The following is a 190,745-nucleotide window of genomic DNA, read 5'->3' on the forward strand; positions in this document are numbered from 1 at the left end:
GAAGGACAAAGTTTTGTCGGGGGGACCGTCCTCCTAACTTGTTTCTTACTCGGGGGGGACGGCGGGGGGGGGTGGGGTCCAACAGTCCTATACCCCCCCCCGCCCCTGACGCCTTCGGTCGTCCCTGACGCCTTCGGCGCCACTCGTCAGTGCGCGCCCAGGCCGCCGCTGCCGAAACCGCCGCTGCTCTTCCCGCTCCAGCGCGGCCGTTTCTTGTCCGCGCTCGGCCGGGTCCCCTGGTTGCCGTGCACCTCGTAGGGGGTCAGTCGACGGTCGCTCAGGGGGATCTCGTCCGGTTCGCGGTTCAACTGCTCCTCACGGACAGGGCCGCCCTCGGGAAGCCGGGGCTGCTCGTCGGGGCGCGGTCGGCGCGGCTCGCGAGCGCGTACGCGGGCGCCCAGCCACAGGGCACCGATGAGCATGGCGACCACCACGAGGCCTGCCACGAACGGGGCGACACCGGCCAGTACGCTTCGCTCTGCGGCTATATCAGTCCATTCCATGTTCATATGGGATGAATACCCCCAATATGTCGAGTGAACCGGCCCGCTTCGAACGGCTCGTGCCCGGGTGCCCGGTCCGGACGCCCGGAAACGGAACCCCTCGAACCGCGTCCCGGGCGGATCCCGGCGGGCCGTGTTTGGTGCGAGGGGCACCGGCTACCCGCCCGGGGTGACCACGACGACGACATCCCAGCAGGAACTCATCAAATTCCTGGAAGACCGCTTCGCCTGTGCGCAGGCGTGCACCGAGTGTGCGCGGGAGTGTGCCCTGCGAGCTAGCCTCGTCGACCCCGACGGGCCCGAGGCCGAGGAGAAGACGCGCCGCAAGGGCATCATGTGCGCGGAGGTGTGCGACGCCACGTGCAGGGCGCTCTCCGAGGAGGCCAACCTCGACGAGGCGGCCATCCGCCTCCAGGTGGAATGGTGCCGCACCGTCGCCCTGGAGTGCGCGCGCGCCTTCGACGAATCCCCCGGCGCCCAGGACGGTGCCAAGGCCTGCCGCGAGTGCGCCCAGGCCTGCACGGACTTCCTGGCCACCCTCCGCTGAGCCCCGGGCGCCGGAAAAGGCCCCCGCTCCCGCTGTTCCCAATTACTGGAACGCGTTCTAGCGTGTGCGCCGTCAGGTCCGCCCTGGGGAGCCTGGAGGCGCCGTGCACCTCGAATACACGCCCGAGCAGCAGCGGCTGCGCACCGAACTGCGCGCCTACTTCGCCGAGTTGGTGCCGGAGGGCGCCTACACCCGCCATGCCGACCCGGCCGCGCAGAAGCGCTTCTACCGCGCGACCATCCGCCGGCTCGGCGCCGACGCCTGGCTCGGCGTGGGCTGGCCGAAGGAGTACGGCGGACGCGGCCTGACAGCGATCGAACAGTTCATCTTCTTCGACGAGGCCGCCCAGGCGGGCGTCCCGCTTCCGCTGATGGCGCTCAACACGGTCGGCCCGACGATCATGCAGTTCGGCACCGAGGAGCAGAAGGCGTACTTCCTGCCGCGGATCCTGTCCGGCGAGCTGGACTTCGCCATCGGCTACAGCGAACCCGACGCCGGCACGGACCTGGCCTCGCTGAGGACCCGCGCGGTCCGCGACGGCGACCACTACGTCGTCAACGGGCAGAAGATCTGGACGACCAACGGCGACACGGCCGACTGGGTGTGGCTCGCGGTGCGCACCGACCCCGACGCCCCGCCCCACAAGGGCATCACGATGCTCCTCGTCCCGACCACGGAACCCGGCTACTCCTGCACCCTCATCAACACCCTCGCCTCGCACGACACCACCGCCAGCTACTACGAGAACATCCGAGTCCCCGTCTCCCGGCGCGTCGGCGAGGAGAACAAGGGCTGGCGGCTGATCACCAACCAGCTCAACCACGAGCGCGTCACCCTCGCCGCCCACGGCACCATGGCCATCCGCTCGCTGCACAACGTCCAGCGCTGGGCCATGGAGACCAAGCTCGCCGACGGCCGCCGCGTCATCGACCTGCCCTGGGTCCGCCGCCGCCTCGCCCAGACCCACACCCGGCTCGACGCCCTCAAACTCCTCAACTGGCGCATGGTCAGCGCCCTGCAGGAAGGCACCCTCACCCCGCAGGACGCCTCCGCCGTCAAGGTCTACGGCTCCGAGGCCCGCCGCGACGCCTACGCCTGGCTCATGGAGATCGTCGCCGCCGCCGGCGCCCTCAAGGAGGGTTCCGCGGGCACCGTCCTGCACGGCGAACTCGAACGCGGCTACCGCTCGGCCGTCATCTTCACCTTCGGCGGCGGCAACAACGAGATCCAGCGCGAGATCATCTCGTGGATCGGCCTCGGAATGCCCAGAGTGCGGCGCTAGCTGTACTTGGTCATGACGGCGTGGACTCCCTTCGCCCCCCTGCGGCCGACCCCGGCCTGTTCGGCCCCGCCTCCGTGACCTGGCAGGCCCACGGCGACCCCGTCATGTGGATCGCCGGGATCCGCGCGCTCTACCTCCAGGCACTGCACCCGCGCGCGATGCGCGGTGTCATGCAGAACTCCGACTTCCGCAGGGACGCCTGGGGCCGGCTGATACGTACGGCGAGCTTCGTCGGCACGGCGACGTACGGCACCACGGAGGCGGCCGAGCGGGCCGGCGCCCGCGTCCGGAAGATCCACCGCCTGCTCACGGCGACCGACCCGGACACGGGGGAGCGGTACGCCGTCGACGAACCCGGTCTGCTGCTGTGGGTGCACTGCGCCGAGATCGACTCCTACCTGCACATCCTGCGCCGCTCGGGCTACCCCCTCACCGAGGCGGCCGCCGACCGTTATGTCGGCGAACACCGGGTCAGCGCCCGCCTGGTGGGGCTCGACCCCGACGGCGTCCCCGGGAACCGGGCGGAGCTGGCGGTCTACTTCGAGAAGGTGCGCCCCGAACTGGCCGCCGGACCCGAGGCGCGGGACGTCGACGACTTCCTGCGCCGGCCGCCCACCCACCCGCTGCTCGTCCCGGCACGTGAGGCGCTGTGGCGGCGCGTGGCGGACCTCGCGTACGCCTCTCTGCCGCCGTACGCCCACGAGCTGTACGGCAGGGCGGCCCCCGCGCCGGCCGTGGTCACCCGCCGCCTGCGCCGCACGGGCACCCTGCTGCGCCGCGTCCCCGCCCGTCTGCGCTGGCAGCTCCCGCCCCAGCACGTCCTTCGCGCCATGGCACGGCTCGGCCCCGGCTCCCGCCCGGAACCGCACAAAGCCAGGAGGTAGGCCGTCGTACGGGACCCGGCCCGCCCGGCACGTCCCCCTGGCCGATCCCGATCATCGCGTGTTACCAAGAGCCATGGCTGCCACCCCCGCACACCCTGCGCACCCCGACCGCCCCGACGGACCCCGGCCGCACGACGCGTACGACGCGGTGATCGTCGGAGGCGGTCACAACGGACTGGTCGCCGCCGCCTACCTGGCCCGTGCCGGGCGTTCCGTGCTCGTGCTGGAACGGCTGGACCACACCGGCGGCGCCGCCGTGTCCACACGGCCCTTCGCGGGGGTGGACGCCCGGCTGTCGCGGTACTCCTACCTGGTCAGCCTGCTGCCCCGGAAGATCGTGCGGGACCTGGACCTCGACTTCCGCGTCCGTGGCCGCACGATCTCGTCGTACACCCCCGTCGAACGCGACGGTCACTCCACCGGCCTCCTGGTCGGCGGCGGAGAGCGCCGCACCCGCGAGGCGTTCGCGCGGCTGACCGGCTCGGGCCGCGAGTACGAGGCATGGCAGCGCTTCTACGCGATGACCGGCCACGTCGCCGAACGGGTGTTCCCGACGCTCACCGAGCCCCTGCCCACCCGCGACGACCTGCGCGGGCGTATCGACGACGAGGAGGCGTGGCGGGTCCTGTTCGAGGAGCCGATCGGCGTGGCCGTCGAAGCGCGGTTCGCCGACGACCTCGTGCGCGGTGTCGTCCTCACCGACGCGCTCATCGGTACGTTCGCGGACGCCCACGACTCCTCCCTCCGGCAGAACCGCTGTTTCCTCTACCACGTGATCGGCGGCGGTACGGGCGCCTGGGACGTGCCCGTCGGCGGCATGGGCGCGCTCACGGACGCGCTGGCGGCGGCCGCGCGCGCCGCGGGCGCCGTGATCGCCACCGGCCACGAGGCACGCCGCATCGCGACGGACGGACGGTCCGCCGAGATCACCTACCGGAGCGCCGACACGGAAGGCACCGTCGCCGCCCGGCACGTCCTGGTGAACGCCTCGCCCCAGGAACTGGCCGCGCTGACCGGCGACGAACCGCCCACGCCCGCCGAGGGCGCCCAGCTGAAGGTGAACATGCTGCTCAAGCGGCTGCCGAGGCTCCGGGACCGGTCCGTCGACCCGCGCGAGGCCTTCTCCGGCACCTTCCACATCGCCGAGGGATACGACCAACTGGCCGTCGCCCACGCCCAGGCCGCCTCCGGCACGCTCCCCGAGGCCCCGCCCTCCGAGATCTACTGCCACTCCCTCACCGACCCGACCATCCTCGGCCCGGACCTGGTCGAACAGGGCTACCAGACGCTCACCCTGTTCGGCCTGCACACACCCGCGCGGCTGTTCGAGGCCGACAACGACGCCGTCCGCGAGGACCTCCTCAAGGCCACGCTTGCCCAGCTGGACGCCCACCTCGCCGAACCCCTCGCCGACTGCCTGGCGACCGACGCCGACGGCCGCCCCTGCATCGAGGCCCGGACCCCTCTCGACCTCGAACGCGACCTCGGCCTCCCCGGCGGCAACATCTTCCACCGCGATCTCGCCTGGCCCCACACCCAGGAGGGCACCGGCCGTTGGGGCGTCGAGACCCGCCACGCCAACGTCCTGCTGTGCGGGGCGGGTGCCGTGCGGGGCGGCGGGGTGAGCGGGGTCCCCGGTCACAACGCGGCCATGGCGGTTCTGGAGGAGTCCGGGGCGGACGGCCCGCGCCGGCCGTAGGCGGACACGTCCGGGCATTGTCCGGTGGCCGCGACACCCCTGCCGAACAATGCGATCCGCGGTGGAATCGGTGGTGGGAGCGGCTCGGGGGACCGCCCACGGGGGAAGCGCCCTGCTGATTGCCCGCGATCAGCAGGGCCGCCGCCCGCCCGTCGCGCCAGGGCCCTAGCCGGCGGCAGCCGTCCAGCCCACCGCCGCGATCCGCTCCGCGTCCGCCGGCCGCGACTCGTCGAACAGGGCCCGGCCGCCCGCCGTGACCCGCAGCCCGTCGACGTACACCCCACGGCCGACGTACTGCCGGTCGGTCGTGTACCGCCAGCGCACGGTGAGCCCCTCGGCGTCCGGCAACCGCGCGGTGACCCGGTGCCAGGCCCGGCCCGACCACCCCGTCACCGAGCCGGATGGATGCTCCTCGGGGACGCCTTCGCCCCGTACGGTCGTGAAGGCCGCCGGCCGCCAGGTGCCGCCGCCGTCGGTGGAGGTCTCCAGGAAGAGGGCGTCGGCCTGCGGCTCGGTGTCCCACCACAGGGCGCAGCGCAGGCGGGGTCGCCCGGCGCCGGTTGCGGAGCCCGTGACGCCGGCTGCGGCGGTGTCGAGCGGCGGGAGCGCCAGCGTCGCCGTGGCGGCGGACGCCATCCCGGAGAACCAGGACGTGCGGCCCCGGGCGGGGCGTACGGGAACGGCCCGGGCGAGGTTGTTCGCCGCGGCGACCCGGGGTGCGGATCCGGACCGCCAGCCGCGCACCGGGTGGACGGAGTTGCCGAGCACCACGAGGAAGGAGTCGGTGCTCGGGTCCAGGACGAGGGAGGTGCCGGTGAAGCCGGTGTGTCCCGCCGTGCGCGGGGTGGCCATCGCACCCATGTACCAGTGCTGGTAGAGCTCGAAGCCCAGCCCGTGCTCGTCGCCGGGGAACGAGGTGTTGAAGTCGGTGAACATCAGCTCCACCGACGCGGGGGTCAGGATGCGGGTCGTGCCGTACACACCCCCGTTGAGCAGCGTGCGGCAGAGGACGGCCAGGTCCCAGGCGCACGAGAAGACGCCGGCGTGGCCCGCGACCCCGCCGAGGCCGAAGGCGTTCTCGTCGTGCACCTCTCCCCACACCAGCCCCCGGTCCAGGCCCGACCAGGGGAGACGGGCGTCCTCGGTCGCCGCGATGCGCGGCCTCCAGGAGGCCGGCGGATTGAAACGCGTACGGTCCATCCCGAGTGGAGCGGTGATCTCCTTCCGGAGCAGCCGATCCAGACCGTGACCGGTGATCTTCTCCAGGACGAGCTGCAGCGAGATCAGGTTCAGGTCCGAGTACAGATACGTCGAGCCGGGCGGGTTCAGCGGCGCCTCGTTCCACACGAGCCGGAGCTTTCCCTCGTACGTCGGCTCCTTGTAGAGGGGGAGCCAGGAGCGGAATCCGGAGGTGTGCGTGAGCAGTTGACGGAGGGTGATGTCCTGTTTGCCCGCGGCCCCGAACTCGGGCAGGTACGAGGAGACCTTCCCCTCCAGCGCCAGCGCGCCCCGCTCGATCTGCTGCACCGCGAGGATCGACGTGAACAGCTTCGAGACGGAGGCGAGGTCGAAGATGGTGTCCCGTGCCATCGGGATCCGCTGTTCCGCCGGGAACTCCACCCCCGTGTCGGTCTTCTCGTCGTACGCCGCGTACCGCACCGCCATCCCGATCGCCCGGTGCAGCGCGACGGTTCCGCCCCGTCCGGCGAGCAGAACGGCGCCCGCGTACCAGGGGTGCCGGGGCGAGGGCTCGAGGAACGACTCGGCATCGGTGACGAGCCGCTCCAGTGGCTCGGGCAGAAGCCCGGCCCGCGCGGGCGAACCGTGCCGCAGCGTCGGACGGCCGCCCCCGGAGGAGGGGGCGGCGACGGCCGGCCCGGCGGGAAAGGGCAGCGCGGCGAACCCCCCACCGACCGCCAGCACCCGGCGTCCGAGCTGCCGCCGGCTCCACCCGGACCCCGAGCCCCCCATGCCTTCACTCATGACACCCAGTCAAGCACTCGTCTTCCAGAGGCGCGAGACCCACAAAATCTGACGGTGCATCAGAAAACCTCTTCCCTCGTCCGGAGGACTACGGCATCCTGCGCACCATGCAGACGGAGCTGAGCAACACACTCGGAGTCCAGTACGCCGTCTTCGGCTTCACGCCGTTCCCCGCGGTCGCGGCGGCCATCAGCCGGGCAGGCGGCTTCGGGGTGCTGGGCGCGGTCCGCTACACGGCCCCCGACGAACTCAAGCGGGACCTCGACTGGATCGAGGCCCACGTCGACGGCATGCCGTACGGCCTGGACGTCGTCATGCCGGCCAAGAAGGTCGAGGGGGTGACGGAGGCCGAGGTCGAGGCCATGATCCCCGCATCGCACCGGCAGTTCGTCCAGGACACCCTCGCCAAGTACGGCGTGCCCGAGCTGGCCGAGGGCGAGGCGTCCGGCTGGCGCATCACCGGCTGGATGGAGCAGGTCGCCCGCAGCCAGCTCGACGTCGCCTTCGACTACCCGATCAAGCTGCTGGCCAACGCACTCGGCTCACCGCCCGCCGACGTCATCGACCGCGCCCACGAGCGGGACGTCCTCGTCGCCGCCCTCGCCGGCAGCGCCCGACACGCCCGCAAGCACGCCGAGGCGGGCATCGACATCGTCGTGGCGCAGGGCTACGAGGCCGGCGGCCACACCGGTGAGATCGGCTCCATGGTCCTCACCCCCGAAGTGGTCGACGCGGTGGCCCCGTTGCCCGTCCTCGCCGCCGGAGGCATCGGCAGCGGTCAGCAGGTGGCCGCCGCCCTCGCGCTCGGCGCCCAGGGCGTCTGGCTCGGCTCGCTGTGGCTGACCACCACCGAGGCCGAACTGCCCTCGCCCCGGCTGATCGAGAAGCTGCTCGCCGCCGGCTCCGGCGACACCGTCCGCTCCCGCGCCCTCACCGGCAAACCCGCGCGTCAGCTGCGCACCGAATGGACCGACGCCTGGGACGACCCCACCGGACCCGGCACCCTCCCCATGCCCCTCCAGGGGCTGCTCGTCGCAGAGGCGGTCTCCCGCATCCAGAAGTACGAGGTGGAGCCGCTGCTCGGCACGCCGGTCGGGCAGATCGTCGGCCGCATGAACAGCGAACGCAGCGTCCAGGCCGTCTTCGACGACCTCACCCGGGGTTTCGAGCGGGCCGTGGACCACATCAACCGGATCGCCGGAAGGAGCGGGGGACAGTGAGCCGAACCTCTCAGGACCGACCGTCCGAGGACCGACCGTCCGAGGACCGTGGGGCCCCGGACCGAGCCCCGCAAGCGGGGACCGCCCGGAACGGAGCCCCCCGGGCCCAGCCTCCCCAGGGCTTCTGGGCGCAGGCCGCCGCCGACCCCGACCGCGCGGTGCTCGTCGCGCCCGACGGGCAGGAGTGGACCGCCGGACGCCTGCACGCCGAGACCAACCGCCTCGTGCACGGGCTGCGGGCGGCCGGGCTGGAGCGCGGCGACGCCTTCGCGGTCGTCCTGCCCAACGGCGTCGAGTTCCTCACCGCCTACCTCGCCGCGACCCAGGCCGGCTTCTACCTGGTCCCCGTCAACCACCACCTGGTGGGTCCCGAGATCGCCTGGATCGTGTCCGACTCGGGCGCCAAGGTGCTCATCGCGCACGAACGCTTCGCCGAGGCCGCCCGCGACGCCGCCGACGAGGCGAAGCTCCCCGCGAGCCACCGGTACGCGGTCGGCCCGGCCGAGGGCTTCCGCCCGTACGCCGAACTCCTCGACGGCAGGCCCGAGTCGGTGCCCGGCGACCGTACCCTCGGCTGGGTCATGAACTACACCTCCGGCACCACCGGCCGCCCGCGCGGGATCCGCCGCCCGCTGCCCGGCAAGCTCCCCGAGGAGTCCTACCTCGGCGGCTTCCTCGGCATCTTCGGCATCAGGCCGTTCGACGACAACGTCCATCTGGTCTGCTCGCCCCTCTACCACACGGCCGTCCTGCAGTTCGCCGGCGCGTCCCTGCACATCGGGCACCGGCTGGTGCTGATGGACAGGTGGGCGCCCGAGGAGATGCTCCGCGTCATCGACGCCCACCGCTGCACGCACACCCACATGGTGCCCACCCAGTTCCACCGGCTCCTCGCCCTTCCCGAGGAGGTGCGCGCCCGCTACGACGTGTCGTCCATGCGGCACGCCATCCACGGGGCCGCGCCCTGCCCGGACCATGTGAAGAGGGCCATGATCGAGTGGTGGGGCGCCTGCGTGGAGGAGTACTACGCGGCCAGCGAGGGCGGTGGCGCCTTCGCCACCGCCGAGGACTGGCTGAAGAAGCCCGGCACGGTCGGCAAGGCCTGGCCCATCAGCGAACTCGCCGTCTTCGACGACGACGGCAACAGGCTGCCCCCGGGTGAGCTCGGCACCGTCTACATGAAGATGAGCACCGGCGGTTTCTCGTACCACAAGGACGAGGGCAAGACCCGCAAGAACCGCATCGGAGACTTCTTCACGGTGGGCGACCTCGGCCTCATCGACGAGGACGGCTATCTCTTCCTCCGCGACCGCAAGATCGACCTCATCATCTCCGGCGGCGTCAACATCTACCCCGCCGAGATCGAGGCCGCCCTGCTCACCCATCCCGCCGTCGCCGACGCCGCCGCCTTCGGCATTCCGCACGACGACTGGGGCGAGGAGGTCAAGGCCGTGGTCGAGCCCGCCCCCGGATTCACCCCGGGGCCGGCGCTCGCGGAGGAGATCCTCGCCCACTGCGCCCGTCGGCTCGCCGGGTACAAGCGCCCGAAGAGCGTCGACTTCACCGAGGCGATGCCTCGCGACCCCAACGGCAAGCTCTACAAACGGCGGCTGCGCGAGCCGTACTGGGAGGGGCGGCAGAAGGCCGTCTGAGGACCGGGGCCGCGCGCGGTACTCAGGGCTTGCGCGCGACCCCGCCCACCGCGATCACCTCGCCGGATCCGCGGGCCGCCGCGGGGTCCGGCCGCCAGTCGTTCAGCGGCACCACGCCCGGGGCGAGCAGTTCCAGACCGTCGAAGAAACCGGCGAGTTCGGCGGGGCTGCGCAGATGGTAGGGGGCCGCGCCGCTCTCGTTGTAGCGGCGGGTGGCCTCGGCGTTGGCCTCGTGGGTGTCCACGCTGTCGTTGAAGGCGAGGTGACTGCCCGGCGGGAGGGCGGCCATCAGGGCGCCGACGATGGAGCGTGCCTCGTCGTAGTCGACTATGTGCCCGCTGACCTGCATCATCGTCAGCCCGACCGGCTGGGAGAGATCCAGGGTCCTGGCCGCCTCTCGCAGCACGGTGTGCGGGTCGCGCAGATCGGAGTCGATGTAGTCGGTCACACCCTCCGGTGTGCTGGTGAGCAGCGCCCGCGCGTGGGTCAGCACCAGCGGGTCGTTGTCCACGTAGACGATCCGCGCGTCCGGCGCCACCCGCTGGGCGATCTCGTGCGTGTTGTCGGCGGTCGGCAGCCCGGTGCCGATGTCCAGGAACTGCCGGATGCCCGCCTCGGCGGCGAGATGGGTGACCGCGCGGCCGAGGAAGGCCCGGGAGTCGCGGGCCAGGTCGGTGATGCCGGGGAAGACCGCGCGGAAGGCGTCGCCCGCCGCGTGGTCGACGGGATAGTTGTCCTTGCCGCCCAGCCAGTAGTTCCAGATGCGGGCCGAGTGCGGCACCGTCGTGTCGATCATGGCGGTCGGATCCGTCTCGGGACGTAACGAGTCCTGCGGCACCGGGCGGCCTCCTCGGTGAGTGCGGTGATATGCCAAAGGCATGGTGCTGTCCCAGGAATGGTGCCGCCCCGACCGGGGGCGGCACCACATCCCGCGGCTCATTGGCTCACACGGACCACCTTCAGTTTCGGCGAGGACAGGATGTCCTTCTCGCAGAAGCGGGACGTCACCCACTTCTCCGCGGAGAACAGCCGCGTCTGGTCCAGGTGGTGGGGCGAATTCGGGTTGGAGGACTGCGAGTACGTCAGCAGCGTGCGGGCCACGGGGCAGCGGCCGCCGTCCCAGCCGACCGCCTGAATGTGGCTGGAACCCGACGAGACCTCCGAGTAGACGCCCTCGGCGGAGTCCCACGGCGACTCGATCTTGTTCCACACGCCCAGCGACTCCGTACCGCCCGACACCGGGATCCGCCGGCCGCCGCGTACGACGAACTGGTGGTCGCCGAGCTTCGCGGCCGGCGCCACGCCCGCCGCCCGCAGATCCCGCACCGTGTCGGCCAGGGCCGTGGCGAAGCCGGGCGCGTCCGTGTTGAGGGTGTTCGGGGTGCCGACCGGGTCGGCCGCCGAGAAGGGCACCTTCCAGAACTGCGCACGCGGCACCACCGAGTTCAGCCGCCGCCAGAACCGGTCGAAGAGCAGCGCACCGGCACTGTCGCTGTCCGCGGTCCGGTCCCAGGACCGGAACACACCGCACGCCTCGGACACGTCGACGACCGTGCCGTCACCGGCCGTCGCCGTGCCGCCCGGCAGCGCGGCACACGCCCGCGCCACGTCCTCGACCGCGAGGTCGGCGGCGGGCACCCGGTTCGCGAACTGCTGCCGCTGCAGGTCCCGTACGGTCAGACCGCCCTTGGCGGCCATCGCCGCCACGTCCTCGACCGCGCCGCGCGTCCGCATCGAGCGCTGCGTCCCGACGTTGCCGAAGACCCGCTCGTACCCGGTCAGCGGCCGGTCCGCGTTGGCCAGCCACGCGCTGTCGTTGGAGTTCTCCGCGTACGGCGCGTCCTTCAGCGTCGGCATCCTCGCGGGCCCGAAGATCCCCGGCTGCACGGCGTCGGCGTCGCTGCCGAGCGCGCAGTCGGCGCGGGAGCCGTCCAGGATCGCCACGCCCGCCGACGGATACGTGGCCCTGCCCAGGGGGGTCGAGCAGCGGGCCGCCAGCTCGTCGGTGATCCGGGGCAGCGTCTGCGACTGGGTGAACAGGGTGTGCCCGGCGGAGTCCGCGGCCACGGTGTTCACCCACGGCAGGCCCTGGTGCCGGGCGAGGGACGTGAGCACGTCCGCCGTGCCGTCCGCCCGGGCGAAGCCCAGTGAGGTGTCGGTGAAGCGGATGTTCGCCGTGTTGGGATCGTTCAGGGCGTACGCGGTGCCGGCCGTCCACGGCAGCGGGAGGTCGGCGCCGAGCGAGGTGACGACCGGACCGTACCGGGTCCACCACTGGGTGCGGGTGACGGGGGAGCCGTCCTTCACGCCGACAGTCACGGTCCGCCTCGTCATCCGCTCCGCGTCACCGTCGACGAGGTACGTGGTCGGGTCGGCCGGGTCCAGCGTCAGCTGATGGAGGTTCATGGGGACGCCGGTCGCCACGGTGTGACTCCAGGCGACCTTCGCGTTGAAGCCGATCTGGGTGATCGGCGAGCCGAGCAGCGACCCTCCCGAGACGTTCAGTTCCCCGGGGATCGTCTGCTGCGCCTGCCAGAAGCGGCGCCCGCCGGCCCAGGGATAGTGCGGGTTGCCCAGCAGCAGACCGCGGCCGTTCGCCGTGGTGTCACCGCCGAAGGCGACGGCGTTCGACCCCATGTCCGCGTTCGCGGCGCCGAACAGCTCGCGCGCGGCGCGGGCCGCGGCCTCGGCGTCCGGCGTGGCGCCCGTGCCCGCGGTGCCGGAGGCGGGCGGCTGCGCGGTGGTGATCGCATCCACCAGGCGCCCCTCGCCGCCGAGCACGGCGAGGGCGTACGCGCGGGAGAACACGTCGAGTGCGGAGACCGGCCGCACCCAGGCGGCGCCCCTGCAGGCGGGGTCGGTGATCCGGTTCTTCTTCAGCCACGCGTTGTAGCCGGCCGCCCAGCCCCGCATCAGGTCCTTGACCGCGCGGCTCGGGCCGAGCGGTTCGGGCCGGTCCAGCAGCCGCTGTACGGTTCCCGCGTCCCGGACGCCCTGGAAGTACAGGTCGCTGGTGAGGTTCCTGGTGGCGGAGGAGAGCGAGAAGTCGGGTGCCGCGTCGGGTCCGAAGTGGCGGGAGCGCTCCCCGCGCACGGTGACGAACCCGTCGGCGAGCACACACACCTGGTCGGCGGCCTGCGCCCAGCCGGTGCCGAAGCCGAGGTTCGCGTAGTCCTTCGCCACGATGTGCGGAACGCCGTACTCGGTGTAGCGGATCACGGCGGACAGGCCACCGTGGGACGTGCGGTGTCCATCGGCCCGGGCGTCGTCGGCGGCGGCCGACGGCAGGACGGCCGAGGCGGCGAACAGGGCGACGGCCGAGACCACCGACCGTCTGAGGCGGGTGCGCATGCGGGCTCCCAACGTCGTTGTGGAAAGAGATGGTTGAGCATGTCGACACGTGTCTGCGTAGTCCATACGGGTGAGGGATCTTCCCCCGAGGTGACTCGCCGCGCCCTGGCCGGAGTTGAGCGACTTCCCGCCATGTGCGCCGCGATCCGGTCGCGGCCGCGGGGCCCGGTCCCGGGGGTGGCGCGCTTGACCTCGCTCGTGGGACGGAACGAGGATCGGGCGTCGGAAACGTGGACGAAGGAGCGGGCAACATGACGGCAGGCCGCAGTGTGACGGTCGACGGGACCCTGCGGCGCAGTGCCCGGCGCATGCCCGCCCGCGTCGCCATCCACTACGGCGACCGGTCCTGGACCTACGCCGAACTGGACGACGCTGTCTCCCGCGCGGCCCGCGCCCTGCGCGACACCGGACTGCGGCCCGGCGACCGCGTCGCCGCCTACGGCCACAACTCCGACGCCTACCTCATCGCCTTCCTGGCCGCCGCCCGCGCCGGCCTGGTGCACGTCCCCGTCAACCAGCACCTCACCGGCGACGACCTCGCCTATCTCCTCGACCAGTCCGGCAGCACCCTCGTCCTCACCGACCCCGGCCTCGCCGGGAACCTCCCCGAGGGCACCCGCGCCCTGCCCCTGCGCGACGCGGACGACTCGCTCCTGGCCCGGCTCGCCCGCACCGAGCCGTACGACGGCGAGGAGCCCCGCGCCGAGGACCTCGTCCAGCTCCTCTACACCTCGGGCACCACCGCGCTCCCCAAGGGCGCGATGATGACGCACCGGGCGCTGGTGCACGAGTACCTCAGCGCGATCGCCGCCCTCGACCTCCAGGCGGGCGACCTGCCCGTGCACTCCCTGCCCCTGTACCACTCCGCGCAGATGCACGTCTTCCTGGTGCCGTACCTCGCGGTGGGCGCCACGAACACGATCCTCGACGCGCCCGACGGCGACCGCGTCCTCGACCTCGTGGAGCAGGGCCGCGCCGACAGCTTCTTCGCCCCGCCCACGGTGTGGATCGCCCTGGCGAACCGCCCCGACTTCGACACCCGTGACCTCAGCGGCCTGCGCAAGGCGTACTACGGGGCGTCGATCATGCCGGTGCCCGTCCTGGAACGGCTCAGGGAACGGCTGCCCGAGCTGGCCTTCCACAACTGCTTCGGGCAGAGCGAGATCGGTCCGCTGGCGATGGTCCTCGGGCCGCACGAGCACAAGGGGCGGATGGACTCCTGCGGACGTCCCGTCATGTTCGTCGAGGCGAAGGTCGTCGACGAGGACGGCGAGGAGGTGCCCGACGGAACTCCCGGCGAGATCGTCTACCAGTCGCAGCAACTCTGCGAGGGCTACTGGGAGAAGCCGCAGGAGACGGCCGAGGCGTTCCGTGACGGCTGGTTCCGCTCCGGGGACCTCGCCGTGCGCGACGCCCACGGCTACTTCACCGTCGTCGACCGGGTGAAGGACGTCATCAACTCCGGCGGCGTCCTCATCGCGTCCCGCCAGGTCGAGGATGCGCTCCACACCCACGACGCGGTCGCCGAGGTCGCGGTGATGGGCCTGCCCGACGACCACTGGATCGAGGCCGTCACGGCGGTCGTCGTACGCCGGGGAGAGGTCACGGCGGACGAACTCCTCGCCCACGCCCGTGCCAGGCTCCCCCACTTCAAGGCGCCCAAGACGGTCCACTTCGTGGACGAACTGCCGCGCAACGCGAGCGGGAAGATCCTCAAACGGGAACTGCGGGACCGCTTCACGCAAGGGTGAGCGCGGCCTCGCCGGTGAACCGCGTTGCGGCGTACGGGGGCCGCCACCGAAGATCGGTACCATGCCGACCTTCACCGCACCCGACGGAACCGAACTCGCCTGCCACGAGCGCGGCGAGGGCGAGCCGCTGATCGTCCTGCCCGGCGGGGCCATGCGCGCCTCCGCCTACCTGGGCGACCTGGGCGGCCTCACCGCCCACCGGCGCCTGGTCCTGCTCGACCTGCGGGGTACCGGCGATTCGGCCGCCCCCGCCGATCCGGCGACCTACCGCTGCGACCGTCAGGTGGACGACGTGGAGGCACTCCGCGTCCACCTGGGCCTGGACCGCGTGGACCTGCTCGCCCACTCGGCCGGCGGCAACCTGGCCATGCTCTACGCGGCCCGCCACCCCGAGCGGGTCTCCCGCCTGGCGCTGATCGCCGCCACTCCGTGGGCGGTGGGGCTGCCGGTGACCGTCGAGGACCGCCTCCGTGCCGCCCGCCTGCGCGCGGGCGAACCGTGGTTCGCCGAGGCGTACGCGGCCTTCGAGGCGGCCTGGACCGGCCGCGGCCCCTTCGACGACGCGATGATGCCGTTGTTCTACGGCCGCTGGGACGACACCGCCCGCGCCCACATGGCCGCCGAGGAGGAACAGACGAACGACGAGGCGTCCGCCGTCTACGGCTCGGCGGGCGCCTACGACCCGCCCGCCACCCGGGCCGCGCTCGCCGGACTGCGGGCGCCGGTCCTCGTCCTCGCGGGCGAGTTCGACACCGGCCCGACCCCGGAACTGGCCCGGCGCGCGGCCGGCCTCTTCCCGGACGCACGGTTCGCGGTGCAGCCCGGCGGCGGCCACTTCCCGTGGCTCGACGACCCGGAGTTCTTCGTCAGCCGCGTGACGGCGTTCCTCGACGGGCGGTGACCCCCGGCGCGCCGTCACGTCCGCTCCCGGACGGGAGTTGCCCCTCTTCTGCCGCCCGGCCTTCCCGTTCTTGCCGGCCGGGAACGTCTGCGCAGGTCGGAGGGCAGATGACGGGTACAGAACGGCTCCAGCGGCGGTGACCCGCGCGATTCCTGACGTGGGGAGCACGGCCGGCGCCCGCCGGCACCCACGACGGAGGAGACGACCATGGTCCTCAGGAACCGGATGGCACACGACTGCGTCCCGCACTCGCCCCCGTGACGCTCGCGATGCTGACCGCGTGCCTCATGGCACCCGCCTCACCGGCGAGCGCCGGCGAGGTGAACTTCAACCACGGCCGGCAGGTCGGACCGGCCACCGTCGTGAACGACGACGGCTCGAAGCGGCCGGTCGAGTTCGTCGTCGACAACGACGGCCACCTGTGGGAGTTCGAGCGGTCGGGCTCCTTCTGGACCAAGACGGACCGAGGCACCCCGGTCAAGGCGAACGGCGACCCCGTGGCCATCGTGGCGGGCGCCGGTGCGGTGGGCGTCGACCAGGGCGTACGCGCGTACATCGTCGGGGACGACGGCAATCTCTGGGAGTTCAAGCACGACGGCGGGAGCGGCGCATGGGCGAAGATCCCGCGTCCGCAGGAGTCCGGGAAGCTTCACGGAGCCCTCGGCGCCGACGTGAACGGCGACGGAGCGCGGTTCGTGGTGGCGAGGGACGAGCACGACCGGCTGTGGCAGTACACGTACGTCAAGCCGGCCGGCCGGGCGGACCTGACCCGTCAGAGGGGAGCCGCACGCGGTCAGTGGTCGGCCGCCGTGGCCACCGACCGTGCCCAGCGGTAGTCCGCCTTGCCGCTGGGGGAGCGCTGGATCGTTTCGGTGAGGACCAGTTGGCGGGGGATCTTGTAGCCGGCGAGGCGGGTGCGGCAGTGGGTCTGGATCTCCTCCAGGGACGGTCGGACCGCGCCCTCGCGCAGCTGCACCACGGCGGCGACATGGCTGCCCCAGCGTGCGTCCGGCACCCCGGCGACCAGCGCGTCGTACACGTCGGGGTGCGCCTTGAGGGCCTGCTCGACCTCCTCCGGGTACACCTTCTCGCCACCGGTGTTGATGCACTGCGAACCCCGGCCGAGGACCGTGACGACGCCCTCCTCGTCGACGGTCGCCATGTCGCCGAGGAGCACCCAGCGTTCGCCGTCCCGCTCGAAGAAGGTCTCGGCGGTCTTGCGCGGGTCGTTGTAGTAGCCGAGGGGCACATGCCCCCGCTGGGCGACCCGCCCCGGCACACCGACCGGCACGGGTTCGTACGTCGCTGGATCCACGACCCGGGTACGGGAGTGGACCCGGATACGGAATCCGTCGCCCGCGCCCGAGTCCTGGGTCGCCGTGCCGTTGAAGCCGGACTCCGAGGAACCGAAGTTGTTCAGCAGCATCGCGTTCGGCACCAGGGCCTGGAACTCCTGCCGGACCGTCTCCGACATGATGGCCCCGGACGACGACACGCTGAACAGGGACGAGCAGTCGGTGCCCTTCATCGGACCGTTCAGCGCGTCGATGAGTGGGCGCAGCATGGCGTCGCCGACCAGCGACACACTGGTGACCTTCTCCTTCTCGATCGTCCGCAGGGCCTCCTCGGGCACGAACTTGCGGTGGATCACGACCCGTTGGCCGAAGTTGAACCCGATGAACGCGGTGAGCGTGGAGGTGCCGTGCATCAGCGGGGCCGTGGGGAAGAAGGTGATCCCGTCGCCGCCGGCCGCGACCCGCTCGGCCAGCTCCTCGGGCGACTTCACCGGCTCCCCGGTGGGGGCCCCGCCGCCCAGCCCCGAGAAGAACAGGTCCTCCTGGCGCCACATCACGCCCTTGGGCATGCCCGTCGTGCCGCCGGTGTAGATGATGAACTGGTCGTCGCCCGAGCGGGCCGGGAAGCCTCGCCCGTCGGACGCGGCGGCCACCGCCTCGGCGAAGCCGGTCGCGTCGAGCGCGGGCGCGTCCGGCACGGGGGTCCCCACCCGCACCAGATGCCGCAGCTTCTCCGTCCGCGGCAGCGCGGCCGCCACCCGTCCCGTGAACTCCGCGTCGAAGACCAGTCCGGCCAGGTCCGCGTCCCGGTAGAGGTAGACCAACTCCTCTTCCACGTAACGGTAGTTGACATTCACCGGGACCATCCGGGCCTTCAGGCACCCGAGCGCCGTCTGCAGGTACTCGATGCCGTTGTACAGGTGCAGCCCCACGTGCTCGCCGGCCCGTATCCCGCTGTCCAGCAGATGGTGCCCGATCCGGTTGGCCGCCGCGTCCAGCTCGGCGTACGTGAGGCGGTGTTCCGCGCCCGTGCCGGGGATGTCGAGATACGCGAGCGCCGCCCGGTCGGGAACCACGTCGACCACCGACTCGAACAGGTCGGCAAGGTTGTACTCCACCGCGCTCCTCCTGACCTCGCTGCCCCTCGGTTGCCGGTCATCAGAGCAAAGGGCGGCACAACTGTGAAGAGTCCTCGCGCAGAAATCTGACTGTCTGTCAGAAAACCCTTGAAGTGCCGACCCGTCTACTGCAACCTGTTCTCGTTTCCTGTGGAGGGAGAACCCCGATGGGCGGCACCGAACACCTCACCGTGCGGCGCGAAGGCGGCACACTGGTGCTCACGCTCAACAGGCCCGAAGCCAAGAACGCGCTCTCGCTGCCGATGCTCGTCGGCCTCTACGACGGCTGGGTCAGGGCCGACGAGGACGAGGAGGTCCGCTCGATCGTCCTCACCGGAGCGGGCGGCGCCTTCTGCGCGGGCATGGACCTCAAGGCCCTCGCGGGCAAGGGGATGGAGGGGCAGCAGTACCGGGACCGGCTCAAGGCCGACCCCGACCTGCACTGGAAGGCCATGCTCCGCCACCACCGGCCGCGCAAGCCGGTGATCGCCGCCGTCGAGGGACACTGCGTCGCCGGCGGCACCGAGATCCTCCAGGGCACCGACATCCGGGTCGCGGGCGACTCGGCGACCTTCGGCCTCTTCGAGGTCCGGCGCGGACTCTTCCCGATCGGCGGCTCCACGGTCCGGCTCCAGCGGCAGATCCCGCGCACGCACGCACTGGAGATGCTGCTCACCGGGCGGCCCTACAGCGCGCGCGAGGCCGCCGCGATCGGGCTGATCGGACATGTCGTGCCCGAGGGCACGGCCCTGGCCAAGGCCCTGGAGATCGCCGAACGGATCAACGCGTGCGGGCCGCTGGCCGTCGAGGCCGTGAAGGCGTCCGTCTACGAGACGGCCGAGATGACCGAGGCGGAGGGGCTGGCGGCCGAGTTGAAGCGGGGCTGGCCGGTCTTCGACACGGCCGACGCGAAGGAAGGGGCGCGGGCCTTCGCCGAGAAGCGGCCCCCTGTCTACAGGCGGGAGTAGACGTCCGGCCGATGCCGCGGGCCGGCCGCCGGCCGGACGAGGCCGGTCGCGCCCCCGCGGCGGCGCCGCACATCGACACCGCCCCGCGCCCCTGAAGGGGCGCTCCTGTCGCCCCTCTTCCGAAGGAGGCAAGCCCCGATGGCCGCGATCCTCAAGGCCCCCCTCACCGTCGAGTTTCCCTTCACCCGCTCCGTCGGCCCCGTACAGAGCGCCTTTCTCACCGGACTCCGGGAGCGGGTCGTCCTCGGTGTGCGCACCGGCGACGGCCGGGTGCTGGTCCCGCCCGTCGAGTACGACCCCGTCACCGCCGAGGAGATCCGGGACCTGGTCGAGGTCGCGCCCACCGGCACCGTGACCACCTGGGCCTGGAACCACGAGCCACGCCGCGGCCAGCCGCTCGCCGCCCCCTTCGCCTGGGTGCTGGTCAGGCTCGACGGTGCCGACACGGCCCTGCTGCACGCCCTCGACGCACCCGGCCCCGACGCCGTACGCACCGGGATGCGGGTCCGCGTGCGCTGGGCCGAGGAGCGGTCCGGTGCCATCACGGACATCGCCTGCTTCGAGCCGTACGACGGGCAGGCGCAGGAACCGACGGGACACAGCGGCGAGTTCGACGACGCGGTCACCGGGATCGTCGCCCCCGCCCGCCTCGACTACACCTACTCGCCCGGCCGCGCCCAGACCGGCTACATCAACGCCCTCGGCGGCCGCCGCACGGTCGGCGAACGCTGCCCCTCCTGCTCGAAGGTGTACGTCCCCCCGAGGGGCGCCTGCCCGACCTGCGGGGTGGCCACGGCCGAGCAGGTGGAGGTCGGGCCGGCCGGGACCGTCACCACGTTCTGCATCGTCAACATCAAGGCGAAGAACCTGGACATCGAAGTCCCCTACGTCTACGCCCACATCGCCCTCGACGGCGCCGGGCTCGCCCTGCACGGCCGGATCGCGGGCATCCCCTACGACCAGGTGCGCATGGGGCTGCGCGTCGAGCCGGTGTGGACCGAGGGGGCCCGCTATCCCGACCACTACCGGCCCACCGGCGAACCCGACGCGGACTACGAGACGTACAGGGAGACGCTATGACCCGCGAGGCACGACCAGGCACGGGCGCACCGGACATCGCCGTCGTCGCCTTCGCCCAGACCGACCACCGGCGCACCAGCGACGACGTCTCCGAGGTGGAGATGCTCATGCCGGTGCTCCACGAGGTCATGCGGGCCACCGGGCTGAAGACCTCCGACATCGGCTTCACCTGCTCCGGCTCCAGCGACTACCTCGCGGGGCGCGCCTTCTCCTTCACCCTGGCCCTCGACGGCGTCGGCGCCTGGCCGCCGATCTCCGAGTCGCACGTCGAGATGGACGGGGCCTGGGCGCTGTACGAGGCGTGGGTCAAGCTGCGGACGGGGGACGCCGACACCGCGCTCGTCTACTCCTACGGAAAGTCCTCGCCCGGATCGGTGCGGGACGTCCTGACCCGGCAGCTGGACCCGTACTACGTGGCCCCGCTGTGGCCCGACTCCGTCGCCCTCGCCGCCCTCCAGGCCCGGGCGCTCATCGACGCGGGTACCACGGACGAGCCGGCGCTCGCGGCGGTCGGGGCCCGCAGCCGCGCGGACGCCGCCGCCAACTCCCACGCCCAGCTGCGGGGTCCGGTGCCGCAGGGGGACTATCTCGTACGGCCGCTGCGCACCGGGGACTGCCCGCCCATCGGCGACGGGGCCGCCGCCGTGGTCCTCGCCGCGGGGGAGCGGGCCCGACAACTGTGCGAGCGGCCCGCCTGGATCCGGGGCATCGACCACCGCATCGAGGTGCACGGCATCGGTGTACGCGATCTGACCGACTCACCCTCCACCCGGCTCGCCGCCGAACGGGCCGGCGCGTTCGAACGCCCCGTGGACACCGCCGAGTTGCACGCCCCGTTCAGTTCGCAGGAGGTGATCCTGCGCCAAGTCCTGGGGCTCGACGACGGGGTGCGCGTCAATCCGTCGGGCGGGGCCCTGGCCGCCAACCCGGTCATGGCCGCCGGGCTCATCAGGATCGGCGAGGCCGCCGCCCGCATCCACCGGGGCGAGTCCGACCGGGCGCTGGCCCACGCCACGTCCGGCCCCTGTCTGCAGCAGAACCTGGTCGCCGTACTCGAAGGGGATCCGCGATGAGCAAGGAGCCCGTGGCCGTCGTCGGTGTCGGCCAGACCAAGCACGTGGCGGCGCGCCGGGACGTGTCGATCGCCGGACTCGTCCGCGAGGCCGCCCGACGGGCTCTGGACGACGCCGAGCTGACATGGGCCGACGTCGAGGCCGTCGTCATCGGCAAGGCGCCCGACTTCTTCGAGGGCGTCATGATGCCCGAGCTGTATCTCGCGGACGCCCTCGGCGCCGTCGGCAAACCCATGATGCGGGTGCACACGGCGGGCTCGGTCGGCGGCTCGACCGCGCTGGTCGCCGCGAGCCTGGTCGCCGCCCGCGTCCACGGCACGGTGCTGACCCTCGCCTTCGAGAAGCAGTCCGAGTCCAACGCCATGTGGGGCCTGTCCCTGCCGATCCCGTTCCAGCAGCCGCTGCTGGCCGGCGCCGGAGGCTTCTTCGCCCCGCACGTGCGGGCGTACATGCGACGCAGCGGCGCCCCCGACACCGTCGGCTCCCTGGTCGCGTACAAGAACCGCCGCAACGCGCTGAAGAACCCCTACGCCCATCTCCACGAGCACGACATCACGCTGGAGAAGGTCCAGGCCTCGCCCATGCTGTGGGACCCGATCCGCTACTCCGAGACCTGCCCGTCCTCCGACGGGGCCGTCGCGATGGTCCTCACCGACCGCGCGGGGGCCGCCCGCGCGCCCCGGCCCGCCGCGTGGATGCACGGCGGCGCGATGCGCAGCGAGCCGACGCTGTTCGCGGGCAAGGACAGCGTGTCGCCGCGCGCGGGGCGGGACTGCGCGGCCGACGTGTACCGGCAGGCGGGCATCGCCGACCCCCGTCGGGAGATCGACGCGGTGGAGATGTATGTGCCGTTCTCCTGGTACGAGCCGATGTGGCTGGAGAACCTCGGCTTCGCCGCGGAGGGGGAGGGCTGGAAGCTCACCGAGTCCGGTGTCACCGAGCTGGACGGGGATCTTCCGGTCGACATGTCCGGCGGGGTCCTGTCGACCAATCCCATCGGCGCCTCCGGCATGATCCGTTTCGCGGAGGCCGCGCTCCAGGTGCGGGGCCTCGCGGGAGAACATCAGGTGGAGGGCGCCCGCCGGGTGCTCGGACACGCCTACGGCGGCGGATCGCAGTTCTTCTCGATGTGGCTGGTGGGCGCCGAGCCGCCCACGTCCTGAACCCGCCCCTCACGTGGCCTGTCGGCGGTGGGGGCCGGTCGCTAGTCTGGCGGGCGGACGACGAACCGGGAGGAGCACGGACGTGGCCGAGACCACCATGCAGCAGCGATCCCTCGACGGCTGGCACAAACCGGCGGAACTGGACCTGAGCAACGCGGACTGGCGGTCGAGCAGCCAGGGGCGGGGAGATGTCCAGATCGCCTTCGTCGAGGGCTTCATCGCCATGCGCAACAGCGGCAGCCCCGAGAGCCCCTCGCTGATCTTCACCCCCGCCGAATGGGGTGCCTTCGTGTCAGGGGCCCGGGAGGGCGAGTTCGACCTGACCTGAGCCACCACGGGCGTGGTGCCGGCGGGCGGCCGAAGCCCGGCGGCGCCCACCGGTGAGGAGGAGGTGGACCCGGCGCCCGAGCCCCGGAACAGGATGGGCCTGTACATTTGTTCGGTCAGGGGGCGCCGCAAGGGGGCCCGCAGTGGCTCCGCTCCCCAGGAGAAGCAGCCTCATGGACGACGCCGTGCGCCGACGCCGGCAGGCGTTGTTCCTCGTCTTCCTGCTCGCCGGCATCTCGATGTCGTCGTGGGTGACGCGCACGCCCGCGATCAGGGACCGGCTGGATGTCTCCACCGCGCAGATGGGTCTGGTCCTGTTCGGGCTGTCGCTCGGCTCCATGCTGGGGATCAGCTGTTCGGGGCGGCTGGTGTCCAGGTACGGCACACGCCCGGTGATCTCCTGGGGGACGTGGCTGCTGCTGGCCGGGATGGTCACGATCTGCTGGGGCGGCTTCGCCGCGTCGGTGCCCCTGGTGACCCTGGGCCTGTGCGCGTTCGGCGCCGGCATGGGCGTCGGGGACGTGGCGGTGAACGTCGACGGCGCCGACGTCGAGCGGATCAGCGGGCGGACCACGCTCCCCCCGCTGCACGGCTTCTTCAGCCTGGGCACGGTGTGCGGAGCCGCGGCGGGCATGGCGGCGACGGCGGCCGGGGTCCCCGTGCACCGGCATCTCGCGGCGGTCGTCGCGGTCTGCGTCGGCCTCCTGCTCCACGCGGTGCGATCCATCCCGGCGGGCACCGGCCGCACCGCCCCCGCGAAGACCCGGGACGGCGGCGGGGAACGGCACCCGGCGGTCTGGAAGGACGGCAGGCTCCTCCTCATCGGTGCGATCGTGCTGGCCATGGCGTTGGCCGAGGGCTCGGCCAACGACTGGCTGCCCCTGCTCATGGTCGACGGACACGGAATGGACCCCACCGCGGGCTCCCTCGTCTACGCCGGGTTCGCCGCCGCCATGACGGTGGGCCGCTTCACCGGCACGTACGTCCTCGACCGCTACGGCCGTATCACCGTGGTGCGCGCCAGTGCCGCCTCCGGCGCACTCGGCCTGCTCCTCGTCGTCGTCTCCGACAGCCCCGCGCTGGCCGGCGCCGCCGTGCTGTTCTGGGGCCTCGGCGCCTCGCTCGGCTTCCCGCTGGCGCTCTCCGCCGCCGGGGAGTCCGGCCCCGACGAGACGGCCCGCGTCAGCCTCGTCGCCGTCATCGGCTACGTAGCCTTCCTCGTCGGCCCGCCGGGGCTCGGCTTCCTGGGCGAACAGATCGGTCTGCGGCCCGCCATGCTCGTCGTCCTCGCCTGCGTCGTCTGCGCGGCCTTCCTGGCCCCCGCGGTCGACACCTCCCGCCGGAGCACTGTCGCGGGCGCGGCACCCCAGACCGACGACGAGCCCACCCGTTCCGGCACGCGGGCCCGCCCGCAGCCCTGACGGACGGCCCGGGACGCCGCCGAACGGGGGATTGCCCCCTCTTCCCGGTCCCGAACGGCGCCGGGCACGGCGGACCCGTCCGCCCCCCGGAACGCCCCCGCCCCAGCGGCTCCCTCGGCCCCACCGCCGCACTGCACGCCGTACCATTGCGGCATGTCCTTCCTCCGCCGCCGCAGCGCCACTCCCGCCGGTCCCGAATTCGACGTACTGGCCATGGACCCGGGCGACTGGCCGGGCAATCTCGGTGCCGGTCTGCTGCCCGCCCCCGACGGCAGTTGCCAGGGCGTCTTCCTGCGCTACGACCTCTACGGCGGCCGCGGCCCCGCGATGATCATCGGCAACCTCCCGGAGGGCTCCCCGGCGCGCGAGGTCTCCGACGGAGAGATCCCCTTCGAGGTGAGCCAGCTGCTGATCGCGCTGGAGAACGAGGAGGACATCACCGTCGTCGGTTCCGAGGACATCCCGGTGATGCAGGGCGACAACCTCCTGATCGTCCGCCGCCTCAAGCTCTCCGAGTCCCGGATCTCCTGCGTCCAGTTCGACCGCAGCGACAACGTCCTGGTGACCATCGCGGCCTGGGACCGCCCCATCACCGACGACCTGTACGCACTGCTCAAGCCGCTTCCGGCGGAGCTGTTCCAGCAGGGCTGAAGGCGGCAGAGGACGAAGACGAAGAAGGGCCGGGTGCACGCACCCGGCCCTTCTTCGCGCCCTCGGGCAGCCACGTCCTCACGCGGCGGGCAGCACCCGCACGTCCGCCGCCCGCACGAACGCCACCCGGTGGCCGAACTGGATCTCGTAGTACAGATCCTCGCCTACCACGACCCGATGCCCGCTCGTGTCGAAGGAGACGGCGTAGTAGTACTCGCCGGGCACCTTGTCACCGGCCACGTACCGCTGGCCCTTCAGAAGTTTGTACGGCAGCGGGGACACCGCCTGCACCGGTACGCCGGCCGGGTACGCCGCCGCCTCCGGGTAGGCCCGGCCGTACACCGGGATGTCCGCGAGACCGTCCCGGGGCGTCACCAGCAGGCCGGCCGCACCGACCGCCGTCGGCTCGTCCTCGGGGTTCTTGAACCATGCCTTCTGCCCCAGATACCAGATCGCCGTCCAGTCGCCCTGCCGCTCGGCCACGGCGTACTGCTGCCCGGTGGAGACCCGGGATCCGAGGTCGTTCACCCCGGTCGTCGAGGCGCTGCCGTCCGGCCGCAGTCCGATGTCCTTGATCAGGGGCGAGGTCGCGTCGGGCCGGCTGTACAGCCGCACCGCGCTGGATCCGTGCACCGCGCAGGGTGCGCCGCCGGACGCGCAGCCGGTGAACGCGGGCCGGTTGTCGGCGTAGTCCGGACGGATGGTGACCATGTCGCTGTCGCTGCCGGAGGTCGCGCCGAGCGGTGCGCCCAGCAGCTCGAAGTAGTGCCGCCAGTCCCAGTAGGGGCCGGGGTCGGTGTGCATCCCCGGGATCGTCGCCGTCGTCGGGCCGGGCACCGTGTCATGGCCGAGGATGTGCTGCCGGTCCAGCGGGATGCCGTGCTTGTCGGCGAGGTACCGCACCAGCCGCGCCGAGGCGCGGTACATCGCCTCCGTGTACCACGCGTCCGGCGACGCGAGGAACCCCTCGTGCTCCAGGCCGATCGACGCCGCGTTGACGTACCAGTTGCCGGCGTGCCAGCCCACGTCCTTGGCCTTGATGTGCTGCGCGATGTGCCCGTCCGTGGAGCGCAGCGAGTACTGCCACGACACGTACGTCGGGTCCTGGACCAGTTCGAGGGTGGTGTCCCAGTAGCCCTCGGTGTCATGGACGACGATGTACCGGACGGGCTGCGAGTTCGGCCGGTCGGCCAGGTCGTGGTTGCCGTAGTCGTCGTCGCCGAACTCCGCGTACGCCGCCGGGATCCACTCGCAGGACACCGTCGCCGGACACTCCGTGGCGCCCGCGGCCGACGCGCGCAGCCCCGCCCGGGACAGCTGACCGGCACGGGGTACGAGACCCGGCTCGGCCGGCAGCGCCACCCGCTGGCCGGCGTCCGTGACGCGCTCGGCGCCCTCGCGGATCACGGCGAACACCTCGTCCGCGTACGCCGCGGCCGTCGCCCGGTCGTCGGCGCCGGAGAAGCGGGCCACGGCGCCGTACCAGTCCGCCGGATCGGCACTCGGCCGCGCGCCCAGCTCCCGCTGCGCGGCGGCGAGCAGGGCCGCACCGCCCGCCACGTTCGCGGCGGGGTCCGTGCGCAGCGTCCGCTCGGGCAGGCCGGTCAGTGCGGCGGCCCGTGTCAACGTCCGCAGCCTGGAGGGGATTTCGGCCGGTGCGGGCCGGCCCGCCTCGGCGGCCAGGGGTGGCCGGGAGTCGTCGCCGCGCGGGTCCTCGTCGCCCTCGCTGTGGTGCGGGGCCTCGGCGAGGGCGGTACGGGCGTCGGTGAGGTGCATGGGGCCGTAACCGCCGGTGACACTCGGCGCTCCGCCGTGCGTGTCCCAGCGGGACTGCAGGAAGGAGACGCCGAGCAGCACGTCGCGTGGCACGCCGTACTCGGCGGCCGCGGTGCCGAACGCGCCCTGCAGACGGGCCGAGGCGGCGGACGGCTGGACGGTGGGCGGGGCCGCGCCCAGCAGGGGCAGCAGCAGGACGGCGGGGGCTGCGGCGAACGCTGTTCTGCGCGCACGTCCGGGGTGCGGGGTGGGCCTGCGATCGGTGGGGGTACCTCGCAAGGCGGCCTCCTCAAGCGGTGGGGCGTTGGCGGGGGCGTGCGGGACCGGACGGCACCAGTGCCGCCGGCCGGCCGACGATCCGTCAATCATGCCCGCAAGAAGCCTCTTCCGCTGTGATTGCCCACCCGCGACGACGCAGGCCGCGGTGCTCGACGGCCCGCGCCGCGAGGGGCGGGGCCGCCCGGCATGGCGAAGGTCCGCGGTGCGCCACCCCCTTGCACAGGGGCGCACCGCGGACCTTCGTTCCCTTCAGCGAGTGCCGACCGCCGCCCGGACGGCCTTGCGGGCCAACTGGCAGTCGTCGTGCAGTCGCCTGAGCAGCAACCGCTGTTCCTCGCCGGACGGCGCGGCAGCCGGGTGGGCCGGGCCCGGTGCCGTCGGGGTCGCGTCGTGCATCGAACGCTGCACGGCCGTCTCGTAGGTACGGATCTCCCGGGTCAGGACGAGCATCAGGTTCACCAGGAACGCGTCCCGCGAGGCCGGGCCCGCCGACTGCGCCAGCTGACTGATCTGCCGCCGCGCCACCGGCGCGTCCCCGAGCACCGCCCAGAGCGTGGCCAGGTCGTACCCCGGCAGGTACCACCCCGCGTGTTCCCAGTCCACCAGCACTGGACCGGCCGGTGAGAGCAGGACGTTCGACAGGAGGGCGTCGCCGTGACAGAACTGGCCCATGCCCTGACGGCCCGACGCGTGCGCGATGCCGTGCAGGAGCTTCTGCAGGTCTCCCATGTCCCGGTCGGTGAGCAGACCCAGCTCATGGAACCGGGAGATCCGCTCCGCGTAGTCCAGCGGGGCGTCGAACGTCCCCGTCGGCGGCCGCCACGCGTTCAGCCGGCAGATCGCGCCGAGCGCCGCCCGGATGTCGGCGCGCGGCGGCGCCTCCACCGGATGCCGCTGCAGGGCGGCCACCCGGCCCGGCATCCGCTCGATGACCAGGGTGCAGTTGTCCGGATCCGCCGCGATCAGCCTCGGCGCCCGCACCGGCGGGCGGTGCCGGACGAACGAGCGGTATGCGGCTATTTCGTGCCGGAGCCGCTCCTCCCAGATGGAGGAGTGATCCAGTAAACACTTGGCGACGGCCGTGCTGCGGCCTGTCGTACCGACGAGCAGCACCGAACGGCCGCTGCGGCGCAGCACCTGGACCGGAGTGAACTCGGGGCAGATGCGATGCACCGACGCGATCGCCGTGCGCAGCTGCGCGCCCTGAGGACCCGACAGGTCGAGTCTGCCGCTGAGCGGCTGGGTGCCGAGCCCCGGCACGCGCCGCGCCCGTCCGGCACCGAGCACCGGAGCCGCCGTACGCGTGGGGTCGAGGTAGGGGCCGCCGCCGCCCGGCTGACGGGGGTGCAGCGACCGGGGAGGAGCGGACACGGAGGACGATGCTGCGTACATGGGGGAGACAGATCCCTTCGTGTGCCGGCAATGTCACGCGCCGCCCGCCCCGGCCGTCCGGGGGCACCCTGGGGAGTGCCCGTCGGGGCGACCGGGTCGGGGTGGCGCTTTCCTACCTGACACCGGATGGGCCGTGGCACACCATGTAGCGCACCCTGGCGAAGCCTGGCGAATAGTCCCCGTGCAACTGACAGAGGGCTACATTCAACTCAGCCGAGAACCTGGGGGCTTGACGTGAGCGGACCATCCAACACTCGACTCGCAGACCTGTTCGGCCTGGCCGGCTGGTCGAAGGGAGAGCTCGCGAGGCTGGTCAACCGGCAGGCGGCGGCCATGGGCCACCCCCAGCTGGCGACCGACACCTCACGGGTGCGGCGGTGGATCGACATGGGAGAGATCCCGCGCGATCCCGTACCGCGGGTGCTGGCGGCCCTGTTCACCGAGCGTCTCGGCCGTGTCGTGACCATCGAGGACCTCGGTCTGGTCCGGCACGGGCGTACGGGGAAACGGCGGGGCGGCGGGAATGCGGAGCATCCCGACGGCGTGCCGTGGGCGCCCGAACGGACTGCCGCGGTCCTCACCGAATTCACGGGAATGGACCTCATGCTCAACCGACGCGGCTTGGTGGGCGCGGGTGTCGCGCTCACCGCGGGACCTGCTCTCAGCAGCGCCATGCACGACTGGCTGCACACCGATCCGGCCCTCGCGGCCGACGCTCCCGACCTCGACGATCCCCTGCACGCCGACCCCGCCGGGTACGACCGCTACGAGGCAGCCCCCATCGGGGTGCAGGAGATCGAGGAACTGGAGCGCTCGGTCGAGGTGTTCCGGGCCTGGGACGCGGCCCGGGGCGGCGGGCTGCAACGCAAGGCTGTCGTGGGACAGCTGAACGAGGTGGGAGGGATGCTCTCCTACCACCACCCCGAACGCATCCAGCGGCGCCTGTGGGGCGTCGCCGCCAACCTCGCCGTCCTCGCGGGCTGGATGTCGCACGACATCGGCCTCGAACCCACCGCCCAGAAGTACTTCATCATCGCCGCCCACGCCGCCCGGGAGGGCGGTGACCGGCCCCGGGCCGGCGAGGCCCTCTCCCGGGCGGCCCGGCAGCTGGTGCACCTCGGCAAGCCCGACGAGGCACTCGACCTCATGAAGCTCGCCCACTCCGGCTCCGGCGAGCAGGTGCTGCCACGCACCAGGGCCATGCTCCACACCGTCGAGGCATGGGCCCAGGCGTCGATGGGCAAGGGCCAGGCCATGCGCCGCACGCTCGGGCAGGCCGAGGACCTGTTCGTCTCCGACCGGTCGGACGTGCCGCCGCCCAGCTGGATGCAGATGTTCAAGGAGGAGGACCTCTACGGCATGCAGGCCCTGGCCTACCGCACCCTCGCGGAGCACGACCCGGCCGCGGCCAAGCAGGCCCAGCACTATGCGCAGAAGGCCCTGGAGCTGCGCGTCGACGGCCGGCAGCGGTCCAAGATCTTCGACTTCCTGTCCATGGCCTCGGCCTGCTTCATCGGCGACGACCCGGAACAGGCCGACCGGTACGCCCGCCTCGCTCTGATGTCGATGGGTTCCAACTCCTCCCACCGCACGTGGGACCGGCTGCGTGAGATGTACCGGCTCACCGGTCAGTACTCCAGCTATCCGAAGATCCAGGAGCTGCGGGAGGAGCTCAAACTCGCCCTGCCCAAGCCCCAGTCGAAGAACAAGGGCGACATCGCCCCGGCGTGAGCGCCGAGCACGGCCCCCGGACCGTCCGGAGCCGATGACGGTGTGTCCTCAGGAGCTGACCCTGGCGACGAGTACACAGGCGTCGTCCGCACGCTCGGCCTCGCCGAACTCCTCCACCACTGTCCGTACACATTCCTGGGCCGTACGCGCCCCGCCGAATCGCGGGGCCAGGTCCAGCAGCCGCTCGACGGCCGCCTCTCCGCCGCGCCGGGGCACCAGTCCATCGGTGTGCAGGAGCAGCAGGTCGCCCTGTTCGAGCGTCACTTCGGCCTGCCCGTAGACGGCACCGGAGGTCGCTCCGAGCAGGACGCCGTCCGGCGCCGTCAGCACGTGCCCCGTCCCGTCGCGGAACAGCAGCGGGGCGGGGTGCCCCGCCTGCGCCCATACGAGGGTGCGGGTCGCCGGCCGGTAGCGGCAGCAGACGGCGCTGCCGAGGGCCGGTTGCACGGTGGTGTCCAGTAACTGGTTGAGGCAGGCCATCAGCCGGCCCGGCTCGGTGCCCGCCATCGCCATGCCGCGCAGGGCACCGATCAGCATCGCCATGCCCGAGGTGACGGTGACGCCGTGTCCGGTGAGATCCCCGACGCTCAACAGGCTCTCGCCGCCCGGTAGTTCGAGGGCGTCGTACCAGTCGCCGCCGATGAGCGCGCTGGTCGAACAGGGCAGGTAGTGGGCGGCCAGGTCCAGCCTCTCGGGTCCTTGCCGGGGGAGCCGCAGGGAGGCGCGCCACGGCGGCAGCACGGCCTCCTGGAGTTCGACCGCGAGCCGGTGCTCCGTCTGCGCGATGTGCCGCTGCCGGTGCAGCGAGTCACGGGTCTCGCTCTCCGCCCGCTGGCTGCGCCGCAGTTCGCTGACGTCCCGCAGGACGGCCCACATCGACGCCGTGGCGCCGTCCTCGTCGAGGACGGGCTCGCCCATCATGTGCACGGTGCGCGCCCCGCCGTCGGGGAGCACGATCCGGAACTCCCCGTCGATGCGTCTGGCGTCGATCAGGCAGTCCGTGACCATCGCGGTCAGTGTGGGACGGTCCTCGTCGAGCACCAGCGACGGCAGTTCGTCGAGGGTGAGCGGCGGGGAGGCGGGGTCACGGCCGAGGATCTGGTACAGCTCCCCGGACCAGTCGGCCTCGTCCGTGAGCAGGTTCCACTCGGCGCTGCCGACCCGGCTGAGCAGGGAAGGGCGCGGGGGCGCCGGGGGTGGGGCGGCCGGGGGCGCGGGGGCCGGCGGCGGGGCGGGGCCGTCCCGCAGCTGGGCCAAGTGGTCGTCAAGATCGCTGAGTTGATGTAAGGCCAGGTCGTAGAGCGCGCGCTGCCAGCGGACCTCGGGGTCCGCCGTGTCGACGGGCGCGTCACGGCGGACGGCGTCCATGTCGCCCCGCAGCCGCCGCGTCTGCGAGATGAGGGCGTCGACCGTGCCGCGGTTGGGCGGCTGGGCGGCGGGACGATCCGCAGAGAGAGGGGACGGCATCACGTACTCCGATGGGGGACGGTACGACCAACGCTGACGTAAGGGCCGATTACGACTGTCGCACAGCCCGCGACGCGCTGTAAGGGATTTGGCAAGACACGATGCAATGGTGCTTCCGGCATATGTCACCGTCCTTGCAGTCGGGATCTTCCCCTGCGTGTCGGTACGTCTTCGCGGGCCCCAAGTCGTAGGAATGGTATGTGACTTGACGGTGTGTCGGCTCCCGTCACATGCCTTTCATTCCCGTGTTCGAAGGGCATATGTGCGACTACCCCGAAAGGGAATCGAGTGACATGGGTCACAGTGGCGAATCCATGGAGCCGCGGGTCACGAAAACCTTCCGCGAGGTCGAGAACGCACGTGGGCGCACGGGTCGGCCCGCGTCGCAGAAAGAGCTTCACCGAAACGGAGACCGTTCAATGACCGTCACGCTGGAACAGCCCGCCCGCGCTCTCCTCGTCACCGCCGAGGACCGGGAGGTGCCGGTGCCCGCGAGCCTGCGCTACTCCTCCGACGACCCGCTGGCCGTGCACCTCGACTTCCCGGCCGACATCTCGCTGAACGGCACCATGGTGACCTGGACCTTCGCCCGTGAACTGCTGGAGAAGGGGGTGAGGGCGCCCGCCGGCAGCGGCGACGTGCACATCTGGCCCTGCGGCCGCCTGCGCACGGTGGTGGAACTGCACTCCCCGTACGGCACCGCCCTCCTCCGGTTCGAGAAGGCGGGCCTCCAGCGCTTCCTGCTGAGCAGCTACGGCGTCGTCCCCGCCGGACGGGAGGAGCTGGGCCCGGCGCTCGACCGGGGGCTGACGTCGCTCCTCGGCGGCGTGTGACGGCGTGCGGCACGGGCCGGCCGCCACCGGGGCGCGCGGGCCGGGCCCGGCCCGCGCGGCTCAGTAGCGCAGGATCCCGGCGATGCCCCGGGCGTCGCCGAGCATGCCGTCGGGGACGAAGGAGATCTCGGCGCCGGTGTCCAGGCACCGCTCGACGATCTCGTCCACGATGTCCTCGCGGGAGTCGAGGTCCCCGCTCTCGGCCGGCACGAGATGGCCGCCCCCCGCCCCGCCGGGTCCGACGCCGCCTCCGTCGGAGCGGACGCTCGCGCGGTAGTTCTCCTCGACGGCCAGGAGCCGCAGGCGGCCCTGCTGGGCGTTCTGCCAGATCTCGTCGAGACCGGCCGCGAACTCCTTGCTGCCGCGAGCCGTCTCCAGCCGCCGGGCCACGAGGTCGGCGTTCCTGCGCTCCTCGGCGGCGACCAGGGGCCGGACCGCCTGCCACACGGTGTCCGGGGTGCCGTGCGCCAGACCGCCGTGCGGGATGTGGGTGGCGTCCCGGGTGACCGTGCCCATCTCGTCGAACAGGGCCAGCGCCGCCGGAGCCCCGGTGACGTACAGGGGCCGGTGCCGGGCGCGCATGACCCGCGCCAGCGCGGTGTCGGCGTCCCGCAGGAAGCGGCGGGTGTCCTCGTCGCGGAAGGCGGACGGCAGGTCGCCGGTCCGCTCCTGGCGCTCGGCGTCGAAGTTGTCGCGCTCCCGGGTCAGGGGGAACCCGCCGGTGTGCGCCTCGGTGACCCGGTCGCCGCCCCCGTTCCACAGCGTGACCCGGTCCGAGGAGACCGAGAGCACCCAGAAGGACCGCTCGGCGGCCCGCGCGGCCACCAGGTTCCGGGTGAGGAAGGTGTCCGAGAGCACCACACGTTCCGGCACGGGCCGGGCCAGGGACCAGACCTGGTGCTCACCGGGCGCCGCGAAGATCACCAGACCGTCCTCGGCGTGCGCGAGATCCACCTCGGCCAGTGCCTGGTCCAGCTGGCGGGCGACATCGGTGCGCCGCTCGCGCGTCACGGCGGGATCGCGCTCCAGCCGCTTCCTGGCCTCGGCGACCACATTGCGCAGCCGGACCGGGTCCTGGGCGTTCTCGGGTTCCCTGCGGTGGGTCGGTGTCAGCACCGAGACCGCGGGGTAGGGCCGCGGACGGCGCAGTTCGGTGAGGGTCGCGGGACTGAGGGCATGCTCCATGACTTCACGATAGGACCGATTCGCATGTGGGGCATTTGGGGTAATCCGGCCCTCGGTGCGGAAGGTTCCGACGGTCGGCGCAGGACAGCGGCGAGCCCGCCGGCACACACCCTCGCGGTGCGCGCCGACGGGCTCCTCGGTGCCGTGCGGCCGTCGCTGCGGTCAGCCGACTTCCTTCTTCAGCGCCTTGTCGGCGGCAGCCTTGGACGGCTTCCACCAGGTCGTCACCGGCTCCCAGACCTTGACCTTCTTGCTCGCGCCCAGCTGCTTCAGGGTGAACGTGCGGCCGTTGAGGTTGGGGTTGGCCGACGCCGTGATCGTGTCGACGCGACGGGCCTCCGGGTCCTTCAGGTCGGCGATGGTGCGGACGGCCGCGTAGACCGTCTTGCCCGCGCCGACCTTGTACGGGCCGCTCTCGCCGGACGGCACCGGCTCGGCCGCCCCGTCCAGGTCGCCGAAGGTGACGACGGGCAGACGGTCGATGGTGCAGGTGCGGGTGCCGGTGTTCTTCACGCTGATGTGCACGACGCGTGTGTCCTTCGCCTGCTTGGCCCCCAGCTTGAGGACCTTCGCCTTGCAGACCGGGGTCTTCGCGGCGGGCTGGGCGGCCAGCCCCTGCGGGGCGGCGGCGATGAGCAGCGCGGCGCCGGCGGTCGCCACGGTCGAGACGGTGAGGAAGGAACGGATGCGCATCGGTGGAATCCCCCAGTATTGGTCACGTACAGGTACGGCACGCACAATCGTGACGTCTGCCCAGTGTGACGTCCGGGTTGTGCGCGGGGTTGTACCGAACCTGTGCGTGTTACACGCCCGATGCTCAATCGTCGGCTCCGCATGAACTTCCGTCGTCCGGCAGCGTCCCGAACAGCAGGAAGTCGTCGACCTTCTCGTGCACGCACGGGGAGGACCCGTACCCGGTGTGCCCCTTGCCCTTGTTGTCGAGCACGACGGCCGAGGAGCCGAGCCGCTTCGCCGTCTCCACCGTCCAGCGGTAGGGGGTGGCCGGGTCCCCACGGGTGCCCACGAGCAGCATCTTCGGGGTGTCGACGTCCCGCACCTTCTCGCGGATGAAGTCGGTGCCCGCGGGGCGGCCGTAGCACATCAGCACCTGGGTCAGCCGGTAGGCGCCGAAGACGGGGGAGGCGTCCTCGTAGGCCTCCCGCAGCTTCTCCAGATCGTCGGTGATCCTCCTGGCGGTGGGCCGGTCGGGGTCGTCGGCGCAGTTGATCGCCATGAGCGCGGCCGGGTAGTTGTCCAGCGGTACCTTCTCGGCGTCGACGAGCCCCGCGTGCGGAGTCGGGGTGCCGGAGGCGTTGGGTTCGGCGGGCTCGTGCGGGCGGGCCGGGACCACGGACCGGTACAGGGCGGTCTGCGGGGCGAAGCCGCCGCCCGAGAGGGCCATGACGCCCCGGATGTCGCCGTCGTGGACGAGCATGTTGAGCGCCTGCGTGAGCAGGGGCCACAGCTGTTCGCTGTAGAGGGCGTGACCGATGGCGCCCACCAGGTCCTGACCGGTGAAGTCCGCCCCGAAGTCCGAGGGCACGGGGTACTCGTCCAGCGATTCGACCAGTGCGACGACCTGCTCACGGGCCGAGCGGGAGTCCTGCCCGAACGGGCACGTCAACTGCTCGGTGCACGCGTCGAGGTAGTCCTCCAGCGCCCTCTGCTGGCCCGCCGCGCCGACCAGACCCTGTTCGGTCAGCGGTTCGGTCAGGGTGTCCACGCCGTCGAGGACCATGCGGCCCACCCTGTCGGGGAACTGCGCCGCGTATACCGCGCCGAGCCGGGTCCCGTAGGAGAAGCCGAGGTAGTTGAGTTTCTTGTCGCCGAGGGCGGCCCGCATCACGTCCAGGTCGCGGGAGGCGTCGAGGGTGCCGATGTGCGGCAGTACGGGGCCGGAGTTCTTCCGGCACGCGGCGGCGGCCCGCCGCAGCCGGGTCAGCGACGTCTGCGGGTGGTCGGCGTCGTTCCCGTCGTCGGTCGCCTCCAGCGCCTCCTCGGTGCCGTCGCCGCAGCTGACGGGGGAGGATCGGCCCACGCCGCGCGGGTCGAAGGAGACAAGGTCGTAGCCGTTGGTGAGATCCATGAAGTCCGCGCCGCTGTAGGCGAGTTCGGGGACACCGGGGCCGCCGGGGCCGCCGAAGTTCAGCAGCAGTGAGCCGCGGGGGTCGCCGGTGCCCCGGTAGCGGGCCACCGCCAGGTCGAGGGTGCCCGCCCGGGGCCGCGCGTAGTCGAGCGGTACGGTGATCCTGCCGCACCGCAGATCCCTGGGTGCCTCCATGCCTTCGCACGTCGACCACTTGATCTTCTGCCGGTAGAAGCGGGTCAGGTCGGTCTGCTCGGCGTCCTGCTGCTTGTCGGCGCCCGCCACCGTGGCCGGCAGCCCGGCCCCCAGCAGGGCCAGCACCGCGACCGCGGCTCCGGCGAGCGGGCACCGTCTGTGCGTGGACCGCATGCGTGCCTCCCGGGACACCCGGCCGGGGCGACCGGGGACAACCCCCGGATCACCATAGGCGGCCCCTCCCGGCCACGCCTCCCAGCGGGCGGAACGGCCGGAACCGCCGTATCCTGCGCCGCACCGCCGCCAGAGCGGGTCGCTCGTCCGTGTGAAGGGGGCCGGCGGGCGGGCCCCTCGCCCGGCGAATCGGCCGTTTCCGGCGTCGCGGCCGCGACCGGGGGTCGGCGAGGATGCTGCGGGGCGCGGCTGACCGCCCGTGCCCGCGGCCGCACGCCGGCCGCGCACCCGCGTCAGCGAAGGAGCGCGCAGATGACCTCTGCGGGGCGTCAGGACCTCGTCGTCACCCGGGCCACGCCCGACGACTGGGCGGTGGTCGCCCGATGGGCGGGCGACGAGGGCTGGAACCCGGGGCTCTCGGACCCGGCGTGCTTCTTCGCACAGGACCCCGAGGGGTTCTTCATCGGCCGGCTCGACGGCGAACCGGTCTCCTCCGTCTCGGTCGTCACCTACGGCGCCGACCACGCCTTCCTCGGCTTCTACCTGGTCCGCCCGGATCTGCGCGGCCGGGGACACGGCCTCGCCACCTGGACGACCGCGCTCGCCCACGCCGGCGACCGGACGGTCGGTCTCGACGGAGTGGTCGCGCAGCAGGACAACTACCGCCGGTCCGGCTTCGAGCCCGCCCACCGCACCTACCGGTACGCGGGAGTGATCCCCGAGTCCGCCCCGCCCGACGGCCTCCTGCCGGTCCGTGACGCCGCGTCCCTCGCCGCGTACGACCACTCCTGCCACCCGGCCGACCGTCCCCGCTTCCTGGAGCGGTGGCTGACCACCGACGGACACCGGGCCCTCGCGCGGATCGTCGACGGGCGGCTCGCCGGCTACGGCGTCATCCGCCCCGGCCGGGACGCCCTGCGGATCGGCCCCCTGTTCGCCGACACCCCGGCCGACGCCCGCGCGCTCCTCACCGGGCTCGCCACCGAGGCCGCGGGCCGTGCGCTGGCCATCGACGTGCCGGAGCCGAACACGGCCGCCGTGGCGCTGGTCGAGGAGTACGGGCTGACCCCCTCCTTCGAGACGGCCCGCATGTACACCGGCCCCGTCCGGCCGTACGCGACGGAGCGCGTCTACGGGGTCACGACTCTCGAACTCGGCTAGCCGACGGGACGGCGTCCCCCGCGCCGGACCGGGCCGGAGTGTCCGGCGTCCCGTCCGGCGGGGCGGCGACGTCCTTCCTGAACGCCCACTCCATACGCGGCTCGACGACACAGCGCAGGGCGGCCCGTACGGGCGCGGTGCACAGCAGGGTGATGCCGCCGGCCGCCACGGCCGTCACCGCGAGCTGCCCGAGCGGGGTGTGGACCCACTCCACGGCGTACCAGTCCCTGAAACGCGCCCACTTGATCACGAAGCCGTGCAGCAGATAGCCGTACATCGTGCCGGCGCCCAAAGCGGTGAACCACAGCCGCCGGCGCGGCACCCAGGCCAGGAAGCAGGCCGTCAGCAGCACCGCCAGACAGAACAGTGCGGGCGTCGTCAGCAGGCCCGCCCAGCGGGACACGCCCTGACCGGTGACGCTGCCCCGGTGGTAGAACCAGCCCGCGTCGAACCACGGGGCCACCCGGTACGCGGCCAGGAACGCCCCGAGGCCCACCGGGAGCAGACACAGCCGCGCCCGGCGGGTCCGCAGCCGCTCGAAGTGCTCGGCCCGCAGGGTCAGCCCCAGCACGAAGAACGGCAGGAACCCCAGCACACGCTGGATGGAGACGTCGCCGCCGAGATCCGGCGAGACCGCCGCCAGCGTCGCCAGGCCCAGCGCGACGGGCAGCGGATGACGCAGCATCAGCCACAGGGGCGTGGTCAGCCTCCAGACGAAGAGCGCGACCAGGAACCACATCACGTACCAGGGGTCCAGCAGGCTCAGCGGATAGCCCGGATCGTCCTGCGCCCACCGGTAGAACAGCGTGTACGCCGTCTCGAACACGACGTACGGCAGCACCACTCCCGTCATCAGCCGTTTCAGCCGGCCCGGCGCCATGTCGAAACTCCGCGAGAAGTAGCCGGAGATCAGGGCGAAGGCGGGCATGTGGAACGCGTAGACGGTCAGATACGCGGCCGTCACGGTCCGGCTGCCGTACGTCAGCGGCTCCCACGCGTGCCCGCAGGCCACCAGGACGATGGTCAGGTACTTCGCGTTGTCGAAGTAGGGGTCCCGCGAGGTCCGCCCCGCCCGCGGCCCGGCCCGCTCGGGCGGGGCCGCGGGAGAGGTGCTGGTGTGCTGCACCACGTCTTCGGACATCGGTGGAGGTCTCCGGGCTGCGACGACGGAACCCGGACCGCCTGCCCCGTCCCGCCCGACTCAGTCCTCGTCGGTGACGGCGCTCCCGGTTCCGGCGTGGAACCGGCGGTGCGGGGCCCGCGCCTGGCCGGCCGGCTCGGGCACCGGCCCCTCGACCGTCACCCCCGGCGCGATCTCCCGCACCGGCAGCGTCCCCGCCGACGTCGAGGGTACCCCCAACTCGCCCAGCCAGAGGGAGAGTTGCTCGGACGAGGCGACGTACACGATGCGGCCGAGGGCCCACCCAGGCGTGGGCGGCCGTGCACAGTGCACCCTCTCGGATTCGTCCACCCGTCGTCGCCCACGCCTTCCTCGAACCGTTCGGTTCACCTGTCGCGACGTGCGCCCTACGTCGTAAGCCTGCGTCAGGGTCGCTCGCGCGAGCGACACCCGGACGGCCCTGCCGGGTGGCGCGGCAGGTGGCGCGGGCAGGGGTCCGTGTCGTTCCCGATGCGGAGAAGCGGGCGAATTCCGTTGCCAGGGCGAACGACTGATGATGGAGTGAGCGGTATGGATCACGCTGCTGTGCTGGCACTGTTCGACCGTGACATGCGGGAGGGCGCTCGTCCCGACGGGCCCGGAGCCCGGATCGAGCGCGTCGGCGGGGTGGTGCGCCAGGTCGGTTTCGAGAACGGCTGGAGCGGCGTCGTCTGGTCCGACCTGGACGAGGCGCGCGCCGACGCGGCGATCACCGAGCAGATCCGGTACTTCTCCGGCCTCGGCCGCGACTTCGAGTGGAAGCTGTACGGCCACGATCTCCCCGTCGACCTGGGGCGACGCCTGCGCGACGCCGGGTTCACGGCCGCTCCGGAGGAGACGCTGATGATCGCGGAGGTCGCCGACCTGAGCCTCGACATCGAGCCGCCCGAGGGTGTACGGCTGCTCCCGGTCACCGACCGCACGGGCGTGGACATGGTGGCCGACGTCCACGAGAGGGCCTTCGGTACGGACAGCACCCGGATGCGCCACCAGCTGCTGTCCCAGCTCACCGGGGACCCCGAGTCCGTCGTGGCCGTCGTGGCCCTCGTCGGGGACGAACCCGTGAGCGCCGCGCGGATGGAACTGGTCCCCGGCACGCGCTTCGCCGGGCTGTGGGGCGGCGGCACGGTCGAGGGCTGGCGGGGCCGGGGCGTCTACCGCGCCCTGGTCGCCCATCGCGCCCGCGTCGCCGCCGACCGCGGCTACCGCTACGTGCAGGTCGACGCGCTCGCCACCAGCCGCCCGATCCTGGCCCGCATGGGCTTCGAGCCACTCACGACGACCACGCCGTACGAGTACACCGTGGGGAGCGCAAAGTCCGCCTGACCGTCCGGGAGGGGACCGGCGGCACTCGCGTCAGGTGGAGGCTGCGCGTGAAGTGGCCGGGGCCGATCGTGCGACCGTGCCCACGGCGGACGCAGGGCTTCGTCCGTCCACAACAGGCCATGGTCCACGTGGTGTTGCCGCAGCATCCCGGCGCGGGGCCGTTCCGTCGCCTCCACGTGGTACGTCACGTGCCCGTCGCACCCGCTCTCGCCGCCCTCCGCGTCGAGCAGCCGCAGCACGAACACGGGAACCCCGAGTGTGTGCTCCGGCCGCTCCACGACGGGTTCGATCTCGGCCCACCACGGAACGTCGACGGAAGGGGCCGGTGACACCGAGGAAGCCCGCGCCCGAGGTCACCCATGCGCTGAAGGTTCTGCTCACGGCGACAGCCTGGGGGCCGCAGCGGGAGAAGGGCCAGGGAACTACGTCGCATCCGCGGGCCGGTCCGGAAGGCGACGGCCGGCCCGCGGATGCGAGCCGGCCGCCGTTACCCCTCGCGGGCGTCCTGTTCTACACCTGTGGCGTGCGGCCCGCACGCGGAGTGCCCCTCGCCGCCGCGCCGGCGCACATCAGCCCCAGCAGCAGCGCCAGGCAGCCGATGACGATGTTGTTGACCACGACCCCCGCATCCGGGCTGTCGCCGACGATCCACGCCGCGACGATCATCCACACGCCCAGCGCGCACATGGCCCAGCTCAGCCCGTACATCCTGTCCGGTGCGGCCGTGAAACCGAGGGCCAGCAGACCGATGGCGATGCCCACGACGAGGTTGTGGGACGCGAGCGCCGGCTGGCTCGTCGTGTAGTGGAGTATCCACGGGGACACGGCGCAGTACAGACCGAGGAGGAACACCGGTCCGTCCACGAGTGCCACATCGCGACCACCCAGCATGCGGGCGAACCGGGCCTGCATTTCGGGTGCGTCGGGGTGGCTGGTGATGTCACTCCTGTGTGAGACGTTGGCCATGACTCGAACTCCTTTGAACTCCGCAGGCCTGACCGCGTCCGGCGGGGTATGCGGTGAGCGCCGCGTACGTTCATTCTGCTCTTATTTTTCCCTTATGTGTAGTCATCGGAATAGAGGGAATGGTGGGCGAACCCGCCCCCGAAGGGCGCCGACCGCTGCTCGGAGGCGGGTCCTGGCGGGGGCCGCGCCCTCGACCGGAAGCGCCCCGGTCGTCGGCCCCGCGCCTGCTGCTTCCGTGACCCGCCGGTGCACGGATGCGCGGATCGCTCTCGGATCACATGAAACGCTTGTGCGTCGAATATCCATGCGGTGCGCGTGCCTCTGTCGCCGCCGGACCCGCCCAGGCGGCTCTGCAGTCGCCGCAGCCCCCGCCGGGGCACATCGCATCGCTTCTGCATCGTATGCTCGCCGCATGGCTGCGTACGGGGAGGAGAGCCCCGCCGATCCGGGACTGACCAGCGGTGCGCTGGCCCGCCGGCTGGGCGTGTCGCCCACGACGCTGCGGTCCTGGGACCGCCGCTACGGCATCGGGCCCGCGGTCCGCGGCGACGGCCGGCACCGGCGCTGGAGCCCGCGGGACGTGGCGGTGCTGGAGGAGATGTGCCGGCTGACGTCCGCCGGACTGCCCCCGGGCGAGGCGGCACGTGTGGCGCGCGCGGGGACCGGCACCCCGGCGGGGAGCGAGGCGGAGGAGGAGACCGGGGGAGCGCGGCTGCCCGACGACGACCGCCCCGTGCGGCCGCCCGGGCCCGGTCGGCCGTCGTCCCCGGGAGGCACCCGCGAGGAGTGCCGGGGCCTGGCCCGCGCCGCCGTACGTCTCGACGCTCCGGCCGTGGAGGAGCTGCTGGCCGGGGCCGTCGAGCGGCACGGGCTGACGGTGGCCTGGCAGGACGTGATGGTGCCGACCCTGCACGCGGTGGGCCGCAAGTGGGCGTCGTCCGGTGACCGTTACGTCGAGGTGGAGCACCTGCTGTCCTGGCACGTCTCCACCGCCCTGCGTCGCCACACCCGGGCACCCGTGCCCCGCCACGACGCCACCGCTCCCGGCCCGGTCGTCCTGGCCTGCGTGCCCGGCGAACAGCACAGCCTGCCGCTGGAGGCGCTCGGCGCGGCGCTCGGTGAACTCGGCCTGCCCGCCAGGATGTTCGGCGCGGCCGTCCCCGCCGAGGCGCTCACCGCGGCGGTCGAGCGGCTCGGCCCGGTGGCCGTGGTCCTGTGGGCCCAGGCCCGCTCCACGGCGAGTCCGCCGCTGGCCGGCCACGTCGCCGCCATGCGCTGGGGTGTGAAGGGCGCCCGCCGGCAGTCGCTCGTCGTGCTCGGCGGCCCCGGCTGGCACGGGCGCCCCGCGCCGGGTACGGTCCGGCCGTCCTCACTGGCGGAGGCGCTGGAGGCGCTGACCGGACTGTACGGGCGGGCGGCCCGGCCGGATCAGGAACTGCGCCCGCGCAGGAACCGCTCCCGCCCCTCCGCCAGCTCGACGACCGGCTCCGGATAGTCGAGCGCGGCACGGTCCAGCCCCCGCAGCTTCCAGGGTTCGTGCACCGCGGGCGCCGCGAGGTCCGCCAGCTCGGGCACCCAGCGCCGTACGTACGCCCCGTCCGGGTCGTACCGCTTGGCCTGGGTGACCGGGTTGAGGATCCGGTTGGGGCGGGTGTCGGTGCCGGTACCGGCCATCCACTGCCAGTTGAGCTGGTTGTTGGCCACGTCCCCGTCGACCAGCAGGTCCAGGAAGTGCCGGGCGCCGACGCGCCAGTCGATGTACAGCGTCTTGGCGAGGAAGCTCGCCGTCAGCAGCCGGCCCCGGTTGTGCATCCAGCCCTCGTGGCGGAGCTGGCGCATGGCCGCGTCCACCACCGGATAGCCGGTGCGGCCCGCCCGCCACGCCTCGACCTCGTCCGGCGCGGTACGCCAACGGTCGTGCTTGGCGCGGTAGTCCGCCTTCGCCGCCGCCGGACGCGCGGCCAGCACCTGGCGGTTGAAGTCCCGCCAGGCCAGCTGCCGGACGAACGCCTCGGCTCCCGGACCGCCCGCCCGGCGGGACCGGTGCACGAGTTCGACGGGGGAGAGGGTGCCGAAGTGCAGATGGGGCGAGAGCCGGGAGGTCGCGTCGCCCGCCAGGTCGTCGTGCCGGTCCTCGTACGCCTCGATGCCCGAGCGCAGCCAGGCCGAGAAGCGGCTGCGGCCCTCCGTCTCGCCGCCCGCCGCCAGACCGGGGGAGACGCCGGACAGCCCGGCGCGGGAGGGGAGTTCCTCCGAGCCGACGCCGTCCGGCACGCGCACGGTCCGTGGGGCGGCCGATGCCTCCCGCAGCCGCTGCCGCGACCAGTGGCCGAAGTACGGCGTGAAGACCGCGAAGTGGTCCGAGGACGCCGGCAGCACCGCGCCGGGGTCCACGGCGGACGTCACCGTGGCGTGGACGTGCAGGCGCACGCCCTCGGCCTCCAGCGCGCGCCGCAGCCGCTCCTCGCGACGCTGGGCGTACGCGCTGACGTCGGCCGCGAGGTGCACCTCGTCGGCGTCCGCCTCGGCGGCCACCTTGCACACCTCCTCCACCACGTCCCCGGAGCGGACCACGAGCCGGCCGCCCCGCTCCCGCAGCCCGGTGTCCAGGTCGCGCAGACAGTCCGCGAGGAACGCCAGGCGGTTGGGCGCCGCGAACCCGGCGCCGGTCACGGCCCGGTCGCGCACGAACAACGGGACCACCTGCCGCGATCCGTCGAGCGCGGCGCGCAGCGGCGGATGGTCGTGCAGCCGCAGATCGCAGGTGAACAGGACGACCGAGACGTTCATGTCGGGCTCCGGGGAGAAGAGGGAGGGGCGTCGGCTGCTTCCGGCCGGAGGCACCCGGCGGATGCACGGGCCGGCGGCGCGGCGGGGGCACAGGGCCGGAGGGCGCCCGCAACAGACCGGACGCGAGCGCGAACGCGGGGCGCACGTCAGGGCAGGGGCGCCCCCTCCCGCGCCCGGGCCGTCGCGTCCGCCACCGCCGCCCGCGCGATGTTGCGGGCCATGCCGCCGAACACCATGGAGTGGAAGGGGGCCACGCTCCACCAGTAGGCGTGACCGAGCAGGCCGTGCGGGTGGAACAGGGCCCGCTGACGGAACAGGGTGCGTCCCGTGCCGTCGGTGTCCGCGTGCATCCCCAGCCACGCCAGGCCCGGCAGCCGCATCTCCGCCCGCAGCCGCAGCAGCCGCCCCGGCTCGATCTCCTCGACCCGCCAGAAGTCCAGCGAGTCGCCCACCCGCAGGCGCGCGGCGTCCCGGCGGCCCCGGCGCAGGCCCACCCCGCCGGCGAGCCGGTCCAGCCAGCCGCGTACGGCCCAGGCGAGGGGGAAGGAGTACCAGCCGTTGTCGCCGCCGATGCCCTCGATGACCCGCCACAGGGACGCGCGCGGGGCGTCCACGCACAGCTCGCGGTGGTCGGTGTAGAGGCTGCCGCCGGCCCAGTCGGGGTCGGTGGGCAGCGGGTCGCTGGGCGTGCCGGGCAGCGAGGCCGACGACCAGCGGGTGGCGACCTTGGCCTCGCGTACCTTCCGCAGGGCCAGTCGTACGGCCTCGTCGAAGCCGATCGGGTGACCGGGCGGGTCCGGCACGTACCGCGCGATGTCGTGTTCGCGGCAGACCACCTCGTGCCGCAGCGACTCGGTGAGCGGCCGGGCGATCGAGGCCGGTACCGGCGTCACCAGCCCGACCCAGTGGCTGGACAGTCCCGGCGAGAGCACCGGCACCGACAGGATGAGCCGGTGCGGCAGCCCGGCGACGACGGCGTAGCGCCGCATCATCTCGCGGTACGTCAGCACGTCCGGCCCGCCGATGTCGAAGGTCCGGCTGACGTCGTCCGGCAGCCTGGCCGAGCCCACGAGCGCCCGCAGCACGTCCCGGACGGCGACGGGCTGGATGCGGGTGCGCACCCAGCTGGGGGTGACCATCACCGGCAGCCGCTCGGTGAGGTAGCGCAGCATCTCGAAGGAGGCCGACCCCGAGCCGATGACGACCGCCGCCCGCAGCACCGCCGTGGGTACCCCGGAATCCAGCAGGATCCGGCCGACCTCGGCGCGCGAGCGCAGATGCGGCGACAGTTCCCGCTCCGGCACGCCGTACGGTGTGAGCCCGCCCAGGTACACGAGCCGGCGCACCCCGGCGGCCCGGGCGCGCTCCCCGAAGATCCGCGCCGACCGCCGGTCCGTCTCCTCGAAGCCCGTGCCGGTCCCCAGGGCGTGCACCAGGTAGTAGCCGATGTCGACGCCCCGCATCGCCCGCGCCACGGACTCCGCGTCGGTGACGTCGCCGCGGACCACCTCGACGGCGCCGGCCCACGGATGGTCGCGCAGCCGATCCGGCGAGCGGGCCAGACAGCGCACCCGCAGGCCCGCCTCCAGCAGCTCCGGGACGAGCCGCCCGCCGATGTACCCGGTCGCGCCGGTCACCAGGCAGAGCGGTTCGCTGTCGCGTGCGTCTCCCGTCATGGGTTCCTCGGTTCCTCGCGTCGGCGTCCCCCTCGCCATCCCTTCCACCGCGAGAGCGGTCGCGGATGCGCCGGAGGGCCACGGCCGCGCGATCGAGTGATCGGTACGACGGGTCCAGCTGGCGGGCCCCGCCGCGAGCCAGGCGGACCTCTCCGACGCCTTCGCCGGGATCGACGGCCTGCTGCTCGCCGTCGCGCTCCTCACCGTGCTGGTGATCCTGCTCCTCGTCTACCGCAGCGTGCTGCTCCCTCTGGTGATCATCCTGTACGCGGTGTTCGCCCTGCCGGCACTGGTCCGGGACCTCGCAGAGCGCGTCTGGTGGCCGGGGAGCGTACGTTCCGACGAGGACGGGAGGGGGCTCACGGCGGTCGGTGACCGAGACCGACGACTGATGCCCGATGGCCGGTGACTGATCCCGGTGACTGATCCCCGATGACTGATGGCCTGTGAGCATGCGGTGCCCCGGGGGGAGCGCCCCGGGCACCGCGTCGTCGGTCGTCGTGGCGTCATCGGTCGTCGTGCCCCGGTCCATTCCGGTCGTACGCCTGCGGAACACGCGCCGAATTCCCCACCCGCGCAAGGGGGCCCGGCCGCCCGGCGTGAAATGCGACGGTCCGCCATACGAGACCCGATCCGCTTCTTCTTGACGGTCGTCGTCGACGGCTGTCACGATCGACGGCATGAACATGCGACTGGACCTCACGCGGCGACGCCATGTCGACCTCGCACGCGTCTCCAGCGCCTCCTGTCGCTCCGCGGCCTGATCACCTCTCTCCGATCCGCCGCGCGTTTCCTTTCCGCCCCGATTCACCACGGCAGCGCACTCGTCGAGGTGAACGTGCTCGCCACGAGCGCCCGCGCATCCCGACTCCGCGTCCCGAACCCCGACCTCGAATTGGGCGTGCCCGATTCAGCGTGCCCAATTCGCTACCCGATTCGGCGTACCCGAGAGCATTCACGCGAAGTCCTTTGCGGTCCCGTGAAGTTCCGCGAAAGTGTCGCGCAATTCCGCGGCAGGCACCGGGCGGAGCACGGCTTCGCCATGCCCGGCCGGGTCCGGCAAAGCTCGGGCCGGGCGCCCGTGTGAAGGCCGACTGCGCGTACACACCCCGTACTTCCAGCCACTCCCTACCGGGGTGCCCGTCCGATCGAGCACCGCCGGCTCCCAGAAAGAGGGCCCATGGCCACCGTCCTGTCCGTCTCCGGCAGCCCCTCCGTCTCCTCCCGTACGGCGAAGCTCGTGCGCCACCTCGACACGCGTCTGGTCGCCCAGGGCCACGAGGTCGTCCCGCTCGACATCCGCACGATCCCGGCCGAGGCCCTGCTCGGAGCGGACTTCAGGCATCCGGCCATCGTCGAGGCCGCCGAACTCTTCGAACGGGCCGACGGGATCGTCATCGCCACCCCCGTCTACAAGGCCGCCTACTCCGGAGTCCTCAAAGCCCTGCTCGACCTGCTCCCGCAGTACGCCCTCACCGGCAAGACCGTGCTTCCCCTGGCCACCGGCGGCACCACCGCCCACGTCCTCGCCATCGACTACGCGCTGCGGCCGGTCCTCAGCTCCATGGGCGCCCGGCACATCGTTCCCGGCTGGTTCACCCTCGACAAGGACATCGCCGTCGGGGAGGACGGCAGGGTCACGGTCGCCCCGGCCACGGCGGAGGCCCTCGACCAGGTCGTCGACCAGTTCCTCACCGCCCTCGGCCCCACGCCGGTCCTCGCCGCCGCGAGCTGACCCGGGCTTCGGCGCCGGACCGAGCCGGCGGGCGATCCCGAGAACCTGTCGCCCGGCACATCCCTGATCGGAGACCCCGCGTGTCCCTCACCTTCCACTGGTTCCTCCCCACCAACGGCGACAGCCGTCACGTCGTCGGCGGCGGTCACGGCACCCCCGCCACCACGTCCGGCCGGGACCGGCCGCCGACGGTGGCCTATCTGGGCCAGATCGCCCGCGCCGCCGAGGACCTGGGCTTCGTCGGCGCGCTCACCCCCACCGGTGCCTGGTGCGAGGACGTCTGGCTCACCACCGCCATGGTCAGCCGGCACACCGAACGCCTGAAGTTCCTGGTCGCCTTCCGGCCCGGCTTCGTCTCGCCCACCCTCGCCGCCCAGATGGCCTCCACCTTCCAGCGGCACACCGGCGGACGGCTCCTCCTCAATGTCGTCACCGGCGGCGAGAGCCATGAGCAGCGCGCCTACGGCGACTTCCTCGACAAGGACGCCCGGTATCGCCGTACCGGAGAATTCCTGCACGTCGTAAGGGAGTTGTGGAAGGGCGGGACCGTCGATCTGGACGGCGAGCACCTCCGGGTCGAGGACGCGAGGCTGGCCCGGCTGCCCGACCCCGTGCCCGAGGTGTACTTCGGCGGTTCCTCGCCCGTCGCCGGGGAGGTCGCCGCCCGGCACGCCGACGTCTATCTGACCTGGGGCGAACCACCGGTCAGGGTGGCGGAGAAGATCGCCTGGATCAAGGGGCTGGCGGCGAAGGAGGGCCGCACCCTCCGCTTCGGGATCAGGCTGCACGTCATCACCCGCGACACCGCCGAACAGGCGTGGGCGGAGGCGAACCGGCTGCTCGACGGCTTCGACGCCGAGACCGTACGGGCCGTGCAGGCCGGACTCGCCCGCAGCGAGTCGGAGGGCCAGCGGCGCATGCTCGCCCTGCACGGCGGCCGCCGCGACGGCCTGGAGATTCATCCCAACCTCTGGGCCGGTGTCGGCCTGGTGCGCGGCGGCGCGGGCACCGCCCTGGTCGGCAGCCACGACGAGGTCACCGACCGGGTCATCGAGTACCACGCCCTCGGCATCGACGAGTTCGTGCTCTCCGGCTACCCCCACCTGGAGGAGGCGTACTGGTTCGGCGAGAACGTCCTCCCACGCCTCGCCGCCCGGGGTCTGTGGCAGCACCCGTTCGCCCGGCCGTCGGCCGCCTCGGCGCAGGTGCCGTTCGCGAGCCGGCCGGCATAGGCCGCGGACGTCACACCGCGCGTTCCATGCAGACCAGTTGGTCCCGCGCGTCCCACGATTCGGTGACATGGAAGCCGAGGCGCTCGTACAGGGCGACGGCGGCGGTCCGCCACTGCCACACCGACAGCCGTACGGTGTCCGCGCCGCGGTCGGCGGCGTGGGTGAGTGCGGCGTCGAGGAGGGCGGAGGCGGCGCCCCGGCCCCGGAACGCCGGGTCCGTCCAGAGTCTCTTGATCTCCGCGTGCCCGTCGGTGGGAGCGGTCACCACCACGCAGCCCACCGCCGTGTCCTCGGCCAGGGCCAGCAGCACGACATCGTCGGCGAACACGGACCCCGGGTCGCAGATCTCGGCCCGGTAGCGGTCCGGCAGCTCCGCCGCGTCGGCGACGGGGGCTCCCTTCTCGGCCTCCGTCCGCAGGTGGTAGGCAGTCAGCAGCGGGGCCGGACCGTCCCCGGTGGAGACCGCCCGGTTCGGCCACCGGACGACGCGGACCTGGCGCTGATCAGTCATGACGCCAGCATCGCAGGTCACCGGCCGGGCCGTGCACGGGCCCCGGGCGCCCCGGTTCAGTACGCGTCCGCCAGACCGCCGAGGTGGGCCCGGCGCACCTCGGCGGTCTGGCCCTGGACGAGCAGGAACAGGGCCTCGCGGGCCAGGCGCTGCGCCCGGCTGTCCAGGGCGAGGGCCCGTCCGCCGCCGGCGACGACCGCGGCGGTCGTCGCCGTGCGCATCAGGTCGAACGCCTTGGTCTTCAGGGCGAGCCGCTCCTCCATGTGCTCGTGGGGCGCGGGGTGGTCGGCGAGGGCGTACGCCTGTCGCCGCACCTTGTCCACCCGCAGTCGCAGACCCTTGGTCCTCGGATCGTCCTGGTCCAGCAGGGCGAGGGCGGACTCGGCGACCCCGAACACCGCCGGCGAGGCGTTGGTGGGCTTGGGGCGGTCGCTCGCGGCCCAGGACTCGTAGGGGGCGTGCAGGGCCACCGCGTCGTCGGGGATCCACAGCCCGTCGAGGTGGAGCGAGACCGTACGGGCCGCCGTGAGCGCCGCGAGCCTCATGGGCGCGGACGCCTTCAGCCCGGACTGCTCCCTGGCCTCGGTGAAGGCGAACACCACCTCGTCCGCGTCCGTCACCCCGGCCAGCAGCATCACGTCGTTGAGCCCCCACCCCGTGTACCAGGGCACCGTGCCGTGGAACAGCCAGCCACCTCGCTTCGGCACCGCCCGGACCGGGACCTGCGGATATCTGCGCAGATGCGCGTACGCGACGCCGGACAGCAGTTCACCGGTGGCCAGTCTCCCCAGCAGACGTTCACGGGCCGGCAGTTCGCTTTTCACCAGGGTCAGCACGGGCGTGTGGTGCTGGGTCTGCACGAACCAGGTCGAGCAGCAGGCCCCGGCGAGGATCTCGGCGGTCTCCCGCGCCACGGAGTTCGGAGCCCCCGAACCGCCGTACGCCACCGGCGCGCTCACCCCGAGCAGCCCCGACCGCTTGATCGCCTCGACACTGGCGGCGGGCACCCCCTCCTGGTCGACGCGCTCCGCCTGAGGCGCGAGCACCTCGGCGGCGAGTCGGCGCGCCTGGACGACGAGGGGGTGCGGTGACGTGGTCATGGGGTGATTCTCCCCGGCTCCGGCCCCGGAGATCACCCCTTCCGGGCCGGAGGATCACCACATTCCGGGCCGACTCTCCTGGTCGGCGCGAGAGGGTGACCCCGCACGCCACGATATTGCTTGACTTAGGCAAGTTATTGTTACGGTGGCCGCATGCCGCTACCGCGCCCCATCGCAGCGGCCACCCTCGCGGACGTGACCGAGATCGAGCGGCTTCTCGCCCGCATCGCGTATCCGGCCGGGCGGGCCCGCCGGCACGGGCGCCCGATGTCGGACAGCGGGCTGTCCCTGGATCGCGTCTCCGTGGCGATCCTGCGGCACATCGCCGAGAGCGAGCCGTCGCGCCCGGGGGTGCTCGCGGTGCGGCTGTCCGTGGAGGCCTCCCATGTCGCGCGGCAGATGCGGCAGTTGGAGAGCGCCGGCCATGTGCGGCGCACCCCGACCCGGACGACCGCCGGGCGCGGCGCGTCCAGATCACCGGCGCCGGCGGGCTCGCGGCCTTCGAAAGGGTCAGGGAGGCCGGTCGCCGGGGCATCGAGGCGGCGCTGAGCGAGTGGCCGACGGAGGACCGGCGGCGACTCGCCCACCTCTTCGGCCGGTTGGCCGACGACTTCGTCGACCATGCGCAGGCAGCCGTGGCCCCCCGCCCCGCCGACTGACGACGACACCGGCTCGACGGGCGGCCGGGACCAGCTGGCGACGGACGTCGTGCGGCACCTGACCAGGCGTCATGTGAGTTGACTGGTCTACACCCTTGACTGGTACAGACCAGCGCGGTTGAGTGTGCCCCACACCCCCCACCACGGCCGCGCCCACGCCGTGACCGGTGCCGCCGGCGCGTGCGCGCGAGGTCCGTCCCCACCGTCTCTCCGGGCTCTCGCCCGGGTGCGGCCGTGCTCCACGAAGGAGTTGGTCCTGTGTCGAGGCGCCGTATCTCCGCCGTACTGACCGCCCTGGTCATCGGCGGTGCCACACCGTTGCTGCTGCCCGCCCAGAGCGCGTCCGCCGCACCCTGTTCCAGTTACGCGAACTGGGTGGCCGGCAAGTCCTACGTCACCGGCAACATCGTGCGCTACACCGACGGCAAGGCGTACATCGCCGAGCACGACAACCCGGGGTACGACCCCACCATCAGCACCTGGTACTGGGAGCCGTACGCCTGCGAGAACGGGCCGGGCAACCCCTCCGGGTTCGTGGTGAGCGAGGCCCAGTTCAACCAGATGTTCCCGAGCCGGAACTCGTTCTACTCCTACAGCGGGCTGCGGGCGGCCATGAGCGCCTTCCCGGCCTTCGCCACCACCGGCAGCGACACCGTGAAGAAGCAGGAGGCCGCCGCCTTCCTCGCCAACGTCAACCACGAGACGGGCGGGCTCGTCCACATCGTCGAGCAGAACACCGCCAACTACCCCACGTACTGCGACTGGAGCCAGTCCTACGGCTGCCCGGCCGGACAGGCGGCCTACTACGGTCGCGGTCCCATCCAGCTCAGCTGGAACTTCAACTACAAGGCGGCCGGGGACGCGCTCGGCCTGAACCTCCTGGGCAACCCCTGGCTGGTGCAGAACGACTCGGCCGTCGCCTGGAAGACCGCGCTGTGGTACTGGAACACCCAGAAGGGTCCCGGCTCGATGACCGGCCACAACGCGATGGTCACCAGCGCGGGCTTCGGCCACACGATCCGAAGCATCAACGGCTCGCTGGAGTGCGACGGCAGGAATCCCGCGCAGGTGCAGAGCAGGGTGAACGCCTACCAGCGTTTCGTCCAGATCCTCGGCACCTCGGCGGGCGGCAACCTCTACTGCTGACGCCCCCGCACCGCTCGTGGATGTCATGCACCTGACGGCCAGCGGGGTCCGGTCGCACACGGCCGGGCCCCGCGCCGTGAACACTCGACGGGGCAGGGGCGGTCAGTCGAGGTCGATCGTGAAACGCCTCGTGCCCGGAGCGATCGTGTCCGCGTGGACCGAGCCGCGAGCCCGGTCGTACACCCCGGTTCCGCCGGTGATCGCGTTGTCGAACGAAGGGGGAGGGCCCGGGTTGAGGATGCCGAAGACCATGCCCTGCACGGAGAGCTGGCCGCCGGCGAGCGTGTAGGTCACGACACACACCTCCGCTCCGCCGTTGTCCACCCGGGTGGTGTCGCAGGTGCCGCCTGTTTCGCCGACCTGGTTGCCCTTCTCGTCGAAAAGGGTCGAGCGGAAGACGGTCCGATCGCCCTGGGCGGGGCTGCCGCCGGGGTTCACGGGGAAGCGCGTCTGCTGCGCGAGCCGGCCGATGAGTGTGATGACCTTGTTCTTTCCCCTGGGGTTGGCCGAATCCGCGTCCGTCGCGGTGGCACCCGCGACAGGGGCGCAGGCGAGAAGGGTGACCAGCGCAGTGGCCGTGCCGAGGCAGGTTGCTCTGACGGGGCGCATCAAGTGGCTCCTGAGGTTGACGATCACGGGTAGTCCGGTGTCGCATTCATAACCTCGGCTCCGCCGCGCCCAGCGTGACCGTCGGAAAGTCCGACCGATCGGACGAGCAGGGGGCAAGAGGCGCTCCGACTTCGGTCCTCGGTCGCACCGGCGCCCTCTCGCGAGGCGCAGCAGCCACACGACCGGCACCTGCGGCTCATCGTCGACTCCGACCCTTACCCCGACGCCGGGCTCGGCCGAAACCTTGATGTCCGGCGTGGTCCTCTCCCCGTCGCGGAGCATGACGTTCGCGGGCAGTGCCCTCTGGGAGACCATGTGAGTGCGAGTCCCACCTCGGCCGTTCACGTGATCTGCCGGCGATAGCATCGGCGTCGGCGCCGTCCGGATCGCCAGGCGGAAGTGGGCCGTCGAACACCCTGCACCGGGCATGGCGTCGGGGCAAAGGGGCATCAACAGGTTCATATAGGCTGCCTGTTCCGTCCCTGCCGTTCGTCACCACCCGGGAGAGTCACCCGTGAGCGTAGCCACCGCCCACTCCGCATCGGCCGTACCGCCCGCCGACGGGACGCCCGCCGCGCCGAAGGCCGCCGAGGCGGCCCCCGCGCAGGACGAGGGCTTCTGGGTCGAGCCCGTCGCGGCCGGGGAGCAGGCCGCCGGGGCCGTGCCCGGGCCCGGGGTGCCGGCGCAGCCGTCCGCGGCTCAGGCGTCCGCCGCTCAGGCGTCCGACGACGACACCTCCGCCGACGCCGTGGACGAGCAGGTCGCCCGTGACGCCCGGGAGTTCGGGGTGTACGCGCGCACCGGCGGCTGGGCCTTCGCGCTGAAGGTGGCGCGGAGCGTGCGGCCCGGCGGCGAGACGGCGGGGGAGACGGCGAAGGTGTCGGCGAAGCGGTTCGCCGACCTGGCCGGATGCTCGCCGGAGCGGGTCATGCGCTACTACAAGGCGTGGGACAGGGCGGCCGACGACGGCATGGTCCCGCACTTCGAGGCGCTGGCCCCCGGCGAGGAGATCGACCTCCCGGACTCCGACGTGTGGCTGACGTACTACAGCTCCCGGTCCAGCGCCTCCTCCGACCGGGGCACCGCCATCACGGCGGCGGCCGAGGCCGAGGGCATCCGCCCGACCAAGGCCCTGGAGGTCGCCGAGAACCCCACCGCTCTGCGCGCCGCGATCCTCGCCGATCCGTCCACCGCGCAGGCGGCCCGCACCGCGCTCCTCGACCGTCTGAAGGAGGACCCCTCCCTCCAGACGGAACTGGCCCGCGACATCGCCCGCACCGACGAACTGAAGAAGGCCGTCGCGAACGAGACGCAGGCGGCCACCCGTATCGGGTACGTCCGGCAGATCGTGGAGAACGGCCAGGTCAAGACCCCGGCCGGCCAGGTGATCGACGCCACCGCCGAGTTGCGCGCCGAGGCCGAGCGGCATCTGTCCCTCATCGACGAGCTGGACGACGACGAGGACACCGGCGAGTGGGCGTCGGAGGCGTACGACACCGTCAAGGAACTCGTCGTGCAGACCGTCGAGGCGGACCCCGAGCTGCGGGTCCAGGAGCGCCGGACGAAGTTCTACAGCAGCCTCCAGAAGGCGACGAAGGTCTTCGAGGAGCTGACCCTCGACGACGCCGTCGACCTCGACGCCATCTACGAGGACGACATGCTCCAGCGCCTGGAGGACCTCCAGCAGGCCCTGAACACCTGCATCGCCGCCCTGCGCAAGGCGTCGCCGGGCGAGTGATCACGGGCTCCGGCCCTCCCGTGTCCCGAGGCCCCCTGCGCGACAGGGGGCCTCGGTCGTACCGCAGGGACCCCGCTCGACGGAACCACGTGACACCCCTCACGCGACAAGGGCGAAATGCCATTTGCCGTCCGGTGCGTGTTACGTATAACCTCCCGGGAACCCCGAGCGGCCCACGGACCGCCGACGCACGATCCCGCGCGATCTCCACGCGGTCCGCGCCCCACTCGAAAGGCCCCGATGAGACGACGCATCGCCCTGGTCACCCTCGTGGTCGACGACTACGACGAGGCGATCCGCTTCTACACGGAGGCGCTCGGGTTCCGGCTCGCCGAGGACGAGCCGAGGCCCGGCGGCAGCCGCTGGGTCGTCGTCGAACCGGGCGGCGACGGGCAGAGCGGCGGACTCCTGCTCGCGAAGGCCGCGAACGAGGCCCAGCGTTCCCGGATCGGCGACCAGACCGGCGGACGCGTGGGCTTCTTCCTGCACACCGACGACTTCGCCCGCGACCACGCCCGGATGCGGGCGGCGGGCGTCACGTTCCTGGAGGAACCGCGCCACGAGCCCTACGGCTCGGTCGCCGTCTTCGAGGACCTGTACGGCAACCGCTGGGACCTCCTCCAGCCCGCCACCGACTGACCGGGCCGCCCGGGCCGTCATCCGGGCCGTCCCCCCTCGCCGACCGAGCACCTCGGTCACCCGCCCCGACCCGCCACCGCACCACCTGCCCGAGGAACGAACGCCATGACCGAGCCCCGCATCGACGCCGACACCATCCGCCGCCTCCCCAAGGCCGTCCTGCACGACCACCTCGACGGCGGCCTGCGCCCCGCCACACTCGTGGAGCTCGCGGCCGAGGTCGGCCACACCCTGCCGGAGACCGACCCGGAGGCGCTCGCCGCCTGGTTCTACGAGGCCGCCAACTCCGGTGACCTGGTGCGCTACATAGCCACCTTCGAGCACACCCTCGCGGTGCTGCAGACCCGTGAGGGACTGCTGCGCACCGCCGAGGAGTACGTGCTCGACCTGGCCGCCGACGGTGTCGTCTACGGCGAGGTGCGCTACGCCCCCGAGCTGAACACGGCGGGCGGGCTCACCATGAGCGAGGTCGTCGAGACCGTCCAGGAGGGCCTGGCCGCCGGTATGGCCAAGGCCGCTGCCCAGGGCACGCCGGTCCGCGTCGGCACGATCCTGTGCGGGATGCGCATGTTCGACCGGGTCCGCGAAGCCGCCGAACTGGCGGTGGTCTTCCGGGACGCCGGCGTCGTCGGCTTCGACATCGCGGGCGCCGAGGACGGCTTCCCGCCCGCCGACCACCTGGCCGCCTTCGAGCACCTGCGCCGCGAGAGCGTCCCCTTCACCATCCACGCCGGGGAGGCCCACGGGCTGCCCAGCATCCACCAGGCCCTCCAGGTCTGCGGCGCCCAGCGCATCGGCCACGGCGTCCGGATCACCGAGGACATCGTCGACGGCAAGCTCGGCCGCCTCGCCTCCTGGGTCCGCGACCGCCGGGTCGCCCTGGAGATGTGCCCCACCTCCAACCTCCAGACCGGCTGCGCCACCTCGATCGCCGAGCACCCGATCACGGAGCTGAAGGACCTCGGCTTCCGCGTCACCCTCAACACCGACAACCGGCTGGTCTCGGGCACCACCATGACCCGGGAGATGACCCTGCTCGTCGAGGACGCCGGCTGGACCCTCGACGACCTGCGCACGGTCACCGTCAACGCCCTCAAGAGCGCCTTCATCCCGTTCGACGAGCGCAACGCCCTCATCGACAGCGTCGTCCTGCCGGGCTACGCCTCCGCCTCCTAGCGGTCGTCCCGGCGGTGTCCTAGCGGCCCTCGCGCAGCACCAGCCCTCTTACGTACGCCGCCTGGCCGACATGCTGAAGGTCGTCGGCCAGGACGCTGACCAGGCGTACGCCGAGGGTGACGGCCGGGGTCCACCGCTCGTCCACGACCCGGTCGAGGCCGTCGGCATCGACGCCGCGCACGAACGCCCCCGTCTGTTCGTGGACGGCGTCGAAGTATCCGGTGAGCAGGTCACCCGAGTCGACCCGAACCCGCTCCACCTGCGTCGGGCTGTGCCCGTATCCCGTGTCCCGGGCCGGCAGGGCCAGCCCGAAACGCTTCTCCCAGCCCTGGGACAGCCAGACCTGTTCGAGTCCGGCGGCGTCGGCCACATGGTCGTCCTGGATCCGGGTGAGGTGCCACACCAGCCAGGCGACGGAGTTGGCGCCGGGGGCGGGCCGGGCGTGGAGGTCCGCCGGGGCGAGCCCCTCCACGGCGGCGTGGACCTCCTCCTTGATCCGGCCGAACGCGTCGATGAGAACGTCCTTCACATCCATACGTCCACCATCGGGCATCCGGGCCGGACCCGCACCGCCCTCGCCCGCGCCCTTCCACGGCGCGGTCAGCTGCCGGCCGCACCCTTGGTGCCGATGTGGAAGATCTTGAGGTCACGGGCCATGTCGACGACCAGCCTGGTCGTCTTTCCGCCACCCCAGGTGATCCCGGCCTCGGTGTGGTTCGCGGTGCCGTTGTCGGTGACCTTCCACCGGACGGGGACGTTCTGGGCGCGCAGAACGCCGTCGGCGTGGTCCTTCTTCTCCCAGGCCCTGAGTTCCTGGTCAGTGGTCAGTAGAGCTTGTCGACGGCGGTGGTGGTCGTCTTCTTGAAGGCCTTGACCGGCGCGTCCTTGAAGCCGCCCATCTGGCCCCAGTCCACGACGGTGACGGTCCGGCCGTCCCGGCCCACCGACAGGAGCCGGATGTCCATGGCTCCCCAGGACGTGACGCCGGCGACACCGTGGACACGGGCGCCCTCCTCGACGGGCAGTGTGCCGAGGTCCCGGTACTCGACCTCGACGTCCGGGTCGGAGGACTCGCTCACGCAGTCCCGGAAGTCCTTGTTCAGCCGCGTGGCGAGAGCTTGGGCCTTGCTGTCGCTGCCGGTGACGACGACGACCTGCCTGGCGCTGGTCTCCAGGTCCGTCCGGAAGGAGCGGTGGTTGACGTCGTACGCCAGGAACGCGTCGCCCAGGCAGTACTGCAACTCCTCGGGGACGCCGTCCTCGATCCGGCCCGCCGTCCAGGTGGACGAGGGGTGCGGTGGGAGCTGGGACGCCGACAGGTACTTCGGTGCGCTCGCCTTCGCCGCGGCCGCCGGTGCGGCGCCGGCGGCGAGTGCGGAGCCCGCGGTGAGACCCGCGACGACGAGTGCGGTGAGCATGTGCGCTCGGGTGGGCTTGGGCATGGGTGTCCCCCGTGAACGAGTACCTCGACAGGTACGTGGATGAGTGTGTGATGCCGTCGCGCCGTCGGCCGGATGGTCGGTCCGGCCCTGGTCGGGGCGACACCAAGAGCATCGGCCGTCACGGGCCGAGGGTGCAACGGCTGACGTCCGATCCGCGCCCCTGGAACCATCCCAGCCCTTCTGACGTGCACATATAGGGAGTGCCTGGGATACCGTCCCGGGCCGGTGAGGACACGGGGGAACAGTGCCGGCAGCAGGGGACGACGTCCAGCGGTTCGCGGCGTCGCTCACGCGTCTCAAGGAGCGCACGGACCGCAGCTACGGGCAGCTGGCCCGGCGCCTCAACATGAACACCTCGACGCTGCACCGCTACTGCGCGGGCGGCACGGTGCCGCTCGACTTCGCACCCGTCGAGCGCTTCGCCGTGCTCTGCGGGGCGACGGGGGAGGAGCGGCTGGAACTCCACCGCCTGTGGCTGTCGGCGATGGCGGCACGGCAGCGGGTGCGGGGGGCCGGGCCGGAGGTGGCCGGGGCGGGAGCCGCGGAGCGGGAGCCGACTGAGCCGGGCGCGAGCGGCCCGGATGCGGCCGGCACGGGGGGCGAAGGCTCGCCCGCGCCGGAGCCGGGCCTGCCTGCCGAAGCCGTGGGGCCGACCGACGGCACCGGCGGGTCGGTCGCGGCCACCGGGCGGGGCCATGAGGCTGGAGCGAGCGCTCCCGCCGGGTTGCCGGAGGCCGCAGGGACGCCCGCATCCGCCGGATCCTCCGAAGCCGCCGGTCCGTCCACGTCAGCCGGTCCGCCCACGTCAGCCGGTCAGTCCAAGGCTGCCGGTCAGTCCGAGGCTGCCGGTTCGTCCAAGGCCGCCGGGGCGGCCGGCCCCGCCGGGGCGCCGCAAGCCGCCGGGCCGGCCGCTGTCGCCCAGGCAGGTGAGCGGGCGGCATCCCCGTCGGACCTGCTCCCGGCCCCGGCCCCGGCCCGGCGCCCCTGGCACCGGCGTCGGCGGACGCTCGTCAGCGCGGCCGTCGTCGCGGTGCTCCTCGCCACCCTGGGCGGCCTCGCCGCCCTGCCGTCCGGGCGCGCTCCGGCGGACCGCGCCGCCCCGGCCGACGTCCCGGCGCCGTTCCGTACGACAACGGGTGCCCAGCGCCCGTCGACCGCGCCCACGAGCCCGTCTCCCTCGCCGGCCGTCACCGGAAGCCCTTCGGGCACGGTCTCGCCGCCGCCCGACGAGCCACGGAACAGGACGAAGGACGGCGCCCCCGACGAGCCGCGGTCCCGGGCCACCGGTGTGCCGATCACCTGGACGGCGAACTCACAGATCTGGAACATGGGCTGCGGGCACGACTACGTCATCGCCAGGCCGCCGAAGGAGGTGCCCCCGCCCCCGCCGCCGCAGGACGCGGGCGCCTGGGCCGCGACCCAGGGCGCCGTGCACGGGCGGAACACGATCGTGGAGGTCACGGTGCAGGGCCGGACGTCCGCGGCCGTCGTCCTGACGGCGTTGCGGGTACGCGTCGTCGGACGCACCGCACCCGCCACGGGCAACACCTACGCGATGGACCAGGGCTGCGGAGGACGGGTCAGCCCCCGGTACTTCGATGTCGACCTGGACAAGAACCGGCCGATCGCCCGCCCGGTCGACGGCGCCGACCTCGACATCCCGATCCCGGCCGTGCGGTTTCCGTACAGCGTGGCGGCCGGGGACCCGGCGGTCCTGCGGGTCAGCGCCGAGACCGAGAGCTGCGACTGCCAGTGGTACCTGGAGCTGGAGTGGTCCTCCGAGGGCCGTACCGGCACGGTCCGGATCGACGACGGCGGCCGACCGTTCCGCACGACCGGGATCAAGGGCCTGCCGCGCTACTCGTACGCCACCGAGAGCCACCGGTGGACGCCCTTCACGGAATGATCCGGCCACGGCCGACCGGCGGGTCGAGGAGGTCCAGCAGGGCCCGGGCCGCCGGACTCGTGGCCTGCGGGGGAGGAAGCAGGGCCACCGTCTCGTACACGGTCTCGCCGGCGTCCTTGACGGGGAGGGCGACGAGCGAGTCGCGCTTGTGCCGGAAGTGGCGCGGGACGACGGCGACGCCGAGATCCTCGTCGACGAGGTCGAGGAGGCTGTGCACGTCGTTGACCTCCAGGGCGACGGACCTGCGGACACCCGCGGCGGCGAACACCGAGTCGGTGGTGCGGCGCGGGCCCCAGTCCGGGTGGAAGTCGACGAAGACCTCGCCGCCCAGCTCCTGCGGGGTCACGGCGGCGCCGGCGGCCGCGAGACGGTGACCGGGATGGCACAGGACGGTCATCGGCTCGCTGGACAGCGGGACGACCCGCAGCTGGTCGGTGTCCTCCTGCGCGGTCCGCACGGCGAACGCCAGGTCCAGGCGCCCGCTCGCCACCTCCTCCGCGAGCGCGCCCGAGCCCGCCTGCCGCAGACAGATCTCCACATCGGGGTGCAGCCGCCGGAACGAGGCGAGCAGCCCCGCCACGTGCAGCCCGGCCAGACACTGCTCGGACCCGAGCGCGAGCATGCCGCGCAGCACACCCTGCACGGCGGCCACCGCCTCCCGGGCCGACCGCACCTGTGCCAGGATCCGCTCCGCCTCGGTCAGCAGCGCGCGCCCCGCCGGGGTGAGCATCACCCGGCGGGTGGTCCGGACGAACAGCGGCGTCTGCAGCTCGCGCTCCAGCGCCCGTACGGAGGCGGACAGGCCGGACTGGGAGACGAGCAGCCGTTCGGCGGCCCGGGTGAAGTGCTCCTCCTCGGCGACCGCGACGAAGTGCTGGAGATGGCGGAGTTCCATGACTGAGAAGCGTAGGTGCTGAATCCCATCGGATTCTTCTGTTGGACCAATGCCCGCAGGTCGCGAAAGAGTGGACACGGGTTCCCAGGGACCCCGGTCCCCCAGTGCCAACCACAGGAGTCGCGTTGTACACCGCACACCCCGACCGTTACGCGGACATGCCCTACCGGCGCACCGGACGCAGCGGTCTGAAACTTCCCGCGCTCTCGCTCGGCCTGTGGCACAACTTCGGCCCCGACCGTTCCGTGGAGACGCAGCGCGCGATCCTGCGCCGCGCCTTCGACCTGGGCGTCACCCACTTCGACCTGGCCAACAACTACGGCCCGCCCCCCGGCTCCGCCGAGTCCGCCCTCGGTGAGGCCCTGAAGGCCGACTTCGCCCCGTACCGCGACGAGCTGGTGATCTCCACCAAGGCGGGCTATCTGATGTGGCCCGGTCCGTACGGGGAGTGGGGCTCCCGCAAGTACGTGCTCTCCTCGCTGGACCAGAGCCTGAAGCGCATGGGCCTCGACCACGTCGACATCTTCTACTCGCACCGCCCCGACCCGCAGACTCCGCTGGAGGAGACGATGGGCGCGCTGCACTCGGCGGTCCAGCAGGGCAAGGCGCTGTACGTCGGCGTCTCGAACTACTCGGCCGAGCAGACCCGGGAGGCCGCCCGCATCCTGGGCGAGCTGGGCACCCCGCTCCTCATCCACCAGCCGCGCTACTCGATGCTCGACCGGCGCCCCGAGACCGAGGGGCTGCTCGACGCGCTCGACGAGCTGCAGGTCGGTTCCATCGTCTTCTCCCCGCTGGAGCAGGGTCTGCTGACCTCCCGCTACCTCGACGGCATCCCGGAGGACTCCCGCGCGGCGAGCGACAGCCCCTTCCTGCGGTCCGACGCCGTCACCGAGGACCTGGTGGGCAGGCTGCGCGCGCTGGACGAGGTCGCCAAGTCCCGCGGCCAGACGCTCGCCCAGCTCGCCCTGGCCTGGACGCTGCGCGGCGGCCGGGTCACCTCCGCCCTCGTCGGCGCGAGCAGTGCCCGGCAGATCGAGGACAGCGTCGGAGCCATCGCCCACCTCGACTTCGAGGCGGACGAACTGGCCCGCATCGACGCGATCATCGAGGGCAAGGGCTGACCTCGGCCTCAGGTCGGCGATCGATCCGCTCCTGCAGCCGGACGGTCACCGACCGGTCCGCTCCGCCGTGAACTGAGGGAGAACCCCGCCGCCGGGCGGCGGACACCCTCCCGCGCGGGCTACTCCGCCGGCACCCGGTCCAGGAAGCCGTACACGCTCCGGATGCGGTCCTGCGCGTCGAGCGTGATCACGTCGAACCCGGCGACCGGGGCCGCGCCGTCCGCCTCGTCCACCAGTTCCCAGCGGAATCGGGCGGTGTCGTGGTGGCCGTCCACGACCGTGGCCAGGCGGAAGGCGAGGCCGGGGAACCGTGTGCGGGCGGCGGTGATCAGTGCGGCGATCTCCCCGTGCCCGCGCACGTCGGCCAGGGGGTCGGTGTAGCCGCCGTCGGCGGCCCAGGCGGCGGCGACCGCGGCGGCCCGTTCGTCCTCGCCGTCCGCGTTCCATGCCTCGAAGTACCGGGCGGCGGCGGTCTCGTAGCGGTCTCGGCGCTCTTGATTCTGATGCGCGGGCATGATCGTTGAACCCTCCATCGGGGATCTGCGTAAGAGACGGGGACCGGATCCGGAGCCGTCCGCGGCGTCCTGGTGATCCGGCACCGCACACGATGCCCGCCCCCGCCGCAGGGCGTCGATTACCTCGGAGGTCATCCCGAGAAAGGCCCGGTCGCAGGGCCTGACGCATCGTTTCGGCCACTCGCGTGCTCGCATATGCCAGGAGACTGGCCGAATTGGCATGGTGACAGAGTGTCAGCCGTGGCGATACTCGAGTGACAGGGCGATTGAGTCATGAACCAACGCGCACCCGTGCGCGTCCATCACGTCACTGTGCGTGACTATCGGGTCGCCAGATGTGCACGACCGGCAAATCTGTGAGGCGAGAGCAAGTCCGCGCGGCGAGCGAGGCCGGGCGGGACGGCGGTGCGATCGGGGGAGCGAAGCGTGCACGACGAATTCCTGTGCCATGTCACCGCGTACGGATGGTGCGACGGCCGGCGCGTCGGCGTGCCCCTCGGGACCTATCGCGCCCCCACGCTGGCGCTGGCGCTGTGGTGGATGCGCGACCGCGCGTTATGGATCGCCGAACGCCTCGACCCGTGTCCCGAGAACCCGAACTTCCCCCCGAACGCGGTCGTCCCGGTCGCCGGCACCGTGCCGGACGTGCCGGCCCTGCTGCGCGCCTGGTCCACCGACGAGGCGCAACAGGATCTGGTGGCCGACGAGTTGGCCGCCGGAAACCTGGTCCGCATCGCCACCAACGACGACACCACGGAGTACGAGCTGCTCGCGGAGTCCGTCGACGCCGTGCGCATGCAGCGCATCGCCCAGCGCATCGCCGCCCCCGCCGCCTGACCCCCGGGGCCGCCCTCGGCGATCACACCCCCGGTGCCGCCGTTCGCCGCGGTCCGTGCTGCCTCACCGGAGCGACCGGGCGCATATCGGGGTGAATCGGTAGAATTTCTTGCATGGCAGAGCGGTCCCTCGCACCGACCGCGCCCGAACTCGTGCTGGAAACCGAGTCGGGCTCCACGGTGATGACCCCGAGCCACGCGTACCACGTGGGGCGCGACCCGCTCAGCGACGTCGTCCTCGACGACGACCGGGTCTCGTGGCACCACGCGGTGCTGCGCGCCGAGGCCGGTCACTGGACGATCGAGGACGAGCACAGCACCAACGGCACGTACGCCGACGGCCACCGTGTCCACGAGTGGGACGTCGGGCCCGGCACCGTCATCCACTTCGGGAGCCTCCCCGACGGCCCCCGCGCGGTACTCAGCGGCCTCGCCCCCGAGCGGCCCTCCGGCGTCCTCGGCCCCGCCTCCACCGGCACGTTCCGCCGGCCCACCAGTGTCCGCCCGTTGCCCGAGCGGACCGTCCGGATCGGCCGTGCCACCGACAACGACCTGGTCATCGACGACCTCATCGTCTCCCGCCGGCACGCGGAACTACGGGCGCGGCCGGAGGGCACCTACGAGATCGTCGACCTCGGCAGCCACAACGGCACCTTCCTCAACGGCACACCCGTGGACCGGGCCCCCGTCACCGCCGGTGACATCGTCGGCATCGGGCACTCCGCGTTCTGCCTGGTCGGCGACCAGTTGCAGGAGTACGTCGACACCGGCGAGGTCTCCCTCGATGTCCAGGAACTCACCGTCGCCGTCGACCGCGGCCGCAGGACGCTGCTGGACGAGGTCTCGTTTCCGGTCGGCGAGAAATGCCTCCTCGCCGTCGTCGGCCCCAGCGGCGCCGGCAAGTCCACCCTCCTGAACGCCCTGACCGGGCAGCGCCCCGCCGACAGCGGCACGGTCCTCTACGACGGACGCGACCTCTACCGCGACTACGCCGAACTGCGCCAGCGCATCGGCCTGGTCCCGCAGGACGACATCCTGCACGCGCAACTGACCGTCCGCAGAGCGCTTTCCTACACCGCCGAACTCCGCTTCCCCCAGGACACCGCGAAGGCCGAGCGACAGGCCCGGGTCGACGAGGTGATCCGCGAACTTGGCCTCGAACAGCGGGCCGGCCAGCCCATCCACAGCCTCTCCGGCGGCCAGCGCAAACGGGTGAGCGTCGCCCTGGAACTGCTGACCAAGCCCTCCCTGCTGTTCCTGGACGAACCGACCTCCGGACTGGACCCGGGCATGGACCGCTCGGTGATGCACATGCTGCGCGGCCTCGCCGACGACGGCCGCACGGTCATCGTCGTCACCCACAGCGTCCTCAGCCTCGACGTCTGCGACCGGCTCCTCGTCCTCGCCCCCGGCGGCAAGGTCGCCTACTACGGGCCGCCGGACGACACCCTCGCGTTCTTCGGGTTCGCCCAGTGGCCGGAGGCATTCGAGGCTTTCGAACGGGATCAGGAGCGGGACTGGGCGGGCGAGTACCGCGACTCGCCCTTCCGGCACCAGTACGTCACCGCCTCCATGGGGCGGCCGTATCTGCCCGAGGACTCTCAGCCGGTCGCCGTGGCGCCGCCGCCCAAACCGCAGAGCTGGGGCGCCCAACTGGGCACGCTGGTGCGCCGGTACGCGGCCGCGCTCGGCGCCGACCGGACCTTCCTCGCCATCATGATCGCGCTGCCGTTCGTGATGGGCGCGATGGCGAGGGCGCTCGCGGGGAGCACGCTGGACCGGGAGACCGCCATGAACGCGCTGCTCATCCTGTGTGTGGGCGGGGTGCTGACGGGTGCGGCCAACGCCGTGCGCGAACTGGTCAAGGAACGGGTGATCTACCGGCGCGAACGGGCCGTCGGCCTGTCCAGATCCGCCTACCTGATGTCCAAGGTCGTCGTCCTCGGCACGGTCACCGTCCTGCAGGCGGTCGTCCTCACCCTGGTCGCCCTGCTCGGCGTCGACCTCGCCGCCCCGGACGGGGAAGGGGTGCTCATGCCGCCCCTGGTCGAGATCACGTGCGCCGTGGCGTTCCTCGCCTTCACCGCGATGATGCTCGGCCTGGTGGTCTCCGCGCTGGTGCGCAAGGAGGAGGTCACCATGCCGCTGCTGGTGCTCCTCGCGATCGTCCAGGTCGTGTTCTGCGGCGCCCTGCTGGACGTCAGGGGCACGATCGTCCTCGAACAGCTGGCGTGGCTGGTGCCGTCGCGATGGGCGTTCGCCGCGATGGCCGGCACGATCGACCTCGAAGAGATCGTCCCCGACACCTCGGACCCGCTGTTCGCGCACTCGGCGGGCGTGTGGCTGCTCGACATGGGGATGCTCGTCGTCCTGTCGCTGCTCTGCGGCTGGCTCGTCGCCCGGCTGCTGCGGCGCCGTGAGCCCGCGGTGATGCGGAAGTAGCCGCGATGACGACCCCCGGTTTCCTCCCCACCCATGTCGTCCCGCCGGGCGGACTGCCCGCCTGGGAGCTTCCCGACCCGTCCCGGCCCACCGTGGCCCTCGACGCGCTGCTGCCCGTCCAGCTCCTGGAACGGCGCGGCGACTGGGGGCACGCCCTGTGCGCCAACGGCTGGTCCGCGTGGGTCGACGCCCGTCTCCTCGTCGCCGTACCCCGGGACCCGCCCGCGGCCGGCGCGGACGCGGCCCGCACCGCCGACCCGCGTCCGCTGCTTGCCCGGGCCGAGGAGGCCCTGTCGCGCTACCGCACCGAGGCGGAGGCACTGGCCGCGGGCCACCGCGACGGGGAGTCCTTCCACGACCGTACGAAGGGGCTGCGGATCGGGGTGGTCGTCGACGGCGAGTCGCTGTGGCTGTTCGACGCCGCGCACGAGCGGTGGGTGTACTGCGACGGGACCCGGCTGAGCGCCTTCGCCGTCGGGGACGCCCCGCGCGCGACCCCGGCCACCCCTCCTCACCCGCCCGCCGCCCCGGCCCCCGAGGCGACGCGCGTCGTGGCGGAACCCGGCCCCGAACCGGCGCGGGACCGTGCGACCGGCCCGCCGGCCGGTCACCGGCCGGCGGACCACGGCCCGCGCGACCACGAACCCACCCGCCTGGTCCCGCCGGTGACCCGCGATGAGTGAGACGCAGCCGTACGCGGGGCGCCCCTCCGAGCTGGTCGGACGGCAGATCGCGGGCTACCGCATCGAACGCGAGATCGGCCGGGGCGGGATGGCCGTCGTCTACCAGGCACTGGATCTGCGCCTGGAACGGACGGTCGCGCTCAAGCTGCTCGCCCCGGAGCTCGCCCGCAACGACACCTTCCGGCGGCGCTTCACCCACGAGTCACGGGTGGCCGCCGCGATCGACCACCCGCACATCGTGCCGGTCTTCGAGGCGGGCGAGACGGACGGCGTCCTCTACATCGCCATGCGGTACGTCGCGGGCAGCGATCTGCGGCATCTGCTCGACCGGGAGGGCCCGCTGCCGGTCCGGGCAGCCACCCGGATCGCCGCCCAGGTCGCCTCCGCGCTCGACGCGGCGCACGACCACGGCCTGGTGCACCGGGACGTCAAGCCCGGCAACATCCTGGTCGCGCAGGGCACCGACAGCGACCACCCCGAGCACGTCTACCTCACCGACTTCGGCCTGACGAAGAAGTCCCTGTCCCTGACCGGCTTCACCAGCGTGGGCCAGTTCGTGGGCACCCTCGACTACGTGGCTCCGGAGCAGATCTCCGGCAAGCCCGTCGACGGCCGCTGCGACGTCTACAGCCTCGCCTGCGTCGTCCACGAGACGCTCGCCGGCCGGCCGCCCTTCCAACGGGACGACGACATGGCCCTGTTGTGGGCCCACCAGTACGACCAGCCGCCCCCGCTGACCGCCGGGCGCCCCGATCTGCCGCCGGCCGTCGACGAGGTGCTGGCGACGGCGCTGGCCAAGTCCCCGGACGACCGGTACGACTCCTGTCTGGCCTTCGTGGCCGCGCTCAGGGCCGCCGACGCAGCGGGCGGCCTCCCACCGGAGCTGCGCGCACCGGCGCCGGCCCTCGCGCCGAAGGCGTCCGGACCGCCCGAGGCGCCGCCGGACCCGCCGCCGTGGGCCGCGCCCGTCTTCATCCGGCCCGGCCGTCACCCCGGCTGACGTCGAGCCGATCGACGCGGGAGACGTTCTCCCGGTCGTCGGCGTCCTGGCCGTCCTCGGCGGCGAACCAGGCGTCGAGGATCTCCTTGAGCAGCGGCCCGGAGGTCAGCCGCAGCCCGAGCGCCAGGACGTTGGCGTGGTTCCAGCGGCGGGCACCGTCGGCCGTGTACGCGTCCCCGCACAGGGCGGCCCGTACCCCGGGCACCTTGTTCGCGGCGATGGACGCGCCGGTGCCCGTCCAGCAGCACACGACGGCCTGGTCCGCCCTGCCGGCGGCGACATCGCGCGCCGCCGCCTCCGAGCAGACCGCCCACCGGGGGTCGTCGCCCTCGCGCAGCGCGCCGTGGGTCAGCACCTCGTGGCCCCGGCCGCGCAGCTCCGCGAGGAGGAGGCGGGCGACGGGCTCGTCCATGTCCGAGGAGACGGAGATCCGCATGTCCCCGAGGCTACCCGGCGCGCCGGCCACCGGCTCCGGTTCGGCCCTCGCGTACGGCGCCGTGCGCGCGCTGATCACGACCGCGACACTCTGTCCGAGACGACCTGCGCCGACAGCTTCGACACCCTGATGCGTGCCGTCGGCACCTCCACGGCCGCCGGGCCGGGATCCGGATGTACCGGAGGCCCCGACCGACGCGTAACCGATAGGTTACGCTTTCCGAGTGGACGACCTCAGCGAGGTGGCCGAAGCCATCGCCGATCCGGTGCGCCGGGAGATCCTGCTCATGCTGCGTCACGGTTCGCTGACGGCAGGTGAGATCGCGGGGAGGTTCCCCATCAGCCGGCCCGCCGTGAGCCGCCATCTGCGCGTACTGCGTGAGGCCGGCCTGGTCGGGGACGAGCAGGCCGGACGCCACCGTCGGTACTCGCTCGTGCCCGCCCGGCTGACCCACCTCACCACCTGGCTCGCCCTGTTCGACACCCGCCGGCCCGGCTGGTCGCAGCGGCTCGCCGCGCTGGAGACCGAGGTCCACCGGACCCGCAGGGACCGGGAACGGGCCGAGCCCGACCGGACATCGCGCAGCGCGCCCCACCCCAGGAAGGACACCGCATGACGCCCGAACCCACCGGACAGCTCCTGTCCACGCCGTCCGGACACGACCTCGTCCTCACCCGTACCTACGCCGCACCCGCGCCCGACGTCTGGGCGAGCGTGACCGAGCCGGAACGTACCGCCCGCTGGTTCGGCCCCTGGCGCGGCGAGGCCGCACCGGGCCGCACCATCGAGGTGCGGATGACGTTCGAGGAGTCGGCCCCGTGGTGCCCGATGCGGATCGAAGCCTGTGAGCCGCCTCGCCGACTCGCCGTCTCGACGGAGGACGAGGCGGGTTCCTGGTCGCTGGAGTTGCTGCTGACCGAGACCGAGGGCACGACCGAACTCAGGCTGGTCCACCATCTCGTCTCCCCGGACGCGCTCGGCTCGACCGGCCCCGGCTGGGAGTACTACCTGGACATGCTCGCCGCCGCACGCCGGGGCGGGCCCCGGCCCGACTTCGAGGACTACTACCCGGCACAGAAGGCGTACTACGAGTCCCTGGCCTGAGACGTCAACGGCGCCGCAGTCCCCCGCGGCCGCACGGTGATCGACCACGGCCCGTCGGAACGGACGTGGATGAGACAGGGGCCGGTGAGGGGGGCTTCGCCCTGCCAGGGGCCCACGTGGTCGGCCAGTTGGCCGAGGAAGGCGGCGCCGTCCGGTTCGAAGGTGTCGACGAGGAAGTAGCCGCCGTCGTCGGACCGCGGATCGCCCTCGTACCGGAGGGCCGCGATCCCGGGACCCCCGGTGTGGCGCAGTACGTCCGAGGCGGGACGCCGGGTGTGGCCCTCGCAGGCGAGCGCACTCGACACCGGACTCACGTCGACCGTCCAGGGCCCGGTCGCCTGGATGCGCAGCGCCCGCACCGGCCGGTCGTCGGCGTTCACCAGGGCACGGCACGAGAAGGGGCCTCCGGTGTAGACGAGTTGGCTCTGGGAGTGCAGCCGCCCGTCCAGGGCGTCCACGGCGAAGTGCCCGGTCCCCGTGTGGGTGATGTCGAGGATGACCGGGTCCGTGCCGGTGGTCAGCCGGGTGACCTGGTCGCCGTTGCCGCCGATCCGCTGGAGGGCAGGTGCGCCCGTGGTGAGCGGCGGGGGTGGTGCCGGCCGCGGTGGGGCGTCGCTCTCGCCGGGCGCGGACGGCGGTGCCACGACGGCTCGTTGCCTGGCACGCTCGCGCTGAAACCACTTCATCGAGTGCCCCCCTGACGACGTCTGGGCACAGTATTGGGCGTCGGGCCCCCGCCGTACACAACGAGGACCCGGGTTCGCCGACGACCCTTGTGACGCGGTCGGTTGCGCGGTTCGCGACCACGCTCCGTCAGAACTCGTCCTGGCCCTCGACGAACGTCCGCACCACCTCGATCTCCCCGACGCGTGACACCTCCACCCGGCGCGGATCGTCGCCCAGCACCACGAGGTCGGCCCGCTTGCCGGGGGTGAGCGTGCCGGCGTCGGTGTCCCAGTGGCAGGCCCGCGCCGCCTCGGCGGTGTACGCGCGCAGGGCCTCCTCGACCGTGATCGCCTCGTCGGCGCCGATGAGGCGGCCGGACTCCGAGGTCCGCTCCACCATGAACTGGATCGCGCGCAGCGGGGCGCCGTTCGCCACCGGGCGGTCCGAACTGCCGGCGACCCGGACGCCGTGGTCGAGGAAGCCCCGCCCCCGGTACAGCCAGCCGGCCCGGTCCTCGCCCATGATCGTGGCGTAGTCGTCGCCGTAGTGGCGCAGGAAGCTCGGCTGGACGACGACGGTGACGCCGAGCGCGGCCAGGCGGGGGAGCTGGTCGGGGCGGACCAGACCGGCGTGCTCGACGCGGTGGCGTGCCTCCGGCCGGGGGCTCAGCTTCCGAGCCTTCTCCAGGGCGTCCAGGGCAACGTCGAGCGCCCGGTCGCCGATCGCGTGCACGGCGAGCTGCCAGCCGGCGAGGTGGCCGTCGACGATCATGCTCTCCAGCACCTCGGGTTCGTGCATGAGCTGCCCCGAGCCGCCGGTGCCCCGATAGGGGCTGGTGAGCGCCGCCGTACGCGCCATCATGCCGCCGTCGGTGAAGATCTTGAGCGCGCCGAGCGAGAGCGCACCGTCCCCGAAGCCCGTGCGCAGACCGAGGTCGATCGCCCGGGCGGTGGTGTCCTCGGCGGCCGCGCCGACCGGGCGCAGCGCGTCGGCGGCCACCATCAGCCGTACCCGCACCGGCAGACGGCCCGACTCGTGGGCGAGTTGGTAGGCGGCGCCCTCGACGGGACTGTGGCCGAAGAGCCGGGCCCCGACGCCCGCCTCGGCGCACCCGGTGATGCCCTCGGAGCGGCAGACGCGTGCCGCGTGCTCGATGGCGGAGGCCAGTTCGGTGAGCGAGTGCGGCGGCCGGGACGCGAGCGCGGCGCCCATGGCCCCCTCGGCGAGGAAACCGTCCGGCCGGGCGACCTCGGCGGGCAGGCCCTGCAGTACCGCCGAGTTGACCAGGCAGGCGTGTCCGGACAGGTGCCCCAGGCACACCCTGCGTCCGGCGCTGACGGCGTCGAGCTCCGCCGCCGTGAGCGGGCGGTCCAGGGTGCGCTGGTCGTAGCCGCCGAAGTCCACCCAGCCGTCGGCGGGCCCCGAGGCGACCGCGTCCGCGACCACGCGGAGCACGTCGTCGGCGCTCCGGCTCGGGGCCACGCTGGGCGCCTTCGCCTTCAGGCCCGTCCATGCCAGGTGCACATGGGCGTCGACGAAGCCGGGCAGCAGCGTGGCGCCGTCCAGGTCGACCGTCCGCCGCGCGGGGAGCCCCGACACGTCCTCGTCCAGGCCGACGATCCGCCCCTGCCAGATGCCCAGTTCCCGGGCGGCCGGCCGGTCCGGGTCCATCGTGATGATGCGGGCGTTGGTGATCCTGGTGCTGAGCACGGGCAGGTCCTTCCGGTCGGGGCGATCGCCCGATGGCTCTCGTATCGGCGAACTGGCTTGATTCTGCGGCCAGTTGAAGGGGCGGTGGGCCAGTGTCCCGGCGTCCGGGGCGGCTCGGTCAGGTCTCGAAGACGTCTCGGGGCTGGTCACGGGAAGGCAAATGTAGTTAGCCTTACCTAAGTTTCTTGCATTTTTCTCTGTAGGTGAACCGGTCCGGAGGGACACGTGAGGAAGGCGGACCCGCCGGGACGGAAGGTCCTGTGGCGCGCGGTCGGCGGACAGCGTCGGGATGTCGTGGTGGGCGCGGTCCTCGGGATGGGGCACCAGACGGGCGAGGCGCTGGTGCCGGTGCTCATCGGACTGGCCATCGACCGCGGGGTCGTGGACGGAAACGTCCCCGGACTCCTGCTGTGGCTCGCCGTCCTGGCCGCCGTGTACGTCGGACTCTCCTTCAGCTTCCGCTTCAGCGCGAGGGCCGGCGAGCGCGCCGCCGTCACCGCCGCCCACCGTCTCAGGACCGAACTCGTCGGCCGCGTCCTCGCTCCCGAGGGCGGCGCCGAGGAGGGAAGACTGCCGGGCGAACTGACGAACATCGCCACCGAGGACGCCAAACGGGTCGGTGCCGTCGCCATGGCCCTCATCGTCGCCTTCGCGGCCACCGCGGGTCTCGTCGTCGGCGCCATCGCGCTGCTGCGGGTCTCCGTCGCCCTGGGCCTGCTCGTCCTCCTCGGCACCCCGCTGCTGCTGTGGCTGGGACACCTGCTGAGCAAGCCCCTGGAACGCCGCAGCGAGACCGAGCAGGAACGCGCCGCCCAGGCCTCCGGTGTCGCCGCCGACCTGGTGGCCGGACTGCGCGTCCTCAAGGGCATCGGCGCCGAGCGGGCCGCCGTCGCCCGCTACCGCCGCGTCAGCCAGGACTCCCTCGCCTCCACCCTGCGCGCGGCCCGCGCCGAAGCCTGGCAGCACGGCGTCGTCACCATCCTCACCGGCGCCTTCATCGCCCTGGTCGCCCTCGTCGGCGGACGCCTCGCCGCCCGCGGCGACATCGGCCTCGGCGAACTCGTCTCCTCCGTCGGGCTCGCGCTGTTCCTCGTCGGCCCGCTCGGCGAGTTCGCCTGGATCAACGCCGAACTGGCCCAGGGCCGCGCCTCCGCCACCCGGATCGCGGAGGTGCTGGACGCCCCCGGCGACGTCTCCGGGACACCCTCCGCCGACACCCGCACCCCGGACGCCGTCGAGGGGCGGCTGACCCTGCGGTCCGTCAGCTGCGGCACCCTGCGCGGCCTCGACCTCGACATCACCCCCGGCGAGACGGTCGGCATCGCCGTCACCGACCCCGCCGACGCCTCCGCCCTGCTCCGCCTCCTCGGCCGCCGCGCCGACCCGGACGAGGGCGCCGTGGAACTCGACGGCACGGCCCTGACCGCGCTGGGCCTGACCGACGTACGCGCGGCGATCCTCGTCGCCGAGCACGAGGCGGACCTGTTCGAGGGCACCGTCCTGGACAACGTCACGGCGGCGGTCACCGCCACCGCACCGCCCCTGCCGGCGGGAGTCACGGCCGCGATGGCCGCCTCCGGCACCGACGAGGTCGCCCGGGCGCTGCCCCACGGCGTCGACACGGCCGTCACCGCACGCGGCCGCTCGCTCTCCGGCGGACAGCGCCAGCGCGTCGCCCTGGCCCGCGCCCTGGCCGCCGACGCGCCGGTCCTCGTCGTGCACGAGCCCGCGACCGCCGTCGACGCCGTCACCGAGACCCGGATCGCCGCCGGGATCAGGGACGTCCGCGGCGGACGCACCACGCTCCTGGTGACCAACAGCCCGGCCCTGCTCGCCGTCACCGACCGCGCGGTCCTCCTCCACGACGGCCGGATCACCGCGGCCGGCGACCACGAGCGCCTCGTCCACGAGTGCGCCGACTACCGTACGGCGGTACTCACATGACCGAGCCGGCCGACGCCGTCGAGGCCGCCCCCCGCGGCGACGACCGCACCGGACCCGACCTGCTGCCCGTCGCCACACCCGCCCGCACCCGTGCCGCGGTCGCCGAACTGCTGCGCCCGCAGCGGCGGCTGGCGCTGTCCGCCCTCACCGTGATGGTCGCCTCCACCGCCGTCGGCCTGCTCGTGCAGCCGCTGCTGGGCCGGATCGTCGACCTGGCCGCCGACCGCGGGTCCGCCGACGCCATCACGGTCACGGCCGTCCTGCTGGTGGCCGTCGCCGTGGCTCAGGGCGTCACCGCCGGGTTCGGGCTCTCGCAGATCGCCCGGCTGGGCGAGACGACCCTGGCCCGGCTGCGCGAACGCTTCGTCGCACGCGCCCTCACGCTCCCGCTGGAACGCGTCGAGAAGGCCGGCGCCGGCGACCTGACCGCCCGCGTCACCGCCGACGTCTCCCTCATCGCCGACGCCGTCCGCAACGCGCTGCCCGCGCTGGGCAGTTCCGTGCTCACCATCGTCCTCACCCTCGGGGCCATGGCCCTGCTCGACTGGCGCTTCCTGCTGGCCGCGCTGCTCGCCGTCCCCGTACAGGCCGCCACCGCACGCTGGTACGTCACCCGCGCCATCCCGCTCTACGCCGAGCAGCGGGTGGCCGCCGGCGCCCAGCAGCAGCAGATGCTCGACACCATCGGCGGCGGCTCCACCGTGCGGGCGTTCCGGCTGGGCCGGGAGCACACCGAGCGGGTCACCGAACGCTCCTGGTCCGTGGTGGCGCTGACGATGCGGGGCGTACGGCTCGTCCTCGGCTTCTACAGCCGCCTGCACATCGCCGAGTACATCGGGCTCGCCGCCGTCCTGGTCACCGGCTACCGGCTGGTCCGCGACGGCTCGGCCAGCATCGGTACGGCGACCGCCGCCGCCCTGTACTTCCACGGCCTGTTCGGCCCCGTCAACGCCGCTCTCGCCCTCCTCGACGACGCCCAGTCGGCCACCGCCGGGCTCGCCCGGCTCGTCGGCGTCACCGACGAGCCCGTGCCCCCGGCACCGGCGCACACCGTGCGGACCGGCGGCGCCGACGTCACCGTCCGCGGTCTCGGCCACGCCTACCGGCCCGGCCATCCCGTCCTGCACGACATCGACCTGACGATCCGGCACGGCGAACACGTGGCCCTCGTCGGCGCCAGCGGAGCCGGCAAGACCACCCTGGCCAAGCTCGTCGCGGGCATCCAGCCCCCCACCACCGGCAGCGTCCTGGTGGGCGGCGTCCCGCCCACCGAACTCGGTCCCGCCGCCTCCCGCACGATCGCCCTGATCACCCAGGAGACCCATGTCTTCGCGGGCCCCCTCGCCGACGACCTGCGGCTCGCCAAGCCCGACGCGGGCGACGACGAACTGCGCGCCGCCCTCGACCGCGTCGACGCCCTCGCCTGGGCCGAAGCCCTGCCCGACGGCCTCGCCACCGTCGTCGGCGACGGCGGCCACCGGCTCAGCGGCGAGCGGACCCAGGCGCTCGCGCTGGCCCGGCTGATCCTCGCCGACCCGCCGCTGGTGATTCTCGACGAGGCCACCGCCGAGGCCGGCAGCGCCGGAGCGCGGACCCTGGAGAAGGCGGTCGCCCGCGCCGTGGACGGGCGGACCGCGCTGATCGTCGCCCACCGCCTCAGCCAGGCGGCCACCGCCGACCGCGTCGTCGTCATGGAGGACGGCCGCGTGGTCGAGAGCGGCACCCACGACGAACTCCACGCCGCGCGGGGCCCCTACGCCGCCCTCTGGTCGGCCTGGTCCGACGCCCGCGACACCGGCACCCGTCCGGCCCCCGAGACCCCCACACCTACCGCTCCGCAGAACCCCGAACCGAAGGACCTGTGATGTTCCGCTCCCGCAGAGCGCCACGGCTCGCCGTCGTGCTCGCCTCCGCCACCCTGCTCCTCGCCACCGCGTGCGGTGGCGGCTCCTCGTCGGACGACGCCGACGCGTCGGGCTCCGACGCCAAGGCGAGCACCTCCGGCGGGTCCGCCTTCCCGGTCTCCATCGACCACAAGTACGGCAGCACGACCATCGAGGCCGAGCCCGAGCGGATCGTCACCGTCGGCCTCACCGACCAGGACGCGGTCCTCGCCCTCGGCAAGGTCCCCGTCGGCACCACCGAGTGGCTCGGCGGTTACCAGGGTGCCATCGGCCCCTGGGCCGAGGACCAGCTCGGCTCCGCGAAGACGCCGACCGTCCTCAAGGACACGGGCACGGGGCCGCAGATCGAGAAGATCGCGGCCCTCAGGCCCGACCTGATCCTCGCGGTGTACGGCGGACTCACCGAGGAGCAGTACGAGTCGCTGTCCAAGTTCGCGCCCGTGGTCGCCCAGCCCAAGGCGTACAACGACTACGGCGTCCCGTGGCAGGAGCAGACCGAGACGATCGGCAAGGCGCTCGGCAAGGAGAAGGAGGCCGCCGACGCGGTCGCCGGCACCGAGTCGAAGATCAAGGCCGCCGCCGACAAGTACCCGGCGTTCAAGGGCTCCACGGCCGTCATGGCCACCCCGTACGAGGGCATGTTCGTCTTCGGCAGCCAGGACGCCCGCTCCCGCCTGCTGACGGGCCTCGGGTTCACCCTGCCGACGGACCTGGACAAGGCGATCGGCGACCGGTTCGGGGCGAACATCAGCAAGGAGCGCACCGACCTGCTGGACCAGGACGCCATCGTGTGGATCGCCGGCGACCCGGCCAAGGACGCCGCGAAGCTGCACAAGGACCCCTCGTACAAGGATCTTGGGGTCGTCGAGGAGGGCCGCGAGGTCTTCGTGAACGAGAGCAGCGACTACGGCAACGCCACGTCCTTCGTCTCCGTCCTCAGCCTGCCGTACGTGGTCGAGCGGCTGGCCCCGCAGCTGGCGGCGGCCGTCGACGGCAAGACGGACACGAAGGTGGAGCAGCCCGCGTCCTGACGCGGCGGACGGCGATACGGGAAGGGGGCCGGTCGATGACCGGCCCCCTTCCCGTACGCCCGCGCCCCGGCCGTCAGCCGTCCATCGACTCGGCCAGGCTCCGCGGCCGCATGTCGGTCCAGTGGGTCTCGACGTGGTCCAGGCAGGACTGCCGAGAGCCGGGTCCGTGCACCACCCGCCAGCCGGCGGGCACCTCCACGAAGTCCGGCCACAGGCTGTGCTGGTTCTCGTCGTTGACCAGCACCAGATAGGTGCCCTCGGGGTCCTCGAACGGGTTGCTCATGCCATTCCTCTCTCTCACTTCGCGTTGCTCGCTTCGGTGTTCCGCTCCGCCCACGCGACGAGCCCCTCCAGGGCCCGGAACCAGGTCTCGGCGAGATCCCGGACCGTGTCGCGCGGCAGCAGTCCTTCCAGATAGGACCAGTGCGCGGCCAGCACCGGCCCGTCCGCCCGGTCCTCGGTCACCACATCGACCTCCAGCGCGTGGCCCTCCCGCGTGGAGCCCTCCGACCCGATGTCCGCCGCGTCCTCCTCCGGCGCGTACGACCAGTCCGTCTCCTCCGGAACGCCGAAGCGGCCCAGGTAGTTGAACTCCACGCGCGGCGGCTCGTAGGCCGCCAGCACCTCACGGGTACGGGGATTGAGGTGCCGCAGCAGCCCGTACCCGACGCCGTTCGCGGGCAGCGCCGCCAGGTGCTCGCGCACCCGTCGTACGGCCTCCTCGGCGGCCGGACCGCCGGCGAAGGCGTCGGCGGGGTCGGCCGCCCCCACGTCGAGCCGGACCGGGTGGACGCTGGTGAACCAGCCGACCGTCCGGGAGAGATCGACCCCGTCGCCGCCCAGCTCCTCCTCACGGCCGTGGCCTTCGAGGTCGACGAGGAGGGAGGTGTCCGCCCCGCCGTTGCGCCGCCGCAGGTCGGCGAAGGCGAGAGCCAGGCCGGCGAGCAGCACGTCGTTGACGGTGGCGCCGAACGCGGCGGGTACCGACGACAGCAGCGGTCCGGTCCGCTCGGCGGGCAGCCGCAGCACGACCTCGCGCCGGGTGGCGGTGGTGTCGCGGTCCGGGTCCCGCTCCCGGGTGAGGGGCAGGGACTGCGCGCCCCCGTCCAGGATCGCCTCCCACAGAGGGAGTTCGGCCTCCCGTTCCGGCGTCCGGGCCAGCTCGGTGAGCAGCCGGGACCAGCGGGCGAACGACGTCTCGACGGGCAGCAGTCCGACCGGCCGCCCGGCGCGGACGTCCCGCCAGCCCGCTTCCAGGTCGGGCAGCAGCACTCGCCAGGACACACCGTCCACGACGAGGTGGTGGCCCATCAGCAGCAGCCGGCCCGGCGCGTCGCCCGCGTCGAACCACACCGCCCGGACCACGGTCCCCGCGTCCGGGTCGAGCGACGCCCGTGCCGCGGCCGTGTGCTCCCGCACGGTCTCGCCCAGCGCCGTCGCGTCCAGCCCGGCCACGTCGACCCGCTCGACCCAGCCGGCCGCGTCGACCGTGCCGACCGGCGGCACGTGCAGCGTCCACTCCTCGGTGTCCTCGCGCGAGGGCCGGACCAGACGGGCGCGCAGCAGGTCGTGCCGGTCGGCGAGCGCCTGGAGCACGGCCGTCAGACCGGGCAGGTCCAGCGCCGCCGGGGTGCGCACCAGGGCGGCCTGGTGGTACGAGGCGAAGGGGCCGCCCAGTTCGCGCAGCCAGTGCATGACCGGGGTGAGCGGCACGCTGCCGGTGCCGTCGTCCGCCGGGCGCGGCGCGCGGACGTCGGCCGCCTCGGCGACCGTGCCCAGTGCGGCGACCGTACGGTGGCGGAACACCAGCCGCGGGCTGATCCGCAGGCCCGCCGCACGGGCCCGGCCCACGAGCTGCATGGCGACGATGCTGTCCCCGCCGAGCGCGAAGAAGTCGTCGTCCACACCGACCCGTTCCAGGCCCAGCACCTCGGCGAAGACCGTGCAGAGCAGCTCCTCCACGGGCGTGGCGGGTGCCCGCCCCGAGGACAGGGCGGAGAAGTCGGGCGCGGGCAGCGCGGACCGGTCCAGCTTGCCGTTGGCCAGCTGCGGGAACCGCTCCAGGGCGACGACGGCCGCCGGGACCATGTGGTCCGGGAGCCGGCCACCGACGTGGGCGCGCAGCCGCGCCGGGTCGGCCACGGTGTCCGGGGCCGGGACGACGTAGGCCACGAGCAGCTTGCGCGGGCCGTCCTGGTGGACGGTCACCAGGGCCTGCCCGACCTCCGGGTGGGAGGTGAGCGAGGCCTCGATCTCGGCGGGCTCGATCCGGAACCCGCGGATCTTCACCTGGTCGTCGGCACGGCCGAGGTAGTCGATCCGCCCGTCGGCGGTCCAGCGGGCCAGGTCGCCCGTGCGGTACAGCCGTGATCCGGCCGGACCGAACGGGTCGGCGACGAACCGCTCCGCCGTCAGTCCGGGGCCGCCCAGATAGCCGCGCGCGAGACCGCCGCCGGCGAGGTACAGCTCGCCGGGGACACCGGGCGGCAAGGGCTGCAGGCGGTCGTCGAGGACGTACGCCCGGGTGCCGGCCACCGGCCTTCCCACGAGCGGCCGTTCGCTGTCACGGACGCGTCCCACGAGCGCGTCCACGGTCGACTCGGTCGGCCCGTACAGATTGAACGCCTCGGTGCCGGGCAGTTCCGACAGCCGCTTCCACAGGGAGACGGGGACGGCCTCGCCGCCCACGCCGACGACCGCGAGCGGGCAGTCCCCGCCCCGCAGCAGACCGCTGTCGGCCATCTGCGTGAAGAACGACGGGGTGACCTCCAGGAAGTCGAACCGGTGCCGGAGCACGGCCTCGGTGACCAGCTCCGGGTCGCGGCGGACCTCCTCCGACAGCACATGCACGCAGTGCCCGTCCAGCAGCCACAACTGGGGCTGCCAGGAGGCGTCGAAGAAGAACGACCAGGCGTGACCGACCCGCAGATGCCGCCGCCCCGCCGCCTCGACCGCGGGCGCGTACAGCGTCTCGCGGTGGCTGTGGAACAGGTTGCCGAGCGTCTCGTGGGTGATCACCACACCCTTGGGGCGGCCGGTGGAGCCCGAGGTGTAGATGACGTACGCCGGGTGCCGGGGCGTCAGCGGGGCCGTGCGGTCGGCGTCGGTGAGGTCGGCGCTGTCCTGTTCCGCGAGCCGTGCCTGCGTGTCCCGGTCGTCCAGCACCAGCGGCTCGGTGCCGGGCGGCAGGACGGCGGCCAGGTCGCGGGTGGTCAGGGTCAGCACCGGCCGGGCGTCGGCCAGGACATCGGCCGTGCGCTCCGACGGGGCGTCCGGGTCGAGCGGCAGATAGCCCGCGCCCGCCTTGTGGACCGCGAGGACGGCCGTGAGGAAGTGCGCGGTGCGGGGCAGCGCGAGCGCGACGAACCGCTCCGGACCGGCACCCGCCGCCACCAGCAGCCGGGCCAGCCGGTTGGCGTCCGCGTTGAGGTCGGCGAACGTCAGCTCGATCCCGTCGGACGCGGCGGCGGGCAGCCCGCCGTGCCGGCGCGCCCGCTCCTCGAAGAGGGCGGGAACGGTGGTCGGCGCGCCGGCGGCGGGCCTGCTGTGCCAGCCGCCGACGAGACGGGCCCGCTCGTCCGCGCCGAGGATGTCGACGTCGGCGAGTGCCGTGTCCGGGTCGCTGGTCACGGCACGCAGGACGCGCCGCAGCCGGTCCGCGAACGACTGGGCGGTGGCGTGGTCGAACAGGTCGGTGCTGTACTCCAGGACGCCGTCCACCCCGCTGCCGTCGCCCCGTTCGACGAAGTCGAAGGACAGGTCGAACTTGGCGGTCGTCTGCGCCACGTCGTCCCGGCGGGTGTCCAGCCCGGGCAGTCCGGTGTCGTCACCGCCGGACGCCAGGTACACGACCATCACCTGGAACAGCGGGTGACGGGCGAGCGACCGGGCCGGGTTGACCACCTCCACCAGCCGCTCGAAGGGCACGTCCTGGTGGTCGAACGCGGCCAGGTCGGTCTCCCTGACCCGGCCGAGCAGCTCCCGGAACGTCGGGTTCCCGGAGGTGTCGGTGCGCAGCACCAGCGTGTTGAGGAAGAACCCGACCAGGTCGTCCAGATGGGCGTCGGTGCGCCCGGAGATCGGGCTGCCGATCGGGATGTCGTGCCCCGCCCCGAGCCGGGAGAGGAGGCCGGCCACGGCTGCCTGGAGCACCATGAACACACTGACCCCGTTGTCGCGGGCCAACGCGTGCAGGGCGGCGGCGAGTTCGCCGTCCAGCGACAGGTCGGCCGCATCGCCCCGGTAGGTCGCCTCCAGCGGGCGGGGCCGGTCCACGGGCAGCGCCAGCTCCTCGGGCAGCCCGGCCAGCGTCCGCTTCCAGTGGGCGAGCTGGCGTGCCGCGAGGCTGTCCTCGTCCTTCTCGTCACCGAGGACGTCCCGCTGCCACAGCGTGTAGTTGGCGTACTGCACGGGCAGCGGCTGCCACTCGGGCGCGCGTCCGGCCGTACGGGCGGCGTAGGCGTGCGCGAGGTCCCGGTGCAGCGGCCCCTCCGACCACTCGTCCCCGGCGATGTGGTGCAGGAGCAGCAGAACGGTCCACTCCTCCTCGCCGGTACGGAACACCTGTACGCGCAGCGGGAGTTCACGCTCCAGCGCGAAGCCGTACGCCCCTGCCTGCGCCAGCAGCTCCGGCAGCAGCTCCGCGTCGGTGTCGACGACCTCGAACGGGACGCGGACCTCGTCCGGCGCCAGCACCCGCTGGTGGGCCCGGCCCTCGTCGTCGGGGAAGACCGTGCGCAGCGTCTCGTGCCGGACCACCACGTCGTGCACGGCGGTCCGCAGGGCCGCCACGTCCAGGGCGCCCGTCAGCCGCCAGGCCGAGGGGATGTTGTACGTGGCGCTGGGACCCTCCACCTGGTACAGCACCCACAGGCGCTGCTGGGCGGAGGACAGCGGCAGCCGCCCGGGCCGTGGCCGGACCGTCAGGGCCGGACGGGTCGCGCCCGCCGCGTCGGCGGTGCCCGCCAGGTACTGCGCGAGCCGTGCCGGTGTCGGGGCGTCGAAGACGGTGCGCAGCGACACCTCGGCGCCGAGCGCGGCCCGGACGCGGGCGGTCAGGCGCATCGCGAGCAGCGAGTGGCCGCCGAGCGCGAAGAAGTCGTCGTCGATGCCGACCTCGGGCACGCCGAGGACGGCGGCGAACGCCTCGCACAGCAGATCCTCGCGCGGGGTGCGCGGCCTGCGTCCGGAGGCGAGCGCGCCGAGGTCGGGCGCGGGGAGCGCCTTCTCGTCGAGCTTGCCCGCGACCGTGCGCGGCAGCGCCGCCACGGTGACGAAGGCACTCGGCACCATGTGCGCGGGCAGCGCTCCGGCCGTGTGGCCGCGCAGCTCCGCCGGATCCGGGGCGCGCCCGGCGGCCGGCAGGACGTACGCGACGAGCCGGCGCACGCCGGGCGTGTCCTCGCGGACCACCACGGCGGCCGTGGCCACGTCGGGGTGGCGGGCGAGCAGTGCCTCGATCTCGCCGGGCTCGATACGGAAGCCGCGCAGCTTGACCTGGCCGTCGGCGCGGCCCAGGAACTCCAGCGAGCCGTCACGGCGGCGCCGCACCAGGTCGCCCGTGCGGTACATCCGGGTGCCGGGCGCGCCGAACGGGTCGGCCGTGAACCGCTCGGCGGTCAGGCCCGGACGGTTGAGGTAGCCCCGCGCCAGGGCCTCTCCGGCGAGGTACAGCTCACCGGTGACCCCCACGGGGACGGGCCGCAGCAGCTCGTCCAGGACGTGGGCGCGGATGTTGTCCAGCGGCGCGGCCCACCGGCCGGTGGTGTCGCTGTGCCAGCCGTAGGCGTCGACCGCGCTCTCGGTGGGCCCGTACAGGTCGTGGACCTGGGTGCCGGGCAGGGCGCACAGCCGCTCCCACAGCGGGGCCGGGGTCGCCTCCCCGCCCACGGCGATCACGCCGGGGAGGTGGGCGCCGGGCTCCAGGAAGCCGTGGTGGATAAGCTCGCGGAGATAGGTCGGGGTGACGTCGAGGAAGTCGATGTCCTCCCGGCCCAGGTACGCGAGCAGCGCGGCCGGGTCGGCCATCACGGCCTCGTCGGTGACGTGCAGTTCGTGCCCGGCGAGCAGCCAGATCAGCGGCTCCCAGGACCCGTCGAAGCTGAACGAGGCCGCGTGGACGGCCCGCAGCCGCTCCCGGCCGAGGGACCGCTCGGCGGGCCGGATCAGGTCGTCCCGGTGGGCGGCGAAGAAGTTGCTCAGACCGCGGTGGGTGCCGACGACACCCTTGGGGGTGCCGGTGGACCCGGAGGTGAAGATGACGTACGCGGTGCCGGAGGGCGCGGGAGGGGCGGCCTCCGGTGAGCCGCCGCTCACGGGGCCCGTCTCGCCGGGTGGGTCGACGAGGACGGTCGGCCACCCCTCCGGCAGCTTCGGCGCCAGCTCCGCCGTGGTGAGCACGCACAGCGGTGCCGCGTCACGGAGCATGAACTCCAGCCGTTCGTTGGGGTGTTCGAGGTCGAGCGGCAGATAGGCGGCGCCGGACTTCAGGACGCCCAGGAGTGCCGGCACCATCTGGTGCCGGGGCAGGGCGAGGCCGACCACGCGCTCGGCGGTGGCGCCCCGGCCGAGCAGCAGCCGGGCCACGGCGTCCACCCGCTCGCCCAGTTCCCGGAAGGTGAGCCGGGAAGCCCCCGTGGTGAGGGCGGGCGCGTCGGGCCGGGAGCGGACGACGTCGTCGAGGATCTCCGGGACGGACCGGGTCTCCAGGGCTCGGCCCGTGTCGTTCCAGACACCGGCGACGGCCGTCTCCTCCTCGTCGGTGAGGACGTCGAGGGACCGCAGCGGACGGCCCGGCTCCGCGACGGCCCGCCGCAGCAGCCGCAGCAGCCGCTCGGCGAGCGCGGCGGCGGTCGCCTCGTCGGTGAGGTCGGTGGCGTACTCCAGCAGCAGGGCCATGTCCCGGCCGGGGCCGTGGTCGACGAAGGTGAAGTCCAGGTCGAACTTGGCCATGCCGTTGTCCATGTCGAACCACTCGGTGGGCAGGCCGAACAGCTCCGGGTCGCCGTCGGGCCGGTGGTGGTAGCCGAGCATGACCTGGAAGAGGGGGTTGCGGTGGGCGGTCCGGACCGGGTTGACGGCCTCCACGACCCGGTCGAAGGGCACGTCCTGGTGCTCGAACGCGGCCAGGGCCGCCTCCCGCACCCGGCCGAGGAGCTTCTCGAAGGAGGGGGCGCCGGACAGATCGGTGCGCAGTACGAGCGTGTTGACGAAGAAGCCGACCAGGTCGTCCGCCGCGCTGTCGGTACGGCCCGCGATGGGCGCGCCGAGCGGGATGTCGTCCCCGGCGCCGAGGCGGTGCAGCAGAGCCGCCGTGGCGGCCTGGAACAGCATGAACATACTGACCTGGTGCGTGCCGGCGAGATCGCGCAGCGCGTCCCCGGTGGAGCCCGGGAGCGTGGCACGGACCACGGCCCCGCGTCCGGTGGCGCGGGGCGCCCCCGGACGGTCCAGCGGCAGCGGGATCTCCGCCGGGAGCCCGCTGAGGGCGCCCGTCCAGTAGGCGAGCTGCTCCTCCTCCACCTCGGCGAGCAGCCGCTGCTGCCAGAGCGTGTAGTCGGCGTACTGCACCGGCAGGGGAGCCCACCCGGGTGCGGCGCCCGCGGCGCGGGCCGCGTACGCGCGGTGCAGGTCGGCGAGGAACGGCCGGTCGGACCACTCGTCGGTGGTGATGTGGTGCAGGACGACGGCCACCACGTGGTCGTCGTCGCCCAGCCGCAGCACCTCGGCGCGCACCGGGAGTTCGGTGCCCAGGTCGAACGGGCGTCGCTGGGCCTCCTCGACCCACTGCGCGAGCCCGCTCTCGGCACCCTCGGTCAGCCGGAACTCCGGCTCGGCCGTGCCGGGCGCCGCGATCCACTGGTACGGTTCCCCGTCCGCCTCCACGAACCGTGTGCGCAACGCTTCGTGACGGTCCGTCACATCGTGGAGGGCGGTGCGCAGGGCGTCCAGGTCCAGGGCGCCCCGGAGCCGGAAAACGAGCGGGAAGTTGTACGCGACTCCGTCCCCGGTGATCCGCTCCACGAGCCACAGCCGCCGCTGGGCGGCCGACAGCGGTATCCGGGCGGGCCGTTCGGCGGCGGGCTCCAGCACGGGCCGGGCCGGCTGCCCGGTGGCCGCCCGCAGGGCCAGCGTCTCCGGGGTGGGCGCCTCGAACAGGTCGCGGATGGCCAGTTCGGCGCCCAGCTCGGTGCGGGCCCGGCTGATCAGCCGGGTGGCGAGCAGCGAGTGGCCGCCCAGGTCGAAGAAGTTGTCCTCCGCGCCGGTGCGGGGCAGGCCCAGCACCTCGGCGAACAGGCGGCACAGCACCTCCTCGACGGGGGTGCGCGGGCCGCGTCCGGCCGACAGGGCGACCGCCGGCTCGGCCTCCGGCAGGGCGCGGACGTCCAGCTTGCCGTTGTCGTTCATCGGCAGTCCGGGCAGGACGACGAAGGCGGCGGGCACCATGTAGCGGGGCAGCCGCTGTCCGAGGTCGTCGCGCAGCCGCCGGATCAGCGTGGTGTGGCCGCGGCCGGCGGCCGGGGTGTTGGCGTACGGGGCGCCGGCTTCGCGGTCGGGACGCGGCCGGTACAGGCCCGCCGTACGGGGCGTGCCGGAGCCGGGGGTCCGGTCGTCGGGCACGAACACGGCCTCGTAGGAGCCGGGTTCGGCGGACCACGTGGTGAGCAGCCGGTAGCCGTGCGCCTCGGCGGTCTCGCGCAGGTCCTCCGGCTCCACACCCGTGGCGGCGACGGGTGTCGGCCGGCCGGAGTCCAGGGCGCGCAGCACGGCGAGGTCGCCGGCGGTGCGGACGTCCGGGACGGCCCGCACCCGGAACGGCCCGGTGCCGTCGAGCCGGGCGAGGAGCGCGTCCCGCCCGGTCCAGGCGACCGCCGGTACACCGTGCAGCGAGAGCCCGGCGTCCCCCTCGTACAGCACCACGTCGTACCGGTAGCGGGTCAGCTCGTTGTGGTGGCGGCCCGCCTTCGTGCGCAGGTCGACGCCGACGCCGAGGGTGGTGAACCAGTCCGGGTCGACGAGCAGTTCCTTCTCCAGGGCGAGGCCCCGCTCCACGGCCCGGCGCAGCCCGTCGGGCTCCGTGTGCGAATCGGCGCGGGCGGCCTGGATGCCGGCCTGGAACACCCGGGCCTGCCGCAGGTCCCGGACGTCACCGAGGAACAGCGAACCGCCGGGCGCGAGCAGGTCCAGCGCGCCCCGGATCACCTGGTGGAGGTGGTCCAGGCTCGGGAAGTACTGGACGACGGAGTTGATGACGACCGTGTCGAAGTAGCCGGTGGGCAGGCCGTCGGTCACCTCGGCGGCCTGACAGCGCAGTTCGACCTTGCCGGCCAGCTCGGGGTCGCTCCTGACGCCCTCGGTGAGCTTGCGGATCACGGGTGCGGCGAAGTCGGTCGCCCAGTACGCCTCGGCGTCCGGGGCGAGCCTGGACAGCAGCAGGCCCGAGCCGACCCCGATCTCCAGGATCCGGCGCGGCCGCAGCTCACGGATGCGCTCCACGGTGGCCTCGCGCCACTCCCGCATGTGTTCCACGGGGATGGGGGTGCCGTCGTAGGAGCTGTCCCAGCCCGCGAAGTCCTCGGTGAACAGGGCGGTGCCGATCTCGGTGTACTCGGCGGAATAGATCTCCCGCCACTCACCGATCTGCTCCCGCTCGGCCGACTCCCGTGCCTCGGCGTCGGGTTCGGCCGGGACGACGTAGCCGACCAGCCGTTTGGTGCCGGGCGCGGAGGTGTCGTCACGGGCGACGACGGCGGCCCGGGACACCTCGGGGTGCTGCACGAGCGCGGTCTCGATCTCGCCCAGCTCCACCCGGTGACCCCGGATCTTCACCTGGTCGTCGGTACGGCCCAGGAAGTCCAGGTTGCCGTCCGGGCGGCGGCGGACGAGGTCACCGGTGCGGTACATGCGCTCGCCCGGCCGCCCGTACGGGTCCGCCACGAACCGCTCGGCCGTCAGACCGGGCCGGTCGAGATAACCGCGCGCCAGACCGACACCCGCGATGTACAGCTCACCCGCCACCCCGTCCGGCACCGGCCGCAGCCACGTGTCGAGGACCCGGGCGCGGGTGGCGCGGATGGGCTTGCCGACGGTCGGGGTGGCGCTGTCCTCGGTGCCACCGCCGAGCGTGTTGATCGTGTACTCGGTCGGGCCGTACAGGTTGTAGCCGTACGTCCCCTCCGTGTCCCGCAGGGTGTTCCACACCGTCTCGGTGACGGCTTCGCCGCCGAGGAGCACCAGCGGCGGCCGGTGGCCCTCCAACAGGCCCTCCTCCAGCAGGAGATGGGCGTACGTCGGCGTCACGTTGACCACGTCGACGCGGTGTTCCTCGCAGTACGCCACCAGTGCGGTCGCGTCCCGCCGCAACTCCTCGTCGCAGACGTGCACCTCATGCCCCTCGACGAGCCACAGCAGCTCCTCCCAGGACATGTCGAACGCGAACGACACGGTGTGCGCGATCCGCAGTCGCCGCCCGCCCGCCGACGCGATCGCCGGGGCGAAGATCTCCTTCTGGTGGTTGAGCTGCATGTTCGTCAGACCGAGGTACGGCGTGACGACACCCTTGGGACGGCCGGTCGACCCCGAGGTGTAGATGACGTACGCCGGGTGGTCCAGGCTGAAGGTCACCGACACCGGACCCGCCGGGAAGGAGGCCAGTTCGGCCGCCACCGCCGGGTCGTCGAGCAGCACGCGCGGCGTGTCGCCCGTCAGCGTCGCCGACACGCCCGCCGTGGACAGCAGGAGCAGCGGGCGGGCGTCCGCCAGCATCAGCGACAGCCGGTCGGCCGGATGGTCCAGCTCCAGCGGCAGATACGCCGACCCCGTGCGCAGTACCGCGAACAGCGCCACCACCATGTCGATGGAGCGCGGCAGTCCGAGCGCGATCACCCGCTCGGGTCCGGCGCCCCGGGCGAGCAGCAGCCGGGCCATGCGGTCGCAGCGGGCGTCGAGTTCGGCGTAGGTGAGGGTCTGCGCGCCGAAAACGAGGGCGGTCTCGTCCGGGGTCCGGGCGGCCTGCGCGGCGAGCATGTCCGCCACCGTCTCGTGCGGCACGGGCGGCCGCTGCTCGGCCTCCTCGCGGGCGAGCGCGGCGGCCTCGGCGGGCAGCAGGGGGTCGAGTGAGCCGACGGGGGCGTGCGGGTCGGCCACCAGACGGCCGACCAGCAGCACGAAACGGTCCAGCAGACTCCGTGCGTACGCGCCGTCCAGCAGGTCGGGCCGGTGGGCGAGCGTCGCCCTGACCCGTTCACCGGGCGTGACGACCAGGTTGGCCGGATAGTGCGTGGCGTCCACGTTGGCCACGGCCGTCGCGCCGTGCCGTTCGCGCAGCTCGGCCAGCCGCTCGTCGGTGTCGGCGTTGCGCAGTACGAACAGCGTGTCGAACAGCCGTCGGTGGCCCGACTCGGCCTGGAGCACACCCAGGCCCAGGTGCTCGTACGGCATGACCTCCAGACGCTCGCCCTGGATCCGGCGCAGCAGGCCGAGGACCGGCTCGCGCGGGTCGAAGGCGATACGCGCGGGCACGGTGTTCAGGAACATGCCGATGACGTTCTCGACGTCCGGCACCTCGCTGGGCCGCCCGGCGACCGTCGTACCGAACGCGATGTCGGTCCGCCCGGTCGCGCCGGCCAGGACCAGACCCCAGGCCGCGTTGAGCACGGTGTTGAGGGTCAGACCCTGGCCCCGCGCCAGGTCCCGCAGCCGTTCGGCGACCGGCGCCTCCAGCACGGCGTCCAGGTGTTCCGGGATCACCGGCTCCCGGCCCCGGTCGGAGGCGGCCGGCACCAGCAGCGTGGGCTCCTCGAAACCGGACAGGGCCGCCCGCCACGCCCGGGTGGCCTCGGTGTCGTCCTGCCGTTCCAGCCAGGTCAGGTAGTCGCGGTACGAGCCGGGGCGGGCGAGGCCCGCCGGGTCGCCGCCGCTCTCGTACAGCGCGAACAGCTGGTCCAGGAACAGCCAGGCCGACCAGCCGTCCCACAGGATCAGATGACGGCCGACGATCAGCCGGTCGCCGCGTTCCCCACCGAGCCGGACGAGCAGCATGCGGAACAGGAGGGGCCGGGTGAGGTCGAAGCGCCGGGCACGCGAGTCCTCCAGCAACTCCCGCATCCGCCGGTCCTGTTCGGCGGCCGGGAGCCCCGTGAGATCCACCTCTGTCAGCGGGATCGCGGCGTCCCGCACGATGAACTGCACCGGCCGGCGCAGCCCCTCACTGGTGAACCCGGCCCGTAGGCCGGGGTTGCGGTCCAGCAGCGTGCGCACCGCTGCCGTCAGCCGCTCGGCGTCGACGCGGTCGGCGAAGTCGAAGGACTCGTGGACCGTGTAGACGTCCAGGGAGCCGGCGTCGAAGTTCGAGTGGAAGAACAGGCCCTCCTGGAGCGGGGCGAGGGGCCACACGTCCTCGATCCGGCCCGGGGCGAGCCGCTCGACGTGCTCCCGCTCCTCCTCGGTCAGCGCGAACGCGGACCCGGCGAGGCTGTCGTCGGCGTCCGTCTCGTCGAGGGCGGCCGTCGCCGCGAGCGCCGCCGGGGTGCGATGCTCGAACACCTCGCGCGGGCCGATGGCCAGACCCGCGCGGCGGGCCCGGCTGGAGACGGCGATCGAGCTGATGCTGTCCCCGCCGAGCAGGAAGAAGTCGTCGTCGACACCGACCTCCGCCAGCTTCAGCACGGCCGCGAAGATCTCGACGAGCAGCTGCTCCCGGGGGGTGCCCGGCGCACGGGTGACGGTGCCGCGCACGGCCTGCGGGGCGGGCAGCGCGGCCCGGTCCAGCTTGCCGCTCGGGGTGAGGGGAAGGGCGTCGAGCACCACCCAGGCACTCGGCACCATGGGGGAGGGGAGCGAGCCGGTGATGCTCTCGCGGAGCTCTCCGGCCTCGGCGGCGGCGCCCGGGGCCGGGACGACGTAGGCGACGAGCGCGTCCTCCCGTACCGTCACCGCGGCCTGCGCGACCTCCGGCAGCCGCACGAGCGCCGCCTCGACCTCGCCGAGTTCGATCCGGTTGCCCCGCAGCTTGACCTGCCGGTCCGTGCGGCCCAGGTACTCGATCACCCCGTCCGCGCGCCGTCTGACCAGGTCACCGGTGCGGTACATCCGGCTGCCCGGCCGCCCGTACGGGTCGGCGGTGAACCGCTCGGCGGTCAGCGCCGGGCGCGCGTGGTAGCCGCGGGCGAGCTGGACGCCGGTCAGGTACAGCTCACCGGGGACGCCGTCGGGGACGGGCCGCAGACAGGCGTCCAGGACCCGCAGGCCGGTGTTCCACACGGGCCGCCCGATGGGCACCGCGGTGCCCCGGTCCTCCTCGGGGGCGTACGGGTGGTACGTGACGTCGACGGCCGCCTCGGTCGGGCCGTACAGGTTGTGCAGCGGTACACCCGTCAGCGCGTGCCAGCGGCTCGCGGCGGCGACGGGAAGCGCCTCGCCGCTGCTGAGCACCCGGCGCAGCGACGCCGACCATGCGGGGTCGCCGGTGACCTCGTCGTGGCCGAGGAATGCCTCCAGCATCGACGGCACGAAGTGCAGGGTCGTGACGGCGTGTTCGCGGACGAGCCCGGCCAGGTGGGCGGGATCGCGATGGCCGTCCGGGCGGGCGAGCACCACGGTCGCGCCTTCGAGGAGAGGCCAGAAGAACTCCCACACGGAGACGTCGAAGCTGGACGGCGTCTTCTGCAGCACCCGGTCGTCGGAGCCGAGCCCGTACTCGTCCTGCATCCAGGCGAGCCGGTTCACGATGGCACGGTGGGTGACGACCACGCCCTTGGGCAGACCGGTCGAGCCGGAGGTGTAGATGAGATAGGCGGGGTCGTCGGGGCGGGCGGGGTCCGGGGAGCCCCCGGCGGGCGGCTCGCCGTCGACGCCGTCGAGCAGCAGTACCGAAGGCGCGGTCTCCCTGGGCAGGCGGCCGGCCGTGGCCGACAGGGTGACCACGGTCGTGGCGCCCGAGTCGGTGAGCATGTGGGTGACCCGGTCCGCCGGATAGTCCAGGTCCACCGGCAGATATGCGGCCCCCGACTTCAGGACGCCCAGCAGCGCCACCATCAGCTCCGCCGAACGCGGCACGGCGACCGCCACGAAGGTGCCCGGCCGGGCACCCCGGCCGCGCAGCCGTGTCGCCAACTCCTCGGCGCGTGCGTCGAGTTCGGCGTAGCTCAGCCGCTCGCCCTCGAAGACCACGGCGGTCGCGTGGGGCGTCCGGGCGACCTGCGCCGCGAAGCCCTCCGCCAGGGTAATCCCCGGCAGCGACTGTTCCTCGCCGGCGGGGTGGGCGTGCAGGGCCTCGTCGGGGGAGAGCAGGTCGACGGAGGCGGCCGCGCGCTCCGGTGCCTCGGCGACGGCCTCCAGGACACGGGCCAGCCGGTCGCCCAGGGTGCGCGCGGTGTCGCCGTCGAGGCGTTCCGCGTGGTGCTTCAGCCGCAGGTCGAGCCGCCGGCCGGGCTTCACGACGAGGGCGAGGGGATAGTGCACGGCGTCGTGGAAGGCGTCGCCGGTGATGCGCACGGTGCCCGAGGCGTCCCGCAGGCCGTTCTCGGCCGGGTAGTTCTCGAACACCACGAGGGTGTCGAAGAGTTCGCCGGAGCCCGCGTGCCCGGAGAGCCGCCGGATCTCGGCGAGACCGAGGTGCTGATGGTCCAGCAGCCGGGCCTGCTCCTCCTGGAGCCGGACCAGCAGAGTTCCCAGGGACTCGCGCGGGGTCCAACGCAAGCGTGTCGGCAGGGTGTTGATGAACAGGCCCACCATCGAGGCGATGCCCTCGACCTCGCCGTCGCGCCCGGACACCGTGGTGCCGAACACGAGGTCGTCCCGGCCGGTCAGCCTGCCGAGCAGCAGCCCCCAGGCGCCCTGGACGACCGTGCCGAGGGTGATCCCGAACTCGCGGGCCCGTTCGGCGAGCCGCGCGGTGGTGCGCTCGGACAGCTCCACCCGGACGTGCTCCGGACGAACGGGTGCGGTGCCGGCAGGGTCGCCGACCAGTCGGGTCGGCTCGTCCAGCCCGGCGAGCGCGTCGCGCCAGGCGGCACGGGCCGCATCGCGGTCCTGCTCGGCCAGGCGGCGCAGGAAGCCGCGGTAGGGGGCCACAGCGGGGAGCGGGGGTGCGTCGGTGCCGTAGAACGCCATCAGTTCGCGGTGCAGCACCGGCAGGGACCAGCCGTCCGCCACGATGTGATGGAACGTCAGGACCAGACGGCTGCGCTCCTCGCCGAGGCGGACCAGGGCGCAGCGCAGCAGGGGCGGCGCGGCCAGGTCGAAGCCCCGGGCGCGCTCGTCGGCGGCCACCGCGTCGCCGAGCGACTCCCGGACCACGCCGTCCTGCGAGGACAGGTCGACCTCCCGCCATGGCAGTTCGGCGTTCCGCGTGATGATCTGCACCGGGGTGCCGTCCGGGCGCTGGCGGAACGCGGCCCGCAGCGGGGCGTGCCGGTCCAGGAGACGCTGCGCGGCACGGCGCAGGAGGGAGGCGTCGACGGGTCCGGCGAGATCCAGCACCTGCTGGACGACATACGTGTCCCCGTCGCCCCCGGTGAGGGCGTGGAAGAAGAAGCCCTGCTGGAGCGGGGTGAGCGGCAGCAGCTCCTCGACCGGCAGCGGGTGCGCGCCCTGGATCTCCGCGAGTTCGGCCTCGTCGGCCACCACCAGCGGCTCGTCGGCGGTGCGCTCGGCGACCCGCTCGACGGCGGCCTGCGCCAGCGCTTCGACGGTACGGTGCCGGAACACCTCACGGGTGGTCAGTCCGAGGCCCGACTCCCGGGCGCGGATGAGGAGGTGGATGGCGCTGATGCTGTCGCCGCCGAGCGCGAGGAAGTCGTCCTCGGCCGTCACGGAGTCCAGACCCAGCACCTCGGCGTACAGCGAGCACAGGAGCTTCTCGCGTGGGGTGCGCGGGGCGCGTCCGGAGCTCAGGGCCGCGTAGTCCGGTGCGGGCAGGGCGCGTGCGTCGATCTTGCCGCTGGGTGTGACCGGCAGGGCGTGCAGCGGGACGAAGGCCGAGGGGACCATGTGGTCGGGCAGCCACTCGGCCGCGTGTCCGCGCAGGGTCCGCATCAGCGCGGTCACGTCACGGAAGGGTGCCGGCCGGTTGGCGTGCGGATAGGCGCCGGCCGTCCGGTACAGGGGCCCGAAGGGTCCGTCGAGGACGAGCACGGCGTCGAACGCACCGTCGTCGGCGTTCCCGTTCCAGGTGAGCGCCGCCCGGTAGCCGTGCTCGACCGCCAGCGCGTACAGCTCCTCGGGGTCCGCGCCGGAAGCCGCCTCCCGGCTGCTGCCCTCCAGCCGCCGCAGGTCCGCCAGGTCGTCCGCGAGGCGTGCGTTGGGCACACCGGTGACCCGGAGCCCGTCCGGCCGTCCGGCCAGCAGCGCGGCCAGTCCGCCGAGCCCGCCGGCAGTGGCCCAGTCGACGTCCGGCAGCTCCCGGCCGGCCGTCGGGGTCCCCGGGCGCAGGACGACGTCGTACCGGTAGCGGCTCAGCTCGTTGTGGTGCGTGGCCCGCTTGAGGCGGATCTCCGCGTCGAAGCCGTCGAGGGCGGCGAAGAAGTCCGGGTCGAGCAGGAGTTCGCCCTCCCAGCGCACCGACTGCTCGACGGCCGTCCGCAGCGCGCTCTTGTCCGCCTCCTCGCCCTCGGCGCCGAGGGCACGCCGGGTCTCCACGGCCGCCCGCAGCGTGCGCAGCAGCCGCAGATTGCGCACGTCACCGACGAAGATCCGGCCGCCGGGGGCCAGCAGCCCCGACACCTGGCGCAGCACGTCGACGAGGTACTCCCCGCCGGGGAAGTACTGGGCCACCGAGTTGATGACGACCGTGTCGAAATACCCGGCGGGCAGTCCGTCGGTGTCATGGGCGGGCCGGGCCCGCAGTTCGACCTTCGCGGCCAGTTCCGGATCGGTGTCGACCTGGGCGCGCAGCGCCGCGACGGCCGCCGCCGAGAGGTCGGTGCCCCAGTACGCCTCGCACTCGGGCGCGATCCGGGACAGGATCAGACCGCTGCCGACACCGATCTCCAGCACCCTTCGCCCGGTGCCGAGTTCACGGATGCGCTCGACGGTCGCGGCCCGCCACTCGCGCATCTCCTCGACGGGGATCGGCGTACCGTCGTACATGCTGTTCCAGCCCGCGAAGTTCTCACGGAAACCGGAGCCGTCGGAGCCGTCGGGGCCGTCGGTTCCTCCGCCGCCCGAGTCCTCGGAACCGGCCGCCCCGTAGAGGAGTTCATGCAGTTCCTTCCACTCCTCGACCCGTTCCTCCGGGTCCGGGTCGCGCCTCGCGTCGAGAGCGGGGACGACATAGGCGGCGAGGCGGCGGTCGCCGGGGCGGTCCTCGCGGACGACCACGGTGACCTGGTCGACGGCCGGGTGGCCGCGCAGCACCGACTCGATCTCGCCCGGCTCGATCCGGAACCCGCGGATCTTGACCTGGGCGTCGGCGCGCCCGAGGAACTCCAGCCGCCCGTCGGCCCGCCGGCGGACCAGGTCACCGGTGCGGTAGAGCCGCTCGCCGGGCTCCCCGAACGGGTCCGCGACGAACCGCTCGGCGGTCAGGTCCGGCCGCCCCAGATACCCCCGGGCCAGCCCCGCGCCCCCGAGATACAGCTCGCCCGTGACCCCGGCGGGAACCGGCCGCAGGTACGCGTCCAGGACGTACGCCCGGGTGCCCGGGTCGGGCACACCGATGGGGACGATCGCCCCGGCCGGGATGTCCGGGTCGCACAGTCCCAGCGTGGAGTTGGTGGTGGCCTCGGTCGGGCCGTAGGCGTTGAACATCATCCGCCCGCGCGCGTACCGCGCCACCAGCTCGGGGGAGACCCGCTCGGTGCCCGCCAACAGCGTGGCGGCCGACGGCAGTCGAACGTCCTCGGGCATGGCGGCGAGCAGGGCGGGCGGCAGGATCATGAAGGTGACGCCGTGCGCGTTCGCGTAGTCGGCGAGCGGCGCCCCGGGTACCCGCAGCTCCGCGGGTACGACGACGAGCCGGCCGCCGGACAGCAGTCCGAGGCACAGGTCCCAGAAGGCGACGTCGAAGCTCGGGGAGGCGAACTGCAGCACCCGGCTGTGCGGGCCGATGCCGAACCTCTCGCTCTGTGTGGCGACCAGCTTCGCCACACCGCCGTGCGAGAGGACGACGCCCTTGGGGCGGCCGGTCGAGCCCGAGGTGTAGATCACGTAGGCGGCGTTCAGGACGGTGAGCGGTTCTGCGCGGTCCCCCTCGGCGGGATCGTGGTCGGGCCGCCCGGCCAACTCGGCCGCCGTGGCGGGTGTGTCCAGCTCCAGGACGGTCATGCCGTCGGCCGGGCCGGGGAGTTCCCGTGCGGTCTCCGCGGTCGTCACCATGCAGACGGGCCGCGCGTCGTCCAGCATGTACGCGATGCGGTCCGCCGGGTAGTCGTGGTCGATCGGCAGATAGGCGGCGCCCGACTTCAGGACGGCCACCTCCGCCACGATCAGCTCCGCCGAGCGCGGCAGGGCCAGGGCGACGATCCGCTCGGGGCCGGCGCCCCGCGAAAGCAGCGCGTGCGCCAGGCGGTTGGCGCGCGAGTCCAGCTCCGCGTAGGTGAGTTCCTCGTCCTCGAAGACCAGCGCCACGGCGTCCGGCCGCTGCCGCACCTGCTCGGCGAACATCGCCGGCCAGGTGTCCGCCGGCACCGTGTGCGCGGTGTCGTTCCAGTCGAGGACGACCTGGCGGTACTCCTCGGGGCTCATCAGATCCAGGCGGGCGACCGGGCTGTCGGGCCGGGCGAGTGCGTCGGCGAGGAGCGTGCGGTAGTGGCTGAGGAGCCGTTCGATCGTCGTGGCGTCGAAGACGCCGGGGTGGTACGCGGCCCGGGCCGAGCCCTCGCCGACCTCCAGCAGGATGTCGACCGGGGCGGGCAGTTCACCGGCGGGCCGCTCGGCCGTGGCGAGGGCCGTGTTGAAGAACAGGCCGCCGCCGCGCGTCGGCCGGGGCCGCAGCTCCTCGATCAGGAGCCCGACCGGCAACCGGTGGGTCTGCGCCTCCTCGTGCGCCTGCGTCACGCGCCGCACCAGCTCGGCGAACGAGGGTTCGTGCTCGACGGACACCCGCAGCGGGAGCCCGTCATGGCCGACGGTCAGGTCCGTGGCCCCGGTGTAGCGGTGCAGCAGGGCGACGAAGGCGGCCAGGTGTACGGCGTCGGGGGCGTCCGGGACGTCCGCCAGTGCGCGGGTGTCGCGTTCGAGCAGGGGCTGTGGCGGGTGGGGCCGATCGGCGGGCAGGGAGAGCTCGAGCGGCAGCGATGTCAGCAGCCGCCGCCAGTAGGCCAGGACTTCCTCGGTACCGCACACAGCAGTGAGCCTTCCCACCAGGTCGGGGTCCGGTTCTGAGCCGGATCGCCGACATACTAAGGTAAGGGTTACCTAATTCACAGGGTCTCCTTGTGAGGGTTGCCCCGAGGGCGGGACGGCAATCCACGGAGGACCTGTAGTTCGACCCGCACGCGCCCTACAGTTAAGGCAAGCCTCATCAAAGAAAGTTGAAGACGTGGGGACCTCTTCGGTCCGGGCGGCGAAAGGCCCCCGCGCGGCACTGCTGCTGACGCTCTCGGGCGCGGCCCTGCTCACCCTGTGCGCCCTGTCGATGGCGTTCGGCGCGCTCGGCGTCCCGCTCGACCAGGTGTGGCACACCCTGCTCGGTGACGCCCCCGACGCCCGTGTCGACACCGTCATCTGGTCCGTACGCCTGCCGCGCACCGCGCTCGGGCTCGCCACCGGCGCAGCCCTCGGTCTCTCGGGCGCCCTGATGCAGGCGCTGACCCGCAATCCGCTCGCCGACCCCGGCATTCTCGGCGTCAGCGCGGGCGCCGCGTTCGCGGTGGTCCTCTCGGTCGGCGTACTCGGCATCTCGTCGGTCTACGGCTACATCTGGTTCGCCTTCGGCGGCGCGTTCGCCGCCAGCGTCCTGGTGTATCTCCTGGGCGGTCTCGGCCGGTCCGGCTCCACCCCGGTGAAGCTCGCCCTGGCCGGGGTCGCCGTGACCTCCCTGCTGTTCTCGCTGACCAGCGCCATCGCGCTCACCGACCCCGACGCCCTGAACCGGTACCGGTTCTGGAGCGCGGGTTCGCTCGCCGACCAGGACGAGGGGGTCCTGCTGCGCGTCCTGCCGTTCCTGGCCGTCGGCGCGCTCCTCGCCCTCGCCTGCGCTCCCGCTCTCAACAGCCTCGCCCTCGGCGACGACGTGGCCAAGTCGCTCGGTCTCAAGCTCGGCCTGGTCCGCGTGCAGGGTGTCGTCGCCGTCACCCTCCTCACCGGCGGAGCGGTCGCCGTCATCGGACCCGTCGTCTTCGTCGGCCTGGTCGTCCCGCACATCGCCCGCGTCCTCGCCCAACTGGCCGGTATCGGCCCGGACCACCGCTGGCTGCTGCCCCTGTCGGCCGTCCTCGCTCCCGGCCTCCTCCTGGCCGCCGACATCGCCGGCCGCCTGATCGCCCGCCCGACCGAGATCCAGGCGGGCATCCTCGTCGCCTTCCTCGGCGGCCCCTTCTTCATCGCCCTGGTACGCCGCCGACGCCTCGCGGAGCTGTGACATGACGTCTCGACGGGGCAGGTGCCGGCCTCGGGCGGATACGCGGCCGACGCCCCGGCCCGTGACCGCCGGGTCACGGGGATCGGTCGCGTCCCGTCCGGTCGCCGCCCGGGGAGAGGGTCTCCAGGCGACCGGGTCGCGGAGCCGTGGTCCCGTGGCCGCAGGACTCCCGCATCGCCGGCCCGTGGCCGGTGAGTCGCGCCCTGGAGGTGCCGTGGTCGCCGGGCGGCGGGGGTGCGGTGCGGTGATCCCCGACTCGTGGCTTCACTCGCCCGCGGTCACCGAGCCCTGTGGCGGCGGTTGGCTGGTGGCCGTGCCGCGCACCGGCGGTTGCTTGGTGGCTGAGCCGTACGCCGGCGGTTGCCTGGTGGCCGTGCCGCGCACCGGCGGCTGCCCGGTGGTCGAGCCGTACGCCGACGGTCGCCCGGTGGTCGAGCCGCGGCAGCGTCGGCTCGTGGTCACCGACCCGCACAGGGAACGCCCCGTGGTGACCGGGTCGCGCTGCCCCGGTGCCGTGGCCTGCGAGACGTGGCCGGGCCGGCCCGATTCCCGCCGGCCGTGGCATCGCCGACCCGCGATCGCCGTCCTCGCACATCGACCCGCGATCGCCGTCCTCGCTCATCACCGACTCCCCGCCTCGGAAACCGCGGTGACGAGGCCCCATGAACAGCAGAACCGTGGAGTGGTGAGCCGATGACGACCGAACTGGCGCCCGTGCCGCCCGCGAAGGGCGTCGAGAAGACGGCTGCCCGGCGCCGCACGGCCGACCGTCTCGCCTTCCGGCTTCCGGTGCCGCCCGTCTCCGGCGTCGTACGGCCCCGGCTGCTGGCCGTCTCTCTGCTGCTCGCCGCCGCCGCGTTCCTGGCGTTCGCCGTGGAGACCTCCGTCGGGGACATCGACCTGCCGCTCACCGATGTGCTGAAGGCCCTCGCGGGCACGGGCGATCCCGGCACCGAGCTGATCGTCCACGAACTGCGGCTGCCGCGTGCCCTGGCCGGGCTGCTCGTCGGTATCGCGTTCGGCATCTCCGGGGCCCTGCTCCAGACCGTGACGCTCAACCCGCTCGCCAGCCCCGACATGATCGGCATCACCCAGGGAGCGGGCGCTGTGGTCGTCGCCGGCATCGTCCTCGGCTGGGACGGCGGCCTCGGCACCCAGGCCCTCGGCCTGCTGGGCGCGTTGACCGCCGGGCTGCTGGTGTACGTGCTGGCCTGGAAACGCGGCACCACCGGCTACCGCATCGTCCTCGTCGGCATCGGCGTCTCCTGGATCTGCACCAGCATCACCGACTACCTCCTGGCCCGCGGCCAGCGCTTCCAGGCGCAGGCGGCCCTCGGCTGGCTCGTCGGCAACCTCAACGGCCGTACCTGGGAGCAGATCGGCCCGCTCGCCCTCACCATGGCCGTGCTCGTGCCCCCGGCCGTGCTGCTCGGCCGGCAGATCCGTGTCCTGCAACTCGGGGACGACGTCGCCAGGGGCCTCGGCACCCGGGTGCACATCGTCCGGGTGGCCGTCCTGCTCATCTCGGTCGGGCTCGTCGCCTTCGGCACCGCGACCGCCGGGCCGGTCGCCTTCGTGGCCCTCGCCGCGCCCCAGGTCGCCCAGCGCCTGGCCGGCACCCCGTTCCCGCCACCCGTCGCGGCGGGGCTCACCGGTGCCGTGATGGTGCTCGTGTCCGACCTCGCCGCCCGCAAGCTCGTCCCCGACACCGAACTCCCGGTCGGGATCGTCACCGGGGTGCTCGGCGCCCCCGTCCTGCTGTGGCTGCTCATCCGCGCCAACCGCGCCGGTTCAGGAGGCTGAAGACGTGTCATCGAAGTACGAAGCGGCCGCGGAGCGCGACACCCGCGCGGACGCGTCCGCCGGCCGCCGTGCCGACGGCCCCGAACTGCGTGCCGAGGGCCTGCGCCTGGCCTACGACGACCGGATCGTCGTCGACGGCCTCGACCTGGTCGTCCCCACCGGCCGGGTCACGGCCATCGTCGGCGCCAACGCCTGCGGCAAGTCCACCCTGTTGCGCGCCCTGGCCCGGCTGCTCACGCCCAAGGCCGGTGCCGTCCACCTCGACGGCCGTGCGGTGCACACCATCCCGACCCGGACCCTCGCCCAGAAGCTCGGCATCCTCCCGCAGACGCCCGTCGCCCCCGAGGGGCTGACGGTCGTCGACCTGGTCGGGCGGGGGCGTACACCGCACCAGACCTGGTGGCGGCAGTGGTCGCGGAGCGACGAGGAGGCCGTGCACGAGGCGCTGCGGGCGACCGCGCTGACCGACCTGGCGCACCGGCCCGTCGACGAACTCTCCGGCGGACAGCGCCAACGCGCCTGGATCGCCATGGCCGTCGCCCAGGGCACCCCCGTGATGCTGCTGGACGAGCCGACGACGTACCTCGACCTCGCCCACCAGATCGATGTCCTCGACCTGGTCACCGACCTCAACCGGCACCAGGGCCGCACCGTCGTCATGGTCCTGCACGACCTCAACCAGGCCTGCCGGTACGCCGACCACATCATCGCCATGAAGGGCGGGCGTATCGCGGGCGAGGGTGCCCCCGCCGACGTCATCACCGCCGAGACGGTCGAGGACGTCTTCGGTCTGCGCTGCATCGTGGGCGAGGACCCCGTCAGCCGTACCCCCATGGTCATCCCGATGGGCCGTCATCACGAGGGCACCGACGCGGACGCGGCGAAGGCCGCGGAGCCCGTGTCGGGCGCCACCGGCTGACCCGCGGCCGCCTGCGCCCCCGGCCCGCCCGTCCGTTCCGTCACGGGCGGGGTGTCAGGTAACCACCCATCGTGCGGAAGTAGTCCGTCGCCGCGTGTTCCGTGCCGTCCTGCGTCCGCACCCGCTCGACCACCAGCCCCGGCAGCCGTCCCGAGCGGGCCTCGGCGCCCGCCACGATCACGACCCCGTCGCCCTCCCGGATGAAGATCCGCCCCGGCGTGCCGCCGTAACGCCCCTCGGAGACGGAGGCCGCGACGATCCGGATCCGCTCGCCCCGGTGATGGGTGAAGGCGTTGGGGTACGGGTCCGACTGGGCCCGTACGAAGCGCTCCAGGTCCTCGGCGGGCCAGGTCCAGTCGATCCGGCTGTCCTCGAGGGACCGCTTGTGGAAGAAACTCGACCGGGAGCGGTCCTGCGGCGTCCACACGGCCCTGCCGGAGTCGATGAGTTCGAGCGAGTCGGTGACCAGCGGGCCGATCAGGTCGACCGTGCGGTGGAACAGGTCCGTCGCCGTGTCCTTCGGACCGACCGGCACCGCACGCTGCAACAGCACGTCGCCCATGTCGAGTTCACCGTCCATGCGGTGGGCGGTGACACCGACCTCCTGCTCGCCGTTGATGAGCGCCCAGATGAGCGGGGAGAACCCCGCGTACCTCGGGAGCAAGGAGTCATGGATGTTGAGCGTGCCGTGCGCCGGCAGGTCGAAGATCTCGGGCGGCAGCCAGGTGCGCCAGTTGTTGGCCACGATGAGGTCCGGGTCGGCCTCCTTGAGTGCGCGCAGCAGTTCCTCGTCGCCCGGCCGGTTGCGCAACAGCACCGGAACACCGTGCTGTTCGGCGAGGTCGGCGACCGAGTCGTTCCAGATCTTCTCGTACGCGTGATCGCTCTTGGGATGGGTGACGACGAGAACCACCTCGTGTCCGGAATCCAGCAGCGCACGCAGCGTCCGGTGTCCCCACGTCTGGTATCCGAACATGGCGATCCGCATATGAGCTCTCCTCAACCGTTGCTAGGTAAGGCTTACCTTATCTAACATGGCTGTGCTGGGGGAGGCTGTGTTCCTGCCGGGACGACTGTGTGGACCCCTTTTCTCGATGAAAGGCGATGACGCGGTGACGATGCTGCACACCGGGCCGGATTCCATCTACGACGTACTGGGGATCGGATTCGGCCCGTCGAATCTCGCGCTCGCCATCGCGCTCCACGAGCACTCCGCACGGGCAGGCGCGGAGAACGGGCTCCGGGTCGGGTTCCTGGAGAGACAGCCCCGGTTCGGATGGCACCGCGGCATGCTCATCGACGACGCCACCATGCAGGTGTCCTTCCTCAAGGACCTGGTGACGATGCGTGACCCCACCAGCGACTTCAGCTTCCTGTGCTATCTGCGCGACCAGGGGCGCCTCGTCGACTTCCTCAACCTGAAGACCCTCTTCCCGCTGCGCATCGAGTTCCACGACTACTTCGAGTGGGCCGCCGCCCGCGTCTCCCATCTCGTCGAGTACTCCGCCGAGGTCGTCTCCGTGCGCCCCGTCAGCCGGGACGGCGAGATCCGCTACTTCGACGTCACCAGCCGTACCCCCGGCGACCCGGATCGGTTCACCGTCCGTCGCGCCCGCAGCATCTGCGTGGCCGCCGGCCTGGAACCGCACCTTCCGCCGGACGCGGTCCTGTCCGACCGGGTCTGGCACACCAGCGAGTTGCTGCCCCGCGTCGAGGAGGCCCAGCGCACCGGCCGGCCCATACGCCGTGCCGTCGTCCTGGGCGCCGGACAGAGCGCGGCGGAGGCCGTGGACTACCTCCACCGCAGCTTCCCCGAGGCCGAGATCTGCTCCGTCTTCGCCAAGTACGGCTACACACCCGCCGACGACAGCCCCTTCGCCAACAAGATCTTCGACCCCGAGGCCGTCGACCTGTACTACGGATCGCCCCGGGAGGTGAAGCAGTCGCTGTTCGACTACCACCGCAGCACCAACTACTCCGTCGTGGACATGGATCTGATCGAGTCGCTGTCGCGGACCATGTACCAGGAGAAGGTCCAGGGCCGGGAACGGCTGCGGATGATGAACGTCTCCCGCCTGCGCGAGGTGGAGGAGGGCGTGGACGGCGTCCGGGTGACGGTGGAGTTCCTGCCGACGGGGGAGCGCGAGACCCTCTCCGCGGACCTCCTCGTCCACGCCACCGGCTACCGGCCGCGCGGGGTGGGCGACAACCTCGGCGAGATCGGCAAACTCTGCCTGCGCGACGAGGAGGACGCCCTCCAGGTGGGCCGTGACCACCGCGTGGCCACCGCCCCCGACGTCAGCGCGGACATCTACCTCCAGGGTGGCACCGAGCACACCCACGGCCTCACCTCGACGCTGCTCTCCACCACCGCCGTCCGCGCCGGGGAGATCTGCGCCTCCCTCCTCGCCCGTCGCGCGGCGGACCTGACGACGACGGAGGCGTGAGCGGCGGGTCCGAGGGCACGAGCGGCCGACGCCGGGGACGCCGCACGCCCGGCGACCGCCCCTCCAAGGCGGCGCCCGCTCCCGGACGCCCGCGCCCCGCCTACCGGCGGCCGGCGCCCTCCTGGACCTCGCCCCGGCGCCGCACTCCCCTGGCCAGCGCCCCGCCCAGGAACCCGGTCACGAGTCCCCACAGCACGGCGAGGCCGAGCGCGCCCCACAGATGGGGCCGCAGGAACAACTCCCCGCCCAGGTCCCCGCCGAGGTCACCGATGCCGATGACCGACAGCCCGTAGTGCGCGGAGATCCGGGCCACGAGACAGATCATCAGGACGGTCGCGGCGAGAGCGGCCGCCATGTGCACGGCGTGCTGCCACAGCCGTACCCGGGCGGGGGAGCGGGCCGCCATCACGAACGCGGCAAGGATCAGCAGCACGGCGTTCACGGCGGGCAGCCACCACACCCGGCCGTCGTAGTCGGCGAGCGAGCCCAGGCTCAGGGTGGACACGTCGGGCCCGCGCACCACCTCGTCCAGGATCTTCGGCATCGGCAGTCCGAAGGGCCCCTCCACCTGGCTGTCCCAGGTGGCGCCCAGGCCGATCGTGAAGGCGAGCCACACCACGTTCGGCAGGCCCAGCAGGACCAGCGCGGCCGTCTGGGCGGCATGCCCACGGGTCAGCGCCACCACGGCCGCGATCACCAGCCCGATGCCCAGGCACGCCAGCAGCAGGCCGACCATCGCGTACGCGGCCGGACGCACCGACTCCTGGAACCGCAGCAGCCGCGCGGGCAGGGGTGCCCCGCGCGAGACCAGCAGCGCCAGGACGAGAACGCCGGCGAGCCACACCAGTCCGAGGAACAGGGTCGGCGCCACGGCAGTCTCGAACCCCACGTCGGCGGAAGTGCCGAGGAAGTCGCCCACGTCGCCGAGCGGGACGTCGAAGGTCTGCCGGGCGAAGAGCGCCAGGCCGATCAGCGCCGCCAGCCACAGGACGGCGATCCGGGCGGCCCAGCCGGCGAGTTCGGCCGCCCCGGTCACCGCCCGATGCCGCAGGGGCCGCAGGAATCCGGCCGCGATCACCAGGGCGCCCACGACGGTCACCGACAGCGGCATCACGGTCAGGCCCGCCCGGGTCTCGGCGAGGAACCCGGCGCCGCCGGACAGCTCGATCGTGCCGCCGACCGCCGTCACGACGGTGGCCGCGACGACCCGGGGGAACGCGCCGTCCGGGAGGTCCGCCGCGCCCGCCGCCCACAGACCGAGAGACGCCACCACGATCATCGTGATCAGTCCGGCCAGCACGGTCGCGAGGGCCTGGAGCCAGCCGTGGCGGGCGACCGCCCGCTCGGGTGCGGCGGTCTGCCGGGGCGACAGGGTCCGAGGGCTCACTCTTGCCACGCTAAGCACGGCGGTGACACTCCGCGCGCCGGGGCGCCCGGCTCGTTCGGCTTGCGAGTGACGCGGGACCAGAGCACACAATGGCCCTGTCATGGAGAAAAGAGTCATAAAGCGGCTAAACATGTGCATTGTGTGACATCAATCGCATGCGGCGCCGCGAAGTCCCTACGCCGGGAGAAGACCCGTGAGTTCCGAACAGCCGTCCTCCGGCCGCCCCACAGGGCCGCCCTCCGGCCCCCTGTCCGGGCCGCAGCAGCCCGGCCCCACCCCGCCCAGCCCGACGCGGACGAGCGCCCCGGTGCCACCGGGCGACGCCTCGGGGCCCGGCGGCACCGGCGGTCCGGGCGGCACCGGGGGCTCCGGCGGCGGGCCCGGCGGCCCGGGAGGAACCGGCGGCCCCGGAAGCCCCGGTCATCCGTGGTGGCGGTCCGCTCCCCGGATCGCCCTCATGGTCACCGCGGCCCTGGTCGCGGTGGTGCTCGTCGTCGTCCTCACCCGCTCCGACGACTCCGGCGGCTCGGCCGACGGCGAGGTCTTCCTCCAGGCCGCCGGCAAGGCGGGCCCCGACCCGTTCACCGAGTCCACGGCCACGGACAGTTCCACCGTGCCCGAGACCCCCACGGCCACACCGAGCAGTGCGGAACCCGCCAACGTGACGCGCGCCGTGGACGGTTCGTCCCCCGGCCTCTACGGCGGCACCCGCAACGTCTCCAGCTGCGACGTGGAGAAGCAGATCAAGGTGCTCGGCGCGAACCCCGCCAAGAACGACGCGTTCGCCTCCGTCGCCGGCGTCGACTCCTCCGGCGTACCCGCCTACCTGCGCTCACTCACCCCGGTACAGCTGCGCATGGACACCCGCGTGACCAACCACGGCTACCGTGACGGAGCCGCCACCAGCTACCAGGCCGTCCTGCAGTCCGGCACCGCCGTCCTCGTCGACGACCGGGGCGTCCCCCGGGTCCGCTGCGCCTGCGGCAACCCGCTGAAGCCGCCGGTCGCGCTGAAGACCACGCCGGAGCCCAAGGGCGACTCCTGGCCGTCGTACCGGCCGCAGAACGTCGTGGTCATCGAGCGCTCGACCGTGGTCATCGACGTCTTCGTCCTCTACGACCCCGAGCACGACGACTGGTTCACCCGCCCCGCCGGCGACACGGGCGGGAAGGACAAGAAGACCACCCCGCCCGTCAACCAGCCCTCCCCGTCGACGTCGACGTCGTTCTCCGAGGAACCGCCCTCGAAGTCGCCCAAGCCGTGCCCCTCGTCCCCGCGCGGCGCGACGAAGACCCCGAAAGGCGGGGACGCCGACGCCAGCGCCAGCCCCTGCCCCTCCTCGTCCTCGGTGACCCCGTCCACCTCGCCCCCGTCGGCGCCGGAGACACCGACCACGGGGCCCACGACACCGCCGCAGAGCCCCGAGACGTCCGACGCGCCGGACGACACCACGACCTCCGGGTCGGCGTCCCTCGACGGTGTCCCGGATCCGGTCGCCCCGGATTCCTGACCCGCCCGCGCGGCCGTACGGGGCCCCGCCGCCTCACTCGTCGATAGCCGACCCGAACTGGGCGTCCACCGAGGGCGCCCCGAGGGAGGCGGCGTCGTACGTCCACGACCCGGCCGCCGTGACGCCGCCCGAGCCCGCCGAGAGCACCCAGATGTGACCGTCGCCGGTGTTCTCGCCCGGCGCTGCGGCCAGCAGACCGAAGCGGCCGTCGCCGTTCGGGTCGGTCAGCCGGACCTGGGCGCCCCACTTGTCACCCTTCTCCGCGGCGCCCGGCACGTCCGTGGAGTTCTGGTCCCAGGACCGGGCGCCGGCCGCGGTCAGGCCGGCGGCGGAGCCGCGCAGCACCCACACGGCGCCCGCGTCCTTCACCGTGCCGATGTCCTCGCCCGCGGCGCCGATCGCCACGTCCGCGTACCCGTCCCCGTCGGTGTCCGCGACCGACAGGTCCGAGCCCCAGCCGTCCCCGGCCTCGGCGACACCGGGCACGCCGTCGGAGTCCTGCACCCACCAGTCCGGCTCCGCCGCCGGGCCGTCCGGACCGCCGAGGCGCACGCCGACCACCCCGCCCGTCCGGGTCTCACCCGGCTGGTCGTCCGGGGAGTTCGGCTCACCGGTCACCAGGTCGTCGTACCCGTCGTCGTTGATGTCCCCGGACGCCGCGACCGGGCCGCCGCGCAGATCGCGCTCGTACTTCAGCCCGTCGGCGTTGCCCGACAGATACGCGGACCATCCGTGTCCGGGCTCGTCCCCCAGGCTCAGCCCCGACACGACGAGGTCGGCGAAGCCGTTCTTGTCGTAGTCACCGGTCGTCATGGACATGGGCCGGATGTCGCGGGCCTCGGCCTTCGCACCGAAGCTCTGGGCGGACTCCCGGCGCATCGAGCTCCGCGCCGCGGCGTCGTACGCGAACAGCTCCACGCCGTACGGGTCGAGGACGGCGAGGATGTCGCCGTCCGTCTCGGCGGTGAAGCGGCCGGCGGCCAGACCGGTGCCGAACTGCTCGCCCGCGGCGGGCTCCTCGGTCTCCAGCCAGTCGCTCGCGGCACCCTTGAGCCCGGCCTTCGAGCCCCACAGCACGGCCACCCCGCCCGCGTCCCCGAGCGTGCCGATGTCCTCGCCGGGGATGCCCACCACGGCGTCGTCGTACCCGTCGCCGTCCAGGTCGCCCGTGGCGACCGCCCGGCCGAACCCGTCACCCGTCTCGGCCGCGCCCGCGACCCCCGACGTCGACTGGCTGAAACGGGCGGCATTGCTCGTGCCGATGCCCTTGGACGAGCCGTACTGCACGGTCACCAGGCCCGCGCCCTTCTTGCCGCTCACGGTGGCGCCGGGCGCGCCGACCAGGATGTCCTCGTAACCGTCTCCGTTGAAGTCGCTGTTGCGGTCACCGGCCCGTGTGCTGCCGGGCGCGCCGGCGTAGGCGGAGGGAGCGGTGGCGATCGCCGCGCCCGAGACGAGAAGAAAGGTGGCAGCGGCGAGCGCTGCCGAGCGGTTCTTGCGCATGTTCGGCTCCTGGTGGTGGGAACGGCCGGGCAGCGCGGGGGTGTCCGGAAAGGGCCCGTTCCTCGTCCGGCGCCCTGTTCGACACCTTGTGGTGAGCAAGGGTTGTACGGGACGACACGGCCGGTTCAGGAGGCTCCGTCTCCGGACGCGGCTCCGGCCCCCGCCGCGGGGGAGGGCGCTCACGCGGCGGAATCGGCGTGACCGGCGGAAATGGGGTGGCGCGGCGGCACCGTGACCGTCGATGCTCCTCCGTATGAGTGACCATGGTGCGACCCGGCCCGACGAACAGCCCCTGCCCGAGCGGAAGCCCGGCTGGGGTGACCGGTTCGTCGGCCCCGAAGGAGACCCGCGCGGCGAAGGAGGCTTCGAGGGGGAGCGGGCCACGCTGGTCGGGTACCTGCGCAACCAGCGGCTGACCCTGGAGTTGAAGTGCGCGGATCTGGACGCCGAGGCCCTGGCCCGCCGTTCGGTACCGCCGTCGAACCTGTCGCTGCTCGGCCTCGTACGCCACCTGGCGGGCGTCGAACAGTACTGGTTCCGCCAGGTCCTGGCGGGGGAGCCCCCGTCGCCGCGCCACTATCGCGCCGGGGACGACCCCGACGGGGACTTCAACGACGCCGTCGCGGACCCGGAGGCCGTGGCCGACGCCTGGCGGACCTGGCGCGGCGAGGTCGGCTTCGCCGAACGCTTCGTGGCGGCGGCGCCCGACCTCGCCGTCACCGGGCGCCACGACGACGAGCCCATCGCCCTGCGCGAAGTCCTGGTCCACCTGATCGAGGAGTACGCCCGTCACAACGGCCACGCAGACCTCCTGCGCGAACGCATCGACGGCCGCATCGGCGAGTGATGCCCGGAGCCGTCCCCCCGGCGATTTCCCTGAGGGCGGAACGCGGCCCCCTTGCCCTCCCGCCCGCAGTTCCTAGGCTGGAGAAGTGAGCCGACACGCCTCGAACGAAGCCCGAGTCATCCCCCTGCGCCCGGCGACGGCGAGCCCGGCGGCGGCCCGCCCGGTCCGCCCGGCCGCTCCACCGGCCAGGGAACCCCTCTGGCGCGACCTGGTCGGCGATGTGCTGCGCCGCGAACGGCTGGCCCAGGAACGCACCCTGAAGGACGTCGCCGACGAGGCCCGCATCTCGATGCCGTACCTCTCAGAGGTGGAACGGGGCCGCAAGGAAGCCTCCTCGGAAGTCCTCGCGGCAGCCGCCCAGGCCCTCGGCCTGGGCCTCGGGGACCTGCTGTCCCTGGCCCAGGCGGAACTGACCCGCCATCAGGCCACCCGCAGGACACCCAGGGCCCCCTACGACGGCCTGTGCCTCGTGGCCTGACCTCCGCCCGCCACCCGCGCCCCTCGCCGGGGCGCGGGCGCCGAGGTCCTTCGGCCGGGGAGCGGCGACGCGGTGGGCCGGCCCTCAGACCCCCACCAGGCGCCGGTTCAACACCTCGTCCGCCAGCCCGTAGGCCACCGCCTCCTGAGCCGTGAACACCTTGTCCCGGTCCATGTCGGCCCGCAGATCCGCCACCTCGCGCCCCGTGTGCCGCGCGAGCACCCCCTCGACCTGGGACCGGATCCGCACCATCTCCTTGGCCTGCAGGGCGAGATCGGAGACCGTGCCCTGACGGCCCCCGCTCGCCGGCTGCCCCAGCAGCACCCGCGCGTGCTCCAGCACGAACCGCCGCCCTGCGTCCCCGCCCGCCAGCAGCACCGCCGCCGTCGAGGCCGCCTGTCCGACGCAGAACGTCGAGACCGGCGCGCGCACGTAGGACATCGTGTCGTAGATCGCCATCAGCGAAGTGAACGATCCGCCGGGCGAGTTGATGTAGATCGCGATCTCGCTCTCCGGCGCCGAGGACTCCAGATGGAGCAGCTGCGCGATGACGACGTTGGCCACGCCGTCGTCGATCTCGGTGCCGAGGAAGATGATCCGCTCGGACAGCAGCCGGCTGAACACGTCGTAGGACCGCTCGCCCTGCGCGGTCCGCTCGACGACGTTCGGAATCGTGTACGTCCCCATCACTGCAGCCCCATCCGTCGGCGTGAAGAGGCCGGCCGTACGTCGTCGAGCGTCTCGACGACCCGGTCGACCATTCCGTACTCCCTGGCCTGTTCGGCCGTGAACCAGCGATCGCGGTCGCCGTCCCGGGAGATCGTCTCCACGGTCTGGCCGGTGTGCTCGGCGGTGATCCGTTCGATGGCCCGCTTGGTGAACTCCAGGTTCTCCGCCTGGATCTCGATGTCGGCGGTGGTGCCGCCGATGCCCGCCGACGGCTGGTGCATCATGATCCGCGCGTTGGGCAGCGCGTAACGCTTGCCGCGGGCGCCCACGCTCAGCAGGAACTGGCCCATGCTCGCCGCGAAGCCCATCGCCAGCGTCGAGACGTCGTTCGGGATCAGCCGCATGGTGTCGTAGATGGCGAGGCCCGCGGTGACCGAACCACCGGGGCTGTTGATGCAGAGGCTGATGTCGGTGCGCGGGTCCTCCGCCGACAGCAGCAGCAACTGGGCGCAGACCCGGTTGGCGGAGACCTCGTCGACCTGGGTGCCCAGGAAGACGATCCGCTGCGCGAGGAGCTGCGCGGCGAGATGGTCGTCGAAGCGTGACGCCGGGGTGTCGCCCTCCTCGGCACGCGGGGCGAACGCGGGGGCCCGGCCGGTGGTCAGTGGAGCCACTTTTCCTCCCTCGGATGGACGCGACCGCGGTGGCCGCTGACTCCACTCTCCCCACGAACCGCCCCTCACCTGGACTTTCTCTGCCCGCGGCAGATTCGCCGACAGCAGAGCGCCGGCCGCCCGCCGAGATCCTCCACAGCCGATGCCCACGCCACCGATGAGTTTCGGCAGCGGAACCGGTCGATACGGAGACGACACATCCGCGCCCCGAGGAGGCACTCATGTCCAGCGACGGATTCACCATCTGCCTGTGGTTCGACGGCCAGGCGGAGGAGGCGGCCACCCACTACGTCTCGATCTTCAAGAACTCCCGGCTCGGCCGGGTCACCCACTACGGCGAGGGCGCGTTCCAGCCGGCCGGTACGGTGCTCACCGTGGACTTCGAGGCCAACGGCCAGCGGTTCGTCGCCCTCAACGGCGGCCCGCAGTTCACGTTCACCGAGGCCGTCTCCTTCCAGATCCTCTGCGCCGACCAGGACGAGATCGACTACTACTGGAACAGCCTCACCGAAGGGGGCGAGCCCGGCCCCTGCGGGTGGCTCAAGGACAGGTTCGGGGTGTCCTGGCAGGTCGTGCCCACCGCCCTCATCGAGATGATCAGCGACCCGGACGCGCAGAAGGCGGCCCGCGCGACGGCGGCGATGATGTCGATGGGCAAGCTCGACCTCGCCGCGCTGGAGAAGGCGTACGCGGGCGAGTAGCGGTCCGCACATCCTCCTCCCGGTGGGCGGCCCTCCAGGCCGGGCCTCCCACCAGGCGGGCACCGGGATTTCGGTGATTCTTTACCCGGACCGGGTAGCGGTCGCAAAGGACTCCGGTGAGGCTTGCCCTGCGCCACCCGTTACCCGGAGGAACCTTGAACGTCTCCCCGTCCACCTGGCTGCTCACGATCGTCGTCCTGGGTCTCCTGGTCGCCGTCGACTTCTTCATCGGGCGAAAACCGCACGACGTGTCGGTGAAGGAGGCCGGGATCTGGTCGGCCGTGTGGATCGCCCTGGCGGTCGCGTTCGGCCTGGGCGTGCTGGCCGTCGGCGGCGGCAAACCGGCGGGGGAGTTCTTCGCCGGGTTCATCACCGAGAAGTCCCTCAGCGTCGACAACCTCTTCGTCTTCGTGCTGATCATGGCGAAGTTCGCGGTGCCCTCGCAGTATCAGCAGCGCGTGCTGATGGTCGGCGTCCTCATGGCCCTGGTGCTGCGCGCGATCTTCATCGCCGCCGGCGCGGCGATCATCTCCAGCTTCTCCTGGGTCTTCTACCTCTTCGGCGCGTTCCTGGTCTACACCGCCTGGAAGCTGGTGCAGGACGCCCGCAAGGGCAGCCACGAGGAGGAGTACGAGGAGAACAAGCTCCTCAAGGCCGTGGAGCGACGCTTCGGAGTGGCCGACCGCTACCACGGCACCAGACTGTGGATCGAGGAGAACGGCAAGCGCGTCATGACGCCGATGCTCGTCGTGATGCTCGCCATCGGCTCCACCGACGTCCTGTTCGCCCTCGACTCCATCCCCGCGATCTACGGCCTCACCCAGGACCCGTACATCGTCTTCACCGCCAACGCCTTCGCCCTGATGGGCCTGCGCCAGCTGTACTTCCTCATCGGCGGCCTGCTGAAGAAGCTCGTCCACCTCTCCTACGGCCTGTCCATCATCCTCGGCTTCATCGGCGTCAAACTCGTCCTGCACGCCCTGCACGAGTCCGGCGTCCACGTCCCCGAGATCTCCATCCCCTTCTCCCTCGGCTTCATCGTCCTCGTCCTCGCCGTCACCACCGTCACCAGCCTCTGGGCCTCCCGACGGCAGCGGGAGCGGGACCAGCGGGAGACCGCGGTCGCGGGCGACGACGAGCAGACCTCGCAGCCGGCCTAGGCCACCGCGTCGGCGACGGCCCGCGTGATCGCGCGGGCCATGCGCGTGATGCCGGGCGACACCACCGGGCACGGCCGTGGCCTGGACGTCGTCGGGGCCAGGCAGAAGTGCAGAAGGTCCTTGTCGTGGTGGAGGGCGGTACGGGCCCGGTCCGGCTGGGTGCAATAGCCGTCGTGCTCACGTTCGTACGCGGTGCACGGCAGGTACTGGGTCCACGTGTAGCGGCCGGAGGCCGGGCTCACGGCCCGGCCGGCGTCGGCGGTGAGGTCACCGGAGGACTTGGCCTGCCTCTCGTAGAGGGCGTTCACGCGCCGGACCCGGTCGGGGGTCATCGGGTCCGGGCCCTGGAGCACCCAGACGATCGTCGGCCGGTGCTCGCCGCCCGCGTTCGCGATCTGTTCGGTGAGCCCGTCGGCCGCGGCCTCGTACCGCCGGAAGTACCCAGCGCGGTCCTTGCCGTAGGTGATGCCGTCCATGCAGGGCGTGTAGTCCCACGAGTTGCCCCAGAACTGCAGGACCACGTAGTCCGGACGCAGCCGGCGCACCAGTGCGGCCGCCTTGTCCTGGGGCGGGACGAGCGACCGGTCGGCCGTGCCCTCCAGGTAGTCGCACAGGGTGGTGCCCCCGTACGGCACGCTCGTGTAGCGGGCGCCGAGGCCGTCCTTGAGAAGAGTGCCGAGGACGCGCTGGTTCTCCACGGCGAGCGAGTCCCCGAGGTAGAGCACCTTGGGCGCGGGCTTCGCGGTCTTGCCGTCCCGGGGGGCGGTGGTGGCCCGGGAACGGGTGGTCGGTGACGGATCGGGCGCCGTGGCCGAGGGCGGGGCCCCGCCCGGCGCCGACTCCGGATCCCCGCACGCGCCCAGGGACAGGGCGGCGAGCACCGCCCCGGCCACTCCCACGATCCACGCCCTGCGCATACGCGACTCCGGCCCCGGCCATCGAAAACGGTTCCCCAGGCAAGCACAGCCCGGGGCGGGGCGGAAGACATGTGTCGGCCACGAGGGGGTCGGCCGGGGCACGCTGTCGCGAGCGGCCGGGGCGCGGAGTCGGGCCCGGCCGGCCGCCGCCCGGCCGTGGCGCGATGCCGGCCCCGGACGGCCGCCTACGGCCCTGCGTGGCGCGACTCGCGGCTCCCTCACGCCGCCACCTCGGCCCGCGTACCGGTCGGCAACCGGCCGGCCCCGGCCGCGGCGCGCCCGGTTGGGCGTCGGAGCCGAGGAGATCGTGCCCGTGCGGCCCCACGAGGGCGCCCGGTCCGGCGGGCGCCCCCGTGCGGTCAGGTCACGGGGTCATGCCGCCGGTGCACGCGGCACCCGGCTCCGGCGTCTGCTCGCCCTGGACGTACTTGTTCAGGAACTTCCGCACCCGCGGGTCGGACGCCTCGTCCACCTTCAGCTGGTGCTCCCAGGCACTCAGCACGATGGGGGAGGACTGGTCCTCGTAGGGGCTCATGAAGGAGTACGTCGTCTTCTTCACCAGCCCGGTCAGTGACTCGACGTCGGCCTCGGCCGCCTTGTCGTTGTACGTGATCCAGACCGCGCCGTGCTCCAGCGCGTGCACCGCGTTCTCGTTCGGCACGGCCTTGGTGTACACCTGCTTGTCGCAGTTGACCCACACCTGGTTGTGGTCGCCGCCCACCGGCGGGCTCATCTTGTACTCGACGGGCTCGGTGACGTGCTTCTGGGGGAGCTTGGACCAGCTCCTCACACCGTCGACCGGCGCGGCCTTCGCCGCAGCCTCCGCCGCCTCCTTCTCCTGCGCGGAGTCGATGAGGTACCAGCCGCCGCCGACGAGCCCGGCGAGGATGGCCGTGGTGACTCCGATCATGAGCACCCGCGTCCGCCGCTCACGCGCCTGCTCGGCCTTGCGTATCTCCTCCATGCGGGCGCGCCGCGCCGCCTCCCTGGCCTTGGGGCTGTTGTTCCTGCCCTTCGGGCCGCCGTTGTTGGCCTTCGCCTTGGATGAAGCCATGGGGTGTCCTTCTCCCCGCCGGGCCGCGTACGGGCCGGGCGGTGCCGCTGTTCGTCCACGAATCCGTCGCGTGGGCCGGTTGCCCACGCCACGCCCTGCCGAGGGATCTCCGCGGTGTCCACGGGGCTCCCTGCGCGGGGTCTAGACGCGGAGCAACTGCAGTTCGTGGAGGTCGGGAGGGCGGGACCGACCGGGCTCGCGGGAGCCGGCGGGCGCCACCGGGGCCGCGGGCGTCGCCGGCTGCCAGGAGGCGGCGGTGTGGTCGGCGCCGGGCGACGGCACCTGCACGAGCACCGCGGCCGGGTCGGGGGAGTGGCAGTCGTGTCCGCCGGGACGGTGCCCACAGGGGTCGCGGTCCACCTGGCCCGCCCGCGGGGAGACGGGAACCTGCGCCCGCGGCTCCGCCGAGACCGTGTGCGGCCGCTGCGCCGGGGCCTCACCGGGAGGCGAGCCCGCGCAGGACAACAGGAACGTGGTCACGGCCGACACGACCACGAGCAGCACGCGCGCCGACCGGCCCCGGACGCACGGCAGCGCCGTACGTCTGAACGGCCGGCCGGGCATGAAGCCACCTCACGAGTCGAGGCGAACGGGAGTGCGGGCGCCGCTGAAATTATCAGACGCCGCACAACCGCGGTCCCGCCCCGCGGATCCCGTGCCGGTTTCACGCGATCCGTCCCCTTCGGCGCGCGTCCGGCAACGCTCCTGGCTAGCGTGAGAGCCGGGGAAACACCTGTCGAACCGAGGAGAGTGGCGCGATGGCCGCACATCCCGACGGAACGCCCTGTTGGGCCGACGCGATGTTCAGCGACGTCGAGGGGGCGAAGAGTTTCTACGGCGACGTACTGGGCTGGACGTTCGGCGAGTCGTCGTCCGAGTACGGCAACTACACCCAGGCGTACGCCGACGGCAAGGCGGTGGCCGCGGTCGTCCCGCCGATGCCCGGCCAGGAGGGCCAGTCCGCCTGGTGCCTGTACTTCGCCACGTCCGACGTGCATGCCACCGCGGCCAGAATCCGTGACCACGGCGGCGAGGTGCTGATGGAGCCGATGCAGGTCGGCGAGTTCGGCTCCATGCTGCTGGCCCGCTCCCCGGACGGCGTCGTCTTCGGTGGCTGGCAGGCGGGCGTCCACGAGGGCTTCGAAGCCATGGGGGTGCCCGGAGCGTACGCGTGGGCCGAGGTCTTCACTCGGGAGCCCGAGAAGTCGGACGCGTTCTTCCCGGCCGTCTTCTCCTTCCGGTCCAAGCGGATGGACGACCCCGGCAACCCCCAGATGGACTTCCGGGTCTTCGACCTGGGACAGAATCCGCTGCTCGGCCGGATGAGGATGACCCCGGAGGACTTCCCGCCCGAGGTGCCCTCGTACATCAACGTGTACTTCACCGTCCCGGACTGCGACGACGCGGTCGCCCGGGCCACCGAGCGGGGCGGCATCCTGCGCTTCGGCCCGATGGACACCCCCTTCGGCCGTTTCGCGGCGCTCAGCGACCCGCAGGGCGCGTCCTTCTCGGTCATCGACGTCGGCAGGACGCAGGGCGAGATGCCGACGCTCACGGACGTCGACTGAGCGGACGCCGCGAGAAGCGCGGGGGCGTGGGACCCGTGTACGGTCCCACGCCCCCGCGCATGGCATGATCGAGTGCATGCCGGAACGTGTTGTGGCCGCCTGTGACGGAGCGTCCAAGGGAAACCCCGGACCAGCGGGCTGGGCCTGGGTGGTCGCCGAGGACGCCGAGACCCCCTCGCGCTGGGAGGCGGGCCCGCTGGGCAGGGCCACCAACAACATCGCCGAACTGACCGCGCTGGAGCGGCTGCTGGCGGCCACCGACCCGGCCGTCCCGATCGAGATCCGGATGGACTCCCAGTACGCGATGAAGGCGGTCACCACCTGGCTGCCCGGCTGGAAGCGCAACGGATGGCGCACGGCCGCCGGCAAGCCGGTCGCCAACCAGGAACTCGTGGTCCGTATCGACGAACTGCTCACCGGCCGTACCGTGGACTTCCGCTACGTGCCCGCGCACCAGGTCGACGGTGACCCCCTCAACGACTTCGCCGACCGCGCGGCGAGCCAGGCGGCCGTCGTCCAGGAGCCGGCCGGCTCCGACCTGGGCTCCCCGGAACCGCCGGCCGCGCCCGACACCGCCCCGTCCCGCTGGAGCGCGGCGAAGAAGTCCGGGAAGTCCGCCAGGTCCGGCGCCCGCGCCGGTTCGTCGTCCTCGTCCTCGGCGTCCTCGGGGTCGTCCCGCACGATCAAGGCGAAGTTCCCCGGCCGCTGTCTGTGCGGCCGGCCGTACGCCGCGGGTGAGCCCATCGCCAAGAACGACCAGGGCTGGGGCCACCCGGAGTGCCGTACGGCGGCGTCGGCCGGAGCCGAATAGCCGCCGCACGGCACCGCGCGCAGGGTGCCGGCGTCACACGACGGCGCCGCGCCACTCCCCGCTCTCCCGGCCGCGCTTCTCGATGAAGGTCTTGAAGCGCTCCAGGTCGCCCTTGGTCTGCCGCTTCACGACCCCCAGCTTGTCGGCCACCTTCTCGGCGGTGCCCGTGGGTTCGAAGTCCATCTGCAGCATGACCTTCGTGCGTTCCTCGGAGAGGTGGTGGAAGGTGACGACACCGGCCTGACGGGCCTCGCCGCCGACGGTCGTCCACGCCACCCGCTCGTCCGGGATCTGCTCGGTGATCTCCGCGTCGAACTCCCGCCGCACGCCGTCCACCTTGGTCACCCAGTGCGTGAGTGTGTCCGAACGCTGCTCGATCCGCTCGACCCCGCTCATGAACTCGGGAAACGTCTCGAACTGCGTCCACTGGTTGTAGGCGGTCCGGACGGGGACGTGGACCTCGACGGACTCCTCGATCTGGGTCATCGGTCGCCTCCTCACATCGGTTGCGTGTCGATCACGACCGGGTCGCCCCGGGCGCGTCCGGAGCGGGTACCCAGGTCTCCCGGGGATCAACGTGGGTCAGGCGGCGTCGAAGGTGTAGTGCGCGGTGTGGTCCAGCAGCGCCGCCGGACTCGTGTCGTTCCACGGCTTCATCGGCTCGTTCAGATCGACCACGTCCGGCGTCCCGTTCGCCGGTACGTACGCCGAGCCGGGGTGCAGGCGCCGCCAGTCGGCCCACAGCTTGTCGACGAAGGCGTGGTGCAGCCAGAAGACCGGGTCGTTGGGGGAGACTCCGGTGCCCATCTGACCGCCCACCCAGACATGCACCCGGTTGTGGAGGTTGACGCCCCGCCAGCCCTCCAGGTGATTGCGGAATCCGTCCGAGGCGCTGTTCCAGGGCGCCATGTCGTACGTGGACATCGCGAGCACCGAGTCCACCTCGGCCCGGGTCGGCAGCTGCCGCACCGCGGCGCCGAGGGAGCGGCGCAGATAGGTGCGGCCGTCGACGCGCACGGTGACCGGCCAGTTGCCGGTGGACGCCGCGAACGGCCCGTCCATCACCCGTCCGTCGCGGCTGCGCCCGGTGCCGCCGAGGAAGTCCGGTGCCCACAGGGAGGACCGGGTGGTGCGGTCGGCCGTCCAGTCCCAGTAGGGCAGCGCGACGGTCGGGTCCACGGACTGCAGGGCCCGCTCGAACTCCAGTAGGAATCTGCGGTGCCAGGGGAGGAAGGACGGCGAACGGTGGCCCGTACGCTCGCCGTTGTCGGTGTCGCCGAGGATGAAGGCGTTGTGCGTCGTGACGAACTCGTCGTAGCGGCCCGAGCGCTTCAGCGCGATCAGGGCGTCGACCAGGCGCCGCTTCTCGTCGGCGCTCAGGGTCGCCTGGTTCTTGCGTATGGTCATGGCTCTGCGGCTCCTTGCGGTGGTTCGGTGGTTCCGGTGCTGCGGGGACCGGTCAGTTGAACGGGACGAGACGGGCGCCCTGGAGTTCGTCGACCGCGGCACGCGCGGCGGCGCGCGGGGTCGGCACGGGGGAGTAGTGGCTGACGACGCTGATCCAGCTGCCGTCGGCGTTCCGCATGACGTGCAGTTCGGCTCCGTCGACGAACACGGCGTACCCGGCGCCGTGATGATGACCTCCGCCGACGGCCGCGCGGCCCTGTATGCGGCGACCCCGGTACACCTCGTCGAAGGTCTCGAGGTCCTGGTGGTCCTGGTGGCCCTGGTGGGCGTGGTCGTCGTCCGCGGCGGCCGAGAGCGGGGCGGCGACGGTCGCGGCGAGGGCGGCCGCCGCCCCGAGGGCGTGGCGGCGGGTGATGTCGGGCATGCGAGAACCTTCTGGACAAGGGGTGATTGATGACCCGCCATGCCTATCGATCAGGTGGGGAACGGCGGAAATCTCCGGAAGCCGGTTGGCTGCGATCAGGACAATCACGCACATGTCGTGCAAGGTTGAACAAAGATGATCTTGCTGTGGTGGATCTTCGCGCAGGGGTGGAGGGGGAGATTCCGCCCGAGGTGCGGGGTGTGGCCGATGATCTTGCGGGAGGTGCGTGGATCGGGTGACGGCTGTCACGCGCGCAAAGTGACGCGATTCCGGGGCGCCTGCGCACTGCTACTCTTCGTGGTCAATTGATCGCTTTGCGCAGCGAAATGGGAGTGTGCGTGAAGATCGCGTGCGTCGGCGGCGGACCCGCAGGCCTGTACTTCTCGATCCTGATGAAGCGGCAGGACCCGTCCCACGACATCACCGTCCATGAACGGAACCCGGCAGGATCGACATACGGCTGGGGCGTGACCTACTGGTCCGAGCTGCTGGACAAGCTCCGGGAGAAGGATCCCGAGACGGCTCTGGCCATCAGCGAGAACTCCGTCACCTGGAACCGCGGCGTCGCCCACGTCCGCGACCGTACGACGGTCCAGCCCGGCGACCAGGGCTTCGGCATCGGCCGGCGCCGCCTGCTGGAGCTGCTCGCCGAACGGGCGCGGGACCTGGGCGTCCGCGTCGCGTACGAGGACGGCATCACGGCCGACGACCTTCCGGACGCCGATCTCGTCGTCGCGGGCGACGGGGTCAACAGCACCGTGCGCGAGCGGTACGCCGACCGCTTCGGCAGTGACATCACGCTCGGCCGCAACGCCTACATCTGGCTGGGCACCACCAAGGTCCACGACGCCTTCACCTTCTCCTTCCAGGAGACCGACCACGGCTGGATCTGGGCCTACGCCTATCCGTTCAGCGACGAGCAGAGCACCTGCGTCATCGAGTGCTCCCCGCGGACGATGAGCGGCCTGGGTCTGGACCGCCTCGGCGAGGCCGACGGGCTGGCCCTGCTGGAGAAGCTCTTCGCCGGCATCCTGGACGGCCACCCCCTCCTCGGGCGGGCCCAGGACGACGGCACCGCCCAGTGGCTCAACTTCCGCACGCTGACCAACCGTGCCTGGCACCACGGCAACGTCGTCCTGCTGGGCGACGCCGCCCACACCACCCACTACTCCATCGGCGCCGGCACCACACTCGCCCTGGAGGACGCGATCTGTCTGGCCGAGTGTCTCGGCGCCCACCCGGACGCGGAGGCGGCGCTCACCGCGTACGAGCGGCGACGCAAGTCGGAGCTGCTGCGTCTGCAGAGCGCGGCCCGCCACAGCGCGCAGTGGTACGAGAACATCCAGCGGTACATCGACCTGCCCCCGGAGCAGATGTTCGCGCTCCTCGGCCAGCGCCACTCCCCGCTGCTGCCGTACGTGCCCCCGCAGCTCTACTACCGCCTCGACCGCGCGGCCGGCCGTCTGGAGGCCCTGCGCCGCCTCAAGCGCTGGCTGGGCCCCAAGCTGGCCCGGTCCTCACAGGCGCGAGCCCTCGCCGACGCCGACCGGAGGTAGCGCACGCACCCCGGCTAGCGCACGCCCCGTGGCCGGAACTGGATGCTGATGCGCGGCCCCACCGCCCGTGTCGACTTGGGGACCGCGTGGTCCCAGGTGCGCTGGCAGGAGCCGCCCATCACGATCAGGTCGCCGTGCCCCTGCGGAAACCGCAGGGTCTGCCCGCCACCGTGCGGCCGCAGGGCGAGGTCGCGGGGGTCGCCCACGGACAGGATGGCCACCATCGTGTCCTCCCGGGCGCCCCGCCCGAACCGGTCACCGTGCCAGGCCACGCTGTCGCGGCCGTCGCGGTAGAAGCACAGCCCCGCCGTGGTGAACGGTTCGCCCAGCTCGGCGCCGTAGTGCGCGGACAGCGCCGCCCGGGCCTCGTCCAGGACGGGGTGCGGGAGGGCGTCCCCGGCGCCGTAGTGGGCGAGGAGCCGGGGTACGTCCACCACCTGCTCGTACATCTGCCGGCGCTCCGCCTTCCAGGGCACCTCCTCGGCGAGCCGGGTGAAGAGGGCGTCGGCGCCGGTGACCCAGCCGGGCAGCAGGTCGATCCAGGCCCCGGCGCCCAGCTCACGCCGGCGCAGCCCGTCGAGGGGGCCGAGGCGGAGGTCGTCGGACTGGTCGAAGAGGGAGCCCTGGAGGTGCGTGGCCATACGGTCAGCGTACTCCCGGATTCGACAATCTGTTCGATTGGGGTGCCGGATCCGCCGAGGCCGGTCGCGCGGGCTCCCTCGTCCGCCGTACGGTCAGTGCTGCTGGGCCTTCTGCGGCGTCACCTCGCTCGGACGTACGACCACGAAGCCCTCGCCCTCCAGCTTCAGCTGCACGGCCTCACCGGAGCCACCCCGGATCATCGAGCCGAAGGACTGGGAGCGGTGCAGCGAGGTGTTCAGATGCGCCGTCCAGCCCACCACCGCGTCCGTGTCGACGAACACGGGCAGCTGCGGTGAGACGGGGATGACCAGCGGATTGCCGTCACACACCAGACCGAGCCTGCCCTGCCCGGTGAACACGCTGTTGAACAGGCCGCCGCCGGTCATGCCGGCGCCCTTCACGGTCTTGATCTCGTAGGACAGCGAGGCGTCGAAACAGAGCACGTTGCGGCCGTTGACGGTGAACACATCACCCGGCTCGATGTCGACGATGAAACAGTTCTGCGCCTCGTGCGCGAACCATGCCTCGCCCTGACCGCGCACCGCCATCAGCGGCAGCCCCTCCCCGGTGACCGCGCGCTTGAGCATGCCGCCCACGCCCTGGCCCTTGCGTTCGAACTGCAGGTTCCCCCGGAAGGCGATCATCGCGCCCTGCCGGGCGATCATCTCGCCGTTGACCGCGTACTTGATGGACTTGGCGTTCTGGACGGTCATCCCGGGCGCGTGGGCCGGCTGCACCATGTTCTCGTGGGAGAAAAGATCACTCTTCATACGGGCATGCTGTCCCGGAGTGCCCGATTCCGCCAAGCGACGCGCGGAGTAAGCGAATTGAGGCGACTGACAACTCCGTGACCGGGGTGGTAGAAGCGGACACATGACCAACAAGACCGTCGGCGTCGACCTCCCTGACCGCCGGGGCCGCACCGGACTCGACCGCACCGGCCGGGACCTGACCGGCAACCCGCGTGTGAAGGTCCGGGACGTGCGACTGCTGTCCAGCCACTGGTACGTGGAGCGCACCACCACCTTCGACTTCCAGCGCGCCGACGGCACCTGGAGCACTCAGGAGCGCGAGACGCACGACCGGGGCAACGGTGCCACCGTCCTTCTCTACGACGCCGAGCGCGAAACCGTCCTGCTCACACGGCAGTTCCGCTATCCGGTGTACGTCAACGGGCACCCCGACGGGATGCTCATCGAGACACCCGGCGGCCTGCTCGACGAGGAGGACGAGCACCCCGAGGTCGCCGTACGGCGCGAGGTGATCGAGGAGACCGGCCACACCATCGGCGAGATCCAGCACGTCTTCGACATCTACATGAGCCCCGGCTCGGTCACCGAACGCGTCAGCTTCTACGCCGCCTCGTACGGCCCGTCGACCCGCACCCACGAGGGCGGGGGCCTCGACGAGGAGGGCGAGGACATCGAACTCGTCGAACTGCCCTTCCGCAGAGCCCTGGGGATGATCCGCAGCGGGGAGATCGCCGACGCCAAGACCATCATGCTGCTGCAGTGGGCGGCGCTGGAAGGGCCGTTCGCCCACGGAGACGGGGCGTAGGGAGGCGACGGCCGCTGGGGAGGGGGAGGAGTGGAGGAGCCGCCTCAGGGGTCGAGCGCCTCGGCGGCCTCCGCGGCGACGGCGTCCGCCACGGCCGTCAGCGTCGGCGAGTCGAGCTTCCACTGCTGCCAGAACAGCGGGGTGTCCACGGGCCGCTCCGGCGCCAGGTCGACGAGCCGTCCGGCGGCGAGCAGCGGCTCGGCCTGCGCGGCGGGCACCATGCCCCAGCCCATCCCGGCGGCCACGGCGTCGGCGAAGCCCTCGGACGTCGGCACATAGTGCCGCCGCCCCCCGGCCGGACGGCCTCGCGTCAGCCGGCGGACGAAGACGTTCTGGAAGTCGTCCCGCCGGTCGAAGAACACGACCGGGGCGTCCGCGATCACGTCCCTGAGCGGCACGCCCGATCCGGCGCCGAGCCGTCGCTCGGCGAAGTCGGGCGAGGCGCACGGCAGGTACCGCATCCGGCCGAGCGGCCGGACCGAGCACCCGGCCACGGCGTCCGGCGCCGAGGTGACCGCGGCCGTCACCAGGCCCTCGCGCAGCAGCCGGGCCGTGTGCTGCTCGTCCTCGCGCAGCAGCTCGTAGCACGGGCGCAGCTCCTCGGGCACGCGGGTGAGGGCGGGCAGGAACCAGGTGGCCAGCGAGTCGGCGTTCACCGCGATCGACACCCGCGTGGTCTCGTCGGCGCCGGTCATGCCGAGCGCCGCGTGCGCGTCGTGTTCGAGGCGGGCCAGCTGGCGCGCGAACCGGACGATCACCTCACCGGACTCGGTCGTCCGCACCGGCTTGGCGCGGACCAGCAGGACCCGGCCGACCCGCTGCTCCAGGGCCTTGACCCGTTGGCTGACCGCCGACGGTGTCACATGCAGGGCGGCGGCCGCCGCGTCGAACGTGCCCTCGTCCACCACCGTGAGGAGGGTGCGCACCAGATCGACCGGAAGCTGAGACATCACAAGTGCTAATGATACGTAAGAATCTTTAGCTGTACGCATGGGTGGTGCGTTTCCTAGCGTCAGGGGTGTGTTCAGCGAAATGACCGCCCTCGCGGCCGGATTCGGCACCGGCCTCTCCCTCATCGTCGCCATCGGCGCCCAGAACGCCTTCGTCCTGCGCCAGGGACTGCATCGCGACGCCGTGCTCCCCGTCGTGGCCATCTGCGCCCTCTCCGACGCGGTGCTCATCGCCCTCGGAGTCGCCGGGGTCGGCGCGGTGGTCGTCGCCTGGCCCGGGGCGCTCAGGGCGGTCGCCCTGGTCGGCGGCGGCTTCCTCCTGGTCTACGGCGCCCTGGCCGTCCGCCGTGTCCTGTGGCCGGGCGACGCCGCCCTGCGCGCGGACAGCGGGTCGGCGGGCTCACGGCGCCGGGCCGTCCTCACCTGTCTGGCCCTGACCTGGCTCAACCCCCACGTCTACCTCGACACCGTGTTCCTGCTCGGCTCCATCGCCTCCGACCGCGGCCCGCTGCGCTGGACCTTCGGTCTCGGCGCCGGCCTCGCCAGCCTCTGCTGGTTCGCCGCGCTCGGCTTCGGCGCCCGCCTGCTCAGCCGCTTCCTGGCCCGCCCGTCGGCCTGGCGGGTCCTCGACGGCCTGGTCGCGGTGACGATGCTCGCGCTCGGCGGGATGCTGATCGCCGGGGCCTGATCCTCCACGGCCGGCACGGGGGCGACAGCATGTGAGACGGCCGCGGAACGGCCTGTCCCGGCGGCGGTGATCTCCGCGATAGTGGTGCCCGAATCGAAAGATGTATCGAGCATCAGGATGCCCGTGGACACCACCCAGAGCAGCGCCGGCGACGACACCGCACCGGAGGACGACGCCCCGACACCGCCCGGCCGGGGCCGGCGCCGCTGGGCGATGGACACCCGCCCCCTGCGCCGCCCCGCCTACCGGCGCCTGTGGTCGTCCACGATCGTGACGGCCGTCGGCAGCCAGCTGACGGCCGTCGCCGTACCCAAGCAGATCTACGACATCACCGGCTCCTCCGCCTGGGTCGGCTACGCGAGCCTCGCCGGGCTGCTGCCCCTGGTGGTGTTCGCCCTGTGGGGCGGCGCGGTCGCCGACAGCGTGGACCGCCGCACCCTGCTGCTCGTCACCAACACCGGCATCGCCGTCACCTCGGTGCTGTTCTGGGTGCAGGCCGTCACCGGCCTGGAGTCGGTGTGGACGCTGATGGCCCTGCTCGCCGTCCAGCAGGCGTTCTTCGGCCTCAACTCACCCGCCCGCAACGCCTCCGTGGCCCGGCTGGTCCCCGCCGGTGAACTGGCGGCGGCCGCCGCCCTCGGCTCGACCGTGATGCAACTGGGGCTGGTGGCAGGCCCGTTGCTGGCCGGCGCCCTCATCCCGGTCATCGGCCTGGCCGAGCTGTACCTGATCGACGCGGTGGCCCTGTGCGTCACCCTCTGGGCGGTCCACAGACTGCCCTCCCTGCCTCCCCCGGACAACACGACGACCCGGCGCGCCGGGTGGCGGGAGGTCCTCGCGGGCTTCCGCTACATCGCCCTGCACAAGGTGCTCCTGCTGTCCTTCCTCGCCGACATCATCGCGATGGTCTTCGGCATGCCCCGCGCCCTCTTCCCCCAACTGGCCGACACCACGTACGCGCCCTACGGCGAAGGACTCGCCCTCGGCCTGCTCTTCGCCGCCGTCCCCGTCGGCGCCGTGGTCGGCGGCCTGTTGTCGGGCACCTTCTCCCGCTCCCGCCGGCACGGACTCATGGTGATCGCGGCCGTCATGGCCTGGGGCGCGGCCGTCACGGGCTTCGGGCTCAGCACCAGCCTCTGGTTCGCCGTGCTGTTCCTCGCCGCCGCCGGTGTCGCCGACATGGTCTCCATGATCTTCCGCGGTGCCATCCTGCTGTCGGCCGCCACCGACGAGATGCGCGGCCGGATGCAGGGCGTCTTCACCGTGGTCGTCGCCGGCGGCCCCCGCCTCGCCGACGTCCTGCACGGCACCGCCGGCGCGGCCTTCGGCGCCCGGACGGCCGTGGTCGGCGGTGGCCTGCTCGTCATCGCCGCGATGCTGCTCCTGGCGACCGTGACACCGGCACTGAGGCGGTACCGGATCTGACCGATCGGCACATCCGTTCCTCCACCGTCGTTCCGTACGCTGGGCAGCCGCACACCCCACAGGCAGGAGTCGCAACGATGCAGTACGTGAAGCTCGGCTCGACCGGTCTGGACGTGTCCCGGATCTGCGTGGGATGCATGAGTTTCGGGCTCCCCGACCGAGGCCCCCACGAGTGGACCCTGGACGAGGAGGCGTCCCGCCCGCTGATCCGGCGGGCGCTGGACGCCGGGATCAACTTCTTCGACACGGCGAACGTCTACTCCGACGGCACCAGCGAGGAGATCGTCGGCCGGGCGCTGGCGGAGTTCGCGCGGCGTGAGGAGATCGTCCTCGCGACCAAGGTGAACGGAGCCATGCATCAGGGACCCAACGCCCTGGGCCTGTCCCGCAAGGCGATCATGACGGAGATCGACGCCAGCCTGCGGCGCCTCGGCACCGACTACGTGGACCTCTACCAGATCCATCGCTTCGACGCGCGCACCCCGGTCGAGGAGACCATGGAGGCGCTGCACGACGTCGTGAAGGCCGGCAAGGCCCGCTACATCGGGGCGAGTTCGATGTACGCCTGGCAGTTCGCGAAGATGCAGCACACCGCGCGCCTGCACGGCTGGACGCGGTTCGTGTCCATGCAGAACCACTACAACCTCCTCTACCGCGAGGAGGAGCGCGAGATGCTGCCGCTGTGCGAGGACCAGAGCGTCGCCACCCTGCCCTGGAGCCCGCTCGCCCGCGGCCGTCTCACCCGTGACTGGGACACCGTCACCGCACGTGCCGAGAGCGACAACTTCGGCAAGACCCTCTACCAGGAGGGCGACCGGGAGATCGTCGACGCCGTCACCCGGATCGCCGGTGAGCGCGACGTGCCCCGCGCCCGGGTCGCCCTCGCGTGGCTGCTGAGCCGACCCACCGTGACCGCGCCCATCGTCGGCGCGACCCGGCCCCACCACCTCGACGACGCCGTCGCCGCACTCGACGTCACCCTGACGGAGAAGGAGACCGAGGAACTGGAGCGGCCCTACACGCCCCGCGCGATCAGCGGCCACTGAGCCGGGCGGCGCCCGGCTCGTGAGAGGCGGGCGCCCGCCGCGCGGGTCTCACAGCCGGGTGTACTCCAGACGCACGGTGGTGGCGAGGCGGGCCAGTGCCTCCTCGGCGCCCTCACGGTCCGTCTTGTCCAGGAGGGCGAGGGCGTCCGCGGCGGCCACGCGGACCCGCTGGGGCACCTCGTCCAGGGCGGCCATGCGGTAGGCGATGGTACGGCGGGCCGCGCGCTCCTCGGCGCTGACACCCTCCGGCCCGGTGCGGGGGAAGACGGCGGCCTCGTAGGCGGTGACATGGATGAGCACGCCGTGAGCGATGCCCTCGGCGTAACCCCGCTGCCCGGCCTGCCGCTGGGCCAGGGCGAAGTGCGCCATGGCCCGCCGCCGCACGATGAGCGAGCCCACCATGCCGACGAGCCCGGCGCACACGGCCGCCCCCAGGGCGACGGGACCGCCGCCGATCAGCGCACCTATGAGAGCGCCGACCGCCATCAGCAGACAGGTCAGCCCGGTGGTGAGCATGAGCAGGGCGCGCGCGGGAGTGAAGGTGGCCATGACGTGCAGTGTCTCAGCCCGGGCGGACGGACGGAGCGGGGGCCCGGTGGGGGAGGGTCGGCGCGTGCCGTGCCGGCGGCTCGGCCGGTGCCCGGACGACGGGGCGCCGGCCGGCGCGGGGCCCTTGACGCCGCCCGTGGGCCGCCCCCGCCGCGAGCACCGTTTCGAGTGACCGGTCAGCGGCCCTCCGGCCGGAACGACGCTCCCCGGGAGCACCCGCCGCCGTTCGCGCACGGCGAGGCCGCGGTGCGCCGCGACGGCCGGGCACGGAGCGGCCGGATCACCCCCGTTTCGTCGTCAACTACCCGCCGCCGTACGAAGATCAGGTGTCTGCATAGGGTGGGGCCCGTGAGAACCAGCGACACCGGTGAGGCCGTCGCGTGTCAGAGCGCGACCGAGGGGGAGACCGCCGTCCGATGAACCAGATCCTGTTTGCCGGGGCCATCGGCCTGTTCCTGACGCTGATCGGCACACCGCTGCTGATCAAGCTGCTGGCCCGGAAGGGCTACGGGCAGTACATCCGTGACGACGGCCCGCGCGGTCACGCCGGCAAGCGCGGCACCCCCACGATGGGCGGAATCGCCTTCATCCTGGCCACCCTCGTCGCCTATGCGGCGACGAAGGTGATCACCGGGGAGAGCCCGACGTACCCCGGTTTCCTGGTGCTGTTCCTGATGGCGGGCATGGGCCTGGTCGGGTTCCTCGACGACTACATCAAGATCGTGAAGCGACGTTCGCTGGGACTGCGGGCCGGGGCGAAGATGGCCGGTCAGCTGATCGTGGGCATCGTGTTCGCCCTGCTCGCCATCCGGTTCGCGGACGAGCGGGGCCAGACGCCTGCCTCCCTGAAGGTGTCGTTCGTCACCGACTTCGGCTGGACCATCGGGCCGGTGCTGTTCGTCGTATGGGCCCTGTTCATGATCCTGGCCATGTCGAACGGGGTGAACCTGACCGACGGTCTGGACGGTCTCGCCACCGGGGCGTCGGTGATGGTCTTCGGCGGCTACACCTTCATCGGCCTGTGGCAGTTCCAGAACTCCTGCGCCAACGCCATGGAACTCACCGACCCCGCCTCCTGCATAGAGGTGCGCGATCCGCTCGACCTCGCCGTCGTCGCGGCCGCGCTGATGGGTGCCTGCTTCGGGTTCCTGTGGTGGAACACCTCGCCGGCCAAGATCTTCATGGGTGACACCGGGTCCCTCGCCCTCGGCGGTGCCCTCGCCGGACTCGCGATCTGCTCGCGCACCGAACTGCTCCTCGCCGTCCTCGGCGGGCTGTTCGTCCTGATCACTTTCTCGGTGGTCATCCAGGTCGGCTCGTTCAAGCTGACCGGCAAGCGGGTCTTCCGGATGGCCCCGCTCCAGCACCACTTCGAACTCAAGGGCTGGTCCGAAGTTCTGGTCGTGGTCCGCTTCTGGACCATCCAGGGCATCTGTGTGATCGCCGGTCTCGGCATGTTCTACACGGCGTGGGCCGCCGGCTGAGAGGGCCGGGCGACGGGTCCGGCGCGCCGGTCGACGCCCCGGACCCCGCCCGTCAGGAGACGCTGGCCGCCGGCCGGAACACCACACCGCGGCGCGACGGTCCCTCCGGCATGCTCGGGTCGTCGAAGTCGTCGGCGGGGTCCCTGGTCATGCCGAGGCGCCGCGCCACCGCCTGGGAGCGGAGGCCGGTGGCGGTGGTCACCGCGAGGACCTTCGCCGGTCGAGGTCGCTCCGGAAGCGGGCGGCGGGCGCCTCGCTGTCTTCTCCGGTGCGTGTGATCGTCGCCTACAGTCCTCCGCTCGCCCCCAGTCCGCACCGCACCGCCCGCAGGTGTTCGGCCAGCGGGCCGAGGCCGACGTCGTGACGGCGTTCGTCGACCGTCTCGGGGTGGCGGATGGGGTACGGGAAGAGCGTGCCGGGGTTGATCCGGGTGCCGTAGAACTGGGGCTGGCTCAGGGCGACCGCGCAGTGGTCGGCGATGTAGGCGTGGTGCACGGCCGGGCAGCGGCCGTCCGCGACCGCCTCGGCGATCAGATCGCGGCAGCTGAGCTGGAAACCGAGGTCGGGCGCGTGCAGCAGCAGCATCAGGGCCGCGGTGGAGGCGGCCTCGCCGACCGAGTCGGCGGTGGGCCAGCCATGGCGGGTGACGATCGCGCGGAGGGCGTCGCCGTTGCCGGCGTGGCACTCGGCGATACGGTCGCGGGCCCGCCCGGTGGGCGCGGACCGGGCCTCGTGGGCCAGCCGCCGTTCGTCCTCGGCCCTGCGGACCAGCTCGGCGGCGAGCACCCGCCCGCGCGGCGGTGGTGCCGCGCCGGACGCGGGTCCGGAGGCGGATTCCGACGCGGAGTCCATGGCCGGGGCGCCCCTCATACCGGCTCCCGGACGGCTGACGGGAGCCACCTCTCGCGTGGGATCAAGGCAGCCTCACCGTGTCCATGGGGCCGCCCGCCCCGCCGTACCGAGTCTCCTGGAAGCTCCAGCCGGGGGCGTGCGCTGCCGCGGCGGGGATCCGTCGGCGGGGCACGCCGACCCTGACTGCCGTCATCGTGTCTCTCCGTCTGCTCATGGTGGATGGGTCGACCGGCGTGGCGGGCCGCCGGTGCTGTTGTCGCAGACAACAGCACCGGGCGCGGGAAAAGCCAGGTGGTGGAGGGGGTGTGCGGTTGCGTGCGGGTAGTGGCTCGCGCTGTGCGGGTTCCCGGCCATGGTGAACGCCGACGAGACCTGGCTCCTCGACGGAACCCCGCACCGCGGCGAACGGGACGTCACCGCCGACCGGTCCGCCGGGCGCCGGAGGGCCACTGAGCCGCACCGGCTTCAAGCCGCCGCCCCCAGCACCACACGCGACCGGCGTTCGAAGTCCTGTACGAGAGGTTCGTCGCGGCGGGACGCCAGCCGGCCCCGGAAGTCGCGGAGTGCCTGGATGGACCGTTCGCTGTGCACACCGCTGAGCGCTTCGAGCGCGACGGTGGCCGTGGCGATCGCCTCGTCCAGGCGGTTCTGCTGGAGGTGGGCCGTCGCGAGGACGGACCGGCTGATGGCCTGACGCCGGCGGCGGTCGGCGTGGGCGCGCACCGACTCGCCCGCCGTGTGCTCGGCCTGCGCGGCGAGGCCCAGGTCGCGGAAGCAGACGGCGGACTCGGCCTGGAGGTAGTGGTGGTCCAGGAACCGCACCCAGGGCGACTCCTGGGCGGCGCCCCGGCTGGCGTCGAGCTGCTTCTCCGCGGCGCGCAACGCCTCGGCGGTCTCGCGGGGGCGGCCCAGCGTGGCGTGGCCGCGCGCGGACATGGCGTGCAGGCGCATCAGGCCGAGCGGGCTGCCGGAGTCCTTGGCGGTGGCCACCCCGGCCCGGGCCAGGGCCACACCCTCGTCGGGGCGGCCCAGGCTGGTCGCCAGATGGGACAGCCCCGCCAGGATCTGTCCGCCCAGCACCTGGTCGCGGCCCTCGGCGCAGAGCCTGAGGCCCTGCGTCATGTACCGCTGGGCCAGGCCGTACTCCCCGGCGTCGTACGAGCTCCAGCCCGCCATCGCGGCCAGCCGGGCGGCGGCGGCGAACAGCTCACGCCGGTGGTGCGGCGGCAGACCGCGCTGCTGGAGCAGCGGGACGACCTCGGTGGTGAGGTACTGCACGATGCTCGTGCGGATACCGCCGCCCCCGTACTGGTTGTCCATCTCGTCGAACATGCGGAGCATCGCGTGGACCTGCTCCACCGGCCCGCCGCCCGACACCGGCGCGAGCCTCGGGGCGTCCCGGCTCTCCACCAGCCACAGCAGCCAGGCCCGCTGGGGATTCGCCAGGGCGCCCGGCACGAAGGGCACCGAACCCAGCAGACTGCGCCGGGAGACGTCGGTGGAGCCCAGCTCCGCCAGGGTGTGCAGGGTCTCCGCCACGTTCTCGGTGTAGAGCAGCGCCCGCCCCGTCACCGGTCGTCCGCGGTCGAGCGGGAAACCGAGGTCGGCCGGGGTGAGCGCGCGGCCCAGTCGCTCGCCGAGGACCGCCGCGATCAACTCCGGTGTGTTGCCCCGTGGTTGCTGGCCCTGGAGCCAGCGGGTGACGGAGGCCTTGTCGTAGTTGGTGTCCGCGCCCTGGCAGCGGCCCAGGTCGTTGACCCGGAGCGCGAGGGAGGCGTACGAGCAGCCGGCCTCCTTCAGGGCCGCCGCCAGCGGTTTGTTGGGTCCGCCGGTCGCTTTGGCCGGGTTCCTCGGTAATCCGTGTAATCCGTTCGTCACGGCGGCCATCCAGGTTGTCGCATCGAGTCGGCGCGCGGCTTGACCCGTACCCGCCGTGGCGCCAACTCCTGGGCGGGCCGGAGGAGTTCGAGGACGCTGCCGATGTGTGCGGCAGGTCACTCGGTCACTATGGTGGCCGAACAACTCAGCCCGCAACCTGCGTTCTGATAATTTCAGAATGAACCGCCAAGACCTGTCCGTGTCAACGGATCGCGTGGCACACTGCACGCTGTGAATCCCGCCCCGGGAGGTTGCACGTGAGTGAGACCCGCGTCGGAGGGAGCGCTCCCGCGGCGCCCACTGTCCTGCGCATGGTCCTCGGCAAGCGGCTCCGCCAGCTGCGGGAGCAGGCCGGAGTCTCCTTCGACGAAGCCGCCCGCGCCATCGAGGTCACCGCGCTGACGGTCCGCCGTATGGAGAAGGCCGAGGTCGGTCTCCGTATCCCCTACGTGAAGGAGCTGCTGCGCACCTACGGGGTCTCCGGCAGCGAGATCGAGGGCTTCCTCGCCCTCGCCCGCGAGGCCAACCAGCCCGGCTGGTGGCACAAGTTCCGGGATGTGCTGCCGGAGTGGTTCAGCGCGTACGTGAGCCTGGAGAGCGAAGCCGCCGTCATCCGTCTCTACGAACCCCAGTACGTCCCCGGTCTGCTGCAGACCCACGACTACGCCGCCGCGCTGATGCGGGTCGGCTTCCCGAACGCGAGCCCCGAGGACGTCGACCGCCGGGTCGCCCTGCGCCTCAGGCGCCAGGACCTGCTGGCCAAACCCGAGGCGCCGGCCGTCTGGGCCATCCTCGACGAGACCGTGCTGCGCCGGCCGGTGGGCGGCCCCGAGGTGATGCGGGCCCAGATCGACCGGCTCGCCGAGGCGACGGACCGGCCCAAGGTCCGGATCCAGATCATGCGCTTCGCGGCAGGACCCCACCCCGGGGCGTTCGGCCCCTTCCACTACTTCCGCTTCGGCTTCTCCGAACTCCCCGACATCGTCTACACCGAGGGCCTCGCGGGCGCCCAGTACGTCGACCAGCCCGCGGACGTCGTGACCTATCTGGAGGTACTGGACCGGATGTCCGTGCAGGCGGAACCGGTCGCTCGGACCAGGGACATCCTGGCGGCACTACGCAAGGAGTTGTGACCATGGCAAGGACACCCGACAGTCCCGTCCACAGCGGCATGCCCGCTCCCGAACTCGGCGCGGAGGGCTGGCGCAAGCCCTGGAGCGGCACGAACGGCGGCTCCTGCGTCGAGGCCAAACGCCTCCCCGACGGCCGCGTGGCCTTCCGCCAGTCCACCGACCCTGACGGCCCCGCCCTCGTCTACACCCGGGAGGAGATGGTGGCGTTCCTGAAGGGCGCCAAGGCCGGCGAAGCCGATTTCCTCATCGCCTGACGCCTGACGCCTGACGCCTGACGCCTGACGCCTGACGCCTGACGCCTGACGCCTGACGTCACCGGCGACCGCCCGGGGCCGGGGCCGGCGCATGCGGCCGTCCGCCCGGGCCGGGTGGGCACTACGTGCTCACAACCGGACAACCCGTGCGCGCACTGCCCCCGTCCCTCGGGCGTGGTCAGACTGGGGGCACCTCCAGGCCGCGTACGGGATCGTGAGGCGATGCCCGCCGCGCACCACCCGAAGGGAGCGGCATGGTCGTGCCGACTCGTGTTCCGGGCCGAGCCCTGCCGGTCGCAGGGATGGGGCGGGGATGATCCCGCCGCCCGCGCTCGCCCGGTACCGGACCCTCGTCGTCGAGGGGCACGACGGGCCCGGCCGGGCCCGTCTCGTCGGCGAGCTGGCGGATCTCGGCTTCGAGGTCCGGCACATGCCGCCCGCCCTGCACCACCTGGACCCGGCCCTGCCCTACCGCGAACTCCTCGCCGGACCCGGCCGACTGGCCGTCGACGGCAACCTCATCGCGGAACTCGTGCACGGACCGCTGCGCCGGGGCCGCTCCCGGGTGACCTGGATGCAGGCCCTGGACCTCGCGGACGCCGTGGCCGAACGCGACGGGGCCATGCTCCACCTGACCACGGCCGAGGACGAGGACACGGAGGCCGCCACCGTCTACGCCCGGGTCTTCCGCACCCTCGCCCAGCACGTACCCGTGGTCACCCTCGACACCGGCGAGCCGGGCGGCCCCATCCGTCCCCCCACTGCTCGTCCGTCCCAACTCTGGCAAAACGCCGGGCAGTTGACGGTAGGTTGACGACGACCACGTGATGTGAGGCAGGAGAGTACCCATGGCAGACGGCCACCCCACCCCCGATCAGGAAGCGCTGTCGAAGATCGACACCACGGTGCCGCACTCGGCCCGCATCTGGAACTACTGGATGGGCGGCAAGGACAACTACGAGGTCGACCGCGAGGCCGGCGACGCCTACCGCGAGATCGCCCCCAACATCGAGACGATGGCCCGCGCCTCCCGTGTGTACCTCATCCGCACGGTCACCTTCGTGGCCCGCGAGCGCGGCATCCGCCAGTTCCTGGACATCGGCACGGGCCTTCCGACGTACGACAACACCCACCAGGTCGCCCAGAAGGTCGCCCCGGAGTCCCGCATCGTCTACGTCGACAACGACCCGCTGGTACTGCGGCACGCCCAGGCCCTGCTCACCAGCACCCCCGAGGGCGTCACCGACTACGTCGACGCGGACCTGCGCGACCCGGACACCATCCTCGAAGCCGCCGGGAAGGTCCTCGACTTCGACAAGCCGGTGGCGCTGATGCTGATGGGCATCCTCGGCCACATCCAGGACTACGACGAGGCGCGGGACATCGTCCGCCGCCTCCAGGCCGCCCTGCCGTCGGGCAGCTACTTCGTCCACTACGACAGCACGGACACCGACGCCGAGCTCAAGCGCGCCCAGGACGGATACGACGACACCGGCGCCGTCCCCTACGTGCTGCGCAGCCCCCGGCAGCTGCACGCGTACTACGAGGGCCTGGAGCTGCTGGAGCCCGGCATCGTGTCCTGCCCGCTGTGGCGTCCGGAGCCGGGAACGGACCCGCAGCCGACGGACGTCTACGGGGGAGTGGCCCACAAGGCGTAGCAGCACCGGACCGGCGCGCGGCGGTCCGGGTGAGGGGCGGCTTCCGGGGACGGCAGAGTACTCCGGGGCGCTTCGGGTAGGCCCCTCGCATGACGGGCCCCCACGACATCGACCGGCAGCTTCTCGAGGCCGTGGAGAATCTCGTGCCGCTGTGGTTCTCGGCGGTCGAGGACGTGACCCCCCGGCTGTCCCCCAGACAGATACTGGCGCTGCGGGCGGTACGCCGGCGGCCCGAGCTGAACCTGACCGCCCTGGCCGAGAGCCTGCGGGTGGGGCTGCCCACGGCCAGCAGGCTCTGCGACCGGCTGGAGGCGGCCGGCCTGCTCCAGCGGCGCGTCCGCCACGGCGACCGCCGCGAGGTGCTCCTGGTGGTCACCGAGCGCGGAGTCGGGTTCCTGACGGACATCACCGAGCGGCTGTCGGCGCGGCTGACCGACGCCCTGGCGGCGATGCCTCCGGTCGAACGCGCACGGGTCGAGCGGGCACTGCGGGCCCTGGGGGGCTCCGTCAGCTGAGTCGCGCCGAGATCTGCCCGGCCTCGCTGTGCACATGGCAGAGCAGCAGGCACACGTCGTCCTCGTGCTCCTCGTCCAGCAGCGGCTGCAGGAGCTGGTCGGCCGAGTCCTCCAGATCGTCGTCGAGCGTGGCCGGCCCGAGCCCCGCGAGGGCGGTCGCCAGCCGTTCGATGCCCGGGTCGATGCCCTGGGCCCGGCGCTCCACCAGTCCGTCCGTGTAGAGCGCCAGGGTCGAGCCCGGCGGCAGCGGGACGGTGTGGTCGGAGATCTCCTGATGGAGCGGGATGCCGAGCATGGCGCCCGGCTTGGCGTCCAGGACCGTCACCCCCCCGTCGGGCGAGCGCAGCACCGGCGGCGGATGCCCCGCGGCGGCCCAGGTGAGGGTGGGCTCGCGCGGATGGAACCGCGCGATGACGGCGGTGGCGTACAGATCGGGCTGCAGATGGTGCAGGAACAGATGGAGACGGGTGAGGAGCCGGCCGGGTGTCTCCCCGTCCACGGCGTAGGCGCGCAGCGCGGTCCGCAGCTGGCTCATCATCACCGCCGCGCGCAGACCGTGCCCGGTGACGTCGCCGATGACGGTGATGAGGCTGCCGTCGGGCTGACGGAAGGCGTCGTACCAGTCGCCGCCGATGTTCAGGCCCCGCGTGGCCGGAAGATAGCGGGCCGCCAGCCCCAGCCCCGGCGTGGCGGGCAGCTCGGTGAGCAGGGCCCGTTGCAAGGTCTCAGCGATGTCGCGGTTGTGTTCGAAGCGCCGGGCGTTCTCCAGGGCGACCCCGGCGCGCCGGGCCAGTTCGATCACCATCACGGCGTCGTCGGCGTCCCAGCGCTGGTCGCCGGGCGGTGACAGCGTCAGCACGCCCTGGGGCGCGCCCCGGGTCATCAGCGGCACGCACAGCAGGGGCCGGGTGGGGTCGAGCGCCGAGGGCGGCTGGTCGTCGACGCCGGGCAGCCCGCCCGGGTGGTCGGCGGCGTACTGGGGGCGTCCGCGGCGGGCCGCGACCACGGCGGCGGCCGGGCGCGGGACGCCGCCGGCCGGGTCGCCCTCCCCGTCGAACAGCCATACGTCCGCGGTGCGCGCGTACCGGGGCACCAGGAGGGTGGGCAGCAGCCGCACGATGGCGTCGGGGTTGAGGGAGGCGGTCAGGGCGGCGCTGGAGTCGGCGAGGAAGGTGAGCCGGCCACGCGCGTTCTCGGCCTCCTCGCGAGCTTTCTGTTCGGCGGCGAAGAGGTCGCGCTGCGCGCGCCCGGCCGCGTCCAGCTCGGCGTGCAGGGCGAGGACACCCTGGTTGGTCTGGTGCAGCTCCTCGCGGTGGAACGCGACCAGCGCCTCCTGCTCCTCGAGTTTCTCCAGCAGCAGCGCGGCGTCCTCGTCGGCCCCGAAGAGGGCCTCCGCGAGCGTCTCCGGATCACCGGGCACATGCCCGCTGTCCGGCAGGCGCCCCTCCTCGGAGCACGCGACCGTGAGCCGCCACGGCCGGCGGAACTCGCCCGTCGGCCGGTTCGCCGACGCCACCTCGACCAGGAACCGGCTGCCGCCGGCCCCCGCCGTCGTGGTCCGCGCGGTCAGCAGCCACCCACCCCCCTTGGTGAGGCACTGCCGCAGCTGCGCGGAGAGCACGGACACCAGCCGCGCCCGGTCGGTCGCGGAGACCCCGTGCGCGGTGGCCAGCCGCGCGGTGGCGATACGGGCCCGGGCGGCGTCGATGACGGAGCTGACATGCCAGGTACGGGTCATGGGAAGTGGTCCGGCGGGGAGGGGCTCAGTACGGCGACGGTGGTGTCGTCGCGGACCGGCCGGGCGGGGCTGCTCGCGTCGCGCACGATCACGGCGGCGATCACAGCGGGGTCGAGTGAGGGACTGTGGGCGGCGGGCCCGGGGCTCCAGCGGCTGGGCAGACCGTCGCTGTGCAGCACGAGCAGACAGTCCTCCCCCCAGGGCGCCGTGTGCTCCGGCAGGTGGGCCGCCCGGTGGGCGCCGACTATGCCGGGCCGGGACAGCAGCGGCTGCCACTGCGCGCCGGTGCGCAGCCGTGCCCCGATGTTGCCGATGCCGGAGAAGCGCAGCCTGCCCGCGGCGGCGTCGAGTTGGGCGACGGCGACGGCCGCGCCCCGGGTGTCGCGCAGTGCGCCCTCCAGCCGCCGCAGCAGCTGGGCGGGGGGCAGTCCGGGCGCGCGGTACAGCTGCTCCACCGCCGCCGAGGAGGCGCGGGCCGCCGCCATTCCGTGGCCCAGACCGTCGGCGAGCATCAGCGTGGTGAGGTCGCCCTCGCGGACCCACGCCCACGCGTCGCCGGAGAACTCGGCTCCGGCGAACGGCACGTTGACGCCTCCGGCGCGCACGTCCGCGGCGGGGGAGGGGGCCGGACCGCGGCGGCGTGCGGGGCGGATGCCGAGCCGGGCCAGGGCGATGGTGCCCCGGCCGACCGTGCTGTGCAGGTCGAAGTCGTCGGCGACCCGGCGGCAGGTGCCGAGGCCCGCGCCGAGCGAGGACGTCGTCGAGAAGCCGTCGCGCAGCGCGCCCGCCACGTCGCGCACCCCCGGTCCGTGGTCGATCGCCACGATCTGCACCATGGGGGCCGCGCCGTCCGCGCGCTCCGGCGCGGGGCGGGAGACGACGTCCAGCAGTATCAGCCCGCCACCGGCGTGCTTGAGCAGGTTGGTCGCCAGCTCGGTGGCCACCAGCGCGCAGCCGGCGGCACGGTCCGCGTCCAGCCCGGCCCGCGCCGCCGCCGCCTCGGCGGCCACCCGGGCGTCGCGCACCCGGGTCGAGTCGTGCACCGGAACCTCCCAGACGCGCGGCATCACCGCTCCTCGCGCGGGCGCGGCGCACCCGCCATCCAGGAGGTCACCGTGACCGCGGTGCCCGAGCCGGGGCGGCTGTCGATCGCGAACTCGTGGACCAGCCGCCGGGCGCCGCCGAGGCCCATGCCCAGACCCTCACCGGAGGTGTAGCCGTCGACGAGGGCCTGGTCGAGGTCCGGGATGCCGGGGCCCTCGTCGCTGAAGACCAGCCGCAGCCCGCGCGCGCCGCCCTTGTCCACGGGCTCGCACTCCATCTGCCCCCCGCCGCCGTGGACCAGGGTGTTGCGGGCCAGTTCGCTGGCCGCGGTGACGAGTTTGGTCTGCTCGACCAGACCGAAGCCGAGCTGGGCGGCCGCCTGCCGCACATGCTGACGTACCCACACCAGATCGAGGTCCGAGTGGATCGGCAGGCAGGCGGAGATGCCGCCGGCGGTCTGCATCACGGACTCTCCTGGCGTACGTGTCCTCGGCGGGGGTGGGCCGGATCCGGTTCGCCGAGGAGGCGGAACGCGTCCTCGGTGCTGAGCGCGGTACGCAGGCCCGGCAGGGTGAGTCCCAGCTCCACCAGCGTGATCGCGACGGCTGGACGCATGCCCGCCACCACCGTCCCGGCGGCGAGCAGACTCGTCTGGGCGGCGATGTCACCGAGCACCCGGCCCAGGAACGAGTCCACCATCTCCACCCCGGACAGGTCGATGACCACGCCCGTGGCGCCGCTGCGCGCCACGGTGGAGCTGATGTCCTGCTGGAGCTGCTCCGCCGCGCCGTCGTGCAGGTCGCCCTGGAGCGACACCAGGAGTACGTTGCCGAGCTTGAGCACGGGTACGGGTGCCCCGTACGAGGACGGACCGCCGTACGCGGCGAAGAGACCGCCGCTCACCTGTGCCCCGAACCGGCCGCGCCGCGGGACACGATGTCCGTGCCCAGCTCCCGCAGCGCATAGGCCAGGGCGTCCGCGAGGCTGGTGCGGGTGAGCACCGAGCTGAGGTCGATGCCCAGGTGGACGATGGTCTGCGCGATCGGCGGCCGGATGCCGGAGACGATGCACTCGGCTCCCATCAGCCGTGCCGCCGCCACGGTCTTCATCAGGTGCTGGGCCACCAGGGAGTCCACGGTCGGGACGCCGGTGATGTCCAGGATGGCGAACCGGGCGTGCTGCTCGACGATCGAGTCGAGGAGCCGCTCCATCACCACCTGGCTGCGCGCACTGTCCAGCGTCCCGATCAGCGGGACGGCGACGATGCCCTCCCACAGGCTGATCACCGGCGTGGCGACCTCCATCAGCTGCAGGCGCTGCCGGTGGATGAGCTCCTCGCCCTCGTTGAGCGCCGTCTCCAGCACCACCAGACGCAGGGTGCCCATCAGGACCGTCAGTGTCGTGGTGCACTCCCGCAGGTGCGCGGCCGGCGCGGCGCCGAACTCTGCGATCAGCAGTTCGGTGACGGGCGGCCGCAGCGCGTCGACCTCGGTGGAGATCTGGGTGACGGTGGAGCCGGCCCGCGCCCGGGCGGCGGCCGTCCGCGCGAGTTGCTCGCGCACGACGTGGAAGCCGCCGGACTCCGCGTCCTCGACGCTCTCCGCGGCGGCCACGGCGGCGAGCGCGTCCACGACGGCTCGGCCCGCCTCCACCGCCTCGTCCCGCGAGTGGGTGAAGACGGTGCGGAACAGCGCCGCGTCGGCCCAGCGCTGCGCGATCTGTTCCTGGCGGCGGCGCAGGAACTCCGCCACCTCCTGCGCCGGTGTCAACTGCCGGTCTGCCGTGTCCTGTTCCGGCACGGGTCTCTCCTCACTCACTGGCGCGCCTCCCCTCTGCGGGAGACGACTGTCGGGCGAAATCATCGGGGGGTTCGGGCGGACTCCCCCCGGCCGAACCAGTCGAGACAGACCACGAGCGCGTCGTCGTCCGCCACGGGTGTGCCGCGGTGACCGGAGAGCTCCCTGAGCACCGCGCCGGGGACGTCGGCGGCGGGCAGCAGCCGCGTGGCGTTGATCGCACGGGCCAGCGCGCGCTCGCCGTACTCCTCCCCGCCGGGCGTGGCGACGGAGTACACCCCGTCGCTGACGAAGACGAGCCGGTCCCCGGGTTCGATCGTCACCTCCTGGGCGGTGTACTGCGTCTCCTCGAACATGCCCAGCGGCAGCTGTGCGTCCAGGGCGATGGAGGAGACGTTCCCCTCGCGCAGCAGCAGCATCCGCGGGGAGCCCGCGTCGACGATCCGCAGCTGCCCCGTCGCCAGGTCCAGGTCCAGCAGCAGCACCGACAGGTGCTGGGACCCGCCGTACTGGGCGTGGAGGGCCTGGTCGGCCAGGGCCGCCTGGTCGGCGATGGAGACGCCGGCCCGCCGGGCGTTGCGCAGCGCGTTGATCCCGAGATTGGTCAGCAGGGCGGCCTCGATGCCCTCGCCCATGCCGTTGGTGACGTACAGCATCAGACGGTCGGCGTCGGCGGACCAGTCGAAGTTGTCGCCGAAGATCGCGTAGGCGGGTTCGAGCTGGCCGCCGAGCGCGTACTCCGCGGTGATGGACGAGCGGGCCGGCAGCAGTTGCCACTGCATCTCCGCCGCCAGGGTCAGCCGGCTGGCGCGACGCGCCCGGACGTACAGGTCGGTGTCGCGCTCCGCGACGACCAGCTCGTGCGCCAGGACCCCCGCCAGCTCGGTCAGTTCGGTCAGGGCCTCCTCGGCGTGCGCGGCGGACGGCAGCGTCAGACGCAGCACGCCCAGCCGGTCACCGCGCACGGTGACGGGCAGATGCGCGCGCACCCGGTCGTCACCGCACTTCTCCAGGTACGGTTCCTGCGCTCCGAACGCCCGGCCGGTCGCACCGGCGTGCGTCGGCAGGGGTTCCGGCGGGTCGGGACGCGTGGAGACCGGTCGCAGCGCGGTGAGCGAGTAGTCGGCCAGGTACAGTTCGACCTCCCGCGCGGACCAGGCGTCGCCGCCCAGTGCGTCGCGCAGAGCGTCCAGCAGGCGGTGCGGAGCAGCGGAGCGAAGTGCCCGTTCGGCTGCCACGAATCTGTTCACGATGTCGGATACGCCATTCTTTCCAGAGCTGACAGTGTTCGAGATGCCTGGAAGAGTGGGCCCGTGACTTCCTCCTCCAACCCGCGGCCGGACGAGGTGGCTCGTGTGACCTCCGAGGCGGCCGAGCTGCTGGAGGTCCTCTGGGGGCGCGCCTCGACGGCTCCGGTGTCCGCCTCCCAGCTCCGCATGCTCTTCATCCTGGAGCACAACGACGGCATCAACCTGCGGATGCTCGCCGACGCGCTCGGTTCCACTCCACCCTCCACCAGCCGCCTCTGCGACCGCCTGGAAGCGGTGGGCTTCGTCGAGCGCCATGCCAGTACGGCGAGCAGGCGCGAACTGTGTCTGCGGCTGAGCCGGCGCGGACAGACCTTCCTGGTGGACCTGCGCGATCGTCGCGAACGGGCCCTGCGGTCCGTGCTGGAGCAGATGCCCGCCACGAAGCGGACCGCGCTGCGGGAGGGGCTGGAGGCGTTCTGCGCGACCGCGGCGGCGGAGATCCACGTGTCGGACGCCGACGACGCCCGGAGCGCCTGACCGCCGCCGACCTGGTCCGACAGCATCATCCCAACCCTTCCCACACTCTTGGCCCGGCTCACTCTGTTGCCTTCCGGCCATAGTTGTCAAACGACAACTGTTGGCCATGGCTACGCCTTGACGCACCGACGGAAAAGGCCGAACGCCACGGTCCGTCGGTGCGTCGACGCGACGCCAACGGCTATTCCTCCGCCGGGCGTTCGTCCGGAAGCGAGGCGACCTGCCCGGAGTCCACGGCGGCCAGCGCCTCGTCCACACTGTCCACCGTGGCGACGGTGAGACTGACGCCGGTGAGGTCGAGTATGCGCCGCACCGCCGCCGTCGGGGCGATGACATAGACACCGCCCGGGATCCGCCGCACCTCCTGGTAGGTCCGCAGGATGATGTTCATGCCCGACGAGTCCATGAAGGGGACGGCCGACACGTCCAGCAGGAAATGCCGTCGGCCGTGGCGCAGCTGGTTCGCCAGATGGTGTTGCAGCTCGGTCGCCGTGTCGATGTCCAGTTCCCCCTCGATCGTGAGCAGCACGGCGTCGTCCCGGGGCAGATCGACCTTGATCGACAGCGGGTTGTGGGCAACGGACACGAGAGCCTCCAAGGCGCTACCGATCGGGACTGGTGCCCCGATGCACGGAATTCGACGCATCGCCCGGCGATGCGCCCGTGCGCATACCCGCGAATCGTCCGGACACACCGGCCCGATCAGGCGACACCGGGTTCCAGCAGCCCCGTGCGCAGCCGCTTGATGATCCGGCTGATCAGCCGGGACACGTGCATCTGCGACACCCCCAGCTGCTCGGCGATCTGCGACTGGGTCCACTCCTCCACGAACCGCAGATGGATGATGCGCCGCTCCCGGTCGTCGAGCTGGGCGATCAGCGGCGCCAGCGAGTGGAAGTCCTCGACGAGCTGCAGCGAGGGGTCCTCCTCGCCGATGAGGTCACCGAGCACGGCGTCGCCGTCCTCGCCGCCGTCGGAGGTGAGGGCCGCGTCGAGCGAGGAGGTGTTGTAGCCGTTGGACGCCTTGCGCGCCTCGATGACCTCCTCCTCCGACAGCGACATCAGCTCGGACAGCTCACGCGTCGTCGGCATCCGGCCCAGCCGGGACTGCAGCTCGTCCGTCGCGCGGGCCAGCTCCACCCGCGCCTCCTGCAGCCGCCGCGGCACATGTACCGCCCAGCTCGTGTCGCGGAAGAACCGCTTGATCTCGCCGACGATGTACGGCACGGCGAACGTGGTGAACTCCACCTCCCGGGACAGCTCGAACCGGTCGATGGCCTTGATCAGCCCGATCGTCCCCACCTGGACGATGTCTTCCAGGGAGTCCTCACGCCCGCGGAAGCGCGAGGCCGCGTACCGCACGAGCGACAGGTTCATCTCGATCAGCGTGTTGCGCACGTACTGGTACGTGTGCGTGCCCTCTTCCAGCACGGCCAGGCGGTCGAAGAACTGCCGCGACATCGCCCGTGCGTCCTTGGGCCTGACCTGCGACGGGTCCTCGATCAGCGGGAGGTCCACTTCATCCGTCATGACCCTCCCCCGTGCCGTGGCCGTAGTACGTGCCGTCACGGCTGCCATGCTGTCCACCCCTCTCGCCCAGAGCCTCGTTGCCATCCCACGCTTGCCCCGGAACCGGCGAGTCAGTCCCCCTGGAACGCGAAAGGGGCCATGTCACTCACCACTCTGGCCGGAAGTCGCCGCCGGCTTCGCGAGCACCCCGCGCCGGGGCCAGCGACTGAGTCACCGCGAATGCGCAGACGGTTGTTTGCCTACGGAATCGGGGGGCAATCGGAGTCCCACGCCTCCGGATCGGAGGTGGTCGGCGGGAGCGGAGCGTCCGCGCGAGGACATGGTCGCCCTCCACCGTTTCCTGCCGCAAGTCCCTGAAAGCGTCGTTCAGGAGCGATTTCCCATGCTGGTCAATGTGTCCGCGAACGGTCCCGGTACCTCCGTACGCCCCGGTACACCCGATAGGAGGACGCACGACGACGCCCCCGACACCGCCACCGCCTTCGCCCGGCTCGCCGCGATGGACCCGGGGCCCGAACGCGACCAGGTCCGCGACGAACTCGTCCGTGCCTGGCTGCCCATGGCGCACCGCATCGCGAGCCGCTTCCGCAACCGCGGCGAGTCGCTGGAGGATCTGCGGCAGGTCGCCGCGATGGGACTGGTCAAGGCGGTGGACCGCTTCGAGCCGGAGCGGGGGGCGTTCGAGAGCTACGCCGTACCCACCATCACCGGCGAGATAAAGAGGCACTTCCGCGACCGGATGTGGACGCTGCGCGTCCCCCGGCGGGTCCAGGACCTCCGCAACAAGGTGCGGGTGGCGCGCCGTGAACTCAGCCAGACCTCCGGCGGCTCCGCCGAGCCCTCGGTCGCCGACATCGCCGCCCTCGCCGGGCTCACGGAGGAGGAGGTCAACGCCGGGATGGAGGCGCTCGACAGCTTCAGCGCCCTGTCGCTGGACGCCGAGATGTCCTCCGGGGACGACGGCTACAACCTCGCCGACACGCTCGGCGCACCCGACGCCGCCTACGACGTGGTGGTGGACCGCGAGGCGGTGAAGCAGGGGCTGCGCAGCCTGCCCGAGCGTGAGCGCGCCATCCTCTACATGCGCTTCTTCGAGGACATGACCCAGAACCGGATCGCCGACCGCCTGGGCATCTCCCAGATGCATGTCTCCCGCCTCATCAGCCGCAGCTGCGCCCGCGTCCGCGAGGAGGCCCTCGGCCGCACCTCGCCCCCTTCCTGACCCTCCACCGCCTCACCCCTTGCCCTCTGCCGTCACCGGACCACCAGGAGCGAAACAGATGCTGATGCCCCACCCCGCGACCCTGCGCAGGCTCGTCGAGGAGTACGAGTCACTCGCGGCCCACGAGGGTGAGCAGAGCGATCCCCAGACCACCCGGCGCGCGCAGGACCTGGCGTACACGCTGTGCGTGTCCACGGGCACCCGTGACATACGCCAGGCCCTGGAAGCGGCACGGGGCCAGCTCGCCGCTGCGCAGGCCACCGCGACCGCCGAGCTGTGCGGGAAGCGTGTGATCCTCTCCTCGGAGGCCGACAGCCATGCTTCGCGCGCCAGTGGGTATGCGACGCTTCATGAGCACTGACCGGCCGAGTCCTCCCGGGTCGCCGACCCGGCACGTCCCGTGACGCCGACGGAACGCCACCGCCTCGCGGACCACGACACCCCACCCGCGTGGGAGGGGGCCGCCCGGCCGGCCCGGCCGCCGCTCGCGATTACCACCGCGGCGGCGGCCCGCCGCCGTGTGCGCACGCTCGTGGGGGAGCGATGGCGGTCCCCGGCCGGGCCGGCGGCCGAGGAGGCCGTGATCGATCTCCTGCTCGTCGTGTCCGAACTCGTCACGAACGCGATCCGGCACGGCGGCGGCCTCGCCGCCTTCGACGTCGGCCTCACGCCGACGGGTGTGCGGCTGAGCGTGCGCGACCACAGCGCCGCCGTGCCCGTGGATCGCCACGGACCCGGCGCGCTTCCGCATGCCCACGAGGGCAACGGATACGGATGGCCGCTGATCAACCGGCTGTCCCGCGAGGTCCGCCTCGTGCACCATGCGGCCGGCGGCAAGACGATCAGCGTGCTGGTGCCGCTGACCTGACGCGGCACCTCGGCACCCCTCTGCCCCTTCCGCCGCCTCACCAGGGCAGGAACACGTGCACGTCCTTGCCGTGCTCGTGCACCACCACGCTCACCTCGTCGCACAGCGTGTGGATCAGATACCAGCCGATCCCGCCGCCGCCCTTGCTGGGGCTGAAGGGACGCGGCTCCGGTGACGTCGTGCTCGTGTCCCCCAGCGTCACATGGACCCCGTCGATGGTGCGGCGCAGCGTCAGCTCGAAGCGCCCCGGGGCGTACTGGACCGCGTTGGCGGCCAGCTCCGTGACCACCAGCAGGATGTCGTCCCAGTGCTCGACCGCCGCAGGCGGCGAGGTGCGGGCGAGGACACCGAGGAAACCCTCGGCGGCCGAGCGCGCCCCTGTCACGTCGCCCAGTTCTCCGTCGAAGGCGGCGTGACCGTCGTAGATCTCCTCGGCAGGCAGTTTGTCGTCCCTACGTGGCTCTGTTGCCAACTTGTGTTCCCCCGCTCGGGTTCCTGAGGCGGACGCGATGTCGTGTCCCCCTCCGACGCTCGTGTTTCCCGTGAGCGGAGCTGCTACGCGTGCGAAAGCGTAGGGATGTGTGGGGCCTTGGGGAAGAGAGTGCCTCTCCGGTGCCCCTGATCGACGTCGGCGCACTACAGCGCATCCGGCTCACCGTCCAGGGCCGGGGTCCGGAAGACCAGCAGCGCCACATCGTCGTCGTTGTCGACGGGACGGGCACGCTCCAGCAGCAGGTCGCAGAAGACGTGCAGGGGCCGGTGGGCGAGCGCGGCGGCGTGCTGCCGCAGCCGGGCCATGCCCCGGTCCAGCATCTGCCCCGGCGACTCGATCAGACCGTCCGTGTACAGCACGAGCGTGGACAGCGGCGGCAGGGGGGTGAGGGTGTCCGAGCGCGCCCGCGTCAGGCCGGTGCCGAGCAGATGGTCGTGCTCCTCGTCCAGGAACCGGGACCGGCCGTCATGCGTGATCAGCAGCGGCGGCGGATGCCCGGCGTTGGTCCACCGCAGGGTCCACCCCTGGTCGCCCCGCTCCACCCGGCCGAAGATCAGAGTGGCCATGGATGCCTCGGCCACGTTCACCACGGCCTGGTCCAGCCGCTCCACGATGGCGCTCGGCGGCTCCTGCAGGGCCCAGGCGTAGGCCCGGAGCATGTTGCGGACCTGCGCCATCCCCGCCGCCGCGTCGATGTTGTGCCCGACGACGTCGCCGATCGCCACCGCCGTGGCACCGTCGGACAGCGAGAACACGTCGTACCAGTCGCCGCCGACCTGCGAGGACTCCGACGCCGACTCGTAGCGCGCGGCCATCCGCAGACCCGGCACCTCCGGCATCTGGGGCAGCAGATGGCGCTGCATGGTCTCCGCTATGTGCCGCTGGCGCTGGTACAGACGCGCGTTCTCCAGCGCCAGCCCGGCCCGGCGGGCGATGTCCTCCAGCAGGGACAGCTCGGAGTCGGTGAAGGTGCCCGGCCGGTCGCTGAGACCGAGGGTGAGGGCGCCGAGCACCGCGCGCGGCCCACGGATGGGTGCGATCGCCGCGGAGCGCAGACCGGTGGCCCGGAACAGGTTCTGCTGGGCGACCGCGATCCCCGAATCGGGCGGCCCCTGATAGGTCTCCGGCCCGGCCAGGGTCGACGCCGCCCCGCGCAGGGCCCGGGACAGCGGCATGAGCGACTCCTCGTGCACCGGCGGCAGCGGGCCCTCCAGTTCCTCGCGCCGCACCACGGCACCGTTGTGGTGGGTCGCCACCGTGGTCCGCCAGACGTCGTCGCTCTCGGTGATCAGGTCCACCACGGCCCAGTCCGCCAGTCGCGGCACGACCAGCCGGACCAGGCGTGCGACGGCCTCGTCGGCGTCCAGAGTGGAGGTCAGCCGGGTCGTCGTCTCGGCGAGCAGGGCCAGCCGGTCCAGCTGCGACAGCGTCGTCGACCCGGTGGGCCGGAACACCTCGTTCCCCGCGGCGCTCTCGTAGAAGAGGACGGCGGCGCCCGTCGTGCCGTCGTCCAGTCCACACGGGGTCACCAGCCAGGTCACCGACAGCAGGGTCCCGTCGCCGCACGCGAACCACTCGCGGTCCCCGCCGCCCGTACGGCCGCTGAGGAACACCTGCATCATCGTGCACGACGACCGGGGCATCGCCTGCCCGAGGTGGTCGCGGTGCAGCAGGTCGTGGGCGTCGCGGCCGACGAGTTCGCCGGCCGGCCGGCCGAGCAGTTCAGCCGCGCGGGCGTTCACCGAGGAGATGACGCCGTTCTCCCGCACCAGGTACATGCCCGCGTGCCGGAGATCGGGCAGCCCGGCGGGCGGCCGGACGGCTGGGCCGGGCGGCGGCCGATCCAGGTCATCCGGACTCCACGCGCTCATGGTCGGGCTCCTCCTGCTCCGGTCGCGGACGAGACCGCGGCCCGCACGGCGGACCTCTCCGCCCTACGTGCCTCACGCAGTACCCCGGTCGACGGCCCCCTACGCGCCCGGGGCCGCGACGGTGGCCCGGAGCCTGTCCCGGGGAGGCAGCGGGGCCGCCGGACTCACCGCTGGGTGTGCCGTACGCACGCCGAGACGACCTCGCGCAGGCTCCCGGTCCGCTCCATCACCTCGCGCTGCACCCGGGCCCCGTTGCCGCGCCCCATCAGCTCCGCGACCGACGCGCGGACGAGCTCGGCGTCACCGTGGTCGGCGAGGGCCTCCTCCACGTGGTCGAGCAGCGCGTGGATCACCTCGGCGGCGGGCCGGGGCCGCATCGTCGCCGGGTCCAGGAGGGTCTCCGACATCCCGGAGCGGGCGGCCCGCCAGGCGGCCAGCCGCACCAGCCCCGTACTGTGCGGGAGCGGTTCCAGACCGGCCCGCCACTCCCGGGCGGCGGTCTCCACGAGCCCACGGGCGAGCGCCGCGATCAGGACCGCGGTGTCGGGGTGCAGACAGACGTCCGCGACCCGGATCTCGACGGTCGGATAGCGCTGGGACAGCCGTGCGTCGAAGTAGATCATCCCCTGGTCGCGTACGACCTCCGTGGAGATCAGATCCGCGACGCACTGGTGGTACCGCTCCGCCGAACCGAAGACGTCGGCCGGCCCGGCCATCGGCCACATGTCCCACACCTGCGTGCGGTAGCTGGCGTACCTGCTGTCGTGGCCCTGCCAGAACGGCGAGTTCGCGCTCAGGGCCGTCAGGACCGACAGCCACGGCCGCATGCGGTCCAGGACGGCGACGCCCTCCTCGTCGGACTCGACGGACACATGGACGTGGCAGCCGCAGACCAGCTGCACCTGGGTGGGCAGGCCGAACTCGCGGGCCATCCAGAGGTACCGGCTGTTCATGGTGATCGTCGGGCTCACCGGCAGCGGCGACGTGGCCAGTGCCACGACCGCGCTGCCGAGCCCCTCCGCGTGGCGCGCCGCGTCCTTGCGGCAGCGGACGATCTCGGCCCCCAGGTCGGCCATCGAGGACTGCGGATGGGTGGCGAACTCCAGTTGCTCGTCGTGCAGCTCCTTCTCGAACACGTCCTGGCCGGTGCCCTCCTGCGCGGCCCGCGCAAGCACCGCCGCGGCCTGTGCCCGCGGCTCGCCGGTCTCGGGATCGACCAGCAGGAGTTCCTCTTCCACTCCGACGGTACGCACGTCATCTGGCCCTTTCGCGCTAGGTGGTGACAGCCGTGTGCCCTAGGACGACGCCAGGACACCTCACCGGCCGAAGCACGGGCCGGATCCGTGTGCGCGGCGACGGTCCCGGGTACCCGGGCGGAGCTTCGGGCGCCGCGCCCGGCAGGCGCGGCGCCCTGTCCGCCACGACAGGAGGAGGAGAACGTGACCAGCAGCACCGAGACCGGCCGGGTGACCGGTACCGCCGACAAGGACTACAACCTGATCTGGTACGTCGAGGCCTGTCTGAACAACGCGCTGCGCCTGGAGACGTACATCGAGGACGCGGAGCGGGAGAAGGACACCGAGGTGGCCGAGCTGTTCCGCAAGGCACAGGCCGACAGCCGCAAGGGTGCCGACCTCGGCAAGCAGCTCCTGCACCGCCGCCTGAGCGACTGACGGCACCACCCGGGCCGTCAGCGGTTCGGGAGAACGTCGGACACTCCGTTCCCGGCATGCGCCATTGTGGGCACGGCCCGCGCCGTCGCGCGAACCGGCCGGAGCAGTGGTGCCCGGGGACGGGGCCTCCGCAGGCAGGGCAGAACTGGTCGTGCGGGCCGGGGCGGGCTGCCGTTGTGCGGGCGGGCGCGACCGACTGCTCCCGGACGGTTGCCGGGAGGGTGAGGTGCCGCGCAGGATGCTGCGATGACCTCGCCTGCCGCAGTACGCCCGTACCGCCCCGGGGACCATGACGACCTCCACGAGATCTGCGTCCGCACCGCCCACAACGGCGGCGACAGCAGGCCCTTCCACACCGACCCGGGTGTCTTCCCGGCGGCCTTCGCCACGCCGTACGCCCACCTGGAGCCGGAACTGGCCTTCGTCCTGGACGACGGGCGCGGACGGGCCGTCGGCTACATTCTCGGCACGGCGGACACCGCCGCCTTCGTCGACGCCTTCCGCGCGCGATGGCTGCCGCGGGTCGCGGAGCGCTTCCCGGCACCCCTCGGCCCTCCGGCCACCCCCGACGAGGAGATCGCCGGGCTCCTGCACCGTCCCGAACGCATGCTCCTGCCCGAACTCGCCCCGTACCCGGCCCACTTGCACATCGACCTCCTTCCCGCCTGGCAGGGCCGGGGGTACGGCCGGGTCCTGATGCGCACCTTCCTGCGGGCCCTGCACACCGGGGGGACAGCGGCCGTCCACCTCTGCATGGCCACCGCCAACACCCCGGCCCGTGCCTTCTACGACCGTCTGGGCTTTCATGAGATACCGGTCCCGGACCCCGGCCCGGTGACCTACCTGGGGCGCGCCACGCGGGAGAACGGCGAGCCGCCGGCCGTGACGGCCTTCTGACCGCGGCCGGACGCAGCGCACCGGACGGCGGTCAGGACATGGCTGGGATCGACCTGCCAGACCGCTCCGACGTGCTCGAAGCCCGCCTCGCGCAACAGCGCCGCATGGCCGGACAGGGTCAGATCGTTGCCCTCGCACCGGGGGCGCCCGCCCTCGGCTCCGAGGGCGAGGAAGGGGGCCAGCTCCGGGTCGGTGGCCGCGCCCGCCCACCAGGTGTCCCAGTCCTCGGTGAGGGAGGCGGAGCTCCGGGCGGCCCGGCGGCGGCCGGGGTCGATCGCGAGTTCGGACACCTTCGCCGAGTCCGGACTGATGTGGTCGCCGTTGACCCAGGATGCCGCCGGGGCGCAGCAGACCGGCCAGCTCCCCGTAGACCCGCCGTAGGGTGTCCGCGCCCAGGTAGTGCAGGGCGGTGGTCGACACCACCGCGTCCGCGGGGCGGGCCGGGCCGAGTGCGTCGAGCCAGCCGGGCGAGCCGATCAGGGTCCTGACGTACCGCAGGGCGGTGCCGTAGTGGGCGCTGCCGAGTTCCAGCAGGAGCGGGTCCGCGTCCACGGCGAGCACGGTGACGGTCGAGAACCGAACGGAAGCGCCGTGCGTTGTCGGCGATCCGGTCCGGCAGGAGGACGTTCAGCGGGGAGCCGAGGGCGTCCACCAGGGTGTGCAGCAGCGGTGCCGAGTCGAGGAGGGCCGCGGTGCGCGGCTCCAGCCGGGGTTCCAGCTACAACGGGTCGTCGTCGCTCATCCCAGATGTTCCTCCCCACCGAGGAAGACGTACCGGTGTCGGCAAACGGCCATAACGACCGTATCCCGGCCGACCATGGTCGTGCGGGTGCGGGTGCGGGTGCGGGTGCGGGTGCGGGTGGCCGTCGCCAGCTCACCTGCTTCGACCATCGCGACGGACCCTCCTCGCCTCGGGCCGGGCCGCGATTCGCGCGCGACCTCCGGGTCCGAACCTACGAGCCCGGCCGCCCGTGCCCCTGGGACCGTGGGGGACACTTCGGCGCCCCCGGTGGTACCGCGGTACCACTCGGAGGTCCGCCCCGGGCCGCCGGTGGCCCCGCACCGGCCCCCGTGCCGCCGCGACGTGAGGTTCAGCGTCGGTGCCCGCGCGCCCTCCGGCGTGCGCCCAGCAGTACCCGCGCCGTGCCCACCGGCGACGGGGACGCCGCACCACGCAGCAACCCCGCACCCCGCGCGAACGCCGCGTCCGCCGTCAGCAACTCGATGTCGACGACAGCCCGCACCACCACCGCGCCGGGGCCCGTGGTGAGGACGGGCAGTTTCGCGGCCGCCCGCAGGCAGACGCGGGACGCCTCGATCTGATCCTCCACCAACTCCCGTACGGCGTCGGGCTCCCGGCCCTCGGCGAGGTCCTCCGCCGTGACCGAGAAGCGTTTCAGCGTCTCTGCCGGGATGCCCAGGCGTCCTTCCGGCAGGTCCTCGGCCAGGTCGTTGACGAAGTCCAGCCGCTGACTGCCGTCGATGAGTGTCCGGCAGGCCGCGCGGAACCCCCCGTCGTCGTCCTCCGGGCCCAGCAGCGACGCGACCAGCATGAAAGCGGGCAGCGAGTAGGCATCCAGATAGTCCTGGTAGTCGGCCTCGGTGGCGAAGCCACTGAACTCCAACTCGGCGGCGGCGGTGGCCAGGTACTCCTCGACGGCCACGCGCAGCCGCGGATACGCCGTCGCGGTGTGCAGCAGGGCGCGGACCAGCGGATCGTCGCTCCGCCCCGTGTCCAGCCCTTCGCGCACCTTCGCCTCCCACGACGCCCAGGCCGAGACCCGCTGGGGCCTCGGACCCGTGTCCAGCAGGTCGTCCCCGTGGTGCATCACCGCCGTCGCCGTCACGACATGGGGCAACATCGGCCGCGGCAACAGCAGTCGGGCCGCGAGATACGAGGTGCGCCGGGAACGCGCCACGAGGGCCCGCTGCCGGTCGTAGTCCCTCCGTAGCCGCGGCTCCCGCACACCCGCGGCGTCCAGGCTCTGGCTCCAGGCGCTCATGCGTCGATCGTAGAGGGGTACACCGGGCGACGTCCGATGCCCCGGGACCTGCCCCTTCGGCTCTTGCGCCGGAGCGGACGCGGCGCGGCCGCGGCCGTCCGCGCGTGCGAGGATGTCGGGCGCGAGACCCGGCGGGGACAGGTACACGACACATCGGAGATGGGACGCATTGATCGGGACCGTGTTCCGCAGCGAGGACGTGCCTGCGGAGGACAGATTCGACCACTGGCGGGAACTGCTCGGCGCGACACGTACGAGCGAGGCGATCAGCTCGCACTCCGCCGATTTCTGGGCGCAGTTGCGGCTGATGGAGCTGGGGCCGGTGATCGTGTGGCCGGCGTCCTTCCTGCCGACGCGCTACCGGCGCAACCAGCGGATGGTGCGCCAGTCCGACCCCGAGCTGTACCACCTGACGCTGCTGCTCGACGGCGGCCTCGCCCTCGACCACGCCGACCGGTGCGACACGTTCGGCCCGCGTGACCTGCACCTGGTCGACAGCTCGCGGCCCTACGACGTCCGCTCGGCGGACGGCCGGGGGACCGGGGTCGTCCGGGGGGTGGGCGTCGACTTCCCCAAGGCGCTGTTCCCGCTGCCGCCGCACCAGGTCCGCCAGTTGCTGGGGCGCGCGCTGTCGGGCCGCGAGGGCCTGGGCGCGCTGCTGGCGGACTTCCTCACCGGTCTGGAGCGGCAGGCCGATCTCCTGCAGCCGTCCGACGCGCCACGGCTGGGCACGGTCGTGCTCGATCTGCTGTCGGCCTGGTTCGCCCACGCGCTGGAGGCCGAGGCCGCCCTGTCGCCGGAGACGCGACTGCGTGCGCTGACGCAGCGCATCCAGGCGTTCATCCGGCAGAACCTGCACGATCCGGAACTGACACCACCGGTCATCGCCGCCGCGCACCACATCTCGCTCAGCTATCTCCACCGCGTCTTCCAGCAGCAGACCGGCGGCGAGACCGTGGCCGCCTGGATCCGGGCCCGGCGCCTGGAGGGCGCGCGCCGCGATCTGGCGGACCCCTCCCTGCGTGTCACGCCGATCCATGTCATCGCCGCCCGCTGGGGCATGCCCCGTGCCTCCGACTTCACCCGCGCCTTCCGCACCGCCCACGGACTCGCACCCCGCGAGTTCCGGCTGCAAGCGCTGAGCGAACGGAGCCGTGGGTCCGGAGGCTAGGTTGGGCCCATGTACGCGACGAGGGTCTCCCGACATGTGAACGCCGCCCGTGCGGATGTCTACCGGGCGCTGCTGGACCCGGACGCGATCGCGCGCTGGCGGGTCCCGGACGGGATGAGCGGCGAGGTGCACGAGTTCGACGCCCGTGAGGGGGGCAGGTTCCGTGTCTCCCTCACCTACGACGCGCCGACCGGTACAGGCAAGTCGTCGTCCCGCACCGACACCTACCACGGCCACTTCGCGCGGCTCGTCCCCGACGAGGAGGTGGTCGAGGTCCTCCGGTTCGAGACGGACGACCCCGCGCTGGGCGGCACGATGACGATGACCACCCGGCTCACCGACGCGGACGGCGGTACCGACGTCCTCGTGGTGCACGAAGGGATCCCCGATGCCGTGCCGGCCGCCGACAACGAGACGGGCACACGTATGGCCCTGGCGAACCTGGCCCGGCTGGTCGAGCGCTGAGACCCCCTCAGGCGGACGACTGGTCGCCCGCCGCACCCTGAGCCGACCGTCCCGCCTCACGAGGCGCGGCGGGTTCCGCTGCCCCCGTACGGTCGTCGCCCGCGGGCGACGGTGCGGTGAGGCGCTCGGCGGCGGGCGGACGCGGGGCGCGGCGCCGGAGGAACCAGGCGGCGGCCGGCTCGGTGTAGCGCGCGGTGAGCGGGCCGAGGACGACCAGGATGAGGACGTAGGCGGTGGCCAGCGGGCCCAGCGAGGGCTCGATGCCGGCGGTGACGGCGAGGCCGGCGATGACGATGGAGAACTCCCCGCGGGCGACCAGCGTGCCGCCCGCCCGCCAGCGGCCCTTCGTCCCCACACCCGCCCGCTTCGCCGCCCAGTGACCGGTGGCGATCTTCGTTGCCGCGGTGACGACGGCCAGCGCCAGCGCGGGCAGGAGCACCGGCGGGATGCTGGCGGGGTCGGTGTGCAGGCCGAAGAAGACGAAGAACACGGCCGCGAACAGGTCCCGCAGCGGCGCGAGCAGGCCGTGCGCGCCCTCGGCGACCTCACCGGAGAGCGCGATGCCGACGAGGAACGCGCCGACGGCCGCGGACACCTGCAGCTGCTGGGCGACTCCGGCGACCAGCAGCGTCAGACCGAGCACGACGAGCAGCAGCTTCTCGGGGTCGTCGCTGGAGACGAGGCGGGAGATGTGCCGGCCGTAGCGGACGGCGACGAGGAGGACGAGCCCGGCGACCGAGAGGGCGATCGCCAGCGTGACACTGCCGGCGGCCAGGCTCGTGCCGGCCACCAGCGCGGAGAGGATCGGCAGGTAGACGGCCATGGAGAGGTCTTCCAGGACCAGGATGCTGAGGATGACCGGGGTCTCACGGTTGCCGAGACGTCCGAGGTCGCCGAGCACCTTGGCGATGACGCCGGAGGAGGAGATCCAGGTGACGCCGGCGAGGACGACGGCGGCGACGGGCCCCCAGCCGAGGAGGAGGGCCATGGCGGCCCCGGGGAGGGCGTTGAGGCATGCGTCGACGAGCCCGGCGGGGTACTGGGTCTTGAGGTTGGAGACGAGGTCGCTGGCGGTGTACTCCAGGCCGAGCATGAGCAGCAGCAGGATCACGCCGATCTCGGCGCCGATCGCGACGAACTCCTCACTGGTCCCCAGCGGCAGCAGCCCGCCCTCGCCGAAGGCCAGCCCGGCCAGCAGGTACAGCGGTATGGGGGAGAACCGCAGACGTCCGGCGAGACGGCCCAGCAGCCCGAGCCCGAGGATGATCGCGCCGAACTCGATCAGGAAGACGGCGGAGGAGTGCGCGCCCGACTCCGTCTGTGTGGCGAGGTGCACGACAGGCTGGGCGGGGAGGTGTGCGGTGAGGTGCATGGGGCCGGTTCACTCCCGCCCGAGTATCGCGGCGGCCGTCTCCACACCCTCGCGGGTGCCGATCACGATGAGCGTGTCCCCGCCCGCGAGCCGGAAGTCCGGGGTGGGGGAGGGGACCGCCTGCGCCCGGCGCAGCACGGCCACGATGGAGGCGCCCGTCTCGGTCCGCATCCGGGTGTCGCCGAGAACCCGTCCGTTCCAGTAGGACGTCGACGCCAGCTCGATCCGCTCCGCCACCAGCCCCAGGTCGGTCGTGGACAGCAGGTTGGGGCTGTGGTGACCGGGCGCGAGCGCGTCCATCAGGAGGGCGGTCTCCGGTTCGGTGAGGTGCAGGGCCTGGGCGCAGGCGTCCGGGTCGTCGGCCCGGTAGACGTTCACCGTCCGGGTGCCGTCGCGGTGCGCGATCACCGACAGATGCCGGTGCTCCCGGGTGGTCAGGTCGTACTGGACACCGATCCCCGGCAAGGGTGTGGTGCTCATCCGGCCGGCAGGCACAACCCCTCCCCCTTCTCGTAGAACTCCATGACAGCGGTACCGCGTCCGCCCCGCACCGAACGGGTCGACGGGCGTGACGAGGGCTCATGGTGCCATCCGCGAGGAGGCAGGGCATATGGGGGTCGGCACGGTCATCAGCGTCAAGACCGTCGAACGGCACCGGGCCAACCTGCTCCACGAACTGGGCCTGCGCGACCGCCTCGACCTCATCCGTCACGCCATCCGACGGGCCCGACCGAACCCTGATCCAGGGCAGGGGAACGGCGCGGTGGTTCCCCTCAGACGGGGGTAGTGGATGAGGAGGGTCCGGTTCAGGGTGAAGGGCATGACAGAACTGCAGACCTTCGTACTGCCTCCGGTGGTTGACGGCAGTGACGTGGACAAGGCACTGGGCCAGGCGCTGATCGCCGCCTGGCAGGCGGACGGCATCTTCCAGATCCAGGCGACACCGGAACAGGAAGCCGCCACCGAGCAGGCCCTCGAAGCCTCCCGCGGTTTCTTCGGCCGCCCGTTCGAGGAGAAGGCCGGGCACGTGTCCGACCTCACCTACAGCGGATACGTCGCGTCCGGTGAGGAGGAGACGGCCGGGGAGAAGGACGGCTCGGAGATCTTCACCGTCTGCCCCGACATCGCCGAGGACGACGCCCGCGTCGTCGACAAGTGGCCCTGTCACGGCCCCGCCCCCTGGCCCTCGCAGCAGTACGCCGACGCCATGAAGACCTACATGGGTGTCGTGGGCGACATCGGCGAGAGACTGCTCCGACTGGTCGCCCTGGGCCTCGGCCTGGACGACATGGAGCACTTCACGAAGCTCACCGAGGAGGGCTGGCACCACATGCGGGTCCTGCGGTTCCCGCGGGCCGACGCCACCTCCGAGCGGGGCATCGGCTCGCACACCGACTACGGTCTGCTGGTCATCGCGGTCCAGGACGACGTGGGCGGCCTCCACATCCGTCCCCCGGTACCGGGCGAGACCCGCGGCCGCAACTGGCTGCCGGAGGAGTCCATGGCCGGGCGGTACGAGAACGAGGAGCCCTGGACCTACGTCACCCCGGTCCCCTCGGTGTTCACCGTCTTCCCCGGTGACATCATGCAGTTCATCACCGGCGGCACCCTCCTCTCCACACCGCACAAGGTGCGCCTGGCCGACCGTGAGCGGTACACCATCGCGTACTTCCACGAGCCGTCCTTCCAGGCCGTCGCGCGGCCCCTGGAGGGAGGCGGGCCGGACGAGTTCATCCACTACGGCACGCACTTCACCCACATGTTCATGCGGTGCTACCCCGACCGCACCACCACCGTGCGCATGGAGAACGAGGACCGGCTCGCCGTCCTGGAGAGCCTCCGCAAGGAGGCCCTCACCTCCTGAGGAGCGTGCGCAGGCCGAGAGCCGAGCACCGGATGCCGAGAGCCGCCCGGCGACCGCCGGGCGGCTCTCGGCGTGCGTCGGCTTACGTGCGTCAGGGCAGCAGGCCCAGGCGGCGTGCCGTCGTGACCGTCTCCATCCGGGTGTGACAGCCGAGCCTGCGCATCGCGCTGCGCAGATAACTCTTCACCGTCTCGGCACTGAGGCCGAGTTCCTCCGCCACGTCGGCGTTGGTGCGCCCCAGCGCGACGCACGACAGCACGTCGAGTTCGCGTGACGAGAGAGCACTGAGGGGGTGGGAGGCGGGGGTTCCGATGCCGGCGCCCGCCAGGCTCTCCAACACTCCCACGACCCGGTCGCGCGACTCGTCGTCCGGGAGCCGCTGGGCGAGAATGCGCAGTTCCGTGTACGCCTCGCGGACCGTCTCCCATCGGGGCGACGTGGGGTGCTCGGCCCGGTCGGCGCTCTCCGAGGGCTCCCGCAGACTGTCGAGGCGGCGTCTCACCTCGTCCCGCACGGCCAGGCTCTGTTCCAGCTCGCGGGCGGCCCGCATGACCGAGTCGACGGTCCGGTCGCCCAGGGCCAGGGACCCGCGGACCGCGCCGTACATGACCGCGCGTACCGTCCGGTTCACCACCACGGGTGCCGCCACGACGGCGTGGATGCCCTCCGCGGCGACCATCAGGTCGTAGTGGTGGCTGATCTGCGTGCAGTTCGCGTAGTCGTTGACGGCGATGGGCCGGTGCAGGGCGACCACCTTGCCGCCGAGCCCCAGCCCGAATCCGAGGGTCAGCCCGTGCAGGGCGTTCGTGCGGTTGCCCGTGAACTCGGTGAGCTGAGCGTGCCGGCCCCTGACGACCGCACCGCCGAAGGCGAGGTCCACTCCGGCGGTGTCCCGTAACGCCTGGACACCGCGTTTGACCTGGCGGTCGTCGTCCAGGGCGGGGGGTGCTGTCACTGTCATTGCGGCTACCTCGTTCTGCCCGGGGGCAGATAGGCGCCCCCTGCCCGGGTCGTGCGCGGGCCTCGTGCGGGAGTGGTGCGGTGGGACGACTGCTGCCAGCCCGTACCCGGCGGAGTGCGTGCACCAGGGGCGGGCGACGGCCCCGCTTCCACAGGGCCTTGAGTCACCATGAGGGAGACCGGGGCCGTCCAGCTACCCCCGTGTGAGGGTGAAGTGCGGGCGGCATACCGTCGTGTTCCTGGTCGAAGCGGAGCCGTGGCCGATCTGGTCCGGTGCTGCCGCGATCACCCCGCCGCGCGTGCACGTGTCACCGCCGGATCGGCCGATGGACCGTCATATTCCTTTTCCCTGCGCTTACTTGACGTGGCCGAGCCGTCTGCAGAACTGTTCTCCTGACGACGGGGGAGTCGGCGCGTTCCCCATTGTCGGTCAGGTAAGGAGTCGACCCGGTCGTGCTACCGGCGGAAGACAGCGAAGAGGCGGCGGCCACCCGAGCCGCGGTCCTGGCTCTGCGCAGGGAGAGCGGGATGGCCGTCGCCGGGGCGGCCTGGGTCGTCGGCCCCGGGCAGCTCCGGATCAGCGAGACGAGCGGAGTGAGGTCACGGGACCGCCGGGGGCTGTCCGTGCCCGCGGGGGCCGGACTCATCGGCAAGGTGCTCACGACCGGCCGGTCGGCGGCGGTCAGCGACTACCGCTCGGCGCACCGGATCAGCCACGAGTACGACTCCTTCGTCGCGGCCGAGGGGGTGCGGGCGATGGCGGCGGCACCCGTGATCGTCGGGACCACCGTGCGGGCCGTGCTCTTCGTGGGATCACGCGCCGCGGCCCGTCTCGGCGACCGGGTGCTGACGGCGGTGACGCGGGCGACGCGCGATCTGGAGCAGTTCCTCGCATGCCGGGAACAGGTCCACCGGCTGCTGTCGGAGGCCCGTGCCGTGGGCGTCGGCACCGCGTCCCGCGCCGGCCCCGCCTGGGAACGCGTCCACGAGGCCCACGCCGACCTCCTGGGGCTCACCGCGACATTCGACGACCCACACCTCAAGGAGCGCTTCGACGAGGTGTGCCGCCTGCTGGAACAGTGCTGCTGCGCCGAGGAACCCGAGGCATCGGCGCCGGAGGGGCCGGCGCGGCTGTCGCCCCGCGAACTCGATGTCCTCGCCGCGGTCGCCGCGGGCTGCACCAACCTCGACATCTCCGCCCGGCTCGACATCGGTCTGGAGACCGTGAAGGGCTATCTGCGTTCGGTCATGCGCAAGCTGGGCACCACCACCCGGTTCGAGGCGGTCACCGCGGCGCGCCGCGCGGGGCTGCTGCCATGACCTGGGGGTTGCCGCCGAGGCGCCGGACGGCGCGGGTGTCCCGACGGGACCCCGGCGTTCGCGTCAGCTCCGATGGATGACGCTGACCCGCACGATCAGCGCGCCCCTGTTGTCCTCGGAGCAGGAGCCGGCGGCGTCGTTCATGCCCAGGTGCAGCGTGCCGTCCCCGCCGGCCTTGAAGGTCAGCTTCCGTCCGACGGCACGGACGGGGAACTTCCGGTCACCGGTGAGGACGGCGACGAGCGTGCCGAACGGTGCCGCAGCCTTGACCTTGCAGTCCTTCGCGCCGTCCAGCAACGCGTCGGTGGCCGCGTCGTAGCCGGCCGGCCCGGTCATGGGCATGTTGCGGTGGTCGGCCGTCCATTCCCCCGAGACGAAACGCACGGTGACCCGGTCGCCCCGCCGCACCGCGACTCCGGTCACCGGCTGCCAGCCGGTCGCCGACTGGACGACATGGCTGACCGTCGTCGTGGTCGGCTGCTTCTCGAACGGCAACATCCCGGAGAGGGACAGGCCAACCGCCGCGCCGGCCGCGAGCACCGCCGTACCGGCCAGTGCCCACCACGGTCCACGCCGTCCCGCCGGCCGGGGCGAGGGCCCGGGCGACGGGACGTGCCCCGCGGCCGGCACGGTCCGCCCGGCCCGGACGGGCCGGGCGTGGCCGCCGGTCACGGTGTCGGCGGACGGGGCGAGGGGCACGGGGACACGGACGGTCGCCGAGGGCAGTGGCCCGGGGTCCGTCTCGCCCGCCGCCACACGCGACAGCGCGGACCGCGCGACGGCCGCCGAAGGGCGCTCGTCGGGGGACTTGCGCAGCAGGGCCTCGACGACGGGCCGCAGCGGGCCGAGCGCCTCCGGCAGGACGGGTTCCTCGTACGCCACCGCGTGCAGGGTCGCGGGTCCGCCGGGTCTGCGGAACGGAGACCGGCCGCAGCAGACCGTGGCGAGCGTCGCGCCCAGGGACCACAGGTCGGAGGCGGGGCCGCTCTCCGCCCCCGTGACCCGCTCGGGCGCCATGTACTCCAGGGAACCGACCAGTTGCCCGGTGCCGGTCAGGAACTCGCCGTCGTCCAGAGCGGCGATCCCGAAGTCGGTGAGGACGGCGTCGCCGCCGCGGCGCAGCAGGACATTGGCCGGTTTGACGTCGCGGTGCAGGGCGCCGGCCGCGTGCACGGCCTCCAGCGCGTCGAGCATCTGCAGCCCGAGTACGGCCGTGTGCCGCGGGGTGAGCGGCCCGCCCTCGGTGATCCGGTGGGCCAGCGAAGGTCCCTCGACGAGTTCCATGACGATCCACAGCCGGTCCTCCGCCTCGGCCAGGTCGTGGATGCCCACCACGTGCGGGTGCGGTACGCGGGCGACAGCGCGGGCCTCGCGGACCGCCCGGCGCATCCGGACGCGCTGTTCGTCGTCGCCGTGGGAGAGGACGTGCAGTTCCTTGGCGGCGACGGGGCGGTCCAGCAACTGGTCGTGGGCGCGCCAGACCGTGCCCATGCCGCCTCTGCCGAGAACCTCGTGGAGCAGGTACCGGCCGGCGACCAGTCGTTCCGACCCGTGCTGCGCACGGGTCGCCGTCTGGTCGTCGCCGTTTCCGGGTGTCACGCGCTCGCTCACGTTTCCTTCCCGGAGGACGCGCCGTCCGCCGGTGTCGTCGCTCGTTCGGTCCGTCGTCAAGTGTTCGAACGGGGCCGAGCATAGCGGAGAGCGAGGTCGTCACATCGCGTCAACTGCTGCGTCCGCACAGGACTTTGGGCGGGCATGCGCAGGCCGGGTCCGGGCACCCAGGGGCGCCCGGACCCGGCCTGCGATCAGCGGGGCCGTCGTGCCGCCGCTACTTCTTCCACGCCCAGTGCAGACGGTCCAGTCCGCTCTGGTTGTTGACCTTCAGGCTGAGGCGGGTGCCCGTGCCCTGGAGGGTGGTGAGGGAGTAGGTGTCACCGTTGCGCAGACCGGGCCAGTAGACCGAGCCGAGGCGCAGCTCCCTGATGATGTCGGTGGCGGCCTGGATGTAGGCGACCTCGTTGGAGCCGTTGACCGGGCCGTTGTAGTCCAGGCCGGTCGTCATGGAGGCACCGAACTCGTCGAGGATCGTGCGCGAGGCGCAGGTGCCGATGCGCTCCTTGAAGTCAGCCTTCCACTGGTCGACGCTGGTCCAGTCGGTGTGCCAGAAGCCGTAGTTGTGCAGGGCGATCCGGGTGCCGTCGAGCCGCTTGTCGGCGCAGACCGGCTTGACGTCCTCGCTGTACTTGTAGCCGCCGATCAGAACCCGGTCCCGGGGAACGGAGCGGTGCTCGGTCAGCCAGCGGGCCGCCACGTCGCGCCACTCCTGGGAGGTGTAGCCGAACGGCTCGTTCATCGGCTCGAAGTACACCTTGCCGTTGTGGCCGTAGGCGGAGGTGATCCGCCGCCACATCCGGTCCCAGGCGGCCTGGTCGTCGATCTTGCCGTCCTTGGCGTTGTCGGCCTCCCAGTAACCCAGGACGACCTTGAAGCCCTTTGCGGTGGCGGCGTCGATCGCGGCCCGGTACGACTTCCAGAAGGGGCCGTTCACCGAGGTGGGGTTGACCGGGAGGCGGACCGTGTTGGCGCCGAGCTTGGAGAACCCCTTGATGATCGCCTTGGACTTGGCGTAGGTCGTGGCGTAGCTGTCCGTCGTGGACAGGCCCGACGGCACGACCGCGTCGTCGGCGTAGTTGTCGCGCGGGTCGGCCCAGTTGACGCCGCGGAAGTCGCTGACCGGCGGCGGCGGTGAGGCGTGGCGGGAGGCGGCGGACGCGGGGGAGGCGACGAGTGTGCCGAATGCCGTGACGCCGGCCAGCGAAGCCGCGAGGCAGGCTGTCCCGCGATGGTTCTTTAGTGGCACCAGATCCCTTTCTGGACAGTTGCGTCCGCGAAACCTGGAGGTGCAGGTCGGCGGCTCTGTAACTCCCGCAAAGTAGAAGAGATCTCGAACAGAGGTCAACACATCTGCACACCAAATTTCATCAAGAACACAGAACTACGATCCGCCCACGGCCAGTTCCGACCCGGTGAGGCGCACCCGGATGCCGTCCTCCTCCACGCGGACGTCCCGCAGCCGCATGCTCCCGTGCTCCGGCTCCGGCAGTTCGAAGGACAGGGACAGCCGGTCGGCGAGGACCGGCCGGGTGAGCCGGGACAGGGCGTCCAGGAGGTCGGGGTCGAGGCCCAGGTCACGCAGTACGGCGGGGTTGTCCAGGGCCAGGTCGATGAGGTTGAGGCTCCGGGCCTCCCGGGCGAACCTCGGGGAGCCGGTGAGCTCGGCGAGTTCGCCGTCGTCGCCCAGGACCGCGCGCGCGGCCGCGTCGGACAGCCCCAGCCGCTTCGCGATCGCCGGGACCGACAGCAGCGCCTTCGCCCTGCGGGTCTCCCGGGCGAGATCGGCTGCCGCGCCGGGCGTCAGGTGCAGGCCGTCCGAGGCGCCCGTGCCGGGGCGGTAGGTGGCCAGGTCCCCGATGTCCAGGCGCATACCGCCGATCCGGGTGGCGATGCCCCGCTCGCCCTCTCGCTGGATCGTGGCCTCGGCGCGCAGCCGCAGATCGCGTCCGGCCACCGGCAGGGTGCCCCGCGCCCGGACCCGGTCGCGGCCTTCACCGGTGAACGTGACCTGGGACGCGCCGAGTTCGCGATTGAGGTCGGCGAACGACAGCAGCACGTCGCCGTCGAGCCGCGGGACGTGGGCGCCGCGCACGGAGGTGAGGCCCTCGGCGTCCAGCCGTACGTCGTGAGCCGTGGCCGACACCTTCGCCAGCGACACCCGGTCGGCCGCCACGTCCGGCACGGTCACCCGGACCGAGTCCAGCCGCCCGTCCGCGAGTTGGGTGAGGAAAGGGAACCCGCCGATCTCCACCTCGGGCGCCGCGGCCAGGTCCAGGCGGTCCTCCAGGACGTCAGCGGCCCGGTGTTCGGCGTACAGGACGGCCCACCGGTCGGCGAGGGTCACGAAGGAGGCGAGGACGGCCACGCCCACCACCGCCTTCACCGCGAGGGGCAGCCCGGCGAGACGCCCGCGTCCGCGACGCCGCCGGCCGCCGCGACGGTGGACGGGCGGTGTCCACTCCGGCTCCTGCCCGTCCCCCTCTCCGGTGGCCCGCTCGGTCGCGTCCTCGTCGAAGAAGTCCTCCAGCGAGGTCGCTTCCAGCGGGCCGTCGTCGAGGGCGGCGAGTTCCTCGTACGGGTTGCGGGGCGCGTCGCCGTGGTCGGGGGCCGGTGCGTGCGGATCTGTGCGGTGGGGGGAGCGCATCGCCTCATCCGAACATGTGCACCACCCCCGCCCGCAACTCGAACCCCGTGTATGCGATGTAGTTCACGATCGCGACGCGGCGCCGGGTCGGACCCGCCGCAGGCGTTCACCGCCTCGATCGACACGGCACGGGGCGAGGTCTCCTCGACGTGGTGCCACCGTGCTCGGAGCGGGATCGACCTGAGGGGTGCGGATCCCGTGCGGCACGCGGGCCGGGATCCGGGTCCCACCCGGGCGTCCGTCACCGCCCTCCCGGGCGCAGGACACCGGGGTGAGCCGGACGCCGCCCCGGCTCGTGGGGCCCGAGCGGCCCAGGGCCCAGCTGCCGGCCGGCGGTGCACGGCGCGCGGCTGTTCGGGGCACCCGCCTGGGCCCGACGCGCGAACTCGCCCGCGAACTCGCGCCGCGGGTCCGGGGCGACGGCGTAGCCTGCGGCGGCATGAACACCGATCCGCAAGGGCCCGGGGGCTCCGGCCGCCCCTTCCCGGCGTCGCCCGCCGAGAAGTGCGCCTGCACCCCGCGACGCGGACACGGATTCACCGGTGCCGCCGACCGACCACCTCGGCGCCCCGACCCCGACGCTCGATGAGGAGCCGCTCGTGACCACCCCTGAAGCGATGAGACCGCACCCGCGCAACTCGGGCCTGAGGGTCGACCTCAATCCGGCCGCGGCGGTCGCCTACCACGCTCGCCACCAGGGCGACTCCGTCGTCATCCGCTACGCGGGCGGCGACCTCACCTACGCCGAACTCGACGACAAGGCCGCCCGTCTGGCCACCGTCCTGGCCGACGGCGGCATCGGCGACGGCGACCGCGTCGCCTACCTCGGCCTCAACAGTGCCTCGTTCGTCGTCGTCCTGCTGGCCGCCCATCGGCTCGGGGCCGTCTACGTGCCGGTCAACTTCCGCCTGGCACCGGCCGAGTTGGAGGCCGTCCTCGTCCGCAGCGGCGCCACCGCCCTCGTCTGCGAGGAGGGGCACCGGGAGAGCGTCGACGCCGTACGCGACCGGACCCCCCTCGCGCGCTTCCTCCTGGTGGACGACGACCCCGAGGTGCCGGCCGGCGGTGCGGCGGGGTGGGAGCCGTGGGCGCCCCTGCTCGCCGCCGCCGTCCCCGCCTCCTCCGTCGCCGCCAAGTACGCCGACGACCCGGCGATCCTCATGTTCACCTCCGGCACCACGGGCACCCCGAAGGGCGTCGTCCTCACCCACGGCAACATCTTCTGGAACGCGGTGAACGTCGACCTCCGACTTGACACCCGCCGGGGCGACGTCACCTACGCCGCCGCTCCGCTGTTCCACATCGGCACCCTGAACAGCTTCGTGCTCCGCACGCTGGTGCGCGGGGGCACGGTGGTCGTCAGACGCGGCTTCGACCCGGGGACGTGCCGCGAGGACCTGGTCACCCACCGGGTCAACTCCATGTTCGCCGTCCCCCAGATGTTCGCGGCCCTCGCCCGAGAGCCCGGCCTGTTCGACCAGGACCTGAGCCGTCTGCGGTCGGTCGTGGTCGCGGGTGCCCCGGTGCCGCCCGCGCTCATCGAGCTCTACGCCGACCACCAGGTCCTGCTCCAGCAGGCGTGGGGCCTGACCGAGACCGCTCCCTTCGCCACCCATCTGCCGGCCGAGCGGACCCGGGACAAGCTCGGCTCCGCCGGCATCCCCATGCCGTTCACCGAGGTCCGGGTCGTCGACATCGTGACCAACACGCCGCTGAAGCCCGGCGAGCCGGGTGAGATCGTCGTCCGCGGGCCCAACGTCACCCCCGGCTACTGGAACGACCCGGAGGCCAACCGGGCGGCCTTCGACGACGGGGGCTGGTTCCACTCGGGCGACATCGGCCATCTCGACGAGGACGGCTGCCTGTACATCGTCGACCGGCTCAAGGACATGATCATCAGCGGTGGGGAGAACGTCTATCCCGCGGAGGTCGAGCGGGCGCTGGCCCCGATGCCGGGCGTCGTCGACGTCGCTGTCGTCGGCGTCCCCGACGAGGAGTGGGGCGAGAGCGTGCGGGCCGTCATGAGCGTGGACGGCACGGCGGAGGTCACCCTGGAGGCCGTCCACGCGTACGCGGAGGAGGCGCTGGCCCGCTACAAGCTGCCCCAGCACGTGACCATCGTGCCGGCCGTCCCGAGGAACGCCTCCGGCAAGCTGGACCGGGCCGGCGTCAGGCGACTGCTCGACGAGGAGAACTGACGCCGCTTCGGACGTGGTCCTGCCCGTCACAGCATGCGGCGCAGCAGCCGGTCGCGATCCCACACCCGGTGCTTGAGCACCAGCGCCACGTGCGCGGCGAGGGCCGCGTAGAGGACGGCCTGGGCGGTGACGTGGAGGACGAGCAGGTCGTCACCGGAGACGAGCAGGGCGATCCCGGTGACCGGGACGGCGAACAAAGCCGCGTACAGCGTGGTCTCGGTGCCGTGCGCGAGGCGTCGCTCCCGCCCGGTGAGAGTCGGTGCCTACGGGGGCAGGGGTGTGGCGAGCCGCCGGGCGAGACGGGTGGCGCCGAGCAGGAGCACGGTCACGCCCGGCGTCACGTGCACGGTGAGCAGCGCGTCGTCGCCGAAGGGCTCGTACCCCTCCTCCCCGCCCCTGTCACGGCCTCGTCCGCCGCCCGACCCGCCGCCGCGGCCCGCGCCCCCGTCCACGGCCGCTGTCGTAGACGTCGAGCAGGTAACCCACGGCGAACTGTGCGGCGATGGCCGCGAACACCGCCCAGCGGAGCGTTTTGGTGACGATCCCACAGCCGTGCGGACCGTTGCGCAGACGGGAGGACATGCCACCAAAGTGCCCCACGGGTCCGGCTTCGCCCCCTCGACACGGTGGGAGCCGGCCCGTCGTGCGGTGGGCCGGATCCCGTCGCGTCCTTCGGCGCGGTCAGAAGTCGTCCGGTGTCCTGACGCGTTCACGGATCCAGACGCCCGCGGGCTTGAGGGAGGAGGTGCCGGTCCACGGACCGTTGCGGGTGCACGTGCCCTGCTTGAAGACGGCGCCGGAGCGTTCGTCGTCGGAGAAGTTCCAGTTGACCCAGCTGATCTTCTTGGCTGTCATCAGATCGAGGTAGCGCTGCGACATGGCGAAGTCGTTCGCGCCCTCACCCGCGTAGTTCTGGGTGCCGAACTCCGTGACGAAGACCGGTATGCGGTCGGCCGCGCGGGAGAGGGTCCGCAGATACTCGTCGCGATGCGAGTCCGCGTAGAAGTGGAACGTGTACATGATGTTGGCCGCGTTCACCGGGTTGTCGACCACCTCGGACTCGTTCGCGCCGTCCGACACGCCGAGCGACGACCAGGCGCGGGTACCGACCAGGATCGGGGTGTTCGGGTCCTTGGCCCTGATGACGGGGATGAGCTGCTCGGCGTAGCTCTTGACGCGGGACCAGCTCACGCCACTGGGCTCGTTCGCGATCTCGTACAGCACATTGTTCTTGTCGCGGTGGCGCTGGGCGATCTCCGAGAAGAACGTCTTGGCGCGGGCGAGGTTCTGGTGCGGGTCGCCGGGGTCGAGCATGTGCCAGTCGACGATGGCGTACATGCCGCGTGCCGTGGCCTTCTCGATGGTGGCGTGGACCAGGTCGGTGAAGCGGCGTGGATCGGTCTCGTAGCCGCCCTCCTGGACGTACATGGAGACGCGCAGGACGTCCGCGCGCCAGTCGCCGGCGAGGGCGTCGAGCGAGCCGTTGGTGACGCACTGGCTGTACCACTGCAGGCCGTGTGTGCTCATCCCTCGGAGCTGGATCGTTTTTCCTTGCTGGTTGCAGAGCTTGGTGCCGCACACCTTGAGCTGTCCGTTGGCGGCGACGGGGGTGACTGCCGCCGTCGGGGCCGTGGGGCCGGCCTGGGCGGTGTTCGGGGTCAGGACGAGGCCGAGAAGGAGCAGCACGGCGACGAGCGGAACATGTCGTGCCGGTCTCATGGGGGACTCCCGCGGTCGGTGGGGAACCGATCGAACGGTCGCGATCGGTCGGTCGGGTGGCAGAACTGGTAGGAAACTTTCCTAACAGAAAGGGAATTACCAGTTGGTCCGGACCTTTGCAAGAGATCCGGCAGGACCGCCCTGCGCGGATCGCGTCCGGTGACGGACGTGAATTCGCTACGGTCGGGCGCATGGATCGCCTGGACGAGATCACCTTCCTGCTGCCCGACGCACCGGAGTCACATCGCTTCCTGGGCGAACTGCGCACCCTGTTCGCCGAGGTGGCGTACGCCCGATGCACCAGATCCGCAGGCATGGCCGGCAGGGTGGGTGACCGCCTGCCCCTCACCCCGCCGCGGCCGGCCGGCGCCCGTCCCGTCACGGCCTTCGAGGTGGCCGACGTTTCCGTGCCCGACGTCGCCCTCGGTGCGAGGCGGTCCGTCGGCGCGCGGGCCGCAGGCGAGACGCGCGAGCCCCGGGTGCTGCCGGCCCACGTCGAGTTGGCGGATCTCGTCCGCCGTGTCGCCGGGCACGTCCGACGTGTCGACCACACGGGTGTGAACGTGCCCGCCTGTGCCACCCCGTCCGAGCGGTGGGACGACCTTGTGGGCGCGCTCGCCTCGGCGGCCACCATGTACCGCTATCCCACCGGCGAGGACTGGCCGTTCGTCCTTCCGTCGACGGCGGACGAACTCCTCGACGACATACGTGACGTCGTCGTGGGCCGCGAGCCCAGGTTCGAACTGGTCTACGACCAGTGGCTGACGCGGCCGCAATGGCAGTTCGCGCTCGGGACCGACCTGACCCGCCCGCAACTGGAGCGGATGTTTCCCGAGCCCGAAGGGCTGACGTTCCCCGAACTCGCGGACGTCTTCCGCGTCGTACCGGTCCGCAGCCCCTGGCCGGGACTGGACCTCAGATTCGACCTCTCCTACCGCACGGAAGGCGGCCCGTCCGACTGGGAGACCGGCGCATGGCTGGTCTCGGAGGGCGGCCGCATCCGCTGACCCGGACGCGCGGAGCGAGCCGCCGGATCCCCGGCGGAGGGGAACGTGCCGCGGGGCCCCGGCGGACGGGAACGTGTGCCGACGGGTCCTAGTCCGTCTCGGCGTCGAGGCCCTCGACCAGGCCGCGCAGGAGGGGGCCGTACTCCGGATGGGAGAGGGCGAAGGCCATCTGGGCGACCAGGTAGTCGGCGGGGTTGCCGGTGTCGTACCAGCGGCCCTTGATGACCTGCCCGTACACCGCGCGGGTGGCGGCGTAGGCGTTGATGGCGTCGGTGAGGTAGACCTCGCCGGTGCGGTGCTCGTACCAGCGGCGGGTCTGTTCGCGCAGCTCGTCGATGATGCCGGGGGTGACGACGTAGCCGCCGATGGCCGCGTACGCGGACGGTGCGGCGGCAGGCTCGGGCTTCTCGACCAGGCCGGTGATGCGCAGCTGACCGTCGCCCAGGTCCTCCTTGACTATGGGTACGCCGTAGCGCTGGGACTCGGTGGGGTCCATCGGCAGGAGGGCCAGCACCGGACAGCCGGTCTGTTCGTAGGCGCGGATCAGCTGCTGGGCGCGGGGGGTCTCGGCCACGAAGACGTCGTCGGGCCAGAGCACCAGCACCGGCTCGTCGCCGAAGGCCCGGGCGGCGTTGAGGACCGGGGTGCCGTTGCCGTAGGGGCCGTACTGGTCGAGGTAGGTGATGTGGCCCCGGCGGGCCAGCTCCGCGACCTCCTCCACCGCGTCCGCGTAGGCCGTCTTGCCGTCCGCGCGGAGTTGTTCGACGAGAGCTGGGTTGGGGCGGAAGTGGTCCTGGATGAGGCTCTTGCCGCCGGAGACCACGATGGTGATGTCGGTGATGCCGGAGTCGACCAGCTCGCGGACCGTGTGCTCGATGACCGGCTTGTCGCCGACGGGGAGCATCTCCTTGGGCGTCGCCTTCGTCAGCGGCAGCAGACGGGAGCCGAGGCCGGCTGCGGGGATCACAGCCCTGCGGATCGTCGGGGACATCATGTCTCTCTCGGTCGAGCGGCGCACCGTACCGGTTGGCACGAGGACCCGGCCGCACACGGTCGCGCGACCCCGGTGAAAGCCTACCCAGGCCCTTCCCGGGCGCCACGTGCCCGTCCCCCCCGCCCCGCCCTGGCGGGGCGGGGCCCTGGTCCACCCGGGCGGCGCGGCGCGCCCGCCCTCGGCGAAGACCGTGGTCTCACGCCGGAGGCCCGATGGTGACTTCGATGTCGACGGGGACCGGGCCGCGAACCGTACGAGGCCGTCCGTCGCCCGCCGTGTTGTGCAGCAGCGCCCTGGCCACGACCTGCGCCCTGGCCACCGCCCGCTCGGCCAAGGGCCCCGCGTGACGCCGGCGTACGGTGCCGGTCCACAGCTCCAGCCAGCGGTGGAAGTGCTCGGCGCGCAGCGGACTCCTGGCGTGCAGGTCGCGGTGGGCGCGCAGGGCGTTGCGGCGGTAGACGCCGGGAGTGAGCAGCACGCTCTCCCAGAAGTCGGCCATCACGGGCAGATGGGTGGCCAGGTCGATGCGGGCCACCTCCGTGAAGAGCCGCCCGATCAGCGGATCGCCGAGGACCTCGTCGTAGAACGCGAGTACCAGGCGCGCCACGTCCTCGCGGTCGTGGATGTCGGGCAGCTGTTCCGGGCCGTCGGCCGGCAGCCCCCGGCCGTCCTCGTGTGTCATGGCCGGGCCTACTTGCCGAGCCAGAGGTCGGGGCCGAACACCTCGTAGTGCACGGCGGACGGGTGCAGCCCCTTGGCCAGCAGTTCGCCCCGCATCAGACGCATGAAGGGCAGCGGTCCGCAGAGGTAGGCGGTGGTGTCGGCGGGCAGAGTGAGCTGGTCGAGCGTGGCACGGCCGGCCAGGACGTGGGCGCCGGGGGAGAGGCGGGCGTCGTGCTCGTACCACAGGTGCAGGTCGGCGCCGGTCAGGCGGCTGACGAGGTCCGCCTGCTCGTCACGGTGGACGTGGTCGACAGGGGTGCGGTCGGCGTGGACGACGGTGACCGGGCGCGTGGCCGAGGTGAGGGCGAGATGGTCGAGCATCGACAGCATGGGGGTGATACCGATGCCTGCGGAGGCGAGGAAGAGGGGGGTGTCGCCCTCGGGCAGGACGAGGTCACCGGCCGGCAGCGAGACGTCCAGGAGATCGCCCACCCCGGCATGGGCGTGCAGCCATGAGGAGACCTCGCCGTCGGGCACGGAACCGTCGGCGGACCTCTCACGCTTGACGGTGATGCGCCAGGTCTTGTGATCGGGAGCGGTGGAGAGGCTGTACTGGCGGATCTGGCGGGCGCCGTCGGGCAGTTCCACGCGGACACCGACGTACTGGCCGGGGCGGAACGGGAGGGTGGGGATGCCGTCGGTCCGGCGCAGGACCAGGGAGACGGCGTCGGGGGACTCCTGATGCCTCTCGGCGACCTCCAGACGTCGCCACACGTCTCCGTCCGTCACGCCGGCCGCGGCGTACAGCCGTGCCTCGATGGCGATCAGGGCGTTGGCCATCAGCCAGTAGACCTCGTCCCAGGCGGCGCCGACCTCGGGCGTGACGGCGTCACCGAGGACCTCGGCGACCGCGCCGAGCAAGTGGCGGCCGACCAGCGGGTACTGGTCGGCGGTGATGCCGAGCGAGACATGCTTGTGGGCGATGCGCGCGAGGACGGCGTCCGGGCGTTCGCCGGGCCGCTCGACCAGCAGGGTGGCGAAGGCCGCCACCGAGCCGGCCAGTGCCTCGCGCTGGGCGCCGGTGGCCTGGTTGGTCCGGTTGAACAGCTGCCGCAGCAGTTCCGGACGCTCGTCGAACATCCGCTGGTAGAACCGCTCCGTGATGGTGGTCAGAGAGGCCCCCACCACGGGAAGCGTCGCTTCGACGACGGGGGCCGACTGCGCGGAAAGCATCAGACACACTCCTGGACTGACTCGGCGTTCGATCGAATTGGTATATGAGTGCGTATTTTTGGTCGTGGAGCTCTGCTCGGAGATCGCGACCGATCGTGGCGAACGGTGAACCGTGAACCGTGGGCGGTGGGCGGTGAACCGTGAGCGGCGGTGGGGACGCCGTCGGCCCCGTTGGGGTCACGGGCTCCGGTCGGTCAGCCCGGCGGGGCGCCGAGGGTCAGCAGTACCGGCCCCGTCGGCGATGCCACCAGATCGCCGACGGTCACCGCGTCGAGCGAGGAGTAGAACGCCTCCTGTGCCGCGCGCAGCGCCCGTCGCAGCCGGCAGGCGCCCGACAGGGGGCAGGGGGTGTCGCCCTCGCACACCACGGCTTCGCGGTCCCCCTCCAGTGTCCTGACCAGGTTCCCCACCGGGGCGGCGCGGCCCGCGTCGGTGAGTGTCAGACCGCCGTTGCGTCCGCGCCGCGCCTCGATCACCCCGAGGTGCTGCAACTGCGCGATCGCCTTCGCCATGTGGGTGTAGGGGACGTTCATGGAGTCGGCGATCCGCCTCGTGGTCAGCAACTCCTCACCGTCCACGACGGCGAGGCGCATCACTGCCCGTAGTGCGAGATCCGTGTACCTGGTCAGCCTCACGGCAGCAGCCTATCAATATTGCATTTCAGATTCTTATTTGGGGGGGAGCGGTCTGCGTCTCCTCGGGCGGGGTCGGTCCCGCTGGGCGTCGCAGGCCCGAACTCGCTTCTCGCGGACAGAAGTTGACCGCAAGTCTCCGTACGGTCGTGTCATGACACAGACGCAGAGAATCCTTGTCACCGGCGCCACGGGAACCGTCGGCCGTCAGGTCGTCACCGAACTCCTGGCCCGCGGCCACGCGGTCCGCGCCCTCACCCGCGACGCGTCCAGGGCGGCCTTCCCCGCCGAGGTCGAGGTCGTCCAGGGCGACCTGGCCCAACCGGACAGCCTGGCCCCGGCCCTGGACGGCGTCACCGGCCTCCATCTGATCACCTTCGGCGGGGCCTACTTCGCCCCGCTGGAGACCGGCCCGAGGATCCTGGAGCTGGCCCGCGCGGCCGGCGTACGCCGGATCACCGTGCTGCACGGCGGAGGGCCGACTCCACTGGAGGATGCGGTGCGTGCCGACGACGCGATGGACTGGACCGTGCTCATGCCGGTCGAGTTCATGGCGAACGCCCTGGAATGGGCGGACGGGATCCTGTCCTCGGACGAGGTCCGCGAGCCCTTCGTCTCCCGGCTGAGCGCCATGGTCCACGAGGGCGACATCGGCGCCGTCGCCGCGGTGGCCCTCACCGAGAAGGGCCACGCCGGCCAGGAGTACGTGATCACCGGACCCGAACTGCTCACCGTCGGCGACAAGGTGGCCGCGATCGCCGCCGCCCGGGGCCGCGAGATCACCCTGACCGAACTCACCGAGGAGCAGGCCGTCGCGCAGTGGCGGGCCGCGGGCCACCCCGACGACGTGATCGGCTTCCTGGTCGAGGCCTACGGAAACACCCCGGAGGTGGGCCGAACGGTCGTCGACACGGTGGAGAAGGTCACCGGCAACCCCGCCCGCACCTTCGCCCAGTGGGCCACGCGGCACGCGGACGCGTTCAGGGCGCCGGCGTCGACGTGACCCGGCAGGAGTGCGGCGGCGCGGCCGGAGGGGTTGCGCGCTAGCCCGCGGACCGCCCCGAGAGGCGTCTCACCTCCCGGGTGGCCTCGCGGGCCGTCTGCTCGGCCCGGGACACCGCCTCGGCCGCCGCCGCGCACTCCGTCTCCGCCCGCCGGCGCTCGCCGTCCGCCCGTCTGCGTTCCTCGTGCGCCTCACGCAGCCGGCGCTCGGCGTCGGACACGCCGTTGTCCGCCTCGTCGTACCGGTCACGGGCACGCTCCAGTACCGCCTGGGCGTCCGACTGTGCGGCACGCAGGTCACGCACCCGTAGGTCGGCGGCCCGGGCCGCCTCGCGGGCCCGGCCCAGCTGCTCCTGCTTCTGCCGGCGCCGCTCGGCGACCTCGTCCTTCGCGCGGGAGCGCGGGGCGGACGGCGCGGCCCCGGCCGTACCGCCGGGGAGGTCGGTCGGCGGCGTGAGGGCGCTCTCCAGGCGGCCGGTGGCCCATCGGTCGGCTGCCTCCTCGTCGGCGAGCACGGCGCGCAGAGTGGCCTCGACATCCCGCCGCACCGGCTCCGACAGCCGGTGACCGGCCTCGGCTGCCAGCCCGGCGGCCTGCCGGGACATGGCGGCGACGATGCTCCGGCGCTGCTCCGACAGCTCCTTGATCCCACCGGCGTCCAGACTCCGGTACGCCTCGCGCAGCGCCCGCCCCAGCTCCAGGAACCGCCGGCTCTCCTCGGGCTCCGAGCGCAGCAGCAGATTCGCCGTCCAGGCGGCGAGGGAGGGGCGCCGCGCGGCACGGATCCGACGCGCCTCCTCCATACGTCCGTCGGCTCTGGCCTCGGCCGTCAGTTCCTCGCGGCGGGAGACGAACGACGGGGGTGGCGTGGCGTAGAGCTCGTCGAGCGCCTTCTCCACGTCGTGGCCCGCGCCGCCTCGCGCACCTTTACGCGGCATGATCACCGGAGGGGGCGACGGGGCGCGCCCCGCGCGGCCGCCGGGCCTCCTGGAAGAGGAGGTTCGTACGGCCGGTACGGTCCCCGGTTCCGCCCTCGGGGCCGGGGGCGCTCCATGGCTTCGCCGAGGTGTCCGCGCCGGCGCCGCCGTCCGTGCGGGCCCGGCTCTCCTGGAGCGGATGCCGCGGCAGGGCGAGTGGCGTGGCGATTCCCGTCGCCACCGCCCCCCACCTGCCGAGAGACCGCCGCCTGCCCGCGTCCATACGCGCCTCCTCGCCGATGCCGCCACGTCACCGATTCCGCAGGGTATCCGAATCGTCACGCATCGTCGTCGTGGGTGAGGGTGCGGTCCGGCGGCGTCGCGGGTAGGCGCGTGGAATGGTTGCGGAGGCTCAGGCGCCGGCGCGCGGGTCGCCGGCGGCGCGGCCGCCCGGGCCGAGCAGACCGGTCGGGTGGAGGGGCTGCTCCGCTTCGAGGCGGGGGAGTGTGCGGCGGGTCGCGCGCAGGACCACGGGCGGGACCGCGGCCCGGGTGAGCTGGATCAGGCGCAGCCACCGGGGGACGTAGACGGCGGTCCGCCGCCGTTCCACGGCGTCGGCGAGGCGGGCGGCGACGGTCGCGGTGGGCTGGACGCGCCGGGCCGGTGGCGGCATGTGGGCGCGCAGCTCCCGCAGGGTCACGTAGCGGTCGGCGTCGCGGATCAGCTCGGTGTCGGTCCAGCCGAGGTAGGCGATGCCCACGGCCACACCGTGCTGGGCCGTCTCGGCGCGCAGCGTGTGGGCGAACGCCTCCACGCCGGACTTGGAGGCGCAGTACGCGCTCATCATCGGGGCGGCGCCGATCGAGGCCAGCGAGGCGATCTGCAGGTGGTAGCCGGCGGTCCGCACCAGGTCGGGCAGGAAGGCCCGGGCGGTCTGGGCGCTGCCGATCAGGTTGACGTCGATCACCCGGCGCCAGGTGCCGGGGTCCGACCGGGCGAAGGGGCCGCCCTCGGCGATGCCCGCGTTCGCCACGACGACCGAGGGCGGCCCCAGGCGGGCACGGACGGCCTCGGCCGCGTCGTCGAGGGCGGCGGCGTCGGACACGTCGGTGGGCAGGGCCAGCGCCGTGCCGGGGAGGGCGGCGGCAGTCGTCCTCAGCGCCGGTTCGTCGTGGTCGAGGAGGGCCAGCCGCGCGCCTCGCCGGGCGAGCGCGTCCGCCAGTGCAGCTCCGATGCCGCGGGCCGCTCCGGTCACCACGACGGTACGGCCCTTCAGCGGGCTGTCCTTCACGACTGGTCCCTTCCTGCCCGGCCCTGTGCCCGTCCGGTGCGGTCCCGGCGGGCCAGGACGCGTTGGGCGCGGGTGAGCCCGGGCAGCCGGTGCCGGCGCAGTGCCGCGCGGGCGGCATTGGCTCCGGGGGCGCCGTGCACCCCGCCGCCCGGGTGGGCTGAGGCGGAGGCGAGGTAGAGACCGTCCACGGGGGTCTCGGGGCGGCCGGTGCCGGGGGCGGGCCGGAAGAAGAGCTGCTGGTGCAGTGCCGCCGTGCCGCCGTTGATGGCGCCGCCGTGCAGATTGCGGTCGAGCGCCTGGAGGGTGGGCGGGGCCAGCACCCGGCGGGCACGGATGCGCGAGCGGAACCCCGGCGCGAACCGCTCCACCTGACGTTCGACGCGGTCGGCCATCACCTCCTGCTCCCTGCTGTTCCAGCTGCCCGTCAGACCCTCGTCGCCCGCGTCGGACTTGATGACGTGCGGCACGTGGGTGTACGCCCAGGCGGCTTCGGTGCCCCGGGGGGAGCGGGAGGGATCCGCGGTCGTCATCTGGCCGAACAGGGCGAAGGGCCGGTCGGGCACCTGCCCCATGGCGATCTGGGCGGCGCAGCGGGTGAGCTCGTCGACGCCGTCGGCGAGGTGGACCGTGCCCGCCCGCGCCGCCGCCTCGGCCCGCCAGGGCACGGGACCGTCGCAGGCCCAGTCGACCTTGAACGTGGCGAAGTCCCACTGGAAGCGCTTCAGGTCGGCCGTCAGCTGGGGCGGGAGGTGCTCCGCGGCCACGAGTTCGCCGTAGAGGGCCGGCGCGGACACGTCCGCCAGTACGGCGCGGCGGGCGGCCACCTTCTCGCCGTCGGAGGTGAGGACCCCGGCGGCCCGGCCGCCGCGCACCAGGACACGGCTGACCCGCCGGCCGCAGCGGACGGTCCCGCCACGCGCCCGCAGCCGGCTGACGAGGGCCGCCGTCAGGGCGCCCGAGCCACCGGCCGGCACGGGGAAGCCGTACGTCTGTCCGAGCATGCACAGCAGCCAGCCGTAGCCGCCGCTGCCCGCGGCCTCCGGCGCGAGGTCGGCGTGCAGGGCGTTCCCGGCCAGCAGCAGCTTGCCGCCCTCGCCCTGGAATTCCTCGTCACCCATGCGGCGGACCGGCGCGACCAGGGTGCGGGCCATGCGCAGGCCGCCGGCCACCTTCAGCCTGACGGCGAGGCGAGCGGTGGCGCGTACCGGCGGGAAGGGGGTGAACAGCGCGTCGACGATGTCGGGGCCGAGGTCCTCCCAGGTCCGGTGCAGGCGCCTCCAGGCGTCCCCGTCGCCCGGGTGGAAGGCGTCCAGCGAGGCGGCGGTGGTGTCGATGTCCCGGGACAGGACCGCGCACCTGCCGTCGCCGAGCGGATGGGCCAGGACGTGCGGGGCATGGCTCCAGCGCAGGCCGTGCTCGTCCAGCCCGAGCCGGGCCAGTACCGGGGACGCGGCGGCGAGGGGGTAGAAGGAGCTGAACAGGTCGCTCGCGAAGTCGGGGTCGACGCCCCTGTCGTGGCGCACCGCGCCGCCGGGCGCGGGCTGTTCCTCCAGGACCTCCACGCTCCATCCGGCGTCGGCGAGCAGGTTGGCGGCCACCAGCCCGTTGGGGCCGGCTCCGATCACCACCGCGTCAGGCATGGCCGCCGGTGCCGTGACCCGCGGCCCTGCGCCGCCCGTGGAGCTTCGTGGGCCGCTCCGCCTCGGTCCGTGCCTCGGCCTCGGGATCCATGCCGTTCTCGGCCTGTGCCTCGCAGAGCCCGGCGAGCCGGGCGAGCATCGCGCGGTGGCGGAGCTGGATCAGCGCCTCCACGCCCACGTTGTGGAGCGCTCCGCCCACGCCCTGCAGCGGGTGTTCGTCCACGACGACCAGGCAGTACGGTCCCCAGGGGCGGAGCCGTACCGAGATCCGCGCCGTCCCCAGCACCCCGGCCCGCGCCTCCAGCCCCAGCTCGGAGCCCTCCTCGCAGTACCGGACCACGGTCTCGTTGCTCAGCCGGAGCGGGCCCACCCGGATCTCGTACCCGATCGCCGAGCCCACCTGCGGCCACAGCCCGCGGACGGGTTCGGAGGACGACGTCCCCACCACCCACTCCGCGTACCGGGTGCCGTCCGCGAGGACGGCCCACACGACCTGCGGACTCACCTTGATCAGACGATGCCGTACCGCCATGCCACACCTCCAGCCGGTCCACCCCGGTCGAGGGCCGAGTGCCCGGCCGGATGAGATCCACACCGGGCGGGACCAGGGCAGGAACATCGCCCGGCGCCGTTGCCCGATCGGATGCCGAGGTCTGCCCCGATGGACCTTCCCGGGCGGATCGGCGCCGGTGTAGCAAGGAACGTCCAGTCGTCGGTCAGGAAAGAGAGCTGTCAGTGCGGACACGCGGTAGCGACAAGGCAGACGACGAGAGCAAGGCCGTCCGGGTCCCCGCTGTCACGACGACCGAAGCACCTTCGCGGCAGCGCCCCGATCTGTCGTCGCCGCAGGGGCTGCTCGCGCTGCAGGGCACCACGGGCAATGCCGCGGTCGTCCAGTTGCTGCGCCGGGCCGGCCACGCCTGGGCCCAGGAGGAGCACCGGCACGGTGCCGGCTGCGGTCACGGCGAGGCCGCGGAACCCACCGTGCAGCGCGCGGCCGTCCATGACGTGCTGCGCGCCCCCGGCCAGCCGCTGGACAGCGCCACCCGCACGGACATGGAGGCGCGTCTGGGCGCCGATTTCTCCGACGTCCGCATCCACGACGACAGCGCGGCGAGGGCTTCCGCCGCCGAGGTCGGCGCCCGTGCCTACACCTCCGGCAGCCATGTGGTCATCGGCGACGGCGGTGCGGACAAGCACACCCTCGCCCACGAACTGACCCATGTCATCCAGCAGCGTCAGGGTCCGGTCGCGGGCACCGACAACGGCGAGGGGCTGCGGGTCTCCGATCCTTCCGACCGCTTCGAGCAGGCCGCCGAGGCCAACGCGCGCAAGGTGATGTCGGGCCCGGCCGAGCCCGCCGTCCAGCGTGTGGCCGACTCACCCCGGTCGCCGGGGGAAGCGCCCGCCGCCCACGCAGTCCCCTCCGGGGCGGTTGTTCAGCGGACCCTTGGCGACCCGCAGGAAATGCTCCATGAGGCGCACTGGAAGGCGAAGATGGAGGCGGCGAATCACCCGCTCCTGCCGCCCAGGGCGCCGAAGAAGAAGGGCAAGGCCGCCGCAGCCTCGAAGCGGAAGCTGGAGGATGTTCTGCACACCGTGGGCCCGGCTCTCCTGACGCAACTCGCGGAGCGGAGCGGAAAGGGTGACACGGGGCGTCTGAAGCTCTACCGGTCGATGTTCACGAGCGAGGCCGCCGCCATCATGAGCTGGAAGGGTAAGGCGCAGGAGACGGAACTGTGGATGCAGACCGAGAGCAAACAGCCCGCCGGGATCGCCAAGCGCTACCGCGAGGCGGAGGCGGGTGGCAGCGGCCCGATCGGTGCCATGCCCGTGAAGAACCACCTCGGGGACAGAGGGCAGGCCGAGGAGTACTTCACCGATGACGAAACCCAGGTGCTGATGGAGTTCACCCTCAAGGAGGGCGCACAGGAACTCCTGTTCCACCCGGACTACATGGCGATATCCGGGGACAAGGGAACTCCTTACCACATCAGGAAGACACGGGAAGAGGAGACCGGCAGTACCTTCCCGCAAGCCGCGGCCGGTGAAGGAACACTGCCGGGGTACATCGGTCTGAAGCCCGAGAAGAAGGAGCCGTTCAGCCTGTCCCTCGGCGACACCGACATCACCCGCCTGCTCTTCCAGCTGTACGTCGAGGACGTGCAGCCGGTGGCGGGCAACCTGTAGCCGCCGCGTCGAGAAGGGCAGGGTGACGTATTCCTCACGGCTCCGTCGTGTGCGGCGGTGGACCTGCCACCGCACCGGAGCCGATCGTGGACGGCATGAACGATCATCCTCGTGAGGTGCCCGCGGGCGAGGAGGCCGGAGAGATCCGCCGCTTCGCGGAGTCGCTCGGTCTGCCCGGTCTGGTCGACGTCCACACGCACTTCATGCCCGAGCGCGTGCTGCGCAAGGTGTGGGCGTACTTCGACGCGCTCGGACCGCTGACCGGAGGCATGGAATGGCCGATCACGTACCGTCAGGAGGAGGCGGAACGGGCGGACCTGCTCCGGGACTTCGGCGTGCGTGCGTTCACCTCGATGCTCTATCCGCACAAGCCGGGCATGGCCCGCTGGCTGAACGGCTGGGCGGCCGGCTTCGCCCGCCGCACCCCCGGTTGTCTGCACACCGCCACGCTCTTCCCCGAGCCGGACGTCGCGGCGTACGTCCGGGAGGCCGTCGAGGAGGGCGCGCGCGTCTTCAAGGCGCACGTACAGGTGGGGGCGTACGACCCGGCCGACGAACTTCTCGACCCGGCATGGGGGTTGCTGGCCGAGGCCGGTGTCCCCGTGGTCGTCCACTGCGGCTCCGGGCCCGCGCCCGGCAAACACACCGGGCCCGAGCCGATCGCGCGGGTGCTGGCGCGTCATCCCCGGCTGCGGCTGGTCGTCGCGCACATGGGCATGCCCGAGTACGAGGAGTTCTTCGCTCTCGCCGAGCGGTACGGGCAGGTGCGGTTCGACACGACGATGGCGTTCACCGACTTCAGCGAGGGGTTCATGCCGTTCCCGCGCCGGGCCCTGCCGCGGCTGGACGCCCTCGGTGACCGGGTCCTCCTCGGCTCCGACTTCCCCAACATCCCCTACCCCTACCTCCATCAGCTCCACGCCCTGGAGCGCCTGGGTCTGGGGGAGCGCTGGCTGCGGGCGGTGTGCCACGACAACGCGGCGGAGCTGTTCGGGCTGTGACCCGCGGTGCTGCGGGGCCGCGCGGATCGGGGCGCGCCCGGACTTGATAGGCAAGTGGTTACTTGCCTATGGTGGGGTCGTGGCCGACGACCTGTTCAAAGCCCTGGCCGACCCCACCCGCCGGACCATCCTCGACGAGCTGGCCGAGCAGTCCGGACAGACACTGTTCGAGATCTGTGCGCGGCTGACCATGAAGCACCAGCTCGGCATCTCGCGCCAGGCGGTCTCCCAGCACCTCGCGGTGCTGGAGGCAGCCGGGCTCGTCGAGACCCGGCGGGAGGGCCGCTACAAGTTCCATGACCTGAACACGGCCCCACTGCGGCAGATCACCGAGCGGTGGCTCGTGCCCGACCCATCCGGACCGCAGGAGAGCAGCTCATGAAGATCCGTCTGACCAGTGTCTTCGTCGACGACCAGGCCAAGGCCGAACACTTCTACACCGAGATCCTCGGCTTCGTGAAGAAGCACGACGTCCCGCTGGGGGAGAAGGACCGCTGGCTGACCGTCGTGTCGCGGGACGAGCCCGACGGCACCGAACTCCTCCTGGAGCCCGCCGGTCATCCGGCCGTCCAGCCCTATCGCGACGCGCTCGTCGGGGACGGCATCCCGCTCGCCCAGTTCGCCGTGGACGACGTGCGGGCGGAGTACGAGCGTCTGCGCGGCCTCGGGGTGCGCTTCACCCAGGAGCCCCTGGAGATGGGTCCCGTCACCACCGCCGTCCTCGACGACACCTGCGGCAACCTGATCCAGATCGCGACACAGCCGCAGTAGGGGCCGGCGGGGTGCGTGCCCGGTGATCTGCTCGGAGCTGGCCGGCCTGCCTGCGCCGCACCATCTCGGCGATCCAGGTCGGCGCGAAGGGGGACGTGCAGCCGGGGGAGGCCGGATAGTCCCTGAGCACCTCCAGACGCTCACCGATGTCGATCGCACGGGCGCGGTGCTCGGCGTGGTCGATGCCGATCCGGGCCAGGCAGTGGTTCATCGCCCACTGCAGGCGGTCCGGCGCGTCCTTCATCCGCGCCTCGATGACGTCCAGCAGTCCGGGGAGGTCGAGACCCTCGGGCCTCCTCGTCGCCCGTTCGGTGGTGAGCGCCCAGCCGGCACTCGCGATCACGGGGTCAGCGCGGCCAGCTCGGCCATCACCTCGGTGACCGTCGTCCCGGCCGGCGTCGTCCCGGTCATCCCGGTCTCCCGTCCCTCACCTGGCTGCCGACCCTATCGGTGCCGGACCGCGCGGCCGGGGCCCGGCCGCGCGGCGGTGCGCCTCAGGCGGGCGAACCGGTCACGGAACCGCCCGACCTGGCGACGTGGTACGGCACCTCGGTGCCGCTCCAGAAGTGGAAGGTGAGCGTCACCCGGGAGCCGTCCCTCAGGGCGGCGAGGAACTCGGCGGTCAGCTTGATGGAGTCGTCGGTGTACGCCGAGAACGCGGTGTCCCACTGCTGGAACGAGGTCCAGCTCGCCGGGCCCGCTTTGCTCCCGTCGTCGTACCTGGCCTCCATGGTGGCGAGCCGGTCGCCCCGGAACCGGGTGGGGACGGACAGGCCGCCGGTGCCGCCCGAGGCGTTCGACAGGACCGGGCTGTCGTAGCTGATCAGATCGATCCGCCACGGCACACCGCGGGAGAACCTGGCCTCCAGCGTCGCGTTCACCCGTACGCCCGGTCGCCGGCCAGCTCGGTCAGCGCGGCGGCCGTGAGGGTGAGCCGGTTGCCGCTGACGGTGTAGTCCCTGCCCCTGACGAGATTGCGGGAGCCGTGCCGCAGTCCCTGGAAGCCGGTGCCGTTCGGGTTCAGGGTGAGGTCCTGGGCGGTGAGGGCACCCGACTTCGGAAGGAACACCAGGTCGCTGGAGGCGGTCCCGGAGCGGGTGGTCCAGCTCGATCAAGGGCCACCAGCCGTAGGAGTCGTGGTGCATGTTCAGCAGGACGTACAGGCCCTCGTCCAGCGCCAGGCCGACGACCTGGCGCACCTTCGCCATCCACGCCGGATCGATCGTGTGGGTTCGGGGCGGCGCCCTGGTGGCCGCCCCAGGTGACGGGCAGCCGAACGCTCCTGAACCCCTGTGACCTGACCTTCTGGAAGAGGGCGCGGGTCACAGGCGGGTTGCCCCAGGACGTCTCGTCGGGGATGGCGTCGTAGGTGTTGCCCAGGTTTCATCCGGGCTGCATGGCGGCGACCGCACTGCGGGCGACCGGGGAACCGGGACGGGGGCACGGGCGGATCGGCGGCCCGGGCGGTGGCGGGCAGCAGGGGGAGCAGGACGAGGGCCAGGACGAGTGCCGTCAGTCTGCGTGGGGGGTGCGACGGCCGGTGCCGCCGGGCCGGAAACCTTGCGAGTCTTCTCGTCATCATGCGCACCTTCGGGTTGGGGGGTGTGCGACACGTGGCGCCGGCGGAAGGCCGACGGAGATACAACTCAGGACGAGAAAGTTTCGCGCCGTGCGGTGGAGAAATTAACATGAGGAGGTGTCAGAGGCCACGGGTGCGGGGGTATCGGGATGCCAGAATGGGCGCCCACATCCACGAGAGGGGCGGACTGCCTTGGCGGACGACGCGGACGACGTGACCGAAGCGGCTGAAGCGGCCGAAACGGCCGACGGGCCGGCGGACAACGACGGCGCGGGGGGCGACACCTCTCGGCCGGTCACGATCGCGTTCATCGCCGAGTCGGCGGGTGTCTCGGTCCCCACCGTGTCCAAGGTGATCAACGGCAAGTCCGGCGTCTCCGCCGACACCCGCGCCCGCGTCGAGGAACTGGTCAACCGGTACGGCTACCGCAAGCCGTCCGGCGCCAACCGGAACAACGTGGTGGAGCTGGTCTTCCGCGAGCTGAAGCACATGTGGGCCGTCGAGATCATCCGGGGAGTCGAGCGGGTGGCCCGCAGGCACCGGGTGGGCGTCATGGTGTCCGAGTTCGGGCTGCACGACACGGACCCGCTCACCTGGGACGACACCGTCTCGCGGCGGCCGAACTGCGTCCTGTCGGTGGCCCAGCTCTCCGAGGCCGAGCGGGAGCAGTTGCGGGCGAAGGGCATCCCGTTCGTCGTCGTCGACCCGGCGACCGAACTGCCGGACGACGTCCCGTTCGTCGGGGCCACCAACTGGTCCGGCGGCCGGGCCGCGACCCGCCATCTGACCCAGCTCGGGCACCGCCGCATCGCCATGATCAGCGGCCCGCCGGACCAGCTGTACTGCAGCGCCCGCCTGGACGGCTACCGCTCCGCGATGGGGTCGGCCGGTCTGCCGGTCGAGCCGGAACTCATCGTGTACGCACCGCTCACCAGCGCGGACGGCTACGAGGCGGCACGTTCCCTGCTGGCGCTGCCGCATCGCCCCACGGCCGTCTTCGCCGCCAACGACCTTCAGGCGCTCGGGGTCTACCAGGCCGCCCGCGAGGCCGGCCTGCGCATCCCCGACGACCTGAGCGTCGTCGGCTTCGACGACCTGCCGGTCGTGGCCTGGGTGGACCCGCCCCTGACCACCGTTCACCAGCCCCTCACCGAGATGGCCGTGGCCGCGACCGAACTGGCGCTCACCCTCGGCCGGGGCGAGCCCGCGCCGCAGGCCGGCCTGGAGATCGCGACGACGCTGACGGTCCGCGCCAGTACCGCTCCCCCCAGGAGCTGACGCACGGGCTCATTGACCGTCCGGACACCCCCTGGCTAGCCTGATCGAGAAAGTATCTGTCCGAGTTGGAGAAACTTTCGAAACGGCGAAAGGACTCGATGAGGGTGACGAGCGTGTCCGAGACGGGACGCACCATCAGCAACCCGGTGATCCCCGGCTTCCACCCCGACCCGTCCGTCTGCCGGGCGGGCGACGACTACTACCTCGCGTGCTCCAGCTTCGAGTACTTCCCCGGCATCCCCCTCTTCCACAGCCGCGACCTGGTGCACTGGACCCAGATCGGCAACGCCCTCGACCGCCCGAGCCAACTGCGCCTGCCGCCGGACACCGCCTCCTCCGGGGGGCTCTACGCGCCCACACTGCGCCACCACGACGGCCGGTTCTGGCTGATCGTCACCAACGTCAGTGCCGACGGCAATCTGCTGTTCACGGCCACCGACCCGGCCGGCCCCTGGTCGGACCCGATCCCGCTGCCCGGCGTGCACGGCATCGACCCCGACCTCGCCTGGGACGAGGACGGCACCTGCTGGTGCACCACCGCCGGCGTCGGTCAGATCCGCCTCGACCCCCACACCGGACAGACGCTCGGCGAGCGCCGCCGGCTGTGGTCCGGCGGGCCCGGTGCAAAGGCCCCCGAAGCACCGCACCTCTACCACGTCGGCGACCACTGGTACCTGCTCATCGCCGAAGGCGGCACCGAGCGGGGCCACGGCGTCTCGGTCGCCCGCGGCAGCGCACCCACCGGCCCCTTCGAACCGGGCCCGGCCAACCCGATCCTGACCCACCGCGGCACCGACCACCCCGTCCAGAACACCGGCCATGCCGACCTGGTTCAGGGACCCGACGGCTCGTGGTGGATGGTGCTCCTCGGCGTACGGCCGGGCGGCGGCACCCCCGGCTGGCACGTGCTCGGCAGGGAGACCTACCTGGCGCCGGTCGAGTGGGTCGACGGCTGGCCCGTCGTCGGCGAACTGTCGACCGACATGCCCGCACCGCCCTGGCCCCTGGAACCCCCCGCCGCCCCGCCGGAGCGCCGGGACGACTTCGACGTCACCGACCTGGCCCCGCAGTGGATCTCGTTGCGCCGGCGCCCCCCGGAGGACTGCACCACGAAGGAACGGCCCGGCTGGCTGACCCTGCGCGCCCGCGGCGCCTCGCTCGACGACGCCGAGGTGACGTTCGTGGGCCGACGCCAGCAGCACCGGGCGTGCCGGGTGCGCACCCTCGCCGACGCGGGCGAGGGGCAGGCCGGAGGTCTGGCCGTCCGCCTCGACGAGCGCCACCACTACTCCGTCGAGGTCGGGTCAGGGCAGGTGCGGGTCCGGGCCCGCATCGGCCCTTTGCACACCGTGGTGGCATCCCGGCCGGTGCCTCCGGGGCCAGTGGTGCTCCGTGTGGAGACCGCACCGGTGCACACCATGACCGACGCGCGCACCGGACCCGACTTCGTCTCGCTCGGTTTCGAGGAGCAGGACGGCACCTTCGTCGAACTGGCCTCGCTGGACGGCCGTTATCTGTCCACGGAGGTCGCCGGCGGCTTCACGGGCCGGGTCCTCGGGCTGTTCGCCACCGCGGGAGCCGTGCACTTCGACTGGTTCGACCACGAGCCGCTGGAGGGCTGAGACACCGGGCCCGCACCGGCCGTTCACGCGGTCGCCCTCACCTCCGACCGCCGCTGCCGCCGGACGCGTTGCAGATCAGGGCCGGGGACGGGGGCGGCCGCCACCGGACGACGGGTGTACTCGTGCTTCGGCCGGTCGCAGGAGATCACCTACGCCTCCAGGATCCGGCAGGCCGGGGGAAGCGCCGAACTGCACGTCTGGCCGGGCGGATTCCACGGCTTCGACGGCCTCGTTCCCCGGGTGGCCCTGTCGGCCGACGCCCGGGAGGCCCGGCTGCGCCGGCTGCTGGGGCAATGGCCGTCGGTGGCCACGCACCACGCCGAACCACCCGCCCCGCGCGGTCGCGGGGCGGGTGAGGACGTCGGGAGGAGCGGGGTACGGCCGATCCGGTCCTGCCGGGCCGGGAGAGCCCCGGCCGGGTCCGCTCAGGGCGCCGCCGCGTCGCGGACGAGGGCGGTGTCGACGAACTGTTCGAAGCGGACGATGAGGCCGCCGCGTACGACGAAGTGGTGGGCGACCCGGACGTCGATGTTCTTGCCGGTGGTCCTGTGGGTGGCGGTGTAGCGGGCGAGGACGACGACGTTCTCGCCGTCGACGACGTAGGTGTCGTCGTGGGCGGTCCAGTCGTCCCAGTCCTTGCCGAGCTGCTCCATGACGTTGGCGGTGACGCCGTGGGGGGTGCGGTAGGTGCCGGCGAGGGGGAAGCCGGCCATCTCCGTCCATTCCACATCGGGGGCGAGGGTGGCGCGCAGGGCTTGAAGGTCGCCGGCGGCGGAGGCCAGGTACTGGCGGCGTACGACGTCGGCGGGGGCGGTGGAGGCGGCGGGGTGTGTGGGCTCGGTCATGGTCAGCCCCACGTCATCTCGCCCTTGGCGACCTTCGCGCCGAGCTGGGCGGCGATGAGCATGCCGTGGTCCGGGTAGCGCTGGACGAGGGCGGCGGTCAGGGCCGCGCCGTCGGCGGCCTTGGCGAGTTCCTCCTCGAAGGCGGCGAGGTAGCCGCGGGTGGCGGTGATGGCGGAGGCGTCGGCGGCCGTGTCGGGCAGGCGATGGCCGGGGACGACGAGCCGGGGGTCGAGGGAGGCCATCTCGTCGAGCAGGGCGATCCAGGCGGTGCGGTCGGCGGGGGTGGGGGTGTCGGCGACCCAGACGTGCTCCTGCTGGAAGAGCAGGACGCCGCCGAGGAGGGCGCGGGACTCGGCCTGCCAGAGGTAGTGGCGGTCGGGCAGTCCGGCGGGGCCGCCCTTGAGTTCGAAGCGGTGACCCTCCAGGGTGAGGTCGCCGGTCAGCGGGGTGAGGTCGACCAGGCGGGTGGGCAGGTTCGGGCCGAGCGCGGCCCATGCCTTGAGCTTGCCCTCGTAGGAGTGCTGGATGTGCTCGATGACGATCGGGGTGGCGACGAAGACCGCGTCGGGGAAGGCGTCGGCGACGACCTCGGCGCCGAAGTAGAAGTCGGGGTCGCCGTGGGAGACGAACACGGTGGTCAGCGTCCTGCCCGAATCGAGGATCTCGGCGACCAGGCGGTGCCCGTCGGCGCGGGTGAACCCGGCGTCCACCAGCAGCGCCTCTCTCTCGCCGGTGACGAGGGTGGCGGTCTTGTTCTTGCTGCCGGCCGGGAAGTCGAGGTCGAGGACCGTGAAGTCGAGGGTGCCCATGAGAGGACTCCTTGCGTGGGGTGGGGAGGGGGAAGGTCAGGAGGGGAAAGTGGCCGTGTACGACGCCAGCCGCCGGTCGACCTCGTCCGCGGTGGCGCGGCCGTAGGCCAGGGGTGCGACGGAGTCGCCTTCGACGGCGAGCAGGGTGGGGAAGCCGGTGACCCCCAGTTCCGTCGCGCGGCGGAAGTCGGCCCGGGCTGCGGCCCGCGCGTCGGGCGACTCGAACGCGGCCACGACGGCGTCGGCGTCCAGCCCGGCGGTCTCCGCGACCGCGCGGTAGGTGTCCGGGTCCGACAGGCTGTGGCCGTCGGTGTAGAAGACGTGCTGGACCTCCGTGGCCAGAGCGGCGGCCCGGTCGGGGGCGGCCTGGCGCAGCGCGGCGAAGCCCCGGGCGGCGGCCTCGGAGTCCATGACGAACGAACCGTCGGTGATCAGCCGCTGGTACCCCTCGCCGAACTCGGCGCCGGTCAGCTCGGTGATCTGCGCGTTGGCGCCTTGGATATGGCCGAACTCACGGATCGGCACCCGGCGGGATCCGGTGAACAGGCCACCGGAGACCACCTCCACCGGCAGTTCGGGGTGGCGGGAGGCCACCTCACGGAGGGCCGTGGAAAATCCGTGGCACCAGCCGCAGTAGGCGTCGAAAACGTAGACCAGCTTCATCATGACCTCAACAGGCGTGTGACGGCCCGCCCGGCGCGGGCGATCACCTGATAGAACAGTAACTGACGTGTCAGGTATTTCGGCAGATGCATGTGAGGTGGGTCACATGCTCTCACTGCCGGGGGAAACGTCGAGCCGGGACGTCGAAGCGGCACATCGGGCCGAGGGCGGTACGCGGACGGAGCGCGGTACGCGGGTGTGCGGAAGGCGGGGCGCGCGTCAGGGCAGCCGGGGCAGGACGTCCCGGGCCGTGTGGCTGAGGATGCGAAGGTCCTCGGTGAACCGCTCGCGGTCTGCCTCCGGCAGAGGGCCGAGGAAGTGCTCCTTGATGTTCTCGACATGGACCAGGGCCGCACGCACCGTCGTCTCCTCGCCCAGCGCGGTCAGCCGGACCAGCTTTCCGCGCCGGTCGGTGGGGGACTCCTGCCGGGTAACGAGCCCGGCCGCCTCCATGCGGTCCACCAGGCGGGTGGCGCCGCCGGAGGTGAGGACCTGCTCCTGGGCGATGGCCCGCATGGGCAGCCCCGGCTCGCCCGCCCGTCCGAGGATCAGCAGCACCTCGAACATCAGATGACTGATGCCGCACTCCACCTCCAGTGCCCGCCCGAGGATGTACTCCAGCCGGTTGGCCGCTCCCTGCAGCCGCCCGAACGCGAGCACGAGTCCGTGGTCGGCGGCCTCCTTGGCCGTACTGATGCCTGCCTGCTCACTCACGGCCGCTCCGCCCCTTCCCTGGTTCCGTCCGCCACCGTACCGATCTTGCCGCGGCCGAGGGGAGAGAGCGGCCGGCCGGACCGCGCATCGAGGCGCCGTGCGAGGGCGCCGTCCCCGGTGCCGCCGGCCACCGCGGGCGACGGGCGGCGGCACCGCCGGCCGTCACGCGCCCGGATGCAGTCCGAGCCGGCCGGCCGTCGGGGCGCCCTGGACCTCGCCGAAGTGCAGGGCGAAGGTCTGCTTCCAGCGCTCGGCCACGGCACGGTCGGCCATGAATCGGGGGAAGCCGTCCACGTTGGCCTGGGGATACTTCCAGATCGGCTGCAGACAGGCCGGGGGAGCGACGTCGGTGCGGACGGACCAGCCGTTGAAGGAGCCGTTCTGTATCTACGTCGACCTGCTCAAGTCGATCGCCGGGCCGGCCGGCATCGCCTTCGTCACCCGCAGCTCCGAGTCCGTCCTGGCCCCGCTGACGGGCAGGCTGGAGGCGTTCGGCCTCAGCACACCCGCATCACCACCCTCAACCGCCGCGATGCCGAGAAGACCTCGCGGTCCTGCGCTCGCTGGACCGACTCGCCATCGAGACAGCCGTCCCGGTCATGACCGACCATGACTTCCGGCGCATGCGTGCGGCCGACCGTGACTTCGAACGGGCTGTGGCCGCCGCCGACATCAGTGCCGCCCTGGACGCGGACGACCGCTTCCACGCCGTCCCCATCGCGGTCGCGGACAACCCCGTCCTCAGCCGGATCGTCGAGCAGCTCCACCCGCAGATCCACCGCATCCTCTACCGCAAGTTCTCCACCCTGCTCGGCGGTCGCAACACCATCGAACACCACGACGAACTCATCGACGTCTGCGCCGAGGGAGACGCCCGTTCCGCCGCCGAACTCTCCGGACGTCACTGGTCCGAACTGGGCGGACACATCAACCAGCTCTTCGACACCAACCAGTTCGCCGAGGCGGCCGCCGACCAGGGCACCGGCCGCCGTCTCGCCGACTGATCCTCGTCGAGCGCTCAGCCGTTCGCCGGCGCCGGCTCCGCCTCGGCCTGCGCCGGCACGGTCGGCTCCGGTGCGTCGGGAGCGGTGTAGTAGACGGACGACCCCTGCCGGCTGCGCTGGGCGTTGCTCTTGGCGACGAGTCCTTCGAGCGTCGTGCGGACGACATTGGTCTGGATACGGCGGTCGGGGTGCGCCTGGGTGAGCGCGGCGGCGACCTCGGCGGCGGAACGCGGTTCGCTCTGCTCCGTGAGGTGCAGGCGGATGAGCTCGACCAGGGTGGGCTGGTCCTTCTTCGGGGCGGAGGACTTCGGAGTCGAGGACTTGGGGGCCGTGGTCTTGGCGGCGGCGTTCTTGGGAGTCGCGGTCTTGGTGGCGGTCGTCCTGGTGGTGGCCGACTTCGGTGCCGCTGTCTTGGCTGCCGCGGGCTTGGTAGCCGCGGTCTTGGTGGCGGCGGGCTTCTTCGTCTTCTCGGCGCTCTGCGGGGGAGCGGCCTTCTGTGCCTTCTTCGCACGCGCCCGCTTGGCGGCCTGCGGACCGGCGGCGGTCTTCTGCCGAGGAACGGGAGCTACGACGACCTCTTCGGCCACGGGAGCGGGCTCAGGTGTCACGAAGCCGAGTGCCTGCTGCACGTTCGCCAACACACTGTGGTCCTGCTGCAGATTACGGAGCTGCTCCTGCAGGGCGTCGATCTCTCCGTGGAGACGCTCCTGTTCCTTGGCGTTCCGTTCGAGGTCGGCGGCGACCTGGGCGGTGTACTGCGCCTTGAGATCCGTCGTCTCCGAAGGCGTTTCGGTCATGGCAGTCCCTCCCGACAAATGGATGTGCTGTGTGCGGATGTTACTCACCCTTTGCTGTCTGCTACCCATGTGTCCGCACTGATTCCTACGAAGAGGGGGTGCCCGGGGTTGTTTCCGTCCGCGTCACCGCAGGCCGTGGCCGCTTCGTGGAGGGGGTGGGGCATGCGGCCCCGCCCGTCTGGCTGCGTGGTTCGGTGATGAGTGCCAGGCTTGTTCATGTGGCTCGGCCGACGGCCGTCACCTGTCGGAAGGCGGTGGACAGTGAGCACAGAGCCCTTGTCGGAGGACGACCCGCGCGTCACGCCGTACATCTGTGTGGATGGTGCGGCGGCGGGCATCGACTTCTATGTCGCCGTCCTCGGTGCTACGGAACGCATGAGGATGGCATCACCGGACGGCAAGATCCACCACGCCGAACTGCAGATCGGCAACTCGGTCGTCATGCTCGCGGACGAGTTCCCGGAGCTGGGGTTCCGCTCGCCCAGGTCGCTCGGTGGCACACCGGTGCACCTGTATGTGTACGTCGAGGATGTGGACGCGGTCTTCGCCGAGGCCCTCGCCAGGGGTGCCACCGAGGTGAACGCGGTCAAGGACGAGTTCTACGGCGACAGGGTCGGGCAGTTCGAGGACCCCTACGGCCACCGGTGGCATGTCGCGACACATGTGGAGGACATCCCGCCGGAGGAGATGGAGAAGCGCGCCAGGGAGGCCATGCCCGACTGAGAGGACGACGCCCTTAGGCGCTCCGGCGCACGGACGGACGGGTGTGACGCCTGTGGGCCGTTGACGACGTCGATGGGCCGGCGAATCTCCGTTGCCGAGGAGGCTCACCCACCGCGATGCTGAGCGCATGAGGTACTACGCATGCAGCTGAGGCTGCGTCAGTTCCGGCCCCGTAACGGGCCCCAGGAGCACCGTGTCGTCCAACCCCGACAGCCCCTCCGCCACACTTCACTGCGTGCTCCCCAGCCCATCGGCACGTTGCTCGGGGACCACGACGGACTGAACCGGCTGGCGGGGCTCTTCTCCTTCGCCGCCTACTCACGGCACACGATCGTCCATGTACCCCTGCGCGACAGCGTTCCGCCCGACGAGGGCGTGGGCGACCTGGTCGACCTCGTCCTGGCCCACCACACGCTCGGGCTGCGGCCCAGCCGATGGCCCGAGCTGCGCCGCAAGCTGGTCGGCGGTACTCCGCTGACCGTCCGCACCGACGAGGCACGCACGCACCGGGACTCCACCTCGTGGCGCGAACGTCACGAACGGACCGACGTCCTCGACGAGGTGCGGCACGCCACCCACGCCCGGACGTTCTTCCTGTTCGGCGGCCGGGACGTGTTCGCCTCGGCCGCCATGTCCCTCGCCCACGCGGCGGGTTGGGGCCCGCGTCAGAAAGGCGTCGCCAAGGGGCACTCGGCATTCATGACGGGGCTCACCACGTTGGTCCAGCCACCCGGCGGCGGGCACCCCCTCGAACTGCTGGTCTGCTTCAAACCGTATCCGCCCTACGCCCACTTCAGACGGCCGGGGCGGTGAGACCACCGACCGGTGTCACGGGCAGCCGGTTCTCGGCCGGCGGCAGTGGGCAGGTGGCCAGGTCGGCGTAGGCGCACGGCCGGTTGGTCGTCCGGTTGAAGTCCAGGACCACCGTGCCGTCCTCGACGGGTGTGCCGAGAGCGAGGGCTCGGTCGGCCGCCCAGGTCGTCTGCCCCCGCGCCGGACCGCCGCCGCCTGATCGTCAGGCCGACGGATCGTCGCGGCCTCCCGGTTTCCGTCCCCAGACGGTGAGCATGCCGGCCGACAGCGCGGCGCACTCGTCGGAGCCCAGGTACCGGACGGCCGCGTCGACGGCCGTGTCGTCGACCAGCCCGGTGGCGAGCATCGCTCCTCTGCTCCGCTCCCATGTGTCCGCCCAGAAGCGGCTGATGGCACTGCCCGGCAGCAGTGGCGGTACATGGATCTCGGCGGCGACGGACGTGAGCCCCACCGTACGGAGCAGGTGCGGGTACGACGGCACCCAGGAGACGTCGGTGCCGATGGTCGCCCGCAGCCCCTCCCACATCGCGCGCATGACCGTGGTGTACGGCGTTCCGGGCGTCCGGTCGCTCGTCAGGTCGACCGCGTCGCTGAGCACCAGCACACCGCCGGGCGCGACGAGTTCGGCCAGCGTCGCGATCACACGGTCGCGCTCGGGCAGGTGCATCAGCACGAAGCGCGCGTGGACGAGCCGGAACCGGCCGGGAGCGAAGTCCGGGGCGGTGACGTCGGCCTCCATCACCTCCAGTCCGGGTACGGGCCGCGCGCCGAGGAAGCGTACGTCGCGGTCCACAGCGACCACGCTCGTCACCCCGGCCTCGTCCAGCAGCCGCCGGGAGACGGTGCCCGTGCCGGCGCCCACGTCGAGGCACCGCCATCCCGGACCGGCCCCGAGGGCCCGCAGCCGCGCCATGGTGACGTCGTCGTAGGCGAGCGCGCCGAAGTCGATGCGCTCGCCCTCACCCGTCTGCTCGGGACGGAAGACGGCCTCGCCGTAGCGGCCTCCGCCCGGAGCGCCCCCGCGCGCGGCGCCGGTCATCTCGCGCCTCCGGTGACGGGCGGGGTGCGGTCCTTGCCGAGCCCCGGTGCCCGGTCGGCAGGGGAGGACGGGAACAGCGGGGCGCGGAACGCTCTCATGGCCGGACCTCTTCACGCGGTGGGGCAGTGCCGGGCGGCCCTTCCCCGGACCGCGACCCCATCGATCCTCCCCCTGCCGCAGCCCGCCCGGCCGAGGCGCGCCGTGCTGAGCCGATCGGACCTCGCGAGGCGGCGCACCGAGCGGCCGGTCCGATCAGCCCGCGGCGAGACGAACGACGTCGGGGCGGCGCACACCGACCATGTGTCGGAGTACACCGCCCTCGGGGGGACTGACTGCGGGAGGCAGGTGCCGTCGGCGTTCCGGTTACCTCGGGTCGCGGTCGAAGACCGACCTCGACCAGAAGTAGCCGAGCGCGGAGAGGCCCAGGCACCAGGTGACGGCGAGCCACCCGTTGTGGCCGATCTCGCTGCCGAGCAGCAGCCCGCGTACGGTCTCGATGGCCGGGGTGAAGGGCTGGTACTCGGCGATGGGCTGGAACCAGCCCGGCATCGCGTCGATCGGCACGAAGGTGCTGGAGATCAGCGGCAGGAAGATCAGCGGCAGCGCGTTGTTGCTGGCCGCCTCGACGTTCGGGCTGGACAGGCCCATGCCGACCGCGATCCAGGTGAGGGCCACGCCGAACAGCGCGAGCAGTCCGAACGCCGCCAGCCACTCCAGGGGCGTCGCGTCCGTGGACCGGAAGCCGATGGCCACGCCGACCACACCCACGAGGGCCACACTGGCGAGGGACTGCAGCACGCTGGCGACGACGTGTCCGACGAGGAAGGAGCCGCGGTGGATCGCCATGGTGCGGAAGCGGGCGATGATGCCCTCCGTCATGTCCATGGACACGGAGACCGCGGTGCCGATCGTGCTGCTTCCGAGGGTCATCAACAGCACGCCCGGGACGAGGTAGGCGATGTAGTCGGAGCGGTCGCTGCCGCCGATGCCGGCGCTCATCACGTCTCCGAAGATGTAGACGAAGAGCAGGAGCA

The 190,745-nt window shown here is 72.5% G+C and carries 169 protein-coding genes and 10 pseudogenes; 87 read left to right on the forward strand and 92 right to left on the reverse strand.

Going from position 1 to position 190,745, the window contains the following annotated elements; translation table 11 throughout:
• Nucleotides 1-146: 146 nt before the first annotated feature.
• Nucleotides 147-509: a DUF6479 family protein gene (locus ACZ6BB_RS28250; RefSeq protein ID WP_471617956.1), complete on the reverse strand. Its 363-nt coding sequence runs from the start codon at nt 507-509 to the stop codon at nt 147-149.
• Between the two features lie 163 nt (nt 510-672).
• On the opposite strand from ACZ6BB_RS28250, the gene ACZ6BB_RS28255 reads away from it, so the two are divergent.
• The 4 genes from ACZ6BB_RS28255 (at nt 673) to ACZ6BB_RS28270 (ending at nt 4,915) form a co-directional block, all read left to right on the forward strand.
• Complete coding sequence (locus ACZ6BB_RS28255) at nt 673-1,050, forward strand: four-helix bundle copper-binding protein (RefSeq protein WP_471617957.1); 378 nt, start codon at nt 673-675, stop codon at nt 1,048-1,050.
• A gap of 103 nt (nt 1,051-1,153) precedes the next feature.
• A complete protein-coding gene (locus tag ACZ6BB_RS28260; protein WP_471617958.1) occupies nt 1,154-2,332 on the forward strand; it encodes an acyl-CoA dehydrogenase family protein in 1,179 nt (392 codons plus the stop codon).
• A 20-nt stretch (nt 2,333-2,352) separates the two neighbouring features.
• On the forward strand, nt 2,353-3,216 hold the full coding sequence (locus tag ACZ6BB_RS28265) for an oxygenase MpaB family protein (RefSeq protein WP_471617959.1): 864 nt from the start codon (nt 2,353-2,355) through the stop codon (nt 3,214-3,216).
• Nucleotides 3,217-3,289: 73 nt separating this feature from the next.
• Nucleotides 3,290-4,915: a phytoene desaturase family protein gene (locus ACZ6BB_RS28270; RefSeq protein ID WP_471617960.1), complete on the forward strand. Its 1,626-nt coding sequence runs from the start codon at nt 3,290-3,292 to the stop codon at nt 4,913-4,915.
• A 165-nt stretch (nt 4,916-5,080) separates the two neighbouring features.
• Here ACZ6BB_RS28270 and ACZ6BB_RS28275 read toward each other — a convergent pair whose 3' ends face one another.
• Nucleotides 5,081-6,898 carry a serine hydrolase domain-containing protein gene (locus ACZ6BB_RS28275; RefSeq protein WP_471617961.1) on the reverse strand — a complete coding sequence of 606 codons (1,818 nt, stop codon included), beginning with the start codon at nt 6,896-6,898 and terminating at the stop codon, nt 5,081-5,083.
• 107 nt (nt 6,899-7,005) lie between these two features.
• Between ACZ6BB_RS28275 and ACZ6BB_RS28280 the strand changes: the two genes are divergently transcribed.
• Nucleotides 7,006-8,118, forward strand: coding sequence for an NAD(P)H-dependent flavin oxidoreductase (locus tag ACZ6BB_RS28280; RefSeq protein ID WP_471617962.1), 1,113 nt, complete (start codon nt 7,006-7,008; stop codon nt 8,116-8,118).
• The gene (locus tag ACZ6BB_RS28285; protein ID WP_471617963.1) at nt 8,115-9,770 is read left to right on the forward strand and encodes an acyl-CoA synthetase; all 1,656 of its coding nucleotides are present in this window, start codon (nt 8,115-8,117) and stop codon (nt 9,768-9,770) included. Before ACZ6BB_RS28280 ends, ACZ6BB_RS28285 begins: the two co-directional genes overlap by 4 nt.
• A gap of 22 nt (nt 9,771-9,792) precedes the next feature.
• Here ACZ6BB_RS28285 and ACZ6BB_RS28290 read toward each other — a convergent pair whose 3' ends face one another.
• Both ACZ6BB_RS28290 and ACZ6BB_RS28295 read right to left on the reverse strand, forming a co-directional pair.
• The gene (locus tag ACZ6BB_RS28290) at nt 9,793-10,566 is read right to left on the reverse strand and encodes an SAM-dependent methyltransferase (protein WP_471617964.1); all 774 of its coding nucleotides are present in this window, start codon (nt 10,564-10,566) and stop codon (nt 9,793-9,795) included.
• 140 nt (nt 10,567-10,706) lie between these two features.
• Nucleotides 10,707-13,121, reverse strand: a complete 2,415-nt coding sequence (locus ACZ6BB_RS28295) for a penicillin acylase family protein (protein WP_471617965.1) — start codon at nt 13,119-13,121, stop codon at nt 10,707-10,709.
• A gap of 251 nt (nt 13,122-13,372) precedes the next feature.
• Here ACZ6BB_RS28295 and ACZ6BB_RS28300 point away from each other — a divergent pair, with 251 nt between their 5' ends.
• From ACZ6BB_RS28300 to ACZ6BB_RS28310, 3 genes are all read left to right on the forward strand, one after another.
• Nucleotides 13,373-14,872, forward strand: a complete 1,500-nt coding sequence (locus tag ACZ6BB_RS28300; RefSeq protein ID WP_471617966.1) for an acyl-CoA synthetase — start codon at nt 13,373-13,375, stop codon at nt 14,870-14,872.
• 61 nt (nt 14,873-14,933) lie between these two features.
• Nucleotides 14,934-15,773, forward strand: a complete 840-nt coding sequence (locus tag ACZ6BB_RS28305; protein WP_471617967.1) for an alpha/beta fold hydrolase — start codon at nt 14,934-14,936, stop codon at nt 15,771-15,773.
• A 257-nt stretch (nt 15,774-16,030) separates the two neighbouring features.
• Nucleotides 16,031-16,609, forward strand: coding sequence for a hypothetical protein (locus tag ACZ6BB_RS28310; RefSeq protein WP_471617968.1), 579 nt, complete (start codon nt 16,031-16,033; stop codon nt 16,607-16,609).
• On the opposite strand, the gene ACZ6BB_RS28315 is transcribed toward ACZ6BB_RS28310, so the two are convergent.
• Nucleotides 16,567-18,186, reverse strand: coding sequence for an acyl-CoA synthetase (locus ACZ6BB_RS28315; RefSeq protein ID WP_471617969.1), 1,620 nt, complete (start codon nt 18,184-18,186; stop codon nt 16,567-16,569). The two genes, ACZ6BB_RS28310 and ACZ6BB_RS28315, sit on opposite strands and share 43 nt — an antisense overlap.
• 167 nt (nt 18,187-18,353) lie before the next feature.
• Here ACZ6BB_RS28315 and ACZ6BB_RS28320 point away from each other — a divergent pair, with 167 nt between their 5' ends.
• The 7 genes from ACZ6BB_RS28320 (at nt 18,354) to ACZ6BB_RS28350 (ending at nt 24,869) form a co-directional block, all read left to right on the forward strand.
• A complete protein-coding gene (locus ACZ6BB_RS28320) occupies nt 18,354-19,154 on the forward strand; it encodes a crotonase/enoyl-CoA hydratase family protein (RefSeq protein ID WP_471617970.1) in 801 nt (266 codons plus the stop codon).
• Nucleotides 19,155-19,292: 138 nt separating this feature from the next.
• A complete protein-coding gene (locus ACZ6BB_RS28325; RefSeq protein WP_471617971.1) occupies nt 19,293-20,234 on the forward strand; it encodes a Zn-ribbon domain-containing OB-fold protein in 942 nt (313 codons plus the stop codon).
• Nucleotides 20,231-21,307, forward strand: a complete 1,077-nt coding sequence (locus ACZ6BB_RS28330; RefSeq protein WP_471617972.1) for a thiolase domain-containing protein — start codon at nt 20,231-20,233, stop codon at nt 21,305-21,307. The genes ACZ6BB_RS28325 and ACZ6BB_RS28330 overlap by 4 nt, the downstream gene beginning before the upstream one ends.
• Complete coding sequence (locus ACZ6BB_RS28335) at nt 21,304-22,470, forward strand: thiolase domain-containing protein (RefSeq protein WP_005474398.1); 1,167 nt, start codon at nt 21,304-21,306, stop codon at nt 22,468-22,470. The genes ACZ6BB_RS28330 and ACZ6BB_RS28335 overlap by 4 nt, the downstream gene beginning before the upstream one ends.
• Nucleotides 22,471-22,552: 82 nt before the next feature.
• A complete protein-coding gene (locus ACZ6BB_RS28340) occupies nt 22,553-22,798 on the forward strand; it encodes a DUF397 domain-containing protein (protein ID WP_033526253.1) in 246 nt (81 codons plus the stop codon).
• A gap of 172 nt (nt 22,799-22,970) precedes the next feature.
• Nucleotides 22,971-24,218 (forward strand): MFS transporter, encoded by a 1,248-nt coding sequence (locus ACZ6BB_RS28345; protein ID WP_471617973.1) that lies wholly within the window; start codon nt 22,971-22,973, stop codon nt 24,216-24,218.
• Between the two features lie 153 nt (nt 24,219-24,371).
• Entirely contained in the window at nt 24,372-24,869 is a 498-nt protein-coding gene (locus ACZ6BB_RS28350) for a hypothetical protein (protein WP_046917562.1), read from the forward strand.
• Nucleotides 24,870-24,947: 78 nt separating this feature from the next.
• On the opposite strand, the gene ACZ6BB_RS28355 is transcribed toward ACZ6BB_RS28350, so the two are convergent.
• Together ACZ6BB_RS28355 and ACZ6BB_RS28360 are read right to left on the reverse strand one after the other, a co-directional pair.
• The gene (locus ACZ6BB_RS28355) at nt 24,948-26,924 is read right to left on the reverse strand and encodes an N-acetylmuramoyl-L-alanine amidase (RefSeq protein ID WP_471617974.1); all 1,977 of its coding nucleotides are present in this window, start codon (nt 26,922-26,924) and stop codon (nt 24,948-24,950) included.
• Nucleotides 26,925-27,173: 249 nt separating this feature from the next.
• Entirely contained in the window at nt 27,174-28,316 is a 1,143-nt protein-coding gene (locus tag ACZ6BB_RS28360; protein WP_471617975.1) for an aminoglycoside phosphotransferase family protein, read from the reverse strand.
• 234 nt (nt 28,317-28,550) lie between these two features.
• On the opposite strand from ACZ6BB_RS28360, the gene ACZ6BB_RS28365 reads away from it, so the two are divergent.
• On the forward strand, nt 28,551-30,047 hold the full coding sequence (locus ACZ6BB_RS28365) for a DNA-binding protein NsdB (RefSeq protein WP_471617976.1): 1,497 nt from the start codon (nt 28,551-28,553) through the stop codon (nt 30,045-30,047).
• A gap of 48 nt (nt 30,048-30,095) precedes the next feature.
• On the opposite strand, the gene ACZ6BB_RS28370 is transcribed toward ACZ6BB_RS28365, so the two are convergent.
• On the reverse strand, nt 30,096-31,514 hold the full coding sequence (locus ACZ6BB_RS28370; RefSeq protein ID WP_471617977.1) for a PP2C family protein-serine/threonine phosphatase: 1,419 nt from the start codon (nt 31,512-31,514) through the stop codon (nt 30,096-30,098).
• A 419-nt stretch (nt 31,515-31,933) separates the two neighbouring features.
• Between ACZ6BB_RS28370 and ACZ6BB_RS28375 the strand changes: the two genes are divergently transcribed.
• Complete coding sequence (locus tag ACZ6BB_RS28375) at nt 31,934-32,347, forward strand: SsgA family sporulation/cell division regulator (protein ID WP_471617978.1); 414 nt, start codon at nt 31,934-31,936, stop codon at nt 32,345-32,347.
• Between the two features lie 60 nt (nt 32,348-32,407).
• Here ACZ6BB_RS28375 and ACZ6BB_RS28380 read toward each other — a convergent pair whose 3' ends face one another.
• The 3 genes from ACZ6BB_RS28380 to ACZ6BB_RS28390 all read right to left on the reverse strand — a co-directional run bounded on the left by ACZ6BB_RS28380 (nt 32,408) and on the right by ACZ6BB_RS28390 (nt 35,987).
• Nucleotides 32,408-33,532, reverse strand: a complete 1,125-nt coding sequence (locus ACZ6BB_RS28380; protein ID WP_471617979.1) for a baeRF3 domain-containing protein — start codon at nt 33,530-33,532, stop codon at nt 32,408-32,410.
• A gap of 162 nt (nt 33,533-33,694) precedes the next feature.
• Entirely contained in the window at nt 33,695-34,225 is a 531-nt protein-coding gene (locus ACZ6BB_RS28385; protein ID WP_471617980.1) for a DUF4232 domain-containing protein, read from the reverse strand.
• A gap of 124 nt (nt 34,226-34,349) precedes the next feature.
• Nucleotides 34,350-35,987 (reverse strand): alpha/beta hydrolase, encoded by a 1,638-nt coding sequence (locus ACZ6BB_RS28390; protein WP_471617981.1) that lies wholly within the window; start codon nt 35,985-35,987, stop codon nt 34,350-34,352.
• Nucleotides 35,988-36,299: 312 nt separating this feature from the next.
• Here ACZ6BB_RS28390 and ACZ6BB_RS28395 point away from each other — a divergent pair, with 312 nt between their 5' ends.
• Entirely contained in the window at nt 36,300-37,148 is an 849-nt protein-coding gene (locus tag ACZ6BB_RS28395; RefSeq protein ID WP_471617982.1) for a GNAT family N-acetyltransferase, read from the forward strand.
• On the opposite strand, the gene ACZ6BB_RS28400 is transcribed toward ACZ6BB_RS28395, so the two are convergent.
• Entirely contained in the window at nt 37,126-38,289 is a 1,164-nt protein-coding gene (locus tag ACZ6BB_RS28400) for an acyltransferase family protein (RefSeq protein ID WP_471617983.1), read from the reverse strand. The genes ACZ6BB_RS28395 and ACZ6BB_RS28400 overlap by 23 nt on opposite strands.
• Nucleotides 38,290-38,349: 60 nt before the next feature.
• Nucleotides 38,350-38,596: pseudogene (locus ACZ6BB_RS28405) on the reverse strand (nucleoside deaminase); the annotation flags it as partial.
• A 242-nt stretch (nt 38,597-38,838) separates the two neighbouring features.
• Between ACZ6BB_RS28405 and ACZ6BB_RS28410 the strand changes: the two are divergent.
• Nucleotides 38,839-39,633 carry a GNAT family N-acetyltransferase gene (locus ACZ6BB_RS28410; protein ID WP_471617984.1) on the forward strand — a complete coding sequence of 265 codons (795 nt, stop codon included), beginning with the start codon at nt 38,839-38,841 and terminating at the stop codon, nt 39,631-39,633.
• A gap of 510 nt (nt 39,634-40,143) precedes the next feature.
• On the opposite strand, the gene ACZ6BB_RS28415 is transcribed toward ACZ6BB_RS28410, so the two are convergent.
• On the reverse strand, nt 40,144-40,599 hold the full coding sequence (locus ACZ6BB_RS28415) for an SPW repeat protein (protein WP_471617985.1): 456 nt from the start codon (nt 40,597-40,599) through the stop codon (nt 40,144-40,146).
• A gap of 412 nt (nt 40,600-41,011) precedes the next feature.
• Here ACZ6BB_RS28415 and ACZ6BB_RS28420 point away from each other — a divergent pair, with 412 nt between their 5' ends.
• Nucleotides 41,012-42,094, forward strand: a complete 1,083-nt coding sequence (locus tag ACZ6BB_RS28420) for a MerR family transcriptional regulator (protein WP_471617986.1) — start codon at nt 41,012-41,014, stop codon at nt 42,092-42,094.
• Here ACZ6BB_RS28420 and ACZ6BB_RS28425 read toward each other — a convergent pair.
• Both ACZ6BB_RS28425 and ACZ6BB_RS28430 read right to left on the reverse strand, forming a co-directional pair.
• Nucleotides 42,028-43,389, reverse strand: coding sequence for a cryptochrome/photolyase family protein (locus ACZ6BB_RS28425; protein WP_471617987.1), 1,362 nt, complete (start codon nt 43,387-43,389; stop codon nt 42,028-42,030). The two genes, ACZ6BB_RS28420 and ACZ6BB_RS28425, sit on opposite strands and share 67 nt — an antisense overlap.
• Before the next feature lie 146 nt (nt 43,390-43,535).
• Nucleotides 43,536-45,065, reverse strand: coding sequence for an SDR family oxidoreductase (locus tag ACZ6BB_RS28430; RefSeq protein ID WP_471617988.1), 1,530 nt, complete (start codon nt 45,063-45,065; stop codon nt 43,536-43,538).
• A 112-nt stretch (nt 45,066-45,177) separates the two neighbouring features.
• On the opposite strand from ACZ6BB_RS28430, the pseudogene ACZ6BB_RS28435 reads away from it, so the two are divergent.
• From ACZ6BB_RS28435 to ACZ6BB_RS28450, 4 genes and pseudogenes are all read left to right on the forward strand, one after another.
• A pseudogene (locus ACZ6BB_RS28435) lies at nt 45,178-45,435 on the forward strand (MMPL family transporter); the annotation flags it as partial.
• 316 nt (nt 45,436-45,751) lie between these two features.
• Nucleotides 45,752-45,829 (forward strand): putative leader peptide, encoded by a 78-nt coding sequence (locus ACZ6BB_RS28440; RefSeq protein ID WP_352234107.1) that lies wholly within the window; start codon nt 45,752-45,754, stop codon nt 45,827-45,829.
• Nucleotides 45,830-46,245: 416 nt separating this feature from the next.
• The gene (gene ssuE / locus ACZ6BB_RS28445) at nt 46,246-46,800 is read left to right on the forward strand and encodes an NADPH-dependent FMN reductase (protein WP_471617989.1); all 555 of its coding nucleotides are present in this window, start codon (nt 46,246-46,248) and stop codon (nt 46,798-46,800) included.
• An 80-nt stretch (nt 46,801-46,880) separates the two neighbouring features.
• The gene (locus ACZ6BB_RS28450) at nt 46,881-48,032 is read left to right on the forward strand and encodes an LLM class flavin-dependent oxidoreductase (RefSeq protein ID WP_471617990.1); all 1,152 of its coding nucleotides are present in this window, start codon (nt 46,881-46,883) and stop codon (nt 48,030-48,032) included.
• A 10-nt stretch (nt 48,033-48,042) separates the two neighbouring features.
• Here ACZ6BB_RS28450 and ACZ6BB_RS28455 read toward each other — a convergent pair whose 3' ends face one another.
• Both ACZ6BB_RS28455 and ACZ6BB_RS28460 read right to left on the reverse strand, forming a co-directional pair.
• A complete protein-coding gene (locus tag ACZ6BB_RS28455; protein ID WP_471617991.1) occupies nt 48,043-48,543 on the reverse strand; it encodes a GNAT family N-acetyltransferase in 501 nt (166 codons plus the stop codon).
• Between the two features lie 56 nt (nt 48,544-48,599).
• Nucleotides 48,600-49,643, reverse strand: a complete 1,044-nt coding sequence (locus ACZ6BB_RS28460; protein WP_471617992.1) for an acyl-CoA dehydrogenase family protein — start codon at nt 49,641-49,643, stop codon at nt 48,600-48,602.
• Between the two features lie 153 nt (nt 49,644-49,796).
• Between ACZ6BB_RS28460 and ACZ6BB_RS28465 the strand changes: the two genes are divergently transcribed.
• Both ACZ6BB_RS28465 and ACZ6BB_RS28470 read left to right on the forward strand, forming a co-directional pair.
• Nucleotides 49,797-50,192 carry a MarR family transcriptional regulator gene (locus ACZ6BB_RS28465; protein ID WP_471617993.1) on the forward strand — a complete coding sequence of 132 codons (396 nt, stop codon included), beginning with the start codon at nt 49,797-49,799 and terminating at the stop codon, nt 50,190-50,192.
• Nucleotides 50,193-50,560: 368 nt separating this feature from the next.
• The gene (locus ACZ6BB_RS28470) at nt 50,561-51,448 is read left to right on the forward strand and encodes a glycoside hydrolase family 19 protein (RefSeq protein WP_471617994.1); all 888 of its coding nucleotides are present in this window, start codon (nt 50,561-50,563) and stop codon (nt 51,446-51,448) included.
• A 102-nt stretch (nt 51,449-51,550) separates the two neighbouring features.
• Here ACZ6BB_RS28470 and ACZ6BB_RS28475 read toward each other — a convergent pair whose 3' ends face one another.
• Nucleotides 51,551-52,057 carry an allene oxide cyclase barrel-like domain-containing protein gene (locus ACZ6BB_RS28475; protein ID WP_471617995.1) on the reverse strand — a complete coding sequence of 169 codons (507 nt, stop codon included), beginning with the start codon at nt 52,055-52,057 and terminating at the stop codon, nt 51,551-51,553.
• Between the two features lie 514 nt (nt 52,058-52,571).
• Between ACZ6BB_RS28475 and ACZ6BB_RS28480 the strand changes: the two genes are divergently transcribed.
• The 3 genes from ACZ6BB_RS28480 to ACZ6BB_RS28490 all read left to right on the forward strand — a co-directional run bounded on the left by ACZ6BB_RS28480 (nt 52,572) and on the right by ACZ6BB_RS28490 (nt 55,610).
• Nucleotides 52,572-53,795: a hypothetical protein gene (locus tag ACZ6BB_RS28480; RefSeq protein WP_471617996.1), complete on the forward strand. Its 1,224-nt coding sequence runs from the start codon at nt 52,572-52,574 to the stop codon at nt 53,793-53,795.
• Nucleotides 53,796-54,035: 240 nt separating this feature from the next.
• The gene (locus ACZ6BB_RS28485; protein WP_471617997.1) at nt 54,036-54,434 is read left to right on the forward strand and encodes a VOC family protein; all 399 of its coding nucleotides are present in this window, start codon (nt 54,036-54,038) and stop codon (nt 54,432-54,434) included.
• Between the two features lie 105 nt (nt 54,435-54,539).
• Nucleotides 54,540-55,610 carry an adenosine deaminase gene (locus ACZ6BB_RS28490; protein ID WP_471617998.1) on the forward strand — a complete coding sequence of 357 codons (1,071 nt, stop codon included), beginning with the start codon at nt 54,540-54,542 and terminating at the stop codon, nt 55,608-55,610.
• Nucleotides 55,611-55,629: 19 nt separating this feature from the next.
• Here the strand turns inward: ACZ6BB_RS28490 and ACZ6BB_RS28495 are convergent, their stop codons facing one another.
• The 3 genes and pseudogenes from ACZ6BB_RS28495 to ACZ6BB_RS28505 form a co-directional block, all read right to left on the reverse strand.
• Complete coding sequence (locus ACZ6BB_RS28495) at nt 55,630-56,145, reverse strand: mycothiol transferase (RefSeq protein WP_471617999.1); 516 nt, start codon at nt 56,143-56,145, stop codon at nt 55,630-55,632.
• Between the two features lie 65 nt (nt 56,146-56,210).
• A pseudogene (locus ACZ6BB_RS28500) lies at nt 56,211-56,426 on the reverse strand (hypothetical protein); the annotation flags it as partial.
• Nucleotides 56,427-56,434: 8 nt separating this feature from the next.
• The gene (locus tag ACZ6BB_RS28505; RefSeq protein ID WP_471618000.1) at nt 56,435-57,052 is read right to left on the reverse strand and encodes a hypothetical protein; all 618 of its coding nucleotides are present in this window, start codon (nt 57,050-57,052) and stop codon (nt 56,435-56,437) included.
• 244 nt (nt 57,053-57,296) lie between these two features.
• Here ACZ6BB_RS28505 and ACZ6BB_RS28510 point away from each other — a divergent pair, with 244 nt between their 5' ends.
• On the forward strand, nt 57,297-58,958 hold the full coding sequence (locus tag ACZ6BB_RS28510; RefSeq protein ID WP_471618001.1) for a helix-turn-helix domain-containing protein: 1,662 nt from the start codon (nt 57,297-57,299) through the stop codon (nt 58,956-58,958).
• On the opposite strand, the gene ACZ6BB_RS28515 is transcribed toward ACZ6BB_RS28510, so the two are convergent.
• Entirely contained in the window at nt 58,948-59,853 is a 906-nt protein-coding gene (locus tag ACZ6BB_RS28515) for a LysR family transcriptional regulator (protein WP_471618002.1), read from the reverse strand. The genes ACZ6BB_RS28510 and ACZ6BB_RS28515 overlap by 11 nt on opposite strands.
• A gap of 125 nt (nt 59,854-59,978) precedes the next feature.
• Here ACZ6BB_RS28515 and mgrA point away from each other — a divergent pair, with 125 nt between their 5' ends.
• Nucleotides 59,979-60,977, forward strand: a complete 999-nt coding sequence (gene mgrA / locus ACZ6BB_RS28520) for an L-glyceraldehyde 3-phosphate reductase (RefSeq protein WP_471618003.1) — start codon at nt 59,979-59,981, stop codon at nt 60,975-60,977.
• A 119-nt stretch (nt 60,978-61,096) separates the two neighbouring features.
• Here the strand turns inward: mgrA and ACZ6BB_RS28525 are convergent, their stop codons facing one another.
• Complete coding sequence (locus tag ACZ6BB_RS28525) at nt 61,097-61,492, reverse strand: nuclear transport factor 2 family protein (protein WP_471618004.1); 396 nt, start codon at nt 61,490-61,492, stop codon at nt 61,097-61,099.
• Nucleotides 61,493-61,918: 426 nt separating this feature from the next.
• Here ACZ6BB_RS28525 and ACZ6BB_RS28530 point away from each other — a divergent pair, with 426 nt between their 5' ends.
• From ACZ6BB_RS28530 to ACZ6BB_RS28545, 4 genes are all read left to right on the forward strand, one after another.
• Entirely contained in the window at nt 61,919-62,329 is a 411-nt protein-coding gene (locus ACZ6BB_RS28530) for a hypothetical protein (RefSeq protein WP_471618005.1), read from the forward strand.
• Nucleotides 62,330-62,442: 113 nt separating this feature from the next.
• Nucleotides 62,443-64,770 carry an FHA domain-containing protein gene (locus tag ACZ6BB_RS28535; RefSeq protein ID WP_471618006.1) on the forward strand — a complete coding sequence of 776 codons (2,328 nt, stop codon included), beginning with the start codon at nt 62,443-62,445 and terminating at the stop codon, nt 64,768-64,770.
• A 5-nt stretch (nt 64,771-64,775) separates the two neighbouring features.
• On the forward strand, nt 64,776-65,453 hold the full coding sequence (locus ACZ6BB_RS28540; RefSeq protein WP_471618007.1) for a hypothetical protein: 678 nt from the start codon (nt 64,776-64,778) through the stop codon (nt 65,451-65,453).
• A complete protein-coding gene (locus ACZ6BB_RS28545) occupies nt 65,446-66,453 on the forward strand; it encodes a serine/threonine-protein kinase (protein ID WP_471618008.1) in 1,008 nt (335 codons plus the stop codon). The genes ACZ6BB_RS28540 and ACZ6BB_RS28545 overlap by 8 nt, the downstream gene beginning before the upstream one ends.
• Here the strand turns inward: ACZ6BB_RS28545 and ACZ6BB_RS28550 are convergent.
• Nucleotides 66,425-66,889 carry an RpiB/LacA/LacB family sugar-phosphate isomerase gene (locus tag ACZ6BB_RS28550; protein WP_471618009.1) on the reverse strand — a complete coding sequence of 155 codons (465 nt, stop codon included), beginning with the start codon at nt 66,887-66,889 and terminating at the stop codon, nt 66,425-66,427. The genes ACZ6BB_RS28545 and ACZ6BB_RS28550 overlap by 29 nt on opposite strands.
• A gap of 223 nt (nt 66,890-67,112) precedes the next feature.
• Between ACZ6BB_RS28550 and ACZ6BB_RS28555 the strand changes: the two genes are divergently transcribed.
• Together ACZ6BB_RS28555 and ACZ6BB_RS28560 are read left to right on the forward strand one after the other, a co-directional pair.
• A complete protein-coding gene (locus tag ACZ6BB_RS28555) occupies nt 67,113-67,505 on the forward strand; it encodes a metalloregulator ArsR/SmtB family transcription factor (RefSeq protein ID WP_471618010.1) in 393 nt (130 codons plus the stop codon).
• Nucleotides 67,502-67,993: an SRPBCC family protein gene (locus ACZ6BB_RS28560; RefSeq protein WP_471618011.1), complete on the forward strand. Its 492-nt coding sequence runs from the start codon at nt 67,502-67,504 to the stop codon at nt 67,991-67,993. The genes ACZ6BB_RS28555 and ACZ6BB_RS28560 overlap by 4 nt, the downstream gene beginning before the upstream one ends.
• Here ACZ6BB_RS28560 and ACZ6BB_RS28565 read toward each other — a convergent pair.
• Both ACZ6BB_RS28565 and ACZ6BB_RS28570 read right to left on the reverse strand, forming a co-directional pair.
• Nucleotides 67,975-68,679, reverse strand: coding sequence for a hypothetical protein (locus ACZ6BB_RS28565; RefSeq protein ID WP_471618012.1), 705 nt, complete (start codon nt 68,677-68,679; stop codon nt 67,975-67,977). The two genes, ACZ6BB_RS28560 and ACZ6BB_RS28565, sit on opposite strands and share 19 nt — an antisense overlap.
• 127 nt (nt 68,680-68,806) lie before the next feature.
• Complete coding sequence (locus tag ACZ6BB_RS28570; protein WP_471618013.1) at nt 68,807-70,369, reverse strand: amidohydrolase; 1,563 nt, start codon at nt 70,367-70,369, stop codon at nt 68,807-68,809.
• A 225-nt stretch (nt 70,370-70,594) separates the two neighbouring features.
• Here ACZ6BB_RS28570 and ACZ6BB_RS28575 point away from each other — a divergent pair, with 225 nt between their 5' ends.
• From ACZ6BB_RS28575 to ACZ6BB_RS28585, 3 genes are read left to right on the forward strand one after another with little or no spacing between them, the layout of a single operon-like run.
• The gene (locus ACZ6BB_RS28575; RefSeq protein ID WP_471618014.1) at nt 70,595-72,313 is read left to right on the forward strand and encodes an ABC transporter ATP-binding protein; all 1,719 of its coding nucleotides are present in this window, start codon (nt 70,595-70,597) and stop codon (nt 72,311-72,313) included.
• Nucleotides 72,310-74,178 carry an ABC transporter ATP-binding protein gene (locus tag ACZ6BB_RS28580; protein ID WP_471618015.1) on the forward strand — a complete coding sequence of 623 codons (1,869 nt, stop codon included), beginning with the start codon at nt 72,310-72,312 and terminating at the stop codon, nt 74,176-74,178. Before ACZ6BB_RS28575 ends, ACZ6BB_RS28580 begins: the two co-directional genes overlap by 4 nt.
• Complete coding sequence (locus ACZ6BB_RS28585) at nt 74,178-75,248, forward strand: iron-siderophore ABC transporter substrate-binding protein (RefSeq protein ID WP_471618016.1); 1,071 nt, start codon at nt 74,178-74,180, stop codon at nt 75,246-75,248. The genes ACZ6BB_RS28580 and ACZ6BB_RS28585 overlap by 1 nt, the downstream gene beginning before the upstream one ends.
• Before the next feature lie 73 nt (nt 75,249-75,321).
• Here the strand turns inward: ACZ6BB_RS28585 and ACZ6BB_RS28590 are convergent, their stop codons facing one another.
• A complete protein-coding gene (locus tag ACZ6BB_RS28590) occupies nt 75,322-75,531 on the reverse strand; it encodes an MbtH family protein (RefSeq protein WP_013005929.1) in 210 nt (69 codons plus the stop codon).
• 14 nt (nt 75,532-75,545) lie between these two features.
• On the reverse strand, nt 75,546-94,532 hold the full coding sequence (locus ACZ6BB_RS28595) for an amino acid adenylation domain-containing protein (RefSeq protein WP_471618017.1): 18,987 nt from the start codon (nt 94,530-94,532) through the stop codon (nt 75,546-75,548).
• A gap of 196 nt (nt 94,533-94,728) precedes the next feature.
• Between ACZ6BB_RS28595 and ACZ6BB_RS28600 the strand changes: the two genes are divergently transcribed.
• From ACZ6BB_RS28600 to ACZ6BB_RS28610, 3 genes are all read left to right on the forward strand, one after another.
• Nucleotides 94,729-95,769 carry a FecCD family ABC transporter permease gene (locus tag ACZ6BB_RS28600; protein ID WP_471618018.1) on the forward strand — a complete coding sequence of 347 codons (1,041 nt, stop codon included), beginning with the start codon at nt 94,729-94,731 and terminating at the stop codon, nt 95,767-95,769.
• A 693-nt stretch (nt 95,770-96,462) separates the two neighbouring features.
• Nucleotides 96,463-97,572, forward strand: coding sequence for a FecCD family ABC transporter permease (locus ACZ6BB_RS28605; RefSeq protein ID WP_471618019.1), 1,110 nt, complete (start codon nt 96,463-96,465; stop codon nt 97,570-97,572).
• A 4-nt stretch (nt 97,573-97,576) separates the two neighbouring features.
• Nucleotides 97,577-98,491 carry an ABC transporter ATP-binding protein gene (locus ACZ6BB_RS28610; protein ID WP_471618020.1) on the forward strand — a complete coding sequence of 305 codons (915 nt, stop codon included), beginning with the start codon at nt 97,577-97,579 and terminating at the stop codon, nt 98,489-98,491.
• Between the two features lie 40 nt (nt 98,492-98,531).
• On the opposite strand, the gene ACZ6BB_RS28615 is transcribed toward ACZ6BB_RS28610, so the two are convergent.
• A complete protein-coding gene (locus ACZ6BB_RS28615; RefSeq protein WP_471618021.1) occupies nt 98,532-99,479 on the reverse strand; it encodes a methionyl-tRNA formyltransferase in 948 nt (315 codons plus the stop codon).
• A gap of 106 nt (nt 99,480-99,585) precedes the next feature.
• Between ACZ6BB_RS28615 and ACZ6BB_RS28620 the strand changes: the two genes are divergently transcribed.
• Nucleotides 99,586-100,938, forward strand: coding sequence for a lysine N(6)-hydroxylase/L-ornithine N(5)-oxygenase family protein (locus ACZ6BB_RS28620; protein ID WP_471618022.1), 1,353 nt, complete (start codon nt 99,586-99,588; stop codon nt 100,936-100,938).
• A gap of 100 nt (nt 100,939-101,038) precedes the next feature.
• Here ACZ6BB_RS28620 and ACZ6BB_RS28625 read toward each other — a convergent pair whose 3' ends face one another.
• Nucleotides 101,039-102,325 (reverse strand): streptophobe family protein, encoded by a 1,287-nt coding sequence (locus ACZ6BB_RS28625; RefSeq protein WP_471618023.1) that lies wholly within the window; start codon nt 102,323-102,325, stop codon nt 101,039-101,041.
• A 193-nt stretch (nt 102,326-102,518) separates the two neighbouring features.
• Here ACZ6BB_RS28625 and ACZ6BB_RS28630 point away from each other — a divergent pair, with 193 nt between their 5' ends.
• A complete protein-coding gene (locus ACZ6BB_RS28630; RefSeq protein WP_471618024.1) occupies nt 102,519-103,835 on the forward strand; it encodes a DUF6777 domain-containing protein in 1,317 nt (438 codons plus the stop codon).
• A 33-nt stretch (nt 103,836-103,868) separates the two neighbouring features.
• Here the strand turns inward: ACZ6BB_RS28630 and ACZ6BB_RS28635 are convergent, their stop codons facing one another.
• Nucleotides 103,869-105,338 (reverse strand): esterase, encoded by a 1,470-nt coding sequence (locus tag ACZ6BB_RS28635; protein WP_471618025.1) that lies wholly within the window; start codon nt 105,336-105,338, stop codon nt 103,869-103,871.
• A 253-nt stretch (nt 105,339-105,591) separates the two neighbouring features.
• Between ACZ6BB_RS28635 and ACZ6BB_RS28640 the strand changes: the two genes are divergently transcribed.
• Together ACZ6BB_RS28640 and ACZ6BB_RS28645 are read left to right on the forward strand one after the other, a co-directional pair.
• Nucleotides 105,592-106,185, forward strand: coding sequence for a DinB family protein (locus tag ACZ6BB_RS28640; RefSeq protein WP_471618026.1), 594 nt, complete (start codon nt 105,592-105,594; stop codon nt 106,183-106,185).
• Nucleotides 106,186-106,270: 85 nt separating this feature from the next.
• Nucleotides 106,271-106,663, forward strand: a complete 393-nt coding sequence (locus ACZ6BB_RS28645; protein ID WP_471618027.1) for a helix-turn-helix domain-containing protein — start codon at nt 106,271-106,273, stop codon at nt 106,661-106,663.
• 84 nt (nt 106,664-106,747) lie between these two features.
• Here the strand turns inward: ACZ6BB_RS28645 and ACZ6BB_RS28650 are convergent, their stop codons facing one another.
• Together ACZ6BB_RS28650 and ACZ6BB_RS28655 are read right to left on the reverse strand one after the other, a co-directional pair.
• Nucleotides 106,748-107,350: a ClpP family protease gene (locus tag ACZ6BB_RS28650; protein ID WP_471618028.1), complete on the reverse strand. Its 603-nt coding sequence runs from the start codon at nt 107,348-107,350 to the stop codon at nt 106,748-106,750.
• Complete coding sequence (locus ACZ6BB_RS28655) at nt 107,350-108,006, reverse strand: ATP-dependent Clp protease proteolytic subunit (RefSeq protein WP_471618029.1); 657 nt, start codon at nt 108,004-108,006, stop codon at nt 107,350-107,352. Before ACZ6BB_RS28655 ends, ACZ6BB_RS28650 begins: the two co-directional genes overlap by 1 nt.
• A gap of 221 nt (nt 108,007-108,227) precedes the next feature.
• On the opposite strand from ACZ6BB_RS28655, the gene ACZ6BB_RS28660 reads away from it, so the two are divergent.
• Nucleotides 108,228-108,707: a VOC family protein gene (locus tag ACZ6BB_RS28660; protein ID WP_471618030.1), complete on the forward strand. Its 480-nt coding sequence runs from the start codon at nt 108,228-108,230 to the stop codon at nt 108,705-108,707.
• Between the two features lie 155 nt (nt 108,708-108,862).
• Nucleotides 108,863-109,867: a TerC family protein gene (locus ACZ6BB_RS28665; RefSeq protein ID WP_471618031.1), complete on the forward strand. Its 1,005-nt coding sequence runs from the start codon at nt 108,863-108,865 to the stop codon at nt 109,865-109,867.
• Here ACZ6BB_RS28665 and ACZ6BB_RS28670 read toward each other — a convergent pair.
• The 3 genes from ACZ6BB_RS28670 to ACZ6BB_RS28680 all read right to left on the reverse strand — a co-directional run bounded on the left by ACZ6BB_RS28670 (nt 109,864) and on the right by ACZ6BB_RS28680 (nt 112,402).
• The gene (locus tag ACZ6BB_RS28670) at nt 109,864-110,784 is read right to left on the reverse strand and encodes an SGNH/GDSL hydrolase family protein (RefSeq protein ID WP_471618032.1); all 921 of its coding nucleotides are present in this window, start codon (nt 110,782-110,784) and stop codon (nt 109,864-109,866) included. The two genes, ACZ6BB_RS28665 and ACZ6BB_RS28670, sit on opposite strands and share 4 nt — an antisense overlap.
• A gap of 364 nt (nt 110,785-111,148) precedes the next feature.
• Nucleotides 111,149-111,838, reverse strand: a complete 690-nt coding sequence (locus ACZ6BB_RS28675; RefSeq protein WP_471618033.1) for a DUF3105 domain-containing protein — start codon at nt 111,836-111,838, stop codon at nt 111,149-111,151.
• A 141-nt stretch (nt 111,839-111,979) separates the two neighbouring features.
• A complete protein-coding gene (locus tag ACZ6BB_RS28680; protein WP_471618034.1) occupies nt 111,980-112,402 on the reverse strand; it encodes a DUF6153 family protein in 423 nt (140 codons plus the stop codon).
• A 194-nt stretch (nt 112,403-112,596) separates the two neighbouring features.
• Here ACZ6BB_RS28680 and ACZ6BB_RS28685 point away from each other — a divergent pair, with 194 nt between their 5' ends.
• Together ACZ6BB_RS28685 and ACZ6BB_RS28690 are read left to right on the forward strand one after the other, a co-directional pair.
• Entirely contained in the window at nt 112,597-113,406 is an 810-nt protein-coding gene (locus tag ACZ6BB_RS28685) for a VOC family protein (RefSeq protein ID WP_471618035.1), read from the forward strand.
• Nucleotides 113,407-113,470: 64 nt separating this feature from the next.
• Nucleotides 113,471-114,217 (forward strand): ribonuclease H family protein, encoded by a 747-nt coding sequence (locus ACZ6BB_RS28690; protein WP_471618036.1) that lies wholly within the window; start codon nt 113,471-113,473, stop codon nt 114,215-114,217.
• A gap of 33 nt (nt 114,218-114,250) precedes the next feature.
• On the opposite strand, the gene ACZ6BB_RS28695 is transcribed toward ACZ6BB_RS28690, so the two are convergent.
• From ACZ6BB_RS28695 to melC1, 3 genes are all read right to left on the reverse strand, one after another.
• A complete protein-coding gene (locus tag ACZ6BB_RS28695; RefSeq protein ID WP_381236626.1) occupies nt 114,251-114,703 on the reverse strand; it encodes an SRPBCC family protein in 453 nt (150 codons plus the stop codon).
• Between the two features lie 96 nt (nt 114,704-114,799).
• Nucleotides 114,800-115,624: a tyrosinase MelC2 gene (gene melC2 / locus ACZ6BB_RS28700; protein WP_471618037.1), complete on the reverse strand. Its 825-nt coding sequence runs from the start codon at nt 115,622-115,624 to the stop codon at nt 114,800-114,802.
• Nucleotides 115,625-115,676: 52 nt separating this feature from the next.
• Nucleotides 115,677-116,048 carry an apotyrosinase chaperone MelC1 gene (gene melC1 / locus ACZ6BB_RS28705; protein WP_471618038.1) on the reverse strand — a complete coding sequence of 124 codons (372 nt, stop codon included), beginning with the start codon at nt 116,046-116,048 and terminating at the stop codon, nt 115,677-115,679.
• 338 nt (nt 116,049-116,386) lie between these two features.
• Here melC1 and ACZ6BB_RS28710 point away from each other — a divergent pair, with 338 nt between their 5' ends.
• Nucleotides 116,387-117,604, forward strand: a complete 1,218-nt coding sequence (locus ACZ6BB_RS28710; RefSeq protein WP_471618039.1) for an FAD-dependent monooxygenase — start codon at nt 116,387-116,389, stop codon at nt 117,602-117,604.
• A gap of 14 nt (nt 117,605-117,618) precedes the next feature.
• Here ACZ6BB_RS28710 and ACZ6BB_RS28715 read toward each other — a convergent pair whose 3' ends face one another.
• On the reverse strand, nt 117,619-118,245 hold the full coding sequence (locus tag ACZ6BB_RS28715) for an alpha-ketoglutarate-dependent dioxygenase AlkB (RefSeq protein ID WP_471618040.1): 627 nt from the start codon (nt 118,243-118,245) through the stop codon (nt 117,619-117,621).
• A gap of 93 nt (nt 118,246-118,338) precedes the next feature.
• A complete protein-coding gene (locus ACZ6BB_RS28720) occupies nt 118,339-119,016 on the reverse strand; it encodes an AIM24 family protein (RefSeq protein ID WP_471618041.1) in 678 nt (225 codons plus the stop codon).
• A 103-nt stretch (nt 119,017-119,119) separates the two neighbouring features.
• On the opposite strand from ACZ6BB_RS28720, the gene ACZ6BB_RS28725 reads away from it, so the two are divergent.
• Entirely contained in the window at nt 119,120-119,803 is a 684-nt protein-coding gene (locus ACZ6BB_RS28725; RefSeq protein WP_471618042.1) for an NUDIX domain-containing protein, read from the forward strand.
• A 44-nt stretch (nt 119,804-119,847) separates the two neighbouring features.
• Here ACZ6BB_RS28725 and ACZ6BB_RS28730 read toward each other — a convergent pair whose 3' ends face one another.
• Nucleotides 119,848-120,756: a LysR family transcriptional regulator ArgP gene (locus tag ACZ6BB_RS28730; RefSeq protein WP_471618043.1), complete on the reverse strand. Its 909-nt coding sequence runs from the start codon at nt 120,754-120,756 to the stop codon at nt 119,848-119,850.
• 79 nt (nt 120,757-120,835) lie between these two features.
• Here ACZ6BB_RS28730 and ACZ6BB_RS28735 point away from each other — a divergent pair, with 79 nt between their 5' ends.
• The 3 genes from ACZ6BB_RS28735 to ACZ6BB_RS28745 all read left to right on the forward strand — a co-directional run bounded on the left by ACZ6BB_RS28735 (nt 120,836) and on the right by ACZ6BB_RS28745 (nt 123,912).
• Nucleotides 120,836-121,441, forward strand: a complete 606-nt coding sequence (locus ACZ6BB_RS28735) for a LysE/ArgO family amino acid transporter (protein WP_471618116.1) — start codon at nt 120,836-120,838, stop codon at nt 121,439-121,441.
• Between the two features lie 123 nt (nt 121,442-121,564).
• Nucleotides 121,565-122,866, forward strand: coding sequence for an MFS transporter (locus tag ACZ6BB_RS28740; RefSeq protein WP_471618044.1), 1,302 nt, complete (start codon nt 121,565-121,567; stop codon nt 122,864-122,866).
• Between the two features lie 77 nt (nt 122,867-122,943).
• Nucleotides 122,944-123,912: an aldo/keto reductase gene (locus tag ACZ6BB_RS28745; RefSeq protein ID WP_471618045.1), complete on the forward strand. Its 969-nt coding sequence runs from the start codon at nt 122,944-122,946 to the stop codon at nt 123,910-123,912.
• Nucleotides 123,913-123,960: 48 nt separating this feature from the next.
• Here ACZ6BB_RS28745 and ACZ6BB_RS28750 read toward each other — a convergent pair whose 3' ends face one another.
• Nucleotides 123,961-124,461 (reverse strand): hypothetical protein, encoded by a 501-nt coding sequence (locus ACZ6BB_RS28750; RefSeq protein WP_471618046.1) that lies wholly within the window; start codon nt 124,459-124,461, stop codon nt 123,961-123,963.
• Between the two features lie 416 nt (nt 124,462-124,877).
• Between ACZ6BB_RS28750 and mraY the strand changes: the two genes are divergently transcribed.
• Nucleotides 124,878-125,945, forward strand: a complete 1,068-nt coding sequence (mraY, locus tag ACZ6BB_RS28755) for a phospho-N-acetylmuramoyl-pentapeptide-transferase (protein WP_471618047.1) — start codon at nt 124,878-124,880, stop codon at nt 125,943-125,945.
• Nucleotides 125,946-125,997: 52 nt separating this feature from the next.
• Here mraY and ACZ6BB_RS28760 read toward each other — a convergent pair.
• The 3 genes and pseudogenes from ACZ6BB_RS28760 to ACZ6BB_RS28770 all read right to left on the reverse strand — a co-directional run.
• A pseudogene (locus tag ACZ6BB_RS28760) lies at nt 125,998-126,159 on the reverse strand (GNAT family N-acetyltransferase); the annotation flags it as partial.
• A gap of 71 nt (nt 126,160-126,230) precedes the next feature.
• The gene (locus ACZ6BB_RS28765; protein WP_471618048.1) at nt 126,231-126,797 is read right to left on the reverse strand and encodes a DUF6624 domain-containing protein; all 567 of its coding nucleotides are present in this window, start codon (nt 126,795-126,797) and stop codon (nt 126,231-126,233) included.
• Nucleotides 126,798-127,262: 465 nt separating this feature from the next.
• A complete protein-coding gene (locus ACZ6BB_RS28770) occupies nt 127,263-128,684 on the reverse strand; it encodes a hypothetical protein (RefSeq protein ID WP_471618049.1) in 1,422 nt (473 codons plus the stop codon).
• Between the two features lie 302 nt (nt 128,685-128,986).
• Between ACZ6BB_RS28770 and ACZ6BB_RS28775 the strand changes: the two genes are divergently transcribed.
• The 5 genes from ACZ6BB_RS28775 to ACZ6BB_RS28795 all read left to right on the forward strand — a co-directional run bounded on the left by ACZ6BB_RS28775 (nt 128,987) and on the right by ACZ6BB_RS28795 (nt 132,235).
• The gene (locus ACZ6BB_RS28775; protein ID WP_471618117.1) at nt 128,987-129,808 is read left to right on the forward strand and encodes a helix-turn-helix domain-containing protein; all 822 of its coding nucleotides are present in this window, start codon (nt 128,987-128,989) and stop codon (nt 129,806-129,808) included.
• A gap of 2 nt (nt 129,809-129,810) precedes the next feature.
• Nucleotides 129,811-130,062, forward strand: a complete 252-nt coding sequence (locus tag ACZ6BB_RS28780) for a DUF397 domain-containing protein (RefSeq protein ID WP_471618050.1) — start codon at nt 129,811-129,813, stop codon at nt 130,060-130,062.
• A 313-nt stretch (nt 130,063-130,375) separates the two neighbouring features.
• A complete protein-coding gene (locus ACZ6BB_RS28785; RefSeq protein WP_471618051.1) occupies nt 130,376-130,876 on the forward strand; it encodes a hypothetical protein in 501 nt (166 codons plus the stop codon).
• A 34-nt stretch (nt 130,877-130,910) separates the two neighbouring features.
• Nucleotides 130,911-131,720, forward strand: coding sequence for an SAM-dependent methyltransferase (locus tag ACZ6BB_RS28790; protein WP_471618052.1), 810 nt, complete (start codon nt 130,911-130,913; stop codon nt 131,718-131,720).
• Nucleotides 131,721-131,809: 89 nt separating this feature from the next.
• On the forward strand, nt 131,810-132,235 hold the full coding sequence (locus ACZ6BB_RS28795) for a MarR family winged helix-turn-helix transcriptional regulator (RefSeq protein ID WP_471618053.1): 426 nt from the start codon (nt 131,810-131,812) through the stop codon (nt 132,233-132,235).
• Here the strand turns inward: ACZ6BB_RS28795 and ACZ6BB_RS28800 are convergent.
• From ACZ6BB_RS28800 to ACZ6BB_RS28825, 6 genes are read right to left on the reverse strand one after another with little or no spacing between them, the layout of a single operon-like run.
• Nucleotides 132,228-133,973: a PP2C family protein-serine/threonine phosphatase gene (locus ACZ6BB_RS28800; RefSeq protein WP_471618054.1), complete on the reverse strand. Its 1,746-nt coding sequence runs from the start codon at nt 133,971-133,973 to the stop codon at nt 132,228-132,230. The two genes, ACZ6BB_RS28795 and ACZ6BB_RS28800, sit on opposite strands and share 8 nt — an antisense overlap.
• Nucleotides 133,970-135,040, reverse strand: a complete 1,071-nt coding sequence (locus ACZ6BB_RS28805) for a SpoIIE family protein phosphatase (protein ID WP_471618055.1) — start codon at nt 135,038-135,040, stop codon at nt 133,970-133,972. The genes ACZ6BB_RS28800 and ACZ6BB_RS28805 overlap by 4 nt, the downstream gene beginning before the upstream one ends.
• Entirely contained in the window at nt 135,040-135,480 is a 441-nt protein-coding gene (locus ACZ6BB_RS28810) for an anti-sigma regulatory factor (RefSeq protein WP_020114709.1), read from the reverse strand. Before ACZ6BB_RS28810 ends, ACZ6BB_RS28805 begins: the two co-directional genes overlap by 1 nt.
• On the reverse strand, nt 135,480-135,920 hold the full coding sequence (locus ACZ6BB_RS28815) for an STAS domain-containing protein (RefSeq protein ID WP_471618056.1): 441 nt from the start codon (nt 135,918-135,920) through the stop codon (nt 135,480-135,482). Before ACZ6BB_RS28815 ends, ACZ6BB_RS28810 begins: the two co-directional genes overlap by 1 nt.
• Nucleotides 135,917-136,816, reverse strand: a complete 900-nt coding sequence (locus ACZ6BB_RS28820; RefSeq protein ID WP_471618057.1) for an STAS domain-containing protein — start codon at nt 136,814-136,816, stop codon at nt 135,917-135,919. Before ACZ6BB_RS28820 ends, ACZ6BB_RS28815 begins: the two co-directional genes overlap by 4 nt.
• Before the next feature lie 59 nt (nt 136,817-136,875).
• Nucleotides 136,876-138,063: a PP2C family protein-serine/threonine phosphatase gene (locus ACZ6BB_RS28825; RefSeq protein WP_471618058.1), complete on the reverse strand. Its 1,188-nt coding sequence runs from the start codon at nt 138,061-138,063 to the stop codon at nt 136,876-136,878.
• Between the two features lie 105 nt (nt 138,064-138,168).
• On the opposite strand from ACZ6BB_RS28825, the gene ACZ6BB_RS28830 reads away from it, so the two are divergent.
• Complete coding sequence (locus ACZ6BB_RS28830) at nt 138,169-138,600, forward strand: MarR family winged helix-turn-helix transcriptional regulator (protein WP_471618059.1); 432 nt, start codon at nt 138,169-138,171, stop codon at nt 138,598-138,600.
• A 181-nt stretch (nt 138,601-138,781) separates the two neighbouring features.
• Here the strand turns inward: ACZ6BB_RS28830 and ACZ6BB_RS28835 are convergent, their stop codons facing one another.
• Nucleotides 138,782-139,186, reverse strand: a complete 405-nt coding sequence (locus tag ACZ6BB_RS28835) for an STAS domain-containing protein (RefSeq protein ID WP_013005977.1) — start codon at nt 139,184-139,186, stop codon at nt 138,782-138,784.
• Nucleotides 139,187-139,302: 116 nt separating this feature from the next.
• Nucleotides 139,303-140,130 (reverse strand): RNA polymerase sigma factor SigF, encoded by an 828-nt coding sequence (locus tag ACZ6BB_RS28840; protein WP_471618060.1) that lies wholly within the window; start codon nt 140,128-140,130, stop codon nt 139,303-139,305.
• Nucleotides 140,131-140,512: 382 nt separating this feature from the next.
• Between ACZ6BB_RS28840 and ACZ6BB_RS28845 the strand changes: the two genes are divergently transcribed.
• From ACZ6BB_RS28845 to ACZ6BB_RS28855, 3 genes are read left to right on the forward strand one after another with little or no spacing between them, the layout of a single operon-like run.
• Nucleotides 140,513-141,352: an RNA polymerase sigma factor SigF gene (locus ACZ6BB_RS28845; protein WP_471618061.1), complete on the forward strand. Its 840-nt coding sequence runs from the start codon at nt 140,513-140,515 to the stop codon at nt 141,350-141,352.
• 58 nt (nt 141,353-141,410) lie between these two features.
• A complete protein-coding gene (locus tag ACZ6BB_RS28850) occupies nt 141,411-141,713 on the forward strand; it encodes a DUF5133 domain-containing protein (protein ID WP_471618062.1) in 303 nt (100 codons plus the stop codon).
• A gap of 39 nt (nt 141,714-141,752) precedes the next feature.
• Entirely contained in the window at nt 141,753-142,220 is a 468-nt protein-coding gene (locus tag ACZ6BB_RS28855) for an ATP-binding protein (RefSeq protein ID WP_471618063.1), read from the forward strand.
• Between the two features lie 37 nt (nt 142,221-142,257).
• Here the strand turns inward: ACZ6BB_RS28855 and ACZ6BB_RS28860 are convergent, their stop codons facing one another.
• The 3 genes from ACZ6BB_RS28860 to ACZ6BB_RS28870 form a co-directional block, all read right to left on the reverse strand.
• Entirely contained in the window at nt 142,258-142,692 is a 435-nt protein-coding gene (locus tag ACZ6BB_RS28860) for an ATP-binding protein (RefSeq protein ID WP_471618064.1), read from the reverse strand.
• A 164-nt stretch (nt 142,693-142,856) separates the two neighbouring features.
• Nucleotides 142,857-144,584 (reverse strand): SpoIIE family protein phosphatase, encoded by a 1,728-nt coding sequence (locus tag ACZ6BB_RS28865; RefSeq protein ID WP_471618065.1) that lies wholly within the window; start codon nt 144,582-144,584, stop codon nt 142,857-142,859.
• Between the two features lie 164 nt (nt 144,585-144,748).
• Nucleotides 144,749-145,837, reverse strand: coding sequence for a glutamate--cysteine ligase 2 (locus tag ACZ6BB_RS28870; RefSeq protein ID WP_471618066.1), 1,089 nt, complete (start codon nt 145,835-145,837; stop codon nt 144,749-144,751).
• Between the two features lie 186 nt (nt 145,838-146,023).
• On the opposite strand from ACZ6BB_RS28870, the gene ACZ6BB_RS28875 reads away from it, so the two are divergent.
• Together ACZ6BB_RS28875 and ACZ6BB_RS28880 are read left to right on the forward strand one after the other, a co-directional pair.
• A complete protein-coding gene (locus ACZ6BB_RS28875) occupies nt 146,024-146,257 on the forward strand; it encodes a hypothetical protein (protein WP_471618067.1) in 234 nt (77 codons plus the stop codon).
• Between the two features lie 246 nt (nt 146,258-146,503).
• Entirely contained in the window at nt 146,504-147,154 is a 651-nt protein-coding gene (locus ACZ6BB_RS28880) for a GNAT family N-acetyltransferase (protein ID WP_471618068.1), read from the forward strand.
• Here the strand turns inward: ACZ6BB_RS28880 and ACZ6BB_RS28885 are convergent.
• The 4 genes and pseudogenes from ACZ6BB_RS28885 to ACZ6BB_RS28900 all read right to left on the reverse strand — a co-directional run bounded on the left by ACZ6BB_RS28885 (nt 147,097) and on the right by ACZ6BB_RS28900 (nt 149,157).
• Complete coding sequence (locus tag ACZ6BB_RS28885) at nt 147,097-147,444, reverse strand: hypothetical protein (protein ID WP_471618069.1); 348 nt, start codon at nt 147,442-147,444, stop codon at nt 147,097-147,099. The genes ACZ6BB_RS28880 and ACZ6BB_RS28885 overlap by 58 nt on opposite strands.
• Nucleotides 147,445-147,713: 269 nt before the next feature.
• Nucleotides 147,714-147,872: pseudogene (locus ACZ6BB_RS28890) on the reverse strand (Y4yA family PLP-dependent enzyme); the annotation flags it as partial.
• A 20-nt stretch (nt 147,873-147,892) separates the two neighbouring features.
• Nucleotides 147,893-148,045 (reverse strand): hypothetical protein, encoded by a 153-nt coding sequence (locus ACZ6BB_RS28895; protein ID WP_471618070.1) that lies wholly within the window; start codon nt 148,043-148,045, stop codon nt 147,893-147,895.
• A 200-nt stretch (nt 148,046-148,245) separates the two neighbouring features.
• Nucleotides 148,246-149,157 carry a squalene/phytoene synthase family protein gene (locus tag ACZ6BB_RS28900; protein ID WP_471618071.1) on the reverse strand — a complete coding sequence of 304 codons (912 nt, stop codon included), beginning with the start codon at nt 149,155-149,157 and terminating at the stop codon, nt 148,246-148,248.
• 169 nt (nt 149,158-149,326) lie between these two features.
• Here ACZ6BB_RS28900 and ACZ6BB_RS28905 point away from each other — a divergent pair, with 169 nt between their 5' ends.
• Both ACZ6BB_RS28905 and ACZ6BB_RS28910 read left to right on the forward strand, forming a co-directional pair.
• A complete protein-coding gene (locus ACZ6BB_RS28905) occupies nt 149,327-150,328 on the forward strand; it encodes an AraC family transcriptional regulator (protein ID WP_471618072.1) in 1,002 nt (333 codons plus the stop codon).
• 9 nt (nt 150,329-150,337) lie between these two features.
• Complete coding sequence (locus ACZ6BB_RS28910; RefSeq protein ID WP_471618073.1) at nt 150,338-150,793, forward strand: SRPBCC family protein; 456 nt, start codon at nt 150,338-150,340, stop codon at nt 150,791-150,793.
• A 7-nt stretch (nt 150,794-150,800) separates the two neighbouring features.
• Here ACZ6BB_RS28910 and ACZ6BB_RS28915 read toward each other — a convergent pair whose 3' ends face one another.
• Both ACZ6BB_RS28915 and ACZ6BB_RS28920 read right to left on the reverse strand, forming a co-directional pair.
• Complete coding sequence (locus ACZ6BB_RS28915; RefSeq protein ID WP_471618074.1) at nt 150,801-152,165, reverse strand: cation:proton antiporter; 1,365 nt, start codon at nt 152,163-152,165, stop codon at nt 150,801-150,803.
• Nucleotides 152,166-152,174: 9 nt separating this feature from the next.
• Complete coding sequence (locus ACZ6BB_RS28920; protein ID WP_471618075.1) at nt 152,175-152,645, reverse strand: cation:proton antiporter regulatory subunit; 471 nt, start codon at nt 152,643-152,645, stop codon at nt 152,175-152,177.
• Between the two features lie 130 nt (nt 152,646-152,775).
• Between ACZ6BB_RS28920 and ACZ6BB_RS28925 the strand changes: the two genes are divergently transcribed.
• Together ACZ6BB_RS28925 and ACZ6BB_RS28930 are read left to right on the forward strand one after the other, a co-directional pair.
• Nucleotides 152,776-152,952 (forward strand): hypothetical protein, encoded by a 177-nt coding sequence (locus ACZ6BB_RS28925; RefSeq protein WP_471618122.1) that lies wholly within the window; start codon nt 152,776-152,778, stop codon nt 152,950-152,952.
• 33 nt (nt 152,953-152,985) lie between these two features.
• Nucleotides 152,986-154,029: a 2-oxoglutarate and iron-dependent oxygenase domain-containing protein gene (locus ACZ6BB_RS28930; protein ID WP_471618076.1), complete on the forward strand. Its 1,044-nt coding sequence runs from the start codon at nt 152,986-152,988 to the stop codon at nt 154,027-154,029.
• Between the two features lie 91 nt (nt 154,030-154,120).
• Here ACZ6BB_RS28930 and ACZ6BB_RS28935 read toward each other — a convergent pair whose 3' ends face one another.
• On the reverse strand, nt 154,121-154,990 hold the full coding sequence (locus tag ACZ6BB_RS28935) for a helix-turn-helix transcriptional regulator (protein WP_471618077.1): 870 nt from the start codon (nt 154,988-154,990) through the stop codon (nt 154,121-154,123).
• 452 nt (nt 154,991-155,442) lie between these two features.
• Here ACZ6BB_RS28935 and ACZ6BB_RS28940 point away from each other — a divergent pair, with 452 nt between their 5' ends.
• On the forward strand, nt 155,443-156,309 hold the full coding sequence (locus tag ACZ6BB_RS28940) for a LuxR C-terminal-related transcriptional regulator (protein ID WP_471618078.1): 867 nt from the start codon (nt 155,443-155,445) through the stop codon (nt 156,307-156,309).
• Nucleotides 156,310-156,372: 63 nt separating this feature from the next.
• On the opposite strand, the gene ACZ6BB_RS28945 is transcribed toward ACZ6BB_RS28940, so the two are convergent.
• From ACZ6BB_RS28945 to ACZ6BB_RS28955, 3 genes are all read right to left on the reverse strand, one after another.
• Complete coding sequence (locus tag ACZ6BB_RS28945; protein WP_471618079.1) at nt 156,373-157,920, reverse strand: serine/threonine-protein kinase; 1,548 nt, start codon at nt 157,918-157,920, stop codon at nt 156,373-156,375.
• A gap of 217 nt (nt 157,921-158,137) precedes the next feature.
• Complete coding sequence (locus ACZ6BB_RS28950) at nt 158,138-159,169, reverse strand: glycoside hydrolase family 5 protein (RefSeq protein WP_471618080.1); 1,032 nt, start codon at nt 159,167-159,169, stop codon at nt 158,138-158,140.
• A 135-nt stretch (nt 159,170-159,304) separates the two neighbouring features.
• Nucleotides 159,305-160,567 (reverse strand): LmeA family phospholipid-binding protein, encoded by a 1,263-nt coding sequence (locus tag ACZ6BB_RS28955; protein ID WP_471618081.1) that lies wholly within the window; start codon nt 160,565-160,567, stop codon nt 159,305-159,307.
• Between the two features lie 617 nt (nt 160,568-161,184).
• Between ACZ6BB_RS28955 and ACZ6BB_RS28960 the strand changes: the two genes are divergently transcribed.
• The gene (locus ACZ6BB_RS28960) at nt 161,185-162,765 is read left to right on the forward strand and encodes an AMP-binding protein (protein WP_471618118.1); all 1,581 of its coding nucleotides are present in this window, start codon (nt 161,185-161,187) and stop codon (nt 162,763-162,765) included.
• 26 nt (nt 162,766-162,791) lie between these two features.
• On the opposite strand, the pseudogene ACZ6BB_RS28965 reads toward ACZ6BB_RS28960, so the two are convergent.
• The 3 genes and pseudogenes from ACZ6BB_RS28965 to ACZ6BB_RS28975 all read right to left on the reverse strand — a co-directional run.
• Nucleotides 162,792-162,989 (reverse strand): annotated as a pseudogene (locus ACZ6BB_RS28965) (cytochrome b/b6 domain-containing protein); the annotation flags it as partial.
• A 39-nt stretch (nt 162,990-163,028) separates the two neighbouring features.
• The gene (locus tag ACZ6BB_RS28970) at nt 163,029-163,217 is read right to left on the reverse strand and encodes a hypothetical protein (RefSeq protein WP_471618082.1); all 189 of its coding nucleotides are present in this window, start codon (nt 163,215-163,217) and stop codon (nt 163,029-163,031) included.
• 229 nt (nt 163,218-163,446) lie between these two features.
• Complete coding sequence (locus ACZ6BB_RS28975; RefSeq protein ID WP_471618083.1) at nt 163,447-164,484, reverse strand: glycoside hydrolase family 5 protein; 1,038 nt, start codon at nt 164,482-164,484, stop codon at nt 163,447-163,449.
• Nucleotides 164,485-164,675: 191 nt separating this feature from the next.
• On the opposite strand from ACZ6BB_RS28975, the gene ACZ6BB_RS28980 reads away from it, so the two are divergent.
• Nucleotides 164,676-165,491 carry a hypothetical protein gene (locus ACZ6BB_RS28980; RefSeq protein WP_471618084.1) on the forward strand — a complete coding sequence of 272 codons (816 nt, stop codon included), beginning with the start codon at nt 164,676-164,678 and terminating at the stop codon, nt 165,489-165,491.
• Between the two features lie 88 nt (nt 165,492-165,579).
• Here ACZ6BB_RS28980 and ACZ6BB_RS28985 read toward each other — a convergent pair whose 3' ends face one another.
• From ACZ6BB_RS28985 to ACZ6BB_RS29000, 4 genes are all read right to left on the reverse strand, one after another.
• A complete protein-coding gene (locus ACZ6BB_RS28985; RefSeq protein ID WP_471618119.1) occupies nt 165,580-166,482 on the reverse strand; it encodes a UTP--glucose-1-phosphate uridylyltransferase in 903 nt (300 codons plus the stop codon).
• Between the two features lie 199 nt (nt 166,483-166,681).
• Entirely contained in the window at nt 166,682-167,167 is a 486-nt protein-coding gene (locus ACZ6BB_RS28990; protein WP_471618085.1) for a group III truncated hemoglobin, read from the reverse strand.
• A gap of 8 nt (nt 167,168-167,175) precedes the next feature.
• Complete coding sequence (locus ACZ6BB_RS28995; protein ID WP_471618086.1) at nt 167,176-168,381, reverse strand: globin domain-containing protein; 1,206 nt, start codon at nt 168,379-168,381, stop codon at nt 167,176-167,178.
• 194 nt (nt 168,382-168,575) lie between these two features.
• The gene (locus tag ACZ6BB_RS29000; RefSeq protein WP_471618087.1) at nt 168,576-169,016 is read right to left on the reverse strand and encodes an RrF2 family transcriptional regulator; all 441 of its coding nucleotides are present in this window, start codon (nt 169,014-169,016) and stop codon (nt 168,576-168,578) included.
• A 151-nt stretch (nt 169,017-169,167) separates the two neighbouring features.
• Here ACZ6BB_RS29000 and ACZ6BB_RS29005 point away from each other — a divergent pair, with 151 nt between their 5' ends.
• Complete coding sequence (locus tag ACZ6BB_RS29005; protein ID WP_471618088.1) at nt 169,168-170,016, forward strand: NmrA family NAD(P)-binding protein; 849 nt, start codon at nt 169,168-169,170, stop codon at nt 170,014-170,016.
• 40 nt (nt 170,017-170,056) lie between these two features.
• Here the strand turns inward: ACZ6BB_RS29005 and ACZ6BB_RS29010 are convergent, their stop codons facing one another.
• The 5 genes from ACZ6BB_RS29010 to ACZ6BB_RS29030 form a co-directional block, all read right to left on the reverse strand.
• On the reverse strand, nt 170,057-170,953 hold the full coding sequence (locus tag ACZ6BB_RS29010; RefSeq protein WP_471618089.1) for a hypothetical protein: 897 nt from the start codon (nt 170,951-170,953) through the stop codon (nt 170,057-170,059).
• A complete protein-coding gene (locus ACZ6BB_RS29015) occupies nt 170,943-171,173 on the reverse strand; it encodes a hypothetical protein (protein WP_471618090.1) in 231 nt (76 codons plus the stop codon). Before ACZ6BB_RS29015 ends, ACZ6BB_RS29010 begins: the two co-directional genes overlap by 11 nt.
• A gap of 171 nt (nt 171,174-171,344) precedes the next feature.
• Nucleotides 171,345-172,223: an SDR family oxidoreductase gene (locus ACZ6BB_RS29020; RefSeq protein WP_471618091.1), complete on the reverse strand. Its 879-nt coding sequence runs from the start codon at nt 172,221-172,223 to the stop codon at nt 171,345-171,347.
• Nucleotides 172,220-173,863, reverse strand: coding sequence for a phytoene desaturase family protein (locus tag ACZ6BB_RS29025; RefSeq protein ID WP_471618092.1), 1,644 nt, complete (start codon nt 173,861-173,863; stop codon nt 172,220-172,222). The genes ACZ6BB_RS29020 and ACZ6BB_RS29025 overlap by 4 nt, the downstream gene beginning before the upstream one ends.
• Nucleotides 173,856-174,395, reverse strand: coding sequence for an SRPBCC family protein (locus tag ACZ6BB_RS29030; protein WP_471618093.1), 540 nt, complete (start codon nt 174,393-174,395; stop codon nt 173,856-173,858). Before ACZ6BB_RS29030 ends, ACZ6BB_RS29025 begins: the two co-directional genes overlap by 8 nt.
• A 203-nt stretch (nt 174,396-174,598) precedes the next feature.
• Here ACZ6BB_RS29030 and ACZ6BB_RS29035 point away from each other — a divergent pair, with 203 nt between their 5' ends.
• The 4 genes from ACZ6BB_RS29035 to ACZ6BB_RS29050 all read left to right on the forward strand — a co-directional run bounded on the left by ACZ6BB_RS29035 (nt 174,599) and on the right by ACZ6BB_RS29050 (nt 177,825).
• Entirely contained in the window at nt 174,599-176,053 is a 1,455-nt protein-coding gene (locus ACZ6BB_RS29035; RefSeq protein ID WP_471618094.1) for an eCIS core domain-containing protein, read from the forward strand.
• Between the two features lie 95 nt (nt 176,054-176,148).
• Nucleotides 176,149-177,054: an amidohydrolase family protein gene (locus ACZ6BB_RS29040; RefSeq protein ID WP_471618095.1), complete on the forward strand. Its 906-nt coding sequence runs from the start codon at nt 176,149-176,151 to the stop codon at nt 177,052-177,054.
• Between the two features lie 79 nt (nt 177,055-177,133).
• A complete protein-coding gene (locus ACZ6BB_RS29045; RefSeq protein ID WP_471618096.1) occupies nt 177,134-177,436 on the forward strand; it encodes an ArsR/SmtB family transcription factor in 303 nt (100 codons plus the stop codon).
• Entirely contained in the window at nt 177,433-177,825 is a 393-nt protein-coding gene (locus ACZ6BB_RS29050) for a VOC family protein (protein ID WP_471618097.1), read from the forward strand. Before ACZ6BB_RS29045 ends, ACZ6BB_RS29050 begins: the two co-directional genes overlap by 4 nt.
• Nucleotides 177,826-177,865: 40 nt before the next feature.
• Here the strand turns inward: ACZ6BB_RS29050 and ACZ6BB_RS29055 are convergent.
• The 3 genes and pseudogenes from ACZ6BB_RS29055 to ACZ6BB_RS29065 all read right to left on the reverse strand — a co-directional run.
• A pseudogene (locus tag ACZ6BB_RS29055) lies at nt 177,866-178,174 on the reverse strand (DNA alkylation repair protein); the annotation flags it as partial.
• A 145-nt stretch (nt 178,175-178,319) separates the two neighbouring features.
• Nucleotides 178,320-178,706: a hypothetical protein gene (locus ACZ6BB_RS29060; RefSeq protein WP_471618120.1), complete on the reverse strand. Its 387-nt coding sequence runs from the start codon at nt 178,704-178,706 to the stop codon at nt 178,320-178,322.
• Nucleotides 178,703-178,894 (reverse strand): X2-like carbohydrate binding domain-containing protein, encoded by a 192-nt coding sequence (locus ACZ6BB_RS29065; RefSeq protein ID WP_471618098.1) that lies wholly within the window; start codon nt 178,892-178,894, stop codon nt 178,703-178,705. The genes ACZ6BB_RS29060 and ACZ6BB_RS29065 overlap by 4 nt, the downstream gene beginning before the upstream one ends.
• Nucleotides 178,895-179,596: 702 nt before the next feature.
• Here ACZ6BB_RS29065 and ACZ6BB_RS29070 point away from each other — a divergent pair.
• The 3 genes and pseudogenes from ACZ6BB_RS29070 to ACZ6BB_RS29080 form a co-directional block, all read left to right on the forward strand.
• Nucleotides 179,597-180,682: a LacI family DNA-binding transcriptional regulator gene (locus ACZ6BB_RS29070; RefSeq protein ID WP_471618099.1), complete on the forward strand. Its 1,086-nt coding sequence runs from the start codon at nt 179,597-179,599 to the stop codon at nt 180,680-180,682.
• 98 nt (nt 180,683-180,780) lie between these two features.
• Nucleotides 180,781-182,304 carry a glycoside hydrolase family 43 protein gene (locus ACZ6BB_RS29075; RefSeq protein WP_471618100.1) on the forward strand — a complete coding sequence of 508 codons (1,524 nt, stop codon included), beginning with the start codon at nt 180,781-180,783 and terminating at the stop codon, nt 182,302-182,304.
• 147 nt (nt 182,305-182,451) lie between these two features.
• Nucleotides 182,452-182,598 (forward strand): annotated as a pseudogene (locus ACZ6BB_RS29080) (alpha/beta hydrolase); the annotation flags it as partial.
• 131 nt (nt 182,599-182,729) lie between these two features.
• Here ACZ6BB_RS29080 and ACZ6BB_RS29085 read toward each other — a convergent pair.
• From ACZ6BB_RS29085 to ACZ6BB_RS29105, 5 genes and pseudogenes are all read right to left on the reverse strand, one after another.
• The gene (locus ACZ6BB_RS29085) at nt 182,730-183,161 is read right to left on the reverse strand and encodes a nuclear transport factor 2 family protein (protein ID WP_471618101.1); all 432 of its coding nucleotides are present in this window, start codon (nt 183,159-183,161) and stop codon (nt 182,730-182,732) included.
• Entirely contained in the window at nt 183,152-183,958 is an 807-nt protein-coding gene (locus tag ACZ6BB_RS29090; RefSeq protein ID WP_471618102.1) for an MBL fold metallo-hydrolase, read from the reverse strand. Before ACZ6BB_RS29090 ends, ACZ6BB_RS29085 begins: the two co-directional genes overlap by 10 nt.
• Before the next feature lie 36 nt (nt 183,959-183,994).
• Complete coding sequence (locus ACZ6BB_RS29095) at nt 183,995-184,621, reverse strand: DsbA family protein (RefSeq protein ID WP_471618121.1); 627 nt, start codon at nt 184,619-184,621, stop codon at nt 183,995-183,997.
• Nucleotides 184,622-184,840: 219 nt separating this feature from the next.
• Nucleotides 184,841-185,335 carry a MarR family winged helix-turn-helix transcriptional regulator gene (locus ACZ6BB_RS29100; protein WP_471618103.1) on the reverse strand — a complete coding sequence of 165 codons (495 nt, stop codon included), beginning with the start codon at nt 185,333-185,335 and terminating at the stop codon, nt 184,841-184,843.
• A gap of 162 nt (nt 185,336-185,497) precedes the next feature.
• A pseudogene (locus ACZ6BB_RS29105) lies at nt 185,498-185,722 on the reverse strand (ABC transporter substrate-binding protein); the annotation flags it as partial.
• Nucleotides 185,723-185,934: 212 nt separating this feature from the next.
• Here ACZ6BB_RS29105 and ACZ6BB_RS29110 point away from each other — a divergent pair.
• Nucleotides 185,935-186,339 carry an FCD domain-containing protein gene (locus tag ACZ6BB_RS29110; protein ID WP_471618104.1) on the forward strand — a complete coding sequence of 135 codons (405 nt, stop codon included), beginning with the start codon at nt 185,935-185,937 and terminating at the stop codon, nt 186,337-186,339.
• 14 nt (nt 186,340-186,353) lie between these two features.
• Here the strand turns inward: ACZ6BB_RS29110 and ACZ6BB_RS29115 are convergent, their stop codons facing one another.
• A complete protein-coding gene (locus ACZ6BB_RS29115) occupies nt 186,354-187,136 on the reverse strand; it encodes a hypothetical protein (protein WP_471618105.1) in 783 nt (260 codons plus the stop codon).
• 261 nt (nt 187,137-187,397) lie between these two features.
• Here ACZ6BB_RS29115 and ACZ6BB_RS29120 point away from each other — a divergent pair, with 261 nt between their 5' ends.
• Together ACZ6BB_RS29120 and ACZ6BB_RS29125 are read left to right on the forward strand one after the other, a co-directional pair.
• Nucleotides 187,398-187,859, forward strand: a complete 462-nt coding sequence (locus ACZ6BB_RS29120) for a VOC family protein (RefSeq protein WP_471618106.1) — start codon at nt 187,398-187,400, stop codon at nt 187,857-187,859.
• A 141-nt stretch (nt 187,860-188,000) separates the two neighbouring features.
• The gene (locus ACZ6BB_RS29125) at nt 188,001-188,672 is read left to right on the forward strand and encodes a hypothetical protein (RefSeq protein ID WP_471618107.1); all 672 of its coding nucleotides are present in this window, start codon (nt 188,001-188,003) and stop codon (nt 188,670-188,672) included.
• On the opposite strand, the pseudogene ACZ6BB_RS29130 reads toward ACZ6BB_RS29125, so the two are convergent.
• From ACZ6BB_RS29130 to ACZ6BB_RS29140, 3 genes and pseudogenes are all read right to left on the reverse strand, one after another.
• Nucleotides 188,653-188,847, reverse strand: a pseudogene (locus ACZ6BB_RS29130) (DUF1684 domain-containing protein); the annotation flags it as partial. The gene ACZ6BB_RS29125 and the pseudogene ACZ6BB_RS29130 overlap by 20 nt on opposite strands.
• A 27-nt stretch (nt 188,848-188,874) precedes the next feature.
• Nucleotides 188,875-189,711, reverse strand: a complete 837-nt coding sequence (locus ACZ6BB_RS29135) for a class I SAM-dependent methyltransferase (RefSeq protein ID WP_471618108.1) — start codon at nt 189,709-189,711, stop codon at nt 188,875-188,877.
• Nucleotides 189,712-190,074: 363 nt separating this feature from the next.
• Nucleotides 190,075-190,745 (reverse strand): ABC transporter permease (locus ACZ6BB_RS29140; protein WP_471618109.1); only part of this gene is annotated, 671 nt, incomplete at its 5' end.

The organism is Streptomyces sp. NPDC041108, assembly GCF_055592645.1.

Coding starts and splice junctions, on each gene's coding strand:
- ACZ6BB_RS28810 (WP_020114709.1), bottom strand. CDS start 135,480: ATGCAGACCGCCGGCGGCATCTCCGCCTGCCTGCCGATCCACTCGGAC.
- ACZ6BB_RS28745 (WP_471618045.1), top strand. CDS start 122,944: ATGCAGTACGTGAAGCTCGGCTCGACCGGTCTGGACGTGTCCCGGATC.
- ACZ6BB_RS29095 (WP_471618121.1), bottom strand. CDS start 184,621: ATGAAGCTGGTCTACGTTTTCGACGCCTACTGCGGCTGGTGCCACGGA.
- ACZ6BB_RS28775 (WP_471618117.1), top strand. CDS start 128,987: ATGGTCCTCGGCAAGCGGCTCCGCCAGCTGCGGGAGCAGGCCGGAGTC.
- ACZ6BB_RS28350 (WP_046917562.1), top strand. CDS start 24,372: ATGTCCTTCCTCCGCCGCCGCAGCGCCACTCCCGCCGGTCCCGAATTC.
- ACZ6BB_RS28465 (WP_471617993.1), top strand. CDS start 49,797: ATGCCGCTACCGCGCCCCATCGCAGCGGCCACCCTCGCGGACGTGACC.
- ACZ6BB_RS28360 (WP_471617975.1), bottom strand. CDS start 28,316: ATGTACGCAGCATCGTCCTCCGTGTCCGCTCCTCCCCGGTCGCTGCAC.
- ACZ6BB_RS28540 (WP_471618007.1), top strand. CDS start 64,776: ATGACGACCCCCGGTTTCCTCCCCACCCATGTCGTCCCGCCGGGCGGA.
- ACZ6BB_RS28580 (WP_471618015.1), top strand. CDS start 72,310: ATGACCGAGCCGGCCGACGCCGTCGAGGCCGCCCCCCGCGGCGACGAC.
- ACZ6BB_RS29005 (WP_471618088.1), top strand. CDS start 169,168: ATGACACAGACGCAGAGAATCCTTGTCACCGGCGCCACGGGAACCGTC.
- ACZ6BB_RS28840 (WP_471618060.1), bottom strand. CDS start 140,130: ATGACGGATGAAGTGGACCTCCCGCTGATCGAGGACCCGTCGCAGGTC.
- ACZ6BB_RS28790 (WP_471618052.1), top strand. CDS start 130,911: ATGGCAGACGGCCACCCCACCCCCGATCAGGAAGCGCTGTCGAAGATC.
- ACZ6BB_RS28585 (WP_471618016.1), top strand. CDS start 74,178: ATGTTCCGCTCCCGCAGAGCGCCACGGCTCGCCGTCGTGCTCGCCTCC.
- ACZ6BB_RS28635 (WP_471618025.1), bottom strand. CDS start 105,338: ATGCGCAAGAACCGCTCGGCAGCGCTCGCCGCTGCCACCTTTCTTCTC.
- ACZ6BB_RS28975 (WP_471618083.1), bottom strand. CDS start 164,484: ATGAGACCGGCACGACATGTTCCGCTCGTCGCCGTGCTGCTCCTTCTC.
- ACZ6BB_RS28535 (WP_471618006.1), top strand. CDS start 62,443: ATGGCAGAGCGGTCCCTCGCACCGACCGCGCCCGAACTCGTGCTGGAA.
- ACZ6BB_RS28475 (WP_471617995.1), bottom strand. CDS start 52,057: ATGCGCCCCGTCAGAGCAACCTGCCTCGGCACGGCCACTGCGCTGGTC.
- ACZ6BB_RS28685 (WP_471618035.1), top strand. CDS start 112,597: ATGGCCGCACATCCCGACGGAACGCCCTGTTGGGCCGACGCGATGTTC.
- ACZ6BB_RS28290 (WP_471617964.1), bottom strand. CDS start 10,566: ATGATCGACACGACGGTGCCGCACTCGGCCCGCATCTGGAACTACTGG.
- ACZ6BB_RS28280 (WP_471617962.1), top strand. CDS start 7,006: ATGCAGACGGAGCTGAGCAACACACTCGGAGTCCAGTACGCCGTCTTC.
- ACZ6BB_RS28925 (WP_471618122.1), top strand. CDS start 152,776: ATGGGGGTCGGCACGGTCATCAGCGTCAAGACCGTCGAACGGCACCGG.
- ACZ6BB_RS28590 (WP_013005929.1), bottom strand. CDS start 75,531: ATGAGCAACCCGTTCGAGGACCCCGAGGGCACCTATCTGGTGCTGGTC.
- ACZ6BB_RS28660 (WP_471618030.1), top strand. CDS start 108,228: ATGTCCAGCGACGGATTCACCATCTGCCTGTGGTTCGACGGCCAGGCG.
- ACZ6BB_RS28385 (WP_471617980.1), bottom strand. CDS start 34,225: ATGCGCATCCGTTCCTTCCTCACCGTCTCGACCGTGGCGACCGCCGGC.
- ACZ6BB_RS28895 (WP_471618070.1), bottom strand. CDS start 148,045: ATGGTCGAAGCAGGTGAGCTGGCGACGGCCACCCGCACCCGCACCCGC.
- ACZ6BB_RS28275 (WP_471617961.1), bottom strand. CDS start 6,898: ATGAGTGAAGGCATGGGGGGCTCGGGGTCCGGGTGGAGCCGGCGGCAG.
- ACZ6BB_RS29115 (WP_471618105.1), bottom strand. CDS start 187,136: ATGACCGAAACGCCTTCGGAGACGACGGATCTCAAGGCGCAGTACACC.
- ACZ6BB_RS28985 (WP_471618119.1), bottom strand. CDS start 166,482: ATGTCCCCGACGATCCGCAGGGCTGTGATCCCCGCAGCCGGCCTCGGC.
- ACZ6BB_RS28805 (WP_471618055.1), bottom strand. CDS start 135,040: ATGCCGCGCGTCTGGGAGGTTCCGGTGCACGACTCGACCCGGGTGCGC.
- ACZ6BB_RS28995 (WP_471618086.1), bottom strand. CDS start 168,381: ATGCTTTCCGCGCAGTCGGCCCCCGTCGTCGAAGCGACGCTTCCCGTG.
- ACZ6BB_RS28270 (WP_471617960.1), top strand. CDS start 3,290: ATGGCTGCCACCCCCGCACACCCTGCGCACCCCGACCGCCCCGACGGA.
- ACZ6BB_RS29075 (WP_471618100.1), top strand. CDS start 180,781: ATGAGGGTGACGAGCGTGTCCGAGACGGGACGCACCATCAGCAACCCG.
- ACZ6BB_RS28380 (WP_471617979.1), bottom strand. CDS start 33,532: ATGGAGCATGCCCTCAGTCCCGCGACCCTCACCGAACTGCGCCGTCCG.
- ACZ6BB_RS28980 (WP_471618084.1), top strand. CDS start 164,676: ATGGATCGCCTGGACGAGATCACCTTCCTGCTGCCCGACGCACCGGAG.
- ACZ6BB_RS28880 (WP_471618068.1), top strand. CDS start 146,504: ATGACCTCGCCTGCCGCAGTACGCCCGTACCGCCCCGGGGACCATGAC.
- ACZ6BB_RS28440 (WP_352234107.1), top strand. CDS start 45,752: ATGCGACTGGACCTCACGCGGCGACGCCATGTCGACCTCGCACGCGTC.
- ACZ6BB_RS28295 (WP_471617965.1), bottom strand. CDS start 13,121: ATGCGCACCCGCCTCAGACGGTCGGTGGTCTCGGCCGTCGCCCTGTTC.
- ACZ6BB_RS28545 (WP_471618008.1), top strand. CDS start 65,446: ATGAGTGAGACGCAGCCGTACGCGGGGCGCCCCTCCGAGCTGGTCGGA.
- ACZ6BB_RS28720 (WP_471618041.1), bottom strand. CDS start 119,016: ATGAAGAGTGATCTTTTCTCCCACGAGAACATGGTGCAGCCGGCCCAC.
- ACZ6BB_RS28250 (WP_471617956.1), bottom strand. CDS start 509: ATGAACATGGAATGGACTGATATAGCCGCAGAGCGAAGCGTACTGGCC.
- ACZ6BB_RS28675 (WP_471618033.1), bottom strand. CDS start 111,838: ATGGCTTCATCCAAGGCGAAGGCCAACAACGGCGGCCCGAAGGGCAGG.
- ACZ6BB_RS29090 (WP_471618102.1), bottom strand. CDS start 183,958: ATGGGCACCCTCGACTTCACGGTCCTCGACCTCGACTTCCCGGCCGGC.
- ACZ6BB_RS28960 (WP_471618118.1), top strand. CDS start 161,185: ATGAGACCGCACCCGCGCAACTCGGGCCTGAGGGTCGACCTCAATCCG.
- ACZ6BB_RS28485 (WP_471617997.1), top strand. CDS start 54,036: ATGAGACGACGCATCGCCCTGGTCACCCTCGTGGTCGACGACTACGAC.
- melC1 (WP_471618038.1), bottom strand. CDS start 116,048: ATGCCCGACATCACCCGCCGCCACGCCCTCGGGGCGGCGGCCGCCCTC.
- ACZ6BB_RS28650 (WP_471618028.1), bottom strand. CDS start 107,350: ATGGGGACGTACACGATTCCGAACGTCGTCGAGCGGACCGCGCAGGGC.
- ACZ6BB_RS29025 (WP_471618092.1), bottom strand. CDS start 173,863: ATGCCTGACGCGGTGGTGATCGGAGCCGGCCCCAACGGGCTGGTGGCC.
- ACZ6BB_RS28680 (WP_471618034.1), bottom strand. CDS start 112,402: ATGCCCGGCCGGCCGTTCAGACGTACGGCGCTGCCGTGCGTCCGGGGC.
- ACZ6BB_RS29030 (WP_471618093.1), bottom strand. CDS start 174,395: ATGGCGGTACGGCATCGTCTGATCAAGGTGAGTCCGCAGGTCGTGTGG.
- ACZ6BB_RS28780 (WP_471618050.1), top strand. CDS start 129,811: ATGGCAAGGACACCCGACAGTCCCGTCCACAGCGGCATGCCCGCTCCC.
- ACZ6BB_RS28620 (WP_471618022.1), top strand. CDS start 99,586: ATGAAAGGCGATGACGCGGTGACGATGCTGCACACCGGGCCGGATTCC.
- ACZ6BB_RS28735 (WP_471618116.1), top strand. CDS start 120,836: ATGACCGCCCTCGCGGCCGGATTCGGCACCGGCCTCTCCCTCATCGTC.
- ACZ6BB_RS28300 (WP_471617966.1), top strand. CDS start 13,373: ATGACGGCAGGCCGCAGTGTGACGGTCGACGGGACCCTGCGGCGCAGT.
- ACZ6BB_RS28915 (WP_471618074.1), bottom strand. CDS start 152,165: ATGCACCTCACCGCACACCTCCCCGCCCAGCCTGTCGTGCACCTCGCC.
- ACZ6BB_RS29040 (WP_471618095.1), top strand. CDS start 176,149: ATGAACGATCATCCTCGTGAGGTGCCCGCGGGCGAGGAGGCCGGAGAG.
- ACZ6BB_RS28495 (WP_471617999.1), bottom strand. CDS start 56,145: ATGGATGTGAAGGACGTTCTCATCGACGCGTTCGGCCGGATCAAGGAG.
- ACZ6BB_RS28565 (WP_471618012.1), bottom strand. CDS start 68,679: ATGAAGTGGTTTCAGCGCGAGCGTGCCAGGCAACGAGCCGTCGTGGCA.
- ACZ6BB_RS28605 (WP_471618019.1), top strand. CDS start 96,463: ATGACGACCGAACTGGCGCCCGTGCCGCCCGCGAAGGGCGTCGAGAAG.
- ACZ6BB_RS28320 (WP_471617970.1), top strand. CDS start 18,354: ATGGGCGGCACCGAACACCTCACCGTGCGGCGCGAAGGCGGCACACTG.
- ACZ6BB_RS28325 (WP_471617971.1), top strand. CDS start 19,293: ATGGCCGCGATCCTCAAGGCCCCCCTCACCGTCGAGTTTCCCTTCACC.
- ACZ6BB_RS28800 (WP_471618054.1), bottom strand. CDS start 133,973: ATGACCCGTACCTGGCATGTCAGCTCCGTCATCGACGCCGCCCGGGCC.
- ACZ6BB_RS28345 (WP_471617973.1), top strand. CDS start 22,971: ATGGACGACGCCGTGCGCCGACGCCGGCAGGCGTTGTTCCTCGTCTTC.
- ACZ6BB_RS28865 (WP_471618065.1), bottom strand. CDS start 144,584: ATGAGCGCGTGGAGTCCGGATGACCTGGATCGGCCGCCGCCCGGCCCA.
- ACZ6BB_RS28920 (WP_471618075.1), bottom strand. CDS start 152,645: ATGAGCACCACACCCTTGCCGGGGATCGGTGTCCAGTACGACCTGACC.
- ACZ6BB_RS28490 (WP_471617998.1), top strand. CDS start 54,540: ATGACCGAGCCCCGCATCGACGCCGACACCATCCGCCGCCTCCCCAAG.
- ACZ6BB_RS28370 (WP_471617977.1), bottom strand. CDS start 31,514: ATGCCGTCCCCTCTCTCTGCGGATCGTCCCGCCGCCCAGCCGCCCAAC.
- ACZ6BB_RS28420 (WP_471617986.1), top strand. CDS start 41,012: ATGGCTGCGTACGGGGAGGAGAGCCCCGCCGATCCGGGACTGACCAGC.
- ACZ6BB_RS28330 (WP_471617972.1), top strand. CDS start 20,231: ATGACCCGCGAGGCACGACCAGGCACGGGCGCACCGGACATCGCCGTC.
- ACZ6BB_RS28845 (WP_471618061.1), top strand. CDS start 140,513: ATGCTGGTCAATGTGTCCGCGAACGGTCCCGGTACCTCCGTACGCCCC.
- ACZ6BB_RS28455 (WP_471617991.1), bottom strand. CDS start 48,543: ATGACTGATCAGCGCCAGGTCCGCGTCGTCCGGTGGCCGAACCGGGCG.
- ACZ6BB_RS28670 (WP_471618032.1), bottom strand. CDS start 110,784: ATGCGCAGGGCGTGGATCGTGGGAGTGGCCGGGGCGGTGCTCGCCGCC.
- ACZ6BB_RS28400 (WP_471617983.1), bottom strand. CDS start 38,289: ATGTCCGAAGACGTGGTGCAGCACACCAGCACCTCTCCCGCGGCCCCG.
- ACZ6BB_RS28425 (WP_471617987.1), bottom strand. CDS start 43,389: ATGAACGTCTCGGTCGTCCTGTTCACCTGCGATCTGCGGCTGCACGAC.
- ACZ6BB_RS28410 (WP_471617984.1), top strand. CDS start 38,839: ATGGATCACGCTGCTGTGCTGGCACTGTTCGACCGTGACATGCGGGAG.
- ACZ6BB_RS28930 (WP_471618076.1), top strand. CDS start 152,986: ATGACAGAACTGCAGACCTTCGTACTGCCTCCGGTGGTTGACGGCAGT.
- ACZ6BB_RS28430 (WP_471617988.1), bottom strand. CDS start 45,065: ATGACGGGAGACGCACGCGACAGCGAACCGCTCTGCCTGGTGACCGGC.
- melC2 (WP_471618037.1), bottom strand. CDS start 115,624: ATGACCATACGCAAGAACCAGGCGACCCTGAGCGCCGACGAGAAGCGG.
- ACZ6BB_RS28560 (WP_471618011.1), top strand. CDS start 67,502: ATGACGCCCGAACCCACCGGACAGCTCCTGTCCACGCCGTCCGGACAC.
- ACZ6BB_RS28550 (WP_471618009.1), bottom strand. CDS start 66,889: ATGCGGATCTCCGTCTCCTCGGACATGGACGAGCCCGTCGCCCGCCTC.
- ACZ6BB_RS28640 (WP_471618026.1), top strand. CDS start 105,592: ATGAGTGACCATGGTGCGACCCGGCCCGACGAACAGCCCCTGCCCGAG.
- mraY (WP_471618047.1), top strand. CDS start 124,878: ATGAACCAGATCCTGTTTGCCGGGGCCATCGGCCTGTTCCTGACGCTG.
- ACZ6BB_RS28335 (WP_005474398.1), top strand. CDS start 21,304: ATGAGCAAGGAGCCCGTGGCCGTCGTCGGTGTCGGCCAGACCAAGCAC.
- ACZ6BB_RS28725 (WP_471618042.1), top strand. CDS start 119,120: ATGACCAACAAGACCGTCGGCGTCGACCTCCCTGACCGCCGGGGCCGC.
- ACZ6BB_RS28390 (WP_471617981.1), bottom strand. CDS start 35,987: ATGCGGTCCACGCACAGACGGTGCCCGCTCGCCGGAGCCGCGGTCGCG.
- ACZ6BB_RS28765 (WP_471618048.1), bottom strand. CDS start 126,797: ATGGACTCCGCGTCGGAATCCGCCTCCGGACCCGCGTCCGGCGCGGCA.
- ACZ6BB_RS28305 (WP_471617967.1), top strand. CDS start 14,934: ATGCCGACCTTCACCGCACCCGACGGAACCGAACTCGCCTGCCACGAG.
- ACZ6BB_RS29135 (WP_471618108.1), bottom strand. CDS start 189,711: ATGACCGGCGCCGCGCGCGGGGGCGCTCCGGGCGGAGGCCGCTACGGC.
- ssuE (WP_471617989.1), top strand. CDS start 46,246: ATGGCCACCGTCCTGTCCGTCTCCGGCAGCCCCTCCGTCTCCTCCCGT.
- ACZ6BB_RS28785 (WP_471618051.1), top strand. CDS start 130,376: ATGATCCCGCCGCCCGCGCTCGCCCGGTACCGGACCCTCGTCGTCGAG.
- ACZ6BB_RS28990 (WP_471618085.1), bottom strand. CDS start 167,167: ATGACACACGAGGACGGCCGGGGGCTGCCGGCCGACGGCCCGGAACAG.
- ACZ6BB_RS28415 (WP_471617985.1), bottom strand. CDS start 40,599: ATGGCCAACGTCTCACACAGGAGTGACATCACCAGCCACCCCGACGCA.
- ACZ6BB_RS29110 (WP_471618104.1), top strand. CDS start 185,935: ATGACCGACCATGACTTCCGGCGCATGCGTGCGGCCGACCGTGACTTC.
- ACZ6BB_RS29125 (WP_471618107.1), top strand. CDS start 188,001: ATGCAGCTGAGGCTGCGTCAGTTCCGGCCCCGTAACGGGCCCCAGGAG.
- ACZ6BB_RS28460 (WP_471617992.1), bottom strand. CDS start 49,643: ATGACCACGTCACCGCACCCCCTCGTCGTCCAGGCGCGCCGACTCGCC.
- ACZ6BB_RS28770 (WP_471618049.1), bottom strand. CDS start 128,684: ATGGCCGCCGTGACGAACGGATTACACGGATTACCGAGGAACCCGGCC.
- ACZ6BB_RS28750 (WP_471618046.1), bottom strand. CDS start 124,461: ATGGCCACCTTCACTCCCGCGCGCGCCCTGCTCATGCTCACCACCGGG.
- ACZ6BB_RS28515 (WP_471618002.1), bottom strand. CDS start 59,853: ATGGAACTCCGCCATCTCCAGCACTTCGTCGCGGTCGCCGAGGAGGAG.
- ACZ6BB_RS28615 (WP_471618021.1), bottom strand. CDS start 99,479: ATGCGGATCGCCATGTTCGGATACCAGACGTGGGGACACCGGACGCTG.
- ACZ6BB_RS28375 (WP_471617978.1), top strand. CDS start 31,934: ATGACCGTCACGCTGGAACAGCCCGCCCGCGCTCTCCTCGTCACCGCC.
- ACZ6BB_RS28505 (WP_471618000.1), bottom strand. CDS start 57,052: ATGCCCAAGCCCACCCGAGCGCACATGCTCACCGCACTCGTCGTCGCG.
- ACZ6BB_RS29050 (WP_471618097.1), top strand. CDS start 177,433: ATGAAGATCCGTCTGACCAGTGTCTTCGTCGACGACCAGGCCAAGGCC.
- ACZ6BB_RS28395 (WP_471617982.1), top strand. CDS start 36,300: ATGACCTCTGCGGGGCGTCAGGACCTCGTCGTCACCCGGGCCACGCCC.
- ACZ6BB_RS28955 (WP_471618081.1), bottom strand. CDS start 160,567: ATGCGCTCCCCCCACCGCACAGATCCGCACGCACCGGCCCCCGACCAC.
- ACZ6BB_RS28715 (WP_471618040.1), bottom strand. CDS start 118,245: ATGGCCACGCACCTCCAGGGCTCCCTCTTCGACCAGTCCGACGACCTC.
- ACZ6BB_RS29010 (WP_471618089.1), bottom strand. CDS start 170,953: ATGCCGCGTAAAGGTGCGCGAGGCGGCGCGGGCCACGACGTGGAGAAG.
- ACZ6BB_RS28690 (WP_471618036.1), top strand. CDS start 113,471: ATGATCGAGTGCATGCCGGAACGTGTTGTGGCCGCCTGTGACGGAGCG.
- ACZ6BB_RS28910 (WP_471618073.1), top strand. CDS start 150,338: ATGTACGCGACGAGGGTCTCCCGACATGTGAACGCCGCCCGTGCGGAT.
- ACZ6BB_RS28695 (WP_381236626.1), bottom strand. CDS start 114,703: ATGACCCAGATCGAGGAGTCCGTCGAGGTCCACGTCCCCGTCCGGACC.
- ACZ6BB_RS28900 (WP_471618071.1), bottom strand. CDS start 149,157: ATGAGCGCCTGGAGCCAGAGCCTGGACGCCGCGGGTGTGCGGGAGCCG.
- ACZ6BB_RS28525 (WP_471618004.1), bottom strand. CDS start 61,492: ATGCCCGCGCATCAGAATCAAGAGCGCCGAGACCGCTACGAGACCGCC.
- ACZ6BB_RS28935 (WP_471618077.1), bottom strand. CDS start 154,990: ATGACAGTGACAGCACCCCCCGCCCTGGACGACGACCGCCAGGTCAAA.
- ACZ6BB_RS28850 (WP_471618062.1), top strand. CDS start 141,411: ATGCTGATGCCCCACCCCGCGACCCTGCGCAGGCTCGTCGAGGAGTAC.
- ACZ6BB_RS28795 (WP_471618053.1), top strand. CDS start 131,810: ATGACGGGCCCCCACGACATCGACCGGCAGCTTCTCGAGGCCGTGGAG.